Below are 230,686 nucleotides of genomic sequence, written 5' to 3'. Positions count from 1 at the left end.
TTATGACTTGTGAACAACATTTGCGCCGAAAGCGGATTGGTTACATTATCTGTAAAAAGTTTAATTAAATGCGGTAAAATATCAGGATGAAGGTTGATATCGAATTCATCAAGAATTAAAACTCCTCCCGATTTTAAATTAGTGTAATAAAAAAATAAATCTATATAGAGCGCTTTCGTACCCGATGATTCCTGATCGATCGTTAATTTTTTTATAGAACCGGCATCATCATGGGAAAAAATCGGGAAATAACTTTTTTCTGCTGCTTCATCTTCCCTAAAAGAGATCTCAATATCGGATATTCCCGTATCAAATTTTTTTATTAAATTTTTAGTAAAGATTAATGCATCTTTGTTATGAAAATAAGAATTCGAAATAGCAGGTATATTCCTATCGATTTCATGGCGTAAGCCTCTATATGTTACATTGATAGTTTTTCTACTAAAAAAGCCATATATTATACTAATATTCTCAACGCCATATTGATGTAATGTGCTAATAAAAGAGGCGTTGTCTCGATAGATTATTTTTGTTGCATTATCATATAAATGATTTTCTAAAATTTTATTAAAATTTCTTTTAAATAGTACATAGTCGCCGGAATTTTTTATTTCGAACAAGACTTCATTGATAACTTTATCTTTAGATAAAGTACATTCATACCGGTATTCAATATCGTGAATAATAAATTCAACGTAAAAGTCCGAATTTTCTTCATTTAAAAAGAACGAATCAAAAAGGATTTTGCTGTCAGTCGGATACAAGAAACTGTTTTGTGCAAAATCGGCAATAAACGCAAATATTTTTAACGCATTCGTTTTGCCGGAGGCATTAGCCCCTTTAAAGCCTAAAATCGTTGAAAAATTTTTCCCTTGTGCAATTTCTTTGGGAACATAACCGTCCAATCTTAGATCAATATCAATCCAATCTTTAAAACACCAGCAGTTTCTCGCACCATAACCCAATAACATAATATCACTCCTGTTTATATGTTCGGAATACAGTATTAAAACTTGATAGATTTGTCAATATTTGACAAATCTATCAAGTTTTTCGTTTGTTTCAAAAGTATATAGTTCTTTTATCCGGCCGCTTCTTTCACCTCCGCCAGATACCGAAGTATTTTATCGACTAGGATAAAGGCTTGCGGTGTCAGTGTTTCGAGGCTGTCCTGCGGGGTGTGCATCCGCTGCCATGTCTGCGGAATGACGGCGGCAAGCGGCGAATCAGGCGGAACATGGGCATTGGTGATAATACACCGTTGGAGCACTTGAGCGGCGCTTTCGTTGGCAGAGCTTTTCCCCTTGTTTTGCGATCCAACGTCACTACCGTCGGATATCGCTGTCTTGATGCTGCTCCTGTCGGAATGCATACCATTTTCCTTCACTTTTGGCTGGAATACAGAAGGCGGCATATACCGCATTAACAGCTCCGCTTCCGCCCTCGGCAATACGGTGATAACCTGCGCGGTTAATCCGGCGGAAATAAGCCCCGCGTTGTCGCTGTAGGCAGTCGGCAGCGAAAGCCAGCGTCCCCTGCACGCGGCGTCGGCATAGATGCGGCAGCGCCGATGCAGAGCGGAAAGCGCCGCCGTTTTTCGTGTATCCCTGCCGTATATTCCGGACTCTGAAAGGATGAGCGTATCCCCGCTGCCGCACATATCAAACACAAAGATGTTCATCCTGCTGCATTGAAAGCGCACGTAGGCCTTGCCCCAAGCGGTATGCCCCTTGGTTTTTAATGCCATCCGCTCCGGCTTCCTCGCCGTCGGTAAAGATGATGCGGATGTTATGCGCATCCCGTTTATGCAGCAGCATTTGAGCAAACAGCAATAGCTGTACGCAGGCGGCGGAATTATCATTTGCGCCCTGTGTACCGGCGGCGCGGTCATAGTGCGCTATCAGCGTTTTCATCTTAAAGCGGGGATTGTACGCAGATTGCCGGTAGGTAATAACAATGTGAGTTTTATCTTGAAGGGTAACGGTACGGTAGGGAATTCCTTGCGCCGCCAACCGTTCCGTTATAAAGGCGCGCCGATCTGCCGCCGGTTCTAAAAAAGCGTTGAAAAGAGGCGAAGCGATAATCGCTTGAGCTTGTTCAAGAGTCACGGCGGCAGAGCAATCGGGTTATAGAGCGGCTAAGGCTTTTTCAAGCTCGCTTACTAAGTGCGCAAAGTGCTTACAGGCTGCCTCAACCGGTTCGGGAGAAGCCATATCGACGCCGGCAATCCGCAGCGACTCGATGGGATAGCGGGAACCGCCGGAGGTTAAAAACTTAAAGTAATCCTCCCGCTCCGTTTTTCCTCCCGAGCATACCCGTTCGGCAAGGGCAAGCGATGCCGAAATACCGGTCGCGTATTTGTACACATAGAATGAATTGTAAAAATGCGGGATACGCAAACCTTCAAGATCGCTGCATTCCTCAAAGTGCATCGCGGGACCGAAGTAAGCGGTCAGCAGTTTGCGGTACTCGCTGCGAAGGTTCTCGATGGTAAGCGGCGTTCCCTCTTCAACAAGTTTATGCGTGATATGTTCGTATTCGGCAAACATCGTCTGGCGATACAGCGTTGCAAGAATATCGCTTACACGAATACTCAGCAGGTATGCCCGCATTTTGGGATCGCTCGTGCTTTTCAGCATAGAGCGGAACAGCAGCTCCTCGTTAAAGGTTGAGGCAACCTCCGCTTCGAAAATCGTGTAATTGTAGCTTAAAAACGGATTGTTCCGCACTGAATACCACGAGTGCATGGAATGCCCGCCTTCGTGCACAAGGGTGAATACATCCCGGATAACGTCTTCCTTATAGTTGACCATGATATACGGATCGCCTTCAAAGCCGCCCCATGAAAAAGCGCCCGAACGCTTGCCCTTATTTTCGTACCGGTCAACCCAGCCGCCGAGCAGTCCGTTCCGCAGCGTGGTAACATATTCATCGCCGAGCGGCTGTAACGCTTCGGTAATCATATCGACGGCTTCGTTATACGGAGTGTGGCGCCGCACTTCGCCCACCAACGGAACATACACATCATAGTGCCGCAGCTCATCAAGTTTGAGCGATTTTTGCATAAGCGCATAAAAATGATGCAGCGGCTCCAAGTTTTTCCGGATTGTGCTGATAAGATTGTCGTATACTTCCGTCGGAACCTTATCGGGATAGAGCGCCTGTTCACGGGCGGAGCCGTATCCGCGGATACGGGCAAGCGCGATATTTTGCTGCACTTGACCGGTGTATAAGGACGCTATCGTATTTTTATACGTGTCGAACGTGCCGTAAAATTGCATATACGCTTGCTTGCGGATATTCCGGTCGGGATTGATTAAGAACTGTGAATATGAAGATTGAGTAAGTTCTTTCGCGCCGTCGGGAGTTTCAATCGAACCGAAACGGAAGTCTACATTCGTAAGCGTCGAGAAGCTGCGGCGTTCGACATCCTGCGATTCGGCTAAAAGCGACAGAAGCTTTTCTTCTTTCTCGCTCAATGTATGAGCCTTCAATCTAATCAGTTTTTCGATAAAGACTTTGTAGGGGGCAAAGGCGGCGCCTGTTTTCCCGGCAGGATCGAGCCAGCCGCGGATAGTCTGTTCGGGAATATCCAGCAAAGCGGGAATAAACCAGCTTGTTTCGGAAGAAAGTTCCGTGTCGGCCATCATCGCGAGGGAAACCCGTTCGATGTTTTTAGGATCGCTTTCATCCACCGACTTCATCAAAAAGGCATAATGGCTTGTCTTTTCCGAAATACGGGACGCCGTTTCCACCGCCTGTAAACAGCCGAGTACTGTTTCGGCAGTCAGTTTTTCAGGTGCGGCAAAGGCAGTTTTGTAGGTTAATACGCGGTCTTTTGCGGCGGTAATGTCTTTCAGTGAGGCATTCCAGTCCGCATCATTTGTAAAAAGTTTGCTTAAATCCCATTGGTCGCTTTTTGCGACCTCCGAGCGGAGGGGTACCGTTGAGTTTTTCATACGTTCACTATACAATATGGCCGATGAATGAGCAACTGTCGGCCTATAAAATTAAGCGAGGGCGGCGAATCTACGACATTTACAATATCTTCAATTCTTTTTCTTTTGCGCTTGTTACCGGCAATACGGTTACCCTTTATGCGCTGTTTTTAAAAGCGAATACAACTGTAGTCGGTCTACTGACCGCATTTATGTACCTTTCTTTTTTTGCCATTCCGCTTGGTAAATTGATGGTGATGCGTTTCAGCATTATGCAGACATTCGGCAGTACATGGCTTTTGCGTACCGCCTCGCTCTTGCCGCTGCTTGCCATCCCTTTTCTTGTATCTGCGGGACACGATCAGTATGCGCTCTATTGTCTATTGCTTGCGGTAGGACTGTTCAATTTTTTCCGCGGTGTTGGGATGATTGCCAATAATCCTGTTATCAGAATACTTGCACCCGGGAAAGACCGCAGCTCGTATATCGTGCGTCTTTCCTTAATCAACAACCTTGCGGCATTACTCGCCACTATTTTGCTGGCATGGCTTTTACGGAGGGATCCTTCGGTACAAAGCTATAACCTTGCCAGCATGATCGGCATACTGCTCGGCTTTATCGCCTCTATCCTGCTGTTTAGAATACCGGAACCTCAGTCCGCAAAGCCGAACCGTCAGAAGCGGAAAGACAATACTACCCCGCGCCAAGGCTCCACTTTTTTGAGGCACATTCGTGATGCCTTTAAAGATGCAAACTTTAGACGGTTCGTGTTGGCGTTCTTTATTATCAGTCTCGGTATTGCGATGATCCGCCCGTTTATCATCGTGTATGCAAAAGAGGTTTACAGTAGACGAGATAGCGCGGCGACCATCTTATCCGTGTACTCACTTGTAGGCGCTCTCAGCGTCGGGCTTTTAATGCATCTAATTATCGACCGCATCGGCGCTAAACCGATCTTTATCATTTTCAGCGCAATCAGCGCCCTTTCGTTAATACCGGCTTTCTTTGCGCCGGGACTTGCAAGCGCCGGTATACTCAGTACCGTTTTTCTCATCTTATTTACGATGATCAGCAATGTCGGTTTTGTCGGGCAGGATAATTCGTCGCAAGCATATTTCTTCGCGATGGTGCCGGAAGAGGCGCTGATGGATTTAAGTATGCTCTATTACTTTATCCTTGCGATTACCGGCGGCGCTGGTTCCATCCTCGGCGGAACGATACTCGACCTTTTGCGGGTGCAAGGTTTTTCCTACCTGCAATCGTATCAAATATTTTTCTTGATAGTTATCGCCATTATTGCAATCGGTATCGTATTCCAGCGCAAACTCTTGAACCTCGGCAGTTACCGCGTGTTTGAAACGCTTGCCGTGCTCTTTTCTCCCCGCGATATGAAGGCACTCAACCTTCTGCATAAATTAGACCGAAGCGAGACCATCGAAACCGAAGAGAAAATCCTCAACGAACTCGGCGAAATTGCTTCATCGGTATCCTGCGATCAGCTGCTGCATTACCTTGAATCTCCGCGGTTTACGATTCGGATGAACGCATTACGGGCGCTTTATTCGATGAATACCATCAATGCAAAAGTGCGTACTGTGGTGTTAAAAGAGCTTGAACAAGGGGCGTTTACCACAGCGCCGCTCGCCGCGCGGATACTCGCCAAATTCAATGTGCAGCAGGCGGTTACCCCCTTACGGGCAGCGCTCGACAGCGGCGACTACTATCTTGCCGGAGAAGCGATGGTCGCCCTTGCCCGGCTGAACGACAGTTACAGCCAGCCTAAAATCGGCACCATACTATCCCAAGCGGAAAACCCCGCGCTGATACTAAAGGGGATACGTGCGCTGGAGCTTTTTAATGCAGATAATTCCCCTATGTTTATTCTGGATATTCTCCGCAGGGACACCGTTCCGCCCTATATCGAAAACGAAGCGCTGCTTGCACTGGCATCGTTAATGGGCATCCAAAACGACTTTTATTATATGTTTGAAAAATACCGGAACGAAAAACAATCGCCGTCCATTCTTTTCATCGATATACTCGATGAAATTTTTGAAACGAAAAAAACGAGCGATCCCGTGCTGAAAAAGACCGTCATCGATTTTATCCAAGACTACCAATACGACGAAGCCTTTGTACACTGGCTAATTGGATTCGGTAAAAACAAATTAGGCATACGGTCGGCTCTTCTGGTCGCCGTTGCCCTTGATATCGGCTTAATTCATCGGGAAGCATTCCGGTTCTTCTTGTCGTTTTGGGCAATCTCCTTATTCAAAAAACCGGAACTTGCGGAGCGGTAGAACTCTTCTTCGATTTCTGAAATTCAGCTTAACCGTACAGGAAACGAAGAAGCTCAATTTCTCAGTATGAATTACCCCTCGATAACCTGTATCTCAAATTCTAACTGAGGCATACATTCCGCTAAATCGCTTTGAATCCGTTTGAGCGCTTCTACACGCATATCGACGGAAGTATTGGCATTTCCCTGAATGATAAAGATTGCATTTTTTGTCCCGTCATCAAATTTATAATGTTCCCCATCCCGGACATCCAGCCATGCCATAATACCTTTTGTGTCACGGTACACGTAATCGGTTTTAGCGACATGCTTTTCCGTGGATAGGATGGGAAGGAAAACACCTTCTTCTTTATTGACGGTAAACTCTATCTGCCCGTCTACTTTAGCAAGGTCATGTCCGCCTATTGCCAAAAGCGAACGTAACGACTCGACGTTATAAATATCGATAACACTATTGATGTGCGGAATAGAGCCGCGGTGCTGAATGTTTCGGATAAGAGCCGGAACGGTCGGCATATATTTCTTGATACTGCGCCCCACACTTTGCAGCATATCAGTGTATCCCTGAATAACCGGATGATTGAATACTTCATCAACATCGCATTTCAATGCCCATTCTTCCATCTCTTTTTGCTTCTTTAAAAAAGCCTCTGATAAGGGAGCTTGTGGATCTACATTTTTTGCAATCCCGATCACAATGCTTTTAATCCCAAGCGCGGCAATACTTTCATCCATAATAAATTTCATAGCAGAGAACCTCCATACTATTTTATTCAGTATAAGTATATTGATTATACCATTGACTTTAAAATTTTTAAAGAATCCGATATTGTTTTGTGTCATTACGGATAAAAGATAATCTTCTTTATAAGATTCCTCTAAAGTACATAAAAAAAATACCGATTATTAGAATAGTGGAGGGATCGGTATGGTATCAAATTATGTACCGCTGTCAACGTTGTCTTATGCGGCAATGACGAGCATTTCGGCCGGAGGGCGTGCATATCTTCCGGTCGATACCAAACAAGTTGTTTATTCTCATTTTCAATATGTTTCCGGAGTTCCGCGTACTAAGGATCAAAACGGCGTCAGTATCGGGAAGCTGAAGATTTTAAATACGCTCATCGATCAGCTGGTTAAAATGCGCGAAAATGAACGGGAAAATAAGCTATTAACGGCGCAGCCTGATGAAAAGACGCTGGATGCGATGATTGAATACGTCAATACTAAAATCCATACGGAAATAACGCTTTCAAAAAGCATCGGGTATGCTTCTTCCTTGCCGGAATCGGCTTATCTATTGGATCTGACGGCCTAGATAGAGAGGCGTTTTTTCACAAATATTTTCAAACGCCTCGTCCGCATATTTTATCTTTTCTAAAGAACTTGCGATTTTTTTCATAAAAGAGTAACATAGCGGCTATGGACGTCATTGCGCGGTATCCTGAATTTTCTCCGCTATCCATAGAAGCTGTACAAGCAATTGAGCCCCATTTACAGCTGCTGAAAGACGGCATGTCGGAGTTAACCTTCGGAAGTTTGTATTTTTTTAGAAATACTTATAAATATAAAATTAGCAGATTGAATGAGCATACCGTGCTCTTTTTAGGAGAAGAACGGAAAACACCGTTTTTTTTCTCCATAGGAGATCCGCTCCCTATTACTACGGTTAAAGAACTGTACAAGGATTGTGCATATTGGAAATTAATCTCGGAATCTTATATCAGCCAGCAAGCTTCTTTCTTCCAAAATTTTAAAGAGCCCCCTACCGAAGATAGGGATAATTTCGATTACCTCTATACCCGTCTTTCATTAAGTACGTTATCAGGGAAGCAATTACATAAAAAAAAGAACCATGTAAACGGATTTTTGAGCAATTACCCTGATTTTACGTTAAAAAAGCTTGATACAGATACAAAAAAAGACGCATCTAAAATTTTGGACATCTGGGCAACGGAACAAACCAATCTTCAAGAAACCGACTACGAGGCTGCACAGCAGGCCTTGGCATTGCCGCAAATAGCAGATTTTCTCAGCCTTATCCTCTATGTACAGGGTGTGCCGGTAGGGTGGTGTTTAGCCGAGTTGGCAGCACAGGGAACTACTGCTGTTGTCCATTTTGAAAAAGCACGAACCGATTTTCGAGGCAGCTATCAATACATCAACTATGCCTTTGCACAATCGCTTCCCGAGCAGGTCGTATACATCAACCGTGAACAAGACTTGGGAGACGAGGGGCTGCGCCATGCAAAAATGAGCTACAAGCCGGAAGGTTTTGTTAAAAAATACCGGCTTGATAAAGGAGCGCTTTGAAACTATGAAGTTAGTCAGCACTCGAAACAGCACACATGCGGTTTCCTTTAAACATGCAATCTTTGATTGTATGCCTGCAGACGGCGGTTTATATGTTCCGTACTCCGAACACGATTTACGCTCGTGGATATTGCACATGAATGAGCAGACAGCCTTTTCGACTATAGCAGGCTCACTAACCTCTGCACTGCTCAAAGAAGAAATTAGTCCGGTTATTTCCGAGCGTATCGCAGCAACTGCATTTCAAGACTATAGTCCACGCCTCCGCCAGCTTGATGATCGCCTCTTTTTGCTGGAGTTGTTCCACGGTCCAACCGGCAATCACCGGGATTTCGGCTTTTTATGGCTTGCCTCCGCCTTGGAACATCTTTTAACAATAGATGAAAAAAATGCCATCGTCGTTGCCCCCAGTACCGGGGCGGGCGGCAGAAGCATGGCGGCTGCATTCGGGAACAAAAAACATCTTAAATTGGTTATCTTATATCCGAAAGGTTATGCAAAGGGGCTAAAGCCGGAGCATTTATTTCAAAACGGCGGCTCCGTGTACCCCGTAGAGGTTGACGGAGATATTGCCATAGTCGAAAACCTTATCCGATCTATTTACCAAGAACGGCAGCTTATAAAAGATTATAACTTGACGCTGGCAAATACCGTGAATATCGGGCGTATCCTGCCGCAGGTATTCTTTTATATGTTTGCCTTCACTCGCATAAAAACACGGACGGCAGGAGAAATATTCTATGCAGTTCCTTCCGGAAACTACGGCAATCTTGCGGCAGGTTTATACGCATGGAAGTTTCGTTTACCCGTGAACGGTTTCATCACGGACGCAACGGATGCTCTGAACTGTGACGAGACTGGTAGCTGCCGCTGTATTAACTCTTCCGTTCCGCTTTCGGAACGCGGTCCCGCCGACCCTGCCGTTCCTTCCAATATCGAACGGCTTGAACAAATTTTTACACTCAGCCCTGCTATTATGAAATCGATTATTTTCCCTGCGCAGGTCTCGAACACGGTAGCGGAAACGCTTATCAGCGATTCCTACCGGCGCTACGGTATCATGTTTGATACGGCAACCGCCCATGCGTATGCAGCGGCACAAACCCGAAACATCTTCCGGCAGCGGAGCGGAGAATCCCTCGTGTTGGTATCGAAGGATCATCCCGCTTTTGAAAGCGAAATCCTTACTCGGATATGCGGCGAATCTCCCATCATTCCCGAATATCTTCGAGGTATTGATACGCCTCTTCCGGATGTACCGCTCATCAACGGAACAAAAGAAGAACTCATCAAAATCTTAAATACAGTAAGCGAGGTACAATAATGCCATACAAATTAGACGGTGCAAAATTCCCTACATTGGAAGATTTAGTCGAAGCGCTCTATCCACTCTATGCCGATAAAATGAGCGAAGAAGAATTCAAGAAATATGCAGAAGAACACGCGGAAAAAAGTTAACGGATGTCTGTTACAAACCTCACAGCTTTTTTAAAAATTGTCTGAAACTTTCTTTTACGAAGACTATTAAGCTCAGTTTTTGGAGATTATAATGGATTATCATCACGAACTCTTAAAGAAAAATATCACACGGTTCATCCTGTGCTGTATTGCGATATTTGTTCCTATGTTCCTTTTTGCGACGCAGAAGCCCACAACCGAATCTACGCAAGGCACTTTTTCCGGTGATTACGTTATTTATCGCGATTATTCATGGAAAGCCCCGACGTGGATAGGTTTTTTATACTATAACGATGAAACCTACGGGGCATTTATCCGTATCGATGAGCCGGGAAATCCCCATACCGTATCCATCCTATTCAGCACCCAAGTCGAGAAAGGACAGTTAGTCCTGACCGGCCAGCAAATTATCTCTTCCATCACATCAGACGACACCTTTGGAGTCAATTATTTGATGGGGCTATTGCCAAAGCTCTATGAGCTTAAAACCTTTCCCCGCGCTGGGAAAACGCCGTTCGGCACGACAACAGTACGCAAGCAAATGGAAGAATTCGGCGGGACTGTTACACTGAACTTTCAATCTTTTGTCCCCCTCTTTCACCTCAAAACAATAACCGGCGTGAAAAAAGAAACCGTTTTGGAATTAACCGAAATAGGCTCTATTAACGGCAATGGAGAATCGGTATTCTACGGTTACGATCCGGTAGAACCTCAGCAGGACACAAATGTATTTACCCTCAATAAAGCGGCAAAGAAAGAAACGGTAACCGTATCGGGCGTGCGGCTCCATTTGGATAGCCAGTGGAAAAAGATTGCAGATAACTCATTTCTTTGCGGGAATACGGCCTTTTTAACGGTAAGTACGATCAATGTACCACCGGCAGAAAACGGAAATCCGCTATCCGCACCCGAACAATTGCTTCGATTATTAACTGCTTCAAGCCCTTATGCAAAAACACTGCTATCGTATACGACTGTCGAAGGAAAGCAAACTACCTTTACACTTAAGCAATCCGTATACGATGTCGAATCGAAAAAAATTTCAAAGGATATAAAACGGTGTATTAAAAATAAAGACGGCAGCTTTACCATTGTCAGCCTAACGGTGAATAGCCATGCTTATAGCGCCGAACAAGCCTATTTTAATGGACTTTTTTAGTTTTTGTGCTATACTGCAACAGAGATGATAGGGCATTTACTTTTCGACATTGATAATACACTCTACTCTGCATCGAATCTGATGGAACGGAGAATCTCTGAACGGATGTTTCAATTTATTGCCAATTTTTTATCGGTTCCGTTGGAAGAGGCTATCAGACTGCAGCGTGCGCGGCGGCACAACTACGGCACTACGCTCGAATGGCTTGAGTGTGAATATCATTTTAACGACAGAGACACTTATTTTGAAGCAGTACATCCCGCTTCGGAGATTTCAGAATTACAGCCTGATCCCAATTTACGAGACTTTCTCATTTCGTTACAAATGCCGATGACGGTTTTGACCAATGCACCAATGGCACACGCCGAACGGGTTTTGAACTTCTTTAATATCAGCGACTTATTCCTCGGTATTTTTGATATTTCCTACAACCAAGGGAAAGGAAAACCGCAGCCGGATGCTTTTATCAAACCGCTTGCCGCTGTACATAAAACGGTTGAGGAAACATTGTTTTTGGATGATTGCCCCGCTTATGTTCAAGGCTTTGTTCAAATCGGCGGGCAGAGCGTACTAATCGACGAAAAGGAACGATGTACGGATTTTACCAAAACGTCCGGAATTCCTTCGATTAAATCGATTTACGAACTACCGCCGTTGCTGGAACGCCTTTCCGTATAGGAGGATATTATCGGCCGGTAATATCCGGTCTTTTTTAGATCAACATATATGCACGTTCTCACTTCGTTGCAAACGTGTGTAAAAAATCAATCGAAAGTTGATACTTTCTTCTTAACTTTTTATTGGAGGAAAAAAATGGACGGTCTTGTACTAAAAAACATGCTTGAAGAACTCAGGCCGCTATTTGAGCAGTATGCAAGCAAAGATAATGTTATCACCGAGGAAAATGTACATAAAATGGAAAATCCTCAGATTCGAACAATCTTAGAATCTGCTGTAAAAAAACTTTTGTTAGACGGCTCAAAACTATATCCTGAAAAACACATTGCTGAATTTTTACAAGCAATTAAAGCAGGAAAGAAGGGTATTATCCTTTCCGAACACTACAGCAACCTCGATTTACCGATTTTCTTATATTTAATGGAACAAACAGGGGCGGCGGGAGAAGAGCTTGCTCATCGCTCTATCGCAATGGCAGGGATGAAACTTACCGAAGAAGACCCGCTGATAGCAGCTCTTACCGAAGGCTATGAACGCATTGTCATTTATCCAAGCAGAACGCTCGCCGGTATTACCGACCCCGTACAGCTGGAGGAAGAGAAAAAACGGAGCCGCAGCATCAATATTGCTTCGATGCGGACATTGGAAGAAGTGCGAAAAGAAGGAAAAGCCGTTATCGTATATCCGGCAGGAACCCGCTACCGCCCGGGAAAGCCCGAAACAAAACGAGGTGTCCGCGAAATCGACTCATACATCCGAACCTCCGATGTAATGATGCTGGTGTCTATTAACGGTAACTGTTTACGCATTTCGGATGATCCCTCCAATATGCTTGGCGACATTGTTTGCCAAGATAAGGTTGTAATGGAAATAAGCCCGGTTATTGACTGCACCGAATTCCGTGAGCGAGCCAAGCAACGCTGTCGTGAAGGAGATGACAAAAAGCAAGCCGTCGTCGATCTTGTCATGGAAGAGCTTGAAATTATGCACAACCGAAACGCATAATTGGCGTTACTTGACAGAAAGATATAAAATCATTATTGTATAAAGAGATACTAAGGATATAATCCATTGGAGGTGATTCTGTAAGTGGCAAGTATCGTTATCGATGATTCCGAAAACCTTGAAAAAGCGATTAAGCGTTTTAAGCGACAAGTTGAAAAAGAGGGAATTATCCGCGAGTGGAAAAAGCGCGAATACTATGAAAAGCCGTCTACTATTTTAAATAGAAAGAAGAAAGCTCTTCAGCGCAAATTAATGAAAAAAAACCGCAAGTCGTATGATTCAAAATCATACTAATTTTTAACAATCAACAGCAAAGCCGATTCATCGATTTTTTAATCTTATTTATACTGAATTGATAATCGGCTTTGTAATCCTCCTGCAAAAAATTTTAAACAAAATTTTTTGTATTTTTTTACAGATTTTCCGTAAGCCTTTTGAAATAGACGGTATAGATACCTTGCCAGCAAATGTACATCCGTGCACATTTGCTGGCGACGAGTTTTTGCAAAGCAAAAACGTCGCTGATGTATGGATCCACGGACATCCCTGTCCGTTCTGATACGTTGAGGATTTGCAGTAGCGGCATGGATGCCGCGCGTATTAAGCAGAAACAAGTTTGACACCGGTCAAACTTGTGTTCAGCGAAGTACACGGACGTACTTCGCTGAACGAGCGACGTCGCAGATGTGCCGTATATTTCAAAAGGACCCAATATTGTTTTAATCCATAAAATCGCCTATACTATTCTCAACCATCTTCAAAGCTTGTAAAAGGACTTTATCATGGAATATTCAATAGAAAAGTTTGAAACCGGCTACCTTATGGTCAATACGTGGGTATTCCCGTTGAGCAAAGAAAGCGCTGCCATAATCGATCCGGGCGGATTGAGCCCCGAATTATCCCAGTATCTATATAAACTTAATCCTACGCATCTTGAAATTATGCTGACACACGGACACTTTGACCATGTCGGTGGCTTGCCTGCTCTCGTACGAAAGTATCCCGATTATCGCTTGTGGATTCACGAAAATGATGCCGCATACCTCGGAAAAGCCGGTATGGAAATCCATTTAAAAAGTTTTGGGCCACTCCATGTTCAAAAACTGATAGAGCCGTTGGAAAAAAATCCGCTTCCGGAACCGACAGATTTTTATAAAGAAGGAGACAGCGTAAACGGCTTTACCGTGCTGCATACACCCGGTCATACACAAGGCTCTGTTTGCTTGTGGAACGAAGAAGCCGGTATTCTTTTTAGTGGGGATACCCTTTTCTACGGATCCCGCGGCAGAACCGATTTGCTTGGCGGTAATGAGATGCAGATATGCCAGTCGCTCAAGCGGCTTTTTACCGAACTGCCGGAAAATACACACGTTTATCCGGGACACGGCTCAAATACGACGATTGAATTTGAAAAGAAATATCAGGGTGCGTACGTGTAAACGCATCAGATCCCTTTTGAAAACAGGCGGGCATCTACTTCGTTATTTCACAAAAATTAGTCCTCGACGTGCAAAAAGCACGCCTGCGGGTAATTTTTGCTCATGCCTCGTATCTGCCTCACCTCTTTTCAAAAGGCTAACGGAAAAATTATTTTTAACCATTAGCCCCCATTATTCTGCGCTTTTTATCTATTCTGTCTGATGCATTTACCCTTCTCGTGAAAAAATTGTACGAAATTTTTGACAAAATTTCGTACAAAGGCAAGCAATCGCTTAACACGTTTCGGATGCGATTGCTCTTAGTGTAAAGGCGCTTCCGTTTCTATAGCCGGCCGTCAACAATTTTGAGAATCTGTGCAGCCTTCTCAGTCTTGAGAAATTTTCGCAAGCCGGCAGACTTTCGAGCGCGTTGTTTTACGATTTTCATAATTGCCGCAAGATCATTGATATAGCCTTGGTTGTTAAAGGCTGAAATTTGCCGCAGCATTTCATATTTCTTTTCGGCAAGTTCGATGAGCATACTCTCCAGCTGCGCTTGCGTCGGCTGACGAAACGCCTCGTAAATAAGTGCCGTGATCGCCCCATACCGCTTTGCCAAATAATAATCGCCCTCGAATCGGCTGTTACGGGTGTTATGCGCCGGAACCGTATTTTTTGCATTGGTTAATAAAATGATGATAAGATGTTCGACAGGATCGATAATGGTAAGCGTTCCCGTCCAGCCGGTATGCCCGAAGGTTCCGGCAGAGGCAAAGGGCGAAAAAGCCCAACTGTATTCCTGCACTCCCTGCCGCCGCCAACCGAACCCGATGCTTGAAACAAGAGACTGTTGCGCCGTAAAATATCCTGCAACGGACGGATCGAAAAACCGTTTGACACCATATCCTCCGTTATTCAGCATTACTTGAGCAAGCACTGCAATACTTTCCGCATTTGCAAACAACCCCGCATGCCCACTGATCTCTTCCATTGCCGTATACGCTTCAGAGTCATGTACAGTTCCATGAATGAGTTCCGTGATTTGTGTACTATCAATAGCATCTTGAGTGCGCGGTTTTGCACGAATTTCCGTTGCAGCAATCTCATCGAGTGTAAAACCCTGCCGGAGCGGTGTAAAACAAATTCTATCCAAACCAAGCGGGCGGTAAAAATTGTCGGCAACATATTCCGCCAGCCCCACCCCCGTTACCTTTTCGATAATATAGGTAAGCAGCATATAGTTGATATCCGAATAGATCATTGTCGTCCGAGGTTGATACACAAACGGAGTTTCCATAATCAAGTCAAAGGTATGCTCACGATAGCTTTTTTTTGAAACATTTTTAAGTTTCTTAATTTTCTGCGAATACGCCCTTCCGGCGGGAAATCCCGATTGATGAGTAAGAAGATCAAAGATCGTAATATCGGCTTTGCCTTTTATTTTACTTTTCTTAGTATCAACAAATTGCGGAAAAAAATGGTGAACGGTATCAGTGAGCGCAAGGCGCCGTTCGGAAATCAGTTTTTGAACGGCAAAATTAACTGCATACATCTTTGTATTGCTTGCAAGATCAAATAAAGTCTTTTCCGTTACAGGAATCACTTCGTCAAGCGGATTGCCTGCGCTGTCAACCCTACTGATGGTGCCGTAAGCGCTGTTCTTAATCATCATGCCGTCTTTAATAATGACAAGTTGAGCGCCGGGAAACCCCACCTCCATTTCTGCAGTCAGCAGCTGATCCACTATTTCAAGCGTTTCGGTTGAATACGGTGCATCTTTCTGTTGTTTTTTTAAAGCCTCCTGCGAATTGGAAAGCGGCAGAATAACAGGGTAGGGTATCTTTACCTGTAATGAAGGTTGTTCTTGTGCCGTACCGTTTCCGGCAGGAGTAAGCGCCGCAATATAGAGCATATTTCTACCGTTTTGAATATACGGCGATGCATCAAAGCACATCGGTTTATCCGTACAAAGAGATTTTGTCGGAATTTTTCGGTTATTGATGTACAAATCAAAAGAAGCAAGTCCATGCGCCCAAAAATAAATACGAGCCTGTCCTTTATACGCGGTAAAGGCAAGATAGTTATTCGGTAAAATAGAATCATCGTATTCCTTCATCGGGATCGGAAATATCTGTTCCGCTTGCATTTGTGCATCGGCAGAAAATACCGCTTCGATCATTTCGGCAGTATCGGTAGGCAACAAGCTGTCGTATTTATGGGCAGAGGCAGAAGCGCATCCCAAAAGGATCAACAGAAAATACGAAATAACAACCGATACAGCAAACGGCCAAAGGAAAAATCTATGGGAAAATCGGAAAGGCTTCATATCCGGCATCCTTTAACCGGAGCCCCATATCTCCGGCAGCGTTCTCTTTAACAAGTACGGCAAAATAAACAGTACCGCTGGGACGCGTTTCTTCTTTTATAATGGGAGTAAAATGTTTTTTTTGCAAATCGGCGGCAAGCGCTTCCGCATATTTTTTTGTCTTATAAAATCCAAGCTGATAATAGGAAGGCTTAGCCTGTGTTTCGGAAACCGCTGCCGGTTTTGAGGATTGAGTAGAAGCTGCCTCTGCTTTTGATGCAGCGCTCGATTGTACTGAAGCTTTTGTCGTTTCCGATGAGGTTCTTGCTTTAGAGGATGTGCTTGTTTTAGAAGCTGAACTGCCGGCAGCCGGTTGCTGAGCAAGTCCGCTTCTCGGCATTAAGTACCAAAAAGTTGACGGTTGCACTGTAACGGTTCCATTGACGGCCGCCGCTTCCATACCGGCAGGGTACTCTTTCAGCAGCCGCTGCTTTGCATCCTCATCACCGTTGACCCACCAGAGTGTAAACAGCAATGCAGGATGATATTCCGAAAAAGCTTTTTTCTTCGTATAGGCGGTGATAAGCGGTACCGCCCGATCAGCCCTGTCTTCGGCGAGCAGTCTCCACGTGTCATACACTGCGGCTCTCCGGTAATAAGGATCTTCGTCGCTCACCGGTAACGCGGCAGCAATTTCACTTAACAGGCTACGGGCAGAATCCATGCTGCCGCCGCAGAGCAACACACGAACCGCATCCAATAAAAGCGCAGTCTTTTGATCGGTAGTAACGAACTCAGCCGCCCGCCGGTAACAGTCCGCCGCATTGGAATAATTCCCGTTATGCTGTTCATAATCTGCCAACAGCATCAGCGCTTGAACTTTTGCCTGCGCATTCGGGAGTGTTGCCAAATTCTTTTCAAAGACCTGCCGAACAGCCGCATCTGTCTTTTGTGCAAAGGCTTTTTGCGCTAAAGTCTGGACACTAGGCTGTAAAGCCGATTCTGCAAAGCCTTCCACACCGGCATGTATTATCATCGCTCCGACGATAATAATAAAAGAAAAATATATTTTTCTGAATCCGGAACAGAAATCACACATCCTGCTTTGCCGTCCCGTTCTCTTCGGAATGTTTCTTTTTCCCGAACCAACGGCGTTTTTCAGGTTTTAATTCAACTTTTTCAACATCATGGTACAAAGCCGCTTGCTTTTCAGCCTTCTTCATTTTATGACGACTGCTGATAAGAAAGGGCAAAACCGCAATATTCCCAAACAAAAATGCAAACAACATACTTAAAAAAATCGGCACATCTTTGAATACGTAAAAAATTACGGAAATATCACAATGATTTGATAGATTAAACCCCATAAACAGCGCAAGCATCAGTATTACAAGAATAAAATACAATAACTTTCCCGGCATTATATCCTCCCGTAGAATCCCTACATGACAGGGACAGCCCTAAACGTTTTCCCTTTTATGGATTGTAATTGAACTTTCATAAAATGTCCAATATGTTTCGGATCACACTTTTCCGCAAGCACAGTCATCTCCCCCTGTTCGGTATGTCCGAACAATTCATCGGGATTATTTCTCGACTGCGATTCAACCAACATCATAACAGTTGAACCAACCCGTTGCTGCATTTTAAGATCGGTAATACGTTGCTGTAAATCGATAACCTGTTGCAGCCGGTTAATCCGCTCGACATCGGGAATCCGGTCAGGGAAATCGTATGCTTTTGTCCCTTCACGCGGGTTATAATGATACATAAAAGCCGAATCAAACTGCACCGTCCTCATCAACTCGAGCGTTTTTTCAAAGTCTGGCTGTGTTTCTCCCGGAAACCCGATTAAAATATCGGTTGTCAGTACAATATCCGGTATCCGTTTACGGAGCTTTTCAACAATAGTAAGGTATTGCTCAACAGTATACCGTCGGTTCATTCGCGCAAGAATTTCGTTGGAGCCGTTTTGTACCGGTAAATGCAGCGATTTACATATCCGCGGATCCGTCGCCATTACCTCAATCAACTCATCCGATAAATCTTTCGGATGACTTGAAATAAAGCGTATCCATTTAATAACGTCCTGTTCGGCACACGTCGCTGAAACCGCACGAAGCAAAGACGGAAAACTCACCGCTGCTCCCGTGGCAGGGTCAACTCCGTGATATGAATTAACATTCTGCCCCAACAGCGTAATTTCCCGTACATTCTTTCCGCTTAAAAACCGAATCTCATCCAAAATGCTTCCAACCGGACGGGAAATTTCCCTCCCGCGGATATACGGCACAATGCAATACGTACAAAAATTATTACAGCCGTTCATAATCGGAACAAAGCTTTGAAAAGCCCCTTCGGTATACGAACATTTGGAAAAATGATAGCGCTGTTCATTGCTGGACTGTGGGTTAAGCGCTGTCAGCTCAGCGATACCTTCCTTTGTGCCGGCCCAAAGCGTTTCCCTTTCCACCGCATCGAAGATTGCCGTAAATTGATCCCGTTCAAACATCCCGACGACATAATCAAGTAGTGGGAATTTTTCCTTTATCTGATCATGTAACCGCTGTGCCATACAGCCCATTAAGACAATCGTAAAATTCTGCTTCTTTTTCATCGCAGAAAAAAGACCGAGCCGCCCGAATACGCGGGTTTCGGCGGTTATCCGCACCGAACAGGTATTCACAATCAGCAAATTGCAGTGCTGTATATCTTCGGCTGCCTCCCAGCCGCGTTCCCGCAAGAGCTGTTCCAATGCCGCAGATTCGGCAAAGTTCATTTGACATCCATACGTTTCAATAAAGTATTTCAAAATATGTATTCCTAAAATTATCTATAAAATAAATAAGGCAGCTCTCAACACTGAGTTTTTTAGCGATGCCTAATATAAAAAGTTTTCCACCTTACCGACGATTTAAAAAGCGATGCAATTTTAATGCAAGATTATCATATTTCCAACGGAGGACGCTCCCTTTTTCAAGGGTTTTGTTTGCAATAAGCGGAAATTCGGCAAGCACCAGCGGTTTCCCCTCATCTTCCGTAAAGAATTGCACCTTTCCGATTTTTTGTCCTGCTGCAATGGGAGCGGCGAGCGCACCGGGCACGAGTACACGCGAATGAATTTCTGCGGTATTCGGTACGGTTTCGCCTGACTTCGCATCGGAAAACGGAACGGTAAAAGCCCCGTTATTTCCGCCCGGATCATCCGGCAACGGCAGCAGCGCCGTTTTGTTAGCCTGTTCTTTTGCCCCGACAACGGGAATAGCTGGTATATCCAACGGAAAGTTCTGTGCATATCTTGTGGAAAAGTGAGCAAACGCCCACTCCATCAATGTGCTACCGTTTTCTTCCCGTAGCGCCTTCCCTTCCGCCATACTTTTACCGGCGCCGCCTAAAATAATCGCAATAAACCGGACACCGTTCCGCTGTGCGGTAAGCGCAATATTAAAACCGGACTCATAAATAAACCCTGTCTTAATGCCGTCGCAGCCGTCCAGTTTACCCAACAGCGTATTCGTCGCCGGCTGACGGATAATTGCTTGCGGTTTCAGCATATTATGCGGCTGCGGATAGCTAAGTTCTCGCAGCGAGTGAAACTGCGCAAGGTGATCGGGATATTTTCGTACATACACTGCACAAAAACGGGCAAAATCACGGGCGGTTGTGCGGTTATATTCGCTCAAACCGTTTGCATCTTCAAAGTGTGTATTTTGCAAGCCGAGCGCCGCGACGGCTTCATTCATCTGCCGAACAAAGGTCTCCACAGAGCCTGCCGTATGAATTGCAAGCGCCACCGCCGCGTCATTACCGGAAACAACCGCCATACCCCTCATCAGCTCTTCAACGGTTACTCGCTGATTTTTTCCTAAAAACATTAGCGATGACCCCGGCGGAATATTTACCGCCCACGATTCTGCAGGCGGCATAATAGTGTCAGTCAGGCTGATTTCTCCCCGCTCAACAGCCAGCATCACGGTGTACATCGCAACCAATTTTGTTAATGAGGCAGGAGGAATACTTTGATCGGGATTTTTTTCGAATAAAAGAGCTCCGCTCGCAGCGTCCATCACAACAGCGGAACGAGCGCTTATTGCAGCCGGTTGCGGAATACCTTGCGTACAAGGTGCAAGATGTAATAAAGGAGGAGTGTGAAAAGATCTGCGAGCTTCATTTCCGAGGAAATCACGAGCAGCGGTTATATCTGCGCCGAAAGCTGCGTCCTGTCGAGCTTGTTCCCCCGGCAGGATAGTCAGTAATTGCGCACCGCGGATATACAGCGCAATACCCGAAGCGACAATCCAACCGGCCGCTACGGCAACGGCTATGAGAATATAAAAACCGATTCTATGGGATTTTGTATTGATCATCTGTCAATTATTATGAAAGCTGCAATCGTTTTATAGCGTGACGCTAATTTAATAGACCGGCAGGGTTAAGCGTTGCTCCGTTTCGATAAACGGTAAAATGAAGGTGCGGCCCCGTACTCATTCCAGTGTTTCCAACTGTCCCAATCTTTGAAGACACGGAAACAAAACTACCTTTGGAAGTAAGGATCGTATTAAGGTGTCCGTACAGCGTCTGGTATCCCGAATGATGGCGAATCATCACATAATTTCCATATACCGTGCTGTATCCGGTCGCGATAACTTGTCCGTTCAATGCCGCATAAACGGCAGTACCCTTAGGAGCGGCCATATCCATACCGTTATGGAAACTCCGCTGACCGTTCAGGAACGGATTATCACGCCAGCCGTAACGGGAAGTGATATAATAACTGCTATGCAGCGGTCTTCGGAAAAGGTCTCCGTTGATTTCCTGCAAGGTAGCCCAATCGAGTTTGGCATCAGGTAAAAAGATAACGGAAGCTGTTTCTATCGTATTATCGGTGAGCGTATTTATTGTTGCGAGTTTTTCCAAGGAGATTTTGTATTTATCGGCAATAGCTTCGGGCGTATCGCCTTTTTTTACCGTATAGGAAATACCGTCTATCGACGGAATCTTTAATATCTGTCCGATTTGCAATGTCCGCGTATTTTTGAGTTTATTAAGGCTGATAATCGCATCCTGACTTACCCCATATTCGGCAGCGATGGTGCCAACTATATCACCTTGTTTAACCGAATATGCCCGATAATACAAGGACTGAGGAGTAGAAGACGCCTCATGTTCTTCCGGTAGTTCAGCAGGTAGAGAGGTGCCGCCTCCCACACCATGGTCGAAAGCGTCATTTTTGCCGCTATCGGACGACCATAAAACGAGGAATACTGAAGCGAAACATATAATACCAAAAATAAAAATACGCGTTACTTTCATTGTAATAATGGGAACCTCTAAAAACTGCAAGCCTATCGGCTTGTTCTGCAAGGAATAATTATCGTATCCGCTAACGCGGATTGCGAATCCGTTTTTAGAGGTTTTCCTTAGATTTAATTTGCGATATTTTTGTTTAAGTTATTATATCATAAAGACTTAAACAAAAACTCGTCGGTCATCTCTAAAAATCTAACCGAGTTTTTAGAGATGACCTAATCACTTAGGCCTATTAGTATAATTATACCACGTATTGGGAAAAAATCAAGGGAACTTTTGCAAATAGATGGACAGAGAAGAGAGATGGTATCCCCCTTGCCTAAGCGGAACCGGTTAGGCAAAATAGATTAAGCAAAAATACTACCAAGGAGATACCATCGCAATGGATTATTACGCATCTTACAAAAACAGCGGTTCTCTTTTCTTGTACAGCTTGCTCCTCTTCCGCTTTTTCAATAGAGAGATCTTTGAACAGCTCTTTTTGCCCGAGAAAATATGCTGCTAAGGTTGAAAGAAAGAAACTTTTACCGAAACGGCGCGGACGGCTGAGAAAATAAACACGACCGCCTTGTACTAATCGGAAAAGATAGTCAGTTTTATCTATCATAGAGATAATGGTCATTCTGTAATACTTTAAAACTCTGTACGCCAATCGGCAGTCTGCGTGGAAAGCTCATACTAATAGTATAACAGCATTTAATGCTTTCTGCCATTTTGCCACATCAAAGACCGGCTATTCGTTACTGTTTTATTCGCTACACCAATAACGCTTAGTTATTCTGTGCTTCCTCCTCCGTAAATCCCCGCTTATAGATAATTTTGCCATCCTCGATAAAGCGCCAGATTTTTTCTTTACCGCTTGCCCAAAGCTTAAAATCTTCCCTAAAGATACGGTCTATATCCGATTCCTTTTGGGGAGCAAAGTGTAGTGTTTCACTATAGTATTGTTCCACACTTTTTTGCCATTTCGATCGGTCAATACGTTCATAATACTGAGCAAGCGCTTCCGAATTTTGCGAATCATAAATGACTTTATAATACAGCGGATTAATTAAAAAGCAAATTTTGCTTTCGTAGCTGTAAGCATTATATTTTGATTTATTCCATTCATATTTATTTGACAGGATATCTTCTCTGCTTCTCCAGATATCTTCATAAAACACCTGTCGGTCTACCTTTTTGACGGTACGGCTGACATGCCAATCTTTTCCAATCTGTTCTACGCAGTTTTTAAACAAATCTTTGTCGTTCTTTGCGATTGCATCTAACAGCTTTTTTCTAAACATATACTTTAACGCAACATTTAACTCTTCGTCCAAACAAATACCCATAGCCATAAAAACTCCTTTTATATCGTTCCCACCCTATACGGAGCGGTTCGTAAGCGGGTTCTTAGGGCAGAGCCCTAAGTCGCCGTTTTTCTTTAGATGGGGTCGTAGGGGAAGACTTTTCTTTTTATCGAAAAAAAAGAAAAGTCTTCCCCTAACCGGTTAGAGACCTGCCAGACAACAAACACGATTATAATTGAACTTGACGTACTTGAAGTCCACACTGCCATTGTAGAAATGGACTAGCCACGCGTCCTTACTATTGAGAGAAGCAAACAGCGACGACGACCAATACCATGAGTTACCGAAACTTGAATCGGCATAGGAGCTTTCCAGACCGTGTATTTTTGCAAGGCTCTCATTGATTACCTCACGGTTCCTATACACCCCGCACAGCTCCGCAAGGCTGGGCATATACCATGCAAAGTTTGTACCGCCCAGCTTGTCTGCATACGCTGCATTATACTGATTCACCCAATGGAAGGCAGGATAGTTTTCCGCTGCATTTACCGTCCCTTCAGGGTCAATGCCGCATATATAATCCCAGTTATCGCTTCCGTCAATGTCCCCGGTAAAGGTCTCCGTTGAGGCATTGCTTCCTTGGGGTGTACAGATTATACCTTTAAACATCGTATTATAACCGGTACTTCCATCCTTTGCCCATTTTAAACCTGACGGGCTTCTATGGAGGGCGATACCCAGAGCTGCTCCATATCGGTCCACTCTGCAGATAATCGCGACGGGAGGATTGTTTGAGTCTATCGCGGTATACTCATCTTTGGATTTAAGCGTTTTATCCGCAAGCACGATTTTCCCCGGTGTCCAGCCGGTGTAGTCTTTGACGGAAAAGGTTCCTGCTATGCTTGCACTTCCGCAAGTTACTGTAACCGTGTAGTTGTCCGCTGTTCCCGGTATGGTAAGGCCCACTTTCAGCGTAGCATTGTCTATAATCGTAATCGCCGAGCTATCGGTGATTAAAGCTGTTGCGCAGCTTACCGAAAAATCCGATGCACTAATTCCCGGCGCTTTAAAATTCGCTCCCTTCACGACCGCCATTACAGCGGCATCTTCTTTAGAAATACCCGCATTGGGAATCGTAAACGAGGTGAATTTCGGGCTGCCGTACACTTGGATAGCCGGATGGGTTACGGTATTTGTATAGTAGGAAGAACCGTCATAATATAATGTTTGAATAACTCCGCCGAACAACACTTTCGCGGTAAACACTCCTTCTTCCGATGGGACGGGAATATCTGCCGTAAGCGTTGTAAGCTCGCGTCCCGTATGCGACGTATCAATCGGCGCCGCGCTTCCGTAAGCGGCTCCATTACTGTCATAGAGCTGTACGGTGATGCCGCCTGCAATATCGAGATTGATGCCTTCGATCGTGATTTGCGTTTTACTCGAAGACGTTACCTCGCTTGAAGCTATCTGTGTTACGCTCAATTTGGGCTGGGTGGTAAGACGCGCTTCTTTGGAGATGACAAAGGTTTCGGTTACGCTTTGATATGTTCCGCACAGTTTTACCTTTACCGTGTATACTGCTCCTTCTACAGTCGCTTCGTATGAAGAAAGGTGCGGAGCGGTAAGCATTACCGTTGCCTTATTGTTCGGGGCATCTACCGTAGCGCTTTGAAGGCTGCCTACCAGCGTGCTTTGAAGAGCGTTGTCTTTAAAGATACCGGCTTTTACCGTCGGGTTGCTTTGACTTGCGATAAGGTCAAAATTGTTTCCTTTAAGCGTTGCCGTTATCGTGAGGTCGGTGTCGTTATAGACAAGGTGCGTACGGCTCAATTCGATGCCGGTCAGGGAAGGCCCCAGCGAAGCGGTAACGGATACCGAAGCCGGTTCGCTTTCGTTTCCGGCGTCATCCTTTGCAGAAACGGTAATAGCGTATGTACTTTCGTCCGCAGGGATGCCGGAAATTTCATAGCCGGTTTTGTCTTTTGTAAGCGGCACATCCGTTGCATCTCCGCCTCCTTTTTTCCAGCTCAAGGTAAGTCCGGCAAGATCACTGTCTGTAGGATTCGTCCATGTTACGATAATCTTTCCCGAAGTGTAGACCGCAGAAAGGCTTTTAACCTTTGCAGGCGGCTCTTTGTCGATGTTGGTAATCTCAATAATTTTAACTTCCCTTCTGCCCTCATTATCCTGAACACCCACGGAATACTTGCCGTTGTCGCTTACCTCAAAACTATTGCCGGTAATGGGCGTACCGCTCTCCAAAACATCCTTTGTATTAAATAATTCTTTTGGACATGACCAGCCGAAAAGCGCGGACAAACCGTCTATATACGAAAAAACGCACAAATGGGTAAAAAAGCCCGATTGTGCGTTTTATGTATCAATGAGGAAATAAATGTACTTTTTTACTTGTTGTGAAAAGAAGTTAGACTAGTCGAGTGTCGAGTGATTGTATTGCCGGTTATGGGTGTATCAAGCCCTTTGCGCATAGCAAACGTATCGAACTGTCCCCCGCAGAATAATAGACTGTAATTCTTGGATAAAAGCCTGCCGCCAGTCTTTTGCAAATAGCGGAGATAGATACAAAAAGCTCGGCAAAAAAGTACCACAGGTGTATCTTTGATAGGTTGAGGACATTTTTTTGCCGTACGATGCGGTAGCCGCTCCGTTATTTCAACAGGTTGCTGCGGTAATTCGATTTTGCAACTCAATATAAAAATTATTATAGGGCGAACTGTGCGAGAATGCAAGAACTTTTAGTGTACGACACGGATACTCTTCCTATATGATACAAGGTAGTCAATAAACGAGCCAATCGACAATAAGGCTGCGACCCAGTAAATACCTTTGTTAATAATAATCATCATATCGGTAACGGATTTTTCTGCAAGTGAAAATACAATAAGCAGTTCAATAAGCAGCGTAAAACCTTCGGCGAGGATATAACATACCGTTTTAGTCTTACCGCCTTTTTTCGCACTGATGGTAATACCGTTGCCCCGTGCAAGCATCCGTAAAAATAAAATATTTAACTCACGATATAAAATAATGATAAAAACAGGCAGCGGCACATAACCTGACAGCATAAACGCCAACAACACCGTCAGATTTGCAAATACATCCGCAAAAGGGTCGAATAACTTACCGAAATCGCTCACTTGCTTCAACTTACGGGCGTAGTATCCATCTAAAAAATCGGTAAACTCCATATAAATAAACAGCGGTATAAGAATAAGCATTACCGTTTGTTCCGATATGCCTACATAATGAGGAAGATAATAGATACAAATAAAAAGAGGGGCTGCAACCATTCTTGTTGCGGTAAAAAAATTTGCAATGTTCATAGTTTAAGTATCCAACATCGGTATAGCTTTGTCAAACCTTTCCTTTCAAAAATATGCGGACATCTCCTTCGTCGCATGGTGATGTCTCAAAAGTTGGTTACTTTTTCGACATCACCGCGAGTTTCGGCACAGTCAAAATATCGCTTCTGTTTAAACCAGAGGCATCCATTCCGCTACTGCAATAAATCCTCAACGTATCATTTTCGCCACGGATGGCGATGGTTCTAATCAGAAATGAGATTTGCGAAATGCAAATCTCACAGGTATAAAATGAACGAGGATGTACATTTTTTATCGTGCTTGCGGTTAATTTATTCTCGCGCCTTGGATATGCCTCACCTATTTTTAAAAGGCTAACGGAAAGGTTATAAAAAAAGCCGCCCGATACCAAATAACACCTGATATCGGGCGGCTTTTCTGTCATTTTTTATGCTTATTCTGCCGATTTTTCTGCTTCCGGCGGGAGAATTTCCAATAGTTCAACTTCGAAAATTAACGTTGAATTCGGCGGGATAACCTGCGGAACACCGCGTTCTCCATAAGCAATCTTAGAGGGGATATAAAGCTTATATTTTGAACCGACTTTCATCAGCTGCAAACCTTCCGTCCAACCGGGAATAACTGCGTTTAATGGAAACTCAACGGGATTTCCGCGGTCGTAGGAACTGTCAAAAACCGTACCGTCCAGCAAAGTCCCTTTATAATGCACTTTTACCGTATCAGTAATAAGCGGAATAGCACCGGTTCCTTCGGTCATAACCTCATATTGCAAACCGCTTTCGGTTGTCTTTACACCGTCATTTTTTGCATTTTTTTCCAGAAATTCTGTTTCTTTTGCCAAGTTTTCTGCCGCTTCTTTCTTATAAGCAGCTTCACTTGCCCGCTGTAATACCTTCTGTGCGGCAGTAATATCTACTTCCTTATTTTTTTCGACATCCTTTAAACCTTTTACCAATTCACCATAATCAACATCCAGCTTAAAGTCTTTAAGCGATGTGCCCATCATAACGCCGAATGCATAGCCGATTTCTTTTTTCGTCGGAGGAGGAAGTTCTTTTTCTTTCTCTGTTTTTGTTTCTTCGGCGTTGGCACCTTCTGCTTGAGCAGCAGCCTCGGATGCCGGTTGTTTTTTACAGCTTACTGTAAAAGAAAACACAAGAAGTGCCGCAGCAATAATAGATAGAATCTTTTTGTTCATTTTTCACATCCATAAATAATAAAATTAGGTTTTATGACGATACTAACAATGACTAAAAAAGTCAATGTTTTGCAGTAGAAATGGAGAAAAAATGCAGCTTATTATTGTTTGTATTATATATGCCCTTGCGCTTACCGTTCTCGGCTCAATTGCCGTCAAAACCTTTTTAAATATGAAGACAAAAAACGATCCGTTATACCGGCAATACTTTTTTACTGTGCTGATCTTCTTATTCCTCCTCGTTATATCTTTTATTGCAATTCTTCTAAAGTTGAAAAGAGATATATTTATCGGCGATGGCTCAGGCTCGGATATCCTTATAGGATATTCCGATAAAACCGGCTATGGTCTTATAGGATTTATCATCTTAATTATCCTTGGAATAGCAGCAATCGTCCTCTTTGATCGATACGTTCTTAAACGGAACTCAAAAACCGAGCAAGAATACCGCACACGCCGAAAATTAGCCGTCGCTGTTGTTATAATTATAATAGGAATAATTGCAGCGCTGAGATTGATTTGGTAATAAGCACGGTTTTATTCGTGCGGAGGGTTTAATACCCCGACGCTTGCGTCGGGGTTGTTGATTCGTACGGAGGATTTTATACCACCGTTTTTCTACCGCCACGGATGGCGGTGGCTCCATGCAGTAGCGGTGTTTTGGCATATCAACAACATCGCAGTCAAAACTATACACGGATGTATGGTTTTGACAAAGGCTCCGCGCAGAGGATGTCGATTGAAATTTTATCTATGAAACTGGAACGACTTCTTGAAATAATTATCTATTTATTAAATCATGAAAAAGTCTCTGCAAAATACTTAGCCGAGTATTTTAAGGTATCGGTGAGGACTATTCAGCGCGATATGGCGAGTATCGCCGAAGCCGGTATACCGGTATATACATTAGGCGGAAAGTACGGCGGTTATGCCGTTTTAGAACATTATAAAATAAAGAACCTCACCGTCAAAAACAGCGAACAGCAAATCATTGCCAATGCGTTGGAAAGCCTTGCAACGTCATACACAAACGAGAGCTTAAATTCTTTAATCAAAAAATACAATGCAATTATTGAAAAAGGAGACGGGCAAAAAGTCTTTTGGGATTTTAGCGTTACAAAAGAAAATAAAAAAGTACAAGATTTCAATCTACTGTTGGAAAAAGCGATAAGTGATAAAAAGTATATCGTATTCGATTACCGTAATTCAGAAGGAAAAAGTTCGCATATTTGTGCGGAACCGCTTGCCATTCATTACAAATGGTATGCGTGGTATTTGTTTACATACCTTAAAGAAACAAAAGAGTATCGAACTTTTAAAGTTGCACGGATTCAAACGCTTGCCATCTCAAAAGAAACTGCCGCTGCAAATCATGGCGATATACAGCAGAGGATGAGAGAAGCTGAACTTGCGTATTACAAGACCTGCATTGATATAGAAATCGTTTTTTCCGAAGCGGAAATTCCCCTCATCGAAGAGTATTTTCCCGACTCCGTTATCGAAACACTGCCGTCTCAAAAATATAAAACCCATATCCGTGTTCCTGCAAAAGAACGGTTGTGGAAGGCCTTACTCCTCAGCTTCGGGAATGCAGTTACCGTCGTATCTCCTAAAGATTATCAAACGGAACTTGTAAAAACAGCAAAAAGTTTTTTATCCAATTACGACATATAGCTGTTCCTTTTTTATTCCATCGCTCCGACAAGATAAAGATATTGAATTGGCAGCCCATATATTTCAGCTTCTTCAATATTTTCAACCTTGGGAAAATAGGTGTAGGTACGCCCGCCGATAAGTTCAATAATAATCATAAACTCAGGTTTGCTATCGGGTGCATTAGGATTTAAGCTGTAGGTTGCCTTTTTTATATCCTCCAGCCTATTCGGTGTAATGTAGCCAATGTTTTCAGTTTGTCCTGCAATAAGTTTACAAATGAATTGTTCAGCCCGTCCTTGGAACATATCCATACATTGGAATGCGATATATTCAGGTTTAATATACTGCAAACAAGAAGTCGCATCATGGGCATTAAGAGCGTTTACAAAACCGCTCAATAATATACTGTAAACATCTGCTTCATCATCGGTTTCTTTTAGTACATAGTCGCTAATGCGAACAAATTTTTCATTTTTCCACTTAAAAATCATACAATCAAGTTGGTTTATCATTACCGCAAGCGAAGTGTTGTCCCGCAGCGGATAAAAACGTATCAAATCATTCATACCTTGAAATGCAGGGCTTTTTTTGATCTGTTCTTTTATTGTTTTTATGCCGAAATCGTTCGTTTCGGAAATTTTGCCTTTATTGTAAAGATAAAAGACTTCAGAGTCGGCACCGTCGTAACTTACCAAAATAAGTTTTTTATCGCCTTTTACATCCCAATAACACATTTCGAAACCGTACTTGCTTTTAAGGCTCAAATACCGGTTTTTCTCATCGCAGACCTCAATGTACGAATCCCTGTTTGCCGTATCCAAGTTAAAATTATCAAAAACAGGCTTTAATGCTTTTTCAGGTAAGAGTTTAAAGAGCGTTTTGATCGTTACAGGTTCCTCTGCAAAAAGAGCGGAAGCTCCTGCAGTTAAAACGGCAAGAGTGAAAATAATCGATACAATTTTTCTATTCATATTGTGTTAACTCCATATTGCAAGCCTGATTACTCGGCTTTTTTGTAACGGGTCGTAACAAATGTCAATAGACCGTTTTCGATAACACATTTTTCCCAATTAGGTTTTTGGCCTTGACCGTCAAAAAAATCAACCGTTCCGATTTGTACCCATAACTCACCGTTCCTGTCTTCCCAAGGCTGAGGTTTACCAAGCATCATCATTCCATGACGGAGCGTGATTACCTCCGCTTCGACGGCTTTATCAATTTTTTCTTGAGGTACATTATCAGGAATCGACATAAGCATATAAATCATACCGTCTTCACAAATTTCCAACACAGAGTTTATCCTAGTCTTTCTCTCGCGTCGTTCTTCTTCGACTGCAGCTGTATTATTTTTATCGATGAAATCAGGCAACGTGTTTAGATACTCCTCGGCATTAAGGAACGTAGTTCTGCCGCTTTCATCCATACTCATAATTGAATGAAATACCCATTTTCCTACATAGGACATAGAATTCTCCTTATTTTTTTCTGCAAAAAGCAGAGAATTAAAGCCCGTAAAAAGTGCAATGCTTAGCATAATCAATGTGATGTTCTTTTTCATATTAAACATAGTTTTTCTCCGTAATATCTTATGTTTATTCGTGCGGAGGGTTTAATACCCCGACGCTTGCGCCGTAACAAAGGGTATTAAAGCCGACTGCAACCACCTTTTGAGAACAACATACCTCGACGCAAGCGTCGGGGTATGTTGATTATAACACACTTTGCAGTATTCTCCATAACAGAAATTTCCCTTACTGAAGAATTTCTCAAACTTTTTTATCCAATTACGACATATAGCTGTCGCTGTGCTGTGATAGTATTCGTTGCAATTTATTTTAAGCCGGCTTCTTCCGGAAAGAACGTACAGCATGATGAAAAGATACCTTCTACTATTAAAAGCCTATTTTAAAGGTTCCCTTATGAACCTACTGGAATATAAGTTTGATTTTATAAGCGGCGGCACCTTTGAGCTTGTATGGCTTTTTATGTATATCATTTTTATAGACACAATTTTTATTCATACCAACACGATAAACGGGTGGGATAAATATCAAATGCTGATGTTGACTTTTCAGGGCGGATTGACGGATTCTGTGTTTACTTTTGCGATAGTACCGGGATTAAAAAGACTGCCCGAAATGATCAATACCGGCACCTTGGATTTTATATTATTAAAACCGTTAAATCCGCGCTTTAATATTTCATGCCATGCATTCGACATTCCGCAAATAAAAAACATCGCCATCAACACTATTGGTTTGATATATTGCCTTATACAATTGAATATCCCTATCACACCGTTAAAAGGAGTGATGTATATTCTGCTTTCACTGAATGGCTTTTTTCTAATTTATTCGATTATGTTTATATTGATGAGCCTTGCTTTTTGGTTTATGCGGATGGATATTGTTATGGGGATAGGCTCGGAATTAATTACTATTGGAAATAAACCGATGCAGATATATCCGAAAGTGATTCAAAAAATTCTAACCTTTGTTATTCCCTTGTTTGTTTGCTTTAATTTCCCTGTTCTGTTCATCGTTAAACAATTATCTGTACGCGCTATTTTCTATGCTTTTATCTTAAATGTACTATTTTTGTTATTATCAAATTTTATTTTTAAAAAAGGAGTAAAGCGTTATGTCGGATCGGGTAGTTAGAAGCGAGAAGATTATTGTTGCAGAAAATATTTGCAAAAGTTATACGTATTATAAAAAAGAGGCAGGGTTGAAAGGCAGTATTAAAAACTTGTTTAAACGTGAAAAATTGTATAAGCCTGCGGTAAAAAATCTTTCTTTTCAAATTACTCAGGGCTCGATAACGGGGTTAATCGGTTTAAACGGCGCAGGAAAAACGACGACCCTCAAAATGCTATCCGGTGTAATACTTCCGACGACAGGAAATCTGAATGTCTTGCATTATAATCCCTTTGAAAAGAAAAAAGAGTATCTGCGGCAAATTTCGATGGTGATGGGAAACAAGAGTCAACTTTGGTGGGATCTACCTGCCATTGATTCTTTTGAACTTAATAAAACAATTTATGAAATTGAAAATACCGACTATCAAAAAACGCTGCATACAATGATTGAAATACTCGGTGTAGAAAAACAGGTAAATGTTCAGGTGAGGCGGCTGTCGTTGGGGGAACGGATGAAGATGGAATTGATAGCGGCTTTAATTCATAAACCGAAACTCATTTTCCTTGATGAACCTACAATAGGCCTTGATGTCATTACGCAATACAACATACGGGATTTTTTAAAGCACTATTGCAGTACGTATCATGCGACGCTTATATTAACAAGTCATAATTTTAACGATATTGTTTCTCTTTGCAGCGAATTGATTTTAATAAATAACGGAGAAAAGATATACTCGGATTCTTTTATTAATTTTAAAAACACCTTTCTCAATCAAAAATATTTTATCCTCAAATTAAAATTTCCGGCAGCTGAAAAAATAATAACTATGCTTCAACAAAAAGGAATCGGCACTGCAGAAAAAACAGCTGACGATACGGTAAAAATTTCTGCGGATTCAACTGAAAGTTTAGATATACTAAAAAATATTTCCAATGAGTTTATTGAAGATTTAAGCGATATTACCATTGAAAATATATCCATGGAAGACGTTATCAGAAAATTGTACAAAGCAGATGAGTGATTTTTTATGCCACTATTTTTAATTCACTATAGGAAAAAATTATGAATACTTATTATAAAATTTTTAAGATAAGCTTAGCAAATCAATTGGAATACAGAGCTAATTTTATTTCAGGATTTTTGTTTTCGCTCGTTCCTTTTACCGTTAATGTCTTATTGTGGCTTGCCGTTACTGCTCAGAGCAGCACCATTCCTCTTGAAGCAAGCGGAATAGTGTCGTATTACTTTTTAACGTTAATTACATACAATATTACTTCGACAACTTCCGTATTCAAAATTTCAGATGATATAAGACTCGGTTCTCTCAATCAGTATCTGATAAAACCGTATAACTATACATTGTATCAACTTGCCGTCGATTTACCGTATCGTTTTGTTTTTATTGCTATGAATGCCCTTCCGATTACGGTTTTATATTTTGTGCTGCACAGATATTTTATATTTATGTTGTCCGTATGGAAGATTGTCTTTTTTGCAGCTTTTTTAGTTACAGGGTATCTTATCAACTTTTTAATTGATTTTTTGATAGCGCTCTATAGTTTTTATTTTTCTCGAGTTTCTTCACTGTATACCTCAATACGGGTACTTAAAAATATTTCCGCCGGTATTATTTTCCCGCTCGTCCTTTTACCAAAATCCGTATTTACCTTTTTAAAAAACCTCCCCTTTGCCTTTATCTCTCATATTCCGGTAAGTCTTTTACTCGATGATATGCCGATGCATTCCGCTCTCTTTTCTTTATGCAAAGCATTCGGCTGGATAACAATCCTTGGTATATCGTGTACAATGGTGTGGAAAAGAGGGATGAAAGTCTATTCTGCCTATGGAGGATAGCGAATTTCAGGAACAATTTATCAGATATCTCTTCAATATTGATGCTCTAATCTTGACATTGTAAAGATTTTTAGCTATCATCTTAACAATGTCAAGATTAGAGAGGAAGGTGTTTATGTGTGAATCGAATCTGCCGTATCATCGCAAGGATCTAAAAAATCTATTAATTGAAAAGGGTATCGAAATCGTCAATACCGAAGGCTTGCAATCTTTTTCGCTAAGAAAAGCTGCCGCAGCTTGCAAAGTCAGCCATGCTGCTCCCTACAGTCATTTTCACAACAAAGAAGAATTACTTAATGCAATGCAGCTGCATATCACCAAGCGTTTTTCAAAAGCACTCGAAACGGCTATCAGTGAAAATAAAGATACTGCCGGATTGTTAAAAAATCTAGGTATAGCCTATGTTTCTTTTTTTATTGAAAATCCCGCCTATTTTCAGTTTTTATATTCCAAATCCGATATAAAGGTGGATTTAACGTTATCTATACCAGATGAGGAAAATTATAGTCCTTTTATTCTGTATAAAAACAGTGTTCTTTCATTACTCAAGCAAAATCAATATCCGAAGGAAAAGCAAAACGACATTGTAATAACGATATGGGCTTTTATACACGGCCTTACTGCGTTAGCGACAATGAAAAATGTCCACTACGACAAAAACTGGAAAGAAAAAATCACCGATTTTATGGATTTGCTTGAACCGTCCTTTTTAAAATAATGGAGCATAGTATATGAACGGAATTTATTTTAGCGGAACGGGCAATACAAAATACTGCATGGAAGTATTGACAAAAACGACCGGCGGCAAAGCTGTCAGCATAGAAGCAACTGAAGCTCTTGATGTTTTACGCATATCGGATGAAATCGCGCTCGGGTACCCTATTTATTTTAGCGACATTCCGCGTATTGTAAAAACATTTATTTTAGAACATGCCGATATGTTTTGCGGAAAGCGCGTTTTTGTTATTACGACAATGGGACTTTTCAGCGGAGACGGAGCAGGACTTGCGGCTCGGCTACTTCGAAAATGCGGAGCTTCCGTTACGGGCGGCCTACACATACACATGCCGGACTGCATTGCCGATGTAAAACTGTTGAAAAAAAAGCCCGATGAAAATATCGCGCTCATATCGGCGGCGAAAAAAAAGATTGTACAAACGGCGGAAGGTATAAAACAAGGAATATATCCGAAAGACGGTTTATCATTTTTACACAGAATTGTAGGTTTGTTCGGACAACGTCTGTGGTTTAAACAGCATGCCAAAAAACTGAGCGAACGGCTTAATATCCGAGCGAAACGCTGCATCGGCTGCGGAACATGCGCGGCAAATTGCCCTTCAAAATCATTGCATATTAAAAACAAAAAAGCCGTGTTTTATCCCGGAAACTGCACGATATGTTACCGCTGCATAAACAATTGTCCCGCAAAGGCGATCACGCTTATAGGTACGGACGTATTTGAACAGTGCCTCTTTAAAAACTATGTAAAGGAAGGAACAATATGAAAAAAATATTTACCGTATTTTTTTGTATGACGCTTCTCGGTTTGGTGTATTCCCAAACGACGCAGAACGAAGCGCTTCATGATGTAGAAATCGTTATAACCGGCATAAAAGAAAATTCTGGAACGATTGTTATCAGTATTCATAATTCGGCTGAAAGTTTTAATAAACGGCTTCCATACCGAACTGTCAAACTAGCGGCAAATGGAGAAAAAGCAGTTTATCATATACCGCTGGAATCCGGCGATTATGCTTTTTGCGTTTACCATGATGTCAACAACGATGGAAAATTAAACACAAATGCAATAGGCATACCGAAAGAGCCGTTCGGCTTCAGTAATTATGACGGAAAAGGTTTCCCCGGAAATTTCAAAAAACACAAAGTTTTTATAGGAGATACAATGGCAATAAACATTCCTTTGTTTATGTTTTAGTGAGGAACTGCCCTTGAAACTGCATTCCATTGTTTGGGATGCTTATTGTATGCTAATCTCAATCTAATTGATAAACTTTATCCCAATCTTGTATAAGTTAAAAAAAACTGATATGATTTTTCATTCGGTATATTCAAAAAGATTATTTGTGAAACAAGTCTGTTTATTAAATAAATCATTATACAATAACGATTTATAAAATTTCAGACAGTTCAGAAAAGAAAACCCTTTTAAATTATCACTTTTTGAACTTTCCTTCACGCAATTTTTGAAATACTAATTTATTTTATATGAGGTGAAATATGATTAGAGGCGGCGATATTGCAAAAGGCACAGTATTATTACACAAAGGTAGTCCGTATTTGGTAGTCGAACGGGAATTTGTAAATCCCGGAAAGGGAGCTGCATTTGCTCGTGTTAAGATGAAGAATTTAAAAGACGGAGCTGTTTTAACCCAAACTATTAAAACAGCCGACACTGTAGAAGATGCAACAGTAGATACTCATAAAGGACAGTATCAGTATGAAGATGGAGAAAACTATCTTTTTATGGATACGGAAAGCTATGATCAGATATCAGTTCCTTCAGATATTATCAACGATAAAAAATATTATCTGCGGGAAGGTGATGAATACGAAATCCTTATTTGGGAAGGCAACCCTATCGATGTAAAAATTCCTGCAAAAATGGTGTTTGAAGTTGCAGAAAGCGAAAACTATGTAAAGGGAGATACCGTGTCAGGAGCAACAAAGCCTATCACCACTGAAACCGGCCTTGTTGTTCGTGTTCCGCTCTTTATTAAACAAGGCGAAAAAATACTGGTCAACACCGAATCAAATGAATACCAAGAACGTATCAATTCATAGTTATTTCTAAGAACTTTAAGTTTAACTGAAATCTTAACGAAAAGCCCTTCGAATATTTGAAGGGCTTTTTTATTTTGAAAGTATTAAGTATTCAAAATAGAATATAAAGATTATATCATTGTAATGATTTTCAGTTGTTTAAAAATAGTTTATTTATAAAGAGGATTAAAACCAGCCACTACTGTACAGCTTTGTATCAAGTTTGTTTATTTTTATAAATTTCAAAAACAGCTTTCCTTGAATGTTTCACGTGAAACATTTTATAAGAGATTATAAGAAAACCTCTATTCTTATAATTTTAATTCTTTTATTCGTTTAATACCCCGATGCTCTAAGTCGGAGTTGTTAATTATCATTGCCATATTTATGAAATCGTTGTCATCATGCAGTAAATATAAATCGTTTTCCTATCCGCATTTCTTTATAATTATAATTTTCATAAAAAGCTATTTTACCTTTCAAATCTCTAATATCTTTTATTCGTGCGGAGGGTTTAATACCCCGACGCTTGCGTCGTAACAAAGGGTATTAAAGCCGACTGCAACCACCTTATAGAACATACAATGCGAAACATTGAGCATTGTACCCCGACGCAAGCGTCGGGGTATGTTGATTTTCTGATTTTGAATATATTCGTGTAAACCACCTTCGACTAATTCTTTTTTATATGAATATTTACAGAATATTTAAAAGCTTCAGATACAAGCGCATCGTTTAACACGATATTAGTTCTCATATACACACCTCACAATACGCATATATTATTTTTCAAATTAATACTTCAATATTTCTTCTAGCATAGTTTTCTTAAATTTAATTATAACAGTAAAAATATAAATCGTTATTGTAAAAAGATTTAGCTTAATAATTTTTGAAAAGTTCCGCTTAGGCAAGGGGGAATACTATCTCTCTTCTTTTGCTTGACATTTCGAGAAAGAGACGATAATCTAAAAGAAATATGTACTAAGAGTAGTAGGAGGATATATGAAAAAGCTGCTTTTTATTAGTATGTTTGCAATTTTAGCAAGCTCATTCACCTTTGCTGCAGCAAAGGGTACCGGCGGCGGTAATGGTAATGGAGGAAAGGATAAAATAGGTGGATACATTGGTTCACCGTTCGGTCTATCTTATTCACATGAATTTAATGATTTAGTGGAATTAGATTTAGTTGCCGGTTATAGCGGTCTTTTTAGTTGGAATCACATTGATCTTCAACTTGGAGCTCTTTTTACCGTATTTGATCCGGTATTATCAGGTCTTGGCAATCAACATTGTCCATTATCGTTAGGTCCGGTTATTGGAGGTAGTTTTGACTTCTATACCGCACCATATTACGGGGGAACCTACAAAGGTGGGTCAATATATCTTTTATTACCGGTTAGGTGGGAATTAAATTTCGGTAATATTCCTGATTTTAACCTTTTTATTGATTGGGCTCCGGTCGGTATTTCCGTTTATTTCCATCAGGATTATTATGATGATACGATACACACTTATGTATGGTATGCCACCCGCTTCGGTATTGGTTTAAGATACCGAATTCCGGGTAAAAAATAAAAACCTATCTAATACCGATTAGATTGTAAACTAATCGGTATTCATTTATTCGCTTTGCGTCGTCTTGACGTACTATACTAATAGGTGATATTGTCTAAAAGTTCTGCGGATGTCGTATAACGGCTATTACCCGAGCTTCCCAAGCTCGTGACGGGGGTTCGACTCCCCTCATCCGCTGTTTTCTATTCTAATCTCTTTCGCTAATAGACATCCTCAATCTTTCAAATGCCTTTTGTACTTCTTGTGGTAATTCCGTTTTTGTAGCATTATCAGTTTCTAGTGATATTTTTTGCTGTATTGAGAGTGCAGCAGCTTTTTCAGTTGCTTTTTGCTTATCAGGAACCGCTTTACCGCTATTTTCGGTATTTCCAAACTGATGGGAAGTCTCGTAATGCGATGAAACAATAACCGAAATATTCTTAACTTCCAGCTGAGGATATCTTTTTTGAAAGTTGCGCAAAATATATTTCTTGTTTAATAAAATCTGTTGACTCCAACCGGGGTGATCAACTTCAATAACAGCTATTTGGTGTTTTATATCGATTAGCTTGGAATGAGCCGCTTGTTTTTCTCCGACAATAGACGCCCATGATGAATATACTTCCAGTACTTTTGATTGTTCAAAAAGCCCTACCTTATCAAGATAGTTCATAATCAACTCTGAAAGCTTTTTTACGTCATTCTGCACGGAAGCTGCCCTCGGAAACAATATACACACGGCTTTTGTCGCGTATGTAGTTTTGATACGGTTCACCCGGAAGGAATGTACAGATAAGCTGGTCATAACGAGGTAAATGCTCGGTAAAATTTTTCCGTTTTTCAGGATCAAGTTCCAAAAGAACATCATCCATCAGCAATACGGGTAACCGGTTCGTCTTTTCCGTATAAAAATATGCCTGAGCCGCTCTCAAGACAAGAGAAAGTAAGCGTTGCTGCCCCATAGAAGCGGTTTGTACAAAAGGCTTTTTATTACGGATAAAGCGTATCTTATCGCGATGAGGCCCTGACATACTGGTATTCATGGTAAAATCGAGCTGCCGTTTTTCTATTAATGAGATTAACACTTCATCAAAATTCGTCGATTTCCATGAAGGACTGTAATCGATCATCACGGAATCTATCCCACCGATATTTTCATATAACGAAGAGAATATTTTATTGAACGATTCAATAAGTGCACGACGCTTTTCTATAATTTGTATGCCTATAGGAATGAGCTGCGCGTCAATAACATCCAGTATTTCGCTCTTTTTTTCTTTTAATACAAGATTTCGCGATTTTAGTAATTTTGTAAAGTTACGTAGAATATCGATATATGACGAATCATACAGAGAAAGAGATTGATCGATAAAAAAACGGCGGCGTTCCGGCGCTCCTGTTGCAAAATCCAAGTCATCATGGCAAAAAAGAATACAAGGAATAGTTGAAATGAAATCTTTTCTATCGTGAATTTTCTTTAAGTTTTTTTCTATGATTTTTTTTTTATCTTTTGAAACAATTGATATTCTATGACTCCGTTCTTCATTTTCTTTAAATAAGACACGGATACTATATTCATTCGTATTTTTTTTATATATTTCCGCTTCGTTTCTGGTTCTAAAGGAATTTCCATAAGCGGCAAGGTATAACGCTTCCAGTAGGTTTGTTTTACCTTGCCCATTTTGACCGACTAAAAAAACTTCAGGAGCGGAGAGATCAATTGCCTTGTCCTCAAGGTTCCTGAAGTTATAAGGAGAGATCGACAAAAACGGCACAAATACTACTCCATTTGCATCGGCATAATGATATGGAAGAAATGAGTATCTGTTTCCGGCCGTAACGTGATTGCACGCATCGGATCGGTAAATTCTATACGGATATTTTCCGAACCGAGTACTTTAAGGGGTTCTTCAAGATACATATAGTTTAAGGCGATGGTTATTTCTTCACCTTCATATTTACAGGGAATTTCTTCGTTTGCTGTTCCAAGTTCATTTTCATTTGACGTAATGGAGAGCGTACCGGCAGAAATTTTTAAGAATATCCGTTTTGATTTTTGTTCTACAAGTAAGGCAACTCTTTTTAAAGCCTGTAAGAAATCATCACATTGGGCTTCAAAATAATGTTCTTGAGATTCGGGAATAACTCGTTCATAGTTCGGGAATTGACCGTCTATTAGAACTGAGGAGAAGTTATAAGCATTGAAGCGGAAGAATATATTTTTTTCGCTTATTCCGATAGAAATCATACCTTCTTCCGAAGATCGACGTTGCACAATAGAAAGAATTTTAGGAGGAATAATGCTTCCTTTGAAGTCAGGTAAAGCAATTCCGAAATCATGTTGAATAAATGCCAATCTTCTGCCATCGGTAGCTGCAAAAATCAGATTATTTTCTTTCTTTTCCATGTAGACACCGTTCATAAAGTAACGAGTTTCATCATCGGAAACAGCGAAAATCGTTTGAGTTATCATTTCTTTAAATTCTTTTGCGGGAACTTCAAAGAACTGAGTATTTGAAGAATCGGTAAAGGGAGGAAAGTCGTTATCTGATATAGTTTTAAGAGAGAATTTCGCTTTTTTGCTGATGGAACGGATAATGAGTTTTTGGTCTTTTTGCTCCGCTTCTATTTCGCCTGAAGGCATTGAAGCGATAATGCTGGTAAATTTATCACAGAATACGGTTGTTGCACCTTCTTCGGCAATATCGACGGGAATTTTTGTTTCAAAGGCTACTTTTATATCGGTTGCACGGATTGTTAAGCTGCCTTCCTTTGCTATGAGCAGGACGTTTGATAGTATGGATATTGCTGTTTTATTTGAAATGATTTCTTGAGCAATAGCCATTTCTTTTAGTAAAACTTCTTTAGTAAATGTAAATTTCATGATTTCTCCTAAAAAGAGGTTATCTTTATTATAATATAAATTTAGTAATAGTAATAGTAGGCACTGTGAATTTCTTGATATTTAGGTTAAAGCATTGTTTAGTCGTTAGTTAGCGTTTGAATAATGATGTTTGAATTGTTCACAATTTGTATTATTATGCACAGCTGAAAAAGATATACACAGTAGAATAGGTCTTATAAACAAGTTTTACATCGATTATGCAGAGGTTATGAACAGTGGAGAAAATGAGGAATTGATTACCGAAATAGTTTGACTGAAAAGCTCTGCTACTGAAAATTTTTTGAGATATACAGAATTGGCGGTTTTTACTATACTAAGCTCAGTATGATAAAAGCGTTTACGGTAGGAAAAAACATATTTTCATCGCAAGAGCACGTGTTGATTATTGCGGAGATTGGAACAGGGCATAACGGCAGCTTGCAGAAGGCGAAAGAATTGGTAGCGGCTGCTAAAGAAAGCGGAGCAGACGCGGTTAAATTTCAGATTGTGTATGCAGATGAAATTTTGCATCCCGATACCGGTTTTGTGAATTTACCGACCGGAAGGATTCCTCTCTATGAACGCTTCAGAGAGCTGGAGTGCAGTATTGATTTTTACGGTGAATTGGCACAGTACGCACATAAGCTTGGAATGCTTTTTTCCGCTTCGGCATTCGGGCTTCGTTCTGCCAATGAATTGCGGCAGCTTCATCCGGCTTTTATAAAAATTGCGTCGCCGGAACTCAATCATTTTCCGCTGCTTGAGCGTGTTGCTTCATTCGGACTGCCGGTTATTCTTTCGACCGGTGTCTCTCGGCTTGGAGATATTGAACGTGCTATAAGCTGTTTGGAAAGCAACGGGTTACCTGCCGATATGCGGGCGTTGCTTCATTGTGTAACGGCCTATCCTGCGCCGGAAACGGATTATAATACGGCGGTGCTGCAATCCTTGTCGATGTTGTTTAACAGTCCTGTCGGTATCAGTGATCATTCTCTTGATCCTGCTGCAGTTCCGATAGCGGGGTTATTGAGCGGCGCCTGTATTCTTGAAAAGCATATTTGTCTTTCCCGCAGCGATGCCGGTCTTGATGATCCTGTTGCGTTGGAACCCGCGCAGTTTTTCCAGATGTCAAAAACTGTAAGGGAATTAACCGGTAAGTCCGATGAAGATATTTTTAACGCAGCGCAGGGTTACGGCTATTCTAGAGATTTTCTACAGCGCATTATCGGTGACGGTGAAAAAAAACTTGCTGCTGCGGAAAAAGATAATTACGGTAAAACGAATCGTTCGCTGCATTATATAAAAGATTTACAGAAAGGCGCCGTGCTAAAAAACAGCGATATTGCCGTTTTACGAACCGAAAAGAATTTAACGGCTGGAGAGTCCCCTGAGTATTTACGGTACTTTATCGGATCGGTTTTGCAGAAAGATGTTACCGGAGGTTCCGGCGCTGTGTTTGACGATATTATAGAAAGGAAAATACGATAATGTCGGATTATTACGAAACCCTCGGCAGTTTGCTGCGTGATCGGCTTGGCACGGATGAGGATCCCTTTGAACAAGCGATAGAAGGCCGGCAGGGTAAATACCGAAGCGCCGGAAATAAAATAGAACGGCGTGTTCCTAAAAAAAGGACGTACAAAGAACCTGAACAAAAACTTGAACCGATACGTGTACCCGTTCCCAATGCTTTAACGGAAGATTTTGCCATTCTGCAAGTGCTTCCGGGAGTTCCGCTTGACTATTGTAAAAAAGCATGGAAACACTTATTGAAAAAATATCATCCCGATGTCATTGCCGAAGAATCTGCACGGCAGCAAGCTGCATCTATTGTCCGAAGAATAAATCGTTCCTATAAGCGTATCGAAATATGGTTTTCAACCGGTAAGGTACAGGATTATGACAGTTTATGAGCTGCGTGCATAACTATTTATTTCAGAAAGTATTGTTACCGGCAGTACGTTTGTGTTGGATATTCTTTTTTCTTCTTTTACCGGCGCAAGGTCTGATTGCAGAAAATATTTTTTATGAATTCGGGCCTAAAACGGATAAGGTTATTGTCTTTACCGCATCGGCAGGCAGTGATAATCAAGCTACTGCTATAACCCTGCAACTGCAAAAATATGCGCAAAAATTATCCGCTGAGGCGCCGGATACCCATATCATTGTTGCTATTACGAAAAATGATATTTCCGAATTACCGGTTGATGTTCCTGTAAAGCGATACGAGGGGACTAAGGCGTTAATTCAAACTTTGATCACGTATCCGAATGCCGCTGTATGTCTTGTTGCCCCCGATAAATCTGATGGCGCGCGGATTATTACGGGAACATCGAAAGGTACAACCCCTGCATGGTTCCTAAAGGCGGTATACGCCTCTTTGGAACAAAAAAATATTCCTATTGATTTTTATACTAATGCGGTTGTGTTCCACCGTCTCGGTTGGTTGCCTGATGATTCTGCTTTACGGCTCTATAATGAGGCGAATATTCCAGCGATAAAAATAGAAACCGGTGCGGATTTATCGGATTTTTTTTCTTCGGTTGCACCGGCAGTTATTCAAAGTATGAGTAATGAATGGGATACTCATTATTTTGTTTTGAAGTTGCATAAGAAACTTATTATCATCAACGAGCAGCATATAGTCATAACGCTTATTGTGTCATCAATTGTATTCCTGCTATGGTTGATGTTTTTTAGCTTTTTATTCGGGAAAAAACGGGATCAACATGTAAAAGATTTATTTAAATTGTGGTGGATACCGATCTATTTTTTCTTGGTCAATTGGCTCAGTTTTTTCTTAGGTTCTAAGATAACGGAAGTGCTTTTTTACCTGCGTTTTTCGTCTGTGAGCGAACTGAATTCATTTCCATTGACAGCGCTATTGATTAAATATGTGTTTGCACTGTTTTTTATGTTTACCGTTACCGCATTTAATAAATTTATTCCACTTCCAGCCAATCGCTTTATTTACGGATTTATTGCTCATGTTGTTTGTTTGTTGAATATTTTTATTTTTTCATTTTTTAACCTTTCGTTTTCAATTATCTTTATGGTGATATATTTTGTCTCGTTAGCTGCCTATCATTTTAAAAATATTGTACTGCAAATTATATTTATTGTGTGTCTTTTTTTACCACTTATGCCGGTTGTGACGCATATTATCCTTTATCGCGAGTATATGTTCCATATCATATTTTTTATCAACCTTGCATCAGCCTGTATTTTTGTTCCGTTTGATCTGTTTTTAATCAGGCTTGGTCTTAGTATCGATAAGAAAAGAAAAATTACTAAACCGTTTTTTAGGATACCGATTCAATGTAAGGTTATGGGTGGGCTGTTTCTTGTGTTAGCGCTTTGGGTATTTATTATGCCGGCAACAAGGAATAACGTTCATAATCGCTGGATGTTGATTCAACACCTTAACGGTGATGAAAGCAGTGTTGTAAAAAAATATATTGATTCTTCGGCGGAAGAAAGCATAACGGATTATACCCGCGGTAATACACAGGGTTCAGCGGAAACTGCGGATAGTTTTTTAACTGTTCGTACCTCATTTGAAAATTACTTTGAGCGCAGCATCGGGGCTATAACCATTGATTCACCGTTAAAAATTGAAGCATTTGCCGTAACATTGAGTGCAGTGAATGATATTGCAATTTTTGAATCCGATGTTCGATTTGAACAAAATGCTTCCGGCGATACGGCAACGTTTGTGTCTTCTCCTCGTCCGAATTTTCCGGTTGTCATTCATTTTTCAGGTAAAAAAGATGCTGCCCTTACACTTTCGATTGTGGTGTGGTCAAATGATAATCCATTTGAAATAAAGTTGCCTGTCGATAATTCTAAAGATGCTACCGGTAAAATGGAAGTAATACCATTCCTCTTAAAGATAGAGAAAACGCTGCATATTACGGCACAAAGGAAGGCGTTGTGAACAGGGATTCCGCATTATAAATAGTGTCAAAAAAAACAGTAGCTCACACGGTATAAAAGATGGTAAAATGTTCTTGGGGTGGAACAATGACATTACAAGAATCATTTGAGAACATTAAAGACGAAAGAATCGAAAGATGCAAGAAACACAATCTCGTCGATATACTGATGCTCGTGTTTGTGGGAGTATTGTGCGGGTATAAAAGTATAGAAGGTATAACTTCGGCAGCCGCAATAAGGAGGCCTCGTTAACCGATGAGTTTGTCTTTCGGTAAACATCACAGATTATAGGTACGCTATCGCGTACTAATTCAGCATCCTCTAAAATGTATATTTTATTCGGCTGCTGAATTTTAAGGAACAAATACAATTTTATGCAACATTAAGCGAACAAACCCTCAAAAAATATCTGAAACTGGAAAATGGCATACCCAGCAGCGATACGATTCTGCGCGTACTTGCAAGGATTGATGCAAAGCAGCTTGAAAAAGTATTCATAGAATATGCACGAGAGACATTCGGCAAGAATATTGCAGAAAATGAAGTGGTGGCGATTAACGGGAAAACCATCCGACACTCTGAATATGCACCGACAGGCGAAGATAAAAGAGCTCATAAAGCCGCTCATGTCGTTTCAGCTCAGGGCGCACTCCCTCGGTGTGTGCTTCGGGCAGGTGAAAACAGAAGAAAAATCAAATGAAATTACCGCCATTCCTGAACTTCTGGATCTGTTAGACTTAAAAGGAATGATTGTTACTATAGACGCGATGGGGTGTCAGAAAAAAATCGTGGAGAAAATAGCAGAAAAGGAAGCAGAGTATGTTATTTCTCTGAAAGGAAATCAACACCCCGACGCTCTGCGTCGGGGTGTTGTTCTCATAAGGTGATTGCAGTCGGATTTAATACCCTTTGCTATGATACAACGGATATTAAATCCTCCGCACGAATCAGCAATCGATCCATCGGGATGTAAAAGAGTTTTTTGAGCACCCTTGTGATGACGCTTATTGTCAGTATTACAATATTCAGCGTGGAGAATATAGCATTGAAATTGGACACGGACGAATTGAAAAACGCACCTGTTATCTTTGCGGGAATATTGATTGGCTTTCAGAAAAAGATGCATGGAAGAATCTCAATGGAGTTGGAATGCTCGTGTGCGAAAGAACGGTAAAGAAGACTGGGAAGAAATCCGTTGAACAAAGATATTTTTTGACCTCACTGACAGATGTGCACAAGGCAGCATTTGCAATGAAATGAAAAAGTGCAATCAATAGACGATGTTTGCCAAATGGCAAACTCGGCATTACAATAAGCCGTACCATCTGGGCAGCTTATTGTAATAGCGCTTCTCCATAAGCAACACCTGTGCAACAAACGAGAAGATTGCCTTGATAGAGTATTGCTCTCGTTATAATGCGGAATCCCTGGTATGTGGTATCGTACATCTTCGGTCTTTATGGTTTTTATGCTATACTGTTTGGCAGTATTGAGTGGGAATTCTTAAACACGTGGTGTAATTTTTCGAGATACTCAACTAATCAAGAGGAGTAACTATGGCGTACACGCTCATTTCATCAGTGGGGACGGGAATGTATAATGAGCAAGACGGAAAGTATAAAAATACACGGTACCAATTTCTTAATGGTCACAAATGCGAAACCCGTATTTTTTTGCATGCGCTGCTGACAGAGCGGTATAAAGACTTTGAACAAATTGTGCTGATAGGGTCTTATACTTCAAGCTGGGATGTTTTTATTGATGAAACCGATGACAGTAAACTGGATTTATGGATGGCGCTGAAAGAAGAGTGTGAACCGAAAGAGAAAACTCCAGCAAAGGGAATTTCGGAAGAAAATAGAAAACTACTGGAGGCATATTTATCCGAACGGTATCACATTCCGTTTACGATAGCGGTACATGTTCCAAAAATTGATGAAGATACTTCGCAAGAAATTTTCGACATTTATACACGGCTTGTTTCAACACTTAAACCCGATACACGAGTCTTACTGGATATAACACATGGCTTTCGCTCTATGCCGATCCTGCTTTATCAGGCAATACAGTTTCATTCGCTTGCTCGAAACGCGGATACTATCTTTCCGGTTGAATTAGTATATGGAGAATACGTACGGGATCAAGATATATCGTATGTACGGAATTTATCGCCGTATTGGGATTTTTACGAATATGCTTCTTGCCTTCGCTTGTTTGAAGAAAAATTAAATGCAAAACCGCTTGCAAAAAAATTGTTCCCGTATTGGGAAGAAGGTGCAAAAGCGCTGGAGCGGTTGAGCAAGATTATCGAATGTAATTATTCATTACAAATAGCCGAAGTAATGAAGCAAATCAATAATGCGCTAAAAAAGGATCTTACCGATCAGTTTGAATGGATACAAAAGGCAAAAGGGATAGTAGCAGGAATCTATGAGCGGCTTCATAAAGATACCTTACCGGAAATGCTCTATGCATATTCTCAACTGCTTGAAGAAAAAGGTTTGATAACGCAGGCGGTTATCGCATTACAGGTATGTGCGGAAACTGCTATTGTACAAAAATATGCAAGCGATGCTTATATCGGCGATTATGATTGGTGGAAAGATTACGGAAGAGATCTGTACAAAAAGCTGATCAAAGACAACCGTTTATATGATTTATATCAATTAGAAAATTTACGGAACGAGATTGCACATGGCGGAGCACGGGATAAAGAAACAAAGAAATATCCTTCACCGGAAAGTTATCCGCGTATCGTAAAAAAAGGTTCCGCAGCGGTCGTAACATTATTTAAAATATTGAAGGAAGAAGTATGAATGCACTCTGTTTACTCAATCATCAGCTGACAGAAAATCAAAGAGATGAATTAAAAACAACATTCGGGGTAGAAGCTATTGTGTACCCGCCGCCGAAGACGGCTGATCTCTGGGCACAGCTTCCGCCGGATGATATTTCTGCGCAGCTTCTTTTGCCATTCACGCAATGGATTGATAGCTATGCCTCTTCCGGTATGCCGATTGTTATTCAAGGGGAAGCGGGAGCGGTTACCGCATTGGTGTGCTATTGTTTAAAATCGGGGCTGATTCCGCTGCATTCGGTTACGCGGCGGGAGGCAACGGAAACCCGTAGCGGAGAAACGGTACAGCGTTCGTATATTTTTCGGCACATCCGCTTCCGCCGGTATACCTTGATATCGTGAGAGCAAACCGTATGCATATTTTAATAACAACTTTTGGTACATCATGGCAGATTGTTCCGGAGCTTTTCGGTTTTACTAATCCCGAAGACTTTCCTTTTTTTGCCGGCAATGAGGAATGTACAACAATCCGGGAACGGTACGGCATCAAACCGGTTGATGAATTATGGCTGGTTAGCCCGGAAAATAACGAAAAGGCTTTGCAGCCGCTGTGCAGCTGGGCGAAAACACAAAATGTTCAGCTCAAAATCATTGTTTGCCATGGTGTTAGTGAACTGCAAACTGAAAAAGAAATTCTTGAGATGCGTTCTTGTATCTACGCTTCAGCGGCTGCGGCGGTACAGCGTGCCCACGCACGCGGAGGGCGCTGTTATCTCTCGCTTGCAGGCGGCAGAAAAACAATGAGCGCCGATATGCAGGATGCCGGCTATCTTTTTGGATGTGATGCTATCTTCCATATTATTGATGCGTTCCCTGCCGGAAACAAAGAGATACGGAACACATTTAATGCCGATTGCCTTGAGTCTACCGCAGGTGAATACAGCCGGTATTTTCTGCCGGTGGTAATTAACCGGAATATCCCTAAAAATTTTATATTGATGGACGAGTCTATCTCCTATCCGCCGGTGCAATTTACGGATGATAACCGGTGTCTGTTTTGTGATGGCAGTAGATTTGCTCTCAAAATACAGCAGCTGAAAGATCAATCTTCAAATCTCTACCGCAATTTTTCAGAATCGCTTTTGATGAAAAAAACACTGGAACGTCCTGCATTCCACAAGCTTTCTTTTTTAGATCCGGAAAAATCCACCGCTTACAAGCAACTATCATCGGCAAGGATAAAGAAAAAGATTTGGTGCTGCTGAAAAAACTGCCAAAAGCGGAATTACATTCTCATTTAGGCGGTGTTCTTTCTAGTACGGAAATTATCGAAACTGCAGAGGCTGAAACAGATGCTCTGTATACGTGTAATGATATTCAGTTCACGACTGCGGTACGTAATGCTATCGCAGTGCAAGATGTTTCAACACTGAACAGTATTCGGCAAGCGATATTTTCGCTTAAAAAAAATGATTTTAAACGGTTTTATGCGCAGTTACTCACATTTATAAAAATGTTCCGCGGTACTGAAGAGCTTTTTGATACCTTGCTATTTGGGACATTCCGTGACCCTGAGTGTTTTTATAAAATAGGATTTCCCTGGATAAACTGAATCCGTGGAAAGTATTTGGCAAGCAGTATATCATCTCACTGCAGATAGAATAGGGCACGGACTCAGGCTTTTAGATAAAGAAGAATTGATAGACCGATTCCACACGTGGTATACCGTCTGCAATTACCGGTACTACCGGTGCTTTTGCGATACCGTTCGACACTCTTTTTGCCGATGCCGTACCGCATTGGATAGAACGGGAGTATGCAGAGCAGGATACATCTTATAAGCAGCTTATCCCATATATTATCACTGCGGATGTATATGGACGATTTGCCTGCTATCCTCGCCATAGAAACGAAGCAAGGCTGCATGGGTTATACTCATGCGGTATCGGCGGACATATCGATGAAATAGATAAAGCGGAAACGCTGCTGCAAACGGTCTTTAATGGTTTATATCGAGAACTTTCAGAAGAGTTGAAAAATTTTCAGCGTGATTCCACTATAAAGGAATTATTAACGAAATGGATACCAGTGTTGGTCTTGTCCATCTGGGCATCGTATTTTTTGCGCAATGTAAAGACGGCTATTATCCCGAAGCCGCAGCAGAACTTGCCGGTTTGCAATGGAAAACACGTACAGAACTCAGGGAGCTCAAAAAAGAGTACTGGTCTGATTTAGCATTCGAGCTGTTGTAAATCTACTCCTTTTTCTTTTACAATTCTTTGATTTATACCTATTGAATTATTAAAACATCCTTCAAACGTTTCTCAGTACTGCATCTTCATCATTCTATGCTAGAGCTGCCGACCAGGGATTCCGCATTATAAGCTTTTGTAGATAAAATTCAGTGAAACCACTGCTATACGTAACAAAAAACCAAGTTTTTAATCGTAAAAAAGGCTTCATACCTTCAAGTGTAAAGACTTTTCTATGGTTTAGAACATAGATTTCATGTGTTTTTATTTATAATGCGGAATCCCTGAGCTGCCGACGTAGGTATTGTACAACTGCGCTGCTTTATTATAATATCGTTCTGTGTTATTGATGATTTTTGATGCTGAGGCGCTGCTGTCATTATATCCTCCATGATTTATATCATTCCGCAGCTGAGTAAGGTTATCATATAGATTGGTCTCGATAATGCTTTTAAATAGTGGGGATATTTGAATCGCTGCGATAGTCTCTTTTTCGCTCTCCGTTTGAGGCCATTTCTCATTAAGTTTCTCATTTTTTCTCTCGTTTTTTTTGTATCAGCCGGGCAGTTGTTATCCGTATAGTTCTATCTGAATAGTCGAGGTCTGTGTGATGGATCAGTGCCGTGAGCAGTCCTTCCTGCAAGAGGGTAATGGCTTGTTGTTCCCGTCCGTGTTGTAAATGGAATCGAGCTGCATCCAAAAAACTATGGGGGTGATTTTCTTTAAAAGGACTGAATACGTCTTTGATTTGCTCAAAGAGAGGCTGAAATGCAGGGTGAGCAGAAGAGCGTGCCGTGTCAGTTTCTATCTTTTCAATTTGTTGCAGACATTTTTTAAATGCAGTTCCTTCCATTATATTTTTTCCACGGACGGTATTAAGATTGTCGATGACCTCTTTTAATCTTGAGCTTGCCGCTTTTGATCCTATATGCTTAGATGCACTTTCGTTGATTAAATTTGATAACTTATCGGCATACCCGTAATTGACAAATGAATCCGCAGCACTAGCCCATTGCATTAAGGCATAAAATTCAGTGAGATCAAAAATCGGCGCGGTATCTTCGATTCGTGCTTCATACGCGCCGTAATAAATACCTTCGATTGTGATCTGTTTTAAAAATGCTGTGTAATTGAGTGCAGCAAAAGCCAACATGGGAAGGGAGCGGAAGCCATGCGTTATATCAAAAATAACAGAATCCTCTGCTTTCAAAAGTGACGTGATTGTTTGGAAAAGCTGCCAAATTTCCGCTTCATTTTTTCCGTCTGGAATGGAAACTGCTTGTATGGTTGGGCTAGAAGTTTTATCTGGATATAGATTATTTATGATTTCTTCCAAATTTTTTTCACCGGTTTCGTTGTGTATCCAATGTGTTTGGCGTGCTTTTTCAGTTAAAAGAAAGAAAATGCCATCCGCTTTTGTAAACTGAGAGCATTTTATTTGCAGCAATGCTTCTTGGACAAATTTTACATTTTCAATTTTTTTATCTTGTAATATATAATGACATTTTTCATATTTACCGGTGCCGAGAAACGAAATAAATTTACGCGCCATAGAGTACTTCTTTTTTATCTTTGTGCTATACAAGTGATGCCGTATTAGCGCTGATCTTTGCTGTATAGCTGTATATATAGAAAAACTGTATATCTATCTGCATTTATCGCTTATTTGTATATCCCTAGTGTATATCATTTTACGTTTTGGCGAAAGTATATATTCACTCCTGCCTCCAAAGTAATAGATTTTTCAATAAGTCCTGCTCATTTTGGTGCATTATTTTAATAAAATCTGCAAAAGTATGCGCTGATTGAGGAATAGCAAGTCCTATCTTTTTTAGTATTCCATTTGTGTCTATAATAGTATAGTCTTCATAAAAATTTTTTTCTGTTTTAGTCGGAAATAGTATTATTCCTTTCATTGCATTAAAACGATACATATAGCTGATCGTTTTATAATATATACTGACCGCTTTTTGAGATTCAGCGGAATATTCTTTTTGATTATCAAGCGGTATATATTTTGCATCACCAACTATTTTCGGTTTATTCTTACTGATAAAATCCGGATAAATTGCTTGAAATGGCGAACCATTGTGTTCAAAAAGATAACAACGATGTTTTCTTGTTTTATTTTCGGGGTGAATAAATATTTCATGGAGAATTGTATTTAAATACTCCTCCCAAAGCCATGCGCCATCAAATACCAGCCCATAGATTTTATCTTTTTTATTACCGAATGTTATATTCTCATGCCGGAGAATTTTCAAACATATTTTTTGTAACATCGTATATTCGGTATAATACGGATGTGCAATATATCGCATATTAAGCGAGATTATTTTTTGTCGTGCATGTTTGTTATATGAGTGTTGTGTTGTAAAAATAATGTGTCTGACAATATCTAAAGTCTCGCTATCACGTGTTAAAATACTGTTCGCGCGTGGGTTGTTTTTAATAACTTCAATCGTATGCCTAATAAGTTGCGTGACAGGATTATCAACACTCCTTTCTCGCATTATATAAGCAATCTTTCCGGTAAACGGAATATTGCTGTGAATATGCTGTTGAATATCAAGCGCTCCTTTTAGATTTATATCGTTGTACGGTTGTCGTTTATACGCTTTGTACAAACCTTGCGAATAAGCTTTTTTTAAATAATAGGGAAATAGATATAGTAAAAAATTCCAAATATTTTCTTTATCGCGCGTCTGGTCAAAATTTAAAAGATAGATAGAAAGAACTTTTTGCAGCATATAATGTAGAAAATAATCATGTTGATCATTTTTTGCAAAACGGGATGTAATAGTTATTCGGCTTGTATTTCGTCCGACAAACCCCATTATGTTGTGTGTTGTAATGGTTTCTTCACCCATATCAAAAACAGAGCTACTCTCAATGTCGTCATGGTAGTGTCCTAATGAATGAGGAAAAATGAGCAAGTCCGGATTTTCCTCTTGTAAAACAGCCAAAGTACGATTTGCAATATATGCTAAATCATTGATATCGGTTTTATCTTGCTCATCAAAGAGTTCCGTAATGAGTTTTCCGCCGTTATTATCAGTTGTGCGCATATTATTCTTTATTAAAGGCTTCTTTCATTGCTTCAAGTTTTTGATCACTATCTGGCAACCCTCGTAGATATTCTTTTAAAAGAGGCTCTAGCCGATAGTTCCATATATCGGTATAATCACGCCGTTCGATACCGTTTGAATCAAGAAAGTAAGCACCCCCTATCTGATATGCATCGCTTAATCCTTCAGTGTTGGAAATTTGCTCGTTTAAATTGGATAGTTTATGCTTTGTTTTATCCGACAGCTGCATATTTTGGGCACTGTCTGCTGCGGTAACTTCACACCATGTAAAGCGTCTCCGCATTGCGAAATCGAATGTTTCGACACTGCGATCTATATCGTTCATTGAGCCTATGATATATACGTTTTCCGGTACATAAAGATCTTCTTCGTCTATATGCAAATTAGCATACTGGGTCTTTACCGAACCTTTCTTACCGCGATAGCCCGGATCTATTGAAAAGAAAAGTTCTCCGAATATTTTTGAAATTTCACCTCTATTGATTTCATCAATAATAAACACAAAGTCTTTTTTTTCGGTGGATATGATAGTATTTGTTGCCTGACTGATTTTGTGCTCTTGGCAAAAATTATCAAAAGCTTTTAAAAATGCAAAAAAATACGTATGATGATATGTTATGTCCAATTTTTCGCTAACATCTTTAGCAGTCCACGTAATATTTTGATATTGCTTATATTTTTCATATTTGCTTAGTATTGTTTTTAATGATGTAGTAAGTGCATTACCATTTTTTGATTTTGTTGTAAAACTATCATCATTAATACTCACAATCGGAGCACAAATATTTCCGCTAATCCCGTACAATTTAAATTCACCGTACTGACTAATCTCACTGTCTATATTTTCAATAAAAGCAGCAAGGCTGTCGGAAAGCAACTGTTCTTTTTGCAATTCTTCAAGTGATTTTTTGCTGTTATCGAAATTTTCAATAGCCCTTTTACAAAAGGCCTTAAATATTCCGTTTTTCAGTTCAAAACCTATGTTGTTATTTCCATCGGACTTAGGACGTAGTCCTTCAATAAAATCGGTATAATCGTATGAAGGATGAAATTGAACGAAAGCATACTGATTGCTTTTTTCCAGTTCTTCGTCACTGTTCACATCGATGATTGCCATAGCAATTCGTTTAGCTAAATATGTTTTACCCGTACCGGGGGCGCCGGTCAGAATAATATTTTTGTTCGCTTTTAGTAGTTCAATATAAGGTTTTATTTGTTCCATTTCATTACTCCTTTTTTCCTGCTCATTCCAATCAATAATAAGGTCTGCATATTTATTAAAAAATTGCTTTAATGTTTCATTAGGAGGCTTTCCGTCAAAAAGCCCCAGTTCAGTTAGCGTATGGCATGCTTCTAAGTCGATTCTGTTTTTCTCTTTTGTCCAATATTGGTATTCTTCTAATCGAAGCGAAACTATATGCTTAGTATTCTGCCAATCAGCAATCACATTTAAACCGGTACCCTGCCAAGTGAGATAAGATTTCCGCGTTTTGTAATTGCCAAAATTAGGTTGTATATTAATATAAACATGCCCCTCAGTATAGGTATCCCAATCCTCTATTTGCTTTTGAATATTGTCACCTTTATACCCTTGACCCGTAGCATAAAAATTATTTTGCGTTATCAGATGTTTGAGATATGCCGTATAGCCAGGAAACGTTATATCTTTATTGGCGAGCCATTCAAGATGCGTTACAAAATATTCTAAAAGATATTTAAATTGTTCATATTCATTCATTTTTATATTCTCCATTAAAAATTAGGTTGAAATAAATAAATTCGATACAGCTATCATAGGCCCTTTTATAAAAGATGTCAAATTTTAAATCAACAACCCCGAGGCAGCTTGTATGAGTATTGCTCAACGTTTCGTACTGTGTGTGCGATCCGGCGCAGCAATTACCCGCCTTGGTTCCAAAACTTGGTTCTGAATAAAAAGTTGAGCAGTGAGGCTTTTTGCGCAGCTCCGTTTCAGTAGCGGCACGGATACCAATGCTCAGAAATGTACGTCCGTGCACATTTCTGAGCTTCGAGTTTTTCTAATGAAAAACTCGATACTGTTTGGAACCACTGACATCCTGTCAGCAGCAGCGAGTTTTTGCTTCCGCAAAAACTCGCCCTCAACAGTATACACGGATGTACACTGTTGAGAGAATCCCTTAAAGCAGGTCTGATTTTTAGAGTTATGATCAGTTTAACTTCAATACTTCAGTCTTCTTGTCTTAATCCCTTAAAGCAGGTCTAAGAAGGTTAGGGGCATTTTCTTTTTTTCCGATAAAAAGAAAATGCCCCCTATAACCCCCAAAAGAAAAACGGCGACTTAGCTAGATTGCGAGCCGACGCAGCAATCTACCCTAAGAACCCGCCTTGGTTTCAGTCGTTTGTTCTAAAAAAAGCTGAGCAGTGATGCTTTTTACGCAACTCCGTTTCAGTACCGCCACGGACGGCGGTGGTTCCACGCAGAAGTGATGTTTTGAGCCTTGCTCAAAACTCACCGTCAAAGAATGTACAGGACGTACATTCTTTGACAGAATCCCTTAAAGCAGGTCTGAGGAAAGTTAGGGGTCTTTTTCTTTTTTTCCGATAAAAAGAAAAAGTCCCCTATAACCCCAAAAAGAAAAATGACGGGTAAAGAGGGGACATATCCTGCAGGGATTCCGCATTATAAATAAAAACACATGAAATCTATGTTCTAAACCATAGAAAAGTCTTTACACTTGAAGGTATGAAGCCTTTTTTACGATTAAAAACTTGGTTTTTTGTTACGTATAGCAGTGGTTTCACTGAATTTTATCTACAAAAGCTTATAATGCGGAATCCCTGACATATCCTGTATGCCCTCTTTACAAACACCCCTCAAAGAAGAATGTTATTGTATGTAAGACAAACCTTTCGGTTTTTCTTACCAACTTTTCCCTCTTTCGCAAACTCCGTTTCAGTAGCGGCACGGACAGGTGTGGTTCCACGCAGAACCCGCCTTGGTTCCAAAACTTGGTTCTGAATAAAAAGTTGAGCCGTGGTGCTTTTTGCGCAACTCTGTTTCAGAACGCCCATGGACGGGCGTGGTTCTACGCAGTAGCGAGTTTTTGCGTTGGCAAAAACTCGCCCTCAAGAGTGTACAAGGAGGTACACTCTTGAGAGAATCCCTTAAAGCAGGTCAGAAACTTAGGGGGTATTTTCTTTTTTTTCGATAAAAAGAAAAGTCCCCCTATAACCCCAAAAAGAAAAACGGCGACTTAGGTAAATTGCGAGCCGGCGCAGCAATCTTCCCTAAGAACCCTCCTTAGTTCCAAAACTTGGTTCTGAATAAAAAGCTGAGTAGTGATGCTTTTTGCGCAACTCCGTTTCAGAACGCCCACGGATGGGCGTGGTTCGACGCAGCAGCGAGTTTTTGCTCCCGCAAAAACTCGTGCTCAAGGATGTACAAGGACGTACATCCTTGAGCTGTCTTAATCCCTTAAAGCAGGTCTAAGAAGGTTAGGGGATTTTTTCTTTTTTTCCGATAAAAAGAAAAAGCCCCCTATAACCCCAAAAAGAAAAATGACGGGTAAAGAGGGGGCATATCCTGTATACCCTCTTTACAATTACCCCTCAAAGCAGAATGTTGTTGTATGTAAGACAAACCTTCCAGTTTTTCTTACCAACTTTTCCCTCTCCGCAGCTCCGTTTCAGTAGCGGCACGGACACCGCTGGTTCCACGCGGAACCCGCCTTGGTTCCAGTCGTTTGTTCTAAAAAAAGCTGAGCCGTGATTCTTTTTGCGCAACTCCGTTTCAGAACGCCCACGGATGGGCGTGGTTCGACGCAGCAGCGAGTTTTTGCGTTGGCAAAAACTCGCCCTCAAGAGTGTACAAGGAGGTACACTCTTGAGAGAATCCCTTAAAGCAGGTCTGATTTTTAGAGCGATAAAATGTTGAAAGGTAAAACCGTCTTCGAATTTTGTCTTAATCCCTTAAAGCAGGTCTGATTTTTAGAGTAGGATATCTTTCAAGAGGAGTTCGCAACTATCTTATCGGTCTTAATCCCTTAAAGCAGGTCTGATTTTTAGAGCCTTTCTAAACAATGACGATGTTGACGTCTGCGTTATTCCTGTCTTAATCCCTTAAAGCAGGTCTGATTTTTAGAGGCAAAAAAAGCACATCAAGAAGCTGAACGGCGACGAAAAGTCTTAATCCCTTAAAGCAGGTCTGATTTTTAGAGTTTATTCAACAAAAGGAACATTAGGAAATATAAAATTTGTCTTAATCCCTTAAAGCAGGTCTGATTTTTAGAGTAGTAGGACAAAATGTAACAAACCTTATTTTCGTATGGTCTTAATCCCTTAAAGCAGGTCTGATTTTTAGAGTGAGGCGAATCTATAAAAAGCTTCTGGCAGCAATATCTAGTCTTAATCCCTTAAAGCAGGTCTGATTTTTAGAGATAGCTATAAGACAAACACTATAGGGGGTTATATTAGTCTTAATCCCTTAAAGCAGGTCTGATTTTTAGAGAGCGCGCGGGGTAAGGATTGGTGAGGTATTGACTTAAAAAGATGTTTTCGAAAACCTCTGGTAAAACGAGGGCGATCCCTAAAAAAATAGAAAAAATAGACATAATGAATCCTGTAATCATTGTGATAATAAAGACTTATATATTTTCGCAAACCTACCCCTAAAAAGCGGGTTTTGGGCACTTTTTAGAGGTTTGCGATTTTGTCAAAAAGCAGTTAAAACCTATGTCTTTATTCTATCACACCTCCTTTAGAAAGGGCAAGCAGAAAAAACAGAAATTATTGTTTAAAGAGTTTTTTCGCCAGCCGTGTGAAAATAGAGGAGGTTAATACACATACACACAAAGTATCCATATAGATGTTTGCTCATTGCTATACTATGGTGCGGAATAGCGTAAGGAATGTCGCCTCTATGCAAATAAAATACTCAATGACAGCAGCAATAGCCTGTGCTATACTAAAGATATATGTCAGATGTGTATATTTTGTCCAATGTAGGAAAGCTCGGAAAACGGGATGAAACGCTCATCTTTTCCAAGCCGGACGGCACAACACAAGTATTATTCCCTTTTAAGGTGGAACAGCTTATGCTCATCGGTAAAGTTTCGATAAGCGGCGATGCGTTGAGGATGCTTTCGAAATATAGAATACCGGTGAGTTTTATTTCTACCAATGGCTATTTTAATGCGCGGCTTGTCTATGCAAATAACAAAAATGTGTTTTTGCGGCAACAGCAATATCGGCTCATGGATAATCCGGCACAAACGCTGCAGGTCGCAAAGGGGATTGTTATCGGTAAAATAAAAAATCAACTGTCTTTTATGCAGCGTATTAAAAGAAAAACAACAGAAGTAGATGCAGAAATACAAACGGCTATTACAAGGATCAAACAGCTTATCGAAAAAGCCGAAGCCATAACCTCTCTTGAATCATTACGCGGTATTGAAGGAAATGCGTCAAAGTGGTATTTCAGTGTATTTCGATATAATATTAAGCCTTTATGGGCAGAATTTCCAAACCGTACTAAAAATCCGCCTCGATCCAACGTCAATGCTGTATTAAGTTTTCTGTATACTGTTTTAACAACAAAAATACACACTGTTTTAGAAACTCAAGGACTGGATCCGATGGTGGGAACACTGCATGCCAATGCATACGGAGCAGCTGCATTGGCGTTCGACCTTGTGGAAGAATTACGGACAGCTATTGCAGATACGCTCTGTTGTGCACTATTTAATCTCGGTATGCTCAAACCGGAAGATTTTGAATGTGCTGACTTTTCTCCCGATAGCTCCGATTACCCCTGTGAATTAGAACAAAGTGAGCAAAAGATTACCGAAGCGGTGCTCCTTACAGAAGAGGGATTAAAAAAAGTCATTGCTGCTTTTCAAGAAAAGATGAATAAGCTCGCTTTTTCAGGAGGTAAGAAAAAAAGAATATCGTATAACGAACTGATTTTTAAGCAAATTACCGTATACAAAAATATGCTGAACGGTCAGCAGCCGTATACACCGTACTATTTCAAATGATCTACTATATTGCGTACGATATTAGTGATACCGATGCACGCACTAAAACGGCACAGCTGCTCGAAAATATCGGTACCCGTATACAGCACTCTCTCTTTTCTTGTGAGCTTGTTCCTGCCCACTTAGACGATGTGTTTGACCAGCTCTCTGCGCTTATCGATCCGGAATGCGACAGTCTTCATATTTATCCGGTATGCCACACTTGTGTACAAGGGATAAAGGTATTGGGAAAACCCCCGTGTCCGTTGGAAATCCCGTATTTCATGCTCTAATATGCAAGAAGAACGCTACTGGCTTATTGCGTATGATATTCGCCATCCTCGCCGTTTAGCTCGTGTTGCAAAGTGTATCTCATCCTATGCGTGGCGGTTGCAAAAGTCAATATTTGAAGCGCATATAACAGCAGATACGATGGCTCAACTAGAAAAACGGCTCAACGCTATTATCCGTGATGATGATACGATTCTGATTCTCCCCATCTGTGCCTGTGATAGGGGAAAACGGAAAATCTGCGGCTTGGCAGGTTCAAGTGATCCAATGCAGGACTCGTGTATGATGTTATAGTGTGAAATATGTTGCGATAGTTTTTCTTGACAGCTTAGAGAATCGGCTCCATAATGGAAAGAAAGGGTTAATGAAATATATGAGCGATCAGTTTAAAGAAGTAGTATTAGCTGCATGGTTGTATAATGCCGGATCGGTAGAGCTTTTAGGAGCAATACAGGATTGTTTACCGCCGGAATTGGATGCCGGTGTGGTTATTACATTAGCATCACAACAGACTGTACCGGAAGATACATCTCTCGCATTTACTCAGCAGCTGATTGCGTACAGCTGCCGATTAAGTTTGGGACTGTCTGATTCCAAAATAAATCCGGAAGCTGTTTCAAAACAGCAATCCCATCGAGGTGAGGAACGGGCTGTTCCATTGATTAATATCCTTACTACTTTGCATCTGAGCGAAAAAGGGGCACCGGTGAAAGCCTTTAATAGGCTGCAGCCATTAGAAGAAGCTGCAATCTTACCATCAACATCAGCGAAAGCTACTCAGGAAGAATATAAACAACACTGGACACAATTCCGTGCCGATTTTAAAAAGCTAAAAGGACTGTCATTTCGGCAGTTTTTACCGGCACTTGTGTCTCTGTTAGAACAATACTGGTGGTGTATTCCAGCCTCGGATCAGGATGAACAAGATATTAGCCTTTTTCAGCATGCAAAATTGACGGCTGCCTTTGCTGCAGCGCTCTATCGCTATCATACTGAAACCGGAGCCTGCACTGAAAATGCTCTTTATGATACCGCTGCTAAAAAATTTCGGCTTATCAATGGCGATATGTCCGGTATTCAAAAATATATTTTCGATTTACAAATACCAAAAAATAATGCAAAACTGTTACGTGCACGCAGTTTTCAGCTTTGGGCGCTGAGCGAAGTATGTGCAGACTATATAATAGAAGATTTTGCATTGACAAGTGCTAATATCATCACGACTGCGGGCGGAAAATTCCTGTTATTAGTGCATAACACCGATAAAACGCTGAGGCATATCGAAGCATTACAAGAACATTTGGAAACCTATTTTTTAAAAGAATTTGCCGGTAAGCTGTTTTTTATTCTTTCAAATGGGGTTGAACTTTCAGCATTGGATATAGATAAGGAGCATATCCTCCGCAGTATTAACGAAGTAGGCTACAATGCCGAAGAGTGCAAACAGCGTAAAATGCAAAAAGCGCTCACAAAACATGGGGCTGTGCTGAGTTCCCTGTATGATGATCTACAGAAAAACGGTGAATGTGCTTTTTGCGGTGTGCATCCTGCATCCGGTCTTGACGGTGATAGACCAATATGTAAGCACTGTGATAGCTTAAAAAAGATCGGGGAACGCTTAGTAAAAACCGGCGGGGTTGTTTTTCATAGTGACCGATTAAAAGATATGGCATCATTTGAACAATTAGTTGAAGTGTCACACGAAAAACAGCAGCGTAATACCGATGCGCAGAGTGTAACGTATATTATCAATAAATTTCAGGCTGGCTTACCCCGTATCAACTTACCGTATACCGCACCAAAAGAAAAAGACGGTACGATTAAAATGTTTGAGGATATCGTGAAAGATTCCGCCGGGAATCGGAAGCTTGCAATGTTTAAAGCTGACATTGATAATCTCGGTCTGGTTTTTACCTCATCGCTTGGAGCACGTATGTCGCTTGCCCGCTATGCGGAAATGAGCCGTATCTTGCATTATTTTTTCTCTACCTACTATGCGTATTTCGTCGAACAACATCCTTATTATAACAATAAAATTTATACCGTCTTTTCAGGCGGTGATGACCTCTGTGTACTCGGTGCATGGGATGTTGTTTTACATTTTGCCTACGATTTCCGGCAGGAGCTGCAAAAACTTACGAATAATAATCCCTCCGTTACCCTTTCAGGAGGACTGGTATTGGCTTTCCCTTCGCTACCTGTACGGAATATTGCCGAAACAGCGGAAGAACAGCTGGAATTATCAAAAGACTTTAACGGCGATCGGGCAGTACAGGTTGGTCTTGTAACGAAAAATGCCGTTACCGTTTTTGATACTTCCGTTTCATGGGAAGACTTCCATACCTATCTCGGTTATGGAGAACAGCTGGCACAATACATGAATGATGAGAAACTTGGTACAGCTCCTGTGTATAAACTCATCGGTTTTGCAAATCGGGAAAAACAAGTGCGGAACGGCAATGTCCGCGAAATGGTTTGGCGGAGTAACTTTCGCTATACCGTTGCCCGCACCATTAAGGATGAAAACGCTACACTCAAAAATCTCTTTTTATCATTCGGTACTGCCGATTCGATATTAAAAGCACGGATAGCGGCAAGCTATGCGTTGTATGCAAACAGAAAATCTACTGAAGAAGGAGTATAATATATGGCAAAAGGTTATGGAGCCTATCCAAATCAATATGATAAGAATAAACCGATTGATCCTATTCCGGAAAAGGTCTCTATCAAAACATTTTATAAAACTGCGGATAACAACACTGCTGATAAAGTGATTCGGTCTGATTTATTTGACGCTGTGGCTGAGAAAATAGCAGTTTCTTTTGGTAATAAAAAAGATGGCGTATCATATACACAATTACGCCGTATGTATGACGAAGCAAAACGGTTTGAACAGTTATTGGATGCAGATGAAAAAAATTGGGAAAAAGAACTGCCGTATATCAAAATGATGAAGTCAAAAATACGCTATGCTGTTGCCCGTGCAGTGAAAGACAAGGGAAAATATGTTGAGGACTATTATAAAAACTTCGCATCCTTTATCAGTGATTGCATCGATTTAATACACGATGAGCAGGACTACCGCGTATTTATTTCATTATTCGAAGCGGTTTGCGGTTTCTATTATGAAAACGCCCCTAAAAACTAGGAAGGAGATTGACTGATGAAACAGATTGCGCAAAAAAAATTGACAGGATTAATCATTGTAAAAACCGGTCTACATATTGGCGCCGGCAACGATAAGGTTGAAATAGGGGGGATGGATAACCCGATTATCAGAAATCCAATGACACGTGAGCCGTATATTCCCGGTTCATCATTAAAGGGAAAAATGCGGGCGCTGCTCGAATGGCAGTTTAATAAAGTAACGCCGAATGATGGAAAACCTTGTAGTTGCGGTTCGTCTACCTGTGAGATATGCCGCGTATTTGGAAGTGCAAATAGCAAAAAAAATAATGACGATGCAAAAAAGCGCGGTCCGACCCGCTTAATTGTCCGTGATGCAGTGCTGCATGAAGACGATGCAGAAAAATTCAAAAACGGTAAGCCGATTATCGAAGAAAAAAGTGAAAATAGTTTGAACCGTATTACTGCAGCAGCTAATCCTCGCCCGATTGAACGGGTAGTCCCGGGTATCCGATTCCGGTTTGAGCTGGTCTATCGAGTTATTGACGACGGCGATAGCGGAAAACGAGATGAAGAGTATTTTAAAACAGTCGTATGCAAGGGCTTACAGCTGTTGGAAAACGATTATCTTGGCGGAGGCGGTTCTCGCGGTAACGGCAGAATCGTATTTGCTGAACTGCAAGACGAAAGCGGAAATAGCGTTGATATCTATGCGGATAGCCGTAAAAACTAAGGGATCGTGCGATGGAGCTGTATAAACAGACACTAAGGCTTGAGTCTTCTTTGGTTACCAGTCTTAAAGGCGACACAATATGGGGGCATATCGCCTGGGGAATCGCGGTGCATGAGGGGGAGCAGGCTATAACGGCTTTTTTGGAAGAAGCAAAACGAGCGCCGAATCTTATTGTCTCATCAGCATTTCCCGCGGGGTACTTGTGCAAACCCTATCCTGCACCGCGGAAGCGGACGGAAATGCTTTCACTGACAAAGTATGCGGATATAAAAAAGCAAAAAAAACAACGGTATGCTGTTGCCTCTGAATATCTTTCCGGTACCACACATCCGCTTATGGCTGGAGCATCCAAGCCGGAGTCTCATACGGTCAAGCAGCCGTATTTTACCAGCGATACACGTATGCATAATAGCATCGACCGCTACAGTAGTACCGTTATGGAAGGAAATCTCTACACAGCAACCGAACTATGGGCATCGCATTCGTTCTTTGATATGTATATTCTTTCATCTTTTTCACCTGAGCGGCTCACACAACTGTTAACATGGGCATTTGAAAACGGATATGGAGCGGACGCTTCTATTGGGAAGGGGAAAATATCACTGAGCGGCACTCTTGAATCGGTGAAGCCTCATACCAACAGCAGCCGATATATGGCGCTTGCCCCCTTTGTGGTGCCGGATGCAGCCGGTATTACAGAACTGTGTGCAGAACTCTTTTTACGTACCGGTAAAATCGGCGGCGCTTTTGCATCTTCACTGAGTCCTTACAAAAAGACAGTGCTGCTGTACGATGAAGGAGCGGTGTTTACCTCTGCTACACCGATTCAGTATATCGGAGCTTTACTGCAGAACGTGCATACTGATCCCCGTATTTGTCAAGCAGCCTTTGCCCCGGTTATTCCTATTACTGATTCCATTGCCTAAGAGGAGCGCATTGATGCCGAAAAAAATATATACCATCGAAATAGAACCGCTAACCGGTGTGCACATTGGAACCGGTGAAAAATTAACCCCCATCGATTATACCGTAGTGGCGCTCAAAAATAAAAAAGAGATGTATCTTAAGTTTTCTTCCGATAAAATTTTGAACCGACTGATTTCTGAAGGCAGTGATCTTAGTGCGTTTTATACGGCAAGCGACAATCGGAATATGAAAGCGCTACGGGACTTCTTTCATACTAATCTTACTAAATCCAGTGATATTGACTATCCGTGTGATGTAACTGCCGGTTTTTCGCAAGCATATACCCGCAATAAAAATAAGGATCCGCTTGAAAATGCTGCTGAGGTATTACAAATGTACCGCCCGGCTGGTTCCAAACAGCCGGTTATTCCGGGCAGTTCGTTAAAAGGCGCAATCAGAACAGCGGTATTAAATGACCTTTTAAATGGCTTGGCTGAAAAAGATTTTAATGAACAAGAAAAACTTTTCGAATCAGAAAAAAATAAAGCCAAGTTTGAATCAGTCCTTCAACACCGCCTGCTTCGCTTTAATGATCCTAAAAATGATCCATTCCGAAGCGTATTGATCGAAGACACTGTATTTGAACCGAAGAACACGCAGCTTGTCGGCTTACTAAAAAATATTTCGGCAAGTAATAATGAGCTTATTCCTCTGCAATTACAGCTTCAAGCGGAAGTTCTTCGCGGTACGCTGATCGGCGGCAGCGCAAAAGCTCATACCCATCTTATTATTGATGAAGGTTTGCAAAGAGCTTCTATTGCAGAAAATGAAGGTAAAAAAAATAAAGGCTTTCGTTTCAATAAAGCTATTTCAATGGTAGATATTGCCGCTGCGTGCAATACCTTTTTCTGGGATGAATTTGATAGTGAATATAAAAATTTTTATAAAAATGCTGCTTCCGGTACGGATATTATTGTAAAGTTGAGAACTCAACTGGATGCCGCATCCTCTACGAAGGGTTCTTTTATTGTTAGGGTTGGACGCTGGAGCCAAATTGAATTTGTGACATTTGAAGAAGTCTTTAGACAGCCGAAAGTCCCGATGAAAGGTGGTAAATTGAGAGAAAGCGGTACAACCCGTACTGTTTTCGATTACGATGGCGAGTATGTACCGCTTGGATGGTGTAAGTGTACGTACAGCGAATGCAGAGGGGGGCAAATCTAACAGTGGACTTCAAAATCTGTGCTATCACCCTGGTAAGTGAGCAAACAATTCCCAATATCATCTTTTTAAAATGGTGTTTGCAACAATATACCGAAGCGGCAATAGATATTATTTGTCTTTCAACCGAAAAAATGGAAAGCGCTGAGAAACATAAATCTGTCTGTATAAAAAAAGCATTGGGTGCTGCGATAGAACAGTTTCAACATTTTACTACTATTAAAATAGATGAATTTAATATGACGTATATCCAGAACAAACTGAAGGCTATCCTTGATAACGGTATTCGGTATCATCACACAATAGTGGATATAACCGGCGGAACTAAAATCATGGCCTTAGCAGTGTATGCTTATTTTGAACAAAAAGAACATACCCGGATTGTATATCAGCCGATAGAAAAAAATGCCATCGCTGAACTTCATCCTGTGGATACGATTTATCCTATTTTTATACCGATACACTTGCATGAATATTTTACTGCTTATGGAATTGAAGCACAATTCCATAATGAATGTCAAAAACCGTGGGAAGAGAATCTGAGTGCAGTAAATACAATAGAAAAATATTTTATAACCTGCCAGAAGCTTATTCAGCTCCAAAATACGAAATCTTTTAAGCGCAAGATTGAAAAAAGACCGATGGATATACGCTCATTAGACCAGAAATACCTTACCGCAGGAAATGAAGATATAATAACTCAACAAGAATCTTCTTCCATAACGATCAATGAATTTTGTGAGATTGCAGAAGCATTCGGTTTTAACTCTGCTGAATTTACATACGGAAATCTGCGTTATCTTACCGGTGGGTGGTTTGAAGAATATGTGTATCAAACAATACAAAAAAATAAAAATTTAAGAGATGATAAAATCAGTCTAAATATTAAGATTAAAATACAAAATACAGATAATGAATTAGATGTTGTATTTATTGATGATTGGAATCGTTTAAATATAATAGAATGCAAAAGTTTTATTGATGAAAAAGAACAAGCTGATATTCTGAACAATACAATATATAAAATTCAAGCATTGCGGTCGAATTTTGGGCTTTCAGCTTGTTGTTTTTTATATACCATGAGTACTATTACAAAAACTTCAATTTTAAACCGTGCAAAAAACTTTAAGATCACGATTGTAGACCGTACAAAACTTTTAAAAGAATAGAATTGCCAACATATCACAAGACTATAGATATGCCACCATCGACGTTTTATCTTTTTAGCGTAATATCTTCTCCGGCTTTTTCACTCCGTACATCCCCCAACCCAAAGTTGGTATTCTTTCCTGCACCGAAAATGTCTGCAAAGCTAAGTAAAAACTGCTCGTATGCGGTGATATTTCCGGTTAGTGTAAACGAACCGGTAGCGCCGCCCATACTGATGATTTTTTCTTGCCGATGGGAGTGATATTGATAGTCGAGCCATGAAAGCTTTTTAGCGGTGATACGCACATCAGCAGAAGGGGTGTATGCCGCAGGTGTATAACTTCCATATAAACTGCACAAGGTAACAAGCCTGCGGTGGATGCACAAGAGAAAATCTTGAGCGGAAAAAGACAGGGTATACTTTCCGCCGGTCTTAAACCGGAGCGGACTACAGAGGTGTATCGTCTTATGAACCGGTACAACGGCAGCTGTTTCTTCAGCTTTGCCCTTATAGTCATAGCTTACACTGCTTGGGGCATATACCGTATGTAAATTCTCATCAGCTTGCAAAAGCTCTTGCCCGGCAGCTTTTACGCTTGAAACCCTATACCGCGTTCTATCTTTAAAAAGCCCCTGCTTTCCTGCTTGTTGGATTGCATAAAAAATATACGGCAAATACTGAATAGCAAATCCGTACAACTGTATTGTCAGTCTCAATTCCGTCATCGGCGTACGTATTTGAAAAGGCGTATCAGTTTGAATACGGAACGGATGAGAGCCTTTATCTCTTCCTGCTAGGAATGCAGTGTTTTTATCAAGGATTGTTTCAAAAATAACCGCATAGATACATGAGCGATTAAATTGACATGTTTTACAGGTATTTTGGCGGGCAATACAAGCAATAGAATGGAGCTGACTTCCTAAAATACTCCTAAATACAAATGAGGGCGCTGTCAAAAATGAGAATGGGCGTTCAAAACTAAGTGAAAAAACCGCATCAATATAGGTTAAGCCAATGTTATTCATATTCAATTATTATATACGAATTCTTTGATATTGAGAATGTATCACTAACCAAGAATATACCATCGATATGTTCTCATTGTTCACTTATCGATGGACTGTATAGCCGCCCTTCTCTTACACTTTCAGCGTCCGCAGGTAGTCTTTTATTTCCGAGGAAATCCGGCGGCTCTCTATCGCTTTTTGAATGGTTTTGTTGTGGGTAAAGGGAGCAAGCGTTTGCTTTTTGATATAAGGGAGCGCGGCATCGTACTGTTTAATCAGTGCAAAACTGAAATACCACGCAATCATCATATTGATGTAATACTCGTCCGATTTTACAGAGGCAACAAGGTCGAGCATTTCCGGCTTAAACAGCTCATCAAGGTAATTTGCCAACAAGAGATTGATGGCGTACCGGACGGTATAAGTGCGGGGTGATCGAATCCAGATCAAAATTTTTTGATATATCTCATCTGGATGTTTTTTAAAGAGCGGCGGTGCAAAGGTATCGCACGTCGCCCAGTTGTCGATAAACGGCAAAAACCGTTCCGTTTCGGTTATAGCGGTGTCAAAATCTTTGATATTTTCGATGAGGAATGCGTGGAGATTGTTTTCTTCAAAATACCGATGCGGAAGGATTTGCATAAAAGCGGCAGCCTGCTTCGGTTCCGTCTTAAACAGGTCTTTCGCCAATTTTCGTAAAAGAGGCGTCCGTATTCCAATCATGAGTTTTGGGTCAACGGTGGGGATGAGTTTCGCATTAAAATCCCGATATGCCGTATCTTGCATCGACAAAAGCCTGCTTTGAATTGATTCCATCATTTCCTCCACGGTAATCGTATCGGACACTTTGCTAGATACCCCGCAGAAAACTAAAGACTATTCAAGCAGAGTTGAACCTCTTCGCGGTTCAAATGCTTGCCTAATCTTTAGTTTTCTGCGCCGTCTGTTTTTTTTGTCCGGTACAATTATCCTCTTTTTAAAATAAGCTGCGAAATTTTAGATAAAATTTCGCACAACAAGGAAGGCAACCGCTTAAGATGTCCCATGCGGTTGCTCTGATTATTCTCTCCACGGCAATCGTACCGGACGCTTCCTTATAATAAGCCGCTTACCAGTGCAGGCACTGCGATAAAGTTTCCGATTGCTCCGCCGAGGCTGGATAAAAAGAAGATCAACAGAATGTGCGCTATTTTATTTTTATACCATCCTTTGATGCTCGTTACATCGGTGGTCAGGTTTTCCATATCGGCGACCTGCGGTTTTCGCACCCATGCTTGAACAATACCGGTAAATAAGCCGACGCCGATAAACGGGTTCAGCGTTGCGAGGGGCGCGCCTAAAAAGCCGGTGATGATGCTTAACGGGTGACCAAGTGCAAGCAAGGTGCCGAATGCGGCAAGGCTTCCGTTCCAGAGCAGCCAGCGCACCAGTAAAGCGCTCGATACTGCGACGCCGCCTTTCATAAATCCCGCTGCGATAAGCAGTACAATCAGCGCTGGGAGTATCCAGCCGGAAATTTTTGCAAAACCGCTTTTCGGCGGTACATCCGCAATATCGCTTACATCGTTCGGCGCTGTTCCGTTTTGCAGTTTTTCAATGTAGGCGGCGGTACCTTCAAGGTGTCCCGCCCCTAGAACCGCAACGGTTTTCTTTCCTGCCGCATTCCATATTTTTGTCGCTAAATATCGGTCGCGCTCGTCGATGAGGGCTTCTTTTACCTGCGGCAAATATTCCGCCATTTCCGCCATCATGCTGTCCATTTCGCTTTTGTCTTTCAGCGCTTCAATCTCGTCCGCGCTGAGTTTTTCGGTGGAAAAAGCGCTGCTGAGCAGCGTTGCCAAAAGCTTCGATTTGCCCCACAGATTGTTCTTTGCCCATGCCCGTTTGAGCGTGATGTGAATCGGCCGGTCGACAAGCTCGGTTTTAATCGAAAGTTCTTTCGCGGCGGTAATGGCAGCCTTCATTTCATCCCCCGGCTTAACCCCGACATCGGCGCCGATCCGTTTCTGAAAAGCAGCAAGCACTAAATTAGCAAGCAGTAAAAAGCCTTTTCCGCTTTTCAGTACTGCGACAATATCAAGTTCCTGCCATTGCTTTTCATCGGTAAGCGCTTTGTATCGCTGTTCATCCAATTCAACGCACACACAGTCAGGCTGTTCGTCGTGAATGCACTGTTCAACATCATCGATGCTTTCTTTTGAAATATGCGCCGTTCCAAGCAAGATGATTTCTTTATCATTTAAGGTAATACGTTTCAATGTTTGATTCATAGGGGTATCCTATTTTTGAGCAGTTTTATCCCCATCAGGGGCAAGCTCGCTTACCGCAAGCCGGTATTCAAAAAAAGTCGGGGTTGGTGTGGTCTTAATTTCGAGTAGAAATTTTTCGGCAAGATGTCCTTTTCCGGCAAGCCGGTAGAATTCGGCTAAATAAAAGAACTTGCGCAAGCGTTCCGTTTCGTCTTTTACTTTTGTGATTCGGTTGTTGACATCGCTATCACCGGCAAAGTCGATAAAGAGACGGCAAAGATAGTAATCGGTTTCGCGCTTTGTGCGGTCTATCGTTTTAAGATATTTTGACATAAAATCTTTTGCCTCAGCTTTTTTCTTCATCTTATAGCTGCATACCGTTGCGGATAATGCGTAATAGATGTTTGTTGGAGCATAACGCAGTGCATTCACAAAGGCTCTGCGGGAGTTTTCCCAATCTTTTTTTTCAAACAGTAAAATACCGAGACCTTCATACGCAAAATAATATTGCGGGTAGAGTTCAGTTACTTTTTTATAATGTTTTATCGCATCCTCTTTATTGCCGAGGTCATCGTTTAAGCCTGCAAGATAAATATGGATAAAATATGAATCGGGAACAAGCTCGATGGCGCGGTTAAATGCGGCAAGCGCTTCTTCTCTCCTTCCTATTTGCAGATTATAAGAACCGAGGTCTGTCCAGTGGGGAGCAGCATCAGGCTCCAACTCAATTGCTTTTTGTATATCCTCAATTGCTTCCGCCATGCGGTTTGTTTCTGATTTTATCCGCGCTAATTCGGCAATTGCAAGGCTATTCTTCGGTTGATATTTCAAGGCTGTACGGTAGCATTGCTCTGCCTCCGGCATCTTATTATCCAAATAATATACCTTACCGCACCAAATCAATGCTTGAATGTTATCCGGATGCTTTTTTAAAATTTTGCTGAATGTTTCTCCTGCTTCTTTGTAGCTGCCTTGATTGTAAAAATCGACGCCTTCTTCCTGTAATGCCTGTACGTTATCGGGATCGAGTTTTAATATCTTTTTTAAATAAGTTTTCCGCATTTTTTTGTCGTTTTTTGCCTGCGCAACCATGGTCATCGTATACAGTACATTGAGGTCGTTGGGATATTGTTTTTCCAGAGCTTTTGCTGTCTCCTCCGCATCCTTTATCCGGCCGGTTGAAACCAATACCGCTACCTTTAAATTCCGTATGGAAAGAGAATCTCTGTCCTCTTCAGGCAGTGTTTCAAAGAGCGCAATAGCTTCATCCCCTTTTTGTTCATTTAATAATGTGTTGAGCTGCTGTCCGAATATAACTCGCGGAGGAATTTCTTCAGAGGCTTTTGCCGTAGTGCCGGCGGCTGCGGGCTTTTTGGATACTTGCCGGTTAGACTGTGTATGAGGCTTTGCGCTCTGTGCGCTCAAGCAGGAAAGCGTACCGATTACAAGACAGATACATACGGCTTTTTTTGAAATACTTCTATACAAATGTTTCATGAAAACTCCTACGGAACGGTGATTAACTAAAACTAAAGGAACTGCTCAAAGACTTTCGCTTTTGCATAACCCCGCTAGTCTACCCAAGTTTTTCAATCTGGTCTAGCGGTTATGTTAAACAGTTGTACATCCGTGTACACTTTTAATGATGCGACAACGCAGATGCATCGTATATTTGCAAAGGGAAGGATTGCAATTATTATCCCCTTTTATTAGACTAACAGCCTATGAAGCATATTGTCGGCAGAGTAATTGCGTATACCGTTCTTTATTGTAGTGTTATTTTCGGTATTTTTGTTCTTCAGTTTACCAAAGGACAAACTTTTTCTTTAACCTTAGGCTCTATGGCCGTTACAGGCAGACAGGAGCGCACCGAAGCGGGTGAAACGCTCCCTCTTTTACCCCTTCATGTCGTCTCGAATGGGCTTGATTTATATATTAGCGAACAAAATCCCGTCTATGCCGTAGATGCAGCGGACACGATTTCTCCTTTGCGTATACTATCTTACCAATTTTATGAAACGGAAGCGCGTTTTTCGGTACACTGTTCTGATGATGTGGTTATTTCATTTTTTTCAGAAAAACGGGGTGAAGTTGATAGCCTCTTGGTTGAAGCCGTGCTTCCCGAAGGAATAAAAAGAGTATTGCTTCCGTGGAAGATTACTCAAAATGCCGGTATAGAGCGTGCCGACGGCAAGATTTTTGTGCGTTCCGGTAAAAAACAATACACGTTTACCGGCAGCTTCGGGTTTGACACGGATGGGGAAAATACGGCGGCACAATTGGAAGGGCCTCATCTGGTACTCGCAAAGACACAGCCGATTGCCTCTTACAAAACTTATTTACCGCTTGAAGAGCTCGATATCACAACTATCCCATCGATGGTGCAGGCTTCTGCGGAATCATATACGGCAGCGCTGAACACTTTTTCATCAGCTGTCATCCACGCGGGTACGCAGGCGCTTTCAGCTAAACGGATAACGGAGAAAACGTTGACGGCATATATTGCCGAAATGGGACAGCGCGGCAAATTTGCCGGAGCGATGGAAACTGCCCCTGCTCAAACGCTGGCACGAAACGTTCGAACATATCTTTCAAATCCTTTTTACAATAATGTGCAGGAAACCCATGTAGGCTTAGCGGCTGACGATACAAAAAAAAGAGAGTTATATGCTGCCCTTATCACGGATAATTCGCTTGAAATTTTTGAACAAGACAGCTTAATACCGTTTTTAACCGATCGCGGCTCTAGGCGCAGCATAGAAGGTTTATTCCGCTTGATAGGAAAGCTGGATGCTGCGCAGCTTAATGCACGGCAGGCTGCGGGCGTGTTGGAAATATGGCTCGACTGTACGCATTACTATCCTGAACAAAAGACATTGTTTGAAGATTTGCTGCCGTTATGTGAGAAAAAAATTACCGACGCTCTGCTGTTGATCGATGAAGGGTTGTACTTGAGTAATGACGGTACGTATATCGACAGCGTTGCCGCTTTAGCTTCCGCACGGATATTGATGCGATACGGAACAGAGCAATCTTCGGTATGGCAGTCCGTTGCCCGGATGCTGGTAACTTCTTTATTAAGATACTCAGGAGAATCGGCCGGGTTGCCCGTAGGGTTTACCGTAACCGGCAGCAAATCGACACAGCTGGTAATTACGGCCGATGACAGTGGTATGCTGGATGCCGGAATGCTCTATCCTTTGCTAAAGCCGGATAACAGTTGGTATCCTCATGCACAGTCGCTCGCGTTGCAGGCGGAAGCCGGTATTTGGGCGTGGACTTGTGCGCAGAACATCGAGGTTCTGGAAAACACTTCAAAAACCTTAGTATTGCGGATTCGCTTTCCCGAAGGACAATCTCACTATCTTACCTTGCATGGTATTCGGTCTTTCTATCGGATTGAGATGTATGGTATTCCGTTCAGGAGCGATGCCCGTTTTGAAATGTATAACTCCTCCGGCTATGCCTATAATGCAGGAAGTAAAATTTTATACTTAAAGATGAGACATAAGAACGAATACGAAACAATACGCCTCGCGCTCGGTTCGGCTCCGCAGGAACCCGTTTCAGTACGGCCGGTGCAGCCTGTTTCCGGTTCAAACACAAATGCCGGAGCTGCTCCGTCTACGGTTCCTTCATCCTCCGATCAAGCGCCCTCCGAACAAACGCCGGAAACGCAGGGAGCCGCAGCACCTGTATCGGTTCCGCAACCGGAAAATCCCGCTCAACCGGAGGATGCAGAGTAAACCTGTTCCGAGACTTCCGTTTCGGAACAGGCTACCTAAGGCCTTATTCCGTCCACGTATATGAAGCAACAGCGCTAAAGGCGCTTGTATTATCATCGGTGTTATAACCGTCGGCGCTTTTTACCCAGAAATAATACGTCGTACCGGAAACGAGATGGTTGTGCTTTGCATACACTCGCGTAGAGTTGGTTAACACAAATCTATCAAGCACTGTTGCAGCCGATATATCATCCGCCGTTCCCCAGTATACATGATAATAAGCGCTTCCGGTGGAATCCCACGTAAGCTTTATTCCCGAATATTCTCCGGCGCCATCTTTTGCAGCGGTAAGGTTTGCCGGTACCGGTAAATTTTGGTGAACAAAATTATAACTCACGACAGAGCTAAAATCACTTGCGGCACTCGTAGCAAGAAATCCGTTGGCGCTTTTCACCCAGAAATAATATGTACCGGAAGCCGAAAAAGTCTTAGAATAACTTGGTGATAAAACCGTGTCGCTTAATAATATGGCAGATGCCGTATCATTGGTTGTCCCATAATAAACCCGATAGTATTTTGCTCCGGTTGTAGTCCAGCTCACTGTAACCGTATTGAGCTTTGATGTTGAAAGCTCTATTTGTACGTTAGACGGTACTTGCATGTCCGTATACGTAAACGATAATGAGGCAACATTACTAAAACTGCTCAAACTGCTTGATGATGTAAAATCGTCGGCGGCCCTTACCCAAAAATAGTACGTCCCTGTCGTCGATAATGTGGTGGAGTACTGTGATGATGAAAACGTATAATCGGTCAAAACTTTTGCCGTAGCTGAATCGTTGCTTGTGTTATAATAAACCCTGTAGGTTTTTGCGCCGGTACTTGTCCACGAAATAGTTATTCCATTCACTGTATTACTATTAAGTTCAACCTTTACATCCGTCGGCGCATACGCCCCGTTTGCAGTAGGTGTAGGCGTCGGAGTAGGTGTAGGCGTAGGTGTAGGTGTAGGTGTAGGCGTAGGTGTAGGTGTAGGTGTAGGTGTAGGTGTAGGTGTTGGTGTTGGTGTTGGTGTTGGTGTTGGTGTTGGTGTTGGTGTTGGTGTTTGCTTAGGATTATTAACAGGCCCCTTACATCCAATAGCGGCGCAGAGTAATAAAACGGCGCTTATAACGGAGATGTATTTTTTTATAGTATTCATTATCAATATCTCCTACTTACTCTGTCCGTTGTTATTAGGCGCATGATTCGGATTCAACTGAGCGCCGCGATTACCTTGATTTTTATCATACGTAATATTGGTTCCGTTAGTTCCTTTATTGGCATTTTGGATATCCGCAGGATGATTCTTTCCCGCCGGACGTTTTGTCGTATTCGGCATTTTTGCCCTCCTCTTTCGTTAAGGTGTCCCAAACTATGGAATTGATTCATGTTTAGAACTTTTCTTCCATTATACCCCCCCCCCCCCCTCAAAAGTCAAGAGAAAAACAAAAATAGACAGGGTAAACGCATCAGATATTTTTTAACAACCCCGCAGCAGAAGAGAGGCTGCTCAACCGGAGTTGAACCGTTGGTTCAAATGGTCACCGCATAAAAAAAGCCCTGCCGATATAATCGACAGGGCTTTTTCGATAGCCTTTATAGCCTCGATGTGCTTAGCGACTATAAGGAGAATTATTTTTCCGCTAAAAGCATCGTTTTGGTGTCAAGTTTACAGCCGGTATCAAAGTCTGCTTTACCGCGAGCTTTTAACGCGTGTATTTTAATGGCATCCGGCGTCGGTTCCAAATACAGGATAACGTCAAAATCATTTGCATACGGTTTTAAGTCAGGATGAATGACTTTTTCGCGTGCGTCAGCGGAAGCTGAATACCAGATAGACATACCGGTTTCTTTTGCAAAAGCTTTTATCTGTTGAAGCGCTTCGGGAACCGCTTTAGAAAAATCAAAATCGTCGATCATCAGTGCGGAAGGTTTTGAACCTACTTCAAACAGTGCCTTTACGGTTTTGATAATCTGGGTAGTACGCACAATATCTTGATTAAAATTTAAGACGATACGCCGTGCGATAACCTCGGATTTTAATTCAGCCGCTTTTTCAAGGTGTTTTTTCTCGGCTGTTTCGTCGAACATATTGTTGTACCATGTAATGGCATAGTCGGTTTGCTGACTGAACGAGATATGTACAATCGGTTTACCTTGCAGCAGCTGATCCAATCCGAGCTGAACCAGCATGGAAGTTTTTCCAACGCCTTTTTTAGCCGTTACAATACCGATTTCCCCCGGCTGTAACGCTCCGCCGAGCGCTTTTTCAAAATTACGAACAGCGCTGCGTTCGATTAAATCCTCTTTAACCATTTCCCGCCTCCTATTTTTGTTGTTCCGCTTTGCGTTTTTCTTCGTACGCTTTAATGAGAGTTTCCGTAACACTCTGAGGAGCCTTGCCGTACTTTGCAAATTCCATTGAGTATTCCGCTTTACCCTGCGTTGAAGAGCGCAAAATGGTTGAAAAACCGAACATTTCGCTTAACGGGACTTCCGCATCGACGCGGGTAAACTGCTCATCTTCAGTGGACGAAAGTATTATACCACGACGTTGGTTGATAAGTCCAAAGATATTTCCTTGAAATTCCTGCGGACCTTCGATTGAAACCTTCATGATCGGTTCGAGTACAATCGGATTGGCTTTTTTGTACGCTTCGCGGAAGGCGCCGATAGCTGCAGCTTGGAATGCCATATCGGAAGAGTCGACCGGGTGTGTTTGTCCGTCGTTGATGGTAATCCGCACGCCGACAATCGGGAAGCCGATAAGCGTGCCCTTCTTAACGGCCGCTCTAAAGCCCTTATCGCAAGACGGAATAAATTCCGAAGGAATGGCGCCGCCTTTAATTTGATCGACAAACTCGTAGTCTTGTTCGGAGGTCGGCTCGATAAAGCCTGCAACACGGCCGAACTGACCGGAACCGCCCGTCTGCTTTTTATGGGTGTAGTTAAAGTCTGCACGCTGGCTGATCGCTTCACGGTACGCAACCTGCGGCATACCGGTTTCTACGTCGCACTTGTATTCGCGGCGCATCCGTTCGATATATACGTCCAAATGGAGTTCGCCCATACCCTGAATAATCGTTTCGTTCGATTCGGGGTCTACATACGTGCGGAATGTGGGGTCTTCTTTGGTAAAGCGGTTTAACGCCTTGCCCATCTGGTCGGCGGATTTTTTATCCTTGGGGGTCACCGACAGCGAAATAACCGGATCGGGAACGTACATGGAGCTCATTGCATAGTTGAGGTCTCCGCCGCAGAACGTGTCACCCGATGCGCATTCGATACCGAAGAGCGCAACGATGTCTCCCGGGCCGCCTTCGGAAATATCTTCCATTTCGGCAGAGTTCATGCGGACAAGACGTCCAACCTTGAACTTTTTGCGTGAGCGGGTATTGTACAGTTCGCCGCCTTTTTTCAGCGTTCCCTGATAGATACGCACATACGTCAGCTGACCGTATTTTCCATCCTCCAGCTTAAAGCCGAGCGATACAACCGGATCATCGGGGTTGGTACTCAGTACAACCGGCTCTTCGTTTTTATCCAAATCGAGCGCTTTATTGGTAATTTCCGTCGGATTGGGTAAGTAGTAGGTAACGGCGTCGAGTAAGGGCTGGATACCTTTGTTTTTATAGGCCGAACCGAGGAATACCGGTACAAAGGCTTCTTTTAACGTTCCGACACGTACCGCCGCACGGATCATCTCTTCCGTTTCGGCGCCTTCGAGGAAGGCTTCTGCAAGCTCATCGGAGAACATCGAAGCCGCATCTATCATTTCTTCACGGTATTTTTTTGCATCGTCAAGAAGATGCGCGGGGATTTCGGCAACGCGGAGTTCGGTGCCGCTGTCCCCTTCAAAGTACAGCGCCTTCATCGTTACGAGGTCGACAACGCCTTCAAGCTTATCTTCCAGACCGATCGGGAGCTGCATCATATAGGCGTTCAGGCCGAGCTTTTCGCGCAGCTGCATCCGTACCTTCAACGGATTGGCACCGGTTCTGTCGCACTTGTTGACAAAAGCAATTCGCGGAACATGGTAGCGTTTAAGCTGGCGGTCAACGGTGATAGACTGAGATTGTACACCGGCAACGGAACAAAGTACCAAAATAGCGCCGTCCAAGACGCGCAATGAACGTTCAACCTCGATGGTAAAGTCAACGTGTCCGGGAGTGTCGATAACATTAATGGTATGATCTTTCCATTTTACCTGTGTCGATGCGGACTGAATTGTGATACCGCGCTCCCGTTCCAATTCCATGTTATCCATAACGGCGCCGACACCGTCTTTTCCGCGTACCTCATGAATGCTATGAATACGGTCGCAATAAAACAAGATACGCTCTGAAAGGGTTGTTTTTCCCGAATCGATGTGCGCACTGATACCGATATTTCTCATTTTTGAAATATCACTACTCATAATTCTTTTACCTCATTTCTATAAGATTTTTACGTCAAAAAAAAACAGCAACTAAAAATATCAATTTTCAAAAACTGTCTATAAGCAAGATTACAAATTATACTGGAAACGGTTTTAGATTGCAAGACTAAAGTTTTTTTTAAATTGTTTTTTCATTGACATATATAGAGATTGTATATACTCTTAAAAAAAAGCGAAGGCTTATTTTAGACAATGCAGTTGGCATTGTCTAAAAACACGTCGAGTTTGCTTACGCAAACATCGCAGATTGTATGTACGCTATCGCGTACTAATTGAACAACTTCCAAAGTTGACACTTTGTTCAATTTTAAAGAACCTTAATATGAACTCTTGTGTACACGCAAACGAATGGCACGGGACACGCGCCGCTATTGTATCTAATACCAATTTGATAACGGAATATGCTATCAACTGCGATACACCGAACGGGCGTATGAAAACCTTTCATTTATTCTCAGGAGTTGATTATGCACTTACAACTTTTGAAGCGGCCTCATGTGATTACCGAAAAGAGCCGGTGTCGAATATTCTGGAAATAGCCTATTGCAAATCAGGCAGGTTTGAATGCGAATATAAAAGCGGTTACTTTACATATATCGGGGAAGGTGATTTTGCCATCGGTGTTTTGGAAGCTCAAACGGAAAAGCCTTATTTCCCGTTAGGATATTACACCGGCTGTACAATCATTATCGATGTCAAAAAGACAGGTATGATTTTTCAGAATACTATCGAAGGCATATCCATTGACCTACCGGCATTACTGCAAAACTATTGTCCCGACAATAAATGCGCGGTTATTAAAACACCGCCAATGCTGCTCCGTATATTCAATGAATTATATGAAGCATCTCAAGAGTGCCGCTTTCCCTCTGATACAACAAACGGCTACCTGCGGCTGAAAGTTTTAGAGCTGTTGTTTTTATTGCAGCACTATAAACCGCAAAAGCAGTCTGCGGCACACACCTGTTTTTCAGGAGTATATATAAAAAAGATAAAAGCGATTAAAGCTGATATTACGGAACACTGGAGCGAAAATCCGCGGTTAAAAGATTTGTCGCAAAAATACGGCATCGGTTTAACGGTAATGAAAGACTGTTTTAAGGCGGTATATGGAAAACCGATTTATGCTTTTCAAAAAGAATACAAAATGCAAAAAGCGGCGCAGCTATTACACACTACAGAAAAATCGATTACGGAAATTGCCTCCCTAATTGGATACGAAAACCCGAATAAGTTTTCCTCCGCTTTTAAGAATACATTCGGATATTCTCCGCGGGAATACCGGCAGGATAATTTATAATTTATAATTAAAAATAATGAGAACTGACGCCGTTTCTAATCCAGTCGTTTAATCTCGTTTGCCATCCTTTACCGCTTGCTTTGAGTGACTCCAGTAGATCCGCATCAATTCTAATGCTTAACACTTTTTTTTGGGGTTTCCACATATTTTTATTGACAAGATGGCTGGGTTTCATTTGTGCTATTTGTTCATCGGTTAGTTCCGGAATATCGGAAAAATCGATTTCGCTGTCAGGAACCGCGTGAGCTTCACAAGTTGCTATAAATTGTTCTAAGTCTGTCATAATAAACACCTCGCTCTTTATTATTCGCTTTTCGCGCAGAAATCAATCGTATTGTTCCATTTCTGTCCGTATACACAACCGCTAAGACAAGATATTTTGAAGTAACGCCATAACATATATATCTTGCTTCTTCTGTAGTCGAATGAGCGTGGTCAAAAAACTCAATGAGATTCGGATCATTGAAAATCTCTGAAGCTTCAGCAAACGATATGCCGTGCTTACGGATATTCAGTTCGTTTTTTGTTTCGTCCCATTCCATAAAGTAATACTAAATTGTATTACTTTATATGTCAAGACACATACCAATTCGATAGCTGGTAAAACAAAATTTTCACGGCTTTTTGGATAGGTTTTGACTGAATGGAGTGGAAAACAGCTGTTCATTGCCGCTATAGTATTCTCTTGAGTTAGCAGATGTTAACTCAAGAGGAGGAACTAATATGGAAGTAAAAACAACTGGTTCGGCACGGCTGCGGTTAAAGGATATTATCACACTTTCGATTTTTAATATCGCGATGCTGGTGATTATGGTTATCGTTAAGATGGTGATGACAATAGCGGCAACGCCCGCACTCGATTACCTTTTTTACGTCGGCGTGATGGCTTTTTTCTGCGCACCGCTTTACATTGTTATGTCAAACAAAACGGCGAAACACGGAACATTCCTTGTAACGGCAATTTTTTGCGGATTGATGATGGCTGCATTCGGCTCGGCATGGTTTTCTGCAGTGATGCTTGCAGTAGGGCTCATCTGCGAGCTTTTGATGCTGGGTAATAATACCTACAAAAATCCGGTGCGGAACGGTATCGGCTATGTGGTATATTGGACGCTGTACGCATGGGGCAGTTCAATTCCGCTGTTCTTTTTTAAGGAGCGGTATTTGAAGAGCTTAGGAGATTCATATACCGAAGAAGGCAAGCAAGTATTAATTCGTTTTTACGGTTCGCTCGATATGATGCTGCTTATCGGGCTGATTTCGGCAGCACTTGCGGCTGTAGGATTTTGGGTCGGTATGCTGTTTTTCAAAAAACATATTCAAAAAGCAAAGTTAGCGTAAAGTCAGTGCGAAATCTCGACCCTCGAACACACCTTGCTGTTATGCTGTGCGCCACGGTTGTTTGGTTTTTCTACGAGCGGATCGGACAAATGCATTGTCTGTGCCTACTGGCAGGCTGTTATCTGCTGCAGGTGAAGGAAGTGCAGACTGCGTGGCGTTTGTGCTTTTTCTATACTATTCTCCAAGTACTTGCCCGGATCTGTGCGCCGCATACAGCGCTGCTCTATGTAATCCTGCATACCTTTGCTCGCTCAATTCCGCTCGTGATGTTTGCTGCCGCCATTGTAAAAAGCAATCCGAGCAGGCTGATGGCAAGCTGGCAAAGCCTGCATATTCCTAAGTCCGTGACGATTATGCTCTGCATGATGATGCGCTTTTTTCCGGTACTGCGGAAAGAAATGGCGGCGATTCGGGAGGGGATTAAGGCAAGAGGTTTGTTTCCACAGTGGTATGATTATGTCCGTCATCCGGTTATTGTGTATGAAAGTTTTTTTGTACCGTTTACCGTTCGCTGTTTAAAGCTGTCGGCAGAATTGGGTGCAACGGCGGAACTGCGCGGTTTGGACGCTCCCCAAAAACGAAGCAGCATGTATTCCGTTCCGTTATCCATCTACGATTATCTTACCGTTGGATTATACGGTGTTGTGATGGTGTTGATTGCCATTGTATAAAATACGGTTGCGATGTCTATGATTACGTTTTGTGATGTATCGTTTTGTTATGGGGAAGCGGAGCTTGCGGCAGGGAATCGGCAGGATGCTTGCATTGAGGGCATGTCCTTCGATATACGGGATGGGGAATGCGTTGTTTTGTGCGGAAAATCGGGAGCGGGAAAAAGTACCGTGTTGAGGCTGATCAACGGTTTAGCTCCGACATTTTACGAGGGAACACTGCATGGTTCGGTGCTGGTTGCCGGGAGAGAACCGGCGTCTATGCCGCCTGAGCAGCGAGTGCAAACATTCGGGGTTGTGTTTCAAGACCCGCGCAGTCAATTTTTTATGAACAGTGTGCAGGATGAAATTGCGTTTTCCGCAGAGAATATCGGACTGGAGCCGATGTACGTGAAAGAAAAGATACGAGAAGCGGCTGCACTTCTTAACATAGAGCCGCTTTTGTACCGGACGGTTGATACCCTATCAGCAGGACAAAAACAACGGGTAGCGATTGCTGCAGCGCTTATTTTATCGCCTCAAATCTTGATCTTAGACGAACCTGTTTCCAATTTGGATGCGAACGGTATCGAAATTCTTACCGGTCTTTTGGCGGAGATTAAAAAGCGGGGAACAACGATTATCATCAGTGAGCACCGGCTGCACACATTTTTAGGAATTGCAGACTCATTTTTGCATATCGAAAACGGCAGGGCTGCGCACCGATGGACAGCAGAGGAATTTTGCCGTTTACAGGAAGGTGAGTTACGGCAATTCGGATTTCGCTATCCCGGTATGGCGGAGTTATCTTTGCGAACAAATCACATTCGTACAACGGAAGTGATAGGACAACCTGAAAGCGCCGCACTGAAAGAAACACCGAAAAGAGCTGCGGCAGTAGAAACATCAACACCGGATCCGGTTGTAAAATTACCGGAAGCGGCAAAAATAGAGCCGGATGCATCGCGAGCTGCTTTATGTGTGTCGAATGTAACGTATTTATACCGGAATGGACGGTATGCGGAATGTCGCGGCGAAGACGGTTCCGGTCGAGCAATGGAATGCAGTATACGGAATATCAGCCTTACGTTTCCGCAGGGGAGTATTACTGCTCTAACCGGAGAAAACGGCGCCGGTAAAACTACCCTATGCAAGGTACTGTGCGGACTGTTACGGCAGCAGAGCGGCTGTATTACCCTGCACGGACAGAAGCTTTCATGTGCACAGCGGCGGCGAATGAGCTATTTTGTGATGCAGGATGCCGATTATCAGCTGTACTCAGACAGTGTGATCAATGAGCTGCTGTTGGGGCGGAAACCGTCACAAAGCATAACGAAACGAGCAGAAGAAGCGCTTGAGCTGTTCCGCTTGCAGGCGATACGGAATCGGCATCCTGCATCGCTCTCCGGAGGAGAAAAACAGCGGGTGGTAATTGCCGCGGCGTATTGCTCGGAAGCACAGCTCTTTGTGTTCGATGAGCCGACCAGCGGTATGGACGGTGAAGGTCTTTTGAGTATGGCACAGTGGGTTGATGCGCTTGCACAGGCAGGAAAAACCGTTGTCATTATTACACATGATGAGCTGCTGAGTGAAATGGCTTGTGATTATAGGATAAGAGTGAAGGCTGCCGTAGCTATTTCTTAACGCTCGCCCGCGCAGCTTTTACGATAGATTGCTTCTCATATTAACTATTAACCGCACTTATAGTATAAAAGCTGCTTAATCTGTAACTATTGCCGCTAGATACGGTTATAGCGTATTAGGACTCTTTTAACAATCGGATGTTTTAGAGATGTTTACTCTATAAAGATTTCTATTATATAATATGCTATAATATATGATAAGCGCATTCTGCGTGCGTAAAAAAGGAGGAAGTATGGTTACAGTCGATCAAATTCAAAAGGCTCTGGACGGTATTCGTCCTCATTTGCAGGCTGATGGGGGCGATGTGGAATTTGTCTCAATGTCTGATGATGGTGTCGTTTCCGTCCGATTGAAAGGGGCTTGCGGTTCTTGCCCAATGGCTTTGATGACGTTAAAGTCCGGCATCGAAGCTCAATTAAAAGAATCCTATCCCGATGTAAAAAAAGTTGTCGCCGTTTAATGTCTGTACATTATGCTGATGCTTGATACAGTCAAGTTTTCAGTATATTGTACCGATACATCAGAAGGGTATTTTTATATAATGCCTTTCTTCTTAATCTAAAATACTATAAAGTTGTAGCATGCCGGTACTTTCTACAGGTTTCCGGAAAAAGCTTTCGTATTAAGCGAAAGCCTATTTGTTTTGTAATGAGGAACTTCTATGAAAAAGCTACTGCTCTGTGTCTGTACGTACGCCTTTTTGGTCTCCTTTCTATTTGCTGGGGGTAAAGTAGAAACCCGCACCGTAGAAAATCCCGAAAGCTGGGACGAATCTTTTGATCTCTCTGAAAAAAAACCGGGTAAGTATAATGTACTTGTTACCGCCGAAGATTCAGCGGGTAATATCGGAGAGGCAGGTCCTTTCAATATGTATATTGACCCTCGCTCCGATCAACCGGTTGTATCTATTACCAACCCTTTCAAAAATATGAATATTACGGGTACCCTTAGTGCCTCCGGAACATGTTTTGATGATGATGGTATTGATTATATCGAAGTAGCGCTGGATGACAATGAACCCATTCGTGCAAAAGGCAAACAATTTTGGACTCAAACTTTTAATACAGCCGATTTGGAAGAAGGTGTACACCGTATTATCGCATGGGGTACCGATATTAACGGACTAAAGAGTGATGGCGTTTCGGTTGAGTTTAACTTGAATTTGCACACGCCCGAAACTCTCGTAACCAGTATGGATGACGGCGCCTTAATTTCCGGCAAACAGGTATTAGGAGGAATTGTACGAGATGGAAACGGCGTAAGTAAACTGTTTTATTCGTTTGACGCTGGACAAAACTATACACCGCTTGCGCTTAAATATGATAAAAAAAGCAGGAGTTTCTTCCTTTAAGCTTGACATTGATACAAGTAAGCTGCCTGAGGGTCCGACCGTATGTTGGTTTAAGGCTATTGATAAATTAGGAGCCGAAGGTATTTCTACGTTCTTATTCTTTATTGACAATACTGCTCCGGTAGTAGATTTCTTTTATCCCGCTCCCTCAGAAACAGTTAGCAGCGTTTTTGGAATAGCAGGATTTGCAAGCGATTCGGTAAATCTCAAGTCTTTATCATGGCGAATGGGAAATCAAACGGGAGATTTTGAACTGGTTAAAGGTAATTCTTATTGGGTTAAAGAATTTGATGTAAGCAGCCTTTCAAATAAAACCGAGACCATTGAAATTACTGCCGAAGATATTGCCGGCAATATTACGAAGGTAATGCGAACAATTACTATTGATAAATCGTTGGATACTCCACGTCTTACAATAGTACAGCCGATTGCCAATGCCGTTATCGATAACAGTATGTATCTTGCAGGTTCAATTGAAAGTACTTCCGGTGTTTCCGAGATACGATATAGAATCGATCGAGGTGAGGAAATTACCGTACCTGTCAACATGAATGCTTTTGGTGTGCCTATTACCGATATTTCGAGCGGGACACATACGGTTTCGGTTTATGCCGTTAATCCGCAGGGGGTAAGAGGTAATACCGAAACGGTATCTTTCTCGGTAATAGGCACAAAGCCTGTTATCGGACTTGAGGGTTTCTCCGGTGTTGTACAGTCGGTAGTACCCGACAGCCGGACGCCTGTTACAATAAATGTTAGTGCTGGGGCAGGGCTCGATTCTGTTTCATATACTATCGCTGATAATACTGAAATCCCTGTTTCCATACGGAAGGGGGCTGCAAATACGCTTATCCGTATTCCGATTGATTCTTCATTCACCGGCAAAGTGGTGCCTGTTGCAGTACAAGCTTCCGATATATATGGCCGAGCGATTGCTCAAACTATTTTAATAGATTCTCAGACAACGGCAGAAGAAGAAGCTTTTGTATGGGCTGAAGGAAATAAATCTTCTGACGGAACCTTTATTTTATCTGATAACAATATTCTAACGGGAGTATATCGCCCTGCAGGCGAGGCTGAAATTGCTTCTGTCGAACTTGCTGGTTCTACGATACCCTGTGAACTATCGTTTTCAGGTCATGTCATTGCTCTCGCAATCACTGAAGAAGGGCTGTATAAAAATGTACGGATCACTGTTACCGATACGGAAGGCCGTACCTTTACCTCTTCAGGTATTAATGTTCTGATTGATAAAACCGCTCCGGTAATTAAACTGGCGCTTGCCGAAGAACCGCGATTTATCAAGGAATCACTGGAATTAGCCGGTACAATTTCCGATATTTCCGCATTACAGTCGATAACATACACGGTTGGAGATTCCGAAGCACAACCGCTTTCTTCCGCTAAGTTTTCTCAAAAGATTGCACTGGAAAATTATCCTGACGGAGTTGTCGTTGTAGGCGTACATGCAGTCGATGTGCTTGGACAAAAAAGCTCTGCCTATCGAACATTCTATAAAAATTCACAGGGGCCGAAGGTGTCGCTCATCCTTCCTCGTGAAGGAGACAAGGTCAACGGTTCCATTTTAGTGGCTTTTAAACCGGATAACTATTCTGTACTCGAAAAAGTTGAGTATAAACCGGAAGGTTCTAACAACACATGGGAGCCGATGGAAATTTCTCCTCTTCCCCATAGAATTATCGGTACAGCATCCGCGCCGATCGGCAAAGGAATGATGTTCCGGTTTACAGATAAAGCAGGAAATGTCTCAACATATAACGAGTATCCTTTTGAAATCGATACTGAGTCGGATAAGCCGATTATTGAAGTCCACTTGCCGGAAGAAGATGCTGTTGTGGTAAAAGATTTTGTCCTTTCCGGTATTATACATGACGATGACGGCGTTTCAAAAGTTTTTTATCAGATTGATAACGGTACAATAAAATCTCTTGAAGTAAAAAACACCTTTACAATTCCATTTGCTTTAACCGATTTTACGGATAATGAACACACTATTTCCATTTATGCCGAAGACATTTACGGCGTTAAGAGCAATGTTTTTAAGCGGAAGGTTCGGGTTTCTCTTACATCTCCGTCAGTTGCGGTTCAAGCTCCGGCAAGTACATCCATAGTAAAAGATATTATTTCCATCAAAGGAACTGCATCCGATAAAAACGGCATCAAGTCAATTGAAGTATCGCTTGACAACGGAAATACATATTCTAAGGCAGAAGGGGGCGAAAACTGGCACTACGATTTTAATACCGCTGTGATTGCCGATGGAACCCATGTAGTGTTTATAAAAGCTGTAGACCAGTACGGCGAAGAATCTCGAACCTCTACTCTGGTAAACATTGATAATACGGCACCAGAACTCAAGTTTGAATATCCAATCCCCGGCGGAAAATACGACAATGAACTTTTTGTTTCTGGGCAGGTATATGACGAAATTGCCTTAAAAGAAGTTGTTGTTCATATAAAAGGATTACAAGGTCAGTCGGTACCGGCAAAGTTTTCAAATACAGTGCTTGAACCGAAGCTTGTCGTCTCCCAAAATATCAATGTAGCAGATCTTCCCGAAGGTTCATATAACCTTGAAATTGTCGGTTCAGATGAGGCGGGAAATGTCACCAATATTGCCCGCAACTTTGTCATTGATCGTAGTAATGATAAAGGAAAAATCGAGCTTCTCGCTCCACTTATGGGAGAAACATTGGTAGGCGAGTTTAATATATATGGAAAGATCTCCAGTACGATTTTCCCTGAATCCGCTACTTTATATATCGATGGCGCTGAACGCGATACGGCCACTATTTCTCCGACCGGTTATTTTAATTTTAGAATAACGCCCGAAGGTATGACTGAAGGAGAACATAAAATATCGGTTAAAGCAGAAATTGTAAAAAATAAGCCGGAAAGTTCTGCCGTACATTCGATAGTGTATAAGACTACAGGCCCGTGGATTACGATTGATAATTTTGCAATGGGTGATTTTGCCGTCGAGCGGCCGTATCTGAAAGGCAAAGCCGGATACACTCTTTCTGAAGAGGAAAGTCTCCTACTCAAAGACAAATCTACGGCAATCGGCGTTCGCGAAGCAATTGCTGCAAAGAAATTAGTTGCAGTAGAGCTTAGTTTTAATAATGGTAGAACATTTATCCCCCTCGGTTCGAAAGCAAACTGGAAATACCGGCTTGAAACCGGAGATATGGCGGAAGGTGAGCATTTCTTACTCGTGCGTGCTCGAATGGCAAATAATGAAACTGCTGTTTGCCGTATGGTTGTAAGTATTGATAAGACAGCCCCTGTTGTTACATTGCTTACTCCAGATGAAGGCGGAACATATAACCAATCCTTGACGTATGCCGGACTAGCAACCGATAATATTTCCGTTACCAATGTTGCTTTGTCTTTACGGAAGGGTGATAAATACCTTTACGGTATACCCAAGGTTATACAAGGGTTGCATTTTGATGTCGGTTTCTGGGGGGCTACGTTGTGGAATGCCGGAGTTGGGTTGAGTTTCTTCGGCAGCAATGTTAAATTGCAACTCCACTACGGACAATTCTTGCAATCGCAATGGGATTTGTTCTATAAAGGCAATGTAAAAATGCGATACGGTGGCCATGTCGTCAGTATGAAGATCCTTGCAAACGTATTCGAACTGCCTTTTGAATCCTTTGCAGGACCCGATTGGTCGTGGCTATATATGACCGGTTCTTTAGGAGCAAACTTTTCAGTGTTTACTAAAACACAAAAAGGAACACCGCAGGTTCTTGCCGCTATGCTTGCGCAAATAGAGTTCCCGCGTGTTAAATTGCCTAAAAAGAAAGTTAAGTATTTTAGAAGCTTTGCTGTGTATACGGAAGGTCAGCTGTGGTTTATCCCAACCGATGTCAGTGGCGGTTCAGCCTCAGCGATAAAGGGTGTGCTTCCGCATATATCGGTCGGCCTCCGGTTTGACGTATTCTAGACAAAATGCAGCGCCTTTGGCGCTGCATTTTTTATTGTGCGGATATTTGTATGCGCTTTGTATGTAACATTTGTATTTTTAAAAGGTGTATGATTTATCTTATATAGGTGTTTCAAGAAGTCCGTTTGCAAAAGGCACCGGTTTTTTCTATAATATAACGATAATGAATACACAAAAACCATTTTACGAAAAATTTGTTAAAAAAAACTCCTCGCATCAGACGCTGGATAAAACCAATCAGTTTCAGACAGAAGAGAAGAGCCGGAATCATCAGCCACAAGAAAAAGAACACTATCAAAAAACTTCCGGACGCAGTTCTGACCGGAGAAACGAGCAACATCGCAAAAAGCGAAACAGTACGCCTTATACCTTCGGAACGCCGGTTTTTTCCGAACTGACATCAGAAGCAAAAAATATCTTAGAACATTTTCCTGCGCTGTTGGATCAGGTTTTACCGCTCGATGCAAAAAAGAAGCAACTGTTACCGCAGCACATTCATACGCTCTTTCATGAACTTACAGATGAACGAAGCAGCAGAAAAACGCACTATTTAAATGATCCGATAAAACTATCAGCATATACGCACTATTATGTGTGGTGGAATTTAGTGCGGCTTACGAAACTCTTGCAGAATCTTGATATCCGGCTTGATGACGGCAATTATGCTGCGGACTTCGGTTCGGGGCCGCTTACTTTTGTCTGTGCTTTATGGATTGCAAAACCGGAGCTGCGGAAAAAACGGCTGACGTGGTATTGCGTGGATATTTCCAATAAAGCCCTCTCATTCGGTGAAGAACTTTTTTTAGCGCTCTGTGCATACACCGGTAAAAAAAATGGCACCGGAGAAGTTCCGTGGACTGTTAAGAAAGTATGCGGGGCATTCGGCACGGCATTGTCCGAAAAAGTATCGCTGGTAACGGAAGCAAATATGTTCAATGAGATATTCTGGAACAGTCCGCTCACCCTTGATGACTATGCCGAAAAAACATACCGTACCGTTATGCATTATCTAAAGCCTTCCGGTTCGGTTATGTTTATTGAACCGGGGATACCGCTTGCCGGTGAATTTTTAAGCCTGTTGAGAACGGAATTTTTAGCGGCAGGTTTTTCTATATCTGCGCCGTGTCCCCATAATGGAGTATGTTGTTTCCCCAATCGTCCGCCCCAAGATGGAACAAAAACGCCGGTAGCTTTTCATAAATGGTGCCATTTTACTTTTGAAACACACGATTCACCTGAGAGCCTTCTCCATCTTTCAGAGGCTTCTCATTTGGGAAAAGAACGCGCGAGTTTAAGTTTTCTATACGGTGCATTGTCCTCATCTGCCCTATCTTCCGGTACTGCAAAACGGGATACTTCCGATGGAATACCGGTGCGTATATGTTCGGATATTATCCAGCCGGATCCGCAAACTATCGGTAGATATGCTTGTTCGGAAAGAGGCTTTATGTTTATTACCGGGCATGCGTACAAAGAATCCGTGTTAAACACTGCCGTATCGGGCACACTGCTTGTCTTGCCGAAAAAGTCAGTGAGGCTTCATCAGCGGGATAAAAAGACGCATGCGCTTTTGGTAGAGGTACCGTAAAAGTGGAGAGAAACGATTAGTTCGAAATTGCTATGGACACTATCATGGCTGACGAATCTATCGTTTCGTTTCCTTGCGCATCACGCCCTCTCTCCGCCCTTGACTTACTCCAGTGTACTTACATCGAGCCGGTCAAAACCTTCCAGCAAGGTGCGGGCGATGGCTTTCAGTTTTACAAGATCGCCTTTCCGGGCGCTTTCGATATTCAGCGGCATGACGGGATCGTGCAGGGATAAGCGGAGCAGTATCCAGCCCTGTACCTCACCATTTTTGAAGGAAATTCGTACCCCTTCATACGATTGCGGAAGTTCAAAACCGGCTTTTTCGGCGCGCTCTTTAAATGCTTGCAGGATTGACGTGCCGTATTCTTTAAAATCCTCGCCGCGTATCTTAAAGCGCAATTCCGTTTCTTCTACCATTGGTGGAAGTTTTTCAATCAGACTTTCGATATTTTTTCCTGCATATTTTGCGTTCGCAAGCGCTGTTATCAGTTTTACCGCAAGAAAGGCGCCATCATCAAGGTAGTAATTGTCTTTCAGCGCGCCGTGTCCTGACGTTTCCATCGCCAGCGGGCTGATAATCCCCTGCTCATTCAATTCGCGGCATTTGTTGATTACGTTTTTATAGCCGCGCATATACCGCAGATGGGTAAGTCCCAGCACCTGTTCAAGGAAGAAGGTCAGCCGGTCGGAAGTCACCGAATCGGTAACGATGGTGCTGTGCGGGTAGTCGGGAGCAAGGATTGCTGCCGTCATTGCGATAATTGCATCGCGGTTGACCTCCGTTCCATCGGACAGCACTGCCGACATACGGTCAACATCCGTGTCGAAAATCAGACCTAAATCGGAATGGCTTTGCACGGTAGCGGTTTTAGCCGCTTCCATCGCTGCCTTGTTTTCGGGATTTGGGATATGATTGGGAAAGGTGCCGTCCGGCTCAAGGAAGCGGCTGCCGCTTGTATCGGCTCCAAGCTCTTTTAATACCTGCTCCGCGAAAAAACCGCCTGCGCCGTTTCCGGCATCGACCGCAATTTTTAAGTTTGCGAGCGGCTTTTCGGCATGGAAGTTCAAGCCTTTCTGGATGGCGTCTTGCAGGTGTTTTGAGTACCGAGCAATTAAATCGAATGATCGGCATTTCGGCGAAATGTGTTCTCCGCTATAAGTATGAACACTTTTGATATTGGGGTGCTGAGTTCCTACGCTCTGTTGAGTGGTACTATCCGGCGGAATAGCAGTACTTTGCTGCGCTGAACTATCATGTTGAGCGGCGGCACTGCGTAAAATTTCCGTGATGTCGGCGCGTTCAAGCCCGCTGGATTTATCGAAGAACTTGAACCCGTTCCGGTTAAATGGCAAGTGGCTTGCAGTAATCATAATTGAGCCGTCAAAATTCGTCTCTTTAAACACGGTTCCCATAAACATTGCCGGTGTGGTAGCAAGCGAGCAGCGGATGATAGTAACCCGCTGCGCCGCAAGCCCTTCGACAAGCGCATTCTCAAGCGCTTCGCCGGAAAGCCGAGAATCCCGTCCGATACCGATTACCAGCGTATCCGTGCTGCGTCCTGTTTTAGCGGAAAGCCAGAGCGCAAACGCCGCACCGATGTTCCGGCAGACTTCGGTCGTTAAATTTACGTGTTCGCCGTCGACGCCTTCAAGCGCAACGCCGCGGATATCGCTTCCATTTTGCAGTTTCAAAAAATCATGTTCGTTCATAGTACTTTTATTATACCGAAAAAAACGGTTCACGGTAATGGAGGAAAAGACAATTACTTTGGAATATAATCTACCACCAGCTTCAATCTGATATTGCTATGCAATGCAGATTAAGCGAATGATAGGTAAATGACCTTCTTGGCAGTTTATAGTGCAGTAGAATAAAAAGAGCATTTTTAATAAAATATCAGAATATGATAAATACAGAAGAAGATTGGAAAACGACCGACCTCAATGTAGATAGTCTCTGGATTATAGAGAAGCGTGATAGTTGATAATACACGACAATTAACTCGATATGTAGATTGGATAGAACAATACTATATTCCAAATAGAATTAGCATTATTCAACCGGTTTTGATTTGTAGAAATGGAGCTATACTTTCAGACGAAATTAAACAGAGTTTCAAAGACTTCAATAAGCGTAAAGACATTCTTCCGCTCAAATACATAGAATATGCCATTAAAAAAAATGAAATAATTTTTAATGTTGTGGAGTATGAAGAGTGAATTATATCGGATCGAAATTAAAACTTTGTCAAAATTTTCTTCCTTTTACGATAAAGTCAGTTTGTGGTAGCGATTTGTCTAAAAAAACTTTTTGCGATATTTTCGCAGGGACGGGTATCGTAGGAAGAACATTTAAATCTTCTGTAAAAAAAATAATTTCAAATGATGTTGAATACTATAGTTATGTTTTGAACAAGAATTATATAGGAAACCATCTTGAAATCCCAAATAAAAATGAATTGTTGAACGAACTGAACAAACTTCCTCTTATAGATGATGGATTTATCTATAAAAACTATTGTCTTGGTGGTAATGGCGAAAGACAATACTTTTCTGATGATAACGGCAAACGAATTGATACAATGAGAACCTCTATTGAAAACTGGAAACAGGTAGGTCGAATTTCAGATAATGTGTATTATTTTCTACTCTGCAGCCTTCTTGAATGTGCTGATAAAGTTTCTAATACGGCATCTGTTTATGGCGCATATTTAAAAAAGTTGAAAAAATCTGCTCAGAAAAAGATGATACTTGAACCAGCTGACTATGAATTAAACGATAATAAACATCAGGTATTTAATAAAGATGCAAATGAGCTTATAAAAGAAATTGAAGGGGATATTCTGTATCTCGACCCACCATATAATGCTCGTCAGTATGGTGCAAATTATCATATATTAAATACAATAGCAGAATACAAACCTTTCGTCCCAAGTGGAAAAACAGGTTTACGTAAATATTCACGTTCAAAATATTGCTCTTCCAGTTCTGTAAAAGATGAATTTGATAATCTCATTAAAAATGCAAATTTTAAATATATTTTCCTTTCTTATAACAACGAAGGATTAATGTCTGTTGATGATGTAAAATCCATTATGTCTAAGTATGGTAGATATGACTTAGCTCAAACTGATTATCAAAGATTTAAGGCAGATGCAAATCGTTTTAACAAGGCTGATTCAACTGTAGAATATTTACATATTTTGGAGAAAAAATAATACACATACTTTATAGTAAAACTTGATTTATCTACAAAACTGCGGTACCATCAGTAAATGATCAGGGAACATAAACATGAACAAAAGATTTTTTTTGCGTTTTAGTATGTGTGCCGTCGTCTGTATGATGTATTGCGCGGCTGCACAATTATTTGCAGTTGAGACGGTACGGTTCCAAGAGCTGACATACAGCGGTTCCCTAACCTACAACGAAACGGCTCAGCCGGGGGACGCAGTATTTGTACGTCTTTCGATGAAGTTTTCCGATACTGCACATAAGGAGACTTCACAAAATTCTACCGCCGTTTTGCAGCTCTTTAAGGGAAAAGAGCGGGCTATTTCTACACAGTTTTTCTTTACACATCCCAAAAACCGCAGCGTGGAAACGGCTGATATGCTTGCGGGTATTCCGCTTTCGACATGGTATTCCGACAAGGATGTTTATTCACTTAAAGTGATTATTTCAACAGGGGATGTACAGAAAAAAGAAATAACGCTGCCCTTCAGTATTCAGAAAAAGCAATTTGTTTCCGAGCGTATTCTGCTTGATGCAAGAAATACCGGAATTAGAAAAGATACGAGTTCGGAGCGTCGTGCACAAATTGAAAAACTTAATAACATTCTTGAAACGATAACACCGCAGGATGTGTATACATTGAAGCCGTTTACGATTCCGGTAGATTCAAAACGGATAACGTCCGGTTTTGGGGATCGCCGTGTCTTTGAATATACCGACAAGCAAACGAGTACTACGCTGCATTATGGAATAGATTATGGAGTACCGACGGGGACTCCCGTTCACTCTTGTGCCGAGGGAAAGGTTGTGCTGGCGGAGAACCGTATTTCTACCGGCTGGAGCGTTGTGGTAGAACATTTGCCGGGACTATACAGTCTCTATTACCACATGGATTCACTGAACGTGCAAGAAGGTCAATATGTCAAACAAAGGGAAAAGCTTGGCCTTTCAGGTGCAACGGGGCTTGCAACCGGTCCGCATCTTCATTGGGAAGTGCGGCTGAATATGGGCGCTGTAAATCCCGAATTCTTTTTGAAAGAGTTTAGTTTTTAGAGGGAAGGGTGACATTCTCATCTATTCCCTTTTGCCCTATTATGCGTTTTGCAGAGCATTTGGCAATTTGAGCTATTGGTTGCGCCGCCTTTGCTCCAAGCGGAAACATGGTCAGCCTCCATTTCGCTCAATTTCCAGATTTTTGTTTTGTTGCCGGTGTTTTCTAAAGCGCAGAGCGGACAATTGGAAGTGCCTTTTTTTTTCGGCATCTGAAATCGTTTATATCTATTTTCCCATCTTTGTTTTCATCGGCGGTAAGGGTAAAGATTTTCCCCTTTGTTGGGTTTTATTCGTATCAAAGAGCGGACTCTCCGTCTCGAATAAGCTCAGCTGATAGTGCTTATATGTTTTGCTTTCGACGGCGTAGCTGGTGCTGATGAGTTTTTTTAATCCGAATGCTGCAAAGTTTTGTGCAAAGAATTTAGTAAAATTGCTCCATTCCGGATCATCGCACGGTAAGAGAATGGTTTTACCTTTGAATACATTAGGATTATATTCAATGTACGCATTTATCTCTTTTTGAATGTCGGGGTACTGCGTGTAAAACTCATCGTTTTTGGCTGTTTTTGCTGCTGAAAGATTTTGGTTTGCCATTTTATTCAGTATATCGGATTTCGGGTTATTGTCAAAGCGTTTGTTTCCTTCTTTCTTGATTTATGTACAAGGATAATGTACCATAAGACTATGGAGCGGAATACGGAGTTTGTATATCTTGATACATTTGTATGGGATACGGACAAGAATGAACTCAACAAGAAAAAACATGGAGGTGTATCTTTTGAACTTGCAAGCCGTGTATTCAACGATCCGTTACTGTATAATGTGTATGACTATTCCCATTCTGATGATGAATATAGGGAGAAATATATTGGTAAAATTGAAGGACATTACATAGTAAGTGTAATAGCAACAGATAGAGATAATTTGATACGACTTATATCTGCCCGAAAAGCCGATAAAATGGAGGTACGATGTTATGAAGAAAACGCAAAGAGAATACAAAGTTATTGATTTTCCCCCGCTGACAGCGGAAGATCGGGCAGTATTAGACAAATTGGATGAAATGCCCGATAGCGAAATAAATTATGAGGATATTCCTAAAAGTACGCCTGACAGTAACGGTGGCTTTTACTATTTTCAGTCATTGAAAATACCTAAGACTGATGTACATACAAAAATCGATAACGATACGTTAGATTGGCTGAAAAAAGATGGAAAAGGCTACCAAGCGCGGCTTAACAATGTGCTGCGGTGGGCGCGAATGAACGGGTGTCCGATTGCATCGATGTAAGAGACTATAATATGCGGTATACCGAAATAGCAGGAGTAGACGATGTCCATTAAGGCAAAAGACATGACGATGGCGGAACGCAAGGAACGTGTAGCACAGCTGGTAAATCAATTTAAGGAAAATGAGCCCTTTTATCTTTCCAAGAATTTTGTGGAAAGCGAAGTGCGCAATAAGTTTATCGATCCGCTGCTTGAATGCCTGAAATGGGATGTTTAACTTCGGCTGCTAATATAGCGCATCCGAAGTTAAACGTCGAGTTTTACTTACGTAAAACATCGCAAAATTAATTATGCTTTTTCACTGCGTTGTAAAAGCATAACAATTCAGCAGCCTCGAAATTTGAAAATTTCTTCGTTGCCGAATTGATAAGGATGTCAAAAACGAGAAAGGAGCGCGGCATGACCGGCAGGAGGTTATTCGTGCGGAGAGTTTAATACCCCGACGCTTTGCGTCGTAACAAAGGGTATAAGCTGAGCATTGAAGAGAAAAAACGTATTTTATTAAACAATATCTACGGTGTGGATATCGACGCACAGGCGGTGGAGGTAACAAAGCTTTCGCTATTTTTGAAGCTCTTGGAAAATGAAGGTAAGGCTCTTTCTCCAGGAGGGCAGTCTACACTATTCAAACCGAGCGAAATACAGAAACACAAAAAAATTTTACCGGATATGTCACACAATATTAAATGCGGGAACAGCCTTATCGGAACGGATTACTACACGGGTAAGGATTTAACACTGTTCGGCATCGAGGAACAACGCAAGGTGAACGCCTTTGACTGGGATGCTCAGTTCCCGGGCATATTTGCAGACGGTGGTTTTGATTGCGTGATTGGGAATCCACCGTATTTGAGAGTGCAGGGACTTCGTGAAAATTATGAAGAGGAAGCAAAATTCTACGAAAAGGAATATAAGGCAGCAACGGGGCGATTTGATTTTTACATTCTTTTCATTGAAAAAGGATTTAATTTGTTGAATAAAGATGGTATACAGTCTTTTATTCTTCCTCATAAATTTATCAATAGTGATTTTGGAACCGGAATAAGACAATTTATTTATGATAATCGTGCTTTAAAGAGCATTGTTCACTTTGAATCGCATCTCGTGTTTAATGCTGCTTCTGTGTATACCTGTATTATTGAGCTTTCACATAATAATGATACATTTAGATTTATTAAGACTAAACCTGAAAAGATAGCTGAAGAATTACATTTTGATGTTTTACCGTTTGATGTCTTGAAAGACAGTGCCCCTTGGCAGTTAGCATCTTCAGTTGATAATGCCCTTATCGATCAGGGATTCCGCATTATAAATAGTGTCAAAAAAACAGTAGCTCACACGGTATAAAAGATGGTAAAATGTTCTTGGGGTGGAACAATGACATTACAAGAATCATTTGAAAACATTAAAGACGAAAGGATCGAAAGATGCAAGAAACACAATCTCGTCGATATACTGATGCTCGTGTTTGTGGGAGTATTGTGCGGGTATAAAAGCATAGAACAAATACAATTTTATGCAACATTAAGCGAACAAACCCTCAAAAAATATCTGAAACTGGAAAATGGCATCCCCAGCAGCGATACGATTCTGCGAGTGCTTGCAAGGATTGATGCAAAGCAGCTTGAAAAAGTATTCATAGAATATGCGCGGGAAGTATTCGGCAAGCATATTGCAGAAAATGAAGTATTAGCGATTGACGGAAAAACTATCCGGCGCTCTGAATATGCACCGACAGGCGAAGATAAAAAGGCTCATAAAGCTGCTCATGTTGTTTCGGCTTGGGCGCACTCCCTAGGTGTGTGCTTCGGGCAGGTGAAAACAGAAGAAAAATCAAATGAAATCACCGCCATTCCTGAACTTCTGGATCTGTTAGACTTAAAAGGGATGATTATTACTATAGATGCGATGGGTTGCCAGAAAAAAATCGTTGAGAAAATAGCAGAAAAGGAAGCGGAGTATGTCATTTCTCTGAAAGGAAATCAGCAATCGATCCATCGGGATGTAAAAGAGTTTTTTGAGCACCCTTGTGATGACGCTTATTGTCAGTATTACAATATTCAGCGAGGAGAATATAGCCTTGAAATTGGACACGGACGAATTGAAAAACGCACCTGTTATCTTTGCGGGAATATTGATTGGCTTTCAGAAAAAGATGAATGGAAGAATCTCAATGGCGTTGGAATGCTCGTGTGCGAAAGAACGGTAAAGAAGACTGGGAAGAAATCCGTTGAACAAAGATATTTTTTGACCTCACTGACAGATGTGCACAAGGCAGCATTTGCGATGAGGGTTCATTGGGGGATAGAAAATAACCTGCATTGGGTTCTCGATGCAATTCTCAATGAGGATTATTGTCTTGTGCGGAAAGACAATGCGGCAGCAAACTTAAGCGTCTTACGAAAAATTGTCTTGAATATACTCAAACAGGTTGACTTTTCGGATATCATAAAAGCAAAAAAAATGCCGCTTCTCCATAAGCAACACCTATGCAACAAACGAGAAGATTGCCTCGATAGAGTATTGCTCTCGTTATAATGCGGAATCCCTGCCTTATCGATAAACTGAGATTGCAAAAGTTCACCGTTAAGGATATTTTTCATGGTATATTTCAAGGAATTGTAAGCGGTGATAATAAAGCATTTTATCTCTCCGATTGTAGATTAGACGAGCAATATATTACTGGTTATAATTCTATAACTGAAACATATATTCAAATCGAGAAAAGTGTTTGCATGCCTATTCTTACGGGTAAAACTATTAATAGATATAGCTTTATAAATAAAAAGGAGTATATGATTTATCCTTATCATAGTGCGAATGGGAAAACTATTTTCTATACAGAAAATGAAATGAAAACGAATTTTCCAAAATGCTATGAATATTTCAAATCAATAAAAGCACGTCTTTCAAAACGAGGAACTGCCTCTATGAAGTATCCGATCTGGTACGCTTTATGGAATGCAAGAAATATGCATATATTGTCCAGTAAAAAAATACTGACACCCGATATTTGCTTTGGAACTTCAATGTGTTTTGATTCAGAAGGTAAATATTAGTACAACGATACTTCGTATGGCTTAATTCTTAATGATAGCAATGAGGATAGATATTATGCTTATCTTGCAATATTGACCTCAAAGGTAACATGGTATTTTCTACAAAAGACAGGTACTTCACTACGTGGGGGGTATTTCCAATTTAAAACAAAATATCTTGATCCTTTCCCTCTACCGGAATTGAATACAGAACACACCGAAATGCTTACACGGCTTGCAAAACTATGATTACTGCACAGGGACAGCTGAACAGTGCAATATCCGATTCTGATAAGAAATTCTTGCAGCAGAGGGTTGACATTTTGGATAAGCAGATAAATACTGTTGTATATGGGCTGTATGGGTTGACGGCGGATGAGGTGAAGATTGTGGAGGGGGAGTAGGGATGAATAATTCAGAAAATATTTTTTCAGTAATAGAAAACGGCGATAAACTAGAATTTCACTATTCATTTGGAAATGATGACGATACTCATGCTTTAAACGCTTATATAAGGAATGCTTGTGAAAAGGAGTTTCTTAGGATTATAAAAACATTGTCCGCAGAATTAGGTATTCATGTTGATGTAGAAGCCGAAGCTAAAAAAGAAGGCAGTATAAGAGAAATTTATAATTTCTTGTTGTCAGAAAATGGTATAGCTATTACGGCTTGGGCAGGAATTTTCCTAAGCATTTTTATATATATCTTCCCACGGAAAACAAAAGACGAGAAAATATTAGCTCAACTTGATATAATTAATAAAGCGAAAGAATTAGAAAACGAAGGAATCCCTTTGCCTCAAAAGATGGAAATTTATTTAGAAAAATTATATTCAAGTCATAAAATTAAGAAGCAAAAATCAAATTTCTTTAAGAATCTAATGAAGGAAAAGAAAATAAAAACATTAGAAGTTTCTGCCATAGATAAAGATGCAAAAAAATGTAAAGTATTGGTCGCAATTCCTAGAAGTGATTTTGAAAGCTATTTTTTATTAACAGATGATTTAGAATCAGAATTTGATGATAAAGCAGTAATTGAAATCATTTCACCCGTATTGAAAAAGGGGCGATATTCATGGCGTGGTATTTATCGTCGAGAAAATCAGATACATGAGTTTGCAATGGCAGATAAAGAGTTTAAACGCTCTGTAGTGGATGATGGTATATCATTTCAAAATGGTACTGAATTAAACTGCCAGATTGAAATTTGTAAGAAACTTGATGATATGGGAGAAGTTTATAATTCGCAATACAAAATTCATAAGGTTTTTGATCATAGAATTGGAGACATTGTTACGGAAATGCCAAGTGGAAAGAAGAAACGTGAAAAAGAAAAACTGGATAATATGCAAGGGAAATTATTTAGTGATACTGATACATGATTCAACTTATAAGAAATAGCAGAAATTGTATTAAATTTTAGTATCGAATAAGAAAACTAAAACTTGTTGACCAGATGATTACTGCACAGCGACAGCTGAACAGTGTACTTTCCGATTCTGATAAGTAGTTCTTACTACAGCGGGTTGCCATTTTGGATAAGCAGATAAATAAATGGACGTTAAAAGATTATGTTGATGTTGCTAAAGAACTTGGCTACATTGATTTAGATGTACAGAAATTCAGCCACGTGCTACAAAATTTTAGAAATTATATCCATCCATATCAGCAGTTGCATGAAAAATTTTCACCAAATATTGATACTGCAAAATTATGTGTTCAAGTAGTAAAAATTGCAATTAATCAAATTGGAGATTTAAAACATAATAACAGGACAAATTAAGGAGAAATAGCTATGTCTGCAGAAATTCATCCTAAAGTATTTATATCATACTCTTGGACTGTGCAAGACTGGGTGGTAGAATTTGCGCAAAGATTGGTAAATGCTGGAATTGATACGATAGTCGATTTTTGGAATTTGAAGCCCGGAAATGATAAATATAAATTTATGGAATCTATGGTTACAGATAATACAATTGATTTTGTTTTAATTGTATGTGATAAAACATACGCCGAAAAAGCCAATGATAGAACTGGAGAGGTCGGTGATGAAACCGTAATTATATCAGCAGAATTATACGGGAAGTTTAAACAAGAGAAGTTTTTACCGCTTATTTTAGAAAAAAATGAAGATGCAAGTCCTACTGTGCCTGTTTATATAAAATCGAGAATTTACTTTGATTTTTCGGATGAAAATAACTATGAAAATGAATATGAAAAACTTATACGGCATATTTATAATGAACCACTTATATCAAAGCCGAAACTTGGATCAAGGCCTGAATACTTAAAAAATAATTCGGTAGACCTATTTTCGCTGCAAAGTGGAATTGCTGTTTTAAAGACTTCAAATAATGATTTGAGAAAAAACGTCGCGATTTCTGATTTCCCCAAAAATTTTGCATCAAAAGCAAAGGAATTTAAAATTGATACTGCAAACTCTGATAGAGATTTTATAGCTTCTGAGATTGTTTCAAAAATAGATGCTATGAAGCCATTGCGTGATATTTATTTGGATTTCTTGCAAGAAGTTATTTCATCTGAAAAAGATATTGTATCCTTTATCTATAATTTCTTTGAAACAGCATATAACGAATTAATGCTGGTTGATAAAAATGTTTATTCTTGGTCTGACTATTATTTTGATAATTACACAATATTTATCTGGGAATTATTTGTATGCACGATTGCATATCTAAGACATTATGAAAAATATTCGTTAATTCACGATATATTAACACATACGTATTATTTGCAAAGAAAAATCTCATCATCGAGCAATATAGCACCATGCTCTTTTGTAAGATTTAGATGTTATCCAACAATGGTCGATAATTCTTATCGATATAAAGAAAAATTGGTCTCAAAAATTGCTGATATAATGGTTGCCAGAATTAAAGAACCTATCATAACAAAAAAATCTTTTACAGAAACGGATATATTTCTCACCCAAATGTCTTTTGCATTAAACCAAACCTACCATGAAAAGCATTGGTTTGCTTTATCGTATATCTATGCAAATAATTCTGAGAGCCTATGGGTCAGATTGTCCTCAAAAGAATATTGTGAGAAAATACTCCCGTTATTTGGAGTAAGCTCAATTGATGAACTAAAAAAACTTATTTCGACCAATCCCGTAACACCTAATTATTGCTATCCCAATGACTTGGATTCAATACCTCCTATTCCCTTACAAATCGGTGATTACGGAATTGCATCATTAAGGTAAACGGTTATCGATGCTATGAATTACACAGGAGCCCCCAATGTCCTACGAAACAGTTATTAAACAAGTAAAAATGCTGCCGGAACCATTGTTGGTATCTGTTTCACCTTTTATCAAACTGCTTGAATCTGCGCAATGTAATTTTACTGAAAACTATGCCGGTCACGCAAAGAAAAAACAAACAAGCTTTTTTGCATGAGCCGGAAAACTGCACCTTGACCAAAACGCAGTTAGCGAACTACGCGAGGTAAGCTTGATATGATTTTGATCTACTGAATGAATCTTTTAACCCACGTATCTAAAAAATTCATTTGCTCTTCCGTATGAAACCAGTGTTCGCCCCTATCAAAAACCGTTAAGCTCGCGTTTATTATATGTGCAAAATTCGTCATTGTTTCCAAAGAAGTCATATCGTCTTTTTTACCGTAAAGAATGCCGGTAGGAATGTTCCATGTTATAGGATTGTTCCTGACAAAAGAAAGATATTCCCACGATAAGGGTTCGCCGAAAGAAGTACTGATTATCTTTTTTGCCCTCAGTTCTTCCTCGGATACCTTTGCCTTTTTCATCATAGTTAAGATTAGATTTTCCATATCGACAATGGGCGAAATAAACAGGGCTTTTGTGATTGGCTTTTCCGATAAAGAAATCAGAGAAAAATAAGCTCCTATACTGTTTGCGATTAATAAAATTTCACCGTACTTTGGAGCGATAAAATCAAAATAGTTTTGAAATTCTTCTTTAGCCTGCCATGGTAATTCCGCTTTATAATCGAAGCCTATAATTTCATAATCGTCATTAAAAAGTTTTTTATAATGGTTTGCTTCGTCTATGGAACCGCCTTTTCCATGTACATATATAACAGCGTTTTTCATTTAAAATAGCTCCTCTTCTGCATGTATATAAATCCGAAACAATAAATTATTTTAAGAAATCTTCCCAATCCTGCCAACCGGCATAGGAAAATTCTAAAGCAGGGCAACCGCATTACAAATATTTTTAGCGGTTGCCTTCCTTCCTCTGTGCGAAATTTTGCTTAAAATTTCGCACATTTTTCCAGCAAATGTGTAAACGCATCAGGTAGAGTAGATATAAATCGCGGAAAAATTGAGACTGTGAGACCATTTGAACCATCTTCAACTGTTGTACATCCGTGTACAACAGTTGAAGGCGAGTTTTGTGCGCGCACAAAACATCGCTGCTTTATGGAACTACTGCCATCCTTGGCCGTTCTGGTCGAATAGTATCAATTTTTCCGCGGGGAGACTAAAAAAACCGACCTGATGCGTTTACCCTGAATTCTAAAGTCAATACACGGGAATTGCCAGAGTAACCCCCGCTTCCCACCTATTGCCTTTCCGCTCAAAAATCGTGATGTTATCAACAGGAAAGTCTTCCGCAAGGTTTAGTTCGTTCATAACCTGAAGCGCTTTCGTCATTATGCCTACAGGAATATCCCGATTTGCAACAGTTGCGTGAGGCTGGAAAGGCTTTTTGTCTTTTTTAGTACAGCCTGGACAGGCATTCAAAATTGCTTGTAGCGTTTTATCACGGAGCGTTGTCCACGCATCACCTGCAACGACGTTTGCGAAAAGTGTTCTATCTCCAAACGCATCAAAGTTATCAATATGAGCAGTAAAACCTAAGCCTTTGGGCAAGACTTCTTTTTCAATCGCGCTGATTAAATCAGCTGTTGAATATTCTTCTTGCAATCTGAACGGAGGGACGAGTGTAACATGGATGGGAGTGCCATGCCCTGACTTGCAGCCGTAAACCTCGTTCATATAACGGCGGCAATCTTCAAGAGTAAGGGTTATATCCTCTGGGAGGAGAACCCCGATAAAATGCGTTTGCTGCGGAATGTTGGTTTGTTTCATCTCTATCATTGTAGCATAGAACCATGTATCATTCTATCTTGGTGTTCTTCAATATTCTGAATGCCGACGGCTGGATTTTCTCAAAGTTATGATATAATAGTTATGCAATGTTAAGGTTAACTGAAAATGATTCATAATCCGGTATTTTTTCATGTTGATTTAGATGCTTTTTTTGCCTCGGTAGAACAGCTTGATAATCCGGCATATCGCGGAAAGCCCGTTATTGTCGGCGGACTTGGTAAGCGAGGAGTTGTCTCGACTGCTTCGTATGAAGCACGGAAATTCGGTGTCCATTCTGCGATGCCGATAGCCCGTGCGCATACATTATGTCCGCAGGGAATCTTTATAAAAACACGAATGCAGCGTTACTATGAAAAATCAAAAGAGATTATGGAAATTTTTAAAAACTTCAGTCCCGATATACAGCAGCTTTCCGTCGATGAAGCCTTTCTTGATATGAGTGGTACGGAAAAAATATTCGGCGATACAATAACTGCTGCACGCCTTTTAAAAGATACTGTCTTTAAGCAAACCTGTTTGCGGGTCTCCGTAGGAGCGGCTTCCAATAAGTACATTGCAAAGATTGCGTCGGGGCAATCGAAACCGGACGGTTTGTTGGTTGTGCCTCCGGGCGGGGAAGCGGCGTTTATGCAGTCGCTGCGTTTAAGCGATGTATGGGGAATCGGCGGCAAAACTCGTGCGAGACTTGCGGAGGCAGGTTTGACGACTATTGCCGAAATTCTCAAACAGCAGGAATCCGTTTTACAACTGATTATCGGGAATGCCGCCGGTACGTTTTTATATCAAGCCGTCCGCGGAGATATGGCGCATGTTTTTAACGAAGAGCGGAAAAGTCATTCTATTAGCACGGAACGCACGTTTGAAATCGATCTGCATGAAAGAGACGAAATCTCCGATGTGTTGTTTCAGCTGAGCGCCGAACTGATGTGCCGTATTCTTGATGAGCGTATTCAAAGCCGCACCGTACATATTAAAATACGGTATACGGATTTTACCACCATTTCGGCACAGCAGAGCGGGGCGTTGATTAACGATTCTGCGGATTTATACGAGCGGGCGAAGCAATTGTTTTTTTCCCGATTCGATACGGCACTGTCCGTCCGGCTTATCGGGATTGGGGTGGATGTAGGCAGCGATAACAGTCAGCTGGAACTTTTTGCTTCCGAAAAAGCGGCGAAAAAACGTAAACTTGAAGAAGCGGTTTTGAATATTGCAAAGAAAAATAAAGACGTCAAAATTGTGCAAGCACGATTACTCCCGCCGGTAGAATAGAGGGGGGGGCTAAAAAACTGTATAAGTTCGGCACCGCTGCATAAACAAAAACAACTTTTCACTCAGTCTTTTGCAAATAGTGGTGCCGAATACAAAGCACAAACAAAAATAAAGCGAAGTCGTATCTATGATAACATCCAACATTTATTTTTGTGTAACGATATGCATATTTTCAAAAGTTATCTACTTACCCCACCACACACTTGTCCACACATGCTGCAACATCGGACATAGGGGCAGGCGGTTCAAAGCGGGCAACGACCGTACCGTCCCGGGCAATAACGAACTTGGTAAAATTCCATTTGATTTCGGGATTGTTTTTATAATCGCTGTCGATCTTTTGAATAAAATCACTCAGCATTTCCGCCATCTTCCCTTCGCCGAAACCTTCAAATTTCTTCTGTGATTTTAGATAGGTAAAAAGCGGCAACGCATGTTCACCGTTTACATCCGATTTTTTCATTTGAGGAAATGTTGTGTGATAACGAAGTGTGCAGAATTGGTGAATTTCCGCATCGGTGCCGGGAGCCTGTTCTCCAAATTGATTACACGGCACATCGATTATTTCAAAACCATTGGCGTGGTATTTTTTATATATTTCTTCCAGTTCTTTATACTGCGGTGTAAATCCGCAGTCCGTTGCCGTATTTACAACAAGCAGTACTTTACCCTTGTATCGGTTGAGTGGGACATCATTCCCTTGTGCATCTTGCACTGAATAATCATAGATCATTATTGGTTACCTCCAAAAAATAGTATTGATTTTCGATTAATTAATTATCTTGAATATCAAAAACAGTCAATCTTTTTTAGAACTTGTGCAACAGCGCGAATACTTTTTCCAATAGTTCCAACGTCTGTGCTTTATGGGGAGTGCCGGGAGCATAGAGACCGTCGTGGAACAACAGAATAGCCGGTTTTGGAGCGGTTAAAAGAGAATCAAGAAAGCGCTGTTTTTTTGATTCGGATAAGCGCAGCACGTCATGTGAATTTACATCCCACCCTAACGCAGTCATTTTTTGCAAATGGAGGGTTTTCCGTAAAAAAATATTGCTGTGTCCGATAGGCGGTGCAAAAAGATACGGTTGTTTTCCGGTAATATTTTGTAAAATATGATTTGTTTTTACCATCTCTTCCCGCAGTCTTTTTTCCGTTAATAACGAAAATAAATTGGGATGGCTGTAGCTGTGATTTACGATAAGGTGCCCGCGTGCAGCAACTTCGCGTACCAGATCGGGGTATTGCTCGGCATGCCTGCCTGTTATGGCAAACACTGCATATACACCTTCCCGCTCCAATATGCGAAGAATGTCAGGAGTAAGGTCAGGGTCAACTCCGTCATCAAAGCGGAAGATAAAGCGGCAGCTTTGCCAATATGAAATCAGCCGAGCAAGATCATCATCGGGGTAGAGTTCTTTTAGAACCTCCAGATCTTTTCCGCGCGCAGTTCTGCTTAACAATTGGATATTTGGAACGAGTAACGAAATAACGAGCAGTATTTGGTGAATACACACAAGGATAACAAGGCTGAGCTGAAACGGCGCCGACCACTTAAAAATAATCCACAAAACAATAAGCACGGCAATAAACACCGGTGTCAGTATTTCCATCACGGAAGGGAAGTCGAGCGGATTGTATAAACGCAGGATAAATTTTGAGGTAAAATAACGCAGATAATAAATATTATCTTTTGCAGTAATGGCAAGCCCGATTGGCGTTAGCACCCACCCCAACCCATAAGCGAGTGTTCCGACAAGAGCGGGAACTGCAATTGTGCTGTGCGTAATACCATACCACAGCGCAACAATCGGACCGCCCCACCCTATCACAAAACTGATAAAAATCAAGAATAAGCCGAAAAGAAATCTCGGACTTAAATCTTTATAATTGTGCTCTACATCCTTAAATTCCTGCGCAAAGGCGAGTAACGGCTCTTTTTTTTCGTGCAGAATACGTTTAATTTTTTTGAGCATGGATGACCAGTAATATTCCTTTAAAGGGGAAACGCTTTAAAACATGATCTTCAATCAGCAAAGGCGTAAGTCCGTTATTTCGTAAAAGTTTTTTTACTTCTCTTTTTGAATACATGTTCATAAAGATATGCTGACGGAAATAATTTCCAAAACATCCCCAAAATCTGATGAATGTTTTATGCGTTGTTGTAATGAAGAGCTTGCCGCCCGGTTTTAATAACTGCGCCATTTTACGAAACAATGCTTTTTTGTCCAAAATATATTCAATCGCGGTAAAGCTGACAATATAATCAAAGCTACCGGAAACAGGCGCTTGCAAAAAATCACCTTCAATAGTCGTAATATTGGTGATGTGTTCTCGTTCCGCTTTTTGAATTAGCTGCTGCAGCATCGCAGGAGAAAGATCGACAACCGTATACGAACGGCAAGCTGCGGCAAATAAAAGAGAAAATCTACCCGTTCCCGCACCGATTTCGAGAATAGATGCTCCGGAAAAATCTTCTTTGTCAAAGAAATCCTGTATCAGTTTTTTTTCAGGTTCTCTAACAAAACGGAAATTCGGCGCATCCTGTTCTGCATCATAATCCGCAGCAAGGTTGTCATAAAAATCTTTTACTGATAGTTTATTATGAGACATAGCGTTTAAAAATAAGTGACGTATTAACGCCGCCGAAAGCAAAATTATTACTCATTACATATTCCGTATCCAAATGCAGACCGTTCCCTGTGATATAATGCAGATCGGGCAGTCGCTCATCAACTTCCGTAAGATTGAGATTCGGTGCAAACCACTTTTCTTTCATCATATTAATCGCAAAGAATGATTCAAGCACACCGCATGCACCAAGTGTATGCCCCGTGTATGATTTTTGGCTGCTGATCGGAACGGGTCTTTTAAAAAGCGAATAGACAGCATTCGTTTCTTCAACATCACCGACATCCGTTGCCGTTCCGTGAGCATCAATATAGCCGATTTGTTCCGGATGGATCCCTGCATCTTCAATGGCATTCCTCATTACTGCTTCCATCATGATGCGGTTCGGCTGCGTGATATGTCGCCCGTCGCAGTTTTGTGCAAAACCTACAAGCTCCGCTAAAATCTCGGCGCCGCGTGCTTTTGCATGCTCATACTCTTCCAGTACAAGACAACCTGCGCCTTCGCCGATTACCAACCCATCACGATTTTTATCAAAAGGTGCAGGCGTCGCCTTCGGCGTATCGTTTTTCAAGCTTGTTGCAAAAAGCGTATCAAAAATAGCGGTGTTAAAGGGAGAAAGTTCATCGGAACCAGCAGCAAGCATTACCGTTTGTTTTCCTGCTGCAATGAGTTCATACGCACTACCGATTGCCAACGATCCGGCGGCACAGGCAACATCGGTTGTAACAAGCCGCCCTTTAAGAGAAAAGAAAAGAGAAATATTCACTGCTGCAGATTGCGGCATGTACCGCACGTAGGTAGTAGCATCCAGCAAATTCGGTCCATCGGGTTGCATAATGGAAATCAATTCTTTAATAGCTTTGTAGCTACCCGATGAAACACCGCAGGCAACACCTGACTGTCCGCCGGACAGAATCGGATTATCTAATAAACCTGCCTGAGAAACAGCACGATGTGCCGCCGTAACCGCTAAAAGTGCAACCCGTCCCATTCCCCTCATTGTTTTTCGCGGAAAGCCCGGATCCGTAAAAATTGCAGGCGCTGCAAGTTTCGATCTTATTTTAGAATTTGTAACCCATTCATCCATCACCCTAACGGCATTTTGTTTTGCCTTTAACGCCGCATATACCGTAGTCCAATCTTCACCTATCGGGGATATTATCCCTGTTCCCGTTATAACAACTCTCTTTTTCATACCATCCCACCGTCTACACAAAGTACTTGTTTTGTAATATAAGATGCATGCTCCGAAAGAAAGAAAGACACTGCAGCCGCAACCTCTTCCGGTCTTCCGATCCGCTTCAGCGCAATCATCGGTTTTACATAGTCGATAATTTCTTGGCTGACCATATCCGTTTCAATAACCCCCGGTGCGATGCAATTTACGGTTATATTTCGTTTGCCCAATTCTATCGCTAAAGACTTTGCAGCGCCGATTAAACCAGCTTTTGATGCGCTGTAATTAGTTTGTCCACGATTTCCTGTTACACCCGAAATGGAGGTAATAACTATTATACGTCCCGGCTTTCGCGCTTGAATCATCGGCATAACAACCGGATGGATAATATTATAAAAACTATCAAGATTTGTCCGCAACACGGAATCCCAATCATCGGCGCTCATTGCGGGAAAGGGAGTGTCTTTTGTAATACCGGCATTACACACAACCCCGTAATATGCACCATGCGCTGCTATATCTTCTTCGAGAGCACAACGGGCAGCTCCTCTATTCGTCACATCAAATTGCAGCAGATGCAGGCTGACACCTTTTGCATCGGCAAGCTTTTGCAAAGGTTCAATAAAAGATTGTGATGTGTGATAACACGCTGCAACTGAATATCCTTCCTCTATCAGCGTACGAGCAATAGCGTTCCCGATCCCGCGTGAGGCTCCTGTAATCAATATCCGTTTCTCTTTTTTCTCCATATTTTCCTCCGCTTATTAAAGAGCGCTGAAATTATTATTCTGCGCAGAATCCGCTTCCATCAGCATAAGCGTTGCCTTTACAATCAGCCGGTCATCAACGGATATTTGTCCGTCAAAATAAGCAAAAACACCGTCCCGAAGACTTTCCTTTACGGAAACGATTGCGGTTTTTCCTGAGGGAATAAGCATCTCGGTACATTCAAGATTGTTGACCCGTAAAATAAAACCGAATTTGGGCGGTCTGTTATAAACTAAACGAGATTCAAGTCCGTAGTAAACGCCGCAAGCCTGTGCAATAAATTCAAATCCCGTATACGAATATATGCCGTCATATTCGCTCTCATAAAAAACGGATTCAGCATCGATATTTGCAAAACACGTTATCTCTTTGTTATCAAAATCAAATGAAAGTACACCATCAAGCACCGACCAATCTTTCGTATGCTTTATATAATCTTCGAGAGTACCTAAATTATTTTTTTTAAGATAGCATTCCATATCTTTTCCCTTTAAAAACGTTTTGCATATTGCCCCAAAATTAGCGGCGTCCTACGATAAGGCAGGCATTGTTCCCACCGAATGCAAACGAAAAACTCATAACGGTGTTTAATCGTTCAGCGACAGTTTTGCCGGTTATCAATCGAATAGCAGGTAAATCAGAATCATATATACCGTCGTAAAAATGAGGCGGCAGAATCCGTTGTTGATTAAGTTCCGAAAGCGCTAAATAACAAACAGCCAGTTCCATCGCTCCGGCAGCTCCAAGCGTATGACCGAGTGCGGTTTTTGATGAACTGCAAGGAATGGCGCTTGCTTCAATCAAATTGACGGCGCAGGATTCCATCCTATCGTTTAAGTTGGTGCCGGTTCCATGTAAATTGATATAGTCGATATCGGAAACGGAAAGGTGAGCTCGCTGTAAAGCGGTTTGTATGCATGCCGCTGCTGCCGTTCCCGAAACATCGGGGCTTGTCATGTGAAAGGCATCGGCATTATCAGAAGCGCCTTTTAAAAAGATAGTATCTTTTGCATCGGTAAAATTTTCTTTTGCCATTACGAAGAAAGCGGCGCCTTCACCTAAATTGATACCACGGCGATTCTTTGAGAAAGGTATCGTCGTATGTGTATCTACCGCTTCAAGTGAAGAAAATCCTCCAAGCACTACATCGCTAACGATATCAACCCCGCCTGCAATAACCACATCGCATATATCGCTTTTTAAAAGCTCATCAGCGCGGCTTATCGCATGTGCGCTTGAAGTACAGGCGGTGGAAATAGTACTGCTAAAACCGCTCACACCGAAGAAATGCGAAAGATACTCTGCACACAGCCCGAGGCACTGCATATCCAGCAGATATGGATTGTTGTCCACTTCTCCGGAAGTACCGACTGTTTTTTCTGCATCATGTTCACCGGAAGCCCTCATCGCTCCCGAAAGAAAAGCATTTGTTTCTTCGCTGCCGTTATCAGTTGTACCGACGACAATACCGATACGATCCGCTCCGTATTTTTGTTTTGCCTGATATACCAACGGTTCAATCTGGCGGCATGCACACAATGCAAGTTTATTGATACGATTATTATACGGATGAGGTAATATTTCGTGTATATACCAATCGGTGGGAACGAGACCTAAAGAAAAGACCGAATCAAGTTTTGAACATGACCGCAAACCGGATTTTTGCTCAGCAAAATAGGCATTGTAAAAATCTGCTTTCGTGCGGCCGATACAATTGATAAGTCCTACATCAAGTAAGATCGACTGCATACGCTGCGCTTGCCTTTTCCGATCTGCCGGCATATAATTTCATAGTGAAAGTGTACATAGAAATAGAGGCCTTGTCAAGTTTTCGCATTGAATCACGTTAAATCTAACCGAAAAAGAAGCGGTGCATCACGTAAAAATCTAACCCAAAATAGAAGCCCAAAGGAAGGGCACAATGGGGTTAGACATGAAAACAAAAAAGAAATTGAGCGAAGAAACGGCAAAACGGTATTGTACGGCAGCAAAGAAACAAAAGACGAAAATCCTCGATGAGTTCATCGCAACAACCGGTTACAATCGAAAGTATGCCATTCACGTTCTGAAAAACAGTGCATACGTAAAACTCACGCACTTTAACAATGTCGCAAGACAGAGCGTACAGGTTATTACAAAGACACGTAAAAAGCGGAACTATGAAAAATACTACGGTCAAGACGTACAACAAGAAGTCATCCGGCTGTGGATTTTTTCGATGTATCTGTGTGCAAAACGGCTCGTGCCGTTCATTCGGGATAATATCGATTACTTTGCTCAAAAGTTCAGCTATGATGAAAAACTGAAAGCAAAACTCGCCCGCATATCAAGCGCGACAGTCGGCAGGATTCTTAAACCGGAAATCCCAAAACATTCCATCCGCGGTATTTCAACAACACGACCTGTAAAGAATCTTAATAAGCTCATCCCCATCCGTACCTTTTTCGATTGGGATGAACGGAAGCCGGGTTTTTTTGAGGTTGACACCGTTGCCAACTGCGGCATAAGTACCCAAGGACAGTATATTTGCACGCTTACCCTTACCGATGTTCATTCAGGCTGGACGGAAAATAGAGCCCTTTTAAACAAAGCTCATCGTTGGGTAAAAGAAGCAATAGAAGATGTGAAAGAGAAGCTCCCGTTTCAGATGAAAGGTATTGATAGCGACAACGGAAGTGAGTTCAAAAATACACAGCTGTTGCAATGGTGTAAAAGTAATGAGATTATCTTCACTCGGAGCCGATCGTATAAAAAGAATGATAATTGTTTTGTTGAACAGAAAAATGATAGTGTCGTAAGGCACATTGTCGGTTACTATCGCTTTGAGGGAGAAGCTGCGCGAGCGGTTATGGCTGACCTTTATCAGCAGTATAATAAGCTCGTCAATTTCTTTTTTCCTTCGATGAAAATTATTTCAAAAAAACGGATAGACGCAAAGGTCATAAAAAAATATGATACGGCAAAGACTCCGTATTGCAGGCTGATGGAAAGCTCTGATGTAAGCGAGGCGGTAAAAGCTGAGCTGTGCCGCAGGAAGAACAACTTGGATTTACAACAGCTGCTTGAAACAACGCAAAGCTTGCAAAGTAAACTTATCTCTATGGCTCAACCTTGGACATAGAGTGCTACGGTTAGATTTTTACTTGAGTAACCGCAATCCTTTCGGTTAGATTTTTACGTGAGTAAATACGGTTTTAGCGATTCCGCTGCTCTGCAGTACAGTATCATTGAGCAGACCGCTTTGAAGATGAAAAAACGTTATTTTAATGAACAGCCCGACTATACTATTCTAAGGACAAAAAACGGGCGCCCGTTTTTTGCGCACACGGAGACGCTTTTTTTTAGCGGCTCGCATACGAAAAAGTATTGTATCACCGTGATGGCGGAAAAAAATATTGCCGTTGATATTGAACAATGCCGCCCCAAACACTTTCAAGCAATTGCAGAATATGCGTTTACAGCAACGGAACAAGATCAGCTTACACAGTCAACGGCAATCGAAAAAGATTTTTTCTTATTATGGACAATAAAAGAGGCCGATATAAAATTACATGACGGCAGTGTTTTTTCGATAAAAGATTCCGTACACATTAATCTGCCGGAGGGGACTGCGGTAAAAGATACTGCTGCGGATAATACAGCCTACCCACACAGCATCTTTTCTTTTTATCTCACAAAGGCATCGGAAGAACAAACGGAGCATTTTGTGGTCAGCATTATCATCGCAGGGCAGGATACAAATATTGAATTTGAGTGGCATGAGCCAACAGAAACGCATACCCGTATTACTGCAGAACGGATTTTTGCTTATCCCGCCCAAAGAGCATAACGATGGGCGCAAACACGAAAGCGCACACAATACCGATAAAAAGAGAAAGAGCAAACGAACGAACCGGAATAAAGCTGCTGAACGAAAGTGTTCCGAATGATAAAATGGTTGTCAGCATAGAAAGAAAGACGGCAATAAATGTAATACCTTTTATTTCTGCGTTATGTGAGAAGAAAATAAAAAAGTCCATTGAGATACCTAACGACAAAATGAGCGCCAGAATAGAAAAAATATTTACCGGAATGCCGAACAAACCGTGTATCCCCAAATTGAGAAGCAGACAAGCCATTTGTATTGCAATAATGACGAGCGCCTGTTTTTTATACAAGAACATAAAAATAACAAAAAAGATAAGCAAATAGGCGCCAACATTAAACAGCATTGCTTCGTATGCGGTTTTATTCAATGCTGCGTTTATCGCAGGAAGAACAGAAAACACTTTAATTCCAAAGTCAGCAGCTTCTATACTGTTTTTTATTTGAGCATTCAGTCCTTTTTGTAAAATAATAACTGAAAAATAGGAGTCGTCATTTTTTAAAATCAACTTTTGCAAACTTGACAGTGCGGAGAATTGCGCTAATTGTTCTATCCCGACAAGGTGTTCCTCTGATTGCTCGATATCTTTGCGGATATTTAAAAAGGTCTGCCGGTCAAGCGCAAGCGCTTCTGTCTGCTGTTCCAAGAGCGGAAGCAGTTCTTTTTTTACCAGTAGTATATTTTCCCGTTGTTTTTTTATCGACGGTAAAAACTTTGATAACGCAAGATACTGCTCATCTTTTAACAGCGGGGCAAGCAGCTCTTCTTTTTCCGCTAACGCATCAACACTGTCCGCCTTAACAATAACCAAATCGGTGTTGGACATATTCCCCATACGTTCATTGACGGCTATCTCTTGTCCGATTAAATTATCCGGGATACTGTATAAACCGGTAGCTGAAAAATCTGCCCGTATCTTTGTTACCCCCCATACGGACACGCATATCAATATTGCAGCGGCAAAAGAAAGCATTTTACGCCGGTTTGCAAAAACAGATGAATACGACCGCAAGTATGTTTCGCTTAAGGTTAACACCCTGTTGTTGTTTTTTTTAGGCGGATTTTTAAAGATCAAGGGGAACACAATAACAACCGTTAAAAAACTGCCGGTAACACCTACTATTGAAAAGAGCGATAATTGCCGCAACAGTGCGATACTCGAAAAAGAAAGTGCAACATAGCTGATGACGGTGGTTAAAAGCCCTAAGAACAAACTCACAAATATTTTTTTAATAACGTCTCTTGCACCGTTTTCAAAATACCAGTGTGTAATATAATGAATAGAATAATCCATGGTAACGCCGATGACGCTGGTACCGAACACAAATGAGAAAATATGAATAGACGGAAAAAGAATGGATGTTATACAATAGGCAAGTCCTGTTGAAAGAGCAAGTGTTCCCATACACACAATAAAAACGCCGATGCTTTTATAGGTAAACCAAAATAAGAAAAAGGTTGCAATAATCGATATTGTGGAAATAATGCTGATTTGCAGCTGCGCACTTTTTTGGCTGTAAAAGCTATGTACCGGAACACCTGAATAATAAATCGATACGCCGGATGAGCGGGACAGTTCGTCAACATAATTCAAAAATTGCCGCATAAATTGGAAGCGTCCATCCGCACTGGAAAATTCAACCGGTAAATCTATTGTCATAAAGATATTATTTTTACCTTCAACACTCGCATACAAAAGATTATCCTGCATTTGTAACGTCGGTAAATTAACCGTGAGCGCTTCCAATAGATCTTCCACTTTACCGTTCACAAGTAAAAACGGATCGGTTTCTATATTGGTAAATGGAGAGATGAAAAACGGAGAATACACATTTGCAACGGCTTCTTCTGCAAGCTCGGCGGCTCCTCCATACGATAATTGCCGTGCAATATGATCGGACAAGAGCGCATATTTATGTTCGTCAAAGAATTCCAGCAAGGCGTTATAATCACCCCCGCCGACTTCCAACTGTACCCGTACCTGATTCGACAATTCTCGTATTTTATGTTCAAGTTGATAAACCGCTTCTTTTGCAGTATCAAAATGTTCAGACTCTACAAAGAGATTAATAGTATTTGATGAAAGAGAGAAAAAATGTTTCAGCGGTTTTTCAAACGAACGGTCTTGTGAAATTTTCGGAACAATCGAAATAAGGTCTGTTTCGATTGTTCCGTGAGGGAAAACTAAAAAGAGTATTGCAACACTGATATGTAATGCAATCCAAAAAAGAAGCGGAATTTTATTTTTCAAAGTACGTTGTTGCATCCGTTGTTAAAGCCTCATTAAAAGACGATACGGAAAGCACATATTCGGTAGTATCGCCGTTCCCATACGTAATAACGGCCGAACCGATGTAACCGTTATCGGCATTCTTCAATTCAATCTTTTTTATTACCGACGCAAGCGTATCGTCTTTTGGAGTATAGACCCACACACCGCTTTCGGTTTGCGTTGCATGTAAGTATTTTTCTATTACCGCAGTATCTTGGGTAAATAGAGATTTGGTAAGCAGCGCAACTGAATTGAAAATAGCGTTACCGGAATTTCCCAGTACTTTTTCTTTACCGTTTGGAAATACCTGTAGTACTTTTTGTTCGGTCATTACAGTAACCGATTTTTGCGGCTTTTCCGTATACCATATAATACCGTGTTCACGGGATAAAACAAAGGTTCCCGATGATTCTATCGTTTTTTTTGTTTTAGCGATGTAATTTTTTTGTTTGTACGAACCTTTTACCGTTACTAAATTATCAATCGTTTGAGACGCCAAAGATGATACTATAAGCAGAAGTATCATACCGACATATATTATGCGTTTGAATTTTTTTTGCATAGTGCTTCAACCTTCTCAATGAATGTTTTGCTTGAAAAACAGGATTGTTTTGTTTCGATAGAAACTGCCATCTGATATGTCTTTGCCTTACACAACAGCGTATTATGCTCGTCATAAAAAAGATACGAAATACCGATCCGGTTTTCATATTCAATTAAGCTTGTATGTATCCGGACACGCTGTTTAAGTGTAATCGGCTTGATATATTTTATTTCGAGTTTTACAACCGGCCATACTAAACCATCCGCTTGCATATCAAAATAACCGTAGCCTAATGCATCCAGCAATAAAGAGCGGGCTTCTTCCATATACCTCGTATAGTTACCGTGATATACGACCTGCATAACATCGACATCGTAAAACTGAGCGGTAACGTAACAATCGGATGAAAAATAAATAGTATCCATAGATTTATACTTTCCAATATTTTGAATCGATTGCTGCTATTATTGTGCGCAAATCTTTTTCCAGCGGACGGTCGTCAACTAAAAAGTCGAATTTTTCAGCTATTTGCGCCAGTAGGTCTTCTATATTTTCCGTCTTGCTTGCGCTTAACCCGTTCTTTTTCCGAATCTGAATTGCCTGATAACAGGCTATCATCAGTGCGCTTAGCACCTGCGTTGTTAATACGATGACGCGCGTACAATCGCGCGCAGCTATCGTACCCATACTCACCTTATCCTGATTATGGCATTCCGTTGAACGTGAAAATACGCTTGCGGGCATCGTGTTTTTCAACGCTTCGGCAGTCCACGCAGATGCTCCGATCTGCACCGCTTTTAATCCGTGATTATACGAATAAGAAGAATCGGAGCCGGAAAGATTCGGCGGTAACCCTTTGTTCATTTTTTCATCAACTAACAGTGCAAGCTGTCTGTCTGCCAAATCTGCAAAATTTGCTACGATGTTTTTTAAACTATCCATTGCAAAAGCAATGTGCCCGCCGTAAAAATGGCCGCCGTGAAATACGGAATGATATTCGGGAGAGACCAGCGGATTATCATTTGCACTGTTCAGCTCCGTTTCGATAAATGAGCGGAGTGTCGGTTCAAAGTCATAAAAAACACCGATAATATGCGGCGCGCAACGTATGCTGTAGTTATCCTGTATTTTTTCAGGGATAACGGAATCCTGCATCTTCGATGGAAAATTCTTTCGGACTAAATCCGCTGCATAGCTTTGTCCGGGATGCGGCTTCATCGCAAATAAGCGCGGATCAAAATGATACTCGTTGCCTTTCATCGCAATAGAAACCATTGCGGTAAGCCGACAGGACAAGTCCGCAAGATATTTTGCACGGCAAAAAGCTAAACAGGCAACGCCGGTCATTGCAGCAGTTCCGTTCATAATGGCAAGCGCTTCTTTCGGACGCAGTGTAATTGCTTTTAAACCGCACGTATGCAGCGCATCTGCGGCAGACATAACCGTACCGTTTAACACCACATCCCGTTCACCGATCAACGCCGCAACGATATAAGACAACGGTGTTAAATCGCCGCTTGCCCCGACGCTTCCCTCCTGCGGAATACGCGGCAAAATATCATACTTTAAGAGATTAAACAACGCTTCTACCAGATTGAAGCTCACACCCGAACAGGCTTGCACGAGCGACACTAACCGCACCGCTATAATGGCACGAGTGGTTTCAGCATCAAAGTATTCCCCTAAACCGCAGCCGTGGAAACGGGAAAGATTTACCGGCAACACGTAATAGCTGTCGGATGGCACAACCTTTGTACACGAATCGCCGTAACCGGTTGTTACGCCGTAAACAGCACCGTGTTCGGCAATCATACTATCCAAAAAATCAGCTCCTGCATTTATCTTTGCCATAAACTCAGGTGTTCTATTCAGATCGATTTCACATTCTTTTTTAGCTATTAATTCTATATCTTCGATAGATATTTTTTGCTCACCGAATACTATCTTTTTCATTCTTATTCTCCTTCTCATCAATACAGGTCAGAATGCGTTCCGGTTCTAAAAAGAACCAATTCCAATTCTTTATCTTTTATTTTATAAATTAAGAGCAAGTCCGGACGAACATGGCATTCTCTATACCCTTTATAATTTCCATGTAAGATATGATCTTTTTTCTCCGGAGGTAAAGGCTCTTGGTTTTGAAGCATTTCAATGACTTTGAACAATTCTTCAACATCAACCCCTCGCTTTTGTGCAAGCTTGTAGTCCCTTTTAAATTGCGTTGTGTATACAATCTCAAGCATTGAGCGATTCCCTTAAATCATGTATTGATGAAAAAGGGCCGTGTAATTCTTTTCCGGTCTCTGCAAGTTCTATTGTTCGCATCGTTAAAGTGTTTGGCAAATCGCTTTTTATTTCAAAAGGAATCCGGTGTTCCCGAACAACCGCTTTTGCAAATAATGTAAATGCCGTTGAAACAGATATGCCAAAATCTTCACAAATAAGAGAAAAATCTTTTTTTAATTGAGTATCCATTCTCACACTAAAAGCAGACTGATTCATAACCGCACCTCTTTGATATAAATATACATCTTATTGATACCGATTTACAAGGCATTTATATTGTTTCTATTCTACGATTTTAATCTACTGTTTCAGCCCATATATCCAGGGCAACCGCATTATAAATATTTTTAGCGGTTACCTTCCTTCTGTGCGAAATTTTATTTAAAATTTCGCACATTTTTCCGAGAAAAGGGTAAACGCATCAGGCAGAGTAGAGAAGAATCGCGAAAAAATTGAGACTGTGAGACCATTTGAACCGCAGACAGAACTGCCAAGGATGGCAGGGTGATAAACAGAAACCAGTTTTTGAAAAAAACTGGCAGCCAAGGAATTGACATGGATGTCAATTCCTTGGCGTACTCTGGTCGAATAGTATCAATTTTTTTGCGGGGATGTTAAAAAAACAGCCTGATGCGTTTACCCTGCCCAGATATCAAAAAAATTATACCACTGCAATGGATATTCTAACACCTTTTTTTCTAAAAGCTCAACATATTCATGCATTAACGCATGGATCATTTCATCTTTTTTCTTTTTCTCCGTAATCGCCGAAGATTTATATAGAAAAAAATCATACTTTGACACAAAGGCATCGTTTTCCCGCAACGCAAAAAAATAATACAACGGAGCTTTTAGTATAATGGGTAATAAAAAAGCTCCATAAGGTAACGCAATCGCATCTCCTAAAAACGGAACGGGAACAGTTCTTTGAGTATGTTCGGAAGGTGTGCGATCTCCTGCCATGACGATTATTTCACCCCCATCAAGTTTTTCCTGCAGCAGTAATGCGGTCTCAAGTCCGACGGTACGGGAATTGATCAGATTGATGTCAAATTTTTCTTGAATTGAACGCATGAATGAATTGAATCGGGGCGACATAGTCGTGTCAATAATGATATTTACCTTAGTTGTATGCACGCCGTCTTTATTATCCTGTATTGCCAATGCCCGCAACAAATCGATATTGCCTAAATGCGAACATAAAAAAAAGCAGCCTTTTTTTTCTTTAAGACCGGTAATAATTTCTTGATACACGTCACGGTTTTTTATGATGAGATCTGAAACCTTTATATCCTGTTTCCACGCGGCGATGCGTTCGACCAGTGAAAGACTGAATGAATAAAAATGACGGTACACTGTTTGAGCGGATGGTTTGATCGCCGGATTATAGTGTGCAATACGTTTAAAAAACGCAGCGGACACAGCCCGTTTTGCTGGGGAGAAACAATAATAAAAAAAGGCTAGCGGACGGAGCAGAATAAAAATATATTGAAGATGCAAAATGTTATAGATGAAAAAGAACAGTCGCAGGGCAAATCCGTTACCGGATACTTCTTTCATCTTTGACCAATGCTTCATGGATGCAACCGCCGTTTAAGTGCATAAAAAAAGATAACGGGAAATCGAAAAAACATTTCGCAGCATAAGAATGCATGTTTTGCGCTCAAGATAACCGTATCACGAAACGCTTTATAATGAGAGCTGCCGTTCTCAGGATAGGTTACATCGACAGGCAGATAGATAATCGACACACCTCTCCAATAGAGGCGGGTCAATAGCTCCATATCAATCGGCATTCTTTTGCTGATAAGCGGATTGCGGTATATTTTCCATGTTTCGGCTACGGGATAAATCCTAAAACCGCACAAGGAGTCACGCACATCCGGTATAAGCGTTGTAATGGAAACAAAAAAATTGGAAACTTTTCTCCCGTCTCTGCGTATCGATGGCACGGTGCTGTCGTAAACAGGATAGCCGATAATGCTATGCTTTTTATTTTTTTGCGCTCTGCTCCGGCTCATAAAAGCAGGAACCGCCGCAAGGCTATGCTGATTGTCCGCATCGACTTGAAATGCAAAATCAATAGCGTGCTGTTTGCAATACGCAATTCCCTGTTTTATCGCAACACCTTTACCGTTGTTTTTACTGTTGCTGATTAACACAATATCAGAACTGCTGTCCGCTATTCTTTTTAAGATTGCTTTATTTTCTTCATTACTACCGTCATCAACAATAATGAGCGGAATACCGAACGATAAAAAGCGCGGAATAGTGTGTTCTAAAAGAGCAGCATGGTTATAAACGGGTATTAAAAAACAATACGTCCATGCATCAGAAGCACTGTTCATCAAAAGCCTTCTAAATGTAATATACCGGAAGAATAGATTTTATCTGCATCGGAAAAAGAAAAGGACAGCTTTTTACCCTGTGGAAAAAAGTCCAGAGAAAGTATCAGCGGAATACCGGGATGAATCATATTGGTATATTTTAGTTTTTTTGCCGTCTTAATATACAAAGGATGCGAAAACAATTTTTTTGAAATATCGAATGCCGTTTTAATTTGCGCCACCGCCGGTACAAGCGGAAACCCGTCAAAATGCCCGCGAAAAAAGAACGAAGTTTCAGGAAAGCTGATATCGATTTTTACCGAATAATGCCCATCCGTAAAACAGATAGGCTGCGCAGTATACTCATAAGGAGCTGCGCGGTTTAACAAACTTTCCAGTTGCGCATGGTTAATTTTTCCCATTGCATTTTTCGGAATAGCATCCAGTATATAAATTTTTCTCGGTGCAAGCGTTTTATCAAAATAAGCGTATAAATAATCTTGTATGTGCTTTTTTACAGCTTGCTCATCTTCCAAGTATAGCGTATAGAGCGGAGTATCTTTTTTTAATACGATAAAAGACACCGTCTGTTCGCGGCGGTTTGTTTTATGGTAAATCGTATGACAATCGGCGCAATCGGACAGCGCTAAAAGCTTTGTATCTATATCTTTTAAATCGATACGGCGCCCTTCGATTTTTACCGTAGAGTCAACTCTTCCCAGCAAGGTAAACAACCCCTCATCGGTACACGCTATTAAATCCCCTCCCATAACGGTTCCGTCAAAGTAGGGAGAGCGTGCGGTAAAGGTATTATCCGGAGCAGCTGATATGCTAACGCAAGGGAACGGGCGCCACAGCGGATTTGTTTTTTGCTTGCGCCACGCAATACCGCCTGTTTCGGTACTACCGTATATTTCGATTGCTTCCGTTCCGAAAATATCTGCGCAATTTGAACTCCCCGCGGCATCAAGCGCTCCTGCAGAAGAAAAAACAGTCCACTGCGTAGAAGGTGTCAGCGGAATTTTTACAATCCGTTTTAAGAAAGCAGGGCTGCTGACAAAAGTAATTTTTTTCCACGACGAAAAACCGGCACAGGTTTCCAAATAGTTAATGCGGTTTGAGAAAATCGGGCATTGTACGGCAAAGGGAAGTAAAACATAAAATAAGAAGCCGTACACATGATAATGAAACACGGAAGTTAGAAATAAACTGTCGGTTATGTCTTCACCAAAACACGCGAACAGTTCTTCTACTTCCCGTTCAAGATGAGAAAACTTTTTCTCGATAACCTTCGGTTTGCCGGTACTGCCGGAAGTATAAAAATGAATATCGGCGGCAGGGCTGATTGTCAGTCCTTTTAAGATTGCGCAATCGATTGAGTCCGTATGTGTTGTATTTGCAGCATCGCATAACAGCTGTGAAACACTCAACTGAGTTTCAGATGTGTCGGATATAAACAGCGTATCATCATTAAAGAGGCCTTTGATATACGCATATTTATTTGTGTTGAGTAAACATACTTTCTTTTTTGCTAACAGCGCGGTAAAGAATATCACCATAAATTCATAGATATTTTCCGAAAAGATCAGAAAAACGGTCTCTTGGCGTGCAGAAAAATGTGGATATACTATCGCAATATCATGCACAAAATCGGCAATGGTTTTATTGTCTGTACTCGAACTATCTACAAGAAAAGGCTGGGATGAATCTCGTAAGCTATAAAAATCAGTTTTACTCAGTAGTTTAAACATCGGACGTCCTCAATTAACAATACCGGCTGTAGCTCCGCCGATGTTTTTTATACTGCATTGCAAATAACATCAAGAATTTCCGAGAGCGTTCTTTTATCCTTAAAATCCGCTGCCGATACGTTCAGCTTCAGCATATTGTTCAGCGTAACAATCAAATCGATAATATCAATACTGTCAAGATCGAGATCGGTAACAATATTTGAATCCAGCGTAATTTTCGATTCTTCGATTTCGAATTTCTCCGTCAGAATTTTTTTTACTTCTTCAAAGAGTTCTTCTTTCTTCATGTTATACTCCTATCCTTATCATTCGAGCATCCGTAAAAACTGAAATAGACTTTTGAGATGCCTTTTATCATTTGTTATGCGTATATATATTATACAGGTTATACAGCGTTTTTACTGATAAAATCGCTCAGAGTTGCCACCGAATAAAAATGCTTTTTATTGTCCTCTTCATTTTGAGAAAAACTGATACCGAATTGCTTTTTTAGCGCAACACCGAGTTCCAGCGCATCAATCGAATCCAAGCTTAAACCTTCCCCTTCAACAAAAAGGGGCGCTTCCGCATCGATATCTTCCGGTTTTACATCTTCCAAATCCAACGACTGAATAATGATCTTCTTAATCTCGTTTTGGATTTCTTCTTTAGTATTCACAACCATCCTCCGCAAAAATTGTATTCCGTATTGCTTCTGTCAGTGTTCTTGCTGCCTGAGCAAAAGGTTCATGATTAAATGAATCTATCGCAAGCATCGCATGAGGTTCCAATATCAGTTGAGCATAACCATTGACGTGTACTTTTAGTAGAGATTCATGTTTTCCTAATCCTACAAGATTTTCAGTTTTTATATGAATAGGCAACACATCAGCGCCTGCCCGTAAAGCAATTTGGGCAGCCCCTCTTTTAAGAGGTTTTCCGGCAGTCTCAGGTCTAGTACGAGTCCCTTCAGGAAAGATTATCATATTATTACCGTCATGTAAAGATTTTCGACAACGCTCCAATAATACTTCAGCATCTGCAAACGAATCAACAAAGAGTTGTCCAACAATCTTCCGTATCCAGAAATTATTAAAAAGACGCCCTGCAACAATACAGTCGGGATGTGGTACGGCAGAAATAAGAACAACAATATCGATGAGTGAAGGATGATTTGCAACGACAACCGTAGAGCGCATATCTTTATATTTTTGTATAGCCGAGGTATCGATTTTGTAATGAGCTAACCAACACATCAACCAAATAAAAAATGAAAAATGCCCGCGGACAACGGCAATTTTTGCATTATATCGTGCCTTCTTTTCCCATATAAACACATAGATCAGAGGAAATATAATAAATGAAGCAAAAAGCGAACTGAGTCCGAAATATACAAAACAAACGAGTTTTCCTACAATATTTCTAAGCTGTCGTAATTTATTCATTTTTGAATATCTCTAATCGATTTATGTGAATGGAAGTTGGCGTACCTGCAGGGCTTTGCACAAAGCGAATAAAACGCTTACACTGATCATAATTTTCCGGACTGTCGCTATTCTCTATAACACCTGTGTTATCAGCAAGTGCGTTATCATTGTTATATACGTCAGAGCTGCATCGGTCTTGCGGCGGCATAGAAGAGAACCGTACCGTGTACCCGTTACCGTGCAATGAAAGTAAGAAGGCCGCGATAAACGGGATGTTTTTTTCAGCGGAAATATTTTGATACGCTTCCGGCAACCGTTCTTCGCCTACTAACAGCAACAACTTTTCTTCTTCGCTGTGGTTTTCCAAAAATGAAAGCGCGTGAATCAAACCCGCTTCCAGTTGGTACGACATGGTACTGAACGCTTGAGCCGATGCATGATTTTTCAGTGAAATACCCAGCAATGCAATTGCCGTATTAAACACCGAAAAACTGAACGCAGTCGGAGATACCTCTTTTGTTTCGATTATTTTTTTTGAAATAGCATACTGCCGTTGAATTTCTCCGTATTTTGATACTGAAATAACCGGCAAATCTTTACCTTCCGTTATGGATTGATGTGAGGCAGAAAAACAGAGTTTGGTGAATTGGCTGCATCGTCTTCTCAGCATCATCGGTACAAACGAAACGTCAACTTCTTGTGAGTCTTCCGCCGGTTCCCAGAAAAAACTGTCCAGTATCGTGCAATTCCAGCTCTTCATTGTTATTCCTATGAGCGGGGAGAAAATTGCAACAGCGAATACGAGTTGATACCGAGATTATGGTGCGCCCGTACCAACGTACAACCGGCGGCTTCAATCGCGCCGACTAAGTCCGAATATGAATACATTTTGCTGTTGCCGTTTGCCATTGCCGCAAAGTAAATCGATGTTGCTTGAATTGAATAGCTTGCCGCTTCAAACCGCTGCATATCCCATAGCGGTTCAAGTACGAAGATATTGCAATGAGGTGGAACATTCTTTTTTATTTTTCTTACAATCCCTTGAATTTCATCAAGAGAAAAACAATCTAAAAACTGGCTCATCCACACGGTGTCCACATTTGACGGCAACTGTTCATCAGGATTCAGAATATTGGTGGGATAACTTTCAATCCGATCTTTAAACGGTTTCAATTCGGGATTATTTTGCGCCATCGCAATCTGTCCCGCCAAATCAACCATCGTCACTAACACCTGATTATTATACGAAAGAGCTGCCTTGGTAAACTTTCCCGTATTGCTGCCGATGTCCATTATATGCCGGGGATTTTCTTTAAATACGATGGGTAATGCTGCACCGAAAATACTGTCGGAATAATAATGGTCAAACGCAAACCAGCTTTTCTTTACCTGTTCCGGCAAAGAAGCTAAGCCTTGATAAATGGTATCCCAATTCCCAAACACCTTTAATCCGGCGGGCTTTCCTGTTTTTAAACTGTCTTGTAAATAAAAAAGTCCTTGATAGCATACATCATTGATAAAATTCATATTTGCTTGTGTCAACTCATCATTGAGTAAAAAATAGCCGGTCTTACCCAATACATAAGCCTGTGGTTCGGATTTCGGAATAATCTTTACCAACTCTAAACTCAAGCTGAACTCCATCAGCAGTTTTACGGTATATGAAGAAAGACCGGTCTTATTGATGATAGCTTCTATCGTTAAGCCGGCTGTTTTTGAATCTTCTATAACTTGCAAGATATGTAAATCGACCATTGCTTTTGCCGTTTGAAAAGCTGCCGGTGCAAATGCTAATTTTTGAGCGGCAAATTTTGCCTGAAGAGCAGTGAGGTTGTCCTCATAGTAATAGGAATGCATAGAGGTATTATAATCTCCTTTTAAAAATATGCCTACCGTCTACTGCGTTGCTGCGCTTGCACAATATATTCATTTTTTTTATTATATCATCATGACAGCAGTATTGGTATATTTTGACAAAGGGCAAACAGCACAAACCAATCTTTTTCTGGAAGCCTTAAAAGAAGGGGCTCATACCCGGTGCGATGACCTTCGTATTTTGGACGGATATGCGTTGAACGATACCGATCGGCTTAATATGTACGGATATATTGCCGTTTTCTGCGCCGAAAAACCGCTTTTTGCATCAAAGCCCGATCCTACTGTTATAACTATCCTAAAAGATCACGGTCTGAAAGAAGGCTGTAAGGGCTGTGTCCTGACTGTAAGCCGCGGTTTATTTTCGGATAAATTTACTCGAAATGTGATGAATGCATTGGAAAGCTGCGGTTTTATGATCGACTACTTCGATAGTTTACGGACTGCAGCGGATGCTCGCCGTGCGGGGGCAAATATTGGGTAGTAAGACGGAAAGCGGACGGCAGGACAGCGAAGAAAGGCGTGGAAATCGCTCAACACATCAAGCCATAATAATAGAAGATTATTATAAGATTTTAAATATTTCTCCCTCTGCTTCGACCGCAGAAATCAAGCGGGCATTCCGGAAAAAAGCAAAAGAGTTGCATCCCGATATTCCGCATAATATTCGGAATACCGATGGTAAAAAAGCGAATGAGCAGGCGCTGATGCGGCTTATCCGTGCCTATGAAGCCTTACTTGATGCGAAGCGTCGGGCAGAGTTTGATTTTTTCTATAATAAGACCACCACAAAAGGTAAAGGTTTTGATTATCGTACGTGGTTAAAAGAACGGACGGATCTCGAAAGCAGAGCTACGCTGATTTTTTTTGACCTTTTCCATAATGCTGAGGACGAAGCAGTACAGGAATTTTTACGGCTCCGGTCGATACAACCTTCTTTTTCGCTGCGCCGTTACTTTAGCAGGGGAGATTTTATGGATTGCGGTTTTGTTCTTGCAGAGGAACTCTATTTCCGCGATCATTATTATGAGTCTTTTTTGCTGCTTGACCGGATTATCCGCGAAGAGCAGACGCAGGCATATTTCCGCCATTTTTTTCCCGAAGTGCTTATCCTTGCCCGCAAGCTTATCCGTGAAAAACTCATCTATAATCTTGCAGATGATTTACTGCTTGATTGTTGTGAAGCCGCACTGGATTTTGGATTAAGTAAAGCGGATAATGCGGAAATATTAAAAAAGATGGCGGAAATTTATTACCGGATGGGTGATTTTAGCACCGGTGACGGATGTGCGGAGGCTTCCGTGCGGATGAATCCACGTATCCGCGGCATAGCGAAGTTGAAAAAAAACTATCAGGAGCAGCTTTGGCGTTAAAGGTACTCCGGTTATCCTTAACATAAGATAACCGGCAAATCCCGAAGCGGTAAGGCTGCGCAAAAGGTAAGGAATATATGATACGAATTAAGACAAAGGAACAGATAGACGGTATCCGCCTATCCTGTAAGGCATTGGCGCGGCTCTTTAAAGAGCTGACTCCTCGTGTGCAGCCGGGCGTAACCACTAAAGCGCTGGATGACTTTTGTGTTGAATACATTAAGAGCATCGGCGGCGTTCCCGCATGGTATGCGGAAGATTTTCCGGGGGCAGCCTGTATCTCCATCAATGAAGAAGTTATACATGGTATACCCAGTAAAAAGAAAATCGTACAGGAAGGAGACCTCGTATCGCTGGATATCGGTATTGACCTTAACGGATACATCAGCGATTCGTGCGTAACGGTGCCGGTTGGAAAGGTGAGCCCCGAACGCGCACAACTTTTAAAAGTTACCACCGACTGCCTTTATGCGGGAATCGCCGCCTGTCAGGCAGGTAAGCGTGTAAATGCAATATCCCGCGCGGTGTACGACTTGGCGCGGCAGTATAAATACGGTGTCGTATATGAATACTGCGGCCACGGGGTCGGGCTTAAAGTACATGAAGAACCGAATATCCCAAACGTACCGGAGCGCGGTGGGCCAAATCCTCGGCTGGTACCCGGTATGGTGATTGCGATTGAACCGATGATTAACCTCGGTACGGCAGATGTTAAAACCCGCGCCGACGGATGGACGGTTGTCAGCGCCGACAAGTCCTGTTCCTGCCACATGGAGCACACGGTTGCCATCTTTGAAGACCACACCGAAATTTTAACCCAACTTGCCCCCGGTGAAGTGTAAGGTAAACGCGGCGCATAGTTATCATTAACTTAAATCAACACACACCGAAGCAGAACGCCGGTGTATTAAACGTTTCGCATAAATAAAAAAGCCCGCTAAAAAGTTAACTTTTTAGCGGGCTTTGATTTCTGATAGTGTCTGCGGATATCTGTCTTATTTTTCGTTATTTTACCAATTCAAAGGCTGAGTATTCGTTGGTACCGTCTAAACTGTTTATCACCGTGTATCCTGCAGCTACTAATTTTTCCGCAACGGCAAAAGAGCGGTTGCCGGAATAGCAGTAGGTTAGCACCGGTTTTTCCTTAGGTAATTGCGGGAGTAATTCAGCAAGGGTATCCGCATTCCCCGATATTGCACCTTTTAAATGCGAAGCGGCATAATCAGCGGGTTCTCGGGCATCGACAACGGAATAGTTCCCTGTATTCGCGAGCTCCTGCATCTGTTTCCCGCGTACGTTTGTAACTTTGGTGATCGACTTATAAGAGTAGCTGCCGACTCCATCCGCATTGAACAGTTTTTTAAATCCGTTCTTTTGTAGGATTTTCGCAGCAGCCCGGCTCCGTCTTCCGCTTCTGCAAATAACGATAATATTTTTATCCTTGAAGTCTGCAATATCGTTCAGCCTGTTTTCGATATCGTTGAGACTGATGTTGATTGCATAGCGGACATGCCCTGCCTCATACTCGTATTTTTCACGTACATCGATAACAAGGTACTGATCTTGTTCCGCCTTGTCGTTCATAATGGTATCCAGCTCGGCGCCTTTCATATCAGCGATTTTCGCCGTACCCTGTGAATCGCTTTTTCCTTCTTGCGTTGTGCAGGCGGTTACAAACAACGCAGTTAAAATCAGTGCGCCTATAAGAACGCTTTTCTTTTTAAGATCAATTTTCCAACTATACATTTTCAACTCCTCTATGTCAGGATGTAGTAAAACAATCCGGTAGCGGTACCTTATGTTTTACATATTACACCTTAAATTTTGAGACTTCTTTCGCAAGATTCTCAATGCTATGTTTATTTTTCTGTGTAATTTCGTTTACTTCTTGTATAGCATTGTTAATCTGTACCGCACCGGATGCCATTTCGGTCATGCTGTCGGTAATGTTACGGGTAAGCGTATCGAGTTTTCGCATTTCTTCCGCAACACTTTCACCGCCTTTCAGCATTTCTTCGGAACCTGCCTGTACTTCGGCCGTTATCATATTGATATCTTTAATCGCGGTTAATACTTCCCGGCTTCCGTTTTCTTGCTCTCGCATCGCTTCGGTAACGCTATTGCTCATCTCTTTTACCTGTTCGGCAAAGTTAAAAATCGTATTGAATTTTTCCTCTACGGTTTTTGACGAGCTGGAAAGCATCTCTATTTCTCCGCTCAAGTTTTTTAAGGTAGCGGTAATGGTCTTTCCTTGCATCGAGGACTCTTCTGCAAGTTTACGTATCTCATCCGCAACGACGGCGAACCCTTTGCCCGCTTCACCTGCGTGAGCAGCTTCTATTGCAGCATTCATTGCAAGAAGGTTTGTTTGGGATGCAATATGCTGAATTACACTTGATGCTTCCATTAATGAACCGGACTCTTCTGCAATTTTTTGCGTTACGGTATTTGAGGTAACAAGTGTGGCTTTGCCGTCTCCGGTTGCCGTTGTTAAATTTCCGATTACGCTGTCGGTTTTACCGAGTGTCTGGCTGATGGAAGCGATATTTGCTACCATTTGTTCTACCGAAGCGGAAGATCGCGCAACACTACTTGCTTGATTCTCAATACTGGTATTGAGTTGCTTAATGGTTCGAACAATTTCCTCAACAGTTGCTGCTGTTTCGGTAACACTGGCGGCTTGAGTTAATGCCTGCTGTTTAACGCCGTCAATGTTTGTGCTGATTTGGTTTACTGCGCTTGCAGTTTCGGTCATATTGGAGGCAAGTTCGTTCCCGATTTCTTCCATAGTGTGGCTATTGATTCCGACAGTCCGTATCGATGTACCGATCTTATCGATCGTTTTGTTAAAATATTCGGACATATCGGTAATTTCATCATTACCGCCGACCGGTAAACGTACCGTTAAATCGCCATCCCCTTGCGAAATATTTTGTAGTGTGGAAACAGTCGTTTGGATTGGTTTTACCATTGTACGAGCAACAAAATAGACAATGATCAGTGCTCCAATCAACACGCTGATGCCAATTCCTATCATCGTATTACGGAGTGCGTTGACAGTTCCCATGAATTCATTGACGGGTGCACGGATAACGATTGACCAATGAGTAGTTTTAACTGCGGAAAATGATGCAATATAGTCAACTCCCTGATAGTCATAGTAGCAGACTTCGCCTTCGCTATTATCAAGGACATACTGTAAAAAGGCAGCAGTTGATGCGAGCGAGGCGTTTGTTTTTGCTTGTTCGATGATATTATCTTGCTTTTGTACTAAATCGGTATCTCTATCGGCGATGATAATTCCTGTCGAGCCCATAATATAACAGTTACCGGATTCTCCTACGACGATATCGGCAATGGCTTCGGACAAAGTAAAACCTGAGATATCGGCAGACAACACTCCTACGATAGTTTTGTCATCATCATATACAGGCACGGAAAGGGTATTGATTAATTGACCGTTTGCACGCGAAATGTATGGTTCCGAAAAAAAAGATTTTCCCTCAATGGCGGCACGGAACCAATCTCTGTTAACAACGGATAATACGCTTCCATCGGCAAGTAAACATTGTCCTTGTGCATTCGTCATATTCAATTCTATTATTTTTTCATTAAAAGACACTTCATTAGCAAGAAAAGCCAGTTTTGCGGCGGATGATGCGGTTGTATCTCGAAGGATCGGCATACGGGAAATGCCTTCGATAAATTGTAACAGTGATGTGACCCTTCCGTTTATAATTTCGGCCGTATCATTTGCTTTGTCGATAAGATGGTCTTCGATTTTTTCGGTTACGGCTTTTCTGGCAATTACGACAGCTAATACAATTTCGATTACAGCAGCGGCGGCAATCAGAATCCCGAAAATAAGAATGAATTTCTTTTTTAACGAAAAACGTTTTTTCATTGTAAACCTCCCAATAAAATAATGGATATAGTAATTTGAGATGATGATACAGGGTATTAGTCGCGGTAACCTTACAAACGCATATAAAATTCTTTCCCAGAGAAGGAATCTAAAGAGTAGATTATTTTGTAGGAATTTCGATTACCAATCACCCATCCAGTATTACCAATTAAACGGTAGGTAGGTGCGGGGGGGGGGGGGGGGTATTATACTTTTTTCATTCATTTTGTCAAGTCTCCTTTTAATGAATAAAAAAGACATCCGCCTATCTTGTCCGCCTTTGAAAGATAATAATAAGCGGATCCACACGTATATTACTTATATACAGAAAGAGTATAACTCTTTTTCTGATAGCTGTCCAGCAAGCGTTGGAATCCATGGCGGTTACTCATGGTTAGACATTTAAGAAGCATTGCGATTATGCATATTTTACAGTATAATGCGTTCGGTTATATTCTAAAGATAGTATGACTAAGGAGAAATGACAAATATGAAAATCAACAATTTCAGGGCGGAAGGCCGGACGATAGAAAAATATTTCGGCTATGCCGCCATATCGGTGTGTATGCTGATTATATCTCTTTTATTCACCGCTTGCCCCGGTACAACCCCCTCCGCCAATCCTGATAATGGTTCCGCCTCCAATGGTGAAAAACCTGAAAAACCCAGCGGATATGATGCAGCAAGCGGTATCGGTTCCGTACAAGGTGTAAATTTTGTAATGAAACCAATTGCCGCGGTAACCAACGCCAGTATAGGTCATAGTGCAGAAAAGAATAATCCCCCGCGTTGGGTAAATTTAACCGCCTATCAAATAAGCGAAACAGAAGTGACCCAAGAGTTATGGCAGGAAGTTATGGGAAATAATCCAAGCGGGTTTAAAGGCTCAAAGAATCCTCCTGCTGCCGGTGAAGTACAAATGAAACGTCCCGTAGAAATGATTACATGGTTTGAGTGCATAGCCTTCTGTAATGAACTGACAAAGAAAACGAACAGAGGAGCAAGTACTACATGCGTCTATTATAGTGATGCGGCGTTTACCACAGTGTATACGAAAGGTGATGCCGGTGCCCAAAAACTACCGTACGCGGATTGGTCAAAGAAAGGATTCCGGCTCCCTACTGAAGCGGAATGGGAATGGGCAGCAATGGCCGGAAAGGATGATGCATGGGCAGGTACGATCATACTGAGCGAGCTGAAAGACTACGCATGGTTATCCGACACCGGAGCCAATAAGAAAACGCATGAAGTAAAGAAAAAGAAGCCGAATGCTTACGGATTGTATGATATGACCGGGAATGTGATAGAATGGTGCTGGGATTGGTATTGGAGTAATATGGAAAGTTATGATAAACAGGATCCTACCGGCAAGGAGACCGGCATCAATCGGGTTCGCCGCGGCGGCAGTTGGTTCCAAGACGCTTCTAAGGCTACTCGTATGATCCGCTTTAGTGATAAACCTAATAGTAAATACGACAATATCGGCTTCCGTATTGCCTGTCGGTCATAAACCTTCCTTTAAAATGCAACAGTTGAACAAAGTATGAACTTTGGAAACTGTTGCAGTGAAGAACTATGCAGATCAATGTATCTTTTTCTCAGGTGCAAGGCCTGCAACAAAATACTTGTCCGGTAGTTTTGCGGGCTTACCGGTTTTATCTACACAGCCCCACGAAACTTCAGCTTCAGCACAGACATATCCTTCAGGATTTGTGATTACCTGCCGGAACGTTCCCGAAAGTTTGCCGAGTTTGATAGGCGTAACGTCAATACGGAGTTTATCGTAAAGCCGCGCAGAATATTTGTAGTGAATATCGATATGCGTTACATAAAGCATGTAGCCTTCTTCGATGAGCCCTACATAATCAAAGCCGATACGACGCAGGTATTCCATACGGGCATATTCCAAATAGTTTAAATATATGGCGTTATTTACGTGATTATATGCGTCCAGTTCGTAGCTTCTGACCTCTACTTCTATGGGGTGTGCCATTATTTTTATCCTCCTAATGTACTGATGATTTAATCTAAGGAAAACCTCTAGATTTAATTCTCCAATTTTTTCCAACAAGGGATTAAAAAAAATAGTACAACAATTTTACAAATATGTCATGAGGAACGTTCACAACGTCAGGGATTCCGCATTATAATGAGAGCAATACTCTATCGAGGCAATCTTCTCGTTTGTTGCACAGGTGTTTCTTATGGAGAAGCGCTATTACAATAAGCCGCCCAGATGGTACGGCTTATTGTAATGCCGAGTTTACCATTTGGCAAACATCGTCTATTGATTGCACTTTTTCATTTCATTGCAAAAGTGCGGCAATTCGCCAATCCTCGCCTTTTAATAAAGGCTGCGGTTGTCGAATTTATAGGAGCATTTTCTTTGCTTTTACGATATCCGAAAAATCAACCTGTTTGAGTATATTCAAGACAATTTTTCGTAAGACGCTTAAGTTTGCTGCCGCATTGTCTTTCCGCACAAGACAATAATCCTCATCGAGAATTGCATCGAGAACCCAATGCAGGTTATTTTCTATCCCCCAATGAGCCCTCATCGCAAATGCTGCCTTGTGCACATCTGTCAGTGAGGTCAAAAAATATCTTTGTTCAACGGATTTCTTCCCAGTCTTCTTTACCGTTCTTTCGCACACGAGCATTCCAACGCCATTGAGATTCTTCCATTCATCTTTTTCTGAAAGCCAATCAATATTCCCGCAAAGATAACAGGTGCGTTTTTCAATTCGTCCGTGTCCAATTTCAATGCTATATTCTCCACGCTGAATATTGTAATACTGACAATAAGCGTCATCACAAGGGTGCTCAAAAAACTCTTTTACATCCCGATGGATCGATTGCTGATTCGTGCGGAGGATTTAATACCCGTTGTATCATAGCAAAGGGTATTAAATCCGACTGCAATCACCTTATGAGAACAACACCCCGACGCTCTGCGTCGGGGTGTTGATTTCCTTTCAGAGAAATGACATACTCTGTTTCCTTTTCTGCTATTTTCTCAACGATTTTTTTCTGGCAACCCATCGCATCTATAGTAATAATCATCCCTTTTAAGTCTAACAGATCCAGAAGTTCAGGAATGGCGGTGATTTCATTTGATTTTTCTTCTGTTTTCACCTGCCCGAAGCACACACCTAGGGAGTGCGCCCAAGCCGAAACAACATGAGCAGCTTTATGAGCCTTTTTATCTTCGCCTGTCGGTGCATATTCAGAGCGCCGGATAGTTTTTCCGTCAATCGCTAATACTTCATTTTCTGCAATATGCTTGCCGAATACTTCCCGCGCATATTCTATGAATACTTTTTCAAGTTGCTTTGCATCAATCCTTGCAAGTACGCGTAGAATCGTATCGCTGCTGGGGATGCCATTTTCCAGTTTCAGATATTTTTTAAGGGTTTGTTCGCTTAATGTCGCATAAAATTGTATTTGTTCTATGCTTTTATACCCGCACAACACTCCCACAAACACGAGCATCAGTATATTGACGAGATAGTGTTTCTTGCATCTTTCGATTCTTTCGTCTTTAATGTTCTCAAATGATTCTTGTAATGTCATTGTTCCACCCCAAGAATATTTTACCATCTTTTGTACCGTGTGAGCTACTGTTTTTTTGACACTATTTATAATGCGGAATCCCTGTACCACATACCAGCCATATTTACCCTAGTTTTTTTCTATTTTTTCTGCTTGCCCTTTCTAAAGGAGGTGTGATAGAATAAAAGCATAGGTTTTAACTGCTTTTTGACAAAATCGCAAACCTCCAAAAAGTGTCCAAAACCCGCTTTTTAGGGGTAGGTTTGCGAAAATATATAAGTCTTTATTATTACAATGATTACAGGATTCATTATATCTATTTTTTCTATTTTTTTAGAGATCGCCCCCGTTTTACCAGAGGTTTTCGAAAACATCTTTCTAAGTCGATACCTCACCGAGCCTTACCCCACGCGCTCTAAAAATCTGACCTGCTTTAAGGGATTAAGACGAACTTATCAAACTCATCGTTGTAAACTGTATCATCATGGGACTAAAAATCTGACCTGCTTTAAGGGATTAAGACGAACCGTCTACGACTTGGATTGACTTGGAGCTTATTCTCTAAGAATCAGACCTGCTTTAAGGGATTAAGACTGTTAAGCCCTTTCCGACGATATTTGGAAGAAGATTTTCTCTAAAAATCAGACCTGACTTAAGGGATTAAGACCTTGCAAGCCTCCAGCTCTTAAAGCGCTTTTTTGCTTCCTCTAAAAATCAGACCTGCTGCGTGAAACCAGTGGCGTCCGTGCCGCTACCGAAACGGAGTTGCGCAAAAAACATCACTGCTCAGCTTTTTATTCAGAACTAAGTTTTGGAACCAAGGCGGGTTCTTAGGGCAGAGCCATAAGTCGCCGTTTTTCTTTTGGGGGTTATAGGGGGACTTTTCTTTTTATCGAAAAAAAAGAAAAGCCTCCCTAACTTTCTTAGACCTGTTTTAAGGGATTCTGTCAAAGAATGTACGTCCTGTACATTCTTTGACGGTGAGTTTTGAGCAAGGCTCAAAACATCACTTCTGCGTGGAACCACGCTCGTCCTTGGGCGTTCTGAAACGGAGTTACGCAAAAAGCATCACGGCTCAACTTTTTATTCAGAACCAAGTTATGGAACCAAGACGGGTTCTTAGGGCAACGCCCTAAGTCGCCGTTTTTCTTTTGGGGGTTATAGGGGGACTTTTCTTTTTATCGAAAAAAAAGAAAAGCCTCCCTAACCTTCTTAGACCTGCTTTAAGGGATTAAGACAATTCTGCAACATCATGAGCGACCTGCACATATTCGCCGCTATTAAACTCGAAAACCATTGTCATCTGAATACCTAGACCTGCTTTAAGGGATTAAGACTCATAATAATCCTCCTATAGATTATCCGTGTAAGTTATTACTCTAAAAATCAGACCTGCTTTAAGGGATTAAGACAGCATTTCGACAAGCTGAGAAGGCGTGTAGTAATCCCACTCTAAAAATCAGACCTGCTTTAAGGGATTCTCTCAAGAGTGTACCTCCTTGTACACTCTTGAGGGCGAGTTTTTGCTCAATACCGCCATGGATGGCGGGCATATCAAACAGAAACGATGTTTTACAAAAATTCCATTTTTGTGAAACTTGCAAGGTAATGAGCAACACGGACGTTGCACATTACCGTAACCTCGCTACTGCGTGGAACCACGCCCGTCCTTGGGCGTTCTGAAGCAGAATTATGCTCACACGCTATGGGCGTTGAAGTAAATATATGGAGGAATTTATGTCTGAAAAATTTGATGAAAAGAAAAAAGTTAAAGCAAGTGAAAAATTTGAAGGCTTCAAATCATATCAATATACAGATAATGATTTTGAAAAAGTATTTAAAAATGAAGAAAAGATTAAAGAAAAAGTAAAAAAAGGAAATTTTGGAGAATATGCTGATTATATACCACTTTTCTTTGAAATGTTGAAAGATGTTTTTTCTGGAAAATATAAAGAAGTTCCTGTAGGTGCTATTGCTGCAATAATATGTACACTTTTGTATATTTTATCCCCAATTGATTTAATTTTAGATATTATCCCTGTAATTGGATGGCTTGATGATATTTTTATTTTAGGACTATGTATTCCATTTGTAAAAGGCGATTTGGATAAGTATAAAACATGGAAACAGAATTCGAAAATATTAGACGAAGAATATGCCGAGGAAAAATAGAAATATGGAAATGATCGGAAATAATACTTACCAACTTCCTACTATTCAAGTTTTACCTGATACTGAAGAACGCAAGAATCGAAAAGAAATAGGTTCTGCAAATATGCTTATTAATCAAATTCCCAATATGATTACAGCAGAGCAGTTATCAAAATCTTACAAAGTTATTTTTCCTAAAGGCGTTACAGGAACATTAATGGAAATTAAAAATGGAGCAAATGCTGGTTTAAACACAACTAGTATAATTGGTGACTCTGGTAAAATTGTTGGACAAGGGGGATTGCAATCCTTATCAAATTTAGCATCTCCGTTAGCAGTTTTTTCAGTAGTTTCCATGATTACCGGTCAATATTTTATGGCTCAAATCAATCAATCGATAAAAACTCTTACAAAAAATATCGAAGAAGTCCAACGTCAGATTGATACAACACAAGAAGCTTTGATTTTTTCTTCAACAATCTTTCTGCAAGAAATAAAAAATGATTGGACTATAATCTTAGAATCAGAGTCTTATAAAAACTCTATTATTTCAAATATAATTACAACGATAAATAATCTAACTTCACAAATCTATTATTTTGAAAATAGATTAAATTCAAAAATTAATGAATTAAAAATATTGTTAGAAAAAAATAAAATAGCAGATAATTCACTGAGAAATGAATTGGAAAGAAATAAAGATTTCTTGAAACTTGCATATGAAACTCGAAGTTGTTTAAAATTGATTGTTCTTTTCTTATCTGCAAGTATTACAGAAAAAAATGCTGAAGATATAAAGTCAGCATTAAATACAGATGATGATATCCTCTTTTCAAACACGGTAAAACAGTTAGACTACAGAATTGATATTATAATTAATCAATTAAAAAATGCTTCAAATATAAAAATGCAACAACAATCGATTGAAATAAAATCAATAATTACAGGTATTAGAGAAATAACGCGGGATAGGTATAATAATTCTGTAAAAGCTAATATTGAAAGTACGATCGAAAATATAAGAGAGTTAGATTCTAAAGGAAAGACATTTTATATTGAGCAAGACAAATTATATATTGAAGAATAGCATAATACCGTTTTCAAAGCCGACAAACAGGACAAGTCCGTTTGCAGTTTAAAACAATGTTAGGTTGATGGTGCACACCGCCGCTTATCGTCAATAAAAAAAAGCTAAAAATGGATTTCATGACAAATAGAAGTTGACGATAATTTTAGCTCCGTATATACTATAATATATACGGAGGTGCTGGTATGGTTTATGCAAAAGTATTCACAAGTGGAAATAGTCAGGCAGTAAGGATACCGAAAGAATTTCATATTGATTTTTCTGAATTATGCATCAAGAAAATCGGCTCATCAATAATCTTAACACCAAAAGAAAGCAATTGGGAAAATCTTGAAAGAAGTCTTTCTGAGTTTTCTGATGATTTCATGACAGAAGGTAGAAGTCAACCGGCAATGCAAGAACGGGAAGTTTTTTAATGTATTTGCTAGATACAAATATCTGTATTTTTCTTATAAAGAATAAAAATCCATATTTAAAGAAAAAAATATTTAACTGTAAAAAAGAAGAATTATTTATTTCTTCCATTACAATTGCTGAGCTGGAGTATGGTGTTTCAAAAAGTCAATTTAGAGAAAAGAATCGTCATGCTCTTTTGAATTTTTGTTCCGATTTTACTAACATAATAGATTTTACGACCGAAGATACAGAAACGTACGGAATGATTAGAGCATATCTTGAAAATAAAGGAATTCCGATTGGACCTTTTGATACGCAGATTGCCGCTCAAAGTTTAGCAAGAAATCTTACTGTGGTTACAAATAATATAAGAGAATTTTCTAGAATTCCAGGACTAAAAGTCGAAGACTGGACAAAAGAAGAATAGCCCCCTAACCTTTATACAAGCAGATGCACTACAATGGTGCCACGTCGTAGACGATATGACTATTTTCAAACGATTCTTCATCAACTAATATTTCAATAAACAAAACACATCACGACAATCACCGTTTACACAAAGAACAGCAAATTTTATTGGAGCAAGTGTATTCTTATCTATCAATAAAAGCTATGCTATAATAAATCTAAGGAAACCCTCTAAAACCGAAAGTTTTTAGAGGTTCCCATCTCCACATCCTTCAAGCGTACGTGAGCAGAAAATATGATAGATATTTGCAAAGATTTAAACGAACATCAAAAACAGGCGGTAAAAACGGATGAAAATGCCGTTGTGGCGGCGGGCGCCGGTTCGGGCAAGACGAAGGTTCTGGCTAGCCGCTATGTATACCTGATTACCGAAAAAAATTATCAGGTTGAACATATCCTTGCCCTCACCTTTACGGACAAGGCGGCGGCGGAAATGCACCGGCGTATTTATCGGGAGCTGCAAAAGATGTATGCGGGAACCGATGATGCGGTACAACGGAGCCGTGCCGGCGCTGCATTGGATTCTTTTTTTAAGGCGCAAATTATGACTATCGATGCATTCTGTCATAAGATTGCCGTAACCGCATGCCGGCGCTTCGGTATCAGTCCCGATTTCACTATCGACCTTGCCGAATCGAAGCGACTCGCTTATAACCTTTCGCTCGATTTTTTCCTTGAACACCGCGCGGACACAAACCTGCAATATCTGCTCGGTGATAAACCGATTACCGATTTTATCAACGACTTCTTTGTCAAAATATTAAACGATTACGTTACGGTCTCCCGCCCGATTGATTTTTCTGAGGCCTTGCAGAATCAGCTGGCCGCTGCCGAACCATTATTTACCGGCTATCGCAAACAAGCCGAACGCATTCTCGGAGATATTGCCGCCCATCTTGAAGGAAACGATAAGTATATCAGTGCAGTAAAAGAAGCATACATGCAACTCCCCGAATTCCCGCTTACACTGACCGAGCCGCAGTGCCCTGTCTTTCTTGGACGGCTGAAAGCGATTTGCAGCGTTAAAAAAACGATGGGTTCAAAAAAGGATGAGGACGTAAAAGCGTGCAAGGCGCTCTGCGGTGAACTGAGCGAAAGCTCCGGCCGCTTGCAAAGTCTGTATCATTTTTATGCACACAAAGAGCAGATGCAAAAGATATACGCACTTTGTAGTGTTTTGCAGGAACGGTTCATTGCCGAAAAAAAGCGGAGAAGCATATTGCATTTCGGCGATATTGCTCAGCTTGCCGTTAACGCGCTCATCACCGATCCAGATTTGCGGCTCTTTTATAAAAAACAAACCCATCGGATTATGATCGATGAGTTTCAGGATAATAACAGCCTTCAGCGTGACCTCTTGTTCCTGCTTGCGGAAAAAGAAGCACGCACCGACCAATCGATACCGAAGCCGGATGAGCTGGTGCCGGATAAACTTTTCTTTGTCGGGGACGAAAAACAATCGATCTATGCGTTTCGGGGCGCCGATGTTTCGGTGTTCCGCACGCTATCGCAGGACTTGCGGCAAGGCGACTGCTCCGCTTCTATTAACCTGCAAACAAATTACCGCACTGAACCGGAACTGCTCAACTTTTTTAACAGCGTATTTATGCGGGTCTTTTATTCGGAAACCAATCAGCCTCTTATCGGTACCGTGCCTGCGTTTGAAGCGGAATTTATCCCCATCCTCAGCAGGGAGGCGGTTCCCCATTTAGCGCCTCAGACGGATATCTTCTTTATCGACAAAAAACGCTTTCCGAAGGGCGCCGACACCGCCTTCCTCAAACCGATTGAATGCGAGGCGTATACGCTTGCGCAAAAAATAGCCGCGCTCCATGACGAACACTACCTTGTATACGATGACGTCTCACAGGCTACCCGTCCCTGTACATGGTCGGATTTTGCCGTGCTGCTGCGCGCTTCGACGCATCAAGCAGTCTACGAGCGTTTTTTTCGTGCATTTAAAATCCCGTATATTTCCGTACAGCAAAAAGGATTGTTCCACGATGCGCCGCTCAACGATATCTGCGCCTTGCTCCGCCTAGCGGTGTATCCGCATGACAGAGCCGTGTATGCGCAAGTACTCCGCTCGCCGTTTGTCCGCCTCAGCGACCGCTCTTTTACCCGATTGATGCTGCATAGCCTTGAGCATACCACCCAACCTTTTGTTCCCTCCGCTGCCGAAGAACTGGATGCGGAAGACCGGCAATATTTCTTAAATGCCTGCACTCTTTTTGAGCGGCTCCAAGGCTCTATCAAAAAAAAGAGTAATGCCGAATTGATTACCGCACTGTGGTATGACGAAGGGTACCGGTACATATTGCTTACGGAGCCGCGCTACCACCGCTATCTGGAACTATATGATTACCTGTTTGCGCTTGCGGTAAAAGCGGATGCTGCGGGACAGAGCCTTTCGGCTTTTATCGACACGCTGATTTCGTATATTCACGCGGAAGAGCGGATTGAAGATATGGAAATTCCGCTCGAACACGGCGGCGACGCGGTTAAAATTATGACGGTACATAAGAGCAAGGGCTTGGAGTTTCCGATTGTCTGTATTCCCGACTGCGGTAATGCGGGAAAGTCTGAAAAGAAAGAAGGTATGGTCTTTTTGCACAAGGATTTAGGGCCGGTTATCCATTTACCGCCGGAAACAAAAAACGACCCTCCCGCCAATATCTTTTTTGAGGAACTTCGGCAGGAAGCAAATGCCAAACACCTCGCCGAAACAAAGAGGCTTCTCTACGTCGCCGTTACGCGAGCTAAGGTTCGGCTACTAATGAGCGGTGTGCAGGAAACTGACGGCGATATTGAGGAACTACCGGAAACACCCCGCGCTTTGGACGAAATCCGGCAACAGCTTGTACAACCTCAGAAGGAAGAAAATAACCGAAGTTTTTTTCAGCTCTTATTACCGGCGCTATCCGGAGATATCAACTGCGTGCATTTTACGGAAGTGTTACCGCTCTCCACCTCGACCGTACAGCACACCACGGAAGACCGGCAGCGCTTCAATCTTGATGAAACCCGTGCCCTATACCGGCAGGCTGCGGAAAAAAACTTTCCGCTTGCGGAGCCGCGCGTCATACCGGCAACTCAATTTGAAAAAGACCGGCAGTGGCTGCATTTAAGCGAAGCGCCGCTTGCAATGTTTCCAAATCAACATACCCCGACACAAAGCGTCGGGGTATGTTGTTCTCATAAGGTGGTTGCAGTCGGGCTTTCATACCCTTTATCACGGCGCAGAGCGCCGGGGTATGAAACCCTCCGCGCGAATCAGGAATTACAAGATATGGAACATTCACAAACGATGGCTCAATCTAAAACTATGAAACATACCGAATTAAATGAGCATATCGAGCAGGGCGACAATACCGGTGAAAAGGACGGCGATGAGCTTTCCTCCACCGAGTTCGGAACCTTGGTGCACAAGGCGATGGAAGCCCGCTTTTTAGACCGCCCGTGTACACTGCCTGCAAAGTACGCCCGGGAAGTGGAAAAACTGTGCTCTGCTTTTCTTTCTTCTCCGCTGGGACAAAAGGCCACAGAAGCCTCATTCAGAAAGACCGAATACGGCTTTTTAACCCTCTACGAAGGAAAGCTCGTCATAGGGCAAATCGATTTGCTTTTTGAATACGAAGATACCGCGTATATCATCGATTATAAAACCGACCAAAAAATCTATCCTGAACAACATCGAAGGCAGCTTTTAATCTACAAAGCTGCCGTAGAAAATTTCTATAAAATGGAAGGGTTCGGTCAAGACACCGGCGGGCAACAGTCACCTAAATCGGTTAAAGCCTACATTTTCTATCTTCGCAGCAAAACCGCTGTCGAGGTAGTGTAGAGGCGGGCGGCGTTCGTGTCCTTTGTTGCGGCGCAAACTTAGGGCATCTCTAAAAGCTATACTTGAGTTTTTAGAGATACCCTAAACGCTCCTCATGAATGAATTGCCGACATTAGAACTTGCCGCCGCCGAGCTTAAAGCTGAGGTTATAGCCGATGGAGCCTTTACTGTGTGACGAAGGACTCAGCGGATACGAGAATATCGGGCCGGTACTCATCTGTACAAACTTAAATATTCTCCAGTTAAGGCTGAGTGTTGTAAGCCCTTCAAGCTCGCTGATTGCGAATTGCTGGAACAAATTTGCCGTCAAATCTTCCGTGCCGATCTTGTTCTGAGCTACTGTAAAGGCGATATAATGCTGACCTCGGTTTCCCATTGCGGCGATATTCTCATATTTTTTGAGCGAAGGATCGGTAAAATTTTTTTTGTTCAAAGCATCTGCTGCGCTATCAGCAATACGGTCGGTGGCCTTTGTGTTTGCATAGCCGAAGCCGTTATAGTAATATTGGAATGCAATTGTTGTATGTGAGTTCTCATTTGAATACGAGCCGCCGAGCGTCGCTTGGAAAAATGGCTTATTCTTTACCGTATACGGCGTCAGTACATCATCGTCTTTATAATAGGTATAATCGCTGCCCCATGCAAATACGCCTTCCGCAAAGACGGCAACCTTTCCTGCGATACTGCCGGAGAGGGTTGTAATAAACCGCGGAGCCTTTTCATAACGATACCAACCGCCGACACCCAACTCCCAGTCGCCGAACACAAACTCTGCCTTTGCAGCACCCGCCGTATACTGCGGCTTAAACGTTTCCGTGTCGGGCAGCAAATACAACCATATATTGTACTGCGTCTTAGGAATAACAATATGTGTCCGCAGTGAAACGGGTCCTTCCCGGTCTTCGGTCGGTTTTTGAGGGTCTATCCGCGAAATATTGATAACATCAGCAGGGCTGTAAAAATAGCCGGTTCCCCACTTCACCGTATGTTTTCCGAACCGGAAAAATGCAATATCCTTTGTCGAGAAATCGGTATACAGTTCCCAAATTTTAAAATTCGGTGAACCGTTTACACTGATAGGATATCCAAATCCATTTCGTGGAAAATTTGGTATGGTCTTTAGAGCTGGATACTGCTTCAAAATCTCATCCATTTGCTCTTTTGTGATACTTATTGTTCCGTTCAAACTCTTTTCAAATGGGAATTCAAAGATGAACTTACCGTACAACTTTAAGTCCTGTATCGGTCGCGCATCAAAAAAGAGGTTTGCACCGATTGTCGGCTGCAATACCGCCTGTTTGGGATTTAAAAAAGCCTCTTTTACATTGCTCTTTTTTGTGTACGGATCAGCCCATACATATTTAAGCCCCAATTCAGCGTTTAACGAACCGCCGATACGCAATTTATTGCTTTCGAGTGCGAGTGTTGCGGTTTTAAGATCGCCCGTTAGGGCAATGCCGTTTTTTTGAGTTTCGGCGTTTGCCTGCTCCGGTGTAACGAGCGCTTCGGTATCGCCGCCGAACAGCTCATCTTCAAGACTGCCTGTTTCAGTTTGTGCCGCGTCCTGTGCAAACACGGCGCTCAACAGCAGTACCATAAAAACTAATGCACTTATTTTTTTCATAAGGACCTCTTGAAAATTGTCGGGCATCTCTAAAAGCTCAACCGCTTTTGAGAGATGCCCAGCTGCCATTTAAAACCGCATAACGGCTGTCCCGGTTACATACCGGCGCCCATCGGCAGTACCTATTTATGGCGAAGGTAGGCATCGCGGATTTCGCAGAAATAGACGTAGTGAAAATCTTTCTTGGGATAACAGTCGATAATGACCTGCGGATCTAAAAACAAATCCATATCGAACTGACTCCGGTAGAGTTTCCGGCATGATACGGTAAGTATGGCTTCCTCAAATCCGATAACGGTATTGTCGTGGAATACCGGTGTAAGCCCTGCGCTGGCAGCTTTATCTTCATCTCGACCCGACACGGTACCGCATATTTTAAGGGCTTCGCACATTTTTTCATCGGCAGTATCCAAAAAGGACACGCTCAAGTAATCTTCTTCTTCGGCAAATACCGCGGTATGCCGCTGCGGTCTAATAAACAAAGCAGCCATCGGGCGGTTCCATAGATGCCCCATCAATGCCCACGATGCAGTCATAGTATTCCACTCGCCGCGCTCCGTTCCGTGTCCGGCGCTGACGAGTACACCATGTTTAGCTAACGCAGAAAAAGGCTTAATCACCTTGTCTACTAATTCTGATGTTACTTGTAAAGATTCAAACATACATTCCTCCCACTGAAAAAGATATACGATTATTCCTCATCTGCGGCATCTTTCTGCTGTTCCATTGCTTCTCGCCTCGAAAAGAACGAAACAGCCGCGTAGCCGATAACACATACTATTCCGGAAATAACCCGCATCGTAAAAGGCTGGCAGCTGGTACTCGAATAGAGATAGAGTATCGAACCCGCAACCAAGCCGAGAATAAAAGCATACATCGGCGCAGGGAAACGTTCCAACAATACGGCAATCATCCGTGCTCCGAATACCAACCCTGCTCCAACGCCAAGCGCAATAGGTATAAGCAATAGCATATTAAAGTCTGCGACTGCTTGCAGTACTGTCGGATACACGCCGAGAATCAACAACACAAACGAGCCGGAAATCCCCGGAATCAGCATCGCAACCGCAGCTAAAGCTCCCATTACCACTAATTTTGCCGCAAATGGCAGCGAAAAGGCGGTAACAACGGCAGCAGCTTGTACACCGCGGCGCTGTAAGAAAAACATTCCCAGCATCAGCGCAAAACCGGCAACTCCGCAGCATAGCGTTCCATACAGCCATCTGGATGCCATAGAACCGTTTTCTGCAACTGCATCGACAGGAATACCGGCACGAGCCTTTCGGAATAAAAACGGTATGCTCCCGACCACAACCCCGATAAAAAAGGCGCTTGTCTGTGCCGGATACGCACGGTATAGCAGCGTAATCACCTTTGCAAACAGCACAATTCCCGCACCGATTCCCAAGGCAAGGCTTAGTATATCCTGCCAAGCCTCTTTTATCCGTTTAAGATTAAGTGAACTCAATATGATTAGTTTATCGTAGACATTACAAATCACCGCAATCGTACCGCCGGAAACTCCGGGTACAACATTGGCAATGCCGATGAATACTCCCACACCGAAGAGCTTTAGAAGTGAAATCATACCGTATAAACCTTATATTTTTTCATATTGATACGACTTGATATGACAGCTCCGCGTTTTTGTACTGTACTAAGCCGTGCATACACGGTTTCGTCCCTGCTCTTTTGCACAGTATAGCGCTTCGTCGGAATGCTTGAGTATATCCTGCACATTATCGTTATGGGCGCAGGGAACTAAGCCGATTGAACAAGAAACCGCCAAATCGGGATGTTCGCTAAATCTGATAGCGTTTACTCCCTCACAGACATTTTGGCAAAGCGTTTCAGCTCGTTCAAAATTTCCTCCGACAATAAAACAGAACTCGTCACCGCCGTACCGGATCAGCGTATCCTGATGGTCAAAGGTTTTCTTAAACACATCGGTAATTGCAAGTAAAATGCTGTCGCAGAACACACTTCCGTAGGTCTTATTCAAGGTGCCGAAACGGTCGATATCCACCATTGCAAAACTGGCGCCGGTAGTTTCCGTGTTTCGGCGGATAAGGTTTCCGATATTATCATCCAAATAACGGCGGTTAAAGAGCCCTGTAAAGGGATCGGTGATGGCGCGCTTCTTAGCTTCGTCACCCCACTGAATAACCTGCGTTAAAAAGCTGTTTGTCCGCAAGAGACGGGAAACCGTACTTGAAAGCATTTGCTGTAGGATAGAAACAGCAATAACAGGGTCGTTTACAATAATCTGCGAAAAATCCCGTGCTTTAAGCATAAAGCAAGAAGTATTTTCCACCGCTGTACAAGAAGCTGAACGAGCTGTTTGCTCCAGCAGCGACATTTCACCGAAAAAGTCTCCGGAACGCAGCCTGCCCAGTTCGATATTTTCTTCTCCCGATTTTACCGAAATCGATATGCATCCTTGCACAATAATAAAAAGCTCCGAACCGATTTCACCTTCATACACGAGGGTCTGTCCTGCCTCTACTTCGCAATAAAAGAGAGATGAAAGAACAACTCCCATTTGATTAGGTGTTAAGCGTGAAAAAAGAGAAGTTTTCCGCAAAACTTCAAGCCACCGCTGTTTTACTTCGAGCATTATATATCCTCCGGAAATAAAATCATCGAACCGCCGCGTTGTCTACCTATCAATGGTATACCGGAACATCGTGTTACAATATCGGTGTAAATTTTCCCGTGCTGGGGGAAGAGGACGATACCGAGACTCATACTTAAAAAGATTTTCTCTCCATTAAAAAGATGAGAAAGATCTAACGTTTCCAACTCATGTTTGATTTTTTCTGCAAATGTTCGAGCAGACTCCTTATCGGTATACAGATGGGTAAGGACTGCAAATTCGTTCCCTTCGTAACGCACCAAAATGGTATTTTCCGAAAAGGCTTTTTTTAGATGACCGGCAATAAAGATAAGCGCAGTATCGCCTGCTTCATGACCGAAACTGTCGTTGATCTGCTTAAAGTTATCCGGTTTCATCATAATGAGTGCAAAAGGTCCTTTGCAAAATTCTGTAAACGATTCCTCTAAATAGGTACGGTTAAAGAGACCGGAAAGCTTGTCGCTGTATACCTGATTTCGCAGCTCGCGTACAACCGGTGAATTCTCTTTAATGAGCATATTGGCGGCTCTGGTACGTTGAGAGGTGAAAATCAATAATGATTGAAAGAGATGTGCAAGTATCCGCGGATTATCGTGGAATAAGGTTTCAAGCGGAACCCCGCCTTTGGGAAATTCTAAGACACGGGCTTGTTTACGCGCTATTGCGTAGGCATCATGCGGTTTACCGGTCAGCAAGGCGATTTCGCCGAATAACTCCCCTGCAACAAATTCAGCCAACGCAGCCTTTTTATCGGGAGCAAGGACTTCCGCGCTACCGTTCAGTAACAGATATACCTTCGATCCGTTCTCTTCAGGGGTGAATATTACGCTGCCATCTTCAAATTCATTTACTTGACAGTGCATCATAATTTCGTCTAGTTCAATGTCAGTCCAGCCGGAAAAGAATGAGGTTTTCTGTAAAAACGTTTTTGCTTGAACAGTCAAGTCCGCTGATAATGGTATTTCTTGCATACCCTGTACTATATCATAAAACGAACAGGTAGTCATTAATAGAGAACGCAATTTTTTATGATAAATATGTTTTCTGATTTATAGTATGGATTATAAACTTATTTTCCAGCTCCAAGTATACCCCCTACTGTACAGATATCAAATATATGTTACAATACTTTTTCGGTTATCTCTAAACAGTTGGTTAGATTTTGGAGATTTTCTCTTCTTTTGCTTATCTCAACCCTGATAAAAAGGAGTCTTTTATATTTATGGATCACTTTGGAATATGGGGGATCATACCACCCGTTTTAACTATCGCGCTTGCTTTCATCACAAAAGATGTTATCGTTTCGCTTTTCTTAGGAATCTTATCCGGCTGTCTAATCGTTGCCGGAGGAAACCCAGCAGCTGCACTTATGAAAGTAACGGATCTACTTGCCGGCTCCTTAGCAGACGGTTGGAATATCCGTATCTTTCTATTCTGCGGATTGCTCGGCGCACTGGTCGGTATGTTATCAAAAACAGGAGCGGCACAGGCATTTGGATTATGGATGTCTAAGAAACTGAAAAACAAAACCGCTTCTCAGTTTGCAACGTTTATTTTCGGCTTAATCGTTTTTATCGATGACTATTTCAACTCTTTAACGGTTGGAACTGTTATGCGTCCGATAAATGATCAACATAAGGTACCGCGTGCAAAGCTTGCGTATATTCTGGATTCCACCGCCGCCCCTGTGTGCATTTTGGCGCCTGTTTCAAGCTGGGTTGTTACCGTTATGTCTATCGTAAGAAATTCCGAAGGATTCAGTAAACTGGGTATGAGCGATTTTGAATTTTTTATCCGCGCTATTCCGTACAACCTTTACGCACTGACGACGATTCTGATGATTCTTGTCATCATCTTTTTTAAATCGGATTTCGGCGCAATGAAAAAATCCGAGGACTTAGCAAGAACTTCCGGTCTCCTCTGGAACGAAGAACTCTATGGCGTTATCTCCGGCGACATTCCCGAAGAGCAGACAACCCGTGCAAAGCCAATCGATATGCTGCTGCCCATTTTGCTTCTTATTGTTTTTGCCATTGCCTTTTTTCCCGCCGTTTCGTGGATTAACGCAATCGACGGCATCACAATTACCACTATATCGCAAGCAGCCGCATCGATGAGTCTCCGCGACGCCTTTATCAATACCGATTCTTCCTATGCGCTTTTTTACGCTATTATTTTTACCTTAACCGTTACATACATTTACTATCTTGCACGTCGCCTTATGAATCTGAAAGAAGCAAGTGAAGCTGTCCGCGACGGTATAAAATCTATGGTTCCCGCCCTTATTATCTTGACGATGGCATGGTCAATCGGAGCGGTCATACGCTCATCTCCTACAGACGGCGGTTTGGGACTGGGACGTTATCTTTCTGAGCTGGTTGTGAGCAGTTCCTTTCCGCTGTGGATACTTCCCGCTATCGTCTTTGCGCTGTCAGCAGTTATCGCATTTGCAACCGGTACCAGCTGGGGTACGTTCGGTATTATGATTCCGATTATTATGCCGATAGCTGTCGGGTTAACGGAAAACGCCGGATTAGCGCAAAACACCGCGTTTAATGCCGTCTTTATTTGTATTTCAGCCGTTCTCGGAGGAGCTGTTTTCGGAGACCATGCGTCCCCAATTTCAGACACAACGATTTTATCTTCTACCGGAGCAGCCTGTCCGCATTTGGAGCATGTTGCAACGCAAATGCCCTATGCGCTTTTCGTTGCAACTTGTTCGTTAGCAGGTTTTATCACCGGCGGAATTTTTATGAATATCCTTTCTGCATGGATTGCTGTGTTAGTTGTGTTTACCGGCGGTATCATTATTTTGCCGAAGATAACGAAGGTTCATTTTCAGCCGTCAAAATAATACGACTATAAAACACTACGAGGTTGAACAGCCTGTATTATGCTGCGGAGACGCGAATACTGTACCTCCTGATACAGTATTCGTGTTAAGTTTTGACTTGGCAAAACTTGTTACTACGTGGAATTACCACGTTCCGTAGTAGTTCTGATGTGTTTGCCATGGCGCTTTCCTTTTCCGGTCTATTAAAACTTTCTTAAATGATATATACTTTTATCCGATAATTGAAACGATGATGTGTATGAAAAAAATTTTTGCAGCGCTATTTTTTTTCTCAAGCATTCTCACTGCTTCGTTTACCGGTAATGCGGTATTTGAATTAGGCGGAAAGCACGGGTGGGGAATGCTCCAGTATACAGAAAATATACAGATGTGTCCGGGAAAATACGGGAATCCCGGTATTTCGCTCAGCAGCAGTGTCCCAAAGATAACGCAGGAAACCGATCTTTATCTCAATTTCGATTCTCCTTCTATCGTGGAAGAGACCAGTTCCTATACGGTTGTCTCCTCAAATATGCGTTTTGCAGGTGCTGAACAAGCAAAGCTCGGAGCCGGTGCTGCAATGTGCAGCCCTCATATCAAAACGGCTGGTTTAGTTTTAAAACCTCAAAAAGGATCTTTTTTCGGAGGTGAAAGTTCTGCCGGTTCGTTTACGATTGAGTTTTGGATTGCACCGTCGGTTACCGAAAACGGTAGTATTATTCTTCAATGGTATTCCTCATATTTTGAAAGAGAACGCTTAACTGATCAACATATTATCGCACAGATTATTCAGAATAAGCTGCAATGGAATTTTTTTAACATTTGGCAAGATAAATACAATAACGGTATTTCCATTCAGCTAAAGGGTCGCACTAATTTAATTCCTTCCCAATGGTCACATCACCTGATTACGTATGATGAAGAAATTGGACTATTGGAATACCGGATGAACGGGCATACGGAAAATATTGTCTACATTACCGAGAATGGGCGAGAAAGCGATGCCGTTTTATTGTCAAAAATGGGGCATGCAGCGGATCTTTCAATTGGTGTGCAGTATTCGGGAATGCTTGATGAGATGAAGATAACGAAACGGTTTGTTGAACAGCCGACTTTTTCCGAACAAACTGCGTTGTTTGACCGGTATCATCTTAACGGCGGTCGTTTTGAATCTCTGATTATTGATTCAGGCGGTTCTCTGTCCGAGGCAAAGATGCTGACTGTTTCTGTGGATACGCCGGTACAAACGGATGCGGTGTTTTTTATTCGCTCCGGCGAGAACCGCTATACATGGACGGATACAGAGCCTGCATGGAAACCCGTACACAGCGGGCAGGCAATTACGGGAATGCAAGGACGGTTCTTTCAAATTGCAGGAAATTTATATCCGGATGCAGAAGGACAAAAAACGCCGATTATACATTCCATCAGTCTTGAATATGAAAAAGATTCCGAACCGTTGCCGCCTGCACGATTATTTGCAGTACCGAAGGACGGCGAAATAGAGCTGTCATGGACGCCGTCAATTGATTTTGATGTAAAAGGTTATATGATTTATTATGGAGAGCGCCGAGGAGAATATTTTTCGGCAGGCTCACCTCTGAATGTGGGTAAAGTCCTTTCTTATCGCATCCCGAATTTGCATAATGGTAAAATTTATTTTTTTGCCGTTGCCGCCTATGACGATGAGGCGGGTACGCGGGTGGGGACGTTTTCTCAAGAAGTATGGGCAAGACCGCGAAAGGAATAGTGGTTTTTAGAGGAACTATGTCGGAGTCACTTGATTTTATCTTTGAACGTGCAAATTCAGCTTTAATTACTCAAGACTTTGAATATGCCGAACGGTTATTGACCAATGTGCTGAAAAAGCATCCGGACATATTGCCGAACGACAAGGAAAAAATTGAGAATTTGTTAGCGCGTATTTATGGAGATGAAGGGAACCTTGAACAGTCGCTTGCTGCCTATCTTCGATTATATGAAAGTGCTCCCGATAATATTGAACTGATGCTGAGCCTCGGTCGTATCTATCGGCATCTGGAGCGTTATGAAGATGCGCTTCATATATTAGAAAAGGCACAAGCGAGTGGCGGCGATACCGATGAAGTATTGTACAGCTTTGCAAAAACCTATAAAAAGATGGGCGACTATGCGAAAGCTGCCGAGTATTTTTCCCGCGCAATCGAAGTCAAACCCGACCATGCCCACGCCTATGACCGGCTTGGCAATCTTTATGTTTTAACCGGTGAAACGGATAAAGCAATTGAAATATATAAACAAGGTCTTCGTGTAGACGCTAATCATCCTTATTTAAACTTCCACCTTGCCGGACTTTTGCGTCAAGAAAAGCGGTATGAAGAAGCAATTGTATATTACAATTCGGCGCTTCGTGTTAATCCTGCATGGGGAGAAGTGTTAGCGGGTATCGCTGCTACGTATTTAGAGTTGGATCAACTTGATGATGCGTTGAATACTTATCGCTCGCTGCTTCGTGTAAGCGGCGAAAACGCTCCGCTTTATACTGAACTCGGTGCTCTTTTTGAAAAGAAACAGCTTCAGCAGGAAGCCGAACAATACTATTATGATGCATTGGCAATCGATTCCGGATACGCCCCTGCGGCACTTGCCCTAACGAATCTTTTAGAAAAAAAACAGCGGTATAACGAAGCGCTTCCGATCTTGCTCGCTGCAGAAGCCGCTCCGGTAAATGCCGACAATCATGTACTACGACTTAAAGCCATTCAAATGTGCATGTATGCTAAAGATTATGCAAAGGCTCATGAGCTTTTTGGACGGTTGGATACGGAGCACGATAATAGTCTCAATGCGCTTAAACTGCGGGGACAACTGTATGCCCTTACAGGCGAGGTTGAACAAGCTGAAGAAACATTCAAACAAATATTAAAAACAGTGCCGTCCGCGATAGAATTTCGCCTAGAACTTGCCGAACAATATCTTTTGGCACATAAATATGAAGAAGCCAAGGAGCAGCTTAAACTCTTCTTGAGGCAAAAGCCGAACGACATTTCTGCACTGATGGCATTAGGCAGAACCGAAGAATTGCTGAATAATCCGCAGGCTGCATATCAAGAATATCAAAAAGTACTCGAATTAAAGCCGAATGCTATTGAAGCTCACTCCGCTCTTTCGCGGTTATTTCAAAAACGGGGAGATACTCTTGAGGCTTTAAAAACGGCAAATGAGATTCTTAATATGCAGAGTGGCGCCGAGTCGGATGAACCTGAACAGGATATGGCAGCCTCGCTCGATCTTTATGAGCAGGCGGCAGAAAACTATATAGCGGATCCGTTGTTAACCAAAAACCTTGAACAGCTAAAATCCGATGATTCACATCTTTATATTTCTCCGGCCGAATTGAATCCGGAGCCAAAACAGAGTATCCCTTCATTGCGGGATATATCAATGTCCGAACGGGAGCTTCCTTTTGAAATGCTTATCGAAGGAACTGAAGAGATAAAAGAACTTCCGCCGGAAAAAGACGATGTTTCTATCAGCGGTATCCAATTAAATGGTACCCAACAATCGGATATATCTGCTCAGTCCGCATTTCCTTCTTATTCAGGCTCGGTATCTGCACCCCACACGTTCGGCGCAGGAAATTCCGATACTGCCGGTTTTACTGCAGCAGGGAATAGCGCTGGCGGTGTACCGCAAACAAGAAATAACTTACCAAATGCTCAAGAAGATGAAGCCGCCAATGAGACATTTGCTTCACCTGTCGATGAACTGTATCTTAATCCCGATCATTTTGAAAATAATACCGCCTTTGGTGTAGGCAGTGTTTCTCAAAAAAATGTACAAGCACTGCATAAACGGCAGGAACTTCTTCGAGATGAGGTAATACAGGATCGGTTAAAAGAGCTGGATACTTATGGTACGACAATCGGTTTTTTGCAGGATGTTATTTCTGATATTGATAAACAACTGGACGAAAACCAATATGCGCAGGCGGTCGAGGTTTTGGCTGAAAGGATTGCCGAAAATCTGAGCCGGAAAATGCCGCTTCAATCGACCGTTGTAGAAAAAGAATCTGAGGAACAACCGGTTCAATCGGAACAGCAAGTATTGCAAGAATCGGTGGAAACGTCTCAAGCAGCAACAACAGAAAGCACTATAGAAGAGGAATCCGAGGCAGTAACAGCAGCTGGAGAAGCCGAGGTCGTCGCAGAAGAAGACACAGAAAGAGCAGCCGCCACCACAGAAGAAGCCGAAGACTCTGCCGTCACAGCAGCAGAAGAAGAAGAAGAAAATACTGCCGCTGCAGCAGAAAAAGAATCCGAAGACACTCCCGCAGAAGAGGAAGCCGTTGCAGTAACAGAAGGGGATGAATGTCTACAGATTGCCGAACCACAGGAAACTTTCCCTGATACGGAAGAAGATCGTGTGCCGGTTGATAAGGATGTATCGGTGAATGATGATAGTGTTCAGGTTGTCGAAACTGCGGAAGAAGATATTTTTGGCACCGAGGAAAATCAGGCAATTTCGCTTGAAACCGAAACTGTTCCGATCGATGAAATAATGGAGCAAGATCATGCCGAAGCGGTTACAGAAGAAGCAGCGGAGGAAGAACCTGTTGATGTTCAATCTGATTTCAATCAAGAAGAAGGTGCAGAAATTACCGTTGATACTGATGAAGATGCTGCTTCCGAAGATTTGGAAAGTGAGGAAGAATATGAGCCAAGTAATAACGAAGCTCCGTTTGTTCTTGATCAAGAACAGCAAAACCTTTTATGGTGCCATGCAAAACATCAGATTAAAAACTCGCCTTCATTTGAACAATACCTTAATACAACCGACCCCGAACAGCTTGCTCAGTTGTTCTTGTATTTACGCGATTTAGTCATCTATCTTCCGCAGGAAGAACTTGACATTTTCCTTAACAGCAGTGAACGAATACAGATTTATTATATTATTGCCCGGTTGTCGGGTGAACTGGGACTTAAAGAACGTGCGAACCTTATTAAGGAAACTTGTAGCTTTGTAAGTACTCAGCAACCGTATAATGATGTGGCGGTGTTTAAATTGCTGAGTTATTTACGTGATTTAAGCATTGAGTTGCCGGATCAGGAATTAGGAACAAGAGTAAGACAAGAATTGGAACAATTAATAGCGAATATGTCGGCGGTGTTGCCTGACTTATCATAAGATAAAAAGATGTCGAATAGGTGTCTATTGGGCATCTCTAAAAACTCGATTAGATTTTTAGAGATGCCCAACGAGTTTTTATTTAAGTCTTTATAATATAACGACTTAAATAAAAACATCGCAAATTACATCTAAGGAAAACCTCTAAAAACTGAAGTTTTTAGAAGTTCCCTATTATTTTTAGGAGAAGAAAATGGAGTTGAATAAGTATATTGATCATACTTTATTAAAGCCGAATGCTGTAGAGTCGGAAATTATTGCATTGTGTAAGGAAGCGAAAGAATATCATTTTGCTTCAGTTTGTGTGAATCCTTGTAATGTCGCACTGGTAAAAAAAGAGCTTGCGGGTTCCGATGTTATGACGTGCAGCGTTATCGGCTTTCCGTTTGGCACGCAGACAACCGAAGTAAAATGTGCTGAAACCGATCAGGCTTTAAAAGATGGCGCCAACGAAATCGATATGGTGATTAATATCGGAAAACTGTTGGAAGGCAATACCGCGTATGTTGAAAAAGAAATCGCTGCGCTTGCCTCGCTGTGTCATGCAAAAAAAGCGCATTTAAAAGTAATCGTGGAGACCTGCTATTTGTCCGAAAAGGATATTGCGAATGTCTGTGCTGCGGTTGAACAAGCCGGAGCTGATTTTATTAAAACTTCTACCGGTTACGGTTCGCGCGGAGCATCGCTTGAGGATATTGCATTATTTAAAAAATACCTTAAAAAAGACACAAAGATTAAGGCTTCCGGAGGTATCCGCAGCCGCGAGGATGCGCTTAAATATATAGAAGCCGGTTGCTCAAGGATTGGTACCAGCAGCGGCATCAAAATAATTAATGGGTAACCTCTAAAAATCTGATCGAGTTTTTAGAGATGCCCAAGGGATAAATTATGCGCCGTTAATGGATATTTTGCTGTATTACAGTAAGACTGTCACATTCAAGATTTTTCGATATTCACCGATAATTACACTGTCGGCTTGTCGGAATATGTATATGTCGGATATCAGTAGAGGCGCAAAAAGGGTTTTAGAATGAAAGATATTGAGTATTTAAAATCGCGACCAAAGTCGGATACGCATAATCACCTTAACTTGAGCATGAAATATGAACGCTACAAGCATTGGGCAGGTATTGCTATTCCGAATTTTCCCCGTAAAATGACCGGTCTCGATGAAATGCACATGGTAATCGGTACTTATACCCGCCCTCGTTGTCAAACGGCAAAAGATGTTAAGGATCTTTTTGAAATGTCCATTCAGGATGCGATTGCCGATAACGTTGTCTGGCTGGAAACGTCCGTCGATATAAATTTTCTAAAACATTATGATAACAACCTAGACAAGTTTTTATCCGATATTTCGGGGCTTGTATCAAAGTACAAAAAACAAATTGAAATACGTCCCGAAGTGGGTATTTCGAAAACACTTGACCGCGATTTTATCCGCACATGGGTATATCCACTCTTTGAAAGTAAGATATTCAATAATGTTGACGTATATGGTCCCGAGGTTTTTGACGGCATTGAGGATTTTGTCTATATTTTTAAGCTCGCCGAAAAATATAACATAAAAAAGAAAGCGCATGTCGGAGAATTTTCTGATGCACAATCTGTCCGCCGCTTTGTTGAGCTTTTTAATTTGGATGAGGTGCAGCACGGCATCGGAGCCGCTTCCGACGATTCGGTGCTGAAATTTTTGGCAGACCGCAAAATACGCTGTAATGTGTGTCCGATGAGCAATGTGATGCTGAGCGCAGTACCGAGTTTAAAAGAACACCCCATCAAAAAAATGATCGATGCGGGTATTCCAATCGGACTTGGCACCGATGATCTGTTATTCTTTGGTAAAACAAACAGCGATCAGCTCTACGATATGCTGAAATGCGGACTGATTACGGATGCCGATGCTGAAATGCTGATGGCAGTACGGGGCTAAATCGGTATATCGCTGCTTCTTTTGTGATTTTTTGGAAAATATAAGAAACTAATCTTCTCCTATTTTATCGCGACCATCAACACCATTATATCAGACGGCCGGATGCCGGGAATTCTGCTTGCTTGTCCGATTGTTGCGGGCATTACCCGTTTTAAGCGTGCAAGCGATTCCGTAGAAAGCCCCGAAACCGCATCGTAGTCAAAGTTCGGCGGGATGCGGCTCGTTTCCATTTTCTTCATTTTATCAATTCGTTTATCCTGTGCAATAATGTAATGCTCATAGCGGATTTCCAGTTCCGCCGCGTTTTTAATTGCCTCGGAATACTGTGCGCTTGCGGGATCGCATCGGCAAATTAGCTCAAGCGGGATAAGCGGGTCGTGCAGCGCGTCGGCGAAAGACTTGCCGAGATGACACTGCAATGCAGGCTCCGCCTCCACAATGCTGCCGGTAATTTTCAACTCCCGCCAGTGTTTGATAAGCTCGCCGCGCTGCACAAGTTTTTCCTGCAGGCGGGTATAGGCGCTTTGTTTTTGCAAGCCGATGCGGTATGCCCGCTCGGTAAGCCGCTCATCGGCAGTATCGTGCCGGAGCTTGAGCCGGTATTCGGCACGGGCGGTGAACATCCGGTAGGGTTCATCGACCCCTTGCGTGATAAGGTCGTCGATCATCACGCCGATGTAGGCTTCGTCGCGGCGGAGTGTAAACGGTTCGTAGTCTGGCGACCGTGTGTTGCCATTGTTGAAAGCTCTGGCGTACAGCGTTGCGTTGATACCCGCGATGAGGCCTTGTCCGCCCGCTTCTTCGTAGCCGGAGGTGCCGTTAATCTGCCCTGCGCTAAAAAGCCCCGCGATTCGGCGGGTTTGTAAGTCCGGCCCCAGCTGCAGCGGAGAGACCACCGCATAGTCAACCGCATACGCGGGACGGGTGATTACGGCATCGGCAAAACCGGTCAGGGTGCGGAGCATTTGATCCTGCACATCCTCCGGCAGCGACGAAGAAAATCCATTGATGTAAAGCTCATCGCTCATCAGGCCTTCCGGTTCGATATACAGTTGGTGCCGCGTGCGTTCGGGGAACTTTCGTACCTTGTCCTCGATGGAAGGGCAGTAGCGGGCGCCCGTCGCGTGGATTTTCCCCGAAAAAAGCGGCGAGCGGTGAAAGTTTTGTCGGATAACCTCGTGGGTATGCTCGTTGGTGTAGCAGACATAGCACACTGCCGAGGGGCGGAATATTTCCGCCGTGTCGAAGGAGAACGGGCGCATCACCGCATCCGCCTCCTGTATTTCCAGCTGAGAAAGATCGACGGATTTCCTCAGTACGCGGCAGGGTGTACCGGTTTTGAGCCTACTCATTGTGAAGCCCTTGCGTGCAAGGGCGCTGCCAAGACCGATCGCCGCTTTTTCTCCGAGACGGCCTTCTTCCGCTTCGAACTCGCCGATGTAGATTTTCCCTTCCATAAAGGTTCCGGTGGTGAGTATCACCGCCCGTGCGGAAATCGTTCTGCCGCGCGCCGTCAGTACCGCCTGTACGCTGCCGCCTTCCACAAGTCCGTTTTCCGCAGTCTGCGAGGAGATAACATCGACAACCGTATCTTGATAAATATGGAGATTTTTTTCTTTTTCGAGGGTGTACTGCGCAGTCTGCGCGTATAAGAATTTGTCCGCCTGAATGCGGGGGGATTGCACTGCCGGCCCGCGGCTTTTATTGAGGAGTCGGTATTGAATCATACATGCATCGGCGAGTTTTCCCATCTCGCCGCCGAGAGCATCTATTTCCCGTACGATGTTGCCTTTGGAAACGCCCCCAATCGAGGGGTTGCAGGACATCCTGCCGATAGTATCAACCGTTTGTGTAATAAGAAGGGTTTGTGCGCCCATCCGCGCGGCGGCGAGCGAGGCTTCAATGCCCGCGTGTCCCCCTCCGACGACAATCACGTCATAGTCCGAATAACGAAAATTCATAGCGGACATTATAGCGAAACGGCTCCTGTTTGTCTGGCATAGATTTGTATTTTCGGCTATAACTATGTAAAAAGCAAGGCAACCGCTTGCAATATTGCCGGTACGTTTGCCCTGATGTGAAATGTTTATACTTGGAGACGATTATGGAAGTAGGAATTAAGGGTGATGATAGCTTTGTCGTTACAAAGGAGATGCTTGCAACTGCGGTGGGTAGCGGAACGGTAGAGGTATTTGCAACACCGGCTATGATTGCTCGAATGGAAGATCTGGCAACGCGCAGCGTTATGCCGTATCTGGAGGAAGGGCAGGCAACAGTGGGAATCCATGTTGATGTGCGGCATCTGGATGCAACCCCCGAAGGAATGAAGGTGTTCATCCATACCGAATTGGTAGAGATCAACGCAAATGGAAAATTTCTGACTTTTCAGGTTGAAGCGCGTGATGAGCACGGCGTCATAGGCAGCGGTATTCATGAACGGGCGATTATCAATGTCGGCCGGTTTATGGAAAAAGTGAATAAAAAGAAAAACGCATAACGCAAATTACATCTACGGAAAACCTCAAAAAACAGAGGTTTTTAGAAGTGTCTACTATTTTAATACGATGAGTATCTTTTAAAAATGCAGATGAACGGCGAAATATATCAGGATAATGAAATAGATGAATTCGGTATTATACGCGGAGAAAAGCGTGCGGGAGATGAAAAAGACCGCGCGCTACGCCCGCAGCTTTTGAAGGATTTTCAGGGACAGCAAAACATTAAAGAGAACCTGTCGGTCTTTATTCAAGCTGCGCGGAGTAGAGGAGAGAGCCTTGATCATCTTTTTTTGATTGGGCCTCCCGGGCTGGGAAAAACTACCCTTGCGCAAATTACCGCGCAGGAACTCGGCGTCGAATGCAAGATCACCGGCGCACCTGCCCTCGATAAGCCTAAGGATTTGGCGGGTATTTTGACAACGCTGTCCGAACGGAGCGTATTCTTTATCGACGAAATTCATCGGTTAAAGCCTGCTATCGAAGAAATGCTTTATATCGCTATGGAAGATTATGAGCTTGACTGGATTATCGGGCAGGGGCCGGGGGCGCGGACAGTCCGTATCCCGCTGCCGCCGTTTACATTGATTGGTGCAACAACCCGCGCCGGTATGGTTTCCAGTCCGCTTATCAGTCGGTTCGGTATTGTGCAACGCTTTGAATTTTACAGCGACGAAGAGCTTGCTTCTATTATTATGCGTTCCGCCGATATCCTCGAAATTAACATCGGGAAAAAAGCAGCCGTTGCACTTGCCCGCTGTTCCCGCGGAACGCCGCGCGTCGCCAATCGGCTGCTGAGGCGTATGCGGGATTTTGCGTTCATTGAAGGCAGTGAGACTATCCGCGAAACAACCGTTGCGCAGGGCTTGGAAAAACTGCACATCGACCGGCTTGGTTTGGAAAACTATGACCGGCAGATACTCCGCTCTATCATCGAAAACTATGGAGGGGGACCGGTTGGGGCGGAAACCCTTGCGATTTCAATCGGGGAGTCGCAGGATACGCTTGAAGACTACTACGAACCCTACCTTATTCAAACGGGATTGTTACAGCGTACTCCCCGCGGGCGTATGGTTACGGAAAAAGCATACACCCATCTCGGACTAAAAATTCCGGCGTCAGCAGCGCAAACCGGCAGTCTGTTTGAATAGGTAAGACTGTGCGGTTCTATCCGCTGCTCATGATGTTGTTGCCCTCCGTACTTCCGTGTACATTGGGCAATAACAAGTTTTTTCATAAAAATAATAACTATAGGGCAGCTCTAAAAACTCGGTTAATAAAATTTTGTTTCAGAACTAATCCCTAAAACGAAGTCAGGGGCTTAGGGTATAGTCCTAATTGGTTTTAAATTTAGAAACCTCTTGAGCGAGGCTCTCTATGCTTTGTTTGTTTTTCTGAGTAATTGCGTTGACTTCTTGAATTGCATTGTTGATTTCAATAGCACTGGCGGCCATTTCGTTCATGCTGTCGGTGATAGTGCGGGTAAGATTGTCCAATTTGTACATTTCTTCCGCAACCCCTTCGCCGCCTTTCAGCATTTCCTCAGAACCGGATTGCACTTCGGTTGTTACCATATTGATATTTTTAATAGCGGTGAGAACTTCTCTACTGCCGTTTTCTTGTTCTTTCATCGATGCGGTAAGTGTGTCACTCATTGTCTTTACCTGCTCGGCAAGCGTAAAAATAGCATTGAATTTTTCTTCGACCGTTTTGGAGGAAGCCGAAAGCGTTTCAATCTCGGCGCTGAGCGTTTTTAAGGTTGCAGTGATATTTTTTCCCTGCATAGCAGAGTCTTCTGCGAGTTTTCGGATTTCATCTGCGACTACGGCAAAACCCTTGCCTGCCTCTCCTGCATGAGCAGCTTCGATTGCAGCATTCATTGCAAGCAGATTCGTCTGTGAGGCAATATGCTGGATAACGCTTGAGGCTTCCATCAGTGAACCGGATTCTTCGGCAATTTTTTGTGTTACAGTATTCGAGGTTACCAGCGTCGCTTTGCCATCATTCGTTGCGGATGTTAAATCTTTTATGACTACATCGGTCTTTCCGAGTGTTTGTCCGATAGAGGCAATATTGGCAACCATTTGTTCAACGGATGCGGAAGATTGAGCGACGCTTGATGCTTGTACTTCGATGCTTGCATTCAGTTGTTTAATGGTTCTGACAATCTCTTCGACGGTAGAAGCTGTTTCGGTAACGCTTGCCGCTTGCGTCAAGGCTTGTTGTTTTAATCCATCGATGTTTGCGCTGATTTGGTTTACCGAACTTGCTGTTTCGCTCATATTTTCAGCAAGCTCGTTTCCGGTAGTTTGCATGGTAGCGCTGTTTTCTCCAACTGTTTGAATTGACGTACCGATCTTTTCAATTGTTTTATTAAAATATTCCGACATATCGGTAATTTCGTCGTTACCCACTACCGGTAAACGTACCGTTAAATCACCTTCTCCTTGGGCAATATTCTGCAGCGCTACAACAGCCTTACTGATTGGTTTGATAATATTGCGTGCAATGAAATATACAATAGCTAGTGCGATAATTAGACTGATAGTTGCCATGATGCCAATGATTCGTTGGAGGTCATCCAGCGTACCCATAAACTCTTCAACCGGCGCTCTGATAATGACCGACCATCCTGATATACCGATAGGTGCAGCTGTTGCAATGTAATACGTGTCTTTATAGGTGTAGTATCCCATTTCGTTTTTGCTGCCATCTAAAATATATTGTGTAAATACTGCTATTGAATCGTACTCGCTGTTTTCTTTAGCAGCCTCAATAGCATTGAATTGTTTTTGAACTAAAGAGAAATCATTATTTGCAATGACAGTACCAGTTTTACCAATGATATAACAATTTCCTGTTTTTCCGATTACTATATCGTTGATTTGCTGCGATAGAAATTCCGGAGGAACAGTTGCACATAATACACCGATAATTTCTTGATTGTCGCCTCTAATCGGTACTGCTAAAAGGATTTGAATCGTATTGAGCTTGCGGGTAAGTTGAGGTTCCGTAATAAAATTGGCTCCTTTTGAGGCTGCTATGAACCACTCTCTATCGCCGAGAAAAACTTCGTTTCCAGCCGTATCGAAGCAATTTCCTTGTATATTACATACGGCAAATGTTTTTACGATTTCATGATTTTCTGCTTCACGTGCGAGTGTTTGAGCCTTTTGCCGGAGAGAGAGCGAGCTATCCCTTAAAGAAGGCATACGCGAAACTCCTTCGATAAATTGAAAGAGTGCGCCCAGTTTCCCGTCTATAATTAAAGCTATATCAGCTGCTTTATCGGCGAGATGGTCTTCAATTTTTTCGGAAACGGCTTTACGAGCCGTATAAATTGCAAGGCTGCCTTCGATAGTTAATGCAACAGCGATTAAAGCTCCAAAAATAAGAACGAGCTTTTTCCAGAGTGAGAATCGTTTGCTTACTTTTGATTTACTCATAAACAATTTTTTCCTTTTATCTAAGATTACGTATAGCCCTTTTGTGAAAGCATAGCTAGCTTATTGGGCGTATTTATCTTTCAATAAGTTTGTATTGCGGTAATGCTGCATTACTATTGTTTACTATACTAATGCTACTCTTTTGTGTAAAATCATCACCGAACTTTTTAGATTGAATCTTTTAGGTGATAGCAATAGAGGAGCGGGACGTGAGCATCGAAACGGTATATCAACAAACATTATTGGATTATTCGCGGAGAGCGGAACATAAACATCAGTTGGACGGAGCGACCGGTATTGAGCGCGGGCATAACCCCAGCTGCGGCGACGATTTAACTTTGCTGATTAAGCAAAAGGACGGGATTGTTGAGGACGCTTCTTTTTTAGGCGCCGGTTGTGCGGTTTCAACCGCTTCCACCAATATGCTGATCGATTTAATCAAAGGCAAAACGGTTAAAGAGGCGCAGCATTGTCTTGAGGTATTTTTTAACATGATGGCAGGAAAGCCGCAGTCCGAGGAAGAATTGGAGAGCCTCGGCGATGCGCAGATTCTCAGCTATTTTGCCGAAATGCCTGCTCGTATTAAATGCGCGACACTGAGCTGGCACAGCGCACAGGTACTGCTTAAATAAGATAATCGAACGTCTCACAACAACCGTACCGGAAACTGCGGGGCTGTTAAAAGTAGGGCGATGTGATTGCTCTGCAAGACATCTCGAAATATAAAATAACCATATAGTTTTACGGAAGATATAATATGGCAACTAAAATAATCGATCAAACAAATAAACCGGCATTGACCGGAAATTGGGATCCGCAGAACAAACTGCGGTTGGAACGCTTGATTGCGGAAAAAGCTTTTGCGGACAATTATGCCGTCTTTGATTGGGATTATACCTGTATCTTCTACGATATACAGGATAGTCTTTTTCTGTATCAGCTTGAACACCTTTGTTTTAACCTGACGCCCGAACAGTTTGCCGTTACCATTCGGCACGAAATTCCGCAGGATATTCCGCTCGTCGGCTGCTTTAATAGCGAAGGGCGTCAGCTCACTGCAGCCGATCTTTCGGCGGATTTGGATGACCGCTACCGGTTCTTATATCATGCATATCAACATTTGAACGGGACGCTCCCGCTCGAGGAAGTCGTGCAAACCGAGGAATACCTCGATTTTAAGACAAAAATTCTGACGCTGATGCGGTATGCGGTAACGGTCTGCGATACCGATATTTCTCAATCGGTATGCACGGGATTGACGCTCCCCGAATTGAATAGGCTCGTAGAAAAAACAATTGCCGAAGCGCTTACTGCTGAAATAAAACAATACACGCTTGTATCACCCGTGCGGCAGGCAGGGCGAGCCGGTGTCGTTACCGCAACGTACCGGAAGGGGATACGGATACAGCCGGAAATACGGGAGCTGTTCCGCCGCTTTGAAGAACACGGTATTACTCCCTACATCTGCTCCGCCTCGCAGGAGGACGGCGTGCGGGTGTTTGCCTGTAATCCTGCGTATGGCTACTGCCTCCGTCCCGAACAAGTGTTCGGCAGACGGCGGCTGCGGAATGTCGATGGCGTGTTTACCGATGAGCGGGATTACTCCATTCCGCAAACGTGGCGGGAAGGAAAGGCGGAGGCGATACGGACGTTGATTGCTCCGCGGCATGGCGGGAAAGCTCCCATCCTTGTTGCGGGCGACAGCGACGGCGATTTTTGTATGATGGATGCGTTCAAAAATGAGGCATTGCTGCTTATCCTGTACCGCAATCAGAAGCCGCACGAAAAACTTTACCCGCTGATACAGCAGGGGATCGCTGAGCGCAATGCCCCCGATGCATCGATTATCGTACAGCATCGGGATGAAGAGACGGGGCTATTCGTCGCTTCGGAATGGTAGAAGGCTGATCTTATTCGATACCATGTGTATTAAACAATAATCTTTTTATCGCTTTCTGTTGCCCTGCTGCCGTCCGCTTGTTATTCGGGGATCCCGGCGGTTCTGTGAACGTCCTTTAGGCGGTTTTGCTCGTCCGCCGGAACGTTTGGTACCGCGCTCTGCCGCCGATTTTTGTCCCAGCTGTTTGAGTTCTTCCACCCGCTGCGGATCGTAAAAGCCTTCCTTCCAGTTAAAGCGCACCGAGTCGGGGAGGGGAGTACCGTTTCGCAGCGACTGTAAAATAAACCGATAAGCGCGGCGTTCAACGCTCGTATGCGAAAAATCCAGCAAAAAGCGTGAGAACTGATGATGCTGCAAGGCATGGTATCGGTCTACAACCGAGAACGGCTTGTCGGATAGCACAAAAGAGGCGGATGGGGTAGAAAAAGCTCTGAATGCCTCGCCCTGTTTGTCGGAAAAATAGAGGAAGTTGTAGTTTTTCGGCAGCGTAAAGCGCATTCTGAACAGCACGGAATACGAAAAAAGCGGCAGCAGTACCTGCGGGCGCAGCTCCGGCGCAAACACCGTTTCGATATTCGCCTGAGAGCTTTCGGCGGGAGGAATGTAGGCGCAGATGCCGTTCTCCTGCAGCCACGAAACAGCCCAGCAGTTAAAAGTGTACAGGTACGGCCCCGCAACTAAAAAGTTCTTTTTATTGCGGAGCATGGAAATATGCGCCGGATTATTCACGATAAATTGCGTATACCCCTGTGCGGTTAGCTGTTCAAGCTGCTCCGCAAGGATAGGCTCCTGTTCCTGCGGCACAAAGGGATCAAGTGAAATAAAGATTTCCCGTTTGGAGAACGGCAGCGGTTTTGCCTGCTGCTGATTTTGCGGCTGCGGATTGGGCTGTTGTCCAGTCAGCGCCGGATAGGTGTCTTCATTCAAATTGATAATAACCCGCACCGGTTTATCCGCAAGGATGGTGTGTAAATCTGCAATGGAAGAAACCTGAACGTAGAGCCCTTCGGGGAAGATATCCGCAGGCTTTTTCGCAAGGCTTTTTTTGACGGGTGTCGCAGATGGTGCGGTTGCTGCAGCCGTTGATCTCGCCGGTAGTGCAGCTCCGGCAGGTGTCGTAGATGCGGATTTTGAGGGCGCAGCCTTGTTTGTATCGCCGAGCGTCGGGAAGCCTGCTTCGAGCGTCAACATCGGCAGGGCTTCGTCGTTGGGCTGTTTGCGGTATTTTTCGAGCGAGGCAGGCAGCAAACGTGGGTAGCGTTTGGTCATCGCCTTGGTTTGCAAGAGGTATACGCTGTCGCCTTTGCCGGAATCCGCAGGCAGCTGCAGCCATGCACCGGATTTGCTTTCCATTATATCCTGAATTTTCCAGCTTTCGCGTCCGCTGTCGTCCTTCTTATGAATGCGCACCGAGTCGCCTTTTTCCGGCGTATAATGTCCGTCTTTCAGCTGTACATAGTGTACCGCCCTCGTACCGTCTTTGAACGGAACTTCCTCCACGGCACCTTTTTTAATGCCGTCGATAATGCCGAGGTAGATGCCGGTGCCGCCCGCCTGATCGGGGTTGAGCACTTCTTCCGCGCGGGTGCTTTTAAAGCGATAGCTTGTCTTTTTCCGTGCAAAGTCGTTTGCTAAAATACGCTTGCCCGTTTCGACCGCCGCCTTTTTATCGGCTTCCCAGTTGTCGATGACATACCGGTAGGCGGATACCACCGTGCCGACATACTCGGCGCTTTTCATTCTTCCTTCTATTTTAAATGAGGCAACGCCTGCCTGAATCAAATCGGGGATATACTCGATGAGTTGTAAGTCCGCCGGAGAGAAAAAGTAGCCTTCCCGGTCGCCCTCCGGCTCATGCGCCGTGTAGAGGCGGCGGCACGCTTGGGTACACATCCCGCGGTTCGCCGACTTTCCGCCGAGGTAGCTCGAAAACAGGCACAAGCCCGATTCGCTGACGCAGAGCGCCCCGTGTACGAATACCTCCAGCTCGCAGGAGGTGTTTGCATGGACATCGCGGATTTCTTCCAAGCTCAGTTCCCGTGCCAGCACCGTCCGCGACACCCCCCAGCGGCTCATCGCATTGGCTGCCTTTGCGCTCGCAATATTGAGCTGTGTTGAGGCGTGAAGCTTGAGATTCGGAAAGTGTTTGTGTGCCATTTGAATCAGCCCGAGATCCTGCACGATAATGCCGTCCGGGCCGACATTGTTGAGATATGCCAAAAACCGGTAGAGCCGCTCCATCTCGTTCTCGGTTACAACCGTATTGACGGTAACATATATTTTCTTATTCCGCTTATGCAGCACATCAACCGTTGCCTCAAACTGATTCCACGCAAAGTTTGAAGACCGCATACGGGCATTAAAGCTCTTTAAACCTAAATAAACGGCGTCCGCCCCTTCCGCAATCGCAGCTTCCAATGCTTCGGGATTCCCCGCCGGCGCTAATAATTCGACCATCCCGCTATCATACCGAAAAAATGCAGCGCTGCATAGATAATTCTTAATTATGAATTCATAATTAAGAATTTATGCACCGTATATTTTCAAAAGCGAGTCCTTGCATTTCCACACTTTCCGCCCTATAATTATAAACATGTACAGTCGTGTAATCAAATTACCGCAGTACCAACCGTCTCCCCCTTCCGTAAGCCTTTTGCAAAAGGGGCTTGACATGATAACAAGTAGCGGCATAATTCTCACAGCTCACAGCTCACAGCTCACAGCTCACAGCTCACAGCTCACAGCTCACAGCTCACAGCTCACAGCTCACAGCTCACAGCTCACAGCTCACAGCTCACAGCTCGAACTTTATTTAGATGGCTTTTTATCTAATTTCCATAAATACGACAATCTTTTCTCACTTTACACACAAAAACAAACCGCAGATATAAAACCTTTTGCGATCTCTGCATACTTAGCGGTTGCATTAAGAACAGAAACTGCAAAATACGTTCCCTATTCCCAAGATTCCGCAATACTTGTTCCTACTCAATTATTAATTATGAATTATGAATTCATAATTAATTATAAATTCCACTCCGCCCTGTACCGTAATTCACGGCAGGCCGTATGGTTCGATAGCAGTTAGCGCCCGTAAATAAATTAAGAATTAAGAATTATGAATTATGAATTATGAATTATGAATTATCACACATACGGGAGAATTTATACATGAATATACATTTTTTTAAAAGAGCGGCACTACTTGCGGTAGCGGCTGGTTTTATTTTAGCGGTCGGCTGTAATCAAAATGTTACACCTCCGCAGCCGGCTAAGGACACCACGCCGCCTGCGGAGGTTACGGCGCTTGAAGCAACTGCCGGAAACGGCAAGATAAGTTTAAGCTGGAAAAACTCCGGTGATGAAGACTTGTACCAAGTAGAAATTACGGTACAAAAAGCGGATAAAACGGTTGTATCATCCGTATGCATCCCCGCGGAAAAGGGGAGCGACGGCAGTTATATCGTTACCGGACTGGACGCCGATACCGCATATATCGTTACGGTTAGAACGATCGACAAAGCGCTGAATAAGAGCAAAGACGGAATAAGTACAACGGTTACCACTCAACCTGTCGGCGCTGTGATGACCATTACCCTGACGCAAAATCCTAGAAAGGAAACCAAAACAAACGGCAGTGTTACGGTAACGGTTGCCTCAAGCACTTCCATAAAAGAAGCAAAATGGGTGAAAGGTGTACACAGTGCAAACGATATCTTTGCAAGCGGAACGGCGGTAAGCGGCAATAGCTTTCCGGTCAATGAGAACGGTATCTATTCGGTCGCGGTATTGGACAACGAAGGACGGCGTGAGGTAGAAACAATCAAAATTGAAAACATCGATAAAACCCCGCCGGCGTCGGTAAGCAGTTTGACGGTAAGCTATTCTAGTAGTAGTAAAAAAATCACAGTGAACTGGCAGAATCCTCCAGACAGCGATTTTGCGGGACTTACCTTGAGCTGGAAAAAAGGGACAGGAAGCGAAACCCCGGTAGAGCTTACAAAAGATAAAACCAGCTATGAAATTTCCGATATTGCACCGGATGACAGTACATACACCATCGCGGTAACAGCAAAAGATGATGTCGGCAATACCGGTACCCCTGTAGAAACAACCGTAAAGGCAACTGAAACAGCTGAAATAACAGCGGTAATGCTTACCCGCACGCACTTTGATACGGTTCAAACCGACCGAAATATTACAGTAACGGTAAGCGGAAGCAATTTTGACAAGCTTACCAGTCTGAAAGTGCAGGTCAAGAAAGATGGCGGCATGGCTGAAGCATCGGTAGATGCTGTCATCAATGCACTGAACAATAAGGCAACGGCAATTGTTCAAGCGCCGGTACCGTTTTATCCTACCGATGAAGGCACAAGGTACACCGTAAAGGCAATCGTCAACAGCACCACTCCTGCCGCCGCTACGGCTTCTTTTATCGTTTCAGCTCCTGCAAAGGTTAGTAATATAGTGCTTACGCCTGATAAACTCAAACTCGGTAGTGCAACGAAGGTCAGTGTAGCGGTAACGGGAACCAACTTTGATATCCGCGGTGAAACAAAGATAACGTTGTTTAATTCAGACGGAACTGAGGTTAGTACAGTAACGGTAGACGAAAAAGAGGGAAATGAAACGATGTTTACCGCAGAGCTTACCGGTCTGCCTTCTGTAATCGGCGAATACACGGTGGCGGTGTTCTTTAAGGGAAATAAACAAACGGAGACTGCACAGCTGCAGCTGTACGGTGCTCCTGAAATTACGAGCGTCAGTATACCGAAGGCAGGAACTTCTTACGCTGACAATAAGCTGCCGGTAACGATTAAAGGAAAAAACTTTACCGCGCCGGGGGCAAGCTTTAGCGGAAGCGATGCTAGCATAACAAACTTTACAGTTGTAAATGATACAACGGCAACAGCGGAGGTAACCTGTCCGTATAGTGCTGGAGAGTATCCCGTTACGGTAATGTGCGGCACGGCAAGCAACACAGGAACGATCAGTGTAAAGGACTATACCGGCTATGATGTCGGCAAAATTGTACTTGCAGATAAAACACTCGTTGATAAAGGTGGCTATACGATAGACTCAAGCAATCCGCCGGTTGCGATTATCTGCGGTTCTAATAGCTATGGAGTACCGCGTATGATTGCGCTGCATACAAGCGGCAGCGACCTTGTATGGGCAAAGGATGGCAGCACCGGCTACAAGACGATGTTTGAAGGGATTATTTGTAGACCTAGTCAGACGGGAAACGGAGCTGCCGAAACGGCAGCGTTTACCGGAGACACGGACGGCAGTGATAACTGGGAATATATCAAGGCAGTAGATCCTGCAGGATCAGCGGATGCAGCAACGAATTATCCGGCGTTCCACTGGGTAGATCAGTATAACACGCAGTATGCTGCACAGCTGGGCGGTATAAACTTCGCATGGTATATGCCGAGCCTTGCAGAGCTGTGCGAAGTGTACAAAAACAGAGAGTCAATCAATGAAAGCCTTGCAAAGATACGTGAGCAGAACAGCAGCTATGCTGATTCAAGCCTCGGTACTTCATGGTATTGGTCGTCGTCGCGGTGTTCCCTCAACAATAATTACGCTTGGTACGTACATTTCAGTGTCGGCTACGTGGACAGCACTCTCAAGTACATTAATATTCGGGTTTGTTGTCTCGCAGGCTTCTAACCGCACTGTCGTAGGACAACTGTATCAGAGTATTGCTAAACAGCCCCGCAGAATTATTGGAGCTGTTCAACCAGAATTGAACCACTTCGCGGTTCAAATGGTCTCACAGTCCCAATAATTCTGCGGCATTTGATCTATTCATCTGATGCAATTGTCCTCTTTTTTTAAATAAATTAGTGCAAAATTTTAGGGAAAATTTTGCACTAAAGAAAAACGGCGACTTAGGTAGATTGTGAGCCGGCGCAGCAATCTACCCTAAGAACCCGCCTTGCGTTTGGCGCAAATCTCATACTGAGGGGTGTTACAGGGGGAGGGTACCCTTCGGCGGACGACTTAGGGCTCTGCCCTAAGAACCCGCTTACGAACCGCTCTTTAGGGCGGATTGAAAAAGATTTTTGTTTACAACTGCCCTGTATGGGGGCGGGAAAAATTTTTATTACTTCCAAGGAGGACTATTATGCTAAGTAAAGAGCAGGGACAATTTTTGAAAGAGATGTTTTTCGGTTCATCGTGGAGAGCCGCTATGACTCGACATTCGGTTTGGGGCGACGCGTATAAGGATAATAGTGCCAAACGTGTTGCATTCCGGTTACAGGTACGGCAAAAAGCCGAAAGTTTCCTTGTTGACTACAAAGACAAAACGCCGCCGGAAGACTTGCATCTCAAAAATATAGAAACCTTAAAAGCTTTGTCAAAAGAGCTGGGCAATGAGTTGACTGTTGGTACCGTGCAAAAGCTATTTAATCTGCTATGTAAGTATTATTGGTGTGCAGGCTTTATACAAGAACCGCCCCATCTGCCGGTAGACAGGATTATGCTGCAAAGCATTAAATCGAATCAGACGTGGACAAAGCTCGACAGTATAGACGAATATAAGGAAATAATCGCCGCTTTCAAAAAAAAGAGCAAAGAAGATGGTGTCGAATCTTTAGCCCAATGGGAATTGAGCGTCTGGAATGCCGCAGAAAAGAAAGAAGAAGACATAGAATAAAAACCGTACCTGCAAGAACCTCGCCAAAGATTTGAGGGCTTTATTCGTGCGGGTTAATACTCACGAGCCGCATCGGGGTTGTTGATGGCAGTGGTTTTAAGCAGCAGCAATGGGGATGTCTTAAAACTTGGCCACTTTTTCGCCATCCTCATTTCAAATTGCAGAAAGCATTGAACCCTGCTATACTATCGTTATGAACATTACACAAAAACTGCCGATTGGCGTACAGAGCTTTAAGGTATTACGGACTGATCATTATCTCTATGTAGATAAAACTGACTATCTTTTCCGATTAGTACAAGGCGGTCGTGTTTATTTTCTCAGCCGTCCGCGCCGGTTTGGTAAAAGCTTGTTTCTTTCAACATTAGCAGCATATTTCCTTGGACAAAAAGAGCTGTTCAAGGGTTTATATCTTGAAAAAGCCGAAGAGGAGCAAGCGGTACAAGAAAACCGAGCTGCATGGCAAAAATATCCGGTACTCTATCTGGATTTTAATACAAAAAATTATATAAATGAGCAGGCACTTGTAGATATTCTCAATCTCCATCTGAACGAATGGGAAGCCCGGTACGCTATACCAAAAACAGCAGAAGCACCGGAAGATCGGTTTAGATTGCTTATCGCAGCTCTTTTTAAACAAACCGGCAAGCAGGTAGTCATTCTGGTAGACGAATACGATAAGCCCCTGTTGCAAACGATGGGAGTTAATGAAGCGCTGAATGAACAATACCGCAATGCGCTTAAAGCTTTTTACTCTGTCATAAAAACCTGTGATGAATATATCCGCTTTGCTTTTCTCACCGGCGTTACAAAGTTCAGCAAGATCAGTATTTTTAGTGATCTGAATAATTTGAAAGATATTAGCATACATGAAACGTATGCAGGTATTTGCGGTATTAGTCAAAAAGAGCTGGAAGCAAATTTTCAACACGAAATACAAGCGCTTGCAGAAAAGCAAAATCTTAACTATCCGCAGACGCTTGCTGCCTTAAAGCAATGGTATGACGGCTATCTCTTCCATCCGGCAGGGGAAGGAATGTATAATCCTTATAGTATTCTCAATGCCTTTGATGATAAAGAAATCAAAAGCTACTGGTTCAGTACGGGAACGCCGACTTTTCTGGTTAATTACCTCAAAGAAGCTCACTATTATATTCCCGACCTCGATGGAAATGTTGAGCTGGATGAAGATGGGCTGCAAACGTATCGGGCTATTGCTCAAGATACGTTACCGATTTTATTTCAGGCTGGCTACCTCACTATCAAGGAATATATAAAAGATCTGAGGCTCTACCGGCTGGGCTTTCCGAATGATGAGGTTCGGTATGGCTTTTTGCATAACCTTTTACCTGCATATTCTGATGTACCATTCGGCCAAACAGGGGTATGGGTTGGACGGTTTGTACAAGACATCCGCAAGGGTGATGTGAATAGCTTTATGGAGCGGATGCAGTCGATTATCGCCGGTATTCCGTATGATAGCCTGACTGAACAAAAGTTGAAACTGCGGGAACAAAACTATCAAACAGCGGTGTACCTCATCTTTGCGCTGATGGGGCAGTTTGTGCAGACGGAAGTGCACTGTTCGACGGGCAGAATAGATTGTATAGTAAAGACAACAGAAATAATCTATCTCTTCGAGTTTAAGCTAAGCGGTAACGGCAGTGCGGAAGATGCCATCAATCAGATAAAAGAACAGAACTATGCCGCCCAGTACATGGCGAGTGGGAAGAAAATAGTGCTCATTGGAAGTTCCTTTGATGAAAAGACGAGAACGATAAAAGACTGGAAAGTGGTTAATGAATAATTTGTAGTGAGTGCCGCTCTTAGATTTAGATTATATTGAGCCGTAATACCAACGTTTATTTTCATCCGCTAAAATAGCGCGGCTGAAAAACACTGCGAGTTTGCTAATGCAAACATCGCCTATTGATTGCACTTTTTCATTTCGTTGCAAAAGTGCGGCAATTCGCCAATCCTCGCCTTTTGATAAAGGCTGCGGTTGTCGAATTTATAGGAATCTTTAGACAGACCTTAATGATTATGATATAATTCAAAATATGAAAATCGCAGCGACTTATGATATTTTAACGAATTCGATTTTCCAGCATTTTGGAAAAACAGAGCATTTTAAGGTTTACACAATTGAAGCCGGAAAAGTAACGAAAACTGAAGTGATCGATAACGGCGGTTTCGGTCATCACGATTTGGCAACCTATCTTAAAAGCCTTGGAGTTGAAACGCTCATCTTAGGAAACCGCGGACAGGGTGCGATTGATGCGCTGAACAACGCCGGAATTCATCAGCTTGCCGGCCTTACCGGATCTCCGGATGAAGCTGTTGCAGCATTTTTAGCAGGCACATTACAGGATAATCCGAACGCTCAATGCAATCATCATGGGGAACATCACCACGAATAGTATTGGACGGTACTCCTTTTTATAAAGTTGAGGTGTTCCGCATACTATGCTATAATCTCCGCTATGAATACCGAAAAAACGGCGGAACGGCTTCTTTCCGCACTGGAAAAAGCGATTAAAGGGAAGAAGGATGTTCTCCGTCTTTTTATTACCGCATATCTCACCGGCGGGCATGTTCTTTTAGAGGATGTGCCGGGCGTCGGAAAAACCACACTGGTAAAAACATTCGCAGCGCTTATCGAAAAAGACGGGCAGTCGGCGCGGTTCAGGCGTATCCAATGCACCCCCGACCTTTTGCCCTACGACATCACCGGTGTGGAAGTCTTTAATGCAGGGCTGAATACCTTTGAATTTATGGAAGGCCCGGTGTTCGCAGACATTCTGCTTGCGGATGAGCTGAACCGCACCCCGCCGAAGGTACAGTCCGCCTTGCTGGAAGCGATGGCTGAGCGGCAGGTAACTGCCGGTACGGTAACCCGTCCGTTAAGCCCCTTCTTTTTTACAGCGGCTACGCAAAATCCTGTGGAAAGTTTAGGCACCTATCCGCTCCCTGCCGCTCAGCTTGACCGGTTCAGTATATGCCTGTCGATCGGTTACCCCGATGAAGAAGCGGAAACCGAATTGCTGCATGAACAAACGCACCTTCCCGCTGCAGAACCGGAGCCGGTTACGCCGGTTGTTTCCATACAGGATATCGCAGCCTCGCGGGAAGAACAGCGGCAGGTATTTGTGCATCCCGTACTCGAAAAGATAATCGCGCGAATCGGAAAAGAGACCCGCGCTCATCCTGCTTTTAGGCTTGGCACATCTCCCCGCGCCGGCTTGCATTTACTGTACCTCGCCCGCACCTTTGCGCTTGTCAACGGACGTAATTGGGTTGAGGACGGAGATATCCGCACGCTTAGCTCCCTCGTCCTTGCGCACCGATGTTTGATAAAAACCGGCGACGGCTCGGCTTCGGAACTCATCAGCGGCATTACCGAAGCGGTTATCCGCACTGCCGACAAACAAACGGATTGGACAAAACCGGCTGAGGCACAATAAGGCATGATGCGGATACGGATTACGAGGTATGGCGCAGTGTACACTGTGATGGGCGCGCTGCTCTTAATAAGCGGTTTGCTCCGCGGAGAGCTTTTGAGCGCGGTATGCGGCGGGTTACTCACGCTCTATGCCGGTTTCGCTGCCGCCGGTATAGCGGTTACCGCCCTGTGTTGGAAATCGGAAGAGCCTGATCTTGCCTCAGAGGGCGGCGGCTTTACGGTTACTCCCGCCCGTTCCAAAGCGGCTCAGTTCGAATCTGCAAAGACCTTCCCTCCTTGTGTTCCCGGAACCGCAGCCTTTTTTACCATTGAGTTTTCACTATCGCCTGAGCCTACCGCAGAAACGGCCGCATGTCTTTCCATCCCCTTGCAGGGAATACAAACAAAATATCATCCCAAAAATCTGACCCGCGGACGGTACTTTTATAAACGGCTGTATCTCAATATCCGGGACTTTGCCGGTTTTTTTGCCGCGGTATATACGCAGCCGCCTTGCCTGTCCGTGCCCTACATTGTAGTACAGCCGGTGATTCCGCCGCAAAAAACGGTATTTCCCGATCTCCGTTCCCGTGCCGTAAACGACCTTCCGTCGCAAGAGCGCACGAATGAACTCTATGAATCGCGTCCGTATTTTCCCGGCGACGATCCGCGGAAAATTCACTGGAAGCTCTACGCGCACACCAATACGCTTTCCATAAAACTTGGTGCTTTTGAACCGCCGCCGGTTAAACGCTTAACGATATATATAGAAGAGCCGGTGTATTTGAAAAAAAAAGAACGGGCTTGGGTTGTCTCCATTTTTGACGCCTTTATCGGCCGTCTTTCCGGCGTGATTATTGAGCTGCTCAATGTCGGTATTCAATGTTCTCTTCTATTATATGATTATCTGCAGCAGTCCTTGCAGCGATATGAAATAGCGGAAGAAGCATCCGCCGCTGCCGCACAGATACAGAATCTGCTTGCCATACCGGCGCTCCATACTTCACCGGAAGCGCTTCCCGACGCGGTGGATATCTTTAATACAGTGCCGGACGGCGGGGGACTGTTATACTGTTACGTTCCCTCTGTGAATGCAACTCAGTCTGCGGTAGATACTCCTACTCTTGGAATCGCAGCTAAAGTATTATTCCCCCCGCCGCGTGCAGGGGATAGAACCGGTGCTGGAAACAATATCGGAGAACACATTGCAGCTTATCAAAATATTACCGCTTACCGGAAAATCACCGCTTACAGCCGGAGCGGCGTCGAAACATTTTTTTGCCTTGCCGCGCCGCCGGTATCGGAAAACTGTATGCAGGCTGATGAGCTAACGCATCGTGTCCTAAGCCGGAGAGGGATACACCGGCTGCTGTATTCTTCCGCCGCTTCCGCACGGCAGGATGCTTTTTATCGAAAGGTGCAGGAAGCTGCCGAACGGGAACTCCGTATCTTTACCGCAGGAAATTGCCATGCAGAACTACTCTAAACCTGCCGCCGTGCTCCGTATATGTTCACTCCTGCTGCTCCTTTCGGTACCGTACCGCTATCTTGCCGGTATTCTGCCCGCAGCGGCGCTGCCGGTATGGGGGCTTTGCTGCACGGCGGTAATTCACTTTCTGCATAGAAAGAGAATTCGTGCGGAAGCAGCAGTGATTATCGGCTTTTCCGCTGCGCTGCTTATCCCTGCATGTGTCCTCGGCTTGCTCGCGCTGATACCGCAGCTTATTGCGGATACCCTCTTTTTGCGCATCAAGCTGATATTCGGCTTACTTGCGCTCACCGCCTTCATCAGCGTTACCTCAACAGCGCTGTTCATTTCTACCGAACGGTGGCGGCGTTATGAACCGCTTGCTGCTATTCTCGTGTTCTCCTTGCTGTTTTTTCCGCAGCAGCACTATCGTCTAACAGCCTTTTCCAATCCGCTCTTTGCGGCGGGTTTTGCCGGTGTTTTCATGCTGCTTCAAACAGCCTTGCTCTGCATTCCGTTTTTAAAACGCAGACGGTTCGCAGCGTTTGCACTCATCTTTATCGGTTTAACAGCAGTTTTGCTCGCGCTCCTCATCAGGACATTTAATAAAGGCTCTGTCGGCAATAACGGCGGACTGCTCGAACAAAAGCTTTTCGAGTTCGATTTTTCTCAGTTTTTGCAGTTGCAGGATGAAGTAAAAATGAACACCAATCTGGTGATGGTGGTGCATGTTGATCAGGAATATGATTCACACTTGTTCCGCCGTATGTACTTGTCGGGCTGGAGTCCGCAAAAAGGTTTTTACGAAAAGTCGGCGCCCGGCGAACCGGAGCAGCCGCTGCGGATATCCGGGCAACCGGCAGAACTTCCGCATCAGTCTTTCCTGTGCCGCGAGCGGGTCAGTCAGGAAATATTTACCGTCAACCTCGATCCCGACTCCCTGGTCGCACTCGATTATCCGCTGTCGGTAACGCCGTATACGGTTTGGGACACGGTGAGTTTTAAAGGCGCTTACAAGGCGGAAAGTGAGGTGCTGCATGGCGTGCCGCTCGACCTTATTACGGCGGAGCCTCCGTCGGGAAATCCTGAAGAGGGGCTGTCGGCGGAAGCCTTGCGTTTTTATACGTCCGTAGATTCCGGCACAAAGGCGCTGCTCTTTCCTATTGCGGAATCGGTTACCGCCCCCTTTGCGCTCTACTATGATAAGGTCTACGCCTTGCTCGACTATTTCCGCGAGGGCGAGTATCGATATTCGCTTCGTCCCGGGCAGGCTCCCGACGGCGATCAGCTCCGGTATTTTGTAACCGAGTCGAAAAAGGGCTATTGCTCGTACTTCGCCTTTGCGTACTGCCTCATGCTCCGCAGCCTCGGCATTCCTGCGCGGCTTGCTGCCGGTTTTTTCCTACAGCCTGAATCGGGCATCCTCAATTATTATCCGGTGCGAGCGAATATGGCTCATGCGTGGGTGGAAGTCTTTTTCCCGTATCTCGGCTGGGTGGATATAGACCCGACCACCGAACAGCTCGCAGACGGTGAATCGCTCGATTTTTCTTTTCAGGCAGGCGGGGATCAGTTTACGCAGCTCCTCGACGAAATCCTATTAAACCGCTCGGCGCTCCGTATCAGGCACGGCGGAACGCTTTCGGCAGCAGAAGCCCAAACCGTTGCTCAACGTGTTTCGCAGTTCTTTAAAATGCACCGCGGAATACTGTTCTGCATTGCTGCGCTTGTTGCGATTCTCTTGTACGGCGCCTTCCGTGCCTATCCGTATCTGATTATCAGGTATTCACGAAATAACCGGAAAATCATTCTCACGCTGAAACGGCTCCATAAGCATCCGAGCGATGCCTTTTACGCACTCACTCAAAAAGCAAAATTTGCCCCCTCCTGTACCGACGAAGATGTTGCGATTGCAAAGCAGCTCTACCGCTCGGAGAAAAAGCAGGGAAAAAACGCTTGGAATCGAAGTCGGAGGAACGGCAAATGAAAGCGCAATACCGAAAATACCGGCAGACCGATAGACATCATAACGGCCATGCATCACGGAACGGGTTGCTCCTCGTGCTGTTTTTGTTTCTATTCCCATTGTATCTTTTCTCTGCATCGAGCACATCGAACGCTGATGAGCTGCTGCAAAAAGCGGACGCGGCGGTGCAGGCGGAAAACTGGGATACCGCTGCTGCGCTGCTCGAAGAAGGTATTGCGCGATACCCGACGAATGAGCTTTTCCAGCTCAAGCTCGGCGATATGTATTTTAGCAACGGACTGTACGAACCGGCATACCGCCGTTTTACCGAAGGCTTGCGTATCAACCGGTACAACATCAAACTCCTATACGGTGCAGCGAGCGCGGCGGCGGCGTTGAATAAAGCAGAGGAGGCGCGCGGTCTTTTGCATGAATATCTTTCATATAATCCTACCGATATTTTCGGATGGTCAACGTACGGATGGCTTTGTTTTAAAACGCACCGAACCGATGAAGGGATTAAAGCGATGCTCGATGCCCGCAGCAGCTACGGCGACGACGGCTGTATTGCGAACGCGCTCGGAAATCTGTACGGAGAACTCTTCGACTATCGGAATGCGGCGCTCTATTACCGGAAAGGCATTGAACTCGCGCTGCAAAACGATTCGCTGTACTCGGCCTCGGTGTATTCCTACAACAAGGCAATCTTGGAAACCGAATTCTATCATTTTGATCAAGCTGAAGAAGACGCCCGCAATGCTTCCGACTATTTTTCACGCTCATCGGGATATTTGATTCTCGGAGAGCTTGAAGAGCGGAAAAATAATTTTGACCGTGCGATTGCCTATTATGCGCAATCGACAAAAGATAATTATACGCCGCTGCCGCTGATCAATCTTGCAAAAATCTATCTTCGGATGGGGCATTGGGAGCAAGCGGAACGCTATATCACACAGATCGAGCGGGTTACCGACTATTCGTGGATTGCGAACTTCGGGATGAGTACCGCGCAGTTTTATACTGAGTTGTACGGCCTGTATCAGACGTTATACGAAAAAAAATATGCGGCGGAAAAGATGCGGATACCTGAAAGCGCCAAGGATTTTTTTGTCCGGTCTAAAAACCTTACAAAGTATTCCGCTTTGATTCGATATTATCGAGCGGCCTTTAGTATACATAATTTGAAATTGGCAAAGGAGTACACGATAGCGGATACGGACGGCAATACGCACGGGTTGTATAAAAACAGTTTCTATTATCGGGCATTTCAGTCGGTACCGTTTAAGGCGCGGCGGTATTTACGCCGTGCGGAGGTGCTGGAAACGTCGGTTATTCCGCAGGCGCATCCGTCATACATTGCCGAAAAAGGTATACTGCTCCGCGATGAACAACTGCTGCGGGAAGCGCTGGATGCTCTCGACCCCGTATGGGAGAAAGAACTGCGGGAACAAACTGCGGCGGCGCTGATACTCTGCACAAGAAACGCCGAACTGAAAACCGCGTTCTATCAAGAGCTGCTGCAAAGCAATCCCGCCTGCTTTCCGGAACATTGGATACGGTTGCCGGTTACGCTGACCTGTACCGGTGCAGACGAACGGCTCAGCAAACGAACCGAAAAACGCCTTGCCGCCGCTTTAAACAAATCGTTATTTACGGTTTCCGCACACGCGCCGTTTTCCATCACGGCAGTATGTACCGAAAGCGGCATCCGGCTCAGCCTTATCGGTCAAGACGGCAGTATCTATTTCCGCTACGAACATCCCGCTCCCGTTGCCGATAAACATGAGGCAGCAGCCTGCGTCAATCGTTTTGCTGCGCGACTGTTTAGAGTTGCTGTGAATAGAGGTACAAATTAATAATTAAGAATTAATTGCGGACAAACAGTCTCATCAGCGTAAAAACAAGATGCCCGGCAGTTTGATGATTTTGTTTCCGTAGCTTCAAGTTTCCTTTACCGAAGTTATCATACGGTATTACATCGATAATCGGCAGATCATGGAACAGCTCTTTTTATATTGACGAAAGCAAAGGGGAAATTATAATATAATTATGGATTCAATAATTTTTGAATGGGATCCGGTAAAAGCAGATTTGAATTACGCAAAGCACAAAGTAACTTTTGAGGAAGCAAAAACCGTATTCTATGATGAAAATGCAATATTGATTGCAGATCCTGATCATTCAAATATAGATGAAGATCGGTTTATTATGCTTGGCTTGAGTTCAGAAATGCATATGCTGCTCGTTTGTCATTGCTATAGGAAAAATGACAGAATCAGAATAATTTCTGCAAGAAAAGCAAATTTGCAGGAATCAAAACAATACGGAGGTAATTAATATGAGAGACGATTATGATTTTTCAAACGGAATCAAAAATCCCTATGCAGATAAATTAAAGAAACAGATTACCATCCGTCTTGATGACGAAGTAATCAATTATTTTAAAAATATGGCAGAGGAAACAGGTATGCCGTATCAGAATATAATTAATTATTATCTAAAGGATTGTGTAAAAGAAAAAAGACACTTGGAAGTTGCATTTCGGGAATAGACGATGCTGGCATATCTATTCCCTATCACAATCAACAACCCCGACGCAAGCGTCGGGGCACAGTACTCAACGTTTCGCACTGTGTGTTCTATAAGGTGGTTGCAGTCGGCTTTAATACCCTTTGTTACGACGCAAGCGTCAGGGTATTAAACCCTCCGCACGAATAAAAAGAACTGCTCAGGTGTGTATGTCGGAATGCGTGATAATTTAAAATCGGAAATATTACGGGAAAGTATATAATCAATATTGAATTTAACGGCACTGGCTTCGATTACTGCGTCTTGATAATCCGTTATTGGTGATAGTAATGAAGCTTTCAGTATTGTTTCATCAATTGGAATAATCTGAAAAATATCAAACAATGTTGAAATAGTAGTTACTACTTTATTTTTATCTTTTTGTTCTTTGAATAAAAAATATGATAATGTTGTAACTTCATGTGCACAAATGTACCCCGTTAATACACTTTCAGCGCACATATTAATGAGTCGCGCAGCTTCTTGATGAAAATTTCGTTTGTTTAGAAAATCAGAATACGTCTGCTTTAAGTATTTCCGTTGTATTTGCCCTGCCTATCTTGAATTTTCCTTTTGACTTTTAAGGGGTAAAATTATGGAAGAAATTGAAAGGCGCTTTATATGAAGATCAAAAAATTATTACAGTACTTCGGTTTTCCAATCTTTGATAGTACGTGTATTATCATCAAAAGCAGCTCCAATCAGCACAACCTTTTTCTCGTTCAGTTTATATTGCACGGCATAATCTTTTTCTTTTATCTGATTGATAGCATCTTCCGCCGTGCCGTTACCGCTGAGCTTAAACTCGAACAGATATATTGTATCCGCGGTGTATACCACACAGTCTGCGCGACCGGTACTACAATGCACTTCCGTCTGTACAAATTGTCCCATCAGTGCAAAGATAAGATATACTGCTGTCTGGTAATTCTGTTCACGCAGTTTCAAGTTCTTGTCTGTAAAGTTATCATACGGAATACCGGAGATAACCGACTGCATTCGCTCCATAAAGCCGTCTACATTCCCTTCGCGGATATCTTGTACAAATTGCCATACCGATTTCCCTGTTTCCCCAAACTGTACGGAAGAATATGCAGGTAATAGATTCTCTAAAAAACCGTATCGGACTTCATCATTCGGAAAGCCAAGCCGATACATTCGTGCTTCTGTTATGTACTCTTTAATCGTTAAATATCCTGATTGAAATAAAATTGGTAATGCATCTTGAGCTACTGCCAGATACGTTTCCAGTTCCGATTCATTCAATTCAACATTGCCATCGAGGTCGGGAATAAAGTAGTGCGCCTCTTTTAAGAAGTTGACCAAAAACGTCGGCGTTCCCGTACCGAACCAGTAGCTTTTTATCCTTTTTTCATCAAATGCATTGAGCACACTGAACGGATTATACATACCATCCCCTGCCGGATGGAATAGATAGCCGTCATACCATTGCTTGAGTGTGGTAACAGCTTGCGGATATTCAAGTTGTTGCCGCTCTGCAAGGGCTAGGATCTCGGGCTGAAAATTCGCTTCCAGTTCTGCCTGAGTGATACCGCAGATACCTGCGTACTTTTCATGTAGGCTAATATCTTTCAGATTATTCAGATCACTAAAAATACTGATCTTACTGAATTTGGTAACTCCTGTTAAAAAGGCAAAGCGGATATATTCATCACAGGTTTTTATCACCGAATAAAATGCTTTAAGCGTATTGCGAAAATTCTCATTGAGCGCTTCATTTACGCCCATGGTTTGCAGTAAGGGCTTGTCGTATTCATCTGCAAGAATGACTACCTGCTTTCCGGTTTGTTGATACGCCCGTTTTATAATTCCGGCAAACCGTTGCGATACTCCTTCTTCATTCTGATTCCTTCCGTACAGTTCTTCAAATTGACTTAAAAGAAAATGGAGCTGGCTTATTAAGGCTCGCTCTGTATCATATTGCCCGATATTAAAATCAAGATACAGTACCGGATATGTCTGCCAAGCCGCTCTATTTTCGCGGACAGCTTGTTCCTCTTCCGCCTGTTCAAGATAGAGCCCGTTGAACAGTTCTTTTTGTCCGAGAAAATATGCAGCTAATGTCGAAAGGAAAAGACTCTTTCCAAATCGCCGCGGCCGGCTTAAGAAATAAACTCGGCTGCTTGTTACCAATTGAAAAAGATACTTTGTCTTATCTACATAGAGATAACGGTCATTCCGTAATACCTTAAAACTCTGTATACCGATTGGCAGTTTGCGTGGAAAGTTCATGCTGTCATTATACCATGCCTACCCTTTTCCTACAATTGAGTTATTTTTTTCGTTCTTTAAAATTGAACAACTGAACAAAGTATCAACTTTGGAAGTTGTTCAATTCGTGCGCGGAACGCGCACATATAATCTGAAAGTTTGCACAAAGCAAACTTGACGTGTTTTTCAGCCGCGCCATTTTAGCGGCTGAAAATAAACCTTCCTTAAAAATAAGCATCTGAAAAGATTTTCAAATCTTGAAAATGCTTATTTCCCGCCGTTTCGTAACGTTAGTGAGAAACGGCATACAATACGCGACGTTTGCGTGAGCAAACTCGCCGTGTTTTTAGACAATGCCAACTGCATTGTCTAAAATAAGCGTTCGCTTAATGTAACTGCAAAGTACGTAAAGTATAACTCAAAAAGAAAAAAACGTATTTTTATCCTTGACTTTTGAGGGGGGGGGGGGGTAATATGGAAGAGAAGTATTTCGTAAGGATGTAAGGAGTTTTTATGAAACAAAAAAAATCTATTCTAACGGTTACTCTGGTTGCAGTTCTTATTGGCGCTGCATTCTTATTTACCGCGTGCTGGCAGGGGACTCCCGCCGGAGGAAACGGCATTCCCGGAGGGGGTGGCGGAGGCTCCGGAGGCGGAAATACTGCATCAAGTATCGAGGGGCGTTGGAAGGCTAATGGCGGTCAGTTGGTTTTACAACTTAAAAGTGGGAAAGTTACATATACTAGTACTGTTGGCGGCGAGGTGTCTGGCAGCGGTACATATACAATAACAGGGAATACAATAACATTTACCGGTTTTACTAATCCAGGACTGCAAATGCTCTTCAATAGGGAATTTAAATACAAGATTGAAGGGAATATCCTTACACTATTGGATGGCGCAACGGATACTCCCATGTATCAATTCGAAAAAGCATAGGGTATTTTACGTCGAAACGTAACATATTTTTTGCAGTTACAATGACAACCTCTAAAATAGGAATAGAGGGTGTCTATAATTTTTTACGGTATGGTTAATACCAAAAAGGAGTTTTTTTTAAATGAAGAAAATTGCTATTATGCTTTTCTGTCTTGCGTTGGTTTCTGCACATGCGTTTGCGGAACTTGTTTTGATGCCGGGAGCGGGGCTCAGCTATTATTCGGGTTCAACCGGAGAAAAATCTTCTATGTCTATGCTTCCCTTTGGAGTCGGCTTAGATCTTTCGTACCTGACGGATTCGGGTTTTACGCTCTGCATGGATAATGATTTTCAGTGTTTTTTAAAAGTAAAAAATACTGTTGAGGGAAATGCTCCCGTAAGTATATCTGTAAATAAGGGTATAGTATGGAATTCTCGAATAATGCCGGGCTATACTTTTAAATTTGCAAAAGACAATGCATACCTCCGTTTGGCAGGTGGTCTTGCCGTAGGTACCTTCGGTTATGAAGTTACGGAGGCGAAGACTGTATCCACAGCAATTACAGTAGGTTTGGCTTTTAACCTAAAATTCGAGTATTTTTTTACAAATCTGGTAGGCATCGGTATTTCACTTAATGAAATACCCTCTTTTTATTCAACAAACCCTCCGGTCGGAAGAGCTAATATTTTTAATGTAAAACTCGGTCCCTCATTTAGGCTCGGGGTGAAAGGGCAAGCAGCTAAAAAATAATTCTGGCGGTGCTGGAGCGTCGAGGTTGCTTATTGCAAACGTCGTTTATCAACCCAAATCTCGTACCGGGATTTGGGTGATTTTATATTATGGAAAGGTTGGGAAATAGAGCGCACACAACTATAAGGATGAACGTTATGAAAACACTTAAAACAAGGATAATGATGTCTGCGTTCGCAGCAATGTATTGCTTTTTAGCAGTTTCTTGTATGACGGTGGATAGACGCGGGGCTTTTCTTATTGATAGTCCGAAAGTAATAAAAGAGCACAATATCATAGAGGATAAAATCCTACCGTATATTGCCGAAGTGCTTGAGTACAATAACCCTTCCGGTACAAATGATCCACAAGCTGCGCAGTATTTCCGTACCATTCCAACGGTCAATAACATGAACTATGACAAATTTGTTGACTGTCAGGACTATGCACTCCTTTTTTATGCGCTGTGTAAATATTATAATATTGATTGCAAGCTTGTCGGCAATCCAACCTTGACCCATGCGTATAACCAGCTGAATGTCCGCGGCCATGCCGTTGATGTTGAACCGCAAAACGGAGAAGGAACTGTGTATTTTGTCGCACAGCACGGTTGGGAGCTTTCTAAAAACGGGCTTTTTATAAAACGAATCAATACACATCCTGATAATATAGTTATGGATATTGATGAATGGAACGAACTGGGCAGACAGGGACGCTTTGTTAGCCCTGCCAATATGGAGCTTTTTAATTATGTTGTTAAAAACGGCCGCCTTCCCAATCACGAAATGAAAAAAGAATATCCTGCGCCGGATTTATTAACAAATAACAGCGTCCACTTGCTCACACCTTCCATAGGGTACAATTATTCCTCATATACAATCGATCAAACAAGAAAATCTCATCAATTCCTCCTTGGTTTCGATATGCTTGGCAGGGCTCCGAACGGCTTCTCTTACACGGTTGGCGGTGGTTTATCGATAGGCGCTCAGATGAGCGAATCTTTAAAGTCTTCGTGGTCAAAAGAGTGGGGCGTACCGTACACCGCTTTTTCATCGGTTCTTTCTGCACACATACTTTCCGGGTATACCTTTAATGCAAAGGATTTTTATCTTACTGCGGCGGGTGGTATTGGATTTTCCGTTAGTATCTTTGAGAAAACATCCTTTCTTTCTTTTATACTGCCGGTAAGTTTAGAACTTAAATACTATTTTACACGTAGTTTCGGCATCAGTATTGCGGGTACGGGGACATGGGGTATTGGGACTTTGATTACGTTTCCAGAAATGCCTGTTAATAGTGCTTCAGAATTCTTTCTGAGGGCATCAATGTTCCATCCCACCAGTATGAATTTTGCAGTAAAAATCGGTCCGACAATCAGAATCCCCGGGCAAAAAGGGTTAAATGAAAAAATTCGTGAATTGCAAAATAAGCGAAGATAAGAGGCAAATAATTTTGCTATATAGAGAGAAATTATTATGAAAAAGATTATCGTATGTATGTGTCTGCTTGCTTTTACCGGCGCGGTGTATGCGCAGGGAGAATTAGATGTCACCGATGTATGATTGGTCGTATACGGAAAGAGTGAACCTGAACGGTAGATGGTTTTACGGTTCAAAAGCAGATGGTTTACAAAATAATTTTGCCGATTCGTACCGCGAACAAGACGGCTATGCGATTGTCCTGGGGCGTAGATTGCATTATTGGCTCTATGATACCCAAACTTACCATGGTGGCGATACTTTCGAAATATGTAACCACATTATTCCGCACTGGGTAGAGCGACTTGGTTATGTTATCGACTTTGATAATATAGACGTGTCTCAACCCAATACCGGTTTGGCATCTTCCGTAAAAGCTTTAATGGCACAGCGCTGCTGTGATGTCAGCGTGACGCTCATTGAAAACGTTGATTATGTGTATGTTGTAGTAAATGAGCATCTGGCAAAATGGAGGCAGTACAAAACGACCGTTTATTATTTGATAGAGAACATGTCGTTTGATACAGTTGATAACGAAGAATATCAAACGATAGAGCAGAGCGATGAATACAAAACCTGCCCATACTGCGGTGAAGAAATAAAAAAAACCGCCGTTAAATGCCGGTACTGTAATAGCGATTTACCGGAATCATTACCTACTGTATAAGGAGCTATAAAAAATGAATAAAAAACTTTTTTCTATGGCGGTACTATCCATTGTTTTGCTCAGCAGTATCGGTGGGATACCGCTGAGCAAAACGTTTCTCCCGCTTCGGATTTTGAGTACGACTTAAACGGAGACGGTACGGGAGTAGTTATTTTAAAGTACGTCGGAAAAGGCGGCGATATTGTCATCCCCGATAGCATTGAAGATTTCCCTGTCGTTTCGGTAGGATGCGGATTTGATAACCTCTATTTGATACGGTTTATACCGAAGGAGATAAAACGATGGAACAGAGCGATGAATATAAAACATGTCCTTACTGCGGCGAACAAATAAAAAAGAGAGCTATTAAGTGTAGGTATTGCGACAGCGATCTATCCGGCTCGCATTCTACACAGTCCGCAGCGAAAAATACTGAACACAATGCACAGTCGAGAGGAAAATCGCCCCGTAAAAGGTCTACTAAAAAACAGAATATTGATTTAGAGAATATTGCACAGCTTTGTATGCACCGGCAAAGAGAAGGTTTGTGTGATAGAAATTGTGCAGGCTGTGTGTACAATGTGCATAATTATAATGTTTCACCGGATGATAAGGCGTATGCACTGGCAAAAGCAAATGCTTATTATGAATACAAGGACAAAGAAGCTTCTAAAATTCCGTGGGGTTCACTTATTCTTATAGCAGTCTGTATTTGGGCATGTGTGTCAGTTAAAAATTGCTACACTTCTACAGTAGAAAAGCTTACAACAAAGAAAACTGAAAGCGTCAAAGTAGAAAGACCAATAGATGTAAAGATGGATGCTATAAGAGCAGAATATCAGCAGAAAAAGCAGCAAGAATGGCTTGAAAAGCAAGACTTTTATCCGGCATACAAGAAATGGGCGGAAAGAGTGGAAAGCTATGGCAATATAAACGAAAAAAAAGCAGCTCCGCAAAGTAAGAAAGCCCAACCGGCAGAACAAAAAAGGTATGAGAATTATATTTATTATCACTCAAAACCTTTTAAGCAGCCAACAGTAGAAGAAGCCTTAAAACGTGCTCATGCAACACTTCGTGATGTAAATGGAGATGGAAAAATAAACTGTATTGACCAAGCAGTGCGCTTTCATGAGATAATGCCACTGTCTGTTTTTGTTTGGCACAATAATCAAGCAACTGGTGGATTAAATCATTTATTTATTGGCTATGAAGATGGAACGAACCCTAATAAGAAAACGATTCGAGTTGTTGAAACATCGGTAAATTATTACATACAACCATGGGATTTTTGGGGTGAAAGATTTAAAAAAAAGTATTGTATTATTGATGCAAAGAAGTTTGAAAAATATGCAACATTGAAAGAGTGGGAATGGAATAACTACAATGAGAGAGGGTGGACATGGAAAGAAGAAATTGGGACAGGATACGAAATAAAGTAGCAAGTCCAATACTTGAGATACGAAAGATGAAAAGAAAACTTTTAGTAATATGAATTTTGCTGGCAGGGAAAGTTTAAAGCAATAATGACTGGTTACGGAGCACATCGCTGTCGGGGACACGATCGCTATAGCATATAACAATCGACAACTCCGGCACCTTGCGTCTCGGAGTTGTCGATTTGTCTGATACGTTTACTTTGATAAAAAAATTGGCTTACCAGCTTTCCTGTCTGATTACGTAATCGGTGAAGGAATGATTTGCCAGTGCTTCTTTTACTTTTTCAAGATCGTCTGGTTGTATACCCGGAAGGACAACCCGTACCGATTTTTCAGTACGCTCATACGCAGGGTCGAACCCTGCTTTTCTCAGCTGGACAACAAGCCGCAGTGCATTTTCTTCCCGCGTAAAAGCACCCAGCTGAATTCGCCACAACACACCGGAAGTTCCCGGTAAATAAACCGGCGCTGGAGTTTGTTCCGGTTGTGCAGAAACTGAACGGTTTGCAACACCTTTGACCGTTTCAGGCTTTGCTGTTTGTTGATCTACAGATGCCGGTTGTCTTTGTGTTGTGTTAGACTGTGATGCTTGAGCTGGTGTTACTTGAGACGGCGCCGGTTGCGCTTCTGCTGCTGCGTCGGAACCTTTAGCCGGTATATCGGACACTGCATCCTTCTGAACAGGCACTACTTCAGGTTGTGTACCGGATGCGAACGGTATTTCTTTTTGTGCAGGCTTCGCCAGTGTGTCGCTGTAAATGTCAGTTGTTGCAACGAGTGCTGCATGATCAAGTGAATCAACTCTTTTAATCGAAACTCGTGTAATACCGCGGCTAATCATCCCCAAGGATTTAGCTGCGGCTTTTGATAAATCTATCTCACGGTTTGGGACGAATGGGCCGCGGTCGTTTACGCGTACCACCACTTTTTTCCCGTTTTCAAGATTGGTTACTTCAAGAAAAGTTCCGAACGGCAGTGTTTTATGGGCTGCCGTATAGGCATTCATATCGAAAATTTCGCCGCTTGACGTCGGTCGGCCGTTAAAAGCTTCTCCGTAATAAGATGCATAAGTTTCTGCTGTGAGTAATTCTTCCGCTCCAAGGGGCAATAACAACAATGCCCCCACCAGAGCTGACAGTACATGGTATTTTCTCATAAGATCCTCCCATAGCTTCATACAGACAATATCGGAAAACAAGAAAAAAAATTAAGTACAAAAGGGGGGAAGATGTTTTTAAGGAATCGATGGGGAATACTATCTATTGATTCTGAAGCTTTATGATACGGGATATTATTATAGAAACATTGTGCATAGATAAGGCATAAGATGAAAGAACCTGCCGGAGACGAGACTTGAACTCGTACGACCGTTACCAGTCAAGGGATTTTAAGTCCCTGGTGTCTACCAATTCCACCACTCCGGCAAAGATGATATACTATACCGGAAATTATAGAGGCGGTCAAGATTGTTTACGGACTCTCATTGTCATTTACATCATATTTCTCAAAAAACAGCACACTTTCCGCTGATACTGAAAGCGATGCAGGAGGAAGGGTATCCTTTTATAATGGATATCGGAACCGATGCCGGAGATTTTACACCACGGTATAACACCGTTGCGGAAGCTTGCGGCAAAGATGGCTCTATACCCGATTTTATCCATTTTTCTGCAGGATTGTGGCCAGGACGTGCCGCTATTGAACATCCGGCAGAGGCGTTGCAAAAGCTCAGTGCCGATATTCAAGCGATCCTCAAAAGCGGGCAGCTGTATACGGCGGTCGGAGAATGTGGTATAGACCGGTATTGGAACCATGCCGGAGCAACCGGTACGGGAACCGGTGATCTCGCCGGTGAAGAAACGCTTTTTAAAGAACAGCTTGCCCTTGCCAAACGGTACGGATTGGCTGTGATTATTCATTCACGCGACGGTTTTGAAGCAACGCTCCGCTGTATCGATGAAGTAGGCTGGCACCGAGGCGTTATTCATTGTTTCTCGTACGGGAAAAAGGAAGCCGAAGCTTTTTTAGAACGGGGCTGGTATCTTTCATTTCCGGGTACCATCACATACACTGACAACGCCGAAACCGCTTCCTCAATAGCGGAACTGGTACGCATGGTGCCTGACGATAAACTACTATTGGAGACGGATGCCCCGTATCTCGCCCCTCAACCGGTTAGACGGGAGGTAAACACCCCGTTGAATATTCCGTATACCTATCAGGCTGCAAGTGAGTACCGGCAGTGTACGGTAGAGCACTTATGCGAAATCGTGTACCGGAACTGCCACCGCCTCTTTTCGCTGCTGTGTAAAACCCCGGACATCCGTGTCCGTTCTGCATAGCCACCGCTTTTGAAAATAGGCGGTACAGATGCTAGGAGCGTACAAAAAACACCCGCAGGCGTACTTGTTGTACGTCGAGGACTGTTTTTTGTTAAGCGACAACGCAGATGTGCCACCTATTTTCAAAAGCACAGTTGACAGGCTTAATAGCTTTTCTTACTATGATAAGATATGAATAAACACATTACAGCAGACGAACTTCGTTCCAAGTATATTGCATTTTTTAAAAGCAAAAATCATGTGGAAATTTCCGGTAAGTCGGTAATTCCCGAAAATGATCCCACCGTATTGTTCACCACCGCAGGTATGCACCCGCTTGTTCCCTATTTGATGGGCGAACCGCATCCTGCCGGAACCCGTTTAACAGACTATCAAAAGTGTATCCGTACCGGAGATATCGATGCGGTAGGAGATGCTTCTCACCTTACCTTTTTTGAGATGCTGGGGAACTGGTCGCTCGGCGACTATTTTAAGAAAGAAGCAATCGGATTCAGTTTTGAATTTTTAACCAGTCCGCAGTACCTTAATATCCCGATCGATCTCCTTTCGGTAACGGTCTTTGCAGGAGATGACAAAGTGCCGCGCGACACCGAATCGGCGGAGATTTGGGAAAAGCACGGTATCCCGAAAGAACGAATTCACTTTTTACCCCGCGAGGATAACTGGTGGGGACCAGCAGGAGAAACAGGTCCTTGCGGTCCCGACACCGAAATGTTCATCGACACGGGAAAACCCGCGTGCGGCGCCGAATGTCGTCCGGGTTGTAGCTGCGGTAAATACGTCGAAATATGGAACGACGTATTTATGCAGTACCGCAAGGAACAAGACGGTTCGTATCATACCTTGGAGCGGCACTGCGTCGATACCGGCATGGGGATTGAGCGTACCGTTGCGATGCTGCAGGGAAAAAAATCCGTCTACGAAACGGAGATTTTTACCCCGCTGATTGCCGCAATCGAAAAGATTACCGGCTATCAGTACGGCAGCGATGCTGAAAAAGATGTATCCGTTCGTATTATATGCGATCATATCCGTGCCGCTACCGTTATCTTGGGAGACCCGAAAGCGGTGCTGCCGTCCAACGTCGGGGCAGGGTATGTCCTCCGCCGCATTATCAGACGGGCTGTCCGCCACGGCCGGAAACTCGGCATTGAGGGAACTTTCCTCGCAATTCCGGCAAAGGTGTTCATTGAGCAGTACAAGGACGCATATCCCGAATTAAAAGAAAAAGAAGCATCCATCTGCGCCGAGCTTGAGGCGGAAGAAAAGCGTTTCCTCGAAACCCTCAAAAAAGGTGAAGCTGAATATGAAAAAATGAAGCCGAACCTGTTAAAGAATGCTAAAAAGATTATCCCGGGCAGGCTTGCCTTTAAACTCTACGATACCTACGGCTTCCCCATTGAGCTTACCGAAGAGCTTGCGCGGGAATCGGGTTTAACCGTTGACAAAGCGGAATTTGAAGAGGCCTTTAAGAAGCATCAAGAACTATCCCGTGCGGGCAGTGAACAAATTTTTAAGGGCGGTTTAGCTGATCATTCCGAGCAAACCACTGCATACCATACGGCAACGCATCTTTTGCATAAGGCGCTGCGAATGGTACTCGGCGATCATGTTGAACAGAAAGGGTCTAATATTACGGCAGAACGGCTCCGCTTCGACTTTTCTCATCCGCAGCCGATGACTTCCGAAGAAAAAGCCGAAGTTGAGCGCATCGTCAACGAGCAGATCCAAGCTGATTTACCGGTTACTATGGAAATAATGTCGCTTGAAGAAGCAAAGCGTGCCGGTTCGATGGCGCTTTTCGGTGAAAAGTACGAGGATACCGTCAAAGTATACTCCATCGGAAACTTTTCAAAAGAAGTCTGCGGCGGCCCGCACGTAGAACACACAGGAGTACTTGGCCGGTTTGTAATCCAGAAGGAACAATCGTCATCGGCGGGGGTTAGACGTATCCGTGCGGTTCTTACAAAATAGGACATACGAGATCTGTAAGTAACTTACTGACGATTCGGTTGTTTACTAATATCAAAAACCTGAAGAGGATATGATGAAAAAAACTGTAATTACATTGTTTATTGTATTAAGTTTGTCTATAAGCGGCGTTTTTGCCCAAACTAATCTGCAGCCTATTGCAGAAGTAAAGCTTACCGGTAGAACACCGATTACGCTTGGGCAGCTTAAAACCCGTGTTTCAGCCTTAGAAAAGGAAATCGGCCGAAAGATGACCGTTCCGGAACGGCAGCAAACGCTGGACGGTCTTATCAATGAGCGCTTAATCGTACAGGCGGCTGAAAAAGACGGGATAAAAATCATGGATTCGGAGGTAAACAATTACTTTACCGAATACGTATCCAATCAATTGGGGCAGCAGGTATCCGAAGCGGATTTTGCAAAACTGATTAAAGAAAAAACGAATATGTCGCTTGACGAATATATGAAAGCACAAAACGGTATGACCCTTGCTGAATTTAAGAGCTTTTTACGAACCCAGCTGACCGCACAAGCGTATGTGATGCAGAAAAAACAAAAAGAACTGCAATCGATTCCAAGTCCGACCGACGATCAAATCCGTTCATATTATGAGGTCAATAAACAGTCTTTCGTGCAGCCTGACACAGTACAGCTTTTCCTTGTGGTAGCACCGAAAGGCGACAAAGCGAGCGCTGCGGAAAAAACGATAAAAGATATTCAAAAAAAGCTGACGGCAAACCCGAAGGCTACCGCGGATATCCGTACAAAATCGCAGGAAAAGAATTCAAGTTATCAGGCTGGAGAAATTTTTGTCAGTAAAACCGCATTGGCAGCCGAACAACTCGGTATTCCGATGGAAGAGCTTCTCAAGATTTTTAACATGAAAGTAGGAGAAGTGTCTCCAATAACTGAAACGGGTGCCAATTACCAGTGCTTTGTTGTTCTAGAGAAAAAAGACGCGAAAATACTCGGTTTAAGTGATGTTGTAGAACCGGGCGGGAATGTCAGCCTCTACGAATATATAAAAAAAATGGTGATTATGCAGCGCCAAAACGAAGCGTTGAACAATGCACTCGTTTCAGTAACTAATGAACTCCGTAAACCGGAAAATTTTGTTATATTCAAAACTGGCGTCGACCTTGAAAAAACGCTTTCGTGGTAAAAATGGCGATCGGAAGACGACGCGGGAGGATTCTTGCGTTTCAGGCGTTATTTGCTTGGGACGCAGGATCGTTGCCGCCTGATGATTTATTGCTCTTCCCATGGGCGGAACGTACCGGTAAAGAGGTGCATGACGAAGATTTTTTATTTTCGCAGCTTCTTTTTTTAGGTACTGTTGAGCATATCAATGAAATCGATACCCTCATTACCAAGAACTTGGAAAACTGGGATTTTAATCGGCTTAAATTGGTGGATAAGGCTATCCTGCGACTTGGTACTTATTCGCTTCTCTTCCAACAAGATACCGATCCCAGAATCGTGATTAACGAAGCGGTTACCATCGCTCGAACGTATGGCACCAATGATTCCTTCAAGTTTGTAAACGCAGTACTTGACAGTATTAAACGAGAGTGTTTAGACTGCTCTTATGAAAAGGACAAAAACTAATCTCTTTCTTATAGGAAGTCTTTTCCTCTGCGTCGTTGTTGCTGCATGTTCAAAAACAGATAAAAATGAGCTTTTTCAACAAAAACTGAATGTTATTGATGGTGTTGTGCAAGAAGGCAACACTCAAAAAGCGCTGAATAGCTTACGTGCGTTGCGTAAAAAGGCACAGATGCCTATTCAGTATTTAAGCATTGCAAAGCGGGAGTTGCAGCTGCATAATCCCGTACAAGCCTTACAATCAATTCAGGCAGGTCTGAAAAAATATCCCGATGATCCGATGCTTAAAGCGGCTCTTACTCATACACTGATACAGGAAGACCGGATAGAAGATGCTGCCGCGGCGGCTGAATCTTTGCTCGGCACTTCTTATGCCGGTATTGGGACGGAGGCGCTTATCCTTGCGGATAAGGCAAAACAAACATACCGGACACCGGTTTCTTTTTGGCAAGAAGGATTTCGACTTACGGGCGAACATATTTTCTTGGAGAATGCTGCCGTAATGCTTGCTCATCAAGGCGACATTGCACAGGCCGCTGCGCTCCGTTCCCGAATTGCTAAAGAAGAAGCGCTTCGGTCTCCTTATTTTTGGTCGTGTTTGGCTTATGATATGGGAAACTTCCAGCCGGTACTGGACGATTTAGTCTACTCACTCGCGTATGCCGACATGGCAGGAATTCCTGAAAATAATCCCAAAGCTTTTGAATACGCCCGCCGTCACCTTTTGCTTGCTGCCGATGCAAGTGCGGGACTTGGCGATATGGAGCAGGCACGCGGTTTTTGGCACATATATGTCGATCGTTATACGGATTCCTCAAGCGAAGTGTTTTACAACTTAGCGATGACTGCCGCTACGGAAGAAGAAAAAGCCGAAGTCTTGATTGATTGTATTTCGCAAAATCCGGGATATTATCCGGCTGTTGCACAGTATGTCCGTGCGTGTTCCGCTATTAATGCAGTGCATAATCAAAACAATCCGTTGGAAGAGTATCTGCAAAGCAAGGATTTTTTCTCGTTAGAGATGGAAAAAAAGTTGTTTGTTTCTTCGGCTTTTACGCTTTCTGCTGAGCAGGTACTTGAGGGCGCAATGGCGACCGACAGTGATGATGTACGGTTCTTGCTGGAAGCGTTCCGATATCGTTATGTCCAGCCGAAAAACTATACGCAAGGAAACGGAGAAATGTGGAAAATTTTGGAAGCCCATCCCCATAATCCGCTGGTAAAGGCGTATGCACGCTGGTATTTTGCTTCTTCGGGCGATTTTAACGCTTGTTTTGGAATCGATAAGGCTGATAATCATGATGAAGATGTATTCTACAACGGTATCCGGCGTGCAGTGCAGGGGTATTCAACTGCGGCTCTAAAGAATTTTGCTGAGGTGGAAACCGAGAGCCGCTATAAAATTCCTGCGGTGGTTGACCAAGCCTATATCTATGATGCCCGCAATGAACCTGATATGGCGATTAAGTATTTCTCCCGTGCTGCGGAGTTCCTTTCCGATAAACGCTCACAGAGTAAGATGCTCTACGAAGCCGCGCGGATATATGCCGAACGCAATGGGATGCCGGAAGCAATTATGCTGTTGAATCGAGCGCTGAAACTTGATCCTGAAAATCATCGAGCCAATGTGCTGAAACAAAAATTGATTGCTGACGGCAGTGTGAATCGGAATTCCGGTTTAGATGCATTCTTACAAACAGGTGCGGATACCAATCCAGAGTAGTGCAACCGGCGGCGTGAGCCTTAAAACGGAGGCGAGTGAGGATCGATATGAACGATTGGTTTGAAAATGAATCTTTTTGGGTACAGTATGCACCTATCATGTTTGATACCTCGCGATGGAAAGAAGCTTTCGCCGTTGCTGAAGGCATTTTCACACTTGCAGGGACAGGACGTCCGCCGCAGGAATTAAAAGTTTTTGATGCCGGATGCGGCTTAGGCCGTATCGCTGTTGAACTTGCCGTTCTCGGGGCGCAGGTTACCGGTGTCGACCTTATCAAACCGTTTTTAGATGCAGCGGCAGAGGCGGCTGCAGCAGAAAATGTAACTATTGAATGGGTGCAGGCGGATTTACGGGAGTTTATACGCCCCGCCGCTTTCGATATTGCAGTCAATATGTATACCAGTTTCGGCTATTGCAAAACGATTGAAGAAGATGCACTCATTATCCGCAATATTGCACAATCGTTAAAAAAAGGCGGCTGTTTTATCCTCGAAATGGTGGGGCGGGAAATAGCCGTGCGGGATTTTACTGCCGGAGAATGGTTTGAGCGGGCAGGGTATACCGTACTCACCGATTTTACGGTAGAAGGCGCATGGGAGGGCTTACGCTCTCATTGGCAGCTCTACACAAAGGACGGCCTCAGGGCAGACCACACCTTTGTGCAGCGCCTCTATGCCGCAACCGAATTGCGGCAGCTTATGCTGTCTGCCGGTTTTACTTCCGTCGAAATATACGGCGACTTTGACCGCTCCCCCTATAACGAGTGCGCCCGAACCATGATATTGGTTGGGCGTACATAGGGGAAGTATTCTCTTATTGGACTTTAAATTTTCCTACTTCCTGCGCCAAGCCTTCAATACTGTGTTTATTCTTTTGCGTAATCTCATTGACTTCTTGTACCGTATTGTTAATCTGTATTGCACCTGCCGCCATTTCATTCATACTGTCAGTGATAATGCGGGTAAGATCATCAAGTTTGCGCATTTCAGCAGCAACACCTTCACCGCCTTTCAACATTTCTTCAGAACCTGCCTGTACTTCTATTGTTACCGTGTTAATGCTCTTAATAGCAGTGAGTACCTCTCTGCTGCCGTTTTCTTGCTCCCTCATTGCTTCGGTAAGTCGATCACTCATCGATTTTACCTGTTCGGCTAAGTTAAAAATTACATTGAATTTTTCTTCTACTGTTTTGGAAGATGAGGACAGTGTTTCGATTTCCCCGCTCAGTGTTTTCAGTGTTGCGGTAATCGCTTTACCCTGCGTTGCTGAATCCTCTGCTAACTTACGGATCTCATCGGCAACAACGGCAAAGCCTTTGCCAGCTTCCCCTGCATGCGCAGCTTCTATTGCAGCATTCATCGCCAATAGGTTTGTCTGTGAAGCAATGTGTTGAATAACGCTGGATGCATCCATTAGCGACCCTGATTCTTCGGCAATCTTCTGTGTTACAGTATTGGAGGTAACGAGTGTGGATTTGCCATCGCCAGTCGCTGCAGTGAGCGTTCGAATTACATCGTCGGTTTTACTCAATGTCTGTCCGATGGAAGCAATATTCGCGACCATTTCTTCTACGGAAGAAGAAGATTGTGCAACACTTGCTGCTTGAGTTTCAATACTGATATTCAACTGCTTTATTGTTCGGACAATTTCTTCGACGGTGGCAGCAGTTTCGGTAACACTTGCCGCTTGGGTAAGCGCCTGTTGTTTTACTCCATCGATGTTTGCGCTAATCTCATTCACTGCGCCGGCTGTTTCAAGCATATTGGTAGACAACTCGTTTCCGATTTCTTCCATTTCCTTACTACTTGTTCCAACCGCTTGTATTGAAGCGCCGATTTTAGCAATTGTTTCGTTAAAATATTCGGATAGCTCAGTTACCTCGTCATTACCGATTACAGGCAACCGTACCGTCAAATCCCCCTCCTCTTGTGCAATATTTTTTAAGGCAGTAACGGCAGTCTGTACCGGTTTTACCATTGCACGGGCGATAATATATACAATAACGATTGCCATCAGCAAAATGATAAGCCCTATAATCAGCATAGTACCGCGCAAGGCATTGACGGTACCCATAAACTCCTCTGCCGGTGCATTGACAAGCACTGTCCATCCGGTAGTTTTCATTACAGCGTACGCCGCGATTTTTCGTACTTTGTTGTATTCATAATATCCGATTGCAGTCTCTTTTGCTTCAAGCGCTGTTTGTAATAATACCGCAAGAGAAGTAAAAGCCGAATTCTTTTCGGCTTCTTCTATTGGATTAAACTGATTTTTTATCAATTCCGTATCTTGATCAGCAATGACTATTCCCGCATCTCCTATCATAGTACAATTACCGGTTTGTCCGATAACGATATCTTTTACGGCATTGTACATCGCGAATCCGTCGATTGTTGCTGCGAGTATATTCTGTGCTTGATTATTATCATCATAAATCGGAACAGCAATAACGATAACCATTTTACCGTTGATAAGAGACACAAAAGGTTCGCACATCAAAGGTTTTCCGCGATAGGCTTTAAACCAAGCTGTTGAAGAAATATCACTCGTTCGCCCATTAGCTAAATAACCGATTCCATTTTGATTGACAATATTGAGTATTTGAAAAGAATTATTTTTATCAGAGAGTTCTTTTAACAATAGCGCTTTTTCAAAATACGATAATTCGGTACTCCGCAATGCCGGCATCTGGGCAATACCTTCAAGCAATTGAAACCACTGTTCAATTCTGCCGTCCAGTATTTCAGCTGTATCGTGCACCTTATCCAGCAGATGCACCTCAATCTTTTCTATTACAGCTTTGCGTGCTGTGCGAACGGCCAGAACACTTTCTATTGTTAAAGCTATCACAATAAGAAAACCGAAGATGAGAATAAGTTTGTATCGAATAGAAAAGCGCTTTTTCATTATTGATCTCTCTCCCTATGTAAATAAAAGTATAGACCTTTTACCTACAGGTGTCCAGCAAGAAAAAACTATACGTGTCTGATAATCTCGCGGGCTTTTGACCCGTTTGCAGGGCCGACAATACCGCGTGCTTCCATCTCTTCAATAAGACGAGCCGCACGGTTGTACCCGATTTTCAGTTTTCGCTGCACATAAGAAGCAGACGCTTTGCCTGCAAAGGTAACAATTTCCAACGCTTGATCGTAGAGCGGATCATTATCGTCGGAGAACACGGCATTATCATAGGGCTCGTCATCATCATCAACAAAGATTTCTTCATCGATATATTCTGGTTCGCAGTATTCCTTCACGCAGGCGACAACACGTTCTACTTCCTGTTCGGAAACAAAGGCTCCCTGTATACGGGTCGGGAACGGACGAGCAGCGCTTACGTACAACATATCGCCTTTTCCCAGCAGTTTTTCTGCACCCATCTCATCCAAGATGATTCGGCTATCGGTTTTTGACGCAACCATAAAGGCAATTCTGCTCGGAATATTTGCCTTAATCAAACCGGTGATGACGTCGATGGAGGGGCGTTGCGTCGCAAGTACCAGATGAATACCGACTGCGCGGCTCATTGCGCACAGGCGTGCGACTGTAGCTTCAAGCTCTTTACCGGATGTTGCCATAAGATCTGCAAATTCATCGATGATGATGACGATATAGGGCAGCGTTTCCGTTGCAATATGCTCCGATTTGATTTTCGCATTGAAGGTCTTTATGTCGCGCACGCCCATATTATCGAGCAAGGCATAGCGCCGCTCCATTTCGCAGAGCGCATATTGCAACGCTTGGAACGCCCGCTTCGGTTCGGTAATAACAGGGGTTAAAAGATGCGCAATGTCGTTATAGAGTTTCAGCTCGACGATTTTGGGATCGACTAAAATCAGCTTTACCTCATCAGGGCGGCGGTTATAGAGAATCGACAAAATGATTGAATTAACACAGACTGATTTCCCCGAACCGGTCGCACCGGCAATGAGCAGATGCGGTGTTTGTGCAAGGTCAAGGACTTGCGGATTTCCCGTTACATCTTTTCCGAGGGCAACGGGGATCGCCATCTTAGCGGCTTCCGGCAAATCGGTTTCTATCAATTCCCGAAAGCTGACAATCGAACGCTTCTTATTGGGGACTTCGATACCGACTGCATGTTTTCCCGGTATGGGTGCGACAATACGGACGCTGGAGGCCGCAAGACGCAATGCGATATTATCCTGCAGATTGGTAATCTTCGATAGTTTGATACCCGGCGAAGGCAGCATTTCAAACATCGTTACGACAGGCCCTTTACGGATACCGGTGATGGATACATCGATTTTAAATTCGTTAAAGGTCGATTTCAGCATGAGCGCTGCTCGTCTTGTTGCATCGTCAACAATCCAGTATTCACCGTCAGGATAATTCGTTAAAAGATCAAACGGGATGGCATACTTTTTCCGCGGCGGTGGGGGAGGTACCGGTTTTGTCGGAATGACCGGTACGGTTTGTTCGATGGTTTCTAAAAACTCCTCATCGGTGTCCTGTGCAACTTCCGCATCTGCGGCAGCTTCTTCGTCCTGTGCGTCAAAGCCGTCGATGGCGATATCCGCATCGGCGCCGATGTCGGTTTCCGTATCATCCTCTGCAATCTGTACATCTATCGATTCACCGCCGGTATCCGCTGCGGTTGTATCTTGTATGTCTATCGTAGCGCTATTCGCTACCTCATCTTCCTGTATTGATGTTTCGGTTTGAAGCGGTTCAATCGATGCCGCTATTTCTGATAGTACCGTCTTGTTCTGAACAAAGTCGCCGGTTCTCGATGGAGTAGATTGCTCTTCTTGAATAGTTTTTGAGTTTGTGTGCGGTTCCGAGTCGATTACCACCATTGTGTCGAGCAGATCTGAACGTTCATTCGGCAGCGGTACGCCGTTTACAAAAACAAGCGGCATCTCCGGTTCTGCTTGAGGGGGAGCCGCTGCTATCGATTGTTGTTCCGAAATTGTTTCTTCCGGAATAATATCTATTTGAGAAACGGCGTCCGCGACCTCTTCCGCTGTAGCCGGTACATCGTTCTCTGGTGGTAGCGTTTCTTCCTCTACTGGAGTAGGAGCTTCGGGGCTATCTGCCATAGTCGGTACATTTTCGACCGTCGGCATAGGCGACGCTTCTTCTTCCTGCAGCAAGGGATTAGACTGTGCTTCTGAATGATCTGTCTGTTTAATGCGCTCAACGGGAGCGGTAATTTCCTCCAAACTTGCGAACAGGTTGTTTGGGTCGGAGGGATCAAATACCGGACGGATAGCCTCTTTTTCCTGCATATCCATCACCGCAGATAACGGAGTTGATAGCGGCAACGGCTGTACATCTTCTTCAACTTCTTCCAACAAAGGTAATTCTTCTTCTGTGTTCGGTGTTTCAGTATCCTTCGATTCAATGGTTGACTGTTGTGCGGTTTGTGATATTTCGTTTTGCGTATCTTCAAGCTCCGGCACGCCGATTGCCGCTACTTTACCGGTCAGCGCGTGAAGGGTATTGGAAGTATTTTCTTTAATACTATCAATGCCGGCGTCGGACGGTAGATGCTGCTCCGTATTTTCTGCAGCCGGTGACGGGGTAAACACCGATGCTTCCGTTTCTGTAGAGGAGCCGGATATGGAATCCGGTTCTCGAACGGCTGCCATCACGTCATCTGCCGTATTTGCCGAAGAACTCACAGCATCCTTTGTTGTTGCTTCCGGCAACTCCGAAGAATCGGCTGTATCCTTTTCCGGTGAATCAGAGTCTTTCTCTACCGCCGGTGCCAACTGACTAAGGGGTGCGGTTGCATCGTCCATATCGTCGCCGGTTGCTTCATCGTTTTCGGAAACATCATCTTCCTCAGGGCTGTTATGTAAAGAGAACCGTTTGCCAGATAGCTTTTCGCTGAGTGTCAACATCAAAAAAATTTCAAAGCAGACAAGCAGCAGCGCACAGATTAATATTGAAACGGTTACAAATTGCCGAACGGTCGGAATGGAAACCGATGGAGCAAAGGTGTAGATGAGCTGTTCACCGATGATGGCAGTAACAAAATAGAGCGGCACACCGAGCAGTATCGCTTTGGATTCACGCGACCAGCCGGGGATAAGCAGCAACACCGCTCCATACAAAAAGAGGAGCGGAATTAAAAAAGAGGAAAACCCATACACAAAAAAGACCCGCTGCCCCATCGCAAATAACGCATAGTGTGATGCAGCAAGTCCGGCAACCGGTAGAAAAATACCAAGCGTTAATATAATACCGGCACAAAAGAACAGCACGCTCAAAATGACCGCTAAAACTCTAAATCGACTATCTCTATTTCCCATCACTATTATTTCCCCTCCCTTCTGTGGGAAATTTTAAGGAATAAAATTTCCCACATTTTTTTTCGGTAAGCGGGCAAATGCATCAGGCAGAGTAAATCAAATTCCACAGAATAATATAGGCAGTGAGACCATTTGAACCGTAAAGGTTCAACTCTGGTTGAACAGCCTATATTATTCTGCGGGGGTATCTCAAAAAGTGCCTGATGCGTTTGCCCTGCTTTAATTTATACATGAAAGATGCCGACTGCACCGAATAATATAATCCCCGCAGGAATTAAATAGCAGGCGAATAAGCCGAGCTTTCCCCCTTTTATCAATTTGAGCAAAAAGATCAATGAAAAAAAGCCTACGATAAAAGAGGTCAGCATCCCCGCAATCAGCGCGGCGATGCCAATTGAACCGCTTATGGTATCGGCTGATTTCAGTTCAAAGATAAACGCGGCGAGGATGGCCGGAATAGATAGAAGAAACGAATACTCTCCGGCTTTTTCGCGGTTTACACCGGTTAAAAGCGCCGCTGCGATGGTAGACCCTGAGCGTGAAATACCCGGCAGTACGCCGATACCTTGCGCGGCTCCGATAATCACCGCTTGCAGCACGGACGGCACGGCAACGTTTTTTTTCGGTTGCAGTTTGGCTGAAAGCAAAAGCACAATACCGGTAATAATAAAACAGACTGCGATAAACAGCATGTTTTTTGCCTGTACAATATCTTTCAGAACGATACCGATAACGCCGGTAACAACGGTAGAAATGAGCAGCGCACCGATTAGTTTAAGGTCTGCACTGTCTTCTATCGTATTTTTCCTGATAATAAACCGGCCGAGTACGGTTAAAAGCCGCCATATCTGTTTGTAAAACACAATACAAACTGCTCCGAGGGTCGCGATATGCAGCAGAATATCAAAAATGATGGGAACATCGGTATGTCCCAAAAAGTACTCGGCTACGGCGAGATGGCCGGAGCTTGAAATAGGAAGAAATTCGGCAACGCCTTGAACGGCGCCGAGTAAAATTGCTTGTATAATCGTCATAACAGTTCCTTAAAAAAGAGCCGCACAATATCTTCCGGCTCTTCCGAATAATAGAGTACTCCGTATACCGTTGCAGCGGACAGTAGTTTTCGCCCGTAATCCCGTGTTTCGGCGTATTCCAAACTTTCCAAAAAGAGATCTTCCGGCAGACCTTGTGCTTTTTTTTGCCATCCGCGAACGCGTGAGATACCTGCATTGTACGCAAAGCAGGCAGGCATAATACGGTTATCGGATCGGCGGATCATTTCCGCAAGGTAATATGCGCCGAATCTGATATTTATTTCGGGATCGGTAAGGCTGTAATCTGCAACCTTTAACTTTTTTGCGATATCCGCAGCTGTTGCGGGCATCAGCTGTGTAAGACCGACCGCGCCTGCCCCTGATACAACCTGATGCTGAAAAAAGCTCTCGCTCCTTATTAACGCATATAACAGATATTCCGGCAGCCCATATTCTGCGGCGTATTTCGAGACAAGTTCACCCCACGGACGGGGATACAACAGCTCCAGCTGCTCCTTTGTTGCCGCATCTTCCTGATTTTTTAACGAGAAGCGGATCACCCGTATCGAATCGGCATAGCGGCCTTCACTAGCCAACGTGCGGGCGATTTGTAGTGCCTCTTCAGCGGAAATCGACGGATACACGGCAACAATGCGGGGATAGACCATATCGTATAAACCGAAATGAAGCAAGCCGTCGATATACGTTCGCGCCTCTTGGGGAGAAAATGTGCTTGTTTGCGCTTTGCCCGCGTCGGACTGAGTGTGCGATTCACCGGCTTGCGCTTGTGTGCCGGTGGATTGTGTATGTCTGCCGGACAGGGGTTCACTACGGAACTGAAAAGTTTCTTTCAACAGCTGAGCGCCGCCGAGCCGGTACGTTCCTAAAATTCGGTAATACAGCGCATCGTGCGATTCACCGGCGGCTTCTTGCAGTAACCGTGCCGTTCTGTCCGGCGGAAGCTGTCCGGCGCAGGCAAGCGTGTAAGCAACGGCAGCCCGCTGCTCCGGCAATGTTGTTTTTGCTAACACAGTATGGAGTGTTTCTAAGTTTTTCCAATCCTTTGCCGCGGTCAGCTGCGCCCGTAACGATTGTACCAAATCGGCGTACCATGCGGGGTTTTTCCAGCGGGCTGCCGTATCCGCCAGCGCTTTGAGGTAACGGGATAAGCCGAGCATCCGCATGGTATCCAAATAGTACCACGTTGCAGAATCAAAGTCGGAAGCGGAATCGGCCAGTTCAGCTGCCTGTAAGAAAAGTTTTACGGCTTGTTCACGTTGCGCAGCGCCGCCGATTTTCGTCCGGCAACGGGCTGCATAAAATGAAGTATAAAAGAGGCAGCGGCGCATATCCGTACCGGAAAGCTGCTTATTACCGCTATTTTGTATTCGTACTGCAAAATCTTCAAAAAAAGCAGCTGCCTCAGCGGAGTTCTCTGTTCCATAAGTACCCGCCTTGCCAATATCGGAGAGCAGACCGGAAAACGTAAAATCTGCAAAGGCATTCTTCATACTGAAAGCCTCTTGTACGGAACTCCATGCTTCCGTATAGCGTTTTTCAAAAACCGCTATGCGGGCTTCGGCGAGCTTATATAAAAACGGCGGCAGGTCTTTACCGAAGCGAGGAAAGGCATCGACAAGCTCCACTGTCAGCGGGCCGGTAAGATACAAGGTTTCCGGCGCTTGTGTAATACTGCCGTAAGCGCCTGTTTGCAAAAGGAGCCGAATTTCCAATAACGATAATCGCTCTTTTTCAGCCTGTACCGTATCTTCTTGCCCGAGTGCAGTAGTCGTTCCGGCAAGTTCCTGCAAGCGTTTTTGTACGGATTGTAAGCAGTCGGAGGGAGAGCCTGTTTCGTATAATTCTTCGCGGCACAATCGGTTCAGCGGTGATTCGTACAACTTTTCTCCAAGGTCAAAGTAGAAACGGGCGGCTTGTTTGTAGCCTGCACGTTTCAGGTGTAAACCTACATAGTAGGCGCTGCCGTGTCCCATCATTTTGATACTGCGATAGGCTTTGTTGTCTGCCTGTAAGAAAAAGTCGTAATTTCCGGCTTTTAGATCTTTTAATAGAGCGGCGCTTCTATCTACAGCACAGACTGTGACAGAACCGGTAAAGAGGAAAAGACAGAAAAAAGAAAGACGGAGCCGAAAAAAAAGGAGCAAGCAAGAACGCAGAAATCGTTCTTGCTTGTAACGTAGTATCTTACTGCGGAGGAATTTCAATATAGGTTCCCGAAATGATTAAATCAGGATTTTTGAGTTTGTTATGCTTCGCAATCTTCGTATACAACCACGGATTGCGGTAATACGTTTCGGATAGATCCCAAAGCGTATCGCCCCAACGAAGCTTATAACGGATTGCTTTCTGTGCCGGTATGGAGGCAGCCGGTTCCTTTACCGCAGGTTCTGTTTGCTGAACGGGCGGTTCTTGTTTTACCGGTTGTTCCTGCTGAGCTGCCGACGGTTCCGGTTTAACCGGCTGGGTTGGTGCAGCTGCTTGAGGTGCCGGAGGTTCAGTTACCGATTTATCTGCCGGTAATGACGGCGCCGTATTTGAAGCGGGAGATTCTTGTACGGGACGCTTTTGAGATGGTATAACTGCGGCAACCTCAGGTTGTACAACCATCGGACGGTCTTCTTCGGCAAGATTTTTTTTCGTTAGCAACAGGATACCGAGTACTAATGCGGCGATACCGAGTAGAATAAGTAAAATTAAAAGCCAAACCGGCATTCCGCGTTTCGGCTCAGGTTCTTTTTCATCGTCTTCATCAGCATAAAAAGCTGCGGCAGAAAAGTCCTGATGACTTTCGGAACTATCATCGGTATTCACGTTAGCCGCGGAAAGATTGATGTCGGCATCAGCCGCTTCCGAACTTAAATCAAAATCAAGATCATCAAATGCTTGATCCGCAAATGTTTCCAATGATACTCGAAGTGCTTGATGCGAACCTGAATCTTTATCAACAGCCTCGGCGGAAAGATTTTTATCTTCGTCAAGCTCTAATTTTAATTCTATTGTTGGTTCCCCAGCGGCCTTCTCATGAATATCTTCAACAATCAGTGAACCGATATACAAAGGGTCAGAAGTATCATCCTCTTTTTTGAACAAATTAATTTGTACACTTCGTTGATTATCGCGTACCGTAGTTAATTCAAGCGTTTCAGAGGCGGATGCATCGTCGTCCATAATGGGAAAAAACATTCCATCTGCGAGTTTTATGCCTATTTTAGCTGCCATTACACTACTCCTTCTGTTAAAACCTTACTTTTATAATATCGGCATATCTTAGTCAATACAAAAGGAAATTCCTTTTGAAATATACGACTCATCTACTGCGTCGTATATTTCAAAAGACTTACGGAAAGGTTTGACATCTATTTCTACAACTGTTGACAGGCGATAAGTTTAGCCCTATCATAATAATATATGATCAAAAGTAAAATCGAGATGTTCCCAATAAAGAAAGGAGTTTTTATGAAATTTGTGAACTCAACAGCTATATGCTGCATACTTTTAATTTCGCTTGTATCTTGTTCTAATGGTTTTGGAAATTTAACAAGAAAATTGAAAGATCAGCAGACCTCTCCGTCTATCGCAGTAACAAGTAAGGATGGGATGGATTACCTTGGTACTGTTAATAAGGTCTATTCAGCAGTTCCTACAGGTAGATTTGTAACAGGGCAAGTAATTGAAAATTTTTATGGACATACGGTAAAATTTGAAGGCAACCTCGTTGAATACACCAGCATAAAGCAGGAGGTTCTCGACTATGTAGAAAATCTCAAAAACAACAATGCTTTAATGCATCAGCACTATGAAGATATTGTCTATGATTCGACAAAAAAATATGTTGAGTTCTCATCATATACAGACGTAAAAAGCGGAAAAATCCTATGTTTTGAAGTACGGGTATTTTTTGGAAATTTTCTGGATACATATAATGAATCGTTTTGGTATGCAAAATCCGTTACCTTTAATTCCAGATTTACAAAAGATATTGATAACAATATTGCCGTCAATTTCGGTGAACCGATTGGAAATTCGGAAGATGAAGACCTATTAGATGTAGATGAGAATACCTCTGAATCACCCTCTATTCCGGAAAAACAAGAAGACAAGATTAATTACGATTATATAAATGCAATTGGCAAGGTTGCAAGGATTTATTCCACACATAATGTTGATGTTCGATTTGCTACAGGACAAGAGCTAGATTATAACGGAAAAAAGGTCAGATTCCAAGGAAATCTGGTGGAATATCATTCCGTAAATGCAAAAGTTTTGGATATTTTTACAAATATACAGCCAAACGCACTGCACCACCAAGGATATTCAAATTTTGTTTTTGAAAATTCAAAAATATATATAGAAGTTTGTTATTATGAGGATGTTGTAACCGGCAAGATTGTAGAATACGAATTGCGCTATACCGTTAATCCTATATATGAAAAAATCGAAAAAGGGGAATGGCAGCCTGATGAGTGGTATGCAAAAAGTTTTAGTTTTACCGATTTGTCTGAGCTAGAGGAGTAAAACCTATTGAGATGATGCCAAGTGCACCGTTGGATACGGTACAAATACAAGAAGAAAAATTACATGACAATATCGTGATCGGCGTATGCCTCTCGTTAGTGGGAGGCTTTTTGGATGCTTACTCTTATCTATTAAAAGGTAAGGTGTTTGCAAATGCGCAAACCGGTAATCTTGTGTTGCTGTTTATCTCTGCTGCAAATGGGGAACTCCATAAGTTTCTTAAATATATCATACCCATTGTTACGTTTGCGTTCGGCATATTTATTTCAGAATTTCTAAAAAGCAAACATTATGTCAAAAATTATACCCGAATGACAACGGTATTGGTATTTGAAGTATTGGTTATTGCCGCAATCGGATTAATCGGCACGTCTTTTCAGCATGATATTATCAATTCCGTTATTTCTTTTATTGCAGCGCTGCAAGTCGCAAACTTTGATAAGGTTGACGGTAATCCGATAGCCACCACGATGATCACCGGCAACTTAAAAAGCAGTATGATAAATCTTGCAAAGTATCGTGCTGTAAAAGACATCAAATATTTGCACTCTTTTTTTAAGTATCTCCTCATCATCGCAAGTTTCGGTATTGGGGTTATGATTGGTTTTACTACTATAAAATACTATGCGGAAAAATCGATTTTATTGTGCGAACTCTTTATTATTATCGCATTTGTGATGTTGCAAAGAGAAGAGCGGCTTGTGTAGTGTGAAATTTTTGACTTTTCACCGTAACTTTTAAACCGTCTGGTTGCCGGTTTTGAAAAGTGTGTTAGGTAGACGGTAAAAAAATGCTCTGGTATACTAGCGCCTACTATGAAGGAGTTTTTTAATCCATACCGCATTATGTACGGGTTTGGAATCATTGCATTATGCGTTGCTTTAATAATGAATATTACAACCGTTATTCCTTTTGTTTCGTTTATTCCCGGAGTAAAATGGATTGAGATTGCCGTCAACGGTTTTTGTCTGGTACTTTGTTTTATATTGTTCATGTTTCCTCATTATAAAAAACTTTCATATATTCTTTTTTTTCTTGAAGGAGGAATGACCACGCACATCGGTTTTATCGGCATCGGTACGCTGCTGTTTATAACAGGTATTATTTTCTGTTTTATTAATGGAGATTTTATCCTAAACAGAAAGAGAAAACTGATTATTCTTGGAATATACTGGATAATTATTGTGTGTGGGTTGTATTTGTCCTTCGGTTTAAAGCTCTTTTTGTTTGAAATTGCAGTGAGTTTTTTCTATTTTGCCCTTTTTGCCTGTGTGTATGACAGACTTTCAGAAAAGTTATCCTATCTGCTCCTGCCGACAGAGGTCGTTGCCGCAAAAATTGAACTGCCGCCTAAGGGTTCTTCTTTAAAACTTTCACGTTATAACCTTTCAGAGCGGCAGCAGGCCTTTATCATCGGTTCAATAAAGGAGGGGAAAACATACGAAGTTCTTGCAGAGCGCTATAACGTCAGTGTTTCTGTTGTCAAAAAAGACATGGCGGCTGCGTGCAAGCTGTTCGGTGTTACCAACCGCGAAGCATTGCGTATTTTACTGCTGCAATATAAGTGGTAACCCTTCCGCTTCAATTTTACCGATACCCTCAGCCGTTAGGGGCAGTTCATTCAAGTTCTTACATTGTTTACTCCAACGTGAAAGCGGCCAATTTAATTGATAATTCATAATTAAGAATTCTTAATTATGAATTAGTTCAGCGCTTCGACCTCGGCTTGGGAAAGACCAGTCGCTTGTGCGATATTTTCAATGGATAAACCGCCCCCATGCCGAAGTTTCCTCCAACGTGAAAGCGGTCGATTTAATTGGTAATTCATAATTATGAATTATGAATTATCCATTGAATTAAACTCCTTCAAACTTTTTTCTTTGTTCGGCTTCGTTGGCGCCGGGAACAGCCATTTTATTAAGTGCGTCAGCTGTAGTGTAGTTGCCGTAATACGCTTGCGGTACTTTTATGCTCTTTTCGCCGAGGGCTGTGCAGTTTTGGAATGTGTTCTCTAAAGAAACATTGACGGGATCATAATTGCATTTAAGCGTAACCGATGTAAGAGCTGTACAGCCGGAGAAGCATTTTATCATATTCGTAACGCCTGAAGGGATGGTTGGAGCCTCCGTTAGAGCTGTACAGCCTAAGAAGCATCCCTGCATATCCATAATGCCTGAAGGAACCTCGGAAACGTACTTTAAGCTTGTACAGCTGCTAAAGCAGTTTTTCATACTCCTAACGCTTTTAGGAATATTACGCACGCTCACAAGGCTTGTGCAGGTACGAAAGGATGTATCGGTAAGACCTTCTACTTCCTTTGGTAACTCAAGTGCGACTTTTTTAGTCGGATGGGCTTTCAGTTTGTCACCGAGCTTGCACGAATCGTTGTAGCGCTCTTCTAAGTCCGCTTTGGTAAGACCGGTTACTTCGATGTAGTTTACGTCTGCGGCGGAAGAGTTGGTGCCTGCAAGGAAAGCACTAAGCTCTGCGTAGGCAACGCGTACGCCGAACTTTTTTTCCGTTGTTTTCATTTTATTGGCATGGTCCTTGTAGTCTTGCAGCTGCCCCGCCGGTACTTTTATGCCGCCGTCTTCGAGCGAAGCACAGTTTCGGAATAAATCGGAGAATGAACCGTCTCTGTAATTACATTTTAGTACAACAGACTTAATTTTACCGCAGCCTTCAAAGCAGTAGCTTATAAACTGAGCAGTTGCAGGAATTTCGGGTGCTTCTATAAGGCTGCCGCAGGACTGAAAGCTCCCCTGCATATTCGTAACGTTTGCCGGTAGTGCAGGTGCCTTTGTAAGACTGCCGCAGTTCTGAAAGCACTCGTTCATATTCGTAACCGTGTCCGGTATTGCCGAAGGTGCTTTTGTAAGACTGCCGCAGTTTTGAAAGCAGGCGATAATACCTGTAACGGTTGCAGGAATTTCGGGGGCTTCTACAAGGCTGGTGCAGTTCGCAAAGCAGCGGGCAATATTCGTAACGTTTGCCGGTAGTACCGGCGCTTCTGTAAGGCTGGTGCAACCCTCAAAGCAGCTTAGCATATCCGTAACGTTTGCCGGTATTGCAGGTACCTTTGTAAGACTGCCGCAGTTCATAAAGCACTGGCGCATATTCGTAACCGTGTCCGGTATTGCAGGTACCTCTTTAAGGTTGGTGCAGTCGTAAAAGCAGTTTTGCATATTCGTAACACCTTGCGGTATTGCCGGTGCTTTTACAAGACTTGAGCAGCGATTAAAGCACTGGGTAATATCCTGAACGCTTGGCGGTATTGCAGGGGCCTCTGTAAGGCTTGAGCACTCCGTAAAGCAATTGTTCATATTCGTAACGCCGTCCGGTATGTTACGCACTTGCACAAGATTTGTGCATTGTTGAAAGCAGCTGCTCATATCCGTAAGACCTTCTACAGTTTTGGGCAGTTTAAGTGCAACCTTTTTAGTCGGGTGGTCCTTTAGGATTTGTCCGAGCGGGCCCGGGTTGGGATATGTTCCTTTTAAGTGTTCCGCCTTAAGACCGGTTACTTCGATGTAATAGATGCCGTCTGATGCAGGGCTTGCGGTTGTTAGGCAGTTCTTTAAGTCATCGCCGTTTGTGCCATATCCTACTTTCTTGTATTTGGTAAAGCTCACTTTTACCGTTGTTGCCTCTGTGATTTTGACTTTTGCCGTTGTGCTTCCTTCCGTGCCGCCTTCTTGTAGTGCAGCGCTCGGCGTTACCGTCCACGTATCGACCATATAATCAGTGTTAGGCGTTGCGGTGAATGTTACGGTTTTATCCTTCTCCACGTTTATAGGGCTTGTCTCGGTTTCGGCTTCGCCTTCCGCCTTTGCCTTGAGCGTGCCGCCTGAGCCTTCTACGCTAAAGGCAGCGGCGTATGTAAGTACAAAGCTCACTTTGACTGTGCAGGCTTTGGTTACAGTGAGCTTGTACTCCGTGTTTGTGCCTGCTTCAGTGACGGGCTTGCCGTCGAGCGTCCAGCTTTTCACCCTGTAGCTGTCGTTGGCTTTAGCGGTGAATGTTACCTGCTTGCCGTGTTCGACCTTATCGTTCGTGTTGATTACGGTACCGTCAACTTCCGCTTTCAGTGTGCCACCGGTGCCGTCTACGCTAAAGGTTACGGGGTATTTCTTTAGCTTAAAGCTCACCTTTACTGTCGTTTCTTTGGTGATGTTTATCTTTGCCGTCAGGCTGCCGTCTGTGCCTGTTCCTGTTTCAAATGCATCGCCGGTTATGTTCCACTTATCGACTTCGTAGCCGTCGTTAGGTGTTGCGGTAAAAATAACCGTCTTATCTTTTTGAACCCCGCTGCCGTTTGTAATCTCTTTTCCGTCTACCGTTGCATTAAGCGTGCCGTTACTGCCGTCTACACCGAAGTTTACGGCGAACGTTCCGGGAGGGAGTTTTTCAAAACGTACCGTTACGGTTACCGCCTTCTCAATTTTAAGCGGATAAGAATCATTGGTGCCGTTCACGGCTTTTCCATCGAGCGTCCAGCCCTTTACCTTGTAACCCGCGTCAGGTGTTGCGGTAAAGGTTACGGTTTTATTCGCTTCTACTTCGTTACCGCTCTTTATTTCCGTTTCATCTATCTTTGCGGTAAGGGTGCCCCCCCCCCCCCCCCCCCCCCCCCCCCCCCCCCCCCCCCCGTCCTACGCTAAAGGTTACCATGTACTTGGACGATGGTGTCGGCTTATTTCCGTTTGCATTGGGGCAGCCGGTAAAAAGCATTACTAAAAATGCAGCTATGATGAGCGCCGCGGCTCCTCTCAAGGTGTGCGCCTTTTTATTGGTTCTCAATTTTGTCATATAGACCTCCTGTCTTTTTTAATGGGTAATTCATAATTATGAATTCTTAATTCTTAATTACAAATTACCCATTAATTTTTACTTCTCATCAAACCGAAACAATCCGCTTGATACTATTATCATCACTCGATACTATCATCATTGCAGAGAAAAATGTGGTCTTTTTAAAAGAAAGAACCACGGTTGCTACAAAAAGAACTATGGTTACTCAATGAATGGGAAAGATATTATTGAAGGATTTGAAATCGTCTGTTTACCGGTTTTGAAAATTTAGGACAACGTTTTATGCAAAAGGATTGCGTATGATGTATGCTGAAAAAGAATATCTTCTAAAAAATAACCGCGTATGTATACTGCGGAGTGCAACTGTATCGGACGCAGCTGTAATGGTTGAATTTTTGCAGATAATCAATGAAGAAACCTATTTTATGTTGCGGTATCCGGAAGAGATTACACTTACCGAAGAGGAAGAAATAACAATCCTAAAAAACTGGGAAGATCAGCCGAATAAATTGCTGCTGCTCGCTTTGATAGACGGGGAGATTGCCGGTAACTGCGGCATTGCTCCTATTGCCGAACATCTTAAAACCAAGCACCGCGGACGCTTGGGGATTTCCGTAAGAAAAAAGTATTGGGGCATCGGTATCGGCAGTCTTCTTTTACGGGAAATACTATCCTTTGCAAAAAAGGATGGAATTGAGCAAGTTGAACTGGGCGTTTATTCCGACAATTTGCGCGCGCAAAAGCTCTATGAGCGCTTCGGCTTTACCGAATGGGGACGGTTGCCCAATGCGTACAAGTTAAAGGACGGTGGTTATCGGGATGAGATCAATATGATGCTGCATCTTTAAAAGGATCAGTCTGTTTCTCTATTTCTGTGAATAGAATTTATGTCCGGTACATTAACCACCCTCAGGGCAACCGCATTATAAAATATTTTCAGAGGTTGCCTTCCTTCTGTGCGAAATTTTACTTAAAATTTCGCACATTTTTCCAGCAGATGGGTAAACGCCCTGCATCATTCTTGCCAAACAGAGGCATATTGCATATACTCTTTCAATAGGAAACCTCTAAAAACCTCAGTTTTTTAGAGGTTTTCCTTAGATTTATTTTGCGATGTTTTTTGATAAGTCATAACAATGTAAAGACTTATCAAAAATACTCGTCGGGCATCTCTAAAAATCTAACCGAGTTTTTAGAGATGCCCTATTATATGTGAATTGTCTCAGAGGCATTGTGAACCGTGTGGTTTAGCGTTTGCCTCAGCTCAGTCATATTAAAAAAGGATAGACTATGCCCAAGATCGATGTAAATGAACAGCTTTTTTTCAACTTGTTAGGAAAAAAATACGACTATTCCCCCGAATTCGAACATTTATTAAGCTCTGCAAAGGCGGAGCTGGACGAAGCACCGTCCGCAGCAACGCCTCAAGATGAACGCATTATAAAAATTGAATTAAACGATACAAACCGTCCCGACCTGTGGTCAACAGCGGGGCTTGCTCGCCTTTTGCGTATGCACACAGGAGGAGCTTCAAACAAAGCTCGATATCAAGCATTTTTATCGACATTGAGTGGGCGGAAGGATTCCTGCAACCGGACGATAACCGTAGATCCCGAATTACAGCATATCCGCCCCTTTATGACGGCGTTTGTCATTTCGGGCAAGCCCATCGACGATGCTATGCTGAAAGATATTATCCAAACGCAGGAAAAACTGTGCTGGAACTTCGGCCGGAAGCGCCGTTCGGTGTCGATGGGGGTGTACCGCAGCGAACTGATCAATTGGCCGGTACACTACCGCGCTGTTGACCCGCACACAACCTCGTTTACACCGCTCGGTTTCGACACCGAAATGACATGTGAGCACATTATCACTGAACACCCGAAAGGCAAGGAATACGGCTGGATACTCAAGGATATGAAGAAGGTACCGCTCTTATCGGATTCAAAGGGCGGCGTGCTTTCAATGGCGCCGATTATCAACAGTGCGGAGATCGGTGCGGTACAGCCGGGGGATGCCGACCTGTTGGTTGAGCTGACCGGTACCGATATGCCCTCTCTGCTGCTTGCAACCAACATCGTTGCCTGCGATTTTTCCGATGCGGGATATATGATTTTACCGGTCAGCATAGAATATCCGTATGAAACCGGCTTCGGTAAGACGATTACTACGCCCCTTTACTTCCAAGAGCCGACAAAGACGACGGTTCATGCCGTCAATAAACTTCTCGGAACGGAGCTTCCGGCACAGGACATTGTGGAAGCGTTAGAGCGTATGGACAACACCGTTACCGTCGAGGGGGATTGTCTGTCGCTGATGCCGCCCGCGTATCGGAATGACTTTTTACACGAAGTTGATATTATCGAAGACGTGATGATGGGGAAAACCGTCGAGTTCTTTGAACCGGAAACGCCGCGGGAATTTACCATCGGGCGGCTCTCTCCGGTTACCCTGCTGAGCAGAAAGATTAAAAGTTTGATGGTCGGCTTCGGCTATCAAGAGATGATTTTTAACTATCTCGGCTCAAAGAAAGATTACATCGACCGCATGAATATAGACGGAACGGGGGTAATCGAAATTGCAAACCCCATGTCGGAAAACTATCAGTTTGTCCGCCCGTCTATCATTCCGTCGCTCTTATCCGCAGAAACGGTTTCGGGCAATGCGGTCTATCCGCACCGTATCTTTGAAACGGGGAAAATCGCATACCTTGCTCCCGAAGAAAATACCGGTACATGTACCTGCCAAAGCCTTGGCTTTCTGACCGTAAATCAAGACGCTAACTTTAACGAAGCCGCCAGCCTTGTCGCCGGCCTACTGTACTATCTGCAAATGGACTACAACGTATGCGAAACGCACGACCCGCGCTTTATCGAAGGGCGGCAAGCGGGGGTTCTTGCCGATGGGAAACAGATCGGTATTTTCGGCGAGTTGCATCCGCAGGTATTGGAAAACTGGTCTGTTACCGTGCCGGCATTTGCGGGCGAACTCGATATTGAAAGTATCTTGGGAATCTCTAAAAACGCTTAGGCTTCCGACCGCTGACCGATAAATAAAAAACACACTCCGATAAAACAGAGCATGTATGCAAGCAATAACAGCAGCGGTGACAAGCTATAGGATATGTCGGTAAGTAGGGCAATGATGAGGCGGGCGCAATAGCGCGCCGTCTCCACAAATCCTGTTGCCAGTACAAAAAAGAGCGGAAACGCCAGCGCCCATGTGTGTTTGAATTTTTTGTGCGGCGGAACTCTGAAACGCCATGCCAGTACGAGCATATAAATCGAAATAATCCAAATAAGAAACACATCGATAATTCTTGCTAATAGTTCCCGATGATATATTTGTGCAGGGAAGCCGTATTGTGCTCCCCGTTGCCGAAATGCATAGAGCTGAGGGAGTGTCATGGATTTTTCACCTTCGTTGGCCGCTATAATCAGCTGAAAATCATTGTATGAAAACGGCAGCCGCAGAGATGTCTGCCGCTCAATCGGCATTGTTCCTTCCAGAACGAACGGTTTTAACACTACTTTATCACGTTGCTTATCCACAGCGCGGAATAGCATTCTGAGCATAGGTACTCCATCTGCACTTTCAATCGGGATAAGTTTAATGAACGGGATTCGAGACCGATAAAGAATCTTACCGTCGGCGGCGTATTGTGTAAGTTCACAATTCCTTCCATATATTTCCCTGATACCGTTGTTGGTAATATAAGAGAGCCCTTCTATTGTTACCTGTGCCGATGCCCTCGTACCCGAAGCAGGAACGGTAAAATGAATATTACGTACTGTTTCAAGGAGCGGTAGGGAGGCTGTTTCATCGATAAAGAAAACTTCTTCCAATGCTTTTTTTCGGGTAATATCTATAAAACGATCTATATCGGGGTCTTTTTTGAGCGGATTATTCTGTTCAAGCATTCGCTTCGTACTCATAAATTGATAGTATGCTTTGATATAGTTTCCTTGCTGGATTAGCTCGTATCCGGCTTTTTTCGCTTGGTATAAGCGGATATCGAATTCGGCGGTAAGCTCGGCAATTCCTTTTTCAATTTGATTCCACGCCTGTGCTGCCAGCCGCAGGGCTTCTTCGCGATAAGGCGCATTTTCGGCACTAAGCTGATATGCTCTCATAGCATAATAGTGTGCGGTGTAAAAATCATATTTGTTCATAAACCGCTTGCTGATAAATAATGCCCCTTCCGCTGTTAAATTTTCGGGTTCGGCCGTTTCAGGAGATGGTTCGCTTTTGTTGTTTTGCTTATGATCAGCATTGTATGATTCATACAATATCTTAGCTTTATCAAAAAGCTGTAATGCTTCGGGATTGTTTTTCCAGATTCCTAACGCTGCCTTCGCCTTATCATAGGCTTTTTCGGCCTCCCCGTTGCGTAATGAAATATCAGTCTCTTTTATAAAATCATAATAATCCTGTGTTTTAAGTTCGCTGTAGCGTCGGTAGTCTGTCAGCAACGGCATTACTATTTCTATCAGTATGATATAAATGGTAATGCACGAAAAAAGCATAATAAATGCCTCTTTTAAGTAGTGAAGTAATATGTCAGAAAATCTCGGTACGGTATTTTGGCCGCATGTGCCGAAAATAACGGCATATCCTATCAATATGGCGGAGACCAATAAGCTCGGCATAATCCGTATAAATAAGATGCCTGTTTCCGCTAATTTCCGGCTTATCAAAAACTGCGGCAGTACATCGATTTTTTTGAGAAAAAACACATAGATGAGACAGCATCCGAGTCCGATTATAAAGTGAATAAGAACGGACAGCCAACCTTTTAGCATCTCAGGCATTTTTATGCGGCGCTCCTTTTTTTGGTCTTTGAATATATCAGCAGCATTTTTAAACCGCCTATAGAATGGAACACTACGGCAACAATACACAAAATGAGCGGAATTCCGTATATGCCATTTTCAGAATTTGTTATATGGAGATTAAAGAGCGCTGTACGGAATCCTTCCAACTGCATATACGGATATACGAGCAACAAGGCGCCGGAAAGGAGAAGTAAGAAAAGAAGGTTGAACAGATTCCATTGCGTTATAGTGCATACAAACCAAAATGAGCTGACGCAGAAAAAAAGTGTACCTACGAAGAAGAGATATGTTGCAAAATTTAACGTATAGGCAGCATATACATCAGAAAAAAGACTGTCGGCGCCCTTTCGTAATAAGGTTAAAAATAACGGCTTATTTATAAAAGCGGTCAATGCTTTGTCGACAGGCGCCGTTGCTTTGTAGGCTGTTATTGCGTCTTCAATGAGAGAAAACTGCGCATAACAGGCCGGTATGATAACCGTTGCGGTAAATATTAAACACACGAGGAACAAGCTAAGCGCTACGCCCAGCTTTGCAGGGTGTCTCATCAAAAATGTGTACACCCCGATAATGGCCATCATCACCGCTAACGGAAGTACGTAACACGCCTTTTGCGCCATACAGAGAAGCAGGAGCCCCGCCGATTCTGATGCAAACGGGACAGCCATTTCATAGCGCAAGGCTATTCCTCCGAAAAAGGCAAAGATAACAACTGCGCTTAAAAGGCTTAAGAAAAAAACGCCGGGAACCAGTAAAGCATTCTTCATAGGTATCCTTAGAGTAACACGTTATAGATACAATCTCAAGAGTACCCTTTCAAATATACAACGCAGATACCTGCATATTTGCAATGCGAGTTCTTGTGTTTTATCGTTACAAAACCCGTACGGTTCGAAATTTTAACGAAGGCTTATTTTAAGCGGTACAAATGGCACCGCTTAAAAACACAGTGAGTTTGCTTAGCGCAAACATCGCGGATTATATGTGCGCCTTCCGCGCACGAATTCGGCAGCCTCCAAAATTGATATTTTGTTCGGCTGTCGAATTTTAAGGAAGGTTTATTTTCAGCCGCTAAAATGGCGCGGCTGAAAAACACGTCAACTTTGCTTTGTGCAAACTTGCGGATTGTATGTGCGCCTTCCGCGCACGAATTCGGCAGCCTCCAAAATTGATATTTTGTTCGGCTGTCGAATTTTAAGGAAGGTTTATTAAGCCCTTTTATACAGTTTTATATAGTGGCGGCCGCCGTAATTTTCAAAAGAAAATTGCGGAAAAATAGTAAACACAGTATAATAAATACCATGAACATTTCACGGAAACTACCGATTGGCATACAGAGTTTTGAAAAACTGCGCCGGGATGGGTATCTTTATATTGATAAGACTCTATTTATTTGGAAGCTTGTACAAACTTCCAGTCCTTATTTCTTAAGCCGGCCGCGCCGATTTGGGAAAAGCCTTTTCCTTTCAACATTAGCAGCATATTTCCTTGGACAGAAAGAGCTGTTCAAGGGTTTATATCTTGAAAAAGCCGAAGAAGAACAAGCCGTACAAGAAAACAGAGCTGCATGGCAGAAATATCCGGTATTCTATCTGGACTTTAATACCGGCAACTATAATTGTATGGAAGCTTTACAGGAAAATCTCAACATCTTTTTATCGCGGCTTGAAGATATCTATGGGAAAAAAGATGTTGAAGAGACTCCTCCAAAACGCTTCGAAGGACTTTTAAAGCGTGCATATCAAAAAACCGGCAAGCAAGTAGTCATTCTTGTTGACGAATACGATAAACCACTCCTGCAAACGATGGGCGGAAATGAATCCTTAAATGAACAATACCGAAACGAACTTAAAGCATTTTATTCGGTGATAAAAACCTGTGATGAATATATCCGCTTTGCCTTTCTCACCGGTGTTACAAAGTTCAGCAAGATCAGTATTTTTAGCGATCTGAATAATCTGAAAGATATCAGCTTACATGAAACCTACGCCGGTATCTGCGGAATCACGCAAAAAGAGCTTGAAGATAATTTTAAACCTGAAATACAGGGGCTTGCCGCAAGACAAGGGCTTGACTATCCGCAGGCAATCGCAGCCTTAAAGCAATGGTATGACGGCTATCTGTTTCATCCTGCCGGGGAAGGACTGTACAATCCCTTTAGCCTTCTCAATGCCTTTGATTATAAAGAGTTTAAAAGCTACTGGTTTAGTACGGGAACTCCGACATTTTTGGTCAATTATCTCAGAGAAGCACACTATTTTGTTCCCGACTTGGATGGAAATGTTGAGCTGGATGAATCGGGATTACAAACATATCGGGCTGTAGCACAAGACGCTTTACCGATTCTGTTTCAGGCTGGCTATTTGACGATTAAAGAATATATAAAGGAAGCGCGGCTATACCGGTTAGGGTTTCCAAATGATGAGGTGCGGTACGGCTTTTTAGGGAATCTACTGCCTGCATATACTGCTGTGCCGTTTGGAGATACAGGAAAATCAGTGTGGCGGTTTGTGGAAGATATCCGCAAGGGGAAGGTCGATGCTTTTATGGAACGGATACAGTCGATTATCGCCGGTATTTCGTATGACAATTTTAGCAAAGAAAAGCTGAAATTGCGGGAGCAGAATTATCAGACTGCGGTGTATCTGATTTTTAAACTGATGGGGCAGTTTGTGCAAACGGAAGTGTGCTGTGCAAGCGGTCGCGCAGATTGCGTAGTTATTACCGCGGATGCTATTTATCTCTTTGAGTTTAAGCTGAGCGGTAACGGCACGGCAGAAGATGCTATCAATCAGATAAAAGAAAAAGATTATGCCGTGCAGTATAAACTGAACGAGAAAAAGGTTGTGCTGATTGGAGCTGCTTTTGATGATAATACACGTACTATCAAAGATTGGAAAACCGAAATGCTTGAAAAATAATTTCCAGTGTATGACGCAGTAGATGCGATGTTGAGCAGTGTACGTTCGTGTATACTGCTCAACGAGAGTTTTTCTGATGAAAACTCGCTTTTGTTTAGAACCACTGACATCCTGCCAGAGTAGCAATGGTGTGACAGAGTCACAACATCGCAGTCAAAACTACACGGATGTATAGTTTTGACGAACACTCTGCGTCGGGGTTATTGATTCTACGGGAAATTTAAATAGAGCTTTCGTGTTCCGTGATCCTGCCGTTTTTGATGAACAGCGAGCGGGTGCAGTACCGTTCAACCTCATCTTTATTGTGCGAAACAAAGAGGACGGGGCAAGCGGCGCGTTCGAGGGTCGCTTTTAAATCTTCGTGAAGGGAATCTTTCAGTTCGTTATCGAGGGCGGAAAACGGTTCGTCCAGCATAATCAGTGCGGGGGAGGCGGCGAGGAGACGAGCAAGGGCAACCCTCTGCTGCTGTCCGCCCGAAAGCTCTTTTGGGTAGCGTCCTTCAAAGGGGGTGATGTGCAAAAGCTCCAAAAACTGATCGGCTATTTCTTTTTTACGGTTCCGGTCTTTTATTCCACAACAGATGTTTTCTCGCACGGTCATATACGGAAAAAGCGCATACGACTGAAACATGTAACCGGCGTTTCGTTCCCGTACCGGTACATTGATGTTCCGCTCGGAATCAAAAAGAACATGATCGTTTAAGACAATTCTGCCTGAATCGGGTGTTAGAATACCGGCAATGGATTTAAGCGTCATAGATTTGCCGCCGCCCGATTCTCCGAGTAAGCCGACAATTTCTCCCTGCGCGGCCGAAAGGCTCACATCAAGGGTAAAACCTTTCATTTTCTTTACAATCGATGCTTCAAGCTTCATACCCGTTTTTCCCTCGAAAACATATTCATGATAAAGAGCGCCGCGCACGAAATGGCGGTTATGACGCCGACCCATACCCACGCCGTGTGCATATCGCCTCCCGCGGTCGCAAAGTAAATAGCCATCGGGATGGTTTGAGTACGTCCGGGAATATTTCCGGCAACCAGCAGTGTCGCGCCGAACTCTCCGAGCGAGCGGGCAAAGCTCAAAGCAAGCCCTGCAAGGATGCCCGGCCATGCTTCCGGCAGCATAATGCGGATAAAGATAGCAAGCTCGCTCATACCGAGGGTACGCGCCGCCCACACGTGATCCTCGTTTACCTGTTCTAACGCGCCCTTTGCTCCCTTATACATCAGCGGGAACGAAACGACGATCGAAGCGATAACCGTTGCCTGCCATGTAAATATGAGTGAAATTCCTGCTTTTGCGAGCAGCATACCGATCGGACTGTTTCTTCCGAATATGACGAGTAGGAAAAAGCCCAGTACCGTCGGCGGCAATACCATCGGCAAGGTAAAAAGCACATCGATAAGAACGAGTAATTTACCGCGGATATTCAAACAGAGCCGCGCCGCCGCCGTCCCCAGTATGAATACGAAAATACCGGAAAGGACGGCTGCGCGCAGCGAGATAAAAAGCGGTGCGTAGTCAAACATATTCTCGATTTAAAGAACGGTGAATCCGTAGCGTACAAATACTTCTTTTGCAGCGTCGGAGAACAGGAAGTCTACAAACTTCTGCGCTTCAGCCGCGTGTTTGCTTGCCTTTACGACACCGATCGGGTAGATAACTTGTTTATGACTGCCCTCAGGCGCGGTGGAACAGATGGTAACATCCTTGCTGATCTTCGCATCGGTTTCGTATACGACGCCTGCATCGACATTGCCCGTTTCAACCCACGAAAGAACTTCTCGGACATCCTTTGCGAGGATGAGCTTGGAAGCAACCTTATCGGTAAGGCCGAGGTTTTGAAAAATCTGTTCGGTGTACTGCCCGACCGGTACGGATTTCGGTTCGCCGACTCCGATTTTCTTTATAGAATCTCCGGCAAGGGCTTCAAAAGAATCGAGGGCTGCTGCACTCTTGGGAGTAATAAGAACAACTTTGTTTTCGAGGATGTTCTTTACACTTGAATCGAGCATCATCCCCTTTTCCTTGAGTGCATTCATCTGCTTAATACCGGCGGAAAAGAAAACATCTGCCGGAGCGCCCTGTTCAATCTGCTGCTGCAAGGCTCCCGATGAACCGAAATTCGAGGTGATGGTTACCTGCGGATTTTTTTCGGTGTACATGGCCGACAGATCCTGAATGCAGTTTTTCAAGCTGGCTGCTGCAGAGAGCATAATTTCCGTCTTTTCGCCAGACATAGATTTCTCTTTGCTTCCTCCCGCACAGAGCGGGGCAAGTATGATGCTGCCGATCAGCAGCGCTACAATCGTTTTCTTCATAAGATACTCCTTCCGTATTTACGAAAACCCCTAAAGGCATTCCTTTTTAGCGGTTTCCTAAATATGTTTCGAGCGCCTCTAAAAACTTCGGTGTTTTAGAGGTGCTTCTTAGATATATTTGCTTCGGCAGCAGCACAATCCTGTGTGCCGCCGGTGAGCACCAAAAGAGCGTGATCCAAGGCGGGTAAAACGCAGGCAAGGTTTTCCTGTGCCGCCTTTGGACTTCCGGGAAGGTTGATAATCAGCGTGCGTTTTCGTATGCCCGCGATACCGCGAGAAAGCATTCCGTGCGGCGTTATCTTCATGCTTGCCGCACGCATTGCTTCGGGGATTCCGGGAACGGGGCGGTCGATAACCGCAGCGGTCGCTTCGGGGGTTACGTCGCGGGGAGCCAGCCCCGTTCCGCCCGTCGTAATAATCAGATCGGCGCTGTTTTTATCGGCTATGCTCATCATCGCCGTCCGCAGCGCTTCGTATTCGTCGGGAAGTACGGCTGTAGCGGCAACCTCATATCCTTGACCGGAAAGCATTTCGGCTATTATAGGGATGCTTTCATCTTTGCGCAACCCCTGAAAACACCGGTCGGATGCGCAAATAACGGCGGCTCTATACCGGACGGTGCTGTCGTTTGGGGCGCCTCTATCGGTTCGGACATTACCGGCAGCGGCTTCATCCCCGGCAACCGTGCTTCCGGCAATCAGGGATGTATCGGTTACGGGCATAAGCCGCCCTCTCCCAAGAGCGCAATATCTTCAACGGTAATGGGGTCGCGGGCAAGGATACGCGGCAACAGCCGATCGAAGACGGTGCGCTTGGCATACATCACACAGCCGGGCAGCCCCGCGATGGGAACATCGCCCGCATAGGCTAACAGCATCATCGCGCCGGGAAGGACGGGCGCACCGTAGCTGACGATGTGCGCGCCGCTTGCTCGGATGGCGGCGGGGGTTTTATCGTCGGGGTCGACGCTCATGCCCCCCGTGCAGAGCACCATATCGGAACCAGCCTGTACGGCCTTTTGTATCTCCGCCGTAATGGTTTCAACATCGTCTCCGGTATTCACGGTTTTTAATGTTTCCACGCCGTACTCTGCCAGCTTTGCCTGCACGACCGGCGCAAAGGTATCTTTAATAACCCCTGTTAGAACTTCGTGTCCCGTTACCAGAATAGTGCAGGTTTTGATGCTGTAGGGGATGACAGCCATCAGCGGATTGGAGGCATCGGCAATCGCAGCCACCTCAGCCATTTTTTCTTTTTCGATAAGGAGCGGAATAACCCGCATCCCCGCTGCCGTCTGTCCTTTTTTAAGCGGCACATAATTGCGCTGCGTCGCAATCATCACCTTACCGAGCTTGTTGATTGCAAAGAGCCGGTCGGTGTCGATTTTAAGCATACCGTCAACCGTTGCCTTCAACTCAATCTTGCCTTCTTTGGGGGCGGTCTTTTCCAGATTTGCCCCCATCGCCGCAGCGGCCAGAACTTCAGCCCCTTCATCCTCATGCAGCAGGTTTTCGGTCTTTTCCCAAACAAACAAATGCTCTTTGCCCATCGAGCGGAGCACCGGAATATCCTCCTCGGTTACGATGTGCCCCTTTCTAAACCGGGCATCCTTTGACACTCCTACGATAATCTGAGTAAGATCGTGGCACAATACATGCCCGACTGCCTCGGAAAGCGGTATTTCTTTCATTAAATTCTCCATTTGGGGTAAACGCATCAGACATATTTTTACAGCCCCGCAGAATAAAGAGGCTATTCAACCAGAGTTGAACCTCTTCGCGGTTCAAATGGTCTCACAGCCTCTTTATTCTGCGCGTTATCTTTATTGGTCTGATGCGTTTACCCCCTCTTCTAAAAATAGTGCAAAATTTTTCTAAAATTTTGCACAAAAGGAAGGTAACCGCTTGAAATATTTCCGGTGCGGTTGCCCTGTGTATCGATTTTACTAATCTACCTTGATACTCTTTACGAATGCGGTAAAGTTTTGCTGTGCTTTGGTGAGCTGCTCCGTTGCGTCAGCGATGTCTGTTTTTAGGTTATCCAGTTCGGTTTCGAGCTTAAGCAGCTTTGTTAAGAACGCTCTACCCTGCTGACTTTCCGAACCGACCGCCTCAAGATTCCTACGTACACGATCTTGCTCCTTTCCGATTTCCGTCTGACGATCCTGCAACGTCTTCAAAGCTTTTTCTGCCGCGGTCACTTTTTCTTTTTCCGTTATAATCGATGTAAATGCCTTCCGCACTTTGTCGGGAATCTCGGAATTGGTTGTGTAGGAAATAAAGGTGTTTGAATTCATATCGAATATTTTTTGACTTGATCTGTAGGTGCGTGTTTCTTCTACTTTTAGTTCGGTTCCGGTGTTCCCAGCAGCTTTAAATTTAAACCGGTATTTGTTTGCAGTCGTTTCTGCAAGGGCTTGTTTTGTCGTAAGCTCAAACCCTGCGTTTTTTGCGTGTTCGACAATAACGGTTCTCTCTTTTTTATTGGCATTTCGTATCAAGTAGGTTGTGCTTTGAACTTGCCGGTACGAAGTTGTCATCACTCCGTCAGTCATCTTTATGGTTTCGATTGTCCTCGTGGAGTCGGCTCGCTTTGAACCGGTTACTTCAATATCGTCTCCGTAGGCAATCAGACGTTTTTCGGCTTCGGGTAAAAACTCCAAAAGAGCATCGCCTGCATATTCACCCCCGTCAAGAACCGTAATGGGACCGGCAGGAAGTTTTAAGCCTGATGTGTTTTCAATACTGATACAGAACTTAGGATTAACACGCTCGTTGTATGGAATGGATGAAAATACCGAATACTTTTCCGCAGGAAGAGAGGCAAGGGTAAGCGGAATCATCGTACTTTGCTGCCGCTCAAGCGTAACGGGTTTTGACGGCGTAAAGGCAAACATCTCTCCCGCATTACCGGCTTCGGCCTGATTTTCAAAATAGGCGGAATCGTTTTTTTCCTGTAAGTCATCATACTCCGCTTCGTCATATCCTGCGACGGTATAACCATAAGCCTCTTTTTTCATCATCGCCGACCGTTTTTCTGCAAGCGGCATTGCTGCGGCATATTCGACAGCTCTATCAGCCGAATCAAAGGTTTCCGCTTCGGCGGCTTGTGCAATTGCAAGCGGCACTTCGGGGCGATAGGTATAGTAAGGCGCATAGAGGTTTTGCGTAAAACCGACCGGCCTTCCCGTTGTGAGGGTAAGCGTAATATTCTTCCAGTCAAGGTCGGTTGAATTGTCGATAATCGCCCATGCCTGAAACGCCGCTTTATCGGTACCCATGTCGAGCCGATAGCTTGCTTTCCATACCGGCGCTTCCATAACATAAGAAAGACCGATTTTCCGCTCACCTTGTGCATCGATTTTAATATCCAGTTTTTTGCGGTTCTTTGCCGAAGCGTCGAGGATGAGCGCCAAAGCGGTGTTTAAATCTTCATTTCGTTTTTTATCGGTAAATTTAAAGGATTGAATGTCTGAAAAAGCGATAATGTGAATACCGTCTTTCGCCGCAAGCGAAATAAAGAAAGTATCCGTTTCTTTTGAGCTGTTTTTATCGACGCTTAAAATCTTTCCGATAATTTGATGAGGCGTAAACAGTTCCACTTCGGCGCCCTTTTGCGCTTTTAAAATATCGTAGAGCGTTGTAGCGGCGGAAAGGTCTATTTTTAAACTTTCCAGCGTTTTCCGCAGCGTGTCCTCGGACTGATAATTGACAGCTAAACTTTTTGCACCGGGATCCATCACAACAAGCGATTTCAGCACATCGTTAATTTGAGCGGGTGAAAACAAGAGCGCTATATTCCCCGAACCGGCTACCGTCCCTTCATGCACATAGTGCGCAACGCCCGATGAGTACAGCGTTACCTTTTTAAGCGGAATGTCGTCCGCACTAAAGTTTTTCGCAGGGTCGGCTGCGGCGCCGACTATACAAGCAGCAGATAAAATCGTAAAAATCATATTCTTCATTAAAGCTCCCTTATTCATATACTGATTATACTAACCGATGGGGAAAAATGAAAGGGTACGCGGCAATCCCTCTTGTAATTTATAGAGATGCGCGTATATTTTCAAAAGCCTTGACATTTATTATTCAAAATAGTATAGTCGCTCTGTTCAATTGGATAAATGGCTAAAAGCTGCTTGTCCGGTATTCTTTAAGAGTTTTCCGGTGCCGTAAAGCCTTTTTAAGGCAGGTTTCCGTGTTAATGCTGCCAAAAGCATTAAGGGGCGTGCCCTATTACTCTGTAGGATGCCAAACCAGTCATCGGAATGGATTCTGATGATGATCAGGTGGATCCGAATAAGGCTTGTCGAATTGCTATGACGAGCTTACGCAACACGTCTTTTATAACGGTGTTTACTGTCTGATTATCCTTTATTCTATTCTTTTCTGTATTTGGTATCCGGTTTATAACATTTTTTTTCATTTTCAAGATGGAAATGGTCTCGCTGTTTGATGGGCGGGGTTTTTGTTAGTTGCCTATTGTCTGTTAGGAGGATTTACATGGCAAAGGAAAAGTTCGAGAGAACAAAAGTTCACATGAATGTTGGTACCATCGGTCACGTTGACCATGGTAAAACAACTCTTTCGGCAGCGATCACTACTCATTGTGCAAAGAAGTATGGTGATAAGCTTCTTAAATATGATGAGATTGATAATGCACCGGAGGAAAAGGCTCGTGGTATTACTATTAATACTCGTCACTTGGAGTATCAGTCCGACAAGCGCCACTATGCGCACATTGACTGTCCCGGACACGCTGACTATGTTAAGAACATGATCACCGGCGCTGCTCAGATGGATGGTGCGATTCTTGTTGTTTCTGCTCCGGACTCGGTTATGCCTCAGACTAAAGAACACATCCTGCTTGCTCGTCAGGTTGGTGTTCCTTCTATTATTGTATTCCTTAACAAGGTTGACCTTGTTGATGATCCTGAGCTTATTGAATTGGTAGAAGAAGAGATTCGTGAAACACTCGAATCTTACGGCTTCCCCCGCGATACGCCGATTATCAAAGGTTCCGCATTTAAGGCGTTGGCTGACGGTGCTTCCGTTGAAGATACTGCTTGTATCGATGAGTTGCTGGAGACCATGGATAATTACTTCGCTGATCCTGTCCGTGATGATGCAAAGCCTTTCTTGATGCCGATTGAAGATATTTTCACGATTTCCGGACGTGGTACAGTTGTTACCGGACGTATCGAGCGTGGTGTTATCAACCTTAACGACGAAGTTGAAATTGTCGGTATTAAACCGACGAAGAAGACTGTTATTACCGGTATCGAAATGTTCAACAAGCTGCTTGATCAGGGTATGGCTGGTGATAACGTTGGTCTCTTGCTTCGTGGTGTTGATAAGAAAGAAGTTGAAAGAGGTCAGGTGTTGGCTAAGCCGGGTTCAATTCAGCCTCACACCAAGTTTGAAGCACAGATTTACGTTCTTTCGAAGGATGAAGGTGGTCGTCACAGCCCGTTCTTCTCAGGGTATCGTCCGCAGTTCTATTTCAGAACGACCGATATTACCGGAACCGTTACGCTGCCTGAGGGAGTTGATATGGTTAAGCCGGGTGATAATACTAAGATTATCGGTGAGCTGATCCATCCTATCGCTATGGATAAGGGGCTTAAGCTTGCTATTCGTGAAGGCGGCCGGACTATCGCCTCCGGACAGGTTACGGAGATTTTAGCGTAATAAAAAACAGGGCGGTCGGGTAGGCGCTATTCGGCCGCTTGTTTTTGTACGGAGGAAATATGGCTAAGGAAAAGATTCGCGTTAAGCTTCGCGGATTTGATGTTGAGTTGGTTGATCAAAGTTCTAAAGCAATTGTGCAAGCTGTGCAGAGGGTTGGGGCGAAGGTGTTGGGGCCTGTTCCGCTTCCTACGCGCATTAATAAATTTACCGTGCTTCGCTCTCCGCATGTAAATAAAAAGTCGCGTGAGCAGTTTGAAATGCGGACGCACAAACGATTGATCGATATTATTGAACCTTCTGCAGAAGTGATGAATGCTTTAATGGCATTGGAGCTTTCAGCAGGGGTTGATGTAGAAATTAAACAATAAAAGAACGGTAGACGGCATTTAATCAGGATGTGCGTACCGGAGAAGCGGGAGTTTCTCAAGGAGTTATGAGTTATGGTTGGTCTGATTGGTAAGAAAATCGGCATGACCCAGTTGTTTGATGACGAGGGGCGGCTGACACCTGTTACCGTTTTGCAAGTAGTACCGAATACGGTGGTCGCAGTAAAAGATGCGGATCATTTCGGTTATGAAGCGGTTGTGTTAGGAACGGGTGAATTAAAAGAAGGACGTGTTTCAAAGGTGTATGCAAATCAATTTGCAGAAGGTGTTGCGCCTGTTCGTCTTTTAAAAGAATTTAGAGGTTTTGATAAAGAAGTTACCGTTGGCGCAAAAATCGGCGTTGAGGTTTTGGAATCTGTCCGGTATCTTGATATTACCGCGATTTCAAAAGGAAAGGGCTTTCAGGGTGTTGTAAGGCGCTATGGTTTCGGCGGTGGACGTGCTTCTCACGGTTCAAAATTTCACCGTGAGCCCGGTTCGACAGGGCAGTGCACCAGCCCGGGGCGATCGTTTAAAAACGTTAAAATGCCCGGTCACATGGGTGCCGAACGAGTAACGGTACAGAATTTGCGGATTGAAAAAATAGATCCCGAATTGGGCGTCGTTATGGTACGTGGTTCCGTTCCCGGTAAAAAGGATGCGGTTGTGTTCCTTAAATCCGCTGTAAAACGGGAAAGATAACGGCAGGAGAAGAGAATGGAAAAGAAAGTCTATTCGATTGATGGTAAGGAATTGCGGACAATTGAACTTAACGATGCAGTGTTTGGTTTGCCGGTAAATGAAGATGTCATTTACTATGCCATTACAAATGAATTAGCAAATATGCGTGTCGGTACGGCGTGTACAAAAGGTCGTGCTGAGGTAAACGGTTCTAATGCAAAGCCGTATAAGCAGAAGGGTACGGGACGTGCCCGTCGTGGTGATAAAAAATCACCGCTTCTAATCGGCGGCGGTACGATTTTTGGGCCGAAGCCGCGTGATTACAGCTATGCAATTCCGAAAAAAGCAAAGCGGTTGGCGATGAAGTCTGTTTTGAGCTTGAAAGCTCAGGATGAAGATCGTCTTGTTGTTATAGAAGATTTTACGGTTGAAACCGGTAAAACGAAAGATCTGGTGAAAATATTGCAGTCATTTGTTCAGGATGAGCGCACGGTGCTTGTTTTGAAAGATGATGATGCAATGTTGAAGCGTGCCGGAAGAAATATTCCTACGCTGTCGTTTTTAACGTATAACCGTTTGCGTGCGCACGATCTGTTTTATGGACGGAAAGTGCTGATGCTTGAGTCTGCTGCAAAAAATCTTTCGAGCTTTTATGCGGCTGAGGGGGCTGAGTAATGCAATATACTGATGTTATTATAGCGCCTGTGCTTACGGAAAAATCAAACGAGATGCGTGAGCAGCGTAAATATGTTTTTAAGGTGGATCCGCGCTCTACAAAGGTGCAGATTAAGGAAGCAGTACGGAAGCTTTTTAATGTGAAAGTGCTTAATTGTGCTGTTGTAAACGTCGACGGAAAAATGCGTCGAGTTCGCTATCGGGCAGGTAAAACTGCAAGCTGGAAAAAAGCTATTGTGACGCTTGCTGAAGGCGAATCGATTAAAGTTTTTGAAGGTGCATAACAGCACTTATCGCTGCTTTGAAGGGGAAGATAAATGGCTCTTAAATTATATAAGCCTATAACACCGGGTATGCGCGGTCGAATTGACTTGCTTCGGGATGAAATCACTGCGCAGAAACCTGAAAAAAGCCTTACAACCGGAAAAAAATCCAATGCAGGGCGGGATAGCCATGGGCGTATTTCCGTTCGGCATCAGGGCGGTGGACATAAGCGGAAGTATCGCGAGATTGATTTTAAACGCAATAAGTACGGTATTCCGGGTACGGTTCGAACTATCGAATATGATCCGAACCGTAGTGCAAATATCGCATTGATCTTTTACGCCGATGGCGAAAAACGATACATCCTTGCTCCTAAGGGGTTGAAGGTTGGACAAAAAATTATGAGCGGCGCAATGGCTGCGCTTGAGCTTGCGAATGCATTGCCGCTTGAATCCATACCGGTC

Annotated in this window: 205 protein-coding genes, 2 tRNA genes, 4 pseudogenes and 1 CRISPR repeat array (2 of these 212 cut by a window edge); of the genes and pseudogenes, 120 read left to right on the top strand and 91 right to left on the bottom strand. The window is 43.0% G+C overall.

Going from position 1 to position 230,686, the window contains the following annotated elements:
• The 3 genes and pseudogenes from DWB79_RS04190 to pepF form a co-directional block, all read right to left on the bottom strand.
• Positions 1-971 carry the 5' portion of an AAA family ATPase gene (locus DWB79_RS04190; RefSeq protein ID WP_016522799.1) on the bottom strand. 178 nt of this gene lie to the left of the window's left edge, so 971 of the gene's 1,149 nt are visible here — the first part of the coding sequence; it begins with the start codon at positions 969-971; the stop codon falls past the left edge of the window.
• A gap of 110 nt (positions 972-1,081) precedes the next feature.
• Positions 1,082-2,108, bottom strand: a pseudogene (locus tag DWB79_RS04185) (M28 family peptidase).
• Positions 2,109-2,126: 18 nt separating this feature from the next.
• Positions 2,127-3,959 (bottom strand): oligoendopeptidase F, encoded by a 1,833-nt coding sequence (gene pepF / locus DWB79_RS04180; RefSeq protein WP_016522796.1) that lies wholly within the window; start codon positions 3,957-3,959, stop codon positions 2,127-2,129.
• Positions 3,960-3,982: 23 nt separating this feature from the next.
• Between pepF and DWB79_RS04175 the strand changes: the two genes are divergently transcribed.
• Positions 3,983-6,238, top strand: a complete 2,256-nt coding sequence (locus DWB79_RS04175; RefSeq protein ID WP_016522795.1) for an MFS transporter — start codon at positions 3,983-3,985, stop codon at positions 6,236-6,238.
• 71 nt (positions 6,239-6,309) lie between these two features.
• On the opposite strand, the gene DWB79_RS04170 is transcribed toward DWB79_RS04175, so the two are convergent.
• Entirely contained in the window at positions 6,310-6,984 is a 675-nt protein-coding gene (locus tag DWB79_RS04170) for a B3/B4 domain-containing protein (protein WP_016522794.1), read from the bottom strand.
• Between the two features lie 181 nt (positions 6,985-7,165).
• Here DWB79_RS04170 and DWB79_RS04165 point away from each other — a divergent pair, with 181 nt between their 5' ends.
• From DWB79_RS04165 to DWB79_RS04130, 9 genes are all read left to right on the top strand, one after another.
• Positions 7,166-7,555: a hypothetical protein gene (locus DWB79_RS04165; RefSeq protein ID WP_016522793.1), complete on the top strand. Its 390-nt coding sequence runs from the start codon at positions 7,166-7,168 to the stop codon at positions 7,553-7,555.
• A gap of 104 nt (positions 7,556-7,659) precedes the next feature.
• Positions 7,660-8,550 (top strand): DUF2156 domain-containing protein, encoded by an 891-nt coding sequence (locus tag DWB79_RS04160; protein ID WP_016522792.1) that lies wholly within the window; start codon positions 7,660-7,662, stop codon positions 8,548-8,550.
• Positions 8,551-8,554: 4 nt separating this feature from the next.
• A complete protein-coding gene (locus DWB79_RS04155; RefSeq protein ID WP_016522791.1) occupies positions 8,555-9,874 on the top strand; it encodes a pyridoxal-phosphate dependent enzyme in 1,320 nt (439 codons plus the stop codon).
• Positions 9,874-10,008: a hypothetical protein gene (locus DWB79_RS12165; protein WP_016522790.1), complete on the top strand. Its 135-nt coding sequence runs from the start codon at positions 9,874-9,876 to the stop codon at positions 10,006-10,008. The genes DWB79_RS04155 and DWB79_RS12165 overlap by 1 nt, the downstream gene beginning before the upstream one ends.
• Positions 10,009-10,099: 91 nt before the next feature.
• Positions 10,100-11,167, top strand: a complete 1,068-nt coding sequence (locus DWB79_RS04150) for a DUF7954 domain-containing protein (RefSeq protein ID WP_016522789.1) — start codon at positions 10,100-10,102, stop codon at positions 11,165-11,167.
• Between the two features lie 24 nt (positions 11,168-11,191).
• On the top strand, positions 11,192-11,845 hold the full coding sequence (locus DWB79_RS04145; protein ID WP_016522788.1) for an HAD-IA family hydrolase: 654 nt from the start codon (positions 11,192-11,194) through the stop codon (positions 11,843-11,845).
• A gap of 135 nt (positions 11,846-11,980) precedes the next feature.
• Positions 11,981-12,850, top strand: coding sequence for a 1-acyl-sn-glycerol-3-phosphate acyltransferase (locus DWB79_RS04140; RefSeq protein ID WP_016522787.1), 870 nt, complete (start codon positions 11,981-11,983; stop codon positions 12,848-12,850).
• 84 nt (positions 12,851-12,934) lie between these two features.
• On the top strand, positions 12,935-13,144 hold the full coding sequence (gene rpsU, locus DWB79_RS04135) for a 30S ribosomal protein S21 (RefSeq protein ID WP_006188264.1): 210 nt from the start codon (positions 12,935-12,937) through the stop codon (positions 13,142-13,144).
• A gap of 488 nt (positions 13,145-13,632) precedes the next feature.
• Positions 13,633-14,289, top strand: coding sequence for an MBL fold metallo-hydrolase (locus DWB79_RS04130; protein ID WP_016522786.1), 657 nt, complete (start codon positions 13,633-13,635; stop codon positions 14,287-14,289).
• 322 nt (positions 14,290-14,611) lie between these two features.
• On the opposite strand, the gene pbp4b is transcribed toward DWB79_RS04130, so the two are convergent.
• From pbp4b to DWB79_RS04075, 11 genes and pseudogenes are all read right to left on the bottom strand, one after another.
• Positions 14,612-16,594 (bottom strand): penicillin binding protein PBP4B, encoded by a 1,983-nt coding sequence (gene pbp4b, locus DWB79_RS04125; protein WP_016522785.1) that lies wholly within the window; start codon positions 16,592-16,594, stop codon positions 14,612-14,614.
• Positions 16,569-17,609, bottom strand: a complete 1,041-nt coding sequence (locus DWB79_RS04120) for an SPOR domain-containing protein (protein ID WP_252722499.1) — start codon at positions 17,607-17,609, stop codon at positions 16,569-16,571. Before DWB79_RS04120 ends, pbp4b begins: the two co-directional genes overlap by 26 nt.
• 55 nt (positions 17,610-17,664) lie before the next feature.
• Positions 17,665-17,994, bottom strand: coding sequence for a hypothetical protein (locus DWB79_RS04115; protein WP_016522783.1), 330 nt, complete (start codon positions 17,992-17,994; stop codon positions 17,665-17,667).
• Between the two features lie 20 nt (positions 17,995-18,014).
• Positions 18,015-19,385, bottom strand: coding sequence for a tRNA (N6-isopentenyl adenosine(37)-C2)-methylthiotransferase MiaB (miaB, locus tag DWB79_RS04110; RefSeq protein WP_040859029.1), 1,371 nt, complete (start codon positions 19,383-19,385; stop codon positions 18,015-18,017).
• Positions 19,386-19,476: 91 nt separating this feature from the next.
• Positions 19,477-20,940 carry a D-alanyl-D-alanine carboxypeptidase family protein gene (locus DWB79_RS04105; RefSeq protein ID WP_016522781.1) on the bottom strand — a complete coding sequence of 488 codons (1,464 nt, stop codon included), beginning with the start codon at positions 20,938-20,940 and terminating at the stop codon, positions 19,477-19,479.
• 43 nt (positions 20,941-20,983) lie between these two features.
• Positions 20,984-21,886, bottom strand: a complete 903-nt coding sequence (locus DWB79_RS04100) for a M23 family metallopeptidase (RefSeq protein ID WP_016522780.1) — start codon at positions 21,884-21,886, stop codon at positions 20,984-20,986.
• Positions 21,887-22,292: 406 nt separating this feature from the next.
• Positions 22,293-22,560 (bottom strand): annotated as a pseudogene (locus tag DWB79_RS04095) (AAA family ATPase); the annotation flags it as partial.
• A 93-nt stretch (positions 22,561-22,653) separates the two neighbouring features.
• Positions 22,654-23,220, bottom strand: a complete 567-nt coding sequence (locus DWB79_RS04090) for a hypothetical protein (protein WP_016522778.1) — start codon at positions 23,218-23,220, stop codon at positions 22,654-22,656.
• A 153-nt stretch (positions 23,221-23,373) separates the two neighbouring features.
• The gene (locus DWB79_RS04085; protein WP_252722498.1) at positions 23,374-25,494 is read right to left on the bottom strand and encodes an Lcl C-terminal domain-containing protein; all 2,121 of its coding nucleotides are present in this window, start codon (positions 25,492-25,494) and stop codon (positions 23,374-23,376) included.
• A 437-nt stretch (positions 25,495-25,931) separates the two neighbouring features.
• Positions 25,932-26,519, bottom strand: a complete 588-nt coding sequence (pgsA, locus tag DWB79_RS04080; RefSeq protein WP_016522776.1) for a CDP-diacylglycerol--glycerol-3-phosphate 3-phosphatidyltransferase — start codon at positions 26,517-26,519, stop codon at positions 25,932-25,934.
• Between the two features lie 433 nt (positions 26,520-26,952).
• Positions 26,953-27,717 (bottom strand): BamJ family beta-barrel-assembly machinery protein, encoded by a 765-nt coding sequence (locus tag DWB79_RS04075; RefSeq protein WP_016522775.1) that lies wholly within the window; start codon positions 27,715-27,717, stop codon positions 26,953-26,955.
• 91 nt (positions 27,718-27,808) lie between these two features.
• Between DWB79_RS04075 and DWB79_RS04070 the strand changes: the two genes are divergently transcribed.
• Together DWB79_RS04070 and DWB79_RS04065 are read left to right on the top strand one after the other, a co-directional pair.
• Positions 27,809-28,243, top strand: coding sequence for a hypothetical protein (locus tag DWB79_RS04070; protein ID WP_016522774.1), 435 nt, complete (start codon positions 27,809-27,811; stop codon positions 28,241-28,243).
• 227 nt (positions 28,244-28,470) lie between these two features.
• Complete coding sequence (locus DWB79_RS04065; RefSeq protein WP_040859412.1) at positions 28,471-29,391, top strand: helix-turn-helix transcriptional regulator; 921 nt, start codon at positions 28,471-28,473, stop codon at positions 29,389-29,391.
• 11 nt (positions 29,392-29,402) lie between these two features.
• Here the strand turns inward: DWB79_RS04065 and DWB79_RS04060 are convergent, their stop codons facing one another.
• The gene (locus DWB79_RS04060; RefSeq protein WP_016522772.1) at positions 29,403-30,344 is read right to left on the bottom strand and encodes a hypothetical protein; all 942 of its coding nucleotides are present in this window, start codon (positions 30,342-30,344) and stop codon (positions 29,403-29,405) included.
• Positions 30,345-30,373: 29 nt separating this feature from the next.
• On the bottom strand, positions 30,374-30,940 hold the full coding sequence (locus DWB79_RS04055) for a hypothetical protein (protein WP_016522771.1): 567 nt from the start codon (positions 30,938-30,940) through the stop codon (positions 30,374-30,376).
• 304 nt (positions 30,941-31,244) lie between these two features.
• Here DWB79_RS04055 and DWB79_RS04050 point away from each other — a divergent pair, with 304 nt between their 5' ends.
• The 7 genes from DWB79_RS04050 to efp all read left to right on the top strand — a co-directional run bounded on the left by DWB79_RS04050 (position 31,245) and on the right by efp (position 36,671).
• Positions 31,245-32,033, top strand: a complete 789-nt coding sequence (locus tag DWB79_RS04050; RefSeq protein ID WP_040859410.1) for an ABC transporter permease — start codon at positions 31,245-31,247, stop codon at positions 32,031-32,033.
• On the top strand, positions 32,014-33,036 hold the full coding sequence (locus DWB79_RS04045) for an ABC transporter ATP-binding protein (protein WP_016522769.1): 1,023 nt from the start codon (positions 32,014-32,016) through the stop codon (positions 33,034-33,036). The genes DWB79_RS04050 and DWB79_RS04045 overlap by 20 nt, the downstream gene beginning before the upstream one ends.
• A gap of 41 nt (positions 33,037-33,077) precedes the next feature.
• Positions 33,078-33,869: an ABC transporter permease gene (locus DWB79_RS04040; RefSeq protein WP_016522768.1), complete on the top strand. Its 792-nt coding sequence runs from the start codon at positions 33,078-33,080 to the stop codon at positions 33,867-33,869.
• A 115-nt stretch (positions 33,870-33,984) separates the two neighbouring features.
• Positions 33,985-34,587, top strand: a complete 603-nt coding sequence (locus DWB79_RS04035; RefSeq protein WP_016522767.1) for a TetR/AcrR family transcriptional regulator — start codon at positions 33,985-33,987, stop codon at positions 34,585-34,587.
• 13 nt (positions 34,588-34,600) lie between these two features.
• On the top strand, positions 34,601-35,374 hold the full coding sequence (locus DWB79_RS04030) for an EFR1 family ferrodoxin (RefSeq protein ID WP_016522766.1): 774 nt from the start codon (positions 34,601-34,603) through the stop codon (positions 35,372-35,374).
• The gene (locus DWB79_RS04025; RefSeq protein ID WP_016522765.1) at positions 35,371-35,805 is read left to right on the top strand and encodes a DUF2141 domain-containing protein; all 435 of its coding nucleotides are present in this window, start codon (positions 35,371-35,373) and stop codon (positions 35,803-35,805) included. The genes DWB79_RS04030 and DWB79_RS04025 overlap by 4 nt, the downstream gene beginning before the upstream one ends.
• Before the next feature lie 302 nt (positions 35,806-36,107).
• On the top strand, positions 36,108-36,671 hold the full coding sequence (gene efp / locus DWB79_RS04020; protein WP_016522764.1) for an elongation factor P: 564 nt from the start codon (positions 36,108-36,110) through the stop codon (positions 36,669-36,671).
• 652 nt (positions 36,672-37,323) lie between these two features.
• Here efp and DWB79_RS12265 read toward each other — a convergent pair.
• A complete protein-coding gene (locus DWB79_RS12265) occupies positions 37,324-37,407 on the bottom strand; it encodes a type II toxin-antitoxin system VapB family antitoxin (RefSeq protein WP_420825629.1) in 84 nt (27 codons plus the stop codon).
• A 248-nt stretch (positions 37,408-37,655) separates the two neighbouring features.
• On the opposite strand from DWB79_RS12265, the gene DWB79_RS04010 reads away from it, so the two are divergent.
• Complete coding sequence (locus DWB79_RS04010) at positions 37,656-38,228, top strand: hypothetical protein (protein ID WP_016522763.1); 573 nt, start codon at positions 37,656-37,658, stop codon at positions 38,226-38,228.
• Between the two features lie 105 nt (positions 38,229-38,333).
• Positions 38,334-38,405 (top strand) — tRNA-Gly (locus tag DWB79_RS04005).
• Positions 38,406-38,415: 10 nt separating this feature from the next.
• Here the strand turns inward: DWB79_RS04005 and DWB79_RS04000 are convergent.
• The 3 genes from DWB79_RS04000 to dnaN are packed head-to-tail and all read right to left on the bottom strand — an operon-like array spanning position 38,416 to position 41,091.
• Positions 38,416-38,880 (bottom strand): DciA family protein, encoded by a 465-nt coding sequence (locus DWB79_RS04000; RefSeq protein ID WP_245541293.1) that lies wholly within the window; start codon positions 38,878-38,880, stop codon positions 38,416-38,418.
• A gap of 25 nt (positions 38,881-38,905) precedes the next feature.
• A complete protein-coding gene (gene recF, locus DWB79_RS03995) occupies positions 38,906-39,982 on the bottom strand; it encodes a DNA replication/repair protein RecF (protein ID WP_016522761.1) in 1,077 nt (358 codons plus the stop codon).
• A 5-nt stretch (positions 39,983-39,987) separates the two neighbouring features.
• Positions 39,988-41,091: a DNA polymerase III subunit beta gene (dnaN, locus tag DWB79_RS03990; RefSeq protein ID WP_016522760.1), complete on the bottom strand. Its 1,104-nt coding sequence runs from the start codon at positions 41,089-41,091 to the stop codon at positions 39,988-39,990.
• A 345-nt stretch (positions 41,092-41,436) separates the two neighbouring features.
• On the opposite strand from dnaN, the gene DWB79_RS03985 reads away from it, so the two are divergent.
• The 12 genes and pseudogenes from DWB79_RS03985 to DWB79_RS03930 all read left to right on the top strand — a co-directional run bounded on the left by DWB79_RS03985 (position 41,437) and on the right by DWB79_RS03930 (position 50,076).
• A complete protein-coding gene (locus DWB79_RS03985; protein WP_016522759.1) occupies positions 41,437-42,579 on the top strand; it encodes an N-acetylneuraminate synthase family protein in 1,143 nt (380 codons plus the stop codon).
• Entirely contained in the window at positions 42,579-43,004 is a 426-nt protein-coding gene (locus DWB79_RS03980) for a J domain-containing protein (protein ID WP_016522758.1), read from the top strand. The genes DWB79_RS03985 and DWB79_RS03980 overlap by 1 nt, the downstream gene beginning before the upstream one ends.
• Positions 43,001-45,028 carry a hypothetical protein gene (locus DWB79_RS03975; RefSeq protein WP_016522757.1) on the top strand — a complete coding sequence of 676 codons (2,028 nt, stop codon included), beginning with the start codon at positions 43,001-43,003 and terminating at the stop codon, positions 45,026-45,028. The genes DWB79_RS03980 and DWB79_RS03975 overlap by 4 nt, the downstream gene beginning before the upstream one ends.
• 59 nt (positions 45,029-45,087) lie before the next feature.
• The gene (locus tag DWB79_RS03970) at positions 45,088-45,279 is read left to right on the top strand and encodes a transposase family protein (RefSeq protein WP_084762267.1); all 192 of its coding nucleotides are present in this window, start codon (positions 45,088-45,090) and stop codon (positions 45,277-45,279) included.
• Positions 45,280-45,364: 85 nt separating this feature from the next.
• Positions 45,365-45,475, top strand: a pseudogene (locus DWB79_RS12240) (hypothetical protein); the annotation flags it as partial.
• 55 nt (positions 45,476-45,530) lie between these two features.
• Entirely contained in the window at positions 45,531-45,914 is a 384-nt protein-coding gene (locus tag DWB79_RS03965) for an ISAs1 family transposase (RefSeq protein WP_016522756.1), read from the top strand.
• Between the two features lie 95 nt (positions 45,915-46,009).
• Positions 46,010-46,201 (top strand): hypothetical protein, encoded by a 192-nt coding sequence (locus DWB79_RS03960; protein ID WP_169558574.1) that lies wholly within the window; start codon positions 46,010-46,012, stop codon positions 46,199-46,201.
• A gap of 382 nt (positions 46,202-46,583) precedes the next feature.
• Entirely contained in the window at positions 46,584-47,843 is a 1,260-nt protein-coding gene (csx2, locus tag DWB79_RS03955) for a TIGR02221 family CRISPR-associated protein (RefSeq protein ID WP_016522754.1), read from the top strand.
• Positions 47,840-48,226 (top strand): CRISPR-associated protein Csx20, encoded by a 387-nt coding sequence (gene csx20 / locus DWB79_RS03950; RefSeq protein WP_016522753.1) that lies wholly within the window; start codon positions 47,840-47,842, stop codon positions 48,224-48,226. The genes csx2 (DWB79_RS03955) and csx20 overlap by 4 nt, the downstream gene beginning before the upstream one ends.
• An 11-nt stretch (positions 48,227-48,237) precedes the next feature.
• The gene (locus tag DWB79_RS03945) at positions 48,238-49,089 is read left to right on the top strand and encodes a CRISPR-associated ring nuclease (protein WP_016522752.1); all 852 of its coding nucleotides are present in this window, start codon (positions 48,238-48,240) and stop codon (positions 49,087-49,089) included.
• Positions 49,077-49,436, top strand: coding sequence for a hypothetical protein (locus DWB79_RS03940; RefSeq protein WP_040859022.1), 360 nt, complete (start codon positions 49,077-49,079; stop codon positions 49,434-49,436). Before DWB79_RS03945 ends, DWB79_RS03940 begins: the two co-directional genes overlap by 13 nt.
• A gap of 466 nt (positions 49,437-49,902) precedes the next feature.
• Complete coding sequence (locus tag DWB79_RS03930; protein ID WP_016522750.1) at positions 49,903-50,076, top strand: hypothetical protein; 174 nt, start codon at positions 49,903-49,905, stop codon at positions 50,074-50,076.
• 529 nt (positions 50,077-50,605) lie between these two features.
• Here DWB79_RS03930 and csx2 (DWB79_RS03925) read toward each other — a convergent pair.
• The 3 genes from csx2 (DWB79_RS03925) to DWB79_RS03915 form a co-directional block, all read right to left on the bottom strand.
• Positions 50,606-51,628: a TIGR02221 family CRISPR-associated protein gene (csx2, locus tag DWB79_RS03925; RefSeq protein ID WP_016522749.1), complete on the bottom strand. Its 1,023-nt coding sequence runs from the start codon at positions 51,626-51,628 to the stop codon at positions 50,606-50,608.
• A 163-nt stretch (positions 51,629-51,791) separates the two neighbouring features.
• The gene (locus tag DWB79_RS03920) at positions 51,792-53,144 is read right to left on the bottom strand and encodes an McrC family protein (RefSeq protein ID WP_016522748.1); all 1,353 of its coding nucleotides are present in this window, start codon (positions 53,142-53,144) and stop codon (positions 51,792-51,794) included.
• A gap of 1 nt (position 53,145) precedes the next feature.
• Positions 53,146-54,903 carry an McrB family protein gene (locus DWB79_RS03915; RefSeq protein WP_016522747.1) on the bottom strand — a complete coding sequence of 586 codons (1,758 nt, stop codon included), beginning with the start codon at positions 54,901-54,903 and terminating at the stop codon, positions 53,146-53,148.
• A gap of 2,129 nt (positions 54,904-57,032) precedes the next feature.
• Positions 57,033-57,654: direct repeats of the CRISPR family, unit length 35 nt; unit sequence GTCTTAATCCCTTAAAGCAGGTCTGATTTTTAGAG.
• 466 nt (positions 57,655-58,120) lie between these two features.
• Here DWB79_RS03915 and cas1 point away from each other — a divergent pair.
• The 9 genes from cas1 to DWB79_RS03870 are packed head-to-tail and all read left to right on the top strand — an operon-like array spanning position 58,121 to position 66,607.
• The gene (gene cas1 / locus DWB79_RS03910; RefSeq protein ID WP_016522746.1) at positions 58,121-59,182 is read left to right on the top strand and encodes a CRISPR-associated endonuclease Cas1; all 1,062 of its coding nucleotides are present in this window, start codon (positions 58,121-58,123) and stop codon (positions 59,180-59,182) included.
• Positions 59,179-59,454 carry a CRISPR-associated endonuclease Cas2 gene (cas2, locus tag DWB79_RS03905; protein ID WP_016522745.1) on the top strand — a complete coding sequence of 92 codons (276 nt, stop codon included), beginning with the start codon at positions 59,179-59,181 and terminating at the stop codon, positions 59,452-59,454. Before cas1 ends, cas2 (DWB79_RS03905) begins: the two co-directional genes overlap by 4 nt.
• Before the next feature lies 1 nt (position 59,455).
• Positions 59,456-59,746 carry a CRISPR-associated endonuclease Cas2 gene (gene cas2 / locus DWB79_RS03900; protein WP_016522744.1) on the top strand — a complete coding sequence of 97 codons (291 nt, stop codon included), beginning with the start codon at positions 59,456-59,458 and terminating at the stop codon, positions 59,744-59,746.
• Position 59,747: 1 nt separating this feature from the next.
• Entirely contained in the window at positions 59,748-62,096 is a 2,349-nt protein-coding gene (gene cas10 / locus DWB79_RS03895; protein ID WP_156831496.1) for a type III-A CRISPR-associated protein Cas10/Csm1, read from the top strand.
• Positions 62,097-62,099: 3 nt separating this feature from the next.
• On the top strand, positions 62,100-62,600 hold the full coding sequence (gene csm2 / locus DWB79_RS03890; RefSeq protein WP_016522742.1) for a type III-A CRISPR-associated protein Csm2: 501 nt from the start codon (positions 62,100-62,102) through the stop codon (positions 62,598-62,600).
• 15 nt (positions 62,601-62,615) lie between these two features.
• Positions 62,616-63,311 carry a type III-A CRISPR-associated RAMP protein Csm3 gene (csm3, locus tag DWB79_RS03885; RefSeq protein WP_016522741.1) on the top strand — a complete coding sequence of 232 codons (696 nt, stop codon included), beginning with the start codon at positions 62,616-62,618 and terminating at the stop codon, positions 63,309-63,311.
• An 11-nt stretch (positions 63,312-63,322) separates the two neighbouring features.
• The gene (csm4, locus tag DWB79_RS03880) at positions 63,323-64,237 is read left to right on the top strand and encodes a type III-A CRISPR-associated RAMP protein Csm4 (protein WP_016522740.1); all 915 of its coding nucleotides are present in this window, start codon (positions 63,323-63,325) and stop codon (positions 64,235-64,237) included.
• Positions 64,238-64,250: 13 nt separating this feature from the next.
• Positions 64,251-65,441 carry a type III-A CRISPR-associated RAMP protein Csm5 gene (csm5, locus tag DWB79_RS03875; RefSeq protein WP_016522739.1) on the top strand — a complete coding sequence of 397 codons (1,191 nt, stop codon included), beginning with the start codon at positions 64,251-64,253 and terminating at the stop codon, positions 65,439-65,441.
• 2 nt (positions 65,442-65,443) lie between these two features.
• Positions 65,444-66,607 (top strand): Card1-like endonuclease domain-containing protein, encoded by a 1,164-nt coding sequence (locus tag DWB79_RS03870; RefSeq protein ID WP_040859016.1) that lies wholly within the window; start codon positions 65,444-65,446, stop codon positions 66,605-66,607.
• Between the two features lie 46 nt (positions 66,608-66,653).
• On the opposite strand, the gene cas6 is transcribed toward DWB79_RS03870, so the two are convergent.
• The 4 genes from cas6 to DWB79_RS03850 all read right to left on the bottom strand — a co-directional run bounded on the left by cas6 (position 66,654) and on the right by DWB79_RS03850 (position 71,341).
• Positions 66,654-67,613 carry a CRISPR system precrRNA processing endoribonuclease RAMP protein Cas6 gene (gene cas6 / locus DWB79_RS03865; protein ID WP_016522737.1) on the bottom strand — a complete coding sequence of 320 codons (960 nt, stop codon included), beginning with the start codon at positions 67,611-67,613 and terminating at the stop codon, positions 66,654-66,656.
• Between the two features lie 114 nt (positions 67,614-67,727).
• Positions 67,728-68,423: a DNA alkylation repair protein gene (locus DWB79_RS03860; RefSeq protein WP_420825628.1), complete on the bottom strand. Its 696-nt coding sequence runs from the start codon at positions 68,421-68,423 to the stop codon at positions 67,728-67,730.
• A 266-nt stretch (positions 68,424-68,689) separates the two neighbouring features.
• On the bottom strand, positions 68,690-69,865 hold the full coding sequence (locus DWB79_RS03855; RefSeq protein ID WP_016522735.1) for a TraB/GumN family protein: 1,176 nt from the start codon (positions 69,863-69,865) through the stop codon (positions 68,690-68,692).
• A gap of 9 nt (positions 69,866-69,874) precedes the next feature.
• Positions 69,875-71,341, bottom strand: coding sequence for a tetratricopeptide repeat protein (locus tag DWB79_RS03850; RefSeq protein WP_016522734.1), 1,467 nt, complete (start codon positions 71,339-71,341; stop codon positions 69,875-69,877).
• Between the two features lie 227 nt (positions 71,342-71,568).
• On the opposite strand from DWB79_RS03850, the gene DWB79_RS03845 reads away from it, so the two are divergent.
• Positions 71,569-73,590, top strand: coding sequence for a hypothetical protein (locus DWB79_RS03845; RefSeq protein ID WP_016522733.1), 2,022 nt, complete (start codon positions 71,569-71,571; stop codon positions 73,588-73,590).
• Positions 73,591-73,633: 43 nt separating this feature from the next.
• Here the strand turns inward: DWB79_RS03845 and DWB79_RS03840 are convergent, their stop codons facing one another.
• From DWB79_RS03840 to fusA, 4 genes are all read right to left on the bottom strand, one after another.
• Complete coding sequence (locus DWB79_RS03840; protein ID WP_206181051.1) at positions 73,634-74,770, bottom strand: hypothetical protein; 1,137 nt, start codon at positions 74,768-74,770, stop codon at positions 73,634-73,636.
• Positions 74,771-74,782: 12 nt separating this feature from the next.
• A complete protein-coding gene (locus DWB79_RS03835; protein ID WP_016522731.1) occupies positions 74,783-74,950 on the bottom strand; it encodes a hypothetical protein in 168 nt (55 codons plus the stop codon).
• A 293-nt stretch (positions 74,951-75,243) separates the two neighbouring features.
• Positions 75,244-75,927, bottom strand: coding sequence for a hypothetical protein (locus DWB79_RS03830; RefSeq protein ID WP_016522730.1), 684 nt, complete (start codon positions 75,925-75,927; stop codon positions 75,244-75,246).
• 10 nt (positions 75,928-75,937) lie between these two features.
• Complete coding sequence (gene fusA / locus DWB79_RS03825; protein ID WP_016522729.1) at positions 75,938-78,028, bottom strand: elongation factor G; 2,091 nt, start codon at positions 78,026-78,028, stop codon at positions 75,938-75,940.
• Positions 78,029-78,371: 343 nt separating this feature from the next.
• On the opposite strand from fusA, the gene DWB79_RS03820 reads away from it, so the two are divergent.
• Positions 78,372-79,349 (top strand): helix-turn-helix domain-containing protein, encoded by a 978-nt coding sequence (locus DWB79_RS03820; protein ID WP_016522728.1) that lies wholly within the window; start codon positions 78,372-78,374, stop codon positions 79,347-79,349.
• Between the two features lie 7 nt (positions 79,350-79,356).
• On the opposite strand, the gene DWB79_RS03815 is transcribed toward DWB79_RS03820, so the two are convergent.
• Together DWB79_RS03815 and DWB79_RS03810 are read right to left on the bottom strand one after the other, a co-directional pair.
• On the bottom strand, positions 79,357-79,632 hold the full coding sequence (locus tag DWB79_RS03815; RefSeq protein ID WP_016522727.1) for a BrnA antitoxin family protein: 276 nt from the start codon (positions 79,630-79,632) through the stop codon (positions 79,357-79,359).
• Complete coding sequence (locus DWB79_RS03810) at positions 79,598-79,891, bottom strand: BrnT family toxin (RefSeq protein ID WP_016522726.1); 294 nt, start codon at positions 79,889-79,891, stop codon at positions 79,598-79,600. Before DWB79_RS03810 ends, DWB79_RS03815 begins: the two co-directional genes overlap by 35 nt.
• 181 nt (positions 79,892-80,072) lie before the next feature.
• Here DWB79_RS03810 and DWB79_RS03805 point away from each other — a divergent pair, with 181 nt between their 5' ends.
• From DWB79_RS03805 to DWB79_RS03780, 7 genes are all read left to right on the top strand, one after another.
• Positions 80,073-80,690 carry an MptD family putative ECF transporter S component gene (locus DWB79_RS03805; RefSeq protein ID WP_016522725.1) on the top strand — a complete coding sequence of 206 codons (618 nt, stop codon included), beginning with the start codon at positions 80,073-80,075 and terminating at the stop codon, positions 80,688-80,690.
• Between the two features lie 41 nt (positions 80,691-80,731).
• Entirely contained in the window at positions 80,732-81,361 is a 630-nt protein-coding gene (locus DWB79_RS03800; RefSeq protein WP_016522724.1) for an energy-coupling factor transporter transmembrane component T family protein, read from the top strand.
• An 18-nt stretch (positions 81,362-81,379) separates the two neighbouring features.
• Positions 81,380-82,984 carry an ABC transporter ATP-binding protein gene (locus tag DWB79_RS03795; protein WP_016522723.1) on the top strand — a complete coding sequence of 535 codons (1,605 nt, stop codon included), beginning with the start codon at positions 81,380-81,382 and terminating at the stop codon, positions 82,982-82,984.
• Between the two features lie 232 nt (positions 82,985-83,216).
• Positions 83,217-83,444 (top strand): NifU family protein, encoded by a 228-nt coding sequence (locus DWB79_RS03790; RefSeq protein ID WP_016522722.1) that lies wholly within the window; start codon positions 83,217-83,219, stop codon positions 83,442-83,444.
• 201 nt (positions 83,445-83,645) lie between these two features.
• Complete coding sequence (locus DWB79_RS12000; protein ID WP_016522721.1) at positions 83,646-84,335, top strand: Ig-like domain-containing protein; 690 nt, start codon at positions 83,646-83,648, stop codon at positions 84,333-84,335.
• The gene (locus DWB79_RS03785) at positions 84,304-88,308 is read left to right on the top strand and encodes an Ig-like domain-containing protein (protein WP_016522720.1); all 4,005 of its coding nucleotides are present in this window, start codon (positions 84,304-84,306) and stop codon (positions 88,306-88,308) included. Before DWB79_RS12000 ends, DWB79_RS03785 begins: the two co-directional genes overlap by 32 nt.
• A 163-nt stretch (positions 88,309-88,471) precedes the next feature.
• Positions 88,472-89,896, top strand: coding sequence for a small ribosomal subunit Rsm22 family protein (locus tag DWB79_RS03780; protein ID WP_016522719.1), 1,425 nt, complete (start codon positions 88,472-88,474; stop codon positions 89,894-89,896).
• 104 nt (positions 89,897-90,000) lie between these two features.
• On the opposite strand, the gene DWB79_RS03775 is transcribed toward DWB79_RS03780, so the two are convergent.
• A complete protein-coding gene (locus DWB79_RS03775) occupies positions 90,001-91,608 on the bottom strand; it encodes a phosphohexomutase domain-containing protein (protein ID WP_016522718.1) in 1,608 nt (535 codons plus the stop codon).
• Between the two features lie 506 nt (positions 91,609-92,114).
• On the opposite strand from DWB79_RS03775, the gene DWB79_RS03770 reads away from it, so the two are divergent.
• Positions 92,115-93,116: a DNA adenine methylase gene (locus tag DWB79_RS03770; RefSeq protein ID WP_016522717.1), complete on the top strand. Its 1,002-nt coding sequence runs from the start codon at positions 92,115-92,117 to the stop codon at positions 93,114-93,116.
• Between the two features lie 76 nt (positions 93,117-93,192).
• The gene (locus DWB79_RS03765; RefSeq protein ID WP_016522716.1) at positions 93,193-94,185 is read left to right on the top strand and encodes a M23 family metallopeptidase; all 993 of its coding nucleotides are present in this window, start codon (positions 93,193-93,195) and stop codon (positions 94,183-94,185) included.
• 17 nt (positions 94,186-94,202) lie between these two features.
• Here the strand turns inward: DWB79_RS03765 and DWB79_RS03760 are convergent, their stop codons facing one another.
• Both DWB79_RS03760 and DWB79_RS03755 read right to left on the bottom strand, forming a co-directional pair.
• The gene (locus DWB79_RS03760) at positions 94,203-94,394 is read right to left on the bottom strand and encodes an HNH endonuclease (protein ID WP_245541292.1); all 192 of its coding nucleotides are present in this window, start codon (positions 94,392-94,394) and stop codon (positions 94,203-94,205) included.
• Positions 94,395-94,410: 16 nt separating this feature from the next.
• A complete protein-coding gene (locus tag DWB79_RS03755; RefSeq protein WP_016522714.1) occupies positions 94,411-94,779 on the bottom strand; it encodes an adenine-specific methyltransferase EcoRI family protein in 369 nt (122 codons plus the stop codon).
• A gap of 75 nt (positions 94,780-94,854) precedes the next feature.
• On the opposite strand from DWB79_RS03755, the gene DWB79_RS03750 reads away from it, so the two are divergent.
• The 11 genes from DWB79_RS03750 to DWB79_RS03700 all read left to right on the top strand — a co-directional run bounded on the left by DWB79_RS03750 (position 94,855) and on the right by DWB79_RS03700 (position 101,937).
• Positions 94,855-95,196 carry a BrnT family toxin gene (locus DWB79_RS03750; protein ID WP_338065591.1) on the top strand — a complete coding sequence of 114 codons (342 nt, stop codon included), beginning with the start codon at positions 94,855-94,857 and terminating at the stop codon, positions 95,194-95,196.
• Positions 95,162-95,476, top strand: a complete 315-nt coding sequence (locus DWB79_RS03745) for a BrnA antitoxin family protein (RefSeq protein WP_016522712.1) — start codon at positions 95,162-95,164, stop codon at positions 95,474-95,476. Before DWB79_RS03750 ends, DWB79_RS03745 begins: the two co-directional genes overlap by 35 nt.
• Positions 95,477-95,518: 42 nt before the next feature.
• Positions 95,519-95,692, top strand: coding sequence for a hypothetical protein (locus tag DWB79_RS03740; RefSeq protein ID WP_016522711.1), 174 nt, complete (start codon positions 95,519-95,521; stop codon positions 95,690-95,692).
• A gap of 302 nt (positions 95,693-95,994) precedes the next feature.
• The gene (locus tag DWB79_RS03735; protein ID WP_245541291.1) at positions 95,995-96,822 is read left to right on the top strand and encodes an Eco57I restriction-modification methylase domain-containing protein; all 828 of its coding nucleotides are present in this window, start codon (positions 95,995-95,997) and stop codon (positions 96,820-96,822) included.
• Between the two features lie 3 nt (positions 96,823-96,825).
• Entirely contained in the window at positions 96,826-98,013 is a 1,188-nt protein-coding gene (locus tag DWB79_RS03730) for an ISAs1 family transposase (RefSeq protein WP_016522709.1), read from the top strand.
• Between the two features lie 32 nt (positions 98,014-98,045).
• Positions 98,046-98,534, top strand: coding sequence for a hypothetical protein (locus DWB79_RS03725; RefSeq protein WP_206181049.1), 489 nt, complete (start codon positions 98,046-98,048; stop codon positions 98,532-98,534).
• Between the two features lie 224 nt (positions 98,535-98,758).
• Positions 98,759-98,917, top strand: a complete 159-nt coding sequence (locus DWB79_RS03720) for a hypothetical protein (RefSeq protein ID WP_016522707.1) — start codon at positions 98,759-98,761, stop codon at positions 98,915-98,917.
• Positions 98,918-98,919: 2 nt separating this feature from the next.
• Positions 98,920-99,894, top strand: a complete 975-nt coding sequence (locus DWB79_RS03715) for a hypothetical protein (protein WP_016522706.1) — start codon at positions 98,920-98,922, stop codon at positions 99,892-99,894.
• Positions 99,895-100,046: 152 nt separating this feature from the next.
• A complete protein-coding gene (locus tag DWB79_RS03710) occupies positions 100,047-100,295 on the top strand; it encodes a hypothetical protein (protein WP_040859003.1) in 249 nt (82 codons plus the stop codon).
• A gap of 12 nt (positions 100,296-100,307) precedes the next feature.
• Positions 100,308-101,741, top strand: coding sequence for a toll/interleukin-1 receptor domain-containing protein (locus DWB79_RS03705; RefSeq protein WP_016522705.1), 1,434 nt, complete (start codon positions 100,308-100,310; stop codon positions 101,739-101,741).
• 37 nt (positions 101,742-101,778) lie between these two features.
• Positions 101,779-101,937, top strand: coding sequence for a hypothetical protein (locus DWB79_RS03700; RefSeq protein ID WP_016522704.1), 159 nt, complete (start codon positions 101,779-101,781; stop codon positions 101,935-101,937).
• A 70-nt stretch (positions 101,938-102,007) separates the two neighbouring features.
• Here DWB79_RS03700 and DWB79_RS03695 read toward each other — a convergent pair whose 3' ends face one another.
• Together DWB79_RS03695 and DWB79_RS03690 are read right to left on the bottom strand one after the other, a co-directional pair.
• Positions 102,008-102,613 carry an alpha/beta hydrolase gene (locus DWB79_RS03695; RefSeq protein ID WP_016522703.1) on the bottom strand — a complete coding sequence of 202 codons (606 nt, stop codon included), beginning with the start codon at positions 102,611-102,613 and terminating at the stop codon, positions 102,008-102,010.
• A gap of 432 nt (positions 102,614-103,045) precedes the next feature.
• Positions 103,046-103,615 carry a 2'-5' RNA ligase family protein gene (locus DWB79_RS03690; RefSeq protein ID WP_040859001.1) on the bottom strand — a complete coding sequence of 190 codons (570 nt, stop codon included), beginning with the start codon at positions 103,613-103,615 and terminating at the stop codon, positions 103,046-103,048.
• Between the two features lie 126 nt (positions 103,616-103,741).
• Here DWB79_RS03690 and dinB point away from each other — a divergent pair, with 126 nt between their 5' ends.
• On the top strand, positions 103,742-104,908 hold the full coding sequence (gene dinB / locus DWB79_RS03685) for a DNA polymerase IV (protein ID WP_016522701.1): 1,167 nt from the start codon (positions 103,742-103,744) through the stop codon (positions 104,906-104,908).
• Positions 104,909-105,095: 187 nt separating this feature from the next.
• On the opposite strand, the gene DWB79_RS03680 is transcribed toward dinB, so the two are convergent.
• From DWB79_RS03680 to DWB79_RS03650, 7 genes are all read right to left on the bottom strand, one after another.
• Entirely contained in the window at positions 105,096-105,644 is a 549-nt protein-coding gene (locus DWB79_RS03680; protein WP_040858999.1) for a glutathione peroxidase, read from the bottom strand.
• Positions 105,645-105,717: 73 nt separating this feature from the next.
• Positions 105,718-106,881 (bottom strand): polysaccharide deacetylase family protein, encoded by a 1,164-nt coding sequence (locus DWB79_RS03675; protein ID WP_016522699.1) that lies wholly within the window; start codon positions 106,879-106,881, stop codon positions 105,718-105,720.
• Positions 106,865-107,518, bottom strand: coding sequence for a class I SAM-dependent methyltransferase (locus DWB79_RS03670; RefSeq protein WP_040858996.1), 654 nt, complete (start codon positions 107,516-107,518; stop codon positions 106,865-106,867). The genes DWB79_RS03675 and DWB79_RS03670 overlap by 17 nt, the downstream gene beginning before the upstream one ends.
• Positions 107,508-108,734 (bottom strand): beta-ketoacyl-ACP synthase, encoded by a 1,227-nt coding sequence (locus tag DWB79_RS03665; RefSeq protein ID WP_016522697.1) that lies wholly within the window; start codon positions 108,732-108,734, stop codon positions 107,508-107,510. Before DWB79_RS03665 ends, DWB79_RS03670 begins: the two co-directional genes overlap by 11 nt.
• On the bottom strand, positions 108,731-109,465 hold the full coding sequence (fabG, locus tag DWB79_RS03660) for a 3-oxoacyl-ACP reductase FabG (protein ID WP_016522696.1): 735 nt from the start codon (positions 109,463-109,465) through the stop codon (positions 108,731-108,733). The genes DWB79_RS03665 and fabG overlap by 4 nt, the downstream gene beginning before the upstream one ends.
• 15 nt (positions 109,466-109,480) lie before the next feature.
• The gene (locus tag DWB79_RS03655) at positions 109,481-109,963 is read right to left on the bottom strand and encodes an ApeP family dehydratase (protein ID WP_016522695.1); all 483 of its coding nucleotides are present in this window, start codon (positions 109,961-109,963) and stop codon (positions 109,481-109,483) included.
• 40 nt (positions 109,964-110,003) lie between these two features.
• The gene (locus DWB79_RS03650; RefSeq protein WP_016522694.1) at positions 110,004-111,233 is read right to left on the bottom strand and encodes a beta-ketoacyl synthase N-terminal-like domain-containing protein; all 1,230 of its coding nucleotides are present in this window, start codon (positions 111,231-111,233) and stop codon (positions 110,004-110,006) included.
• A gap of 172 nt (positions 111,234-111,405) precedes the next feature.
• Between DWB79_RS03650 and DWB79_RS03645 the strand changes: the two genes are divergently transcribed.
• Complete coding sequence (locus DWB79_RS03645) at positions 111,406-112,605, top strand: integrase catalytic domain-containing protein (RefSeq protein WP_016522693.1); 1,200 nt, start codon at positions 111,406-111,408, stop codon at positions 112,603-112,605.
• 126 nt (positions 112,606-112,731) lie between these two features.
• Positions 112,732-113,313, top strand: a complete 582-nt coding sequence (locus tag DWB79_RS03640; protein ID WP_040859400.1) for a 4'-phosphopantetheinyl transferase family protein — start codon at positions 112,732-112,734, stop codon at positions 113,311-113,313.
• Here the strand turns inward: DWB79_RS03640 and DWB79_RS03635 are convergent.
• The 14 genes from DWB79_RS03635 to DWB79_RS03570 form a co-directional block, all read right to left on the bottom strand.
• On the bottom strand, positions 113,270-115,615 hold the full coding sequence (locus tag DWB79_RS03635; protein WP_016522691.1) for an MMPL family transporter: 2,346 nt from the start codon (positions 115,613-115,615) through the stop codon (positions 113,270-113,272). The two genes, DWB79_RS03640 and DWB79_RS03635, sit on opposite strands and share 44 nt — an antisense overlap.
• Entirely contained in the window at positions 115,590-116,147 is a 558-nt protein-coding gene (locus DWB79_RS03630; RefSeq protein WP_252722497.1) for an outer membrane lipoprotein carrier protein LolA, read from the bottom strand. The genes DWB79_RS03635 and DWB79_RS03630 overlap by 26 nt, the downstream gene beginning before the upstream one ends.
• Positions 116,148-116,158: 11 nt before the next feature.
• Positions 116,159-116,590 carry an acyl-CoA thioesterase gene (locus DWB79_RS03625; RefSeq protein ID WP_016522689.1) on the bottom strand — a complete coding sequence of 144 codons (432 nt, stop codon included), beginning with the start codon at positions 116,588-116,590 and terminating at the stop codon, positions 116,159-116,161.
• A gap of 4 nt (positions 116,591-116,594) precedes the next feature.
• A complete protein-coding gene (locus DWB79_RS03620) occupies positions 116,595-118,118 on the bottom strand; it encodes an HAL/PAL/TAL family ammonia-lyase (protein ID WP_016522688.1) in 1,524 nt (507 codons plus the stop codon).
• A 17-nt stretch (positions 118,119-118,135) separates the two neighbouring features.
• Positions 118,136-118,408, bottom strand: coding sequence for a type II toxin-antitoxin system YafQ family toxin (locus DWB79_RS03615; protein ID WP_016522687.1), 273 nt, complete (start codon positions 118,406-118,408; stop codon positions 118,136-118,138).
• A complete protein-coding gene (locus DWB79_RS03610) occupies positions 118,401-118,640 on the bottom strand; it encodes a type II toxin-antitoxin system RelB/DinJ family antitoxin (protein ID WP_252722496.1) in 240 nt (79 codons plus the stop codon). Before DWB79_RS03610 ends, DWB79_RS03615 begins: the two co-directional genes overlap by 8 nt.
• A gap of 447 nt (positions 118,641-119,087) precedes the next feature.
• Positions 119,088-120,029 (bottom strand): lysophospholipid acyltransferase family protein, encoded by a 942-nt coding sequence (locus DWB79_RS03605; RefSeq protein WP_016522685.1) that lies wholly within the window; start codon positions 120,027-120,029, stop codon positions 119,088-119,090.
• Positions 120,026-120,799 (bottom strand): glycosyltransferase family 2 protein, encoded by a 774-nt coding sequence (locus DWB79_RS03600; RefSeq protein ID WP_016522684.1) that lies wholly within the window; start codon positions 120,797-120,799, stop codon positions 120,026-120,028. Before DWB79_RS03600 ends, DWB79_RS03605 begins: the two co-directional genes overlap by 4 nt.
• Positions 120,799-122,529, bottom strand: a complete 1,731-nt coding sequence (locus DWB79_RS03595) for an ApeI family dehydratase (protein WP_016522683.1) — start codon at positions 122,527-122,529, stop codon at positions 120,799-120,801. The genes DWB79_RS03600 and DWB79_RS03595 overlap by 1 nt, the downstream gene beginning before the upstream one ends.
• Before the next feature lie 47 nt (positions 122,530-122,576).
• A complete protein-coding gene (locus tag DWB79_RS03590) occupies positions 122,577-122,816 on the bottom strand; it encodes an acyl carrier protein (protein ID WP_016522682.1) in 240 nt (79 codons plus the stop codon).
• Positions 122,817-122,914: 98 nt separating this feature from the next.
• Positions 122,915-123,193, bottom strand: a complete 279-nt coding sequence (locus DWB79_RS03585) for a phosphopantetheine-binding protein (protein ID WP_040858993.1) — start codon at positions 123,191-123,193, stop codon at positions 122,915-122,917.
• A complete protein-coding gene (locus tag DWB79_RS03580) occupies positions 123,177-123,953 on the bottom strand; it encodes a lysophospholipid acyltransferase family protein (RefSeq protein ID WP_016522680.1) in 777 nt (258 codons plus the stop codon). The genes DWB79_RS03585 and DWB79_RS03580 overlap by 17 nt, the downstream gene beginning before the upstream one ends.
• Complete coding sequence (locus DWB79_RS03575) at positions 123,946-124,695, bottom strand: beta-ketoacyl synthase chain length factor (protein WP_016522679.1); 750 nt, start codon at positions 124,693-124,695, stop codon at positions 123,946-123,948. Before DWB79_RS03575 ends, DWB79_RS03580 begins: the two co-directional genes overlap by 8 nt.
• Before the next feature lie 8 nt (positions 124,696-124,703).
• Positions 124,704-125,792 (bottom strand): methyltransferase, encoded by a 1,089-nt coding sequence (locus DWB79_RS03570; RefSeq protein WP_016522678.1) that lies wholly within the window; start codon positions 125,790-125,792, stop codon positions 124,704-124,706.
• Positions 125,793-125,820: 28 nt separating this feature from the next.
• On the opposite strand from DWB79_RS03570, the gene DWB79_RS03565 reads away from it, so the two are divergent.
• From DWB79_RS03565 to map, 3 genes are all read left to right on the top strand, one after another.
• Entirely contained in the window at positions 125,821-126,294 is a 474-nt protein-coding gene (locus DWB79_RS03565; protein WP_016522677.1) for a hypothetical protein, read from the top strand.
• Positions 126,263-127,183: a J domain-containing protein gene (locus DWB79_RS03560; RefSeq protein WP_016522676.1), complete on the top strand. Its 921-nt coding sequence runs from the start codon at positions 126,263-126,265 to the stop codon at positions 127,181-127,183. The genes DWB79_RS03565 and DWB79_RS03560 overlap by 32 nt, the downstream gene beginning before the upstream one ends.
• A gap of 77 nt (positions 127,184-127,260) precedes the next feature.
• A complete protein-coding gene (gene map / locus DWB79_RS03555) occupies positions 127,261-128,025 on the top strand; it encodes a type I methionyl aminopeptidase (protein ID WP_016522675.1) in 765 nt (254 codons plus the stop codon).
• Positions 128,026-128,188: 163 nt separating this feature from the next.
• Here the strand turns inward: map and DWB79_RS03550 are convergent, their stop codons facing one another.
• Together DWB79_RS03550 and DWB79_RS03545 are read right to left on the bottom strand one after the other, a co-directional pair.
• Entirely contained in the window at positions 128,189-128,929 is a 741-nt protein-coding gene (locus DWB79_RS03550) for a rhodanese-like domain-containing protein (RefSeq protein WP_016522674.1), read from the bottom strand.
• Positions 128,930-128,993: 64 nt separating this feature from the next.
• Complete coding sequence (locus tag DWB79_RS03545; RefSeq protein WP_016522673.1) at positions 128,994-131,087, bottom strand: methyl-accepting chemotaxis protein; 2,094 nt, start codon at positions 131,085-131,087, stop codon at positions 128,994-128,996.
• A gap of 490 nt (positions 131,088-131,577) precedes the next feature.
• On the opposite strand from DWB79_RS03545, the gene DWB79_RS03540 reads away from it, so the two are divergent.
• On the top strand, positions 131,578-132,597 hold the full coding sequence (locus tag DWB79_RS03540) for a formylglycine-generating enzyme family protein (RefSeq protein ID WP_016522672.1): 1,020 nt from the start codon (positions 131,578-131,580) through the stop codon (positions 132,595-132,597).
• Between the two features lie 72 nt (positions 132,598-132,669).
• Here the strand turns inward: DWB79_RS03540 and DWB79_RS03535 are convergent, their stop codons facing one another.
• From DWB79_RS03535 to DWB79_RS03525, 3 genes and pseudogenes are all read right to left on the bottom strand, one after another.
• A complete protein-coding gene (locus DWB79_RS03535) occupies positions 132,670-133,080 on the bottom strand; it encodes an acyl-CoA thioesterase (protein WP_016522671.1) in 411 nt (136 codons plus the stop codon).
• A gap of 376 nt (positions 133,081-133,456) precedes the next feature.
• On the bottom strand, positions 133,457-133,939 hold the full coding sequence (locus tag DWB79_RS03530) for an ISAs1 family transposase (protein ID WP_252722410.1): 483 nt from the start codon (positions 133,937-133,939) through the stop codon (positions 133,457-133,459).
• Positions 133,940-134,051: 112 nt separating this feature from the next.
• Positions 134,052-134,687 (bottom strand): annotated as a pseudogene (locus tag DWB79_RS03525) (ISAs1 family transposase); the annotation flags it as partial.
• Between the two features lie 1,689 nt (positions 134,688-136,376).
• Between DWB79_RS03525 and DWB79_RS11995 the strand changes: the two are divergent.
• The 5 genes from DWB79_RS11995 to DWB79_RS03500 all read left to right on the top strand — a co-directional run bounded on the left by DWB79_RS11995 (position 136,377) and on the right by DWB79_RS03500 (position 142,585).
• On the top strand, positions 136,377-136,811 hold the full coding sequence (locus DWB79_RS11995; RefSeq protein WP_016522667.1) for a YkvA family protein: 435 nt from the start codon (positions 136,377-136,379) through the stop codon (positions 136,809-136,811).
• Positions 136,812-136,815: 4 nt separating this feature from the next.
• Positions 136,816-137,877: a hypothetical protein gene (locus DWB79_RS03515; protein WP_016522666.1), complete on the top strand. Its 1,062-nt coding sequence runs from the start codon at positions 136,816-136,818 to the stop codon at positions 137,875-137,877.
• A gap of 185 nt (positions 137,878-138,062) precedes the next feature.
• On the top strand, positions 138,063-138,293 hold the full coding sequence (gene vapB / locus DWB79_RS03510; RefSeq protein WP_016522665.1) for a type II toxin-antitoxin system antitoxin VapB: 231 nt from the start codon (positions 138,063-138,065) through the stop codon (positions 138,291-138,293).
• Positions 138,293-138,700, top strand: coding sequence for a type II toxin-antitoxin system tRNA(fMet)-specific endonuclease VapC (gene vapC / locus DWB79_RS03505; protein ID WP_016522664.1), 408 nt, complete (start codon positions 138,293-138,295; stop codon positions 138,698-138,700). Before vapB ends, vapC begins: the two co-directional genes overlap by 1 nt.
• 276 nt (positions 138,701-138,976) lie before the next feature.
• Positions 138,977-142,585 carry a UvrD-helicase domain-containing protein gene (locus tag DWB79_RS03500; RefSeq protein ID WP_016522663.1) on the top strand — a complete coding sequence of 1,203 codons (3,609 nt, stop codon included), beginning with the start codon at positions 138,977-138,979 and terminating at the stop codon, positions 142,583-142,585.
• Between the two features lie 112 nt (positions 142,586-142,697).
• Here the strand turns inward: DWB79_RS03500 and DWB79_RS03490 are convergent, their stop codons facing one another.
• The 5 genes from DWB79_RS03490 to DWB79_RS03470 form a co-directional block, all read right to left on the bottom strand.
• Positions 142,698-144,209: a hypothetical protein gene (locus DWB79_RS03490; RefSeq protein WP_016522662.1), complete on the bottom strand. Its 1,512-nt coding sequence runs from the start codon at positions 144,207-144,209 to the stop codon at positions 142,698-142,700.
• A gap of 122 nt (positions 144,210-144,331) precedes the next feature.
• Complete coding sequence (locus DWB79_RS03485) at positions 144,332-144,871, bottom strand: flavin reductase (protein WP_016522661.1); 540 nt, start codon at positions 144,869-144,871, stop codon at positions 144,332-144,334.
• Between the two features lie 29 nt (positions 144,872-144,900).
• Positions 144,901-145,797, bottom strand: a complete 897-nt coding sequence (locus tag DWB79_RS03480) for a DUF368 domain-containing protein (protein ID WP_016522660.1) — start codon at positions 145,795-145,797, stop codon at positions 144,901-144,903.
• A gap of 69 nt (positions 145,798-145,866) precedes the next feature.
• Positions 145,867-146,826 (bottom strand): GGDEF domain-containing protein, encoded by a 960-nt coding sequence (locus DWB79_RS03475; RefSeq protein WP_016522659.1) that lies wholly within the window; start codon positions 146,824-146,826, stop codon positions 145,867-145,869.
• Positions 146,826-147,815, bottom strand: coding sequence for a GGDEF domain-containing protein (locus DWB79_RS03470; protein ID WP_245541290.1), 990 nt, complete (start codon positions 147,813-147,815; stop codon positions 146,826-146,828). Before DWB79_RS03470 ends, DWB79_RS03475 begins: the two co-directional genes overlap by 1 nt.
• Before the next feature lie 251 nt (positions 147,816-148,066).
• Here DWB79_RS03470 and DWB79_RS03465 point away from each other — a divergent pair, with 251 nt between their 5' ends.
• The 5 genes from DWB79_RS03465 (at position 148,067) to DWB79_RS03445 (ending at position 156,776) form a co-directional block, all read left to right on the top strand.
• Positions 148,067-149,698 carry a Na+/H+ antiporter NhaC family protein gene (locus DWB79_RS03465; protein ID WP_016522657.1) on the top strand — a complete coding sequence of 544 codons (1,632 nt, stop codon included), beginning with the start codon at positions 148,067-148,069 and terminating at the stop codon, positions 149,696-149,698.
• A 238-nt stretch (positions 149,699-149,936) separates the two neighbouring features.
• A complete protein-coding gene (locus DWB79_RS03460; RefSeq protein WP_016522656.1) occupies positions 149,937-151,427 on the top strand; it encodes a LamG domain-containing protein in 1,491 nt (496 codons plus the stop codon).
• Between the two features lie 17 nt (positions 151,428-151,444).
• Complete coding sequence (locus DWB79_RS03455) at positions 151,445-154,843, top strand: tetratricopeptide repeat protein (protein WP_016522655.1); 3,399 nt, start codon at positions 151,445-151,447, stop codon at positions 154,841-154,843.
• 193 nt (positions 154,844-155,036) lie between these two features.
• Positions 155,037-155,684, top strand: coding sequence for a deoxyribose-phosphate aldolase (gene deoC, locus DWB79_RS03450; RefSeq protein ID WP_016522654.1), 648 nt, complete (start codon positions 155,037-155,039; stop codon positions 155,682-155,684).
• Positions 155,685-155,873: 189 nt separating this feature from the next.
• Positions 155,874-156,776: an amidohydrolase family protein gene (locus DWB79_RS03445; RefSeq protein WP_016522653.1), complete on the top strand. Its 903-nt coding sequence runs from the start codon at positions 155,874-155,876 to the stop codon at positions 156,774-156,776.
• Between the two features lie 59 nt (positions 156,777-156,835).
• Here the strand turns inward: DWB79_RS03445 and mnmG are convergent, their stop codons facing one another.
• On the bottom strand, positions 156,836-158,737 hold the full coding sequence (mnmG, locus tag DWB79_RS03440; protein ID WP_040859390.1) for a tRNA uridine-5-carboxymethylaminomethyl(34) synthesis enzyme MnmG: 1,902 nt from the start codon (positions 158,735-158,737) through the stop codon (positions 156,836-156,838).
• 143 nt (positions 158,738-158,880) lie between these two features.
• Between mnmG and DWB79_RS03435 the strand changes: the two genes are divergently transcribed.
• Positions 158,881-159,273, top strand: coding sequence for a thioesterase family protein (locus DWB79_RS03435; RefSeq protein WP_016522651.1), 393 nt, complete (start codon positions 158,881-158,883; stop codon positions 159,271-159,273).
• Between the two features lie 90 nt (positions 159,274-159,363).
• Positions 159,364-160,422, top strand: coding sequence for a Holliday junction branch migration DNA helicase RuvB (gene ruvB, locus DWB79_RS03430; RefSeq protein ID WP_051125840.1), 1,059 nt, complete (start codon positions 159,364-159,366; stop codon positions 160,420-160,422).
• A gap of 183 nt (positions 160,423-160,605) precedes the next feature.
• Here the strand turns inward: ruvB and DWB79_RS03425 are convergent, their stop codons facing one another.
• Positions 160,606-162,717 (bottom strand): methyl-accepting chemotaxis protein, encoded by a 2,112-nt coding sequence (locus DWB79_RS03425; protein WP_016522649.1) that lies wholly within the window; start codon positions 162,715-162,717, stop codon positions 160,606-160,608.
• Between the two features lie 209 nt (positions 162,718-162,926).
• Here DWB79_RS03425 and sufU point away from each other — a divergent pair, with 209 nt between their 5' ends.
• Together sufU and DWB79_RS03415 are read left to right on the top strand one after the other, a co-directional pair.
• Positions 162,927-163,349, top strand: coding sequence for a Fe-S cluster assembly sulfur transfer protein SufU (sufU, locus tag DWB79_RS03420; protein ID WP_016522648.1), 423 nt, complete (start codon positions 162,927-162,929; stop codon positions 163,347-163,349).
• A 125-nt stretch (positions 163,350-163,474) separates the two neighbouring features.
• Entirely contained in the window at positions 163,475-164,617 is a 1,143-nt protein-coding gene (locus DWB79_RS03415; RefSeq protein WP_016522647.1) for a haloacid dehalogenase-like hydrolase, read from the top strand.
• 45 nt (positions 164,618-164,662) lie between these two features.
• Here DWB79_RS03415 and DWB79_RS03410 read toward each other — a convergent pair whose 3' ends face one another.
• On the bottom strand, positions 164,663-167,074 hold the full coding sequence (locus tag DWB79_RS03410) for a peptidase U32 family protein (protein ID WP_016522646.1): 2,412 nt from the start codon (positions 167,072-167,074) through the stop codon (positions 164,663-164,665).
• Positions 167,075-167,210: 136 nt separating this feature from the next.
• Here DWB79_RS03410 and DWB79_RS03405 point away from each other — a divergent pair, with 136 nt between their 5' ends.
• The 11 genes from DWB79_RS03405 to DWB79_RS03355 all read left to right on the top strand — a co-directional run bounded on the left by DWB79_RS03405 (position 167,211) and on the right by DWB79_RS03355 (position 180,711).
• Entirely contained in the window at positions 167,211-167,705 is a 495-nt protein-coding gene (locus DWB79_RS03405; RefSeq protein WP_206181044.1) for a hypothetical protein, read from the top strand.
• 83 nt (positions 167,706-167,788) lie between these two features.
• Positions 167,789-170,293, top strand: a complete 2,505-nt coding sequence (locus tag DWB79_RS03400) for a fibronectin type III domain-containing protein (protein WP_016522644.1) — start codon at positions 167,789-167,791, stop codon at positions 170,291-170,293.
• Between the two features lie 457 nt (positions 170,294-170,750).
• Complete coding sequence (locus DWB79_RS03395) at positions 170,751-171,284, top strand: hypothetical protein (protein WP_016522643.1); 534 nt, start codon at positions 170,751-170,753, stop codon at positions 171,282-171,284.
• Between the two features lie 193 nt (positions 171,285-171,477).
• Positions 171,478-173,091, top strand: a complete 1,614-nt coding sequence (locus DWB79_RS03390) for an ATP-binding protein (protein WP_016522642.1) — start codon at positions 171,478-171,480, stop codon at positions 173,089-173,091.
• 253 nt (positions 173,092-173,344) lie between these two features.
• The gene (locus DWB79_RS03385; protein ID WP_016522641.1) at positions 173,345-173,704 is read left to right on the top strand and encodes a NifB/NifX family molybdenum-iron cluster-binding protein; all 360 of its coding nucleotides are present in this window, start codon (positions 173,345-173,347) and stop codon (positions 173,702-173,704) included.
• A 63-nt stretch (positions 173,705-173,767) separates the two neighbouring features.
• Positions 173,768-174,748: an AAA family ATPase gene (locus DWB79_RS03380; protein ID WP_016522640.1), complete on the top strand. Its 981-nt coding sequence runs from the start codon at positions 173,768-173,770 to the stop codon at positions 174,746-174,748.
• A gap of 3 nt (positions 174,749-174,751) precedes the next feature.
• A complete protein-coding gene (locus tag DWB79_RS03375; RefSeq protein ID WP_016522639.1) occupies positions 174,752-176,212 on the top strand; it encodes a DUF58 domain-containing protein in 1,461 nt (486 codons plus the stop codon).
• The gene (locus DWB79_RS03370) at positions 176,196-178,181 is read left to right on the top strand and encodes a transglutaminase TgpA family protein (RefSeq protein WP_016522638.1); all 1,986 of its coding nucleotides are present in this window, start codon (positions 176,196-176,198) and stop codon (positions 178,179-178,181) included. Before DWB79_RS03375 ends, DWB79_RS03370 begins: the two co-directional genes overlap by 17 nt.
• On the top strand, positions 178,178-180,016 hold the full coding sequence (locus tag DWB79_RS03365) for a tetratricopeptide repeat protein (RefSeq protein WP_016522637.1): 1,839 nt from the start codon (positions 178,178-178,180) through the stop codon (positions 180,014-180,016). Before DWB79_RS03370 ends, DWB79_RS03365 begins: the two co-directional genes overlap by 4 nt.
• A gap of 193 nt (positions 180,017-180,209) precedes the next feature.
• A complete protein-coding gene (locus DWB79_RS03360) occupies positions 180,210-180,497 on the top strand; it encodes a BrnT family toxin (RefSeq protein ID WP_016522636.1) in 288 nt (95 codons plus the stop codon).
• Position 180,498: 1 nt separating this feature from the next.
• Positions 180,499-180,711, top strand: a complete 213-nt coding sequence (locus tag DWB79_RS03355) for a BrnA antitoxin family protein (protein ID WP_016522635.1) — start codon at positions 180,499-180,501, stop codon at positions 180,709-180,711.
• A gap of 146 nt (positions 180,712-180,857) precedes the next feature.
• On the opposite strand, the gene DWB79_RS03350 is transcribed toward DWB79_RS03355, so the two are convergent.
• Both DWB79_RS03350 and DWB79_RS03345 read right to left on the bottom strand, forming a co-directional pair.
• A complete protein-coding gene (locus tag DWB79_RS03350; RefSeq protein WP_016522634.1) occupies positions 180,858-181,190 on the bottom strand; it encodes a PIN domain-containing protein in 333 nt (110 codons plus the stop codon).
• A 177-nt stretch (positions 181,191-181,367) separates the two neighbouring features.
• Entirely contained in the window at positions 181,368-182,981 is a 1,614-nt protein-coding gene (locus DWB79_RS03345; RefSeq protein WP_016522633.1) for an ATP-binding protein, read from the bottom strand.
• 492 nt (positions 182,982-183,473) lie between these two features.
• Here DWB79_RS03345 and DWB79_RS03340 point away from each other — a divergent pair, with 492 nt between their 5' ends.
• The 5 genes from DWB79_RS03340 (at position 183,474) to DWB79_RS03320 (ending at position 188,171) form a co-directional block, all read left to right on the top strand.
• Positions 183,474-183,899: an META domain-containing protein gene (locus DWB79_RS03340; RefSeq protein ID WP_016522632.1), complete on the top strand. Its 426-nt coding sequence runs from the start codon at positions 183,474-183,476 to the stop codon at positions 183,897-183,899.
• Positions 183,900-184,020: 121 nt separating this feature from the next.
• A complete protein-coding gene (locus tag DWB79_RS03335) occupies positions 184,021-184,629 on the top strand; it encodes a DUF2715 domain-containing protein (RefSeq protein WP_016522631.1) in 609 nt (202 codons plus the stop codon).
• A 137-nt stretch (positions 184,630-184,766) separates the two neighbouring features.
• Positions 184,767-186,047, top strand: coding sequence for a DUF2715 domain-containing protein (locus tag DWB79_RS03330; RefSeq protein WP_016522630.1), 1,281 nt, complete (start codon positions 184,767-184,769; stop codon positions 186,045-186,047).
• Positions 186,048-186,153: 106 nt separating this feature from the next.
• On the top strand, positions 186,154-186,753 hold the full coding sequence (locus DWB79_RS03325) for a zinc ribbon domain-containing protein (RefSeq protein WP_016522629.1): 600 nt from the start codon (positions 186,154-186,156) through the stop codon (positions 186,751-186,753).
• A 281-nt stretch (positions 186,754-187,034) separates the two neighbouring features.
• Complete coding sequence (locus DWB79_RS03320) at positions 187,035-188,171, top strand: zinc ribbon domain-containing protein (RefSeq protein ID WP_016522627.1); 1,137 nt, start codon at positions 187,035-187,037, stop codon at positions 188,169-188,171.
• Positions 188,172-188,385: 214 nt separating this feature from the next.
• Here DWB79_RS03320 and DWB79_RS03315 read toward each other — a convergent pair whose 3' ends face one another.
• Positions 188,386-189,324 carry a septal ring lytic transglycosylase RlpA family protein gene (locus DWB79_RS03315; RefSeq protein ID WP_016522626.1) on the bottom strand — a complete coding sequence of 313 codons (939 nt, stop codon included), beginning with the start codon at positions 189,322-189,324 and terminating at the stop codon, positions 188,386-188,388.
• A gap of 182 nt (positions 189,325-189,506) precedes the next feature.
• Positions 189,507-189,592: transfer RNA gene (locus tag DWB79_RS03310), tRNA-Leu, on the bottom strand.
• Between the two features lie 42 nt (positions 189,593-189,634).
• On the opposite strand from DWB79_RS03310, the gene DWB79_RS03305 reads away from it, so the two are divergent.
• The 6 genes from DWB79_RS03305 (at position 189,635) to DWB79_RS03280 (ending at position 196,609) form a co-directional block, all read left to right on the top strand.
• Positions 189,635-190,510, top strand: a complete 876-nt coding sequence (locus tag DWB79_RS03305) for a TatD family hydrolase (RefSeq protein WP_016522625.1) — start codon at positions 189,635-189,637, stop codon at positions 190,508-190,510.
• 171 nt (positions 190,511-190,681) lie between these two features.
• Positions 190,682-192,484, top strand: a complete 1,803-nt coding sequence (locus tag DWB79_RS03300; protein ID WP_016522624.1) for an alanine--tRNA ligase — start codon at positions 190,682-190,684, stop codon at positions 192,482-192,484.
• A gap of 73 nt (positions 192,485-192,557) precedes the next feature.
• Positions 192,558-193,643: an MOSP complex formation periplasmic protein, TDE1658 family gene (locus DWB79_RS03295; RefSeq protein ID WP_016522623.1), complete on the top strand. Its 1,086-nt coding sequence runs from the start codon at positions 192,558-192,560 to the stop codon at positions 193,641-193,643.
• A gap of 2 nt (positions 193,644-193,645) precedes the next feature.
• A complete protein-coding gene (gene nusB / locus DWB79_RS03290) occupies positions 193,646-194,089 on the top strand; it encodes a transcription antitermination factor NusB (RefSeq protein ID WP_016522622.1) in 444 nt (147 codons plus the stop codon).
• Entirely contained in the window at positions 194,070-195,809 is a 1,740-nt protein-coding gene (locus DWB79_RS03285) for a tetratricopeptide repeat protein (RefSeq protein ID WP_016522621.1), read from the top strand. Before nusB ends, DWB79_RS03285 begins: the two co-directional genes overlap by 20 nt.
• 47 nt (positions 195,810-195,856) lie before the next feature.
• Positions 195,857-196,609 carry a class I SAM-dependent methyltransferase gene (locus DWB79_RS03280; RefSeq protein ID WP_016522620.1) on the top strand — a complete coding sequence of 251 codons (753 nt, stop codon included), beginning with the start codon at positions 195,857-195,859 and terminating at the stop codon, positions 196,607-196,609.
• Positions 196,610-196,622: 13 nt separating this feature from the next.
• Here the strand turns inward: DWB79_RS03280 and DWB79_RS03275 are convergent, their stop codons facing one another.
• From DWB79_RS03275 to DWB79_RS03255, 5 genes are all read right to left on the bottom strand, one after another.
• On the bottom strand, positions 196,623-198,716 hold the full coding sequence (locus DWB79_RS03275; RefSeq protein WP_016522619.1) for a methyl-accepting chemotaxis protein: 2,094 nt from the start codon (positions 198,714-198,716) through the stop codon (positions 196,623-196,625).
• A gap of 68 nt (positions 198,717-198,784) precedes the next feature.
• The gene (locus DWB79_RS03270; RefSeq protein ID WP_040858981.1) at positions 198,785-202,087 is read right to left on the bottom strand and encodes a DNA translocase FtsK; all 3,303 of its coding nucleotides are present in this window, start codon (positions 202,085-202,087) and stop codon (positions 198,785-198,787) included.
• A 224-nt stretch (positions 202,088-202,311) separates the two neighbouring features.
• Complete coding sequence (locus DWB79_RS03265) at positions 202,312-203,121, bottom strand: undecaprenyl-diphosphate phosphatase (protein ID WP_016522617.1); 810 nt, start codon at positions 203,119-203,121, stop codon at positions 202,312-202,314.
• On the bottom strand, positions 203,118-205,286 hold the full coding sequence (locus DWB79_RS03260) for a flagellar assembly lytic transglycosylase (protein WP_245541289.1): 2,169 nt from the start codon (positions 205,284-205,286) through the stop codon (positions 203,118-203,120). Before DWB79_RS03260 ends, DWB79_RS03265 begins: the two co-directional genes overlap by 4 nt.
• Positions 205,287-205,326: 40 nt before the next feature.
• Positions 205,327-206,361 carry an Hsp70 family protein gene (locus DWB79_RS03255; protein WP_016522615.1) on the bottom strand — a complete coding sequence of 345 codons (1,035 nt, stop codon included), beginning with the start codon at positions 206,359-206,361 and terminating at the stop codon, positions 205,327-205,329.
• Positions 206,362-206,598: 237 nt separating this feature from the next.
• Here DWB79_RS03255 and DWB79_RS03250 point away from each other — a divergent pair, with 237 nt between their 5' ends.
• The 3 genes from DWB79_RS03250 to DWB79_RS03240 all read left to right on the top strand — a co-directional run bounded on the left by DWB79_RS03250 (position 206,599) and on the right by DWB79_RS03240 (position 209,228).
• The gene (locus DWB79_RS03250) at positions 206,599-207,657 is read left to right on the top strand and encodes a hypothetical protein (protein ID WP_016522614.1); all 1,059 of its coding nucleotides are present in this window, start codon (positions 206,599-206,601) and stop codon (positions 207,655-207,657) included.
• A gap of 11 nt (positions 207,658-207,668) precedes the next feature.
• Positions 207,669-208,364, top strand: a complete 696-nt coding sequence (locus tag DWB79_RS03245) for a YoaK family protein (protein WP_016522613.1) — start codon at positions 207,669-207,671, stop codon at positions 208,362-208,364.
• Between the two features lie 108 nt (positions 208,365-208,472).
• Positions 208,473-209,228 carry a helix-turn-helix transcriptional regulator gene (locus DWB79_RS03240; RefSeq protein ID WP_016522612.1) on the top strand — a complete coding sequence of 252 codons (756 nt, stop codon included), beginning with the start codon at positions 208,473-208,475 and terminating at the stop codon, positions 209,226-209,228.
• A 285-nt stretch (positions 209,229-209,513) separates the two neighbouring features.
• On the opposite strand, the gene DWB79_RS03235 is transcribed toward DWB79_RS03240, so the two are convergent.
• Positions 209,514-212,234 carry a leucine-rich repeat protein gene (locus tag DWB79_RS03235; protein WP_252722505.1) on the bottom strand — a complete coding sequence of 907 codons (2,721 nt, stop codon included), beginning with the start codon at positions 212,232-212,234 and terminating at the stop codon, positions 209,514-209,516.
• Positions 212,235-212,326: 92 nt separating this feature from the next.
• Between DWB79_RS03235 and DWB79_RS03230 the strand changes: the two genes are divergently transcribed.
• From DWB79_RS03230 to pheT, 3 genes are all read left to right on the top strand, one after another.
• On the top strand, positions 212,327-212,470 hold the full coding sequence (locus tag DWB79_RS03230) for a hypothetical protein (protein WP_206181041.1): 144 nt from the start codon (positions 212,327-212,329) through the stop codon (positions 212,468-212,470).
• 298 nt (positions 212,471-212,768) lie between these two features.
• A complete protein-coding gene (locus tag DWB79_RS03225; RefSeq protein WP_016522610.1) occupies positions 212,769-213,317 on the top strand; it encodes a GNAT family N-acetyltransferase in 549 nt (182 codons plus the stop codon).
• Positions 213,318-213,759: 442 nt separating this feature from the next.
• Entirely contained in the window at positions 213,760-215,499 is a 1,740-nt protein-coding gene (gene pheT / locus DWB79_RS03220; protein ID WP_016522609.1) for a phenylalanine--tRNA ligase subunit beta, read from the top strand.
• Here the strand turns inward: pheT and DWB79_RS03215 are convergent.
• Together DWB79_RS03215 and DWB79_RS03210 are read right to left on the bottom strand one after the other, a co-directional pair.
• The gene (locus DWB79_RS03215; RefSeq protein WP_016522608.1) at positions 215,496-217,280 is read right to left on the bottom strand and encodes a hypothetical protein; all 1,785 of its coding nucleotides are present in this window, start codon (positions 217,278-217,280) and stop codon (positions 215,496-215,498) included. The genes pheT and DWB79_RS03215 overlap by 4 nt on opposite strands.
• A gap of 2 nt (positions 217,281-217,282) precedes the next feature.
• On the bottom strand, positions 217,283-218,071 hold the full coding sequence (locus DWB79_RS03210) for a hypothetical protein (RefSeq protein ID WP_016522607.1): 789 nt from the start codon (positions 218,069-218,071) through the stop codon (positions 217,283-217,285).
• A gap of 534 nt (positions 218,072-218,605) precedes the next feature.
• Here DWB79_RS03210 and DWB79_RS03205 point away from each other — a divergent pair.
• A complete protein-coding gene (locus DWB79_RS03205) occupies positions 218,606-220,225 on the top strand; it encodes an ATP-binding protein (RefSeq protein WP_016522606.1) in 1,620 nt (539 codons plus the stop codon).
• Positions 220,226-220,445: 220 nt separating this feature from the next.
• Here DWB79_RS03205 and DWB79_RS03200 read toward each other — a convergent pair whose 3' ends face one another.
• From DWB79_RS03200 to DWB79_RS03175, 6 genes are all read right to left on the bottom strand, one after another.
• The gene (locus DWB79_RS03200) at positions 220,446-221,099 is read right to left on the bottom strand and encodes a sulfate/molybdate ABC transporter ATP-binding protein (protein WP_016522605.1); all 654 of its coding nucleotides are present in this window, start codon (positions 221,097-221,099) and stop codon (positions 220,446-220,448) included.
• Positions 221,096-221,755, bottom strand: coding sequence for a molybdate ABC transporter permease subunit (gene modB, locus DWB79_RS03195; RefSeq protein ID WP_016522604.1), 660 nt, complete (start codon positions 221,753-221,755; stop codon positions 221,096-221,098). Before modB ends, DWB79_RS03200 begins: the two co-directional genes overlap by 4 nt.
• Positions 221,756-221,764: 9 nt before the next feature.
• Positions 221,765-222,547: a molybdate ABC transporter substrate-binding protein gene (gene modA, locus DWB79_RS03190; RefSeq protein ID WP_016522603.1), complete on the bottom strand. Its 783-nt coding sequence runs from the start codon at positions 222,545-222,547 to the stop codon at positions 221,765-221,767.
• Between the two features lie 95 nt (positions 222,548-222,642).
• Complete coding sequence (locus tag DWB79_RS03185) at positions 222,643-223,269, bottom strand: MogA/MoaB family molybdenum cofactor biosynthesis protein (RefSeq protein ID WP_016522602.1); 627 nt, start codon at positions 223,267-223,269, stop codon at positions 222,643-222,645.
• Positions 223,260-224,237 (bottom strand): molybdopterin-binding protein, encoded by a 978-nt coding sequence (locus DWB79_RS03180; RefSeq protein WP_016522601.1) that lies wholly within the window; start codon positions 224,235-224,237, stop codon positions 223,260-223,262. Before DWB79_RS03180 ends, DWB79_RS03185 begins: the two co-directional genes overlap by 10 nt.
• Before the next feature lie 255 nt (positions 224,238-224,492).
• Positions 224,493-226,511 carry a DUF4139 domain-containing protein gene (locus DWB79_RS03175; RefSeq protein WP_016522600.1) on the bottom strand — a complete coding sequence of 673 codons (2,019 nt, stop codon included), beginning with the start codon at positions 226,509-226,511 and terminating at the stop codon, positions 224,493-224,495.
• Between the two features lie 538 nt (positions 226,512-227,049).
• Between DWB79_RS03175 and tuf the strand changes: the two genes are divergently transcribed.
• The 6 genes from tuf to rplB form a co-directional block, all read left to right on the top strand.
• Positions 227,050-228,237, top strand: a complete 1,188-nt coding sequence (tuf, locus tag DWB79_RS03170) for an elongation factor Tu (protein WP_016522599.1) — start codon at positions 227,050-227,052, stop codon at positions 228,235-228,237.
• 59 nt (positions 228,238-228,296) lie between these two features.
• Positions 228,297-228,605, top strand: coding sequence for a 30S ribosomal protein S10 (gene rpsJ / locus DWB79_RS03165; protein WP_016522598.1), 309 nt, complete (start codon positions 228,297-228,299; stop codon positions 228,603-228,605).
• A gap of 72 nt (positions 228,606-228,677) precedes the next feature.
• Entirely contained in the window at positions 228,678-229,304 is a 627-nt protein-coding gene (gene rplC, locus DWB79_RS03160) for a 50S ribosomal protein L3 (RefSeq protein ID WP_016522597.1), read from the top strand.
• 15 nt (positions 229,305-229,319) lie between these two features.
• Positions 229,320-229,958 (top strand): 50S ribosomal protein L4, encoded by a 639-nt coding sequence (gene rplD / locus DWB79_RS03155; protein WP_016522596.1) that lies wholly within the window; start codon positions 229,320-229,322, stop codon positions 229,956-229,958.
• The gene (locus DWB79_RS03150) at positions 229,958-230,242 is read left to right on the top strand and encodes a 50S ribosomal protein L23 (RefSeq protein ID WP_006188372.1); all 285 of its coding nucleotides are present in this window, start codon (positions 229,958-229,960) and stop codon (positions 230,240-230,242) included. The genes rplD and DWB79_RS03150 overlap by 1 nt, the downstream gene beginning before the upstream one ends.
• Before the next feature lie 33 nt (positions 230,243-230,275).
• Positions 230,276-230,686, top strand: the beginning of a protein-coding gene (gene rplB / locus DWB79_RS03145; RefSeq protein ID WP_016522595.1) for a 50S ribosomal protein L2. It continues 411 nt past the right edge of the window; only the first 411 of its 822 coding nucleotides appear in the window; the start codon lies at positions 230,276-230,278; its stop codon lies off the right edge, out of view.

This window comes from Treponema medium (assembly GCF_017161265.1).
GTDB classification, from domain to species: domain Bacteria; phylum Spirochaetota; class Spirochaetia; order Treponematales; family Treponemataceae; genus Treponema; species Treponema medium.
This window is presented reverse-complemented; position numbering and strand designations above follow the sequence as displayed.

What these genes read in the sequence shown, in the direction of transcription:
- DWB79_RS03740 (WP_016522711.1), top strand. Translation starts at nt 95,519, where the DNA reads ATGTCCATTAAGGCAAAAGACATGACGATGGCGGAACGCAAGGAACGT.
- DWB79_RS03295 (WP_016522623.1), top strand. Translation starts at nt 192,558, where the DNA reads ATGAAAAAAACTGTAATTACATTGTTTATTGTATTAAGTTTGTCTATA.
- dnaN (WP_016522760.1), bottom strand. Translation starts at nt 41,091, where the DNA reads ATGAAATTTACATTTACTAAAGAAGTTTTACTAAAAGAAATGGCTATT.
- DWB79_RS03985 (WP_016522759.1), top strand. Translation starts at nt 41,437, where the DNA reads ATGATAAAAGCGTTTACGGTAGGAAAAAACATATTTTCATCGCAAGAG.
- csm2 (WP_016522742.1), top strand. Translation starts at nt 62,100, where the DNA reads ATGGCAAAAGGTTATGGAGCCTATCCAAATCAATATGATAAGAATAAA.
- rplD (WP_016522596.1), top strand. Translation starts at nt 229,320, where the DNA reads ATGGAAAAGAAAGTCTATTCGATTGATGGTAAGGAATTGCGGACAATT.
- map (WP_016522675.1), top strand. Translation starts at nt 127,261, where the DNA reads ATGATACGAATTAAGACAAAGGAACAGATAGACGGTATCCGCCTATCC.
- DWB79_RS03255 (WP_016522615.1), bottom strand. Translation starts at nt 206,361, where the DNA reads ATGGCAGCTAAAATAGGCATAAAACTCGCAGATGGAATGTTTTTTCCC.
- DWB79_RS03690 (WP_040859001.1), bottom strand. Translation starts at nt 103,615, where the DNA reads ATGAAACAAACCAACATTCCGCAGCAAACGCATTTTATCGGGGTTCTC.
- DWB79_RS03815 (WP_016522727.1), bottom strand. Translation starts at nt 79,632, where the DNA reads ATGACAGACTTAGAACAATTTATAGCAACTTGTGAAGCTCACGCGGTT.
- DWB79_RS04100 (WP_016522780.1), bottom strand. Translation starts at nt 21,886, where the DNA reads ATGAAAGTAACGCGTATTTTTATTTTTGGTATTATATGTTTCGCTTCA.
- csx20 (WP_016522753.1), top strand. Translation starts at nt 47,840, where the DNA reads ATGAATGCACTCTGTTTACTCAATCATCAGCTGACAGAAAATCAAAGA.
- csm4 (WP_016522740.1), top strand. Translation starts at nt 63,323, where the DNA reads ATGGAGCTGTATAAACAGACACTAAGGCTTGAGTCTTCTTTGGTTACC.
- DWB79_RS03425 (WP_016522649.1), bottom strand. Translation starts at nt 162,717, where the DNA reads ATGAGTAAATCAAAAGTAAGCAAACGATTCTCACTCTGGAAAAAGCTC.
- DWB79_RS03700 (WP_016522704.1), top strand. Translation starts at nt 101,779, where the DNA reads ATGTCCTACGAAACAGTTATTAAACAAGTAAAAATGCTGCCGGAACCA.
- DWB79_RS04165 (WP_016522793.1), top strand. Translation starts at nt 7,166, where the DNA reads ATGGTATCAAATTATGTACCGCTGTCAACGTTGTCTTATGCGGCAATG.
- csm5 (WP_016522739.1), top strand. Translation starts at nt 64,251, where the DNA reads ATGCCGAAAAAAATATATACCATCGAAATAGAACCGCTAACCGGTGTG.
- DWB79_RS03790 (WP_016522722.1), top strand. Translation starts at nt 83,217, where the DNA reads ATGGTTACAGTCGATCAAATTCAAAAGGCTCTGGACGGTATTCGTCCT.
- DWB79_RS03340 (WP_016522632.1), top strand. Translation starts at nt 183,474, where the DNA reads ATGAAACAAAAAAAATCTATTCTAACGGTTACTCTGGTTGCAGTTCTT.
- DWB79_RS03765 (WP_016522716.1), top strand. Translation starts at nt 93,193, where the DNA reads ATGAACAAAAGATTTTTTTTGCGTTTTAGTATGTGTGCCGTCGTCTGT.
- DWB79_RS03980 (WP_016522758.1), top strand. Translation starts at nt 42,579, where the DNA reads ATGTCGGATTATTACGAAACCCTCGGCAGTTTGCTGCGTGATCGGCTT.
- vapB (WP_016522665.1), top strand. Translation starts at nt 138,063, where the DNA reads ATGGTTTATGCAAAAGTATTCACAAGTGGAAATAGTCAGGCAGTAAGG.
- deoC (WP_016522654.1), top strand. Translation starts at nt 155,037, where the DNA reads ATGGAGTTGAATAAGTATATTGATCATACTTTATTAAAGCCGAATGCT.
- DWB79_RS03570 (WP_016522678.1), bottom strand. Translation starts at nt 125,792, where the DNA reads ATGCATTCCTATTACTATGAGGACAACCTCACTGCTCTTCAGGCAAAA.
- modA (WP_016522603.1), bottom strand. Translation starts at nt 222,547, where the DNA reads ATGAAGAAAACGATTGTAGCGCTGCTGATCGGCAGCATCATACTTGCC.
- DWB79_RS03535 (WP_016522671.1), bottom strand. Translation starts at nt 133,080, where the DNA reads ATGGCACACCCCATAGAAGTAGAGGTCAGAAGCTACGAACTGGACGCA.
- DWB79_RS04120 (WP_252722499.1), bottom strand. Translation starts at nt 17,609, where the DNA reads ATGATAATACATGCCGGTGTGGAAGGCTTTGCAGAATCGGCTTTACAG.
- DWB79_RS04040 (WP_016522768.1), top strand. Translation starts at nt 33,078, where the DNA reads ATGAATACTTATTATAAAATTTTTAAGATAAGCTTAGCAAATCAATTG.
- DWB79_RS04070 (WP_016522774.1), top strand. Translation starts at nt 27,809, where the DNA reads ATGCAGCTTATTATTGTTTGTATTATATATGCCCTTGCGCTTACCGTT.
- DWB79_RS03775 (WP_016522718.1), bottom strand. Translation starts at nt 91,608, where the DNA reads ATGAACGAACATGATTTTTTGAAACTGCAAAATGGAAGCGATATCCGC.
- DWB79_RS03250 (WP_016522614.1), top strand. Translation starts at nt 206,599, where the DNA reads ATGAAATTTGTGAACTCAACAGCTATATGCTGCATACTTTTAATTTCG.
- pgsA (WP_016522776.1), bottom strand. Translation starts at nt 26,519, where the DNA reads ATGAACATTGCAAATTTTTTTACCGCAACAAGAATGGTTGCAGCCCCT.
- mnmG (WP_040859390.1), bottom strand. Translation starts at nt 158,737, where the DNA reads ATGAATTTTCGTTATTCGGACTATGACGTGATTGTCGTCGGAGGGGGA.
- DWB79_RS03600 (WP_016522684.1), bottom strand. Translation starts at nt 120,799, where the DNA reads ATGAACAGTGCTTCTGATGCATGGACGTATTGTTTTTTAATACCCGTT.
- DWB79_RS03820 (WP_016522728.1), top strand. Translation starts at nt 78,372, where the DNA reads ATGAACTCTTGTGTACACGCAAACGAATGGCACGGGACACGCGCCGCT.
- DWB79_RS04115 (WP_016522783.1), bottom strand. Translation starts at nt 17,994, where the DNA reads ATGCCGGGAAAGTTATTGTATTTTATTCTTGTAATACTGATGCTTGCG.
- DWB79_RS04105 (WP_016522781.1), bottom strand. Translation starts at nt 20,940, where the DNA reads ATGATCAATACAAAATCCCATAGAATCGGTTTTTATATTCTCATAGCC.
- DWB79_RS03365 (WP_016522637.1), top strand. Translation starts at nt 178,178, where the DNA reads ATGAAAGCGCAATACCGAAAATACCGGCAGACCGATAGACATCATAAC.
- DWB79_RS03650 (WP_016522694.1), bottom strand. Translation starts at nt 111,233, where the DNA reads ATGCAGTCGATCTTACTTGATGTAGGACTTATCAATTGTATCGGCCGC.
- DWB79_RS04170 (WP_016522794.1), bottom strand. Translation starts at nt 6,984, where the DNA reads ATGAAATTTATTATGGATGAAAGTATTGCCGCGCTTGGGATTAAAAGC.
- DWB79_RS03745 (WP_016522712.1), top strand. Translation starts at nt 95,162, where the DNA reads ATGAAGAAAACGCAAAGAGAATACAAAGTTATTGATTTTCCCCCGCTG.
- DWB79_RS04075 (WP_016522775.1), bottom strand. Translation starts at nt 27,717, where the DNA reads ATGAACAAAAAGATTCTATCTATTATTGCTGCGGCACTTCTTGTGTTT.
- efp (WP_016522764.1), top strand. Translation starts at nt 36,108, where the DNA reads ATGATTAGAGGCGGCGATATTGCAAAAGGCACAGTATTATTACACAAA.
- nusB (WP_016522622.1), top strand. Translation starts at nt 193,646, where the DNA reads ATGGCGATCGGAAGACGACGCGGGAGGATTCTTGCGTTTCAGGCGTTA.
- DWB79_RS03480 (WP_016522660.1), bottom strand. Translation starts at nt 145,797, where the DNA reads ATGATTTCACTTCTAAAGCTCTTCGGTGTGGGAGTATTCATCGGCATT.
- DWB79_RS03445 (WP_016522653.1), top strand. Translation starts at nt 155,874, where the DNA reads ATGAAAGATATTGAGTATTTAAAATCGCGACCAAAGTCGGATACGCAT.
- DWB79_RS03590 (WP_016522682.1), bottom strand. Translation starts at nt 122,816, where the DNA reads ATGAAGAAAGAAGAACTCTTTGAAGAAGTAAAAAAAATTCTGACGGAG.
- DWB79_RS03380 (WP_016522640.1), top strand. Translation starts at nt 173,768, where the DNA reads ATGAATACCGAAAAAACGGCGGAACGGCTTCTTTCCGCACTGGAAAAA.
- DWB79_RS03780 (WP_016522719.1), top strand. Translation starts at nt 88,472, where the DNA reads ATGAATACACAAAAACCATTTTACGAAAAATTTGTTAAAAAAAACTCC.
- DWB79_RS04130 (WP_016522786.1), top strand. Translation starts at nt 13,633, where the DNA reads ATGGAATATTCAATAGAAAAGTTTGAAACCGGCTACCTTATGGTCAAT.
- DWB79_RS03460 (WP_016522656.1), top strand. Translation starts at nt 149,937, where the DNA reads ATGAAAAAAATTTTTGCAGCGCTATTTTTTTTCTCAAGCATTCTCACT.
- DWB79_RS03285 (WP_016522621.1), top strand. Translation starts at nt 194,070, where the DNA reads ATGAAAAGGACAAAAACTAATCTCTTTCTTATAGGAAGTCTTTTCCTC.
- DWB79_RS03565 (WP_016522677.1), top strand. Translation starts at nt 125,821, where the DNA reads ATGCCTACCGTCTACTGCGTTGCTGCGCTTGCACAATATATTCATTTT.
- cas2 (WP_016522745.1), top strand. Translation starts at nt 59,179, where the DNA reads ATGATCTACTATATTGCGTACGATATTAGTGATACCGATGCACGCACT.
- DWB79_RS03355 (WP_016522635.1), top strand. Translation starts at nt 180,499, where the DNA reads ATGAGAGACGATTATGATTTTTCAAACGGAATCAAAAATCCCTATGCA.
- csx2 (WP_016522749.1), bottom strand. Translation starts at nt 51,628, where the DNA reads ATGGCGCGTAAATTTATTTCGTTTCTCGGCACCGGTAAATATGAAAAA.
- DWB79_RS03375 (WP_016522639.1), top strand. Translation starts at nt 174,752, where the DNA reads ATGATGCGGATACGGATTACGAGGTATGGCGCAGTGTACACTGTGATG.
- cas2 (WP_016522744.1), top strand. Translation starts at nt 59,456, where the DNA reads ATGCAAGAAGAACGCTACTGGCTTATTGCGTATGATATTCGCCATCCT.
- DWB79_RS03835 (WP_016522731.1), bottom strand. Translation starts at nt 74,950, where the DNA reads ATGCCGAATACGACAAAACGTCCGGCGGGAAAGAATCATCCTGCGGAT.
- DWB79_RS03330 (WP_016522630.1), top strand. Translation starts at nt 184,767, where the DNA reads ATGAAAACACTTAAAACAAGGATAATGATGTCTGCGTTCGCAGCAATG.
- DWB79_RS03225 (WP_016522610.1), top strand. Translation starts at nt 212,769, where the DNA reads ATGATGTATGCTGAAAAAGAATATCTTCTAAAAAATAACCGCGTATGT.
- DWB79_RS03385 (WP_016522641.1), top strand. Translation starts at nt 173,345, where the DNA reads ATGAAAATCGCAGCGACTTATGATATTTTAACGAATTCGATTTTCCAG.
- pheT (WP_016522609.1), top strand. Translation starts at nt 213,760, where the DNA reads ATGCCCAAGATCGATGTAAATGAACAGCTTTTTTTCAACTTGTTAGGA.
- DWB79_RS03410 (WP_016522646.1), bottom strand. Translation starts at nt 167,074, where the DNA reads ATGGTCGAATTATTAGCGCCGGCGGGGAATCCCGAAGCATTGGAAGCT.
- DWB79_RS03580 (WP_016522680.1), bottom strand. Translation starts at nt 123,953, where the DNA reads ATGAATAAATTACGACAGCTTAGAAATATTGTAGGAAAACTCGTTTGT.
- DWB79_RS11995 (WP_016522667.1), top strand. Translation starts at nt 136,377, where the DNA reads ATGTCTGAAAAATTTGATGAAAAGAAAAAAGTTAAAGCAAGTGAAAAA.
- DWB79_RS03625 (WP_016522689.1), bottom strand. Translation starts at nt 116,590, where the DNA reads ATGGATACTATTTATTTTTCATCCGATTGTTACGTTACCGCTCAGTTT.
- DWB79_RS04145 (WP_016522788.1), top strand. Translation starts at nt 11,192, where the DNA reads ATGATAGGGCATTTACTTTTCGACATTGATAATACACTCTACTCTGCA.
- DWB79_RS03575 (WP_016522679.1), bottom strand. Translation starts at nt 124,695, where the DNA reads ATGAAGAGCTGGAATTGCACGATACTGGACAGTTTTTTCTGGGAACCG.
- pbp4b (WP_016522785.1), bottom strand. Translation starts at nt 16,594, where the DNA reads ATGAAGCCTTTCCGATTTTCCCATAGATTTTTCCTTTGGCCGTTTGCT.
- DWB79_RS03515 (WP_016522666.1), top strand. Translation starts at nt 136,816, where the DNA reads ATGGAAATGATCGGAAATAATACTTACCAACTTCCTACTATTCAAGTT.
- DWB79_RS03215 (WP_016522608.1), bottom strand. Translation starts at nt 217,280, where the DNA reads ATGCCTGAGATGCTAAAAGGTTGGCTGTCCGTTCTTATTCACTTTATA.
- DWB79_RS03240 (WP_016522612.1), top strand. Translation starts at nt 208,473, where the DNA reads ATGAAGGAGTTTTTTAATCCATACCGCATTATGTACGGGTTTGGAATC.
- DWB79_RS04035 (WP_016522767.1), top strand. Translation starts at nt 33,985, where the DNA reads ATGTGTGAATCGAATCTGCCGTATCATCGCAAGGATCTAAAAAATCTA.
- DWB79_RS03455 (WP_016522655.1), top strand. Translation starts at nt 151,445, where the DNA reads ATGTCGGAGTCACTTGATTTTATCTTTGAACGTGCAAATTCAGCTTTA.
- DWB79_RS03360 (WP_016522636.1), top strand. Translation starts at nt 180,210, where the DNA reads ATGGATTCAATAATTTTTGAATGGGATCCGGTAAAAGCAGATTTGAAT.
- DWB79_RS04050 (WP_040859410.1), top strand. Translation starts at nt 31,245, where the DNA reads ATGAAAAGATACCTTCTACTATTAAAAGCCTATTTTAAAGGTTCCCTT.
- rpsJ (WP_016522598.1), top strand. Translation starts at nt 228,297, where the DNA reads ATGGCTAAGGAAAAGATTCGCGTTAAGCTTCGCGGATTTGATGTTGAG.
- DWB79_RS03550 (WP_016522674.1), bottom strand. Translation starts at nt 128,929, where the DNA reads ATGTATAGTTGGAAAATTGATCTTAAAAAGAAAAGCGTTCTTATAGGC.
- DWB79_RS03630 (WP_252722497.1), bottom strand. Translation starts at nt 116,147, where the DNA reads ATGATACTTCTGCTTATAGTATCATCTTTGGCGTCTCAAACGATTGAT.
- DWB79_RS03605 (WP_016522685.1), bottom strand. Translation starts at nt 120,029, where the DNA reads ATGAAGCATTGGTCAAAGATGAAAGAAGTATCCGGTAACGGATTTGCC.
- DWB79_RS03585 (WP_040858993.1), bottom strand. Translation starts at nt 123,193, where the DNA reads ATGGTTGTGAATACTAAAGAAGAAATCCAAAACGAGATTAAGAAGATC.
- cas6 (WP_016522737.1), bottom strand. Translation starts at nt 67,613, where the DNA reads ATGAATAACATTGGCTTAACCTATATTGATGCGGTTTTTTCACTTAGT.
- ruvB (WP_051125840.1), top strand. Translation starts at nt 159,364, where the DNA reads ATGAACGGCGAAATATATCAGGATAATGAAATAGATGAATTCGGTATT.
- DWB79_RS03805 (WP_016522725.1), top strand. Translation starts at nt 80,073, where the DNA reads ATGGAAGTAAAAACAACTGGTTCGGCACGGCTGCGGTTAAAGGATATT.
- DWB79_RS03325 (WP_016522629.1), top strand. Translation starts at nt 186,154, where the DNA reads ATGTCACCGATGTATGATTGGTCGTATACGGAAAGAGTGAACCTGAAC.
- DWB79_RS03720 (WP_016522707.1), top strand. Translation starts at nt 98,759, where the DNA reads ATGATTACTGCACAGGGACAGCTGAACAGTGCAATATCCGATTCTGAT.
- DWB79_RS03975 (WP_016522757.1), top strand. Translation starts at nt 43,001, where the DNA reads ATGAGCTGCGTGCATAACTATTTATTTCAGAAAGTATTGTTACCGGCA.
- DWB79_RS03615 (WP_016522687.1), bottom strand. Translation starts at nt 118,408, where the DNA reads ATGCTTGAGATTGTATACACAACGCAATTTAAAAGGGACTACAAGCTT.
- DWB79_RS03810 (WP_016522726.1), bottom strand. Translation starts at nt 79,891, where the DNA reads ATGGAATGGGACGAAACAAAAAACGAACTGAATATCCGTAAGCACGGC.
- DWB79_RS04150 (WP_016522789.1), top strand. Translation starts at nt 10,100, where the DNA reads ATGGATTATCATCACGAACTCTTAAAGAAAAATATCACACGGTTCATC.
- DWB79_RS03855 (WP_016522735.1), bottom strand. Translation starts at nt 69,865, where the DNA reads ATGAATCAAACATTGAAACGTATTACCTTAAATGATAAAGAAATCATC.
- DWB79_RS03655 (WP_016522695.1), bottom strand. Translation starts at nt 109,963, where the DNA reads ATGGAATGCTATCTTAAAAAAAATAATTTAGGTACTCTCGAAGATTAT.
- DWB79_RS03620 (WP_016522688.1), bottom strand. Translation starts at nt 118,118, where the DNA reads ATGAAAAAGATAGTATTCGGTGAGCAAAAAATATCTATCGAAGATATA.
- DWB79_RS03475 (WP_016522659.1), bottom strand. Translation starts at nt 146,826, where the DNA reads ATGCTCGAAGTAAAACAGCGGTGGCTTGAAGTTTTGCGGAAAACTTCT.
- DWB79_RS03560 (WP_016522676.1), top strand. Translation starts at nt 126,263, where the DNA reads ATGCTCGCCGTGCGGGGGCAAATATTGGGTAGTAAGACGGAAAGCGGA.
- rplC (WP_016522597.1), top strand. Translation starts at nt 228,678, where the DNA reads ATGGTTGGTCTGATTGGTAAGAAAATCGGCATGACCCAGTTGTTTGAT.
- cas1 (WP_016522746.1), top strand. Translation starts at nt 58,121, where the DNA reads ATGTCAGATGTGTATATTTTGTCCAATGTAGGAAAGCTCGGAAAACGG.
- DWB79_RS03345 (WP_016522633.1), bottom strand. Translation starts at nt 182,981, where the DNA reads ATGAACTTTCCACGCAAACTGCCAATCGGTATACAGAGTTTTAAGGTA.
- csm3 (WP_016522741.1), top strand. Translation starts at nt 62,616, where the DNA reads ATGAAACAGATTGCGCAAAAAAAATTGACAGGATTAATCATTGTAAAA.
- DWB79_RS03150 (WP_006188372.1), top strand. Translation starts at nt 229,958, where the DNA reads ATGCAATATACTGATGTTATTATAGCGCCTGTGCTTACGGAAAAATCA.
- DWB79_RS04160 (WP_016522792.1), top strand. Translation starts at nt 7,660, where the DNA reads ATGGACGTCATTGCGCGGTATCCTGAATTTTCTCCGCTATCCATAGAA.
- DWB79_RS03270 (WP_040858981.1), bottom strand. Translation starts at nt 202,087, where the DNA reads ATGGGAAATAGAGATAGTCGATTTAGAGTTTTAGCGGTCATTTTGAGC.
- DWB79_RS03485 (WP_016522661.1), bottom strand. Translation starts at nt 144,871, where the DNA reads ATGTTTGAATCTTTACAAGTAACATCAGAATTAGTAGACAAGGTGATT.
- DWB79_RS03465 (WP_016522657.1), top strand. Translation starts at nt 148,067, where the DNA reads ATGGATCACTTTGGAATATGGGGGATCATACCACCCGTTTTAACTATC.
- DWB79_RS03470 (WP_245541290.1), bottom strand. Translation starts at nt 147,815, where the DNA reads ATGCAAGAAATACCATTATCAGCGGACTTGACTGTTCAAGCAAAAACG.
- DWB79_RS03315 (WP_016522626.1), bottom strand. Translation starts at nt 189,324, where the DNA reads ATGAGAAAATACCATGTACTGTCAGCTCTGGTGGGGGCATTGTTGTTA.
- DWB79_RS03930 (WP_016522750.1), top strand. Translation starts at nt 49,903, where the DNA reads ATGGATACCAGTGTTGGTCTTGTCCATCTGGGCATCGTATTTTTTGCG.
- DWB79_RS03830 (WP_016522730.1), bottom strand. Translation starts at nt 75,927, where the DNA reads ATGGTTAAAGAGGATTTAATCGAACGCAGCGCTGTTCGTAATTTTGAA.
- DWB79_RS03760 (WP_245541292.1), bottom strand. Translation starts at nt 94,394, where the DNA reads ATGCCGAAAAAAAAAGGCACTTCCAATTGTCCGCTCTGCGCTTTAGAA.
- DWB79_RS03180 (WP_016522601.1), bottom strand. Translation starts at nt 224,237, where the DNA reads ATGAAAGAAATACCGCTTTCCGAGGCAGTCGGGCATGTATTGTGCCAC.
- DWB79_RS03435 (WP_016522651.1), top strand. Translation starts at nt 158,881, where the DNA reads ATGGAAGTAGGAATTAAGGGTGATGATAGCTTTGTCGTTACAAAGGAG.
- DWB79_RS04025 (WP_016522765.1), top strand. Translation starts at nt 35,371, where the DNA reads ATGAAAAAAATATTTACCGTATTTTTTTGTATGACGCTTCTCGGTTTG.
- DWB79_RS03175 (WP_016522600.1), bottom strand. Translation starts at nt 226,511, where the DNA reads ATGAAGAATATGATTTTTACGATTTTATCTGCTGCTTGTATAGTCGGC.
- DWB79_RS03705 (WP_016522705.1), top strand. Translation starts at nt 100,308, where the DNA reads ATGTCTGCAGAAATTCATCCTAAAGTATTTATATCATACTCTTGGACT.
- DWB79_RS03265 (WP_016522617.1), bottom strand. Translation starts at nt 203,121, where the DNA reads ATGACGATTATACAAGCAATTTTACTCGGCGCCGTTCAAGGCGTTGCC.
- vapC (WP_016522664.1), top strand. Translation starts at nt 138,293, where the DNA reads ATGTATTTGCTAGATACAAATATCTGTATTTTTCTTATAAAGAATAAA.
- DWB79_RS03275 (WP_016522619.1), bottom strand. Translation starts at nt 198,716, where the DNA reads ATGAAAAAGCGCTTTTCTATTCGATACAAACTTATTCTCATCTTCGGT.
- DWB79_RS12000 (WP_016522721.1), top strand. Translation starts at nt 83,646, where the DNA reads ATGAAAAAGCTACTGCTCTGTGTCTGTACGTACGCCTTTTTGGTCTCC.
- DWB79_RS03785 (WP_016522720.1), top strand. Translation starts at nt 84,304, where the DNA reads ATGATAAAAAAAGCAGGAGTTTCTTCCTTTAAGCTTGACATTGATACA.
- DWB79_RS03490 (WP_016522662.1), bottom strand. Translation starts at nt 144,209, where the DNA reads ATGAAAAAAATAAGTGCATTAGTTTTTATGGTACTGCTGTTGAGCGCC.
- DWB79_RS03540 (WP_016522672.1), top strand. Translation starts at nt 131,578, where the DNA reads ATGAAAATCAACAATTTCAGGGCGGAAGGCCGGACGATAGAAAAATAT.
- DWB79_RS12165 (WP_016522790.1), top strand. Translation starts at nt 9,874, where the DNA reads ATGCCATACAAATTAGACGGTGCAAAATTCCCTACATTGGAAGATTTA.
- DWB79_RS03395 (WP_016522643.1), top strand. Translation starts at nt 170,751, where the DNA reads ATGCTAAGTAAAGAGCAGGGACAATTTTTGAAAGAGATGTTTTTCGGT.
- DWB79_RS03245 (WP_016522613.1), top strand. Translation starts at nt 207,669, where the DNA reads ATGATGCCAAGTGCACCGTTGGATACGGTACAAATACAAGAAGAAAAA.
- tuf (WP_016522599.1), top strand. Translation starts at nt 227,050, where the DNA reads ATGGCAAAGGAAAAGTTCGAGAGAACAAAAGTTCACATGAATGTTGGT.
- DWB79_RS03300 (WP_016522624.1), top strand. Translation starts at nt 190,682, where the DNA reads ATGAATAAACACATTACAGCAGACGAACTTCGTTCCAAGTATATTGCA.
- DWB79_RS03670 (WP_040858996.1), bottom strand. Translation starts at nt 107,518, where the DNA reads ATGTCTCATAATAAACTATCAGTAAAAGATTTTTATGACAACCTTGCT.
- DWB79_RS03965 (WP_016522756.1), top strand. Translation starts at nt 45,531, where the DNA reads ATGCACGAGAGACATTCGGCAAGAATATTGCAGAAAATGAAGTGGTGG.
- DWB79_RS03545 (WP_016522673.1), bottom strand. Translation starts at nt 131,087, where the DNA reads ATGAAAAAACGTTTTTCGTTAAAAAAGAAATTCATTCTTATTTTCGGG.
- DWB79_RS03695 (WP_016522703.1), bottom strand. Translation starts at nt 102,613, where the DNA reads ATGAAAAACGCTGTTATATATGTACATGGAAAAGGCGGTTCCATAGAC.
- DWB79_RS03230 (WP_206181041.1), top strand. Translation starts at nt 212,327, where the DNA reads ATGTACTTGGACGATGGTGTCGGCTTATTTCCGTTTGCATTGGGGCAG.
- DWB79_RS03200 (WP_016522605.1), bottom strand. Translation starts at nt 221,099, where the DNA reads ATGAAGCTTGAAGCATCGATTGTAAAGAAAATGAAAGGTTTTACCCTT.
- DWB79_RS03610 (WP_252722496.1), bottom strand. Translation starts at nt 118,640, where the DNA reads ATGGATACTCAATTAAAAAAAGATTTTTCTCTTATTTGTGAAGATTTT.
- DWB79_RS04060 (WP_016522772.1), bottom strand. Translation starts at nt 30,344, where the DNA reads ATGAATAGAAAAATTGTATCGATTATTTTCACTCTTGCCGTTTTAACT.
- modB (WP_016522604.1), bottom strand. Translation starts at nt 221,755, where the DNA reads ATGTTTGACTACGCACCGCTTTTTATCTCGCTGCGCGCAGCCGTCCTT.
- DWB79_RS04140 (WP_016522787.1), top strand. Translation starts at nt 11,981, where the DNA reads ATGGACGGTCTTGTACTAAAAAACATGCTTGAAGAACTCAGGCCGCTA.
- DWB79_RS03645 (WP_016522693.1), top strand. Translation starts at nt 111,406, where the DNA reads ATGGGGTTAGACATGAAAACAAAAAAGAAATTGAGCGAAGAAACGGCA.
- DWB79_RS03675 (WP_016522699.1), bottom strand. Translation starts at nt 106,881, where the DNA reads ATGCTCAAAAAAATTAAACGTATTCTGCACGAAAAAAAAGAGCCGTTA.
- DWB79_RS03840 (WP_206181051.1), bottom strand. Translation starts at nt 74,770, where the DNA reads ATGAATACTATAAAAAAATACATCTCCGTTATAAGCGCCGTTTTATTA.
- DWB79_RS04055 (WP_016522771.1), bottom strand. Translation starts at nt 30,940, where the DNA reads ATGTTTAATATGAAAAAGAACATCACATTGATTATGCTAAGCATTGCA.
- DWB79_RS03350 (WP_016522634.1), bottom strand. Translation starts at nt 181,190, where the DNA reads ATGTGCGCTGAAAGTGTATTAACGGGGTACATTTGTGCACATGAAGTT.
- DWB79_RS03415 (WP_016522647.1), top strand. Translation starts at nt 163,475, where the DNA reads ATGGCAACTAAAATAATCGATCAAACAAATAAACCGGCATTGACCGGA.
- DWB79_RS03500 (WP_016522663.1), top strand. Translation starts at nt 138,977, where the DNA reads ATGATAGATATTTGCAAAGATTTAAACGAACATCAAAAACAGGCGGTA.
- DWB79_RS03370 (WP_016522638.1), top strand. Translation starts at nt 176,196, where the DNA reads ATGCAGAACTACTCTAAACCTGCCGCCGTGCTCCGTATATGTTCACTC.
- DWB79_RS03750 (WP_338065591.1), top strand. Translation starts at nt 94,855, where the DNA reads ATGTACCATAAGACTATGGAGCGGAATACGGAGTTTGTATATCTTGAT.
- pepF (WP_016522796.1), bottom strand. Translation starts at nt 3,959, where the DNA reads ATGAAAAACTCAACGGTACCCCTCCGCTCGGAGGTCGCAAAAAGCGAC.
- DWB79_RS03595 (WP_016522683.1), bottom strand. Translation starts at nt 122,529, where the DNA reads ATGTTTAAACTACTGAGTAAAACTGATTTTTATAGCTTACGAGATTCA.
- DWB79_RS03730 (WP_016522709.1), top strand. Translation starts at nt 96,826, where the DNA reads ATGGTAAAATGTTCTTGGGGTGGAACAATGACATTACAAGAATCATTT.
- DWB79_RS03665 (WP_016522697.1), bottom strand. Translation starts at nt 108,734, where the DNA reads ATGAAAAAGAGAGTTGTTATAACGGGAACAGGGATAATATCCCCGATA.
- DWB79_RS04155 (WP_016522791.1), top strand. Translation starts at nt 8,555, where the DNA reads ATGAAGTTAGTCAGCACTCGAAACAGCACACATGCGGTTTCCTTTAAA.
- DWB79_RS03390 (WP_016522642.1), top strand. Translation starts at nt 171,478, where the DNA reads ATGAACATTACACAAAAACTGCCGATTGGCGTACAGAGCTTTAAGGTA.
- DWB79_RS04090 (WP_016522778.1), bottom strand. Translation starts at nt 23,220, where the DNA reads ATGGCTATGGGTATTTGTTTGGACGAAGAGTTAAATGTTGCGTTAAAG.
- dinB (WP_016522701.1), top strand. Translation starts at nt 103,742, where the DNA reads ATGATTCATAATCCGGTATTTTTTCATGTTGATTTAGATGCTTTTTTT.
- DWB79_RS03185 (WP_016522602.1), bottom strand. Translation starts at nt 223,269, where the DNA reads ATGCCCGTAACCGATACATCCCTGATTGCCGGAAGCACGGTTGCCGGG.
- DWB79_RS03210 (WP_016522607.1), bottom strand. Translation starts at nt 218,071, where the DNA reads ATGAAGAATGCTTTACTGGTTCCCGGCGTTTTTTTCTTAAGCCTTTTA.
- fabG (WP_016522696.1), bottom strand. Translation starts at nt 109,465, where the DNA reads ATGGAGAAAAAAGAGAAACGGATATTGATTACAGGAGCCTCACGCGGG.
- DWB79_RS04000 (WP_245541293.1), bottom strand. Translation starts at nt 38,880, where the DNA reads ATGAACTATCTTGATAAGGTAGGGCTTTTTGAACAATCAAAAGTACTG.
- DWB79_RS03970 (WP_084762267.1), top strand. Translation starts at nt 45,088, where the DNA reads ATGGTAAAATGTTCTTGGGGTGGAACAATGACATTACAAGAATCATTT.
- DWB79_RS04030 (WP_016522766.1), top strand. Translation starts at nt 34,601, where the DNA reads ATGAACGGAATTTATTTTAGCGGAACGGGCAATACAAAATACTGCATG.
- DWB79_RS04045 (WP_016522769.1), top strand. Translation starts at nt 32,014, where the DNA reads ATGTCGGATCGGGTAGTTAGAAGCGAGAAGATTATTGTTGCAGAAAAT.
- DWB79_RS03800 (WP_016522724.1), top strand. Translation starts at nt 80,732, where the DNA reads ATGCTGTGCGCCACGGTTGTTTGGTTTTTCTACGAGCGGATCGGACAA.
- DWB79_RS03640 (WP_040859400.1), top strand. Translation starts at nt 112,732, where the DNA reads ATGAAAAAACGTTATTTTAATGAACAGCCCGACTATACTATTCTAAGG.
- DWB79_RS04010 (WP_016522763.1), top strand. Translation starts at nt 37,656, where the DNA reads ATGAAAAAGCTGCTTTTTATTAGTATGTTTGCAATTTTAGCAAGCTCA.
- DWB79_RS04175 (WP_016522795.1), top strand. Translation starts at nt 3,983, where the DNA reads ATGAATGAGCAACTGTCGGCCTATAAAATTAAGCGAGGGCGGCGAATC.
- fusA (WP_016522729.1), bottom strand. Translation starts at nt 78,028, where the DNA reads ATGAGTAGTGATATTTCAAAAATGAGAAATATCGGTATCAGTGCGCAC.
- csx2 (WP_016522754.1), top strand. Translation starts at nt 46,584, where the DNA reads ATGGCGTACACGCTCATTTCATCAGTGGGGACGGGAATGTATAATGAG.
- DWB79_RS03845 (WP_016522733.1), top strand. Translation starts at nt 71,569, where the DNA reads ATGAAGCATATTGTCGGCAGAGTAATTGCGTATACCGTTCTTTATTGT.
- DWB79_RS03755 (WP_016522714.1), bottom strand. Translation starts at nt 94,779, where the DNA reads ATGGCAAACCAAAATCTTTCAGCAGCAAAAACAGCCAAAAACGATGAG.
- DWB79_RS03850 (WP_016522734.1), bottom strand. Translation starts at nt 71,341, where the DNA reads ATGAAACATTTGTATAGAAGTATTTCAAAAAAAGCCGTATGTATCTGT.
- DWB79_RS03205 (WP_016522606.1), top strand. Translation starts at nt 218,606, where the DNA reads ATGAACATTTCACGGAAACTACCGATTGGCATACAGAGTTTTGAAAAA.
- DWB79_RS12265 (WP_420825629.1), bottom strand. Translation starts at nt 37,407, where the DNA reads ATGAGAACTAATATCGTGTTAAACGATGCGCTTGTATCTGAAGCTTTT.
- DWB79_RS03405 (WP_206181044.1), top strand. Translation starts at nt 167,211, where the DNA reads ATGTACAGTCGTGTAATCAAATTACCGCAGTACCAACCGTCTCCCCCT.
- DWB79_RS03320 (WP_016522627.1), top strand. Translation starts at nt 187,035, where the DNA reads ATGGAACAGAGCGATGAATATAAAACATGTCCTTACTGCGGCGAACAA.
- DWB79_RS03795 (WP_016522723.1), top strand. Translation starts at nt 81,380, where the DNA reads ATGATTACGTTTTGTGATGTATCGTTTTGTTATGGGGAAGCGGAGCTT.
- DWB79_RS03920 (WP_016522748.1), bottom strand. Translation starts at nt 53,144, where the DNA reads ATGCGCACAACTGATAATAACGGCGGAAAACTCATTACGGAACTCTTT.
- DWB79_RS03400 (WP_016522644.1), top strand. Translation starts at nt 167,789, where the DNA reads ATGAATATACATTTTTTTAAAAGAGCGGCACTACTTGCGGTAGCGGCT.
- DWB79_RS03280 (WP_016522620.1), top strand. Translation starts at nt 195,857, where the DNA reads ATGAACGATTGGTTTGAAAATGAATCTTTTTGGGTACAGTATGCACCT.
- DWB79_RS03945 (WP_016522752.1), top strand. Translation starts at nt 48,238, where the DNA reads ATGCATATTTTAATAACAACTTTTGGTACATCATGGCAGATTGTTCCG.
- DWB79_RS03915 (WP_016522747.1), bottom strand. Translation starts at nt 54,903, where the DNA reads ATGAATGAATATGAACAATTTAAATATCTTTTAGAATATTTTGTAACG.
- DWB79_RS03635 (WP_016522691.1), bottom strand. Translation starts at nt 115,615, where the DNA reads ATGCAACAACGTACTTTGAAAAATAAAATTCCGCTTCTTTTTTGGATT.
- DWB79_RS04065 (WP_040859412.1), top strand. Translation starts at nt 28,471, where the DNA reads ATGAAACTGGAACGACTTCTTGAAATAATTATCTATTTATTAAATCAT.
- DWB79_RS03715 (WP_016522706.1), top strand. Translation starts at nt 98,920, where the DNA reads ATGAATAATTCAGAAAATATTTTTTCAGTAATAGAAAACGGCGATAAA.
- DWB79_RS03335 (WP_016522631.1), top strand. Translation starts at nt 184,021, where the DNA reads ATGAAGAAAATTGCTATTATGCTTTTCTGTCTTGCGTTGGTTTCTGCA.